The organism is Xanthomonas sp. F4 (genome assembly GCF_011761895.1).
On sequence record NZ_JAASQX010000002.1, the window covers coordinates 626,318 to 857,003 of the forward strand.

Sequence of the window (230,686 nt, forward strand, 5' to 3'; positions counted from 1 at the left end):
GCGACCCGGCCGCAGCGCCGCCGTCGCGGCGCGCGCGATGCCCGAAAAACGATCGCCCAAACAAAAACGCCGGAAGCTTGCGCTTCCGGCGTCTGGCAACCTTGCGGTGGCGGGCGTCCTTAGACGGCCTGCACCTGGTCAGCCTGCATACCCTTCTGGCCCTGCACGGCGACGAAGGTCACCTTCTGGCCTTCCTGCAGCGACTTGAAGCCGGTGCCCTGGATCGCGCGGAAATGCACGAACAGGTCCGGGCCGCTTTCCGGGGTGATGAAGCCGAAGCCCTTGGCATCGTTGAACCACTTCACGGTGCCGTTCTGACGCTCAGTCATTTTGCTAACTCCTGAAACATTGAATTGAAGAAATCGCAGCCATCGGAAATCGAGGCCGAGACTGAGTTGCAGGCGTTAGTAAAGCGAGCGGAACGATGAAGTGGATCGTGAGATCTACTGCACCAAGCCACGATTCACGGTGACTCTAGCAAACACAGTGGGGTCACCATACGCGGGTCGCGCTCAAAAAGCGACATGTTTGTGTAGACAAACCGGGATCCACCACAAGGAAGCTGAACCCAACCCTAAAGTTAGCGCCAGCGCGGCCGAACCCCCTGCCGGCCCGTAGAAATTGCGCAAATCAGCCCGCGTACCGTGCAACGACGACTGAGCCCGAGGCCATGGCGAATGCGTCCACATCAGCCTGCGGCCCCTCGCCCGCCCCAGCCAAGGCGGCCGGCACCGATCCCCATGTCCCACGCACGTTCCGGGCCCGGCACCGCCGCACGCCGTATCCTATTGCGCCCTCGATCACGGTAGCCGCATGGCCCTCACCGCCACCCTCCGCAAGGCGGAGCTGCAGATTTCCGACATGGACCGCGGCTACTACGCCGCCCATTCCCTGACCCTGGCGCAACACCCGTCCGAGACCGACCAGCGGCTGATGGCGCGCCTGCTGACCTTCGCCCTGTTCGCCGAGGAGCGCCTGCTGTTCGGCAAGGGCCTGAGCAGCGACGACGAGCCCGACCTGTGGCGGATGGACTACACCGGCGCGATCGAGCAATGGATCGAGGTCGGCCAGCCCGACGAGTCGCGGGTGCGCAAGGCCTGCGGCCGGGCGCGCTCGGTGGTGGTGGCCAACTACGGCGGCCGCGCCGCGGACATCTGGTGGGACAAGAATGCCTCCGCCCTGGCCAAGCTCAAGCAGGTGCAGGTGATCGACCTGCCGGCCGACGCCGTCGCCGCGGCGGCCGAGCTGATCCAGCGCAGCATGCGGTTCGACGTGATGATCCAGGACGGCGAAGTGCAGTGGCTGGGCGACAGCGGCAGCTTCGCCTTCACCCCCTCGGTGCGCAAAGCCGCGGCATGAGCGCCGGGAACGCCCCCATCCAGACCGACGTCGTGGTGATCGGTGCCGGCGCCGCCGGGCTGATGTGTGCGATCGCCGCCGGCCAGCGCGGACGCCGGGTGCGGGTGATCGACCATGCCAACAAGGTCGGCAAGAAAATCTTGATGTCCGGCGGCGGCCGCTGCAACTTCACCAATACCGGCACCGGGCCGGGCAACTTCCTGTCCGCCAATCCGCACTTCTGCAAGTCGGCGCTGGCCCGCTACCGCCCCGCCGACTTCATCGACCTGGTCGAGCGCCACGCCATCGCCTACCACGAGAAGGAACTGGGGCAGCTGTTCTGCGACGTCTCCTCCAAACAGATCGTGCGCATGCTGGTGGACGAGTGCGCCGCGGCCGGGGTAACGGTGCGCACCGGTTGCAGCGTCCGCGCGGTGGAACGCGGCAGCGAGGGCTTCCGCCTGGACACCGACGATGGCCCGGTGCATGCGACGTCGCTGGTGGTGGCCACCGGCGGCCTGTCGATTCCCAGCCTCGGCGCCAGCGGCTTCGGCTACGAACTGGCGCGGCAGTTCGGCCACGCGGTGCTGCCGACCCGTGCCGGGCTGGTCCCGCTGACCCTGAGCGGCAAGCACCAGGAACGCCTGCACGACCTGTCCGGCCTCGCCTTGCCGGTCGAGGCCAGTTGCAACGGCGCACGCTTCCGCAACTTCATGCTGATCACCCACCGCGGGGTCAGCGGCCCGGCGATCCTGCAGATCTCCTCGTACTGGCAGCCGGGCGACGATCTGCGCCTGGACCTGCTGCCGGGGCAGGACGCGGCGACCTGGCTGCGCGACCAGAAACGCCTGCGCGGTGCCGCCGAGCTGCGCACGGTGCTGGGCGAGGCGCTGCCGCGCCGGTTCGCGCAACGCCTGTGCGAGGTGTGGCTGCCGGACAAGCCGGTGCGCCAACTGGACGAACCGCAGTTGCGCGCGGCCGCCGAGCTACTCGGCGCCTGGCCGCTGGTGGCCAGCGGCACCGAAGGCTACCGCACTGCCGAAGTCACCCTGGGCGGCGTGGATACCGACCAGGTGTCGTCCTCGACCATGGAATCGCGGCGCGTGCCCGGCCTGTACTTCGTCGGCGAAGTGCTCGACGTCACCGGCTGGCTGGGCGGCTACAACTTCCAGTGGGCCTGGGCCTCGGGCCATGCGGCGGGCCTGGCGGCGTGACCCTGCCGCCGGGATTGGGGATTCGGGAGTGGGGATTCGCCAAGGCGGGTTCATGACGGCCGTAGATCCGCGAGCCAGCCCAGGCCGACCAACCCAACCCGGGCGGAGTGCGCTTTAGCGAATCCCCAATCCCCAATCCCCGCCCCTCATTCATGGACGCCGCAGCGGGCATCGTGTATTAAACCCGGTCTCCGGGAGGCTTCATGCACACAGGCAAAGACATCACCCTCCGCCTGATGATCGTCGACGACAGCGGCGAAGACGCCGAGGCGATCGTCAGCAGCCTGCGCAACAGCGGCATCGCCGTGCGCCCGTCACGGCCGCAGCACGCCGAGGAGTTGTCGGCGACGCTGGCCGCGCAACCGATCGACCTGGTGCTCAGCGCGCAGGCCCAGTCGATCCCGCTGCCGCAGGTGCTGCAGCGGGTCGCGGCCAGCGGCAAGGACATCCCGGTCATCGTACTGGCCGAACGCATCGACGAACAGGAATGGCTGGAGGCCGTGGCCGGCGGCGCGCGCGCGATCGCGCTGCGGCAGCGCCCCGAACATCTGCTGGCGGTGGTCCGCACCACCTGGGCCGACCTGCAGGCACGACGCGGGCTGCGCCGGATCGAGGCGCAGATGCGCGAGACCGAACGCCGCTGCGATGCGCTGATCGCCTCCTCGCGCGACCCGATCGCCTACATCCACGAAGGCATGCACATCCGCGCCAACGACGCCTACCTGGAGATGTTCGGGTTCGCGTCGTTCGACGACGTCGAAGGCGTGTCGCTGCTGGACATGGTCGCCCCGCAACACGTGGAAGGCTTCAAGCAACTGCTGAAGTCGCTAAGCAAGGGCGAGCCGCCGCCGGCGCAGTATCAGGTGGACGCACGCACCCTGGAAGGCGACAGCTTTCCGGCGACGATGGAGTTCGCCACCGCCAGCTACGAGGGCGAAGCCTGCGTGCAGGTGGTGTTCCGCCGCCGCGAAGAGTTCGACCCGGAACTGGCGCGCGAGGTCGAGGACCTGCGCCAGCGCGACCAGGTCACCGGCCTGCTCAACCGCCCGACCTTCATGCTGGCGCTGGAAACCGCGGTGGCCCAGGTCGGCCGCGGCGAGGGCCAGTACGGCTTCCTGCTGGTCGAGCCGGACCACTACGCGCGGCTACTGGCCGACATCGGCCTGGATTCGGCCGACGCGCTGGTCGCGGCGCTGGCCCAGCACCTGGCCGCCGCCATCGACGGCGACGTACAGGCCGCGCGCTTCGGCGAGCACAACTTCGCGCTGCTGCTGGAAGGCGACTACGCGCGCACCGCGGCGCTGGCCGAACGCCTGCTGCAGGCCTACGCCAGCCACGTGTTCAGCGTCGGCGAGCGCTCGGCCACGGTCACCGTCAGCATCGGCGGCGTGCAGATCGGCGAGAAGATCGCCAGCGTCGGCCAGGTCCTGGCGCGCGCCAGCGAGAACGTGCAGGCGACCGTCGAACTCGGCGGCAATGCCTGCAAGATCTTCGACCCCGGCGCGGCCGACCGCCTCGAGGAGGAGCGCGTGCAGCGCTGGGTCCAGCACCTGCGCGAGGCCCTGGCGGGCGACGGCTTCCTGCTGCACTACCAGCCGGTGCTGAACCTGCAGGGCGAGCCGCACGAACTGTACGAGGCTTACCTGCGCCTGGAGCGCAACGACGAGCTGATCGGCCCGTCGACCTTCCTCGGCATCGCCGCCGAACACGGCCTGACCGCCGAGATCGACCGCTGGGTGGTCGCCCGCGCGATCGCGGTGATCGGTGAACGCCAGCGCGCCGGCCACGCCACCAGCCTGCTGGTCAAGGTCAGCCCGGAGGCCTTCGCCGACACGCAGATGGTCGATCTGATCCGGCGCGAACTGGCCGCGCACGGCGTGCCCGGCGACCGCCTGTGGCTGCAGACGCCGGAGGCCAAGGTGTTCACCCACCTGCGCAACGCGCAGCAGTTCCTGGCCGACGCCACCACCCTGGGCTGCAAGGTCGGGCTGGAACAGTTCGGCTCCGGCCTGGACTCGTTCCAGCTGCTGGCACACTTCCAGCCCTCGTTCCTGAAGCTGGACCGCGGCTTCACCCAGGACCTGACCCAGACCCGCGAACACCAGGACAAGATCCGCGAGATCACCGCGCGCGCGCAGTCGGCGAGCATCCGCACCATCGCCGAGTTCGTCTCCGACGCGACCTCGATGAGCCTGTTGTTCAGCGCCGGCGTCGACTACGTGCAGGGCGAGTTCGTGGGCCTGGCCACGCCGGGGATGACGTTCGATTTTGCCTGAGGGGCGGAGATTCGGGATTCGGGATTCGGGATTCGGGATTGGGGATTGGGGATTCGCAAAAGCGCCGACCGGCGAAGCCTGCGCTTCGCCGGTCGGCGTGTCGATCCCGCGGTGGCTCAGCTCACTGTCGCGTTGACGTGCGAGGCGCGCAGGGTGGCGATGCGCTCGGACAGCGGCGGGTGGCTCATGAACAACTTGCGTAGACCCTGGCCCAGGCCGCCGGCGATGCCGAACGCCTGCACCTGCGACGGCAAGGTGCTCTGCCCATGGTTGAGTTCCAGCCGCTGCAGCGCCGCGATCATCTTGGCGCGGCCGGCCAGGCTGGCGCCGCCGGCGTCGGCACGGAACTCGCGGTAGCGCGAGAACCACATCGCGATCATCGTCGCGAACAGGCCGAACACCAGTTCCAGCACCATCACGATCGCGAAGTAGGCCAGGCCGCGGCGGCCGTCGCGGTTGCCCGACAGGTAGCTGTCGATCACGCCGCCGACCACGCGCGCCAGCACGATCACGAAGGTGTTGAGCACGCCCTGCAGCAGCGCCATGGTCACCATGTCGCCGTTGGCGATGTGGCTGATCTCATGGCCCAGCACCGCCTCGGCCTCGTCCTCGGTCATGTTCTGCAGCAGGCCGGTGGAGACCGCGACCAATGCGTTGTTGCGGTTGGCGCCGGTGGCGAAGGCGTTGATCTCGGGGCCGTCGTACACGGCCACTTCGGGCATGCCGATGCCGGCCGCCTGCGCCTGGCGCTGCACGGTCTGCAGCAACCAGCGCTCGGTGTGGTTGCGCGGCTCGGTGATCACCTGCGCGCCGGTGGCGCGCTTGGCCATGAACTTGGACAGCAGCAGCGACACCAGCGAGCCGCCGAAGCCGAAGATCGCGGCCATCACCAGCAGGCCGCCCATCTGGTTGGGATTGACCCCGAACACGGACATGACAATGCCGGCCAGCACCAGCACCGCCAGGTTGGTGATGAGGAACAGGGCGATACGATTGAACATGTGAGCGTGGGCTCCGCACAGATTAAATGGAAGGATTGGCTCGAATCTGCGGTGTCGGCCGCTTGAATTCAAGCGCGTACCTGACCGAGGATTCAGCTTGCCCATGTCCCCGCCTCCCTATCGCGGCCGCTTCGCGCCCTCGCCCACCGGCCCGCTGCACCTGGGTTCGCTGCTTGCCGCCTTCGGCAGCTGGCTGCTTGCCCGCCACGCCGGCGGCCAATGGCTGCTGCGCATCGAGGACGTGGACCGCCCGCGCAGCGTGCCCGGCGCCGCCGAGCGGCAACTGGCCAGCCTGCGCGCCTGCGGCCTGGAGGCCGACGGGCTGGTGCTACGGCAGAGCGAGCGCGACCCGGTCTACCGCGACGCGCTGCAGCGGCTGCTGCAGGCCGGCCTCGCCTTTCCCTGCAGTTGCAGCCGTAGCGCGCTGGCGGCGCAGGGCGGCGTGCACCATGCCTGCGTCGCCGCCGCGCCGCGCGCGCAGCCGGCCATCCGCCTGCGCGTGCCGCCCGGCGTGGCCAGCGTGGTCGCCTTCGACGACGGCGTGCGCGGCCGGCTGAGCCAGGACGTCCATGCCGAGGTCGGCGATGTGGTGCTGCTGCGTGCCGACGGCTGCTGGGCCTACCAGTTGGCGGTGGTGGTCGACGATGCCGCACAAGGCATCACCGACGTGGTGCGCGGCGCCGACCTGCTGGAGTCCACGCCGCGGCAGATCCTGCTGCAGCGTGCGCTGGGCCTGCCGACGCCGCGCTACCTGCACCTGCCGCTGCTGCTCGACGCCGACGGCCGCAAGCTGTCCAAGTCGCACGCGGCGCTGCCGCTCGACGATGCCGACCCGCTGCCGGCGCTGCGCCTGGCCTGGGCCACGCTGGGCCAGCCGCCCGCAGCATTGGCAGGCGCCGGTTCGGTGCCGGCGCTGCTGGCCGCCGCGCTGCGGGCCTTCGATCCGGCCGGACTGCCGGCGCAGGACCGGAGCGTGGACGATGCCGCAGACCAGCAGCGACATCCCCAGCGACATCAAGGCTGACTAGAATCGCACCTTCGGCCGCAGCACGGCCGCTCTTCCCTTTCTCTCTCTATCCGGAGCGACATCCATGACATCACGCGTTGCGCTGGTCACCGGCGGCACCGGCGGCATCGGAACCGCGATCTGCGAGCGGTTGGCCGCGCAGGGCCACCGCGTGGCCAGCAACTACCGCGACCAGGCCAAGGCCCTGGCCTGGCAGCAGCGCATGCGCGAGCGCGGCCATGACGTCGCCATCGTCCCCGGCGACGTCGCCTCGCCCGAGCACGCGCAGGCTTTGGTGCATGAGGTCGAACGCCAGCTCGGCCCGGTCGAGATCCTGGTCAACAACGCCGGCATCACCCGCGACACCACCTTCCACAAGATGACCGCCGAGCAATGGCACGAGGTCATCAACACCAACCTCAACTCGGTGTTCAACGTCACCCGACCGGTGATCGAAGGCATGCGCCAGCAGCGCTGGGGCCGGGTCATCCAGATCAGCTCGATCAACGGCCTCAAGGGCCAGTACGGCCAGGCCAACTACGCCGCCGCCAAGGCCGGCATGCACGGCTTCACCATTTCGCTGGCACGCGAGAACGCCAGCTACGGCATCACCGTCAACACCGTCTCGCCCGGCTACGTCGCCACCGACATGGTGATGGCGGTGCCGGAGGAAGTGCGCGCCAAGATCGCCGCCGAGATTCCCACCGGGCGTCTCGGCAAGCCGGAGGAGATCGCCTACGCCGTGGCGTTCCTGGTCGCCGAGGAAGCCGCATGGATCACCGGTTCCAACCTGGACATCAACGGCGGCCACCATATGGGTTGGTGATCGACTGAACCGCTCAGTCGGCGGCTTTCGCGCGAGGTAACGCTACCCCAACCGGCGCGAAGCGCAGCGTGGCGGCCCTTGGCCGCTCCGCGAATGCTGCGCAGCATGATTTCTATGCTGCACCCGCGTGTTCAGGGAGTAACGGCGGTTGCAAGCCCTGCTGCGCTGCGCCATGCTGCGCGCCTACCGTCACAGAGCGATCGCTTCATGGCTGAGATTCGCATCATCAAGAAGTATCCCAATCGCCGCCTCTACGACACCGAGATCTCCAGTTACATCACCATCGAAGACGTTCGCCAGCTGATCATCGACGGCGAGGAATTCGAAGTCCGCGACGCCAAGACCGGCGAAGACCTCAGCCGTGCGGTCCTGCTGCAGATCATCGCCGACCAGGAACAGGACGGCGAGCCGATGCTGTCCACGCAGTTGCTCAGCCAGATCATCCGCTTCTATGGCGACTCGCTGCAGGGCTTCATGGGCAACTACCTGGAGCGCAGCATGCAGGTGTTTCTCGACCAGCAGCAGCAGTTCCGCCAGCAGATGGGCAATCTGCTGGGTCAGACCCCGTGGACCATGATGAACCAGCTCACCGAGCGCAACCTGGAGCTGTGGCAGGAGTTCCAGCGCAACCTCGGCGCCGGCTTCGGCCGCCCCGCCGCCGGTGCGGGCACTGGCAAGCCCGGCGAGCCGCCGGCCGGCGCTGCGCCGAAGTCGCGTCCGCGCTGAGCCCTGCGCGCGGGGTTCGGCGGGACGCTGCGCGCCCTACCCTCACCCAACCCCTCTCCCGGCGGGAGAGGGGCTTTAGCCTCTCCCTTCTCCCGCCGGGAGAAGGTGCCCCGAAGGGGCGGATGAGGGTCGGGCGAAGCCTCGCAGACTTGCTTCAGCGCAGCGCTTCGCGCCCCGCCCTCACCCCAACCCCTCTCCCGACGGGAGAGGGGTTTTAGCTTCTCTCCCTTCTCCCACCGGGAGAAGGTGCCCGAAGGGGCGGATGAGGGTCGGGCGAAGCCGCGCAGACTTGCTTCAGCGCGGCGCTTCGCGCCCTACCCTCACCCCAACCCCTCTCCCGACGGGAGAGGGGCTTTAGCCTCTCCCTTCTCCCACCGGGAGAAGGTGCCCCGAAGGGGCGGATGAGGGTCGGGCGAAGCCTCGCAGACTTGCTTCAGCGCGACCGCGCCGGCTTGCAGCTCGCGCAGATCCGCTCGACCTTGTAGCCGCGCGCGCGCAGGCCATCGACCACGCCGTCCGGCCCCAGCAGGTGCAGCGCGCCGACCACCACCATGGTGTCGCCGCCGCCGTCCTTCAGGCGTTGCTCCAGCCGCGGCAGCCAGGCCTGGTTGCGCTCCACGTCGATGCGCTGGTACAGCCGCGGGTAGTCGCGTTTCATCTGCGCGCCGATCTCCTGCCACAGCTGGCGCTCGTCGCCGCGGCGCCAGGCATCGTGCAGGCGCAGGGTCTGCGCCGCGCCCTGCTCGGCATCGTCCAGCGCCTCGGTCAGCATCTGCTTCTGCTCCACCGGGTCCATGCCGTCGAGCAGGTCGATCTGCGCCTGCGCGGTCTCCAGGCCCTCGGCGGTCTTGCCGTCCTGCAGGGCCAGGGTCATGAAGTGGCGGTCCAGCCCGGCATCGGCCTGCAGGCCCTGCGCCCTCATGTCGGCGATGCTGATGCTGAGGCCGACGAACCACGGCTCGAAGCCGCTCATCTGCGCCAGCGGCAGGCCGTGGCCGGCGGCATAGCGGCGCAGCCGCTCCCAGGTGACCGGGTCCAGGTCGTCCTGCAGGCGCTTGCCGTCATGGCGCTGCGCCGCCTGCAGCATCTGCGCACCCAGTTGCGGCGCGTCCACGTCCTTCGGCGACAATTCGAACAGCAGCCGCGGCGACGCCGCGTAGGCCGCATCGACCTCGCGCGCCAGCGGGTAGTCGTCGGCCTTGAGCATGTGGAACGAACCCAGCAAGTACAGCGTGCCGCGCGGGCCGCTGACCTTCCACAACAGCGGCGTGGGCGGCGCCACGGCGGGCGCAGCGGCGGCCGGTGCGACGGGCGTCGCCGCCACCGGCGGCGGCGTGCGGGCCAAGGCCGGCAGCGCCAGGCACAACGAAATGCCCAGCAGCAGGCGGCGCAACAGGCGCGGGAACGGGGTCATCTGCATCCTCGGTTCAGTGGGCGACGGCGTAGGTCTTCTCGCCGGCATCCACCGCCAGGTCGAGGCGGTTCTCCGGCGGTGGCAGCGGACAGGTGGCGAACGGGGTGAACGCGCACGGCGGATCGTAGGCGCGGTTGAAATCCAGCACCACGCTGCCGTCGGCCGCCGGTGCGTCCACGTCCAGGAAACGTCCGGCCGGGTAGCTGCCGTGGCCGCTGGTGCGGTCGGCGAACACCACGAACAGTTTCCCGTCCGGCTCGCCGATCGCCTGCAGGCGGAAGCGCTTGCCGCCGCGCTCGAACTCCAGCGCGCCGGGATTGGGCGATGGCGTGGTGACGCCGATGATGTCGACGATGGGCAGGGTCGTACCCGGCGGATTGGGCACGAAGCGCCCGTGCACGCGCCAGGATTCGGCCAGCGGCCAGGACGGCACGCCGGTGAAACTGCGCCGGGTCGGCGCGTCGGCGTGCTTGACCCGCAGCGCATAGCGGCCGCCGCGTTCGATCAGGCTGAGCTTGCCCTTGCCGTCGTCGAAGTCGATCACCGTCGGCTGCGGGTCATGGTCGCTGTACAGGCGGATGCGCCCCTGCACCGGCGTACCGGCGACGCTGAGCGCGGCGCCACGTTCGGGGGTCAGGTAGACCTCGCGCTGCACCTGCGACACCAGCGCCATCCGTGCCGGCCCCACCGCCAGGCGGATGCCGCTGTCCGCGCCGCTGCCGATGTAGTGCTCTTTCAATTCCAGCCAGTGCAGGCCGACCAGGCTGGTCCAGCCATCCGGCGCCTGCAGCTCGCGCTGGCGCTGCGCGCGCCAGGCCTGTTCGTCGGCCACGAAGCGCGCGTCCATCGCCTTCGGCGCGGCCGGTGCCGGCGCCTGTTTGCCACAGCCCCCCAAGGCGACGAGCGCCGCCAGCAACGCCGTCGTCCACACCCGCTTGCGCATCATCGCCCCCGCAAGAACCAACGATCGATCTCGCCCAGGGTGAACCGCGCCCAGGTCGGACGCCCATGATTGCACTGTCCGGAGCGCTCGGTGGCTTCCATGTCGCGCAGCAAGGCGTTCATTTCCGGCACGGTGAGGCGCCGGTTGGCGCGCACCGCGCCGTGGCAGGCCATGGTCGACAGCAGCGCGTCGCGCGCGCCGGCGACGCGGCCGCTGTGGCCGTGTTCGCGCAGGTCGGTGAGCACGTCGCGCAGCAAGGCCTCCGGCTCGGCCTGCGCCAGCAGCGCCGGGATGCTGCGCACGTGCAGCGATTGCGGTCCGCTGCGGGTGATCTCGAAACCGAGCGCGGCCAGCGTCTCCGCCTCGCGCTCGGCGGTGTCGGCATCGCGTTCGCCGACCGCTAGGGTGATCGGCACCAGCAGCGGCTGCGCGTGCAGGCCGATGCCGTCGTGCGCGGTCTTCAGGCGCTCGTAGCCGATGCGTTCGTGCGCGGCGTGCATGTCCACCACGATCAGGCCGTCGGCGTTCTCGGCCAGGATGTAGATGCCGTGCAACTGCGCAATGGCGTAGCCGAGCGGTGGCACGCCACTGTCGGCGGACGTCGGTGGCAGGCCGCCGGCCGGGTCCTGGGTCTGCCGCGGCAGGCCGGTGGCACTTCCCGCCTCTGCTGCAGGCGCGTACAGCGCCGCATACGCCGCTGGCGCCTCTTCCACCCGCAAGCCCAGCGGCGATTGTGCCGGGCGCCACTGCGCACCGTAGCCGTAGCCCTGTCCGCCACCGCCCGCCCCACTGCCGCCGTTCGGCGCGCCTGCGGGTGCCCAGGCCGCAGCGCCCGCGGCAGGCGCCGGCGCCGTTTCGGCACCGATCGCGCCGGGCAGGCTGCCGGCACGGGTCTGCGCCAGCGCGTCCTGCAACGTGCGGTAAACGAAATCGTGGATCAGCCGCGCATCGCGGAAGCGCACCTCGTGCTTGGCCGGATGCACGTTGACGTCGACCCGCGACGGCTCCAGCTCCAGGAACAGCACATAGGCCGGCTGGCGGCCATGGAACAGCACATCGCCGTAGGCCATCTTCACCGCGTGGGCGACGCTGCGATCGCGCACCGAGCGGCCGTTGACGTAGAGGTATTGCTGGTCGGCACTGGCGCGCGAGTAATGCGGCTGCGCAATCCAGCCGTGCAGACGCAGGCCGGCGCCGCTGTGGTCCACGCGCAGCGCCTGCCGCGCGAAGTCCTCGCCCAGGGTCTCGCCCAGGCGCGCATCCGAGTACAGATCGCCGGGCTTGTAGCGCCGCGACGGCTTGCCGTTGTGCGAGACGCGCAGCTCCACGTCCGGGCGCGCCAGCGCCAGCGAACGCAGCCACTCCTCGATGTGGCCCAGTTCGGTGCGCTCGGCGCGCAGGAACTTGCGCCGCGCCGGCACGTTGTAGAACAGCTCGCGGACCTCGACCAGGGTACCCGGCGGCAGCGCGCGCGGCTGCACCTCGCCGACCTTGCCGCCCTCGACCTGCAGGGCCGCGCCGTGTTCGTCGCCGGCACGGCGCGAAGCCAGGGTGAAGCGGCTGACCGAAGCGATCGACGGCAGCGCTTCGCCGCGGAAGCCGAGCGTGCCCACCGATTCCAGGTCGTCCAGCGAGGCGATCTTGCTGGTGGCATGTCGCGATATCGCCAGCGGCAGTTCCTCGGGCGCGATGCCGCCGCCGTCGTCGCGGATGCGGATCAGGCGCACGCCGCCTTCTTCCAGATCGATGTCGACGCGGTGCGCGCCGGCGTCCAGCGCGTTCTCCACCAATTCCTTGACCACCGAGGCCGGACGCTCGACCACTTCGCCTGCGGCGATCTGGTTGATCAGGATCTCGGGCAGCTGACGAATGCTCATGCCGCCGTCGCTCCATGCACGCGCAGGCGCACACCGGTCTTGGCGACAGGACGAAAACGACAGCAGGGAAAGGACATCGGCACGGCTCGCGGCGCGGACGCCGTCATCGAGGATCAGCCGTTAATGATAGCGCCTCAGCGGCTGCCGCCGGCCACGGTGCTGGCCGCTTCCGCCTCGGCCTGCGCACGCGCGGCGAACAGCGTGCCCGGCGGCGGCTGCCGGGTGAAGAAGGTGCTGACGCCGTCGAGCACCGCGCCGGCGATGCGGCGCTGGTAGGCCGGATCGGTCAGCCGGCGCTCTTCGTCCGGGTTGGAGATGAAGGCGGTCTCGACCAGCATCGCCGGCATGTCCGAGGTGCGCAGCACCGCGAAGTTGGCGCGCTCGATCTCGGGCTTGTGGTTGTTGCCGATCCGCTTCAGCCCGCCCAGCACATGGCCGGCCGCGTCTTCGGAAGCCTTCATGTGCCCGCTCTGGGCCAGGTCCAGCAACACGTTGGCCAGGGTGCTGTCGGTCTTCTGCAGGCGCACGCCGCCGATCAGGTCGGCGGCGTTTTCCTTGTCCGCCAGCCAGCGCGCGCGCTGCGAGGACGCGCCCTTGGTCGACAGCACGTACACCGAGGAACCGGTCGCGCTGCGGTTTTCCGCGGCGTCGGCGTGGATCGAGATGAAGATGTCGGCCTTGGCCGCGCGCGCCTTCTGCGCGCGCATCGGCAAGGGAATGAACACGTCGGTGGTGCGGGTCATGTAGGCCTTCATGCCCGGCGTGGCGTTGATCTGGCGCGCCAGTTCGCGGCCGATCGCCAGGGTCACGTCCTTCTCGTGCTTGCCGCTCGGGCCGCTCGCGCCCGGATCCTGGCCGCCATGGCCGGGATCGATCGCCACGATCAGCGGGCGCATACCCGGCGCCATCTTCACCCGCGATGCCGCGCTCGGCATCACCGGCCGTGCTTCGGCGGCAGCGGCAACCGCTGCGTCGTCGTCCGCGTCGTCGCGCTCGGAAGGATCGTTCGCCGGCGGCGCGACCGTCGCGGGCGCCGGCACCACGCCGGGCGCGGGACGGCCGGGCACTGCCGCAGCAACGCTCGGCGCAGAGGCGACGACGGTCGGTGCGGGCGCGGGCGCCACGGGCGGCGGGACCGGGGTCGGTGCGGGCTGATTGGCACGCTGCACCACCGACGAGGTCAGCGCCGCAGTCGCGCGTGCCGCTTCGGCGCGCGCATCCACTGCGGGCTTCGGCGCCGGAACGGGCGGCGCGGCCTGCGGTACCGGGGTCGCGGCTGCCGGCGCGTCGCCAGCCACCGCACGACCCGACGGCGCCTCGCCCGGCCACTCGATCACCAGCACCGAACTGCCGCCGACGGTCTGCATCTGCGGCTTGAACGCCACCACCGAGCTGCTCAGGTCGAACACGATGCGCAAGGTGCCCGGCACCGGGTGTCCGGTGCGCACCGCGCTGACCACGCCGCCGCCGGCCGGCAGCTTCAGGCCCTTGGCGGCGGAGGAATCGGGAAGATCGACCACGAGGCGATTCGGATTGGCCAGCGACAGCGTGCTGAAGCCGCCACTGCCCTGCAGGCGGATCTCGGCGCGGGTGCCGGTGGCACCGTTGTCGAGCGAGACCGACTGTACCTGCCCGGCAAACGCCGTCTGCACCGCCAGGCACCAGCCTGCGGCAGCGGCAAGACTGGTGAAAAGACGGGTCCCCGGGCGCATAACGCGATTCAAACATCGCTGGGAGCCAAAGGCAAGCGGTTTTCCCTTAATAATCCATAACCTGCCTTCACTTTCTAGCGTCAGCCGGCAAAAAGTCCTTGCAAGTCGGCCTCCTCGGCCACCCGCGCCAGCCACGCGGCGCCCGCATCGGTACGCGCCTGCAGGGCGACGCTGCGCCCGCGATCGCGCACCGCCAGGCGCACGTCCAGGTCGGCCGGCGCCAGCACGTCCCCACCGCGCTCGGGCCATTCCACCAGCCACAGCGTGGCCCCGCCCTCGTCCAGCCCCAGGAAATCCAGTTCGCCGGCCGCGCCGATGCGGTACAGATCCAGGTGCCAGGCCTCGCCGTCGGCCAACGGGTAGCGCTCCACCAGGGTGTAGGTGGGGCTGCGGATCGCCCCCTGCACGCCGAGCGCGCGCAGCAGCGCCCGCGCCAGGGTCGATTTGCCGGCGCCCAAATCCCCGTGCAGATGCACCGAGGCCTGCGCCGGGCGGGTCGCGGCCAGCGCGCGGCCGAGACGTTCGGTGGCCTCGCTGTCGGGCAGGAACAAGGTGATGCTCATGGTTCGGATTCCGGATTGGACAGGCGCCGCAGCGCCGGCAACAGGTCGGTGGGCAGCAGCCCGCGCTGGCCCGCGGCAGCGGCATGGTCGCCGGCGCCGGCATGCAGCAGGGCGCCGACGCTGGCCGCTTCGAATGCCGGCAGGCCTTGCGCGCGCAGCGCCGCGATCACCCCGGTCAACAGATCGCCCATGCCGCCGACCGCCATGCCCGGATTGCCGGCGGCGATCACCCGTGGCGTTTGCCCGGGCGCGGCAACCAGGCTACCGGCGCCTTTCAGCACTACCGCGGCCTGGTAGCGGTCGGCCAATGCCGCGGCAGCCGCGAAGCGATCGCGTTGCACCTCGGCGGTGGCGATGCCGAGCAGGCGCCCGGCCTCGCCCGGATGCGGGGTCAGCACCGCCTGCGGCACGGCACGTGGCGCCTGCGCCAGCAGATTCAATGCGTCGGCATCCACCACCAGTGCGCAGTCCTCGTCGGCCAGCACCGCCTGCCACAGCGCCTGCGCCCAGGCGTCCTGGCCCAGCCCGGGGCCGAGTGCGACCACGCTGGCCTTGCCCAGCAACGGCGCCAACGCCACCGCCTCGTCGACCGCATGCACCATCGCCTCCGGACAGCGCGCCAGCAACGGCGCCACGTGCACGCCGCGGGTCGCCACGCTGACCAGGCCGGCCCCGCTGCGCAGCGCCGATTCGGCGCTGAGCATCACCGCCCCACCGCTGCCGAGGTTGCCGCCGACGCACAGCACATGGCCGGAATCGCCCTTGTGGCTGTCCTGCCGACGCGGCGCCAGACGGCTGCGCAAGGCGCCAACGGCCCAGGCCTGCGCGCGCGGCGCGCAGCCGGCGAACGCGGCCGCTGGCACCTCCAGCGTCGCCAGCGCCCGCTCGCCGACATGGTTCAAGGCTGCGCCGGTATGCAAGCCGGCGTGGGCCACGATGAACTGCAGCGTCAGTGTCGCCGGCAACACCGCACCGGGCACGCTGCCGGACTCGGCGTCCACGCCGCTGGGCACGTCCAGCGCCAGCACCGGCGCGCCGAGTCCGCCCAGCGCGCCGAGCAGCGCGGCCAGTTCGGCGTCCGGTGCGCGATTGAGGCCGATGCCGAGCAGCGCATCGACCACCACATCGGCCGGCGCCAGCGCTGCGTCGAACTCCTCGATGCGACCGCCGACACCGATGTAGTCGGTGCAGGCGCGCTGCGCCAGCGGCGATTGCGGGCCGCGCCCGGGCAACTGCAGCACGCGCACCTGGCGCCCGGCGCGATGCGCCAGCCGCGCCAGCACGTAGCCATCGCCGCCGTTGTTGCCGCTGCCGCAGGCCACCAGGATGCGCTGCGCCTGTGGCCAGCGCTGCAGCAGCGTCTGCCAGGCGGCCTGGCCGGCGCGCTGCATCAGCGTGTAGCCGTCGCCGCCGAGCAGCGCGGTGGCCTGCGCATCGATGCGGCGTGCGGCCTCGGTGGCGTAGAGATCGAAGCAGTCGTACATGCACGGGATTCTATACTTGCGCGATGTCCGCCCGCTTCGACATCGCCGACCCCCACGCTGCGGCCGCGCGCATCCGCGCGTTGGCGCGCACGTTCGGCTTCCAGCGCTGCGGCATCGCCGGGATCGAACTGCAGCAGGACGAGGCGCATCTGCGCGACTGGCTGGCACAGGGCCTGTACGGCACGATGCACTGGATGGCCCAGCACGGCGACAAGCGCGCGCGCCCGGCCGAACTCATTCCCGGCACGCTGCGGGTAATCTCGGTGGGCCTGGACTACGGCCGAAACGACGACGATTCGGCCTGGGACACGCTGCGCGACGGCGAGCGCGCCTACGTCGCGCGCTATGCGCTGGGCCGCGATTATCACAAGCTGATGCGCAACCGCCTGCAGAAGCTGGCCGAGCGCATCCAGGACGAGATCGGCCCGTTCGGCCACCGCGTGTTCGTCGATTCGGCACCGGTGCTCGAACGCGCCCTGGCGCGCGACGCCGGCCTCGGCTGGATCGGCAAGCACACCTGCCTGATCGACCGCAACGGCGGCTCCTGGTTCTTCCTCGGCGAGATCTACGTCGATCTGCCGCTGCCGATCGATCCGCCGGCCACCGCGCACTGCGGCACCTGCACGCGCTGCATCGACGTCTGCCCGACTCAAGCGATCGTCGCGCCGTACCGGCTCGATGCGCGCCGCTGCATCGCCTACCTGACCATCGAGCACGACGGCGCAATCCCCGAAGACCTGCGTCCAGCGATCGGCAACCGTATCTTCGGCTGCGACGACTGCCAGCTGATCTGCCCCTGGAACAAGTTCGCCAAGCGCAGCGACGAGCCGGACTTCCGCGCCCGCAACGATCTGGACAAGGCCACGCTGGCGCAGTTGTTCGCCTGGGAGGAAGACGAATTCCTGCGCCGCACCGAAGGCAGCGCGATCCGCCGCAGCGGCCACGAACGCTGGCTGCGCAATCTGGCGGTGGCGCTGGGCAACGCCCCGACCACGCCGCAGGTGCTGGCCGCGCTCGGCGCGCGCGCGCAGCATCCCTCGCCGCTGGTGCGCGAGCACGTGCAATGGGCGCTGGCGCAGCATGCGCAGGCGCCGACCCGTGTGGCGGCAGCGCCGGCAGCGCCGATGCCGAAAGCGAACGTGCGAGGATAGGCGCCCGTACGCCCTGCACTGCCCGCATGCCCGATCGCGCCGACCAGATCCTCAGCCCCAGCCAGCTCAACACACTGGCCCGCGACCTGCTGGAGAGCACGTTCTCAGTGGCCTGGGTGGAAGGCGAACTGGGCAATGTCACCCGCCCCTCGTCCGGCCATCTGTACTTCACCCTGAAGGACGCGCGCGCACAGGTGCGTTGCGCCATGTTCAAGCCCAAGAGCCAGTGGCTGCGGTTCGTGCCGCGCGAAGGCCTGCGCGTGCTCGCGCGCGGGCGCCTGACCCTGTACGAAGCGCGCGGCGACTACCAGTTGGTGCTGGACCACCTGGAGGAGGCCGGCGAAGGCGCGTTGCGCCGCGCGTTCGAGGACCTCAAGGCCCGGCTCGCCGCCGAGGGCCTGTTCGCCAGCGAGCGCAAGCGCGCCCTGCCCGGGTTCGTGCGCCGCCTGGCGGTCATCACCTCGCCCAGCGGCGCCGCAGTGCGCGACGTGCTGAGCGTGCTCGGCCGGCGCATGCCGCTGCTGCAGGTGGACATTCTGCCGAGCCTGGTCCAGGGCGACAGCGCAGCGGCGCAGATCGCCGCATTGCTGCGCCAGGCCGACGCCAGCGGCCGCTACGACGCGATCCTGCTGACCCGCGGCGGCGGTTCGCTGGAGGACCTGTGGGCGTTCAACGACGAACACCTGGCCCGCACCATCGCCGCGGCCATCACCCCGGTGGTGTCGGCGGTCGGCCACGAAACCGACGTGACCCTGGCCGATTTCGCCGCCGACCTGCGTGCGCCGACGCCGTCGGTCGCCGCCGAGTTGCTGGTCCCCGACCAGCGCGATCTTAGTGCGCGCCTGCGTGCCCAGCATGCCGCGCTGCTGCGCTGGCAGCAGCACCGGCTGCGGCAAGCGCAGCAACGCGCCGACCGCGCCCTGCTGCGCCTGCAGGCGCAGAGTCCGCAAGCGCGCCTGCAATTGCTGCAGCGCCGCCAGCACGAGCTCGGACGACGGCTGAAGACAGTCTGGCGGCAACAGCAGGAACGCCGCCATGCGCAGTTGCGCCATGCCGCCGCAGTGCTGCGCGCCTCCCAACCGCAGCGGCGGCTGGCGATGCTGCGCGTGCGCCTGCTTGCGCTGGGCCGGCGCCCGCAGGCGGCGATGGCGCGGCAGCTGCAGGCCGATGCGCAGCGCCTGCGTGCGTTGGCCCGTGCACTGGAGACGGTCAGCCCGCTGGCCACGGTGGCGCGCGGCTACAGCATCCTGAGCCGCGCCGACGACGGCAGCGTGGTGCGCTCGGCGGCCCAGGTCGCGCCCGGCGATCGCCTGCGCGCACGCCTGGCCGACGGCGAATTGCACCTGCGTGCCGAGCGCACGGAGTGATCCCTTCGCCCCATCGCCCTTGCCGCCCATGACCGGCAACCTCCACGAAGAAAGGATCAAGGCGATCCTGCAGGGCATGCGCCGCGCCGAACGGCGCCGGGCCGCGCGCCGCGCCGACAGCAGCGACCTGCTGTCGCTGATCGACGGCGCCGCCTATGGCGCGCCGGAGGATGCGCAACGCGCGCTCGCCTGGCTTGCGCACGACGGCACCCTGGAGCACCTGAACCACGCCGACCTGCACAATGTCGGCGAGACCATCTGCGTGGCCTGGAACGGCTGCGGCAGCGACCTGGCGACGCTGTCGCAATGGCTGCGGGAGGTACGCCTCGCCGACGGTCGCAGCGCACTGCAGGGCCTGCGCGACGGCGACAGCGCGGCGCTGCTGGACGCGGCGCTGACGGCGTTTCCCAGCTAGCGCGGATCACGCGATGCGCGCAGTGCGGCTCCTCGCCACGCGAATGCAAACGTCCGACACGCGCTGCGCGTGAGACACAAGCGGCAGTTCGTCGCTGGCGCATGTCATCGCATCGCGGCAAGGCGAAGCGCGCAGGCATGCCGGCCCGTTTGCCAAGCCCGCGGCCCACAACACCTACCGAGACGACACACGAGACATTCGGCACATGAGGCCGCGTGGCGAGGCGACCGGCGCCAGCACCGTCAATCCAGCGGCGCGACCACCAGCAGCGGATCGAGGTCATACCCCATCGCCAGCGCCTTGGCCTCGATCCCTTCGAACACCGTGCGCGACATGCGCGGCGAGCGCGACAGCACCCACAGGTACTTGCGCCCAGGTTCGCCGATCAACGCCCACTGATAGTCCGGATCCAGTGCGATCACCCAGTAGTCAGCCCACACGAACGGTACCCAGCCCAGCCAGTCCGGCGCAAAGCGCACCTGCAACCGCCCGGGATGCCCCTCCACCCGCCTTGCCACGCCTTCAGCCGCCAGCCTGTCGCCGCTGGCAGTGCGACAGGCGTTACGCACGCCGATCTGGCCATCGTCGCGCAACACGTAGGCCGCGGTGACGTCGCCGACGCACTTCTTCTGGAAGGAGACCGGCAGGTGCGCGATCTCGTGCCACTGCCCGGCATAACGACCGAGATCGAACTCGGCGACCGAGGTCACCGGCTGCGCGGCGCGCAGCGGCGGTGCGAGGCACAACAGGCACGCCAGCAACAGCAGCGCGATCGGCGAGAAGCGCATGCGCAGGTTCCGATGGACGGGAAGCAGCAGCTTATGCAGGAGCTGCGCAGCGATGTAAAGCGCGGCGCGGAACGCCGGCAATCATGGCACGGCCGGTCAGTTGCTCAGGTCGGCCATGGAGCGCTGGTCCGGCTGGCTGGCGCATTGCACCGGCTCGCGCAGCACCACGCGCTCGACCACCCCGTCGCGTCGCTGCAGATAGGTGTTGACCATCACGCACTCGGAGCCGACCTGCTCGATGTAAGGCGCATCGGCACCGGGACCGCCCTGCTCGCCCGCGTGCTCCGCCTGGTCGGCGGGGGCCGCCATCGCGGTGCCCGCCATGGCCCACAGCAGCACGACGCCGCCACATATCCGTCCGAATCCGCTGGTCATTGGCAGGTCCCCTGATTGCCCATGCCTATGATTACGACAGGCGGCGCCATTGATTGAGCGAAATATCCCGGAAAACCGTGAAAGGGGCGTATTTGTCTACAGAATTGGACACGCCGTCTTCACATGCGCTTGGTGTAAGCAGCCGTCAAAAGCCGGGGGCGCATGCGGAAGTCTGCATAGCGCACGGATGCGGCACAGAGTCCGGATGGCGACGCCGCGGCAACTCCGGCTACCGGGACCACCGGAACAACAACAAGCCGCAAAAGCCGGACAAACGCCGCAAAACCTTGCGGCAAAAGAAAAGGGCTTGCATTGCTGCAAGCCCTGAAAGAGTGGTGGCCGAGGACGGAATCGAACCGCCGACACGGGGATTTTCAATCCCCTGCTCTACCAACTGAGCTACTCGGCCACTGCGCAACGCGGCAGGACCGGTGCGAGGACGCGCATCATAGCGAGGCGATCGGAATTGGGCAAGCGCAATGTTGCAGAATTTTCCTACCGATCGCTGCGGGGTGCGCCGACGGCGTCCGACCCGAGGATGGCGCGATGCTGGACGCGTCCTCGGCATCCGGCCGGCGCACGGCAGGGACGCCTGGAGATGGCCGCCGGCCGGATTGCCGTGGACACTGCCCGAAAATCGAACAGCACGGGGGACCGCAGCACGCCCTGAACGGATTCAGCCACATGCAGGCCAACTGGCTCACCGGGACCTATTGGATGACTGGAACAGCGACGGCTGATGCTGGCCGCCTGATGAAACGTCTGACAAAAGCCGAGCCGCGCCGGCCACGCTGAGCCGAGCGCACCGACCGCGTTGGCGCGGCAACAGGCACACCGGATCCAGCCTCAGCAGACACGGCTCGACGCGCTGCAGGCCAGCCACTCCGCCTCCAGCTCCAGCCGCTGCTGCGCTGCACCCGCCGCACCGGTGCTTGAGAGAAGGAACCACAGGTGACGAACCGGCGCACTTGCACGCCCCTAGACAGCCAATCGGCGCCGGCACGCGCCAGCACATCGCCACGGCCTGATGCCTTTGGCGAGAGCGCGACATGAGGATGGCCATGGGTGATGTGTCTTCATCCATTTGGTCGCGACAACGCCCATTGGATATCGCCAGCCATAGCGCGCCAACCGCCCTCCCGCGGCGCCAGGCGTCGGCGCCGCGTAGCGGGATCCGCCAGCACCGCGCCACAACGTTAGACAGGGGTGTGGTGTAGTCTTCGCCGGTCTACCTACCCTGGGATCCGCCCATGCGTCACCCGCTCCGCCTCGGCTTGCTCGTGTTGTGCACCGCATTGCTCGGCGCCTGCAGCGACGGCATCGTGCGGCGTGTGTCCGACCCGGCCGCCAGCGTGCAGCAGCTGACGGTCGACATGGACGGCAGTTGGAAGGTGGAACTGCGCCTGCAGAACTACAGCAGCATCCCGATGCGCTACGACACCTTGCGCCTGGATCTGGGCGTGGGGGGCGAAGCCGCTGGCAGCCTGCAGGCTGCGCCTGGGATCTCGATCGGCCCGGAAACGGCGGACGTGGTGAGCGTCGCGCTGAAGCCCAGCTCGAGCGCGCGCATCGCCGTCGCCGACGCCCTGGCCGGCCGCCGCAGCCTGGAGTACACGCTGAAGGGCAGCATCGCCGCGACGCCGGAAGACAAGAAGCAGCGCAGCTTCGACATCGACACCCGCAACATGCTCTCGCCGGCGCCTGGCCTGGACGGCGTGCTGCGCTGACCATGCGACGGCGCTGACGCGCCACCCGCTCCGCTTTCTCGAACGCAATGTCCCGGACTCCGGGCGCAGGACGCGTCTGCGTCGACCTGCGCTTCACCGGATTCAGGCGCTTCCTCGACCCGCTCTTCGCGATGCTGACGGTAACCCGCGGCGCCTTGGCGCATGGCCGCGCGTGCGCTCGCCTCTCTACATGACCGTCTACCAAGGCGTTCGACCCGCTGCCACCCGCCGCGTTCAGCCAGCATTACTGTAAAATTAATACACAAATGTATTATTTACACATGTACGAAATGTCGAGCCGAGCATGAGCCGCTTCGCCGCCACCGAGCAGCGCCTGGACGTGACTGCCCGCAAGCATCCGCACTTCCCCCGCGAAGCCGCGCTGGTGCTGCGGCTGATCAAGCTGCTGCACAAGCTGAGCCTGGACCAGAGCAACGAGGTGTTGCGGCCCTACGGCCTGAGCTATGCCGAATACAACGTGCTGATGATGATCGACGCCAGCCCGGACGGGACCTTGAACCCGTCCCAGCTCGGCGACGCGGCCGGCGAGAAGTCGGCCAACATCACCCGCCTGACGACCCAACTGGTCGACAAGGGCCTGATCCAGCGCATGCCCAGTGCCCAGGACCGGCGCATGCTGCTGTTGCGCCTGACTGAGGCCGGCGAGCGCCTGATCGAAGCGCTGATCCCCGACCTGTGCGCCCAGCTCGACACCTATGTGCGGCATCTGGATCCGGCGGCGCTGGCGCAGTTGCAGGCGCTGCTGAAGACCCTGCTGCGCGGGGTCGAGGACGCCGCATGAGCGCGCCGCAGCCCAACGTCGCCGCTGCAGCCGAGCCCGCGCCGGGCCTGCGCACCGTCCTGGCCGACGCGCTGCGCGGCGAAGGCGATGCCTGGCTGTTCGTGCTGCGCACGCTGCTGTCGATCTATCTGGCCGGCTGGATCGCGCTGCGCCTGGACCTGGCCTCGCCGATGACCGCGATGATCACCGTGGTGGTGGTGATGCACCGGCAGACCGGCATGGTCTTCGCCAAGGGCTTCTACCGGATACTGGGCACGCTGATCGGCAGCGTCGCCGCGCTGACGATGGTGGCGCTGTTCCCGCAGGAGCCGGTGCTGTTCGTGCTGGTGCTGTCGCTGTGGATCGGCGCCTGCACCGGCGGCGCGCTGCTGTACCGCAACTTCAAGGCCTATGCCTTCGTGCTGTCCGGTTACACGGTGGCGCTGATCGCGCTGCCGGCGGTGAACCAGCCGCAGAACGTGTTCACCCTGGTGGTGGCGCGGGTCACCGAAGTGGTGCTGGGCCTGCTGGTGACCGGCATCGTCAGCGACGCGGTGTTCCCCAGCCGGCTGCGCCAGACCCTGCGCGACACCGTGCGCCGCGCCTCCGACGGCTTCCTGGACTTCGTCCGCGACGCCACTGGTGGGCAGCTGCCGCGCGAGGCGATGGAGCAGGCGCACCTGCGCTTCGTGCGCGACGCGGTGACCATCGAGGACCTGCGCAGTTCGGTGGTGTTCGAGGATCCGGAGGCGCGGGCCCGCAGCGGCCGCCTGCGCCTGCTCAACCAGCGCTTCATGGCGGTGTCGACCAGCTTCCAGGCGCTACACCACTACATCAACCGGCTGCTGCGCAGCGGCGGCGCGGACGTGGCCGAGGCGCTGATCGGCCTGTACCGGCCGCTCAAGGCCGCGCTCAGCGACCGTGGCGGGCGCGAGGGTGCGGCCGCCACGGCGCGCAAGCTGGCCGCATGCCGCGATGCGCTGGCGACGCGTGCGGCCGAGGCGCGTGCGCCGCTGGCCGTCCCGCAGCACGAGGCGTTCGACACCGGCGTGTCTCTGCTGCGGCGCTTCTTCGCCGACCTGCACGACTACGTCGCCACCGAAGCGACCCTGGTCGCGCCGCAGCAGTGGCGCACGCCGCAGGACGGCGGCGGCGACACCGCGGTGTTCCTGCGCGGCAACGACTACGCCGCCGCCGCACTGACTGCGCTGCGCAGCGCGCTATTGGTGGCGACGATGTGCTGGCTGTGGATCCAGGCCGGCTGGATCAGCGGTGCCACCGCGGTGTTCCAGGCGGTGGCGCTGAGCGCGATCCTGTCGTCCAGCGCCAATGCCCCGGCTGCCGCGCGCTCGCTGTTCAACGGCTTCGTGTTCGGCATCGCGCTGGGGGTGATCTGCCAGCTTCTGGTGCTGCCGCAGATGGACGGCTACGGCCTGTTCATCGCAGGCACCTTGCCGTTCCTGCTGGTGACCCTGTACCTGGCCTCGAAACCGGCGTTGTACGGCTTCGCCACCGGCGCCAACCTCGCCTTCGTGTCGATCCTGGCGGTCCAGCCCACGCCCAGCTTCAACGCTGCGGCCACCTTCAACAGTGTGGTGCCCTTGCTGCTGGGGACGCTGGCGGTGAGCGCGACCTTCGTGTTCGTGCCGCCGGTGATCGGCACGCGCTGGCAGCGCCGGCGCCTGCTCGAGCGGTTGCGGCGGCAGACCACGCTGGCTGCGCGTGCGCCGCTGTCGGGGCTGGCGCTGCGCCTGGAGAGCGTCAACCGCGACCTGTTCCAGCAGATCGTCGCGCACACCCCGCCCGGCAGCGACGAACTGCGCGACCTGCTGGGCTGGGCGCTGTCGGTGCACGAAACCGGGCGCACCCTGGTCGAGCTGCGCCGCGACGCGGCCGAAGGCACGCTGCCGCCGGCGCTGGCCGCCGAGGTGGATGCCGCGGTGCAGGCACTGGCGGAGCTGTATCTCGACCCCGGCCCGCAGCGGCACCGCCAGGCGCTGCAGCGGGTGGAGGCCGCGCTGACCGCCAGCCAGGTGGAAGGCGCGGTCCCGCTGCGCTGGAAGGCCACCCGCGAACATCTGTTGCTGCTGCGCGGCGCGCTGCTCGACGCCGATTCCGTTCTCGCCGCGCTGGCCGACACGCCGGCGCCGACCACCGCCACGCCAGGAGCCGACGATGCTGCTGCCCGCTGAACTCTCGATCGCCGGGGTGTACGTGCCCGGTCTGCTGGTGCTGGGCCTGGCCCTGCTGCTGGTGGCCTGGGCACTGGACGCGGTCGCCGGTCGCGCCGGCCTGTACCGCTACGCCTGGCATCCCTCCCTGTTCCGTCTGGCCATCTACGTCGGCGCGTTCGCCGCGCTCGGCCTGCTCCTTTTGCCGTGAGTCCCGCCATGAAGACCCCTGCCCTGATCCGTTTCGCCCTGACCGCCATCGTGGTGCTGGTCGCCGCCCTGCTGGCGCATGCGCTGTGGCGCCACTACATGCTCTCGCCCTGGACCCGCGACGGCCGCGTGCGCGCAGAAGTCGTACGCATCGCACCCGACGTCTCCGGCCTGGTGGATGCGGTGGCGGTGCGCGACAACCAGCACGTCAAGCGTGGCGACCTGTTGTTCAGCGTGGACCGCAAGCGCTATGAGCTGGCCCTGGAAAAGGCCCGCGCCAACCTCGCGGTCGCGCAGGCGCAGGCGCGTGCGGCCGGCGCCAGCCTGTCGGCGGCGGCCGCCACTCAGGCGGCCAGCGAGGCGGAGTTCCAGATGCGCCGCGCCCAGGCCGAACGGCGCGCACGCGCCGCCGCGGTGATCTCCGCCGAGGCGCGCTCGGACGCCGAAGCCACCGCACGTTCGGCCCAGGCCGACGTGCACCGCAGCGCGGCGCTGCGCGGCCAGGCCACCGCGGCGCAGGCGCAGGCGGTGGCATCGGTGGAACAGGCGCAGGCCGCGCTCGATCTGGCCGAGCTGGATCTGCAGCGCACCCAGGTCCGTGCCACCGCCGACGGCTACATCACCAATCTGGAGGTGCGCGTGGGCGATTACGCACAGGCCGGTGGCGCCCGTCTGGCGCTGGTGCGCGACGATGCGATGTGGGTCTACGGCTACTTCGAGGAAACCAAGCTGCCGCGCGTGCATGTCGGCGACCGTGCCGACATCCGGTTGATGAGCGGCGGACTGATGCTGCACGGCCAGGTCGAGGGCATCGCCCGCGGCATCGCCGACAGCGACAACCCGACCGGCACCTCGCTGCTGGCCGACGTCAGCCCCACCTTCAACTGGATCCGCCTGGCACAGCGCGTGCCGGTGCGCATCCGCATCGATCCGGCCAGCGTGCCGCAGGGCACCCTGCTCGCGGCCGGCATGACCGCGACGGTGAGCGTGCATCCGCGGCAGGACTGATGCAGCGCCCTTGGAGCTTCTGGTAATCAAGCAAGGCTTACGTGACGCCTGGCAGCGACTTCAGCCGCAACGGGCGTTGCCGGTAACGTCCCTCGCGCGGTAGGACACGCCACTCGATCCAATGAACGCCGCGACCGCAGCGGAACAGGACGCGTTCCAGGCAGCGGGAATCGACATGCGACAACGACAGCATCCGGCAGCGGCGCGCCGGTCCGACGCAGTCCACGCCATGCTGCAAAAAAGAATGCGGGGACGTGCGGGGCCCTTCCGATTCCCGGACGCCATTCCGGGGAGCGGTGGAACCCCGCACGCCCCAGCACGGGGGATCGCGGAAGCTGCCGACCACGCTGCCGAACGGCGACAGCGTGATCGAAGGCAACCGCGAGGAGGTCCTGACTGCATTGCAAACGTCGACACGGCGGTCGACTGCGCCTGCGGTGTCTCGGGCGGACGTTGGGCGTCCGCCCGAGACGGTCACTTCTTGCTGGCTTCGCGCAACGCCGAGTAGGCGTTGAGATAGCCGGCGCCCACTTCCCAGGAAGCACGTCCCGCCATCGGCGTGGCGGTGCGCTCGATCAGGTCCTTGACCTGGTCCGGGGTCAGGTTCGGATTGGCCTCCAGCACCAGCGCCACCACACCCGCCACATGCGGCGTGGCCATCGAGGTGCCGCTCATGGTGGTGTAGAACGGCAGCTGCGCCGGCGCGATCAGCTTGGCGTCCGTCTGCGCGGCCAGCGGCGGCAACAAGCCGGTGGAGGCGCGGGTGGAGATGATGTCCACGCCCGGCGCGGTGATGCTGGGTTCGTTGATGTGGGTCCAGCTCTTGCCATCGGCGGTGGTGAAGGTATCGCGCTCGCCGGCCTTGCCGCGCGAGGAGAAGTCGGCCAGCGTACCGTCGACGTTGCCGGCGGCGACCGAGATCACCCACGGCGCCTGCGCGTACGGATTGTGGGTGTCCTCCTTCGGGCCGTCGTTGCCGGCGGCGAACACGCTGACGATGCCGCGCTTGTACAGCTCGTAGGTGGCGACGTTGACCGGATCGGCCGGATCGAACTTGCCGGACGTGCCCCAGGAGTTGCTGACGACGCGGATCGGATCCTTGAAGCTGTTCTGGTGCGCCGCCGCGTAGTCCAGGCCGCCCACCGCGTCCAGGATCAGCAGCACGCCACTGGAGCCGTAGCCGACCAGGCTGGCGCCGGTCGCCACGCCGCGGTACTTGCCGCCGGACTGCGCGCCATTGCCGCCGACCGTGCCGGCGCAGTGGGTACCGTGGCCGGAGCCGGCGTCGGTGTTCGGCACGCCTTCCAGGTAGGTGACCGGCAGCATCGAATTCAGATTGTGCAGGTTGGTGTTGGCCAGCACGTTCTGCACCACGCGGTCGCCATAGGCCAGGTCGCGGTGGGTGGCGTCGATGCCCGAGTCGTTGATCAGCACGCCGACACCGCGGCCGGTGTACGGCACGGTGCGGCCGAAGTCGCCCGGATTGCTCTGCGCGCGGTCGACCCCGGTGGCCTGGCGCGCGTCCTGGTTGAAGTAGCGCAGCGGCGCGTTGTAGTAGATCGAGGCGACGTCGTCGCGCTCGGCCAGCGCCAGGATCTCTTCGGGCGTGGCCAGCGCACCGGCGATCGGCAGGGTCTGCATGCTGACGCCGCGGGTGATGCCCAGGTCGTGCAACACGGTCAGCTGCGCCGCCGAGACCGGCTTGGACTGCTTGTAGGTGATGACGATCTGCAGCTCGTCGGTCAGCGGCGTGCTGACCAGCTTGGACTCCAGCAGGCTGTCCAGATGCGCGGCGGCTTCGGCCTTGCCACCAGCGAAGATACCGCTGGCGAGAACGGCGCAAATGCCGATGGCGAGTGCGGGACGACGGATGGGCATCTGGGATCTCCGGTTGGTGGCCCGGGACGGGCGGGTGACTGCAGCCTGACGCGGCGGCGCAGCGACGCCTATCCGGGATCGCCCCTAGCGGACGTGGGTGAAAACACCCAGGGCCGCGTGCATCGCCCGTACGGATGGGTATGATCGGATCGTAGGCCGCTGCCTCGCCGCGTCGTCGGGCGAAACGCGGGGTGCGGTGCGCGGTGCCGGCACATGCAACAGGGGGTTTCAGATGCACATGATGTTCGCAAGGGTTTGCCTGCTGTTCTGCGCCATGGCGGCGTCCAGCGGGCTCGCCGCACAACCGCTGCCGGTGCAGGTCGACGTGAGCGGCAATGTGGCGACGGCGACGATCGGCACCGGGCCGTATCCGCTGGCGGAGCTGACGCTGGAATTCGACGACGTCAACGACCTCAACCCGGGCAGCCTGGGCCTGAGCGCGCAACTGCTGACCCCGGCCCAGGTCGCGGCGCTGCTGCCGCGACTGCCCAGCACGCAAGCTAGCCAGGTGCCATCGCAGTTGCCGCTGCTGGTCACGGTGACGCCGCCGCCGAGCGGCGGCCTGGCGTTCCGGCGGCTCGTGCATGTGGAACTGCACACGCACGCGCTGGCCTACACCGCCGACAGCAACCTGCGTCTGTTCAAGGCCCCGGAAGGCGGCGATTTCCGCGACATCACCGACGACATCGCCCCCGGCAGCGTCCGTGCCCGCGGCACCACCGGCGGCTTCTCGCAGTTCATCGTGATCCACGATCTGCGCCCGACCGCCACCGTGGTGGCCGCCAAGCTGAGCCGCCTGCAGGCCTTGGTGGCGCAGCTGCCGGCCAGCGAGGCGGCGCCGCTGGCAGCCATGCTGAGCAGCGTGCAGAGCGCTCTGGCCAATGCCGACTACACCACCGCCACGGTGGCGCTGGACGGGTTCCGCGAGCAGGTGTCGGCGCGCGCCGGCCACGGCATCGCGCAGACCTGGAATGCCGGCATGAGCGAAGGCAACCCCGCCGGCGAACTGCTGGCCGGCGCGGCGACGCTGCGCTTCTCCATCGACTACCAACGTCTCTACGCGCCTTGAGCACTGCTGGACCGGTCACCCGCACCGCGATCGAGGACACCCCGCGATGCCCGCGCGCCTGACCGCCTACCTGCCCGACGCGCCGGCGCCGACGCTGCTGCTCGCCGCCGGGCAGACGCTGGCGATCGGCCGCGCGGCGGACAACGCGCTGGCACTGGAACATCCCTCGGTGTCGCGCTGGCACGCCCGGCTGCAGCCGCAGGCCGACGGCCACTGGCAGTTGCACGACCTGGGCAGCAAGAACGGCAGCTTCCGCGATGGCGTGCGCGTGGCTGCGCCGATCGCGCTGGAGACCGCGACCTGGCTGCGCTTTGGCGACATCTACGCCGAGTTCGCCCCGCTCAGCCCGGCCGATGCGGAACTGGCCGAACGCCGCCAGCGCGCCCGCTGCGATCGCGCCACCGCGCTCACCCAGGGGCTCGCCCAGATCGGCGGACTCGACGATCTGCTCGGCGCCAGCCTGGACGCAGTGGTCGAACTGGCCCAGGCCGAGCGCGGCGTGCTGGTCCTGGCCGAGGCGCACGGCCAGCGCATCTCGGCCAGCCACGGCACCGGGCCGCTGCCGCTGCAGCGCGGGCTCGCCGGCAGCGAGGGTGCCCTGCAACGCGCCCTGCGCCACGGCCAGGCCACCGTGGCCCACGACGTCGGCGGCGTGCCGTGGCTGGCCGAGCGCGCCTCGGTCTGCGCCGCCGGCCTGCGCACGGTGCTGTGCCTGCCGCTGCGCGACGGCGCGCGCGTGCTCGGCGCGATCTACGCCGACAGCCGCCGCGCCGGAAGTGCCATCGGTGCGCTGGACATGCAATTGCTCGAAGCCTTCTGCGAGCGCGCCGCACTCTGGATCGCTGCGCGCCAGGCGCTGCGCGACACCGGTGCGGAACAGGGTCCTGGGCCGGCATGAGCGACGCCGCCACCGCCACCGGCCTGTACGCGCAGGAAAGCCTGACGCCGGGGGACGTGCTGGCCGGCCGCTTCCGCATCGAGCGCCTGCTCGGCATCGGCGGCATGGGTCTGGTGTACCTGGCCCACGACCAGGCGCTGGGCATCGACGTCGCGGTCAAGCTGCTGCGCCCGGAACTGGCGCAGCGGCCGCAGGCCTTCGCCCGCTTCCGCCAGGAACTGCTGCTGGCGCGGCAGGTATCCAGTCCGCACGTGGTGCGGATCCACGACCTAGCCGAACACGCCGGGCGCTGGCTGATCAGCATGGACTACGTCGACGGCGAGTCGCTGGAGGCGCGGCTGCAGCGCGAGGAACGGCTGGACGTCGACACCGCCTTGCGCATCGCCGGCGACATCGCCCGCGGCCTGCAGGCGGCGCATGCGCGCGGCGTCGTGCACCGCGACCTCAAGCCGGCCAACATCCTGCTGCAACGCGGCGGCGATGCGCTGATCAGCGACTTCGGCGTGGCCTGCTCGATGGCCAGCAGCGGTCTGGGCGCTACTCTGGGCAACGTCATCGGCACGCCCGCCTACCTGTCGCCGGAACAGGCGCGCGGCGATGCGCTCGACCCGCGCAGCGACCTCTACGCCCTGGGCCTGATCCTGTACGAAATGCTCGCCGGGCAGGTGCCGTTCGCCGGCGGGACCCTGTCCGAGACCCTGGCCCAGCGCATGCTGCGCGAGCCGCCGCCGGTGGACCGGCTGCGCGCGGACGTGCCGGGCTGGCTGGTGCGGCTGCTGCAGCGGCTGCTGCGCCCGCAGCCGCGCGACCGCTTGCAGCACGCTGGCGAAGTCATCGTGGCGATCGAGCGCCGGCAACTGCCGCGCGATCGTCGGCGCTGGCGCCGGGTCGGCCTGGGCCTGGCCGCGACGCTCGCCGGTGTTGCCCTGCTTGGCGTCGGCGCCTGGCAGTGGCAGGCGCAACGCGCCAGCGCCCCGCCGCCGGTGGTCGCCGCGCAACCGCTGCCGCGCCTGCTGGTCTTGCCGCTGGCCGGGGAGCCGGGCAACGCCGAACAACGCCTGGCGCTCGGTGCGTGGCTGCGCGGCAGCCTCGGCGAAACGCTGACCGTGGTCGACGACGCACGCACCCGGCAGGCGCTGCGCCAGTACGACCCCACCGGCCAGGCGCCGCTGGACGTGGCGGCGCTGCGCCGGCTCGCCTCCGCGCAACGCGTGCTGCAGCCGAGCCTGCAACGCCAGGGTGCCGGCTGGCGCCTGCAGGCGCTGCTGCATCCGGCCAGCGGCGCGGCGCAACGCCTCGACGGACCGGTCGCCACCGATCCGGCCGCGGCCTACGCGGCCTGGTTGCCGATCGCGTCCAGGGCCCTGCTCGGCGAGGGCGCCACCCTGCCCGACGACCTGCCGGCACCCGCCGCGCTGCAGGCGTATGCGCGCGGCCTGGCGGCGCAGCAACGCGACGACAGCGCGCAGGCGCTGCAGCAGTTCGCCTCGGCCAGCGCGCAGGCGCCGCAGTCCGCGCCGTTGCGCCTGGCCGAGGTGGTCGCGGCGCAGGCCATCGGCGAAGAACAGAAAGCGCGTGAAGCCTTGAGCGCGCGCGCGCCCACGGCGACGGCGCGGCCGCACACCCTGGCGATGCTGGAAGCGCTGCGCCTGGAAGCCGAAGACGATCTCGCCGCCGCCGACCGCACCTGGCAGGCGCTGGCCACGGCCCGGCCCGACGACAGCGTGGTGCAACTGCAGTTCGCGCGGGTCCAGGCGCAGGCCGGCCATCTGGACGCGGCGCGCGATCGTCTGCGCGCGTTGTCGCAGCGCGATCCCGACGATCCGCGGCTATGGCTGGCGCTGGGCAAGCTGGCGATCCTCAGCGGCAACGCCGCCACCGCGGTGGACGACGACCTGCTGCGCGCACAGTTGTTGTTCCGCCGCGGACGCGACCTCTATGGCGAGGCGGAAACGGTGAACGCACTGGGCGTGGGCTACGGTCGGCTCGGCCTGGCCCAGCAGGCGCAGGCGCAGTACCTGCGCGCCGTGGAGCTGCGTCGCCAGGTCGGCAATCGCCGTGGCGTCGCCACCAGCCTGCGCAACCTGGCCGGCACGCTCAGCATCGGCGGTGCCTTCGCCGAGGCCGAACAGCAGCTGCGCCAGGCGCAGGCGCTGTACGTCGAACTGGGCGACCGCGACGGCCAGGCCGCCGCCGCCAACGAACTCGGTCTGCTGGCCGAAGAGCGCGGCGACTACCCGCAGGCGCTGCAGGCGTTCCGCGGCGCGCTGACCGCCTGGCGCGCGCTCGGCGACGCGCACGGAGTCGCCGAGACGCTCAACAACATCGGCTTCGCGCATTTCCAGTTGGGCGACCTGGACAGCGCGCAGGCGTTCTGGGAACAGGCCGCGCGCGCCTATGCCGATCTCAACGACGCCACCGGCCGGGTGCGCACCGCGCAGAACCTCGGCCTGCTGGCCACCGCGCGCGGCCAGTGGGCGCAGGCGCAGACCCTGCTGACCCAGGCGCTGCGCGAGGCCGAGCGCCACCAGATGCTCGAGGAGGTGGCGGTGAGCCGGCGCAACCTGGCCGAACTGGCGTTCTGGCAGGGGCAGCGCGACGTGGCGCTGACCGAACTGGACCAGGCGCAGCGGCTGTTCCAGCAGAGCCGCGACCAGCGCGGCCAGACCGACATCGCCCTGCTGCGCGCGCAACTGTGGCTGGCGCTGGACGACCCGGCGCAGGCGCGGCTGGCGCTGCAGCAGGTGCAGCGCCAGGCCGCCGCCTCGGTGTCCAGCGAACAGCGCGCCGGTGCGGCGCTGCTGCAGGCGCAACTGGCCGAACGCGACGGCGACGACGCCGCGGCCGCCGCCGCGCTGCGCCAGGCCGAGGCACTGGCGCGCGCCAGCGGCACCCGCCTGCTGCAACTGCAGGTGCGGGTGCAGGCGGCGCACGACGAACCCGCCCTGGCCGCGCTGGAAGCCGATGTCGCCCGCCTGGGCAACGCCGGGCTGCGCCTGCGCTACCTGCAGCAGGCGCTGCGTTACGGGGCGGCCGACCAGGTGGCGGCGCGCTACGCACAGCTGCAGACCCTGCTGCTGCGCGGCAGCCCGCTGTTCGCCGTCGCCCTGCACACGCAGGCCGCGCAGCGCCTGGACGCGCTCGGCGAGCACGCCGCCGCGCAACGCGCCCGCCGCGCCGCGGCGCAGGCCGCCGGCGATGCCGATGTCGCAAGCGCACGGAGCACGCCATGAGCGACGCCACTGCCACCGCTGCCGAACGCTACCGCCTGCTGCTGCAGCGCCTGGAAGCGAACGAGCGCGAGTTCCGCCGGCTCGGCCGCGCCGTGGTCAAGGTCCAGGAGGACGAGCGCCGGCGCCTGGCGCGCGAACTGCACGACGGCGTCGGCCAGAACCTCACCGTGCTCAAGCACCGGCTGGCGCAGTTGGGTGCGGCGCTCGGCACAGCCGACGCTGCGCTGCGCGCGCCGCTGGAGGAGGCCATCCATCTGTGCACGCAGGCGCTGGAAGACACCCGGCAGATGTCGCGCTTGCTGCGACCACCGATTCTCGACGACCTGGGGCTGGAGGCGGCCTTGGGCTGGCTGGGCCGCAGCCAGTCCGCCGCCGGTGCCACCCCGGTCACGGTCGAGATCGGCCCGCTGCCGGCGCTGGACGAAGCGCTGCAGACCCTGCTGTTCCGCAGCGCACAGGAGGCGCTGACCAATGCGCTCAAGCACGCCGGGGCGCAGTCGGTGCTGCTGCGACTGGTCGCGCGCGAGGGCTGGGCGCATCTGCAGGTGCTGGACGACGGCCGCGGCTGCGACCCGCAGCAGGCGCTGGCCGCCGGCGGCAGCGGCCTCAGCGGCCTGCGCGAACGACTGCGCCTGAGCGGCGGCAGCCTGCGCCTGCAGTCGTCCCCGGGCGAGGGCTGCTGCGTGCAGATCCGGGTGCCGCTGGAGACCGATTGAACGTGATCGCCCTGCCCCGCCCCGACACCCGCGCGGCGCTGCACACGCCGCGAGATCCCGCCTGTCAGCGCGATTGGAGCGCACCGGCATGAGCGCGCCGATCCGGGTCCTCATCGCCGACGACCACACCCTGGTGCGCGAAAGCCTGGTCGCCGTGCTCGACGCGATCGACGGCATCCAGGTGGTGGCACAGGCCGCCGACGGCATCGAGGCGCTGGCCAAGGCCGAGGCGACCAGCCCGGACGTGGCGATCGTGGACATCTCGATGCCGCGGCTCAACGGCATCGACGTGGTCCGACGATTGTGCGAGACCGTGCCGCTGGCGCGGATCCTGGTGCTGACCATGCACGAGGAACACGAGTATGTGCTGCACGCCGTGCGCGCCGGCGCCTCCGGCTACCTGCTCAAGGACAGCGCCAGCGCCGACCTGATCGCCGCGGTGCGCAACCTGCATGCCGGCCGCGGCCACTTCTCGCCGCAGGCCGCGCAGGCGCTGGTGACACAGATGCAGCAGCCGCAAGCGCTGCCGCCCGATCCCTACCGCAGCCTGACCGCACGCGAACGCGAGGTGTTCCACCTGATCGTGGAAGGCCGCACCACCAAGGAGATCGCGCGGGTGCTGCAGATCAGCGTCAAGACCGCCGAGAACCACCGCTTCCGCGTGCTCAACAAGCTGGGCATGCGCAATACCGCCGAACTGGTGCGCTACGCGGTCCGCCACGGCCTGCTCGACTGAACAGCACCGCGCGGCGGTTCGTTCGGAGCCGGCTACGCTTACTCCATACGCCATAGTATCCTGGGGACCTCGGCCGCACCGCGGCCCTCGTCACGAGCGATCGCATGAGCACCTATCAAGCCCCGTTGACCGATCTCCGCTTCGCGCTGCACAACGTGCTGCAGGTGGAGGCGCTGTTCGCCCGCCTCGGCCATGCAGAGGCCAACGCCGAACTGATCGATGCGGTGCTGGAGGAAGCGGCGCGCTTCACCGGCACCGTGCTGGCGCCGCTGAACCGGGTCGGCGACGAGCACGGCTGCACCCTGGACAAGGCCACCGGCGCGGTGACCACCGCGCCCGGCTTCCGCGAGGCCTACCGGCAGTTCGCCGAGGGCGGCTGGACCGGGCTGACCGCCGCCGCCGAGTTCGGCGGCCAGGGCCTGCCGCACACCCTGGGCGTGCCGCTCAACGAGATGGTCAACGCCGCCAACCTGGCCTGGGGCAACTTCCCGCTGCTGTCGCACGGCGCGGTCGAAGCGCTCAAACAGCACGGCGAGGCCTGGCAGCAGGAGGTGTTCCTGAAGCCGCTGGTGGACGGCCGCTGGACCGGCACCATGTGCCTGACCGAGCCGCATTGCGGCACCGACCTGGGCCTGCTCAAGACCCGCGCCGAACCCAACGCCGACGGCAGTTGGTCGGTCAGCGGCACCAAGATCTTCATCACCGCCGGCGAGCACGACTTCACCGACAACATCGTGCACCTGGTGCTGGCGCGGCTGCCGGACGCGCCGGCCGGCGCCAAGGGCATCTCGCTGCTGGTGGTGCCGAAGTTCAAGGTCGCCCGCGACGGCAGCGTCGGCGAGCGCAACGCGCTGCGCTGCGGCTCGCTGGAGCACAAGATGGGCATCCACGGCTCGGCCACCTGCGTGATGAACTTCGACGGCGCCCAGGGCTATCTGGTCGGGCAGCCGCACAAGGGCCTGCAGGCCATGTTCACCATGATGAACACCGCGCGCCTGGGTGTCGGCCTGCAGGGCATCGGCCTGTCCGAGCGCGCCTACCAGAACGCGCTGCACTACGCCCGCGAGCGCCTGCAGTCGCGTTCGTTGAGCGGCGCCAAGCTGCCGGAGAAGCCGGCCGACCCGATCCTGGTGCACCCGGACGTGCGGCGCATGCTGCTGACGGTGAAGGCGCTGACCGAAGGCAGCCGCCTGCTGGCGCTGCACGCCGCGACCCTGATCGACATCGCGCACAGCGCGCAGGATCCGGCCGAACGCGAGCAGGCCGACGTGCTGGTCAGCTTCCTCACCCCGATCTCCAAGGCCTGCCAGACCGAGTGGGCAGTGGAGAACACCTACCACGCGCTGCAGTGCTTCGGCGGCCACGGCTACATCCACGAACACGGCATGGAGCAGTTGGCCCGCGACGCACGCATCACCACCCTCTACGAAGGCACCACCGGCATCCAGGCGCTGGACCTGATCGGCCGCAAGACCGCGTCCAGCCAGGGCGCGGGACTGAAGCTGTTCCTGGCGCAGGTCGAGGCCTTCCTGACCGAGCACGCCGACAACCCGGCGGTGGCCGAATTCGTCGCGCCGCTGCGCGAGAAGGCCGCCGAGTGGGCGGCGCTGACCAAGCGCATCCTGCAGCGCGCCGCCGGCAACCCCGAGGAACTGGGCGCGGCCAGCTACGACTACGTGTTCTATTCCGGCTACGTGGTGCTGGCCTACTGGTGGGCGCGCAGCGTCGCCGCGGCCGAGGCCTCGACGCACGGCGAGGCGTTCAAGCAGTCCAAGCGCGAGACCGCCCGCTTCTACTACGCCCGCCTGCTGCCGCGCACGCTGACCCACGCCGCGGCCATCGACAGCGGCGCCGAGCCGCTGATGGCGCTGGCCGACGCGCAGTTCTGAGTCCGCGCACGCAGCCCCGGCACGCCCGCCGTGCCGGGACTGCATGGCCCGCCGCGGCCGATACACAAACCGTCACCAATCGGGTATAAGCTGTTTTCCCGATGGAGACAGACACAACAACGCTTGGTCTGATCGATACCGGGGCCTGCGGCACTTCGGTCGCGGTCCCGTCGCCTGCGGCGTCCCCTTCCCACCTGCCTTCGGTCCGGCTGCTGTCGCTGGACGCGCACGGCCGCGTGCTGGACTGGATCAACTGGCAGGACGCCGCCTGCCTGTACGCGCGCGGCGCGGTCGCCTGGACCCTCGGCGAGCCGTGCCTGCACATCCATGGCGGCATCAGCCGCGCCAGTGGCGAGCGCAGCGTGCTGGAGTTGCACCCGATCATCGCCGCGCGCGGCCACGCGCATGCGCGTGCGCTCGACCCCACCCCGACCCTGACCAATACCGCGCTGTTCGCCCGCGATGCGCAGCTGTGCCTGTACTGCGGCCAGCAGTTCAGCCGCCCGCAGCTGACCCGCGATCACGTGCTGCCGGTGTCCAAGGGCGGCCGCGACATCTGGGAGAACGTGGTCACCGCGTGCTTCCACTGCAATTCGCGCAAGGGCAACCGCACCCCGCAGCAGGCCTCGATGCCGCTGCTGGCGGTGCCGTACCGGCCGAGCTGGATCGAGCACCTGATCCTGTCCAACCGCAACATCCTGGCCGACCAGATGTCGTTCCTGAAGGCGCAGTTGCCGAAGCGCTCGAAGCTGTCGCGCTAGCCGCATCACATCATCTTCATGGGGCTGCGACGGATTGCCGCACCCGTGCCGAAACAGGCCATGCGCGCGCCCGCGACTGAACGGGTTGATTGCGTGTGCCCGGAATGGAGAGGAAAATGACAGGTCCGCTGAACCTCCATCCCGATGATCGACCCCACCCGCTATCCGCGCCTCTCGCGCATCCAGGTCCCCGCCGAACTGCGCCGCTTCGATGAAACGGAGCTGCCGGCCATCGCCGAGGAACTGCGTGCCTTTCTGATCGAGTGCGTCGGCAAGAGCGGCGGCCATTTCGGCGCCGGGCTGGGCGTGATCGAACTCACCGTCGCCCTGCACTACCTCTACGACACGCCGGTCGACCAACTGGTGTGGGATGTCGGCCACCAGACCTATCCGCACAAGATCCTCACCGGGCGCCGCGACCGCATTCACACCGTCAAGCAGGCCGACGGCGTGGCGCCGTTCCCCAAGCGCGAGGAGAGCGAGTACGACACCTTCGGCGTCGGCCATTCCTCCACCTCGATCTCGGCTGCGCTGGGCATGGCGATGGCGCTGCAGCGCATGGGCGACGAGCGCAAGGTGGTGGCGGTGATCGGCGACGGCGCGATGACCGCGGGCATGGCCTACGAGGCGCTGAACCACGCCGGCGGCATGGACCCGGAACCGAACCTGCTGGTGATCCTCAACGACAACCGCATGTCGATCTCCGAGGCGGTCGGCGGCGTCACCAAGATGCTGGGGCGGATGAGCGGCAGCAAGACCCTCAACGCCATCCGCGAGGGCGGCAAGAAGATCCTCGGCGACAAGAAGAGCAACCCCACCGCGCGCTTCGTGCGGCGCTGGGAAGAGCACTGGAAGGGCATGTTCGTGCCGTCCACGCTATTCGAGGAAATGGGCTTCCACTACACCGGCCCGATCGACGGCCACGACCTGCCGGCGCTGCTCGGCGCGCTGAAGACGCTCAAGACCCTCAAGGGTCCGCAGCTGCTGCACGTCATCACCACCAAGGGCAAGGGCTACGAACTGGCCGAGGGCGACCAGATCGGCTACCACGCGGTCGGTCCGTTCGACCCCAGCAAGGGCCTGGTGGCCAAGCCGGGCGCCAAGGCCCCGACCTACACCGACGTGTTCGGCGATTGGATCTGCGACATGGCCGCGGCCGAGCCGGCGCTGCTGGCGATCACCCCGGCGATGCGCGAGGGTTCGGGCCTGGTGCGCTTCAGCAAGGAGTACCCGCAGCGCTACTTCGACGTGGCCATCGCCGAGCAGCATGCGGTGACCCTGGCCGCGGGCATGGCCGTGCACGGCGCCAAGCCCGTCGTGGCGATCTACTCCACCTTCCTGCAGCGCGGTTACGACCAGCTGGTGCACGACGTGGCGGTGCAGCAGCTCGACGTGCTGTTCGCGATCGACCGCGGCGGCGTGGTCGGCCCGGACGGCGCCACCCATGCCGGCAACCTGGACCTGAGTTTCCTGCGCTGCGTGCCGCACCTGGTGGTGATGGCACCGGCCGACGAAGCCGAGTGCCGGCAACTGCTCAGCACCGGCCTGCGCCATGCCGGCCCCGCCGCGGTGCGCTACCCGCGCGGCACCGGTCCCGGGATCGCCCCCGGAACCACGCTGGAACCCTTGCCGATCGGCAAGGCGCAGCTGCGCGCGCAGGGCCACACGGTGGCGCTGCTGGCGTTCGGCGCGACCCTGGCCGCGGCCGAACAGGTCGGCCGCGAACTCGGCCTGAGCGTGGTCAACATGCGCTTCGTCAAGCCGCTGGACCGCGCCTTGCTGCTGGAACTTGCGCAGAGCCACGAGGGCTTCGTGACCATCGAGGACAACGTGGTGGCCGGCGGCGCCGGCTCCGGCGTGGCCGAGCTGTTCAACGCCGAAGGCGTGCTGCGCCCGGTGCTGCACCTGGGCCTGCCCGACGCGTTCCAGCACCACGCCAGCCGCGAGCAACTGCTGGCCGAAGCCGGCATCGACGCCGCCGGCATCCGCGCCGCAGTGCTGAAGCGCTGGCCGCAACTGGCCACCAGCGCCAGCGCACCGCGCACTGCGGCGGGCTGACTACCGCAGTCGGCGGGTACGGCATGGCCTCAGCGCATGCCGTGCCTGATGGCTTGCGCCACCGCGCGTGCATCTACATTCCGGACGCGCACAGAGGCCGCTCCGCGTGGGACACGGCCCCCAGCGCACGCCCTAAGGCGCGATCACCTCGTCGCCGCGGGCACGCAGCCGGTCCAGCGGCCCGCCAGGCTCCTGCAGGGTCTGCATCGGCAACGCCGCGAAGCTGGAGCGGTTCTGCGCCAGCGCCCGCTCGGCCGCCTGCAGCCAGGCCGCCTGCGCCCGCTTGCGCACATCGCCCAGGCCCAGCTTGCGCGCGATCGCCGCTTCGCCGACCGCATCGAGGCAGACCCGGTACTGATCGTTGGCGGGCAACGTGGTCAGCGTCTCCAGATCGCCTTCGGACCAGGCGTTGGCGCGCTGGCGCATCGTCGCCAGGTCGCGATCGATGACCTGCAGGGTGCGCGCGAAGCAGGTGCTGTCGTTCAAGGTCGTCGCCCGGAATTCCTGCAGCGCGCGCTTGGCGTCGGGCACCTGGACCTCCACGACCACCGGCACGATCGGCACCTTGGCGCGCTTGGCCGCACGCTCGATCACCGGTTGCACGACGCTGCCCAGGCTCAGGCCAGATGTGCGCATCGCCGCCTCGTACAGTTCCTGCGCGGCGAACACTGGACGCCAGCGTTCCACGCTGCTGTCGCGGCCCAGGTAACGCGCCTTCAACGGCAGCCAGCGTGCATAGAGCTCGGGCGGAAGCACCTGTTGCAGGGTGCGGTCGTCGGGATTGCGCCGCGCCTTGAGCAAGGACGGCAGCAGCAACAGGCTGCGGAACATGCCAAGGCCCGAGTCCAGGGTGAGGGTCGGCGACGCGATCACCTGTTGCGATTGGGCGATCACCCGCTCCACCTCGCCCGATTCCCACTGCATGCGCCTGGGCAGCGGCGAGACCGTGCCGAGGATCCACAGCACGTGGTCGCCGCGGCGGACCTGCCAGAGTCCGGGTCCGGGCTGGCGCCCGCTCACCAGCACCGCGTCCAGGTCGACCACCGGTGGACTGGTTGGCGCTGACGACGGTGCCGATGCCGCAGTCTGCGCCTGCGCCGCGGGCACACCGACCGGCACCAGCAGCGCGGCCACCAGGCACAGCAGCGCCCGCAACCGGCGCGCAACGCGTTCTTGTCTGGTCGTCGCGTGCAGTCCGCGTGCCCTGCTCCACCCCAGCCGCGGAGGCATGACTACCCGTCCAGTCTGGGCAGATGCGCGGCCAGCGGGTCGCTGTCTTCCAGCAATTCGAAGCGCTCCCAGAGAAAGCCCGGCGCCACCACGCAGCGCACCAGGCAATAGTCGGCCAGCGGACGCGCCGCCTGCCAGGTGCCGGCCGCAATCACCACCGAGGGCATGCCGCCGCGCTCGCTGGCATCCAGGCGGTAGCGCTGCAGGCCGTGGTGCGGGTCGAAGCCGAACAGCTCCAGCGCCCCGCCCTCTTCCCACTGCCAGGTCTCGTCGGCATCGATGCGGTGCCAGCGGCTGACCTCGCCCTGCTCCAGCAGGAAGCGGATCGCGGTACAGGCCGGGCGCAGCGTCTGCGCGTGCTGCACCATTACCGCCGAGGTATGCACGCGCGCATAGCGCCCGCCTTCCGGGTGCGGCAGCAGCGACAAGTCGCGCACCAGGGCGGCGATTCGGAAGGCGGCGGCACTGGACATGCCTCCAGTCTAATCCTGCCGCGCGGCCCCGCGCATGTCAGGCGCTGCGATCTGCGCGGCCGATGCGCGCCCCGTTCATGCCTGCGGCAGCGAGTCGCGGGCGGGCGCTGCTGCCAGCCGCCGGCCACGGCGCAGACACAGCGCGAAGAACACCAGCAGATCCCAGCTGTAGCGCTTGAGCAGGCGCCGCGGTTCGCGCAGCAGGCGGTAGATCCATTCCAGGCGCAGCCGGCGCACCCAGGCCGGCGCACGCCGGGCGGTACCGGACAGGAAGTCCAGCAGCGCGCCCACGCCGAACGCCAACGGCACCTGCAGCCGGCCGGCCTGCTGCAGCAGCCAGCGCTCCTGCAGCGGATTGCCGAAGGCCACCAGCAGCACGTCGGCGCCGCTGGCGTTGATGCGCGCGGCGAGGTCTTTGCCGGCCGCGGCGAACTCGGCGTAGCCGTCGCAGGTACCGACCACCTGCTGTCCCAGCGTCTGCCGCAAGGTCTGCGCCGCGGCCTCGGCCACGCCGGGACGGCCGCCGAGCAGGAAGAAGCGCAGCGGACGCGCGCTCTTCCGGCACAGCGCCGGAATCAGGTCGGTGCCGTTGAGGTTGCCGGCGAAGCGGCGGCCGTGCACCAGCAGCGCGCCCAGGTCCATGCCGATGCCGTCGTTGACGATGCACACGCCCGGCGCGGCCAGACGCTCGCGCAGGGCCTGGCACTGCACCACGAAGTTGGTATTGGCGAAAAACACCTGGCGGCGCTCGCCGCGTGCCAGCGCCTGCAGCAGGGTGGCGACGAAATCGGCTTCGGTGCTGCGCAGGATCGGATAGCCGCCCAGCGCGAGCACCTCGCCCGTCGCGCGCTCACCAGAGGTCATGCGGAAAACTCTCCAGCAGGCCGCGCTGCACCGCCGCCAGGTCGAACACGGTATTGCCGCCCAGCGCCACGCATTCCTCCACCGTGTGTCCGGCGTGCCAGCGACTGCGGCCGGTACCCGCGTAGTAGTCGTCGTACTTGAAACGGTCCTCGCCGTTGCCCCAGTCCAGGTATACCGAGGGCACGCCATAGGCTTCGGCCAGGATCAGCCCGTGCAAGGAACTGGACACGACCAGATCGGCGCCGAGCAGTTGCCGCACGAACGCGGCCGGCTGGCGGTTCGGCAACACCAGGTGATCCTTGTAGCCGACGTACTTGTCCAGCGGTTCGTTGAAGTGCGGTACCACCAGGAACGGCCGCCGTGCCGGCGCCGGTGCCAACGCCTCGCGCGGGAAGAACAGCGGCATCAGCAAGCCCGGGTCGCCATACACCTCCGGCACCTGCAGGCCGCGCTCGCGCAGGAACGCGCGGGTCTTGGGTCCGCGCACGGCGCGCACGTCGAGCTGGCGGAAGCTGTGGCGGTCGGCGGGGATCTTGCCGTTGACGCCGCTGCCCCACACGGTGTCGCCGTCGCGGGCGAAATGCAGCACCGAGCCGATCGCGATCAGCCGCTGGCGCTTGTCGCGCTTGTCCAGCAAGGTGCGATCGCGCTGGCCGAGCACGTTGGAGACGATGATCTTGGAAAGATGATCGCCGACGTTGATCTCGCCGTTCTTCGGCTTCCACCAGAACAGCGCCCGGCGCTCTTCGTAATCGATCCATTTTTGCAATGCGGACATCGGTCCTCCTTGGTTGCGCGGGGGATACGGCGAACACGCCGACGGCGTGTGCTCAGACCGCGCCGTCGGCGAACAGACGTGTCTCCGGATAGGCGGCCGGATCCAGCACCCGGTCGGTGGTGTCGGACCAGCTCAGGCACTGGCGATGGCGCACGTGCGGCGCCTGCAGCGCCTGCCCGATCGCGGCGACGATCGATGCCTCGTCGCCCGGGGTGTAGCCGAAGCGCGACGGATAGCGGCCGACGACGGCATGCGGGCACACCGCCGGCAGGCCGAAGAAGTCGTACTGCAGCAGCTTCATCGAACTGTCGGCCAGATACGCCGGGACCTGCTCGGAGGCGTAAGGCGCGATGCCGAAGCGCGCGTGCTTGATGTAGCGAATGGTCTCGGCATGCTTCATTTCGCCGTACACCACCACGTTGTCGCCATAGCCGGGCGCGCGGTCCATGCCCGAGCCGATGACGTGGAAGGTGACCTGCGGGAAGGCGCGGCTGGCGGCCACGAAGAACGCCGGGTCGAACAGCATCGAGCCCACCGCCACCGCATGGATGCCCTCGCCGTACGGCGACGGGTCGCCGAGCGTGTGCAGGTCGTGGTCCACGCCGTGGCCGACGTGGTACACGTTGTGGCGGCTGGCGACCTCCTCGGCCATCGCCGGCGACACCAGGGCGATCACGTCCAGGCTCGGCGCCATGCGGTCGAACTCGCGCTCGATGTAGTCGGCGACGTTGATCGTGCTCAAGCCGTCGGAGGCGCGGTACACCTTGCGTGCGGTCGGGTTGATCCGCGCCGCCAGCGCGATGAAGGCCACTGCGATGCCGCTCTCGAACACGATCACGTCGGCCTCGCGCATCCAGCGCAGCAGCGTGGCCGGCGCGCGCGCCGCGTACAGCTTGAACATCAGGTCTTCCAGCGGCCGCAGCCAGCGCCGCCGGGTGTTGAACGGATGCAGCGGCGCGCGCCACAGGTAGCAGTCCACGCCGTTGTGGCGAACCACCTGGTTGGCGCTGGCGTCCAGCGGCAGGCGCAGGTCGCCCTTGAGCCGCGACAGCAGGCTGTAGCGCAGCGAGAAGAAGCGCGTGGTGCCGCGCTTGGCCAGCTCATCGGCGATGAAGTGGATGTTGGCGCGGCGCGGCGTGCGGTAGTCGTGCGCCGACAGCACCAGGTAGCACGGCGGGCGGCCGGTGGCGGCAGCGCTCGGCGCCGACGCGGGCAGCGCCGCTGCGGAAGAATCGCTCATGCGCTCGCTCCTAGGCGGGAGGAAGGGAAAGAAAGAGGCGGCAGGCCGGCGCTCATCGCGTGCTCCGCGCCTGGCGCAGCAGCGTGCGCATCTGCACGATCGCCAGCACGTCGCGGCGGAACGCCGGCCACAGCGCGAACACCAGCAGGCACGCGATCGCCATGGCCGCCGCACCCACGATGAGTTGCAGCCACAACGACGCGCCGCCCCACTGCTGCGCGGCGAAGTAGGCGGCGACGCCGCAGACGCCGTAGCCGAGCACGGCGCGCAAGGCGTTGTTGAACAGTTCCCAGGCCGGGATCTGCGGCGCGATCCGCGCGATCCAGATCACCGACAGCGGCCACATCACCAGCAAGCCCAGCGTGTAGCCCACGGTCACGCCCATCACGCCCCACAACGAGCCGGCGAAGATGCAGGCGATCAGCATCACCCGCCCCACCACCGAGTACACCAGCTGTTGGCGCATCAGGCCCAGCGCCAGGAACACCCAGTAGGTGGCGTAGGAGGCGGTCTGGAAGATGCCGCCGAGGGTCAGCACCTGGAACAGCGGCACCGCCGGCCGCCACTGTTCGCCCAGCACCAGCACGATCAGCGGCATCGCCAGCGCACAGGCGAAGGAGAACAGCGCCACGATCAGGTGCACCATCACCGTCTGCCCGCGCAGCAGGAAGTTGCCGAAGCGCGGCGGATCGTCCTGCAGCTGCGACAGCACCGGCAGCGCCACCGAGGTGGCCGGCGCGTTGATCTGGTTCAGCGGCATCATCAGCAGCTGGAACGCGCGGTTGTACAGGCCCAGCGCCTCGGCGCCGATGCGGTGGCCGATGATCACCTGGCCGACGTTGCGGCTGGCATAGCCGAGCAACTGCGCCGCCATCAGGTTCCAGCCGAAGCTCAGGAAGGTGCGCATCGGCGCGTCGCGCCGATAGCCGCGCGGCAGCCAGCGCGCGCAGGCACCGGCGATCAGCAGGTTGACCAGCGCCTGCACCACCTGCTGCCAGACCAGCGCCCAGTAGCCGTAGCCGGCCAGCGCCACGCCGACGCCGGCCAGCAGGCCCAGCACCTGCGCGCCGACATCGCTCAGCGAGACCTGGCCGAAGCGCAGCGCACGGCTCAGGTGCGCGCGGTACTGCGTGGTCATGCCATTGAGCAGGAAGGTCACCGCCAACGCCTGGGAAATGCCGAGCAAGGCCGGCTCGCGGTAGAAGTGCGCGATCCACGCCGAGGACAGGAACACCACGATCGCCAGCAGCAGGCCGATGCCGCTGTTGATCCAGAACAGGTTGTCGCGCTGCTCGCGGCTGACGTGCTTGGCCTGGATCGCCGCCGAGGACAGGCCGAAATCGCGCAGGATCTCGGCCATGCCGACGATCGCCGTCACCATCGCCATCAGGCCGTAGTCGTAGGGCGTCAGCAGCCGCGCCAACAGAATGATGCCGCCGAACTGCACCACCATCTTGGCCAGCTGCCCGGCCATGGTCACCGCCGCACCGCCGGCCGCGCGCGCGCCCAGCCCGGGTTGCGGCGCCGCCGGCCGTGGGGTCTCGGTGCCGCTCATGCGTGCTCCCCGCGGCGCGCGGTCAACGCCTGCAGATAACTGCGGTAGTGCTGCAGACCGATCCCGTTCCAGTCGCGCCGCGACAGGTCCGGCACGGCGTCGGCCGGCAGCTGCTGCGCCTGCGCCAGGGCCTGCGCCAGCTGCGCCGCGTCCAGCTCGCCCTGGTACAGCTGCACCCACTGCGCACCGACCTCCTCGGCGATGGCGGCATTGGCCTCGCTCCACGGCGCCAGCACCGGGCGCGCCAGCGACAGTGCCAGCAGCAGGGTGCCGGAGTTGTGCATCTGTCGGTACGGCAGCACCACCAGCTCGGCCTCGCCGATCTCCTGCGCCAGCACCGCGTCTTCCACGTACTGCAGGCGTGCGCTGATCCGCGGATCCTCGGCGCAGGCCCGCTCGACTACGCCGCGGATCTGTGCGTCGATCGGATTGCCGGCGATGCGCAGGCTGAGTTGCGGATCGGGCAGCGCACGCAGCGTGGCGATCAGCGTTTCCACGCCCTTGTACGGGCGCAACAGCCCGAAATGCAGCAGACGCCCGGGGACCCGCGGCGGTTGCGGCAGCGGCGCGTACCAGTCGCGGTAGTGGCCGTGCAGGATGGTGTCGGTGGCCGGCGCGCGCGTGGGCGTGGTCGCGTTGATGCGGATCCAGCGTGCGGTCTGGCGGTCGATCCAGCCCAGCAGCAGGCGTTCACGCCAGCCCTTGTCCTCGTGCGGCGCGACGTTGTGCAGGGTGCGCACAATCGGCACCCCGGCCAGGCGCAGGCGCAACAGCAACAGGGCCACGCAGACCTGCTTGGCCAGCGTGCCGAGCGCGGTGCGATGCCGCAGCAGGTACTCCGGCCAGTGCAGGTGCAACACGTCGTAGCGCGACAGCAGTGCCGCACGCATCGAGAAGAAACGCAGCTGCACTTGCGGCGGCAGCGCCGCGTAGAGCTGGGTCAGGTAGGGATTGGTGGTCGCGGTCGGGCGTTCGGTGGACAGCAGCACGGTCACCGCCGGCGCAGCCTGCTGCGACGCGCCGTGACGCTGGCTCTCGCCGCTCATCGGCCGCCCTCCGCGCCGTCCAGCGCCAAGTCATACTCGTCCAGATAGGCGCCGACCACGCGGTCCCAGTCGTAGCGATGCGCATAGGCCATCGCCGCTTCGCGCTGCGCGGCGAAGGCCGCATCGGTGCCGCTGGCAAAAGCACGCACCGTGGCCGCGGCGGCCTGCGCATCGGCCGGATCGACCAGCACGCCTTGCCCCGACTCGCGTTGCAGACGCGCGAACGGCGGGATGTCGCTGAGGATCGGCAACAGCCCGGCGCTCATCGCTTCCACCGCAGCCAGGCCAAAGCCCTCGTGCCGCGACAGGCACACGAAGTACTGCGCGCTGCCGAGCAACTGCGCCAGCTGCGCCTGGGTCGGCGCCACCTGCAGGCGCACCCGCTGCTGCAGGCCGCGCTCGGCGATGGCCCGCTGCAGGTCGGCCACGCTGAAGTCGTATTCGCGCCCGGCCACGATCAACTGCCAGGCCGGGTCCTGTGCGGCCAGCGCGCGCACCAGGTCCAGGGTCTCCAGCAGGCCCTTGTTGACCGACCAGCGCCCGAAGTAGATCAGCGTGCGTCCTGGGGTGGCGCTGCCCTGCCCGGCAAACTTGTCCACGTCCACGCCGTTCTCGATCACCCGCAGCCGCTGCGGCGCGACCACCTGCGAGAACAGTTGGCCGTCGTTCTCGCTGGTCGCCACCACCCGCGCATAGGCGAGCGCCGAGGCGCGGGTGAGGGTCTTGAACCAGAGCATCTTCAGGCGCGAGGCGTAGGTGGTATGGAAGAAACCGCCATGGGTGGAGACGATCATCGGCACACGGTGCAGCGGCCGGGTCAGGGCCAGGAAGTCGTAGAAGAAATCGATGCCGTGCACGTGCAGCAGATCGGCGCCGCGCACCGCCGCCAGCACCGACGGCGCCAGCGGGTAGCGCGAGGAGCCGCGGTACGGCAAGCGCACGATCGGCACGCCCTGATGACTATCGCGCGGCGCCAGGCGCTGCTGCGAATCGGTGAACACCCGCTCCAGGCTCACCACCTCCACCTGGTCGCGTCCCTGCTGCAGATGGCGGCGGGCGATGTTCAGCACCACTTCCTCCATGCCGCCCACCGAGGGATGGAACTGGCGCACCACATGCACCACCTTCATGCCCGGCCTCCGTCGCGCCTGTGCGCGGTCCGCAGCGTCGCCATCATGCCGTCGCTCCTGCGACCGCGCTGCGCCGCACGCCGATCATCCACGGCGCGACCCGCACCAGCACCGCGCGGATCGGCACGCTGGCCAGCACCGCCAGCACGCTCACCGACACCGCCCAGGCCGGTCCCCAGGCATCGCCGCGGACCAGGCCGGTGCGGGCGGCGACGCCGGCCATCACCGAGAACAACAAGGTGTGCGTGCACAGGATCAGCAAGGTATTGCGTCCGATCCACTGCAGCCAGGCCCAGCGCTGCACCAGGCCGGCGATGCACAAGGCCATGGCGCTGCCGAGCAGGCTGGCGGCGAGGAAGCCCAGCGGCGAATCGCCGAACTTGAGCAGGTTCACGTCCACGCGGCCGTTGTGCCAGGCGATCGCGAACCAGGCCGCGCCCAGCAGCACCGCCGCCAGCGCATTGCCGGCCGGCCGTGCCGGCCACCAGTGCGCGCGCGTCGCGGCGAGTGCGCCGATCGCGAAGAAGCACAGCGCCACCGGCAGCACGTCCAGGGAGAACGGCAGGCGCATGTCCTGCCCCGGGAACCAGCAGGCCCAGCCCCAGGCCAGCGGCAGCGACAGCCCGGCCAGGGCCTGCACCGACAGCGTCCGCCGCAGCGCCAGATACGCCAGCGTGGTCACGAACAGCGCCGGCAGGAACCACAGCGCCGGCATCACGTAGAGTTTGGGGCCGATGCCGCTGACCAGGCCCAGCAGCGGCTCCCACCAGGGCCGGTCGCCCCACAGCTGCGCCTTGCTGCCGATATGCCGGGTCAGCGTCCAGTACGCGTAGGCGACGAAGAAGAACGCCAGATACGGCAGCAACAGGCTGCGCGCCAGCTTGCCGACCGTGGCCAGAGTCAGTGGGCGATTGCCGAAGGCCTCGCCGACCCAACCCGACAACAGGAAGAACATCGGCACGTGGAAGCTGTAGGCCAGGATCACGTAGGCGTGCGGAATGCCCTTGGCATGGCCGAACACCACCAGCAGGATCGCAATCGCCTTGGCCGCGTCGATGCGCATGTCGCGCGGCACGCTCGCGCGTGCGCTGCGCGCCTGCGCCGGCACGGACGTGGAAACGGCCGTGGCGGGCGCGCTCATGCCGGCACCGCCGGAATCCGCGGGACCGGTGCCGGCCGCGGCGGCACCGGGGACGCATCGCGCAACTGCGGCGTCATCTGCCACAGGCAGCCGCACACGAACCACCACAGCGCCGCGGTCTTGATCGAGAAGTAGCCGTTGGAGACCAGCAAGCTCAGCGAGAACGCGAAGATCAGCAGGTTCTTGAACAACTGCCCTTCGATGGTGCGCATCAGCATCGCGAACGAATAGGCCAGCAGGAACGCCAGCACCAGCAGCACCGACTGCGAGGAGATGAAGTAGGCGATGCCGCTGTCGAAGTAGCGGTACGGCTGGTCCACGTCCAGCCCCATCCACGCATCGGCGCTCATCCTGCGGATCGAATCGACGGTGAAGAACACCCGTCCCAGCGTGGTGTCCTCATAGCTCTGGATGCCCGAGGCCCACACCAGCAGCCATGCACCGCCCATCACCGCGAAGAAGATCAGGAAGCCCAGGCGCTGATCCATGCGCAGCAGCAACGGACTCAGCAGCGCCATCATCACGCAGGTGCCGGCGGCCAGGCGTCCGTCCGAGGCCACGATCAGGAAGCCGATCATCGCCACCGAGGCGACGACCGCGAACGGCCGCATCCAGCGCCAGAAGGTCAGGAGGATGGCGGTGAAGAAGATGATGAAGTTGCCCATCGTCACCGGCTCGATGAACACCGAGGAGGCGCGCGGCAGGTTCGACGAGGGCAAGAAGTTGCGCGCACCCGGCCGCGTCGCGCTGACGAACAGGTTGCTGTCCTGGTTCCAGAAGCTCGACGCGCTGGCGCCGCGTGCATTGACGAAATAGCTCTTGGGATTGACCACGTCGCCGTAGACCTTGGGCAGCGCCAGTTCGAACACCGCCACCAGCGACACCAGCAGCGCCATGCGCACGAACATGCGCGGCAGCGAGCCGGTATAGGCGGCGCCGAGCAGCAGGAAGGCGAACGGGATCAGCGCATCGCGGAAGAATTTCGGATCCAGCGACCACGCCAGGAACAGGCGCACCAGCATCAGCAGCGCCAACAGCGCGATGCCGGTGAACACCATCGCCAGGCGCTTGCGATCCAGCGCGCGCAGGCCGAGCAGGAAGCAGGCGGCATAGACCGCCAGCTCCACCGCATAGGTCATCGCCGGGCTGACCCGGAACACCTTGGCGTTGATCACCGCCAGCACGAAGTTGTAGCCGATGGCGAACAGCAACACCAGCTCGATCAGCAGGTTGCGGCGCTGCTCGCGCAGCGGCATGTCCGGTGCGCTCAGCATGCGCAGCTCCCTGCGGCGGCGATGCATCGCGCGCCAACGCGGCAGTGCGCCGCCGCCAGGCGCGGCACACGGGTGCCGCGCGCGACGTCATTCGGCGCAAGCGGGACAGAAACGACAGCGACGCGGCGGCGACGCCGGCGCTGCTCACGGTCGGCGGGAAGAAGACGCATCGGGCGCATCAGTAGGCGGTCTTCTGCCCGAGCACCTTGAACGCGGTCAGCACGATGATCCGCGTGTCCAGCCACAACGACCAACGGCGGATGTAGTCGAGGTCGTACTGGATGCGCTTCTTCATCGTGCGCAGCTCCGGCGTCTCGCCGCGGAAGCCGTTGACCTGCGCCCAGCCGGTGATGCCCGGCTTCACGTAGTGCCGCTGCATGTAGTGGTGGATCAGCTTTTCGTAGTGGGTGTTGTGCTGCGCCGCATGCGGACGCGGCCCCACCACCGACATGCTGCCGCCCAGGACGTTGAACAGTTGCGGCAGCTCGTCCAGGCTGGTCCGGCGCAGGAACGCACCGAAGCGGGTCACCCGGCTGTCGCCGCGCGTGGCCTGCACCACCACCTCGCTGGGCTCCTGCTGCACGCGCATGGAGCGGAACTTGTACATGTAGAACTCGCGCCCGCCCAGGCCGTGGCGGCGCTGGCGGAAGAACACCGGGCCCGGCGAACTCAGCTTCACACCCACCGCGATCGCCAGCATCAGCGGCCACAGCACGGCCAGCGCGGCCAGGGCCACCAGCTTGTCCTGCAGCGCCTTGGCGACCACGAAGTAGGTGTTGCGGTCCACGCCGCCCTGGCGCAGGTTGATCACCGGCACATTGCCGATCTGGTCGCCGGACTGGTTGAGCATGCCGAAGTCGAACAGGTCGGGGATCAGCCGGACCTGGATCGGATAGCGGTCCATGCGCTGCAGCAGTTGTTTGATGTGGTCGCGTTCGCCCAGCGGCAGCGAGATCCACACCTGCTCGACCTGGTGGTCGTCGAGGTAGTCGATCAGCGCGTCCGCGGTGCCTTCGCCCAGGCACTGCAGCTTCTGCGGATGGTCGGCCACCGACAGGTCGTAGTCGCTGCTGAAGTAGCCCATCACCTGCATGCCGACCCAGGGATTGCGGCTCAGGTAGTTGTGGATCTTCACCACCGGATGGCGCAGGCCGACCACCACCACCCGCTGCACGTCCACACCTTCGGAGCGCAGCCGGTTGAGCACGCCGCGCACCACCGTGCGCGAGAGCAGCAGCGTCGCCAGGCTGGTGACGAACCAGGTGCCGATCCACAGCCGCGAGACCTGCTGACCAAACTGCACCACGAAGGCGTGCACCGCGAACAGCGCGAACACGCCACCGCAGGCCAGGCTCAACACCATCATTTCGCGCAGCAGGCCGCGCCCGCGCCAACTGCGGTACAGCGGGAACAGCGCGAAGCAGATCACTGCGTACAGCAGGGTGGTGCCGATCGCCACCCGGTACGCCGGTTCCGGCATCCAGGTGCCGAACAGCAACCGATGGGTCAGCAAGGCGCCGCCGACCATGACGGTCAGGTCGGAGACGCGCAGCAGGATGTCTGCCGCGGCCGCGTACTTGGACAGCATGCGCGGCGAGGAGGTCGTATAGGTGGCGCTACTCAGGTCTGCCAAAAGCATGATCGGGATTCCTATCCAAACCCGGTCGATCGGCATGCGGGGGAACATGCGACGCCGCCGGGCCTCGATTTCGCCTGCCTATGGACCGCTGCGGCGCCTCCCTCGCCGACCCCAGGTCCACGGCAGCCCGTGACTACTTCAACAGAAGAACGTCTTCGTACAACCGCGCTGGAAAATAATGGAGCACCTCATTGCCTAGCTGAACCACGTATCACCTCACTGAAGACTGTGCGTCGAACCGATGCCGATGTGTGCGTTGCGGCACGCGCTCGCGCCATGCGCGGTGCGGCGCGCCATCGCGCTGCGACATCACGCCGAAGCCGCCGCCGCGGCTTCGGTCTCGCGGATGAAGTAGCGCACCAGCGCCACCGCCACCGCCAGGAACAAGCCGAACACGAAGGCCAGCGCCAGGCCGAGCAGCTTCTTCGGCGAACTCGGCTTGCCCGGCACATCGGCGCGGTCGACGATGGAAATGTTGTTGGTGCCCACGTTGCCGACCACGCCGATCTCCTTGTAGCGCTGCAGCAGCGCGTCGTAGAGCTGGCGGTTGGTATCGGCCTCGCGGCGCAGCATGGTGTAGCGGATGCTGCGGGTCTGCAGGTCCAGTTCGTCGTTCTTCAGTGCGGCGATGCGGTCGGCGAGCAGCGTCTCCTGCTGCCGCGCCGCTTCGTAGTCGTTCTTCAGCGCACCGCGGATGTTGGCGATCTCGTCGGCGATCTGCCGCTTGGTCTCGGCGATCTGGTTCTGCAGGCGCTGCATTTCCGGATAGCCGGGCTGGAACGTGGCCAGCTTCTGCTGGTAGTCGGCGGTCAGCTTGGCCTGTTCGGTACGCAGGCTCTGGATCAACGGGTTGCTGACCACCTGCGGCAGGCCCATGCCGTCGCCGATGCCGGCCTGGCGCCAGGCCGCCTCGGCCTTGATCCGCGCGTCCTGCGCCGCGGCCAGGCGCACATTCAGTTCGCTCATGTTCTGCGTCGGCAGCGACGGCTTGTCCTCGCCCATCGACACGATCTGTTCCTGGCTGGAATAGTCGACCGCGTTCTTCTCCGACTCCTCGACCTTGTCGCGCAGTTGCGCCAGGCGCTCGGACAGGTAGCGCGCCGCGAACGAGGACGCCTGCAGCCGGCGTTCCTGGGTCGAGGCGATGAACATCTTGGCGTAGGTGTTGGCCACGCGCGTGGCCAGCACGCGATCGGGCGAATCGAAATTGATCCGCACCAGGCGCGAGTCGCGGACCGGCTCGATGGTCAAGGCATCCAGCACCGGTCCAACCAGCGCATTCTCGGCCGCGGCGGCCCGCGCCTGCGGCGTCGGCGCACGCCCGTCGCCGTTGTCCTGCAGCTTCTCCAGGGCTTCGTCGACCAGCGGCTTGAACGCCGGCGCCTGGGTCAGCTTGGCCTCGCGGATCACCTGCCGCGCCAGCGAACGGCTGCCGAGCAGTTCGTACTGGGTCTGGTAGAAGTCGCGGTCCTGCGGCGACTCCACCGGCATCAGATTGGCGACGTTGGCGACGTTGAGCGATTCGCGCTCGATCTGCAGGACGCTGGTGGCGCGGTACTTGGGCGTCATCAGCAACATCACCAGCAGCGCCAGCAGCACCACGGCGGCGGTGATGCCGACGATCAGCCAACGCTGGCGGTACAGCGCATTCCAGTAATCCAGCAGGCCGATGTCGGCCGGGCTCAGCGGCGCGGCCACCGGGCGCGGACGCGACGCGGAGGTGGGAGGCAAGGTGGAGGCGCTCATCGGTAGGCCCTCCAGACCATCACGAACGGGGTCAGTTGCACCACGGTACGCAGCAACACCAGCGCATCGGAGCGGTACACCACCACGATGTCGCCGCCGTAGATCGCCGGATCGGGCGCCGCGCCCTTCTGGATATCGCGCAGATCGAAACGGGCCAGCATCTTCTGCCCGCCGACGGTACGGAACACCACCACGTTGCCGCGGCTGGCCACGTCGCTGACGCCCTTGCCCAGCGACAACGCCTGCTGCAGGGTCAGCGCGGAGCCCTGGATGGGATAGATGCCCGGCTCGCTGACCGCGCCGGTGACCGTGACCCGGTTGCCGGTGAACTCGTCCACCAGCACCGACACCTGCGGATTCTGCAGATAGCCGTTGCGGTAGCGGTCGGCGATCTCCTTCTGCAGGGCATTGACGCTGGAGCCGGCGGCCTTGACGTCGCCGATCAGCGGCAGCGAGATGCGGCCCTCGTTGTCGACCCGCACCTGGCGCTCCAGATCGTCGACCTGGAACACCTTGACCGTGAGCAGGTCGCCCGGGCCGAGCAGGTATTCCGGCTTGCCCATGGACGCGGCAAGCGGATCGCCCGGCGGCAGGTCCGAACGCATCGCCGGCCCGCTGTTGCATGCCGACAGCAGCGCCAGGCAGAAAAGGGCCAGCGCCCAATGGAAGGTCACGGAGAGTTTACCCATGCGCGATGCTGATGCCCTCTGTCGAATGGTTTTCGAAGCGCCGCACTCGTCCAGCCGGCCAGGGTTCCCTCCCGGCCGGAGAATGATCACGGTGTCAATTCCTGCCTGGGACGAACGGCCCTGGCCAACAGCGAAGCTTCGTGTTGCAACGCACTATGGCACAGGCATCTGCCGTCACCAAGGCGTTACCCGACATTTTTTTGACGCAGTAACAGCAAGGTTCAACTACATGTCCGGCGATTCAGCCTGGCAAGGGCCTGTGAACGTTCCATCGACGCGGTGTTAACGTGACCAATGTCAATGCATTGACGCTGCATTGCTCCCAGTTCTGACGGGGCTTTCCGTTCCGGCTGGGCGACGGCGCGACGCTGGAACGGCGCACTCCGGCGCTTTTTGTCTACGGCGACGTACTCGCCGCCCCTCGCGGCGTTACAGATCGCCACGTGTGGCGACCCCGACACGCAACCGGCATGCGCGCCTGGCGTCCAGCCGGGCGTCCAAACGCCGCATCCCGATCAGCTCTCCAGCCAGCCCCAGCCTTCCTCGCGACCAAAACAAAAAGGCCCATGTCATGGACATGGGCCTTCGAAAGATGGTCGGGGTAGCCGGATTCGAACCGACGACCACTAGTCCCCCAGACTAGTGCGCTACCAGGCTGCGCTATACCCCGATGTGTTGCGTCTCCGCCGTCATGGCGGACCCACCTTGCGGCGAGCTGGCGATTATAGCGGGTTTGCGGCGGCCATTCCTAGCGTCAGCGAGCGCCGCGCCGCCTCACCGCCGCAGCAACTGCAGGACTTCTTCCAGCTCCTGCCGCACCTGCTTGATGATCTGGTTGCTCAGCGCCGATTCCTGGCGGGCACCCTCGCCTTCCAGGCGCAGCCGCGCGCCGCCGATGGTGTAGCCCTGTTCGTACAGCAGGCTGCGGATCTGCCGCACCATCAGCACGTCGTGGCGCTGGTAGTAGCGTCGGTTGCCGCGCCGCTTGACCGGTTCCAGGCTGGGGAATTCGGTTTCCCAGTAGCGCAGCACGTGCGGCTTGACGTCGCACAGCTCGCTGACCTCACCGATGGTGAAGTAGCGCTTGGCCGGAATCGGCGGAAGTTCGCGGTTACTGCCCGGGTCCAGCATAAGCCTCCACTCGCTCCTTGAGCTTCTGTCCAGGACGGAAGGTCACCACCGTCCGCGCCGAAATCGGGATCTCTTCGCCGGTCTTGGGATTGCGGCCGGGCCGTTGGTTCTTGCGGCGCAGGTCGAAGTTGCCGAAACCGGACAACTTCACCTGCCGCCCCTGCTCGAGCGCATCGCGCAGCACGTCGAAGAACGCATCGACGAATTCCTTGGCCTCGCGCTTGTTCAGCCCGACTTCGTCGAACAACCGCTCGGCCATTTCCGCTTTGGTCAACGCCATTGCCCTGCTATCCCCTGTACGTCTCAACCACGCATCCGCGCGTCGTGTTCGCGCGCCAGCGCGGCCACGGCATCGGCGACCACCGCCTCCACGTCGCGGTCTGTCAGAGTGCGCGTGTTGTCCTGCAAAATCAAGCCCATAGCGAGACTCTTGCAACCAGCCTCGACCCCCGCGCCGACGTAGCGGTCGAACAGCACCACCTCGCGCAGCAAGGGCCCCACCGCCGCACGCACGCTGCGCGCCAGCGCCGCCCAGCTCACCGCGTCCGGCACCACGAAGGCCAGATCGCGACGCACCGACGGGAACCGCGACAACTCGGCGGCGCGCGGCAGGGCGCGCGCGGCCAGCGGCGCCAGGTCCAGCTCGAACGCCAGCACGTCCACGTCGATCTGCATCGCCTGCAGCAGCCGCGGATGCAACTGGCCGATCCAGCCGATCCGGGTCTCGTCGCGATAGACGTCGGCCGAACGGGTCGGATGCGCGAACGGATGCGTCGACGCACGGTAGTCCAGGCGCGCGCCAGAGGCCGCGGCCAATGCATCCAGGTCGCCCTTGAGGTCGTGGAAATCCACCTTGCGTGCCGGCAGGCCCCACTGCAGGGCGTCGGCATCGCCGCACACGGCCGCCGCCACGCGCTGGGTCTCGGTCGGCGCCGTGCCGGCCTCCGACGCCGCGGCGAACACCTTGCCCAGCTCGAACAGGCGCACGCGCCCGGCCTGGCGCGCGACGTTGCGGCCCAGCGCAGCGACCAGCCCCGGCAACAGCGACGGGCGCATCACCGCCAGTTCGGCGCTGAGCGGATTGGCCAGGGCGACGCGCCCGTCGTGCAGGCCCCACTGGTCCAGCAGCGCGGCATCGACAAAGGCGTAGTTGATGGTTTCGAGCAGATCGCGCGCCAGCAACTGGCGGCGCACGCTGCGCTCGTCCAGTTGGATCTCGCTGTCCATGGCGATACGCGTGGCGCCGCCGGGCAAGGTGGTCGGCAGGCGGTCGTAGCCGTGGATGCGCGCCAGTTCCTCGATCAGGTCCTCTTCCAGGGCGATGTCGAAGCGACGGCTCGGCGCGGTGACCTGCCAGCCATCGGCCGAAGCGGCCACGTCCATGCCCAGCGCGCGCAGGATACGCTCCACGTCGGCATCGGCGATCTCGATGCCGAGCACGCGCAGGATGCGCGCGCGGCGCAGCGCGATCGGCGCCGGCGTCGGCAGGAACTCCGGCAACTCGGCCTCGACCACCGGGCCGGCACGTCCGCCGGCCAGCTCCAGCACCAACCGCGTGGCCAACTCCAGCGCCTGCCGCGGCAATGCCGGGTCCACGCCGCGCTCGAAACGGTGACCGGCATCGGTGTGCAGGCCGAGCTTGCGGCCGCGGCCCATGATCGCCGCCGGGGCGAAATGCGCGGCCTCCAGGAACACGTGCCGGGTGGTCTCGGTGACACGGGTGGCCTGGCCGCCCATCAACCCGGCCAGCGCCACCGGCCGATCGGCATCGGTGACCAGCAGGAACCCCGGATCCAGCGCGGCCTCGCGGCCATCGAGCAGGGTCAGGGTCTCGCCGGTGCGCGCGTGGCGCACACCGACCGGGCCCTGCAACGTGTCCAGGTCGAACGCATGCATCGGCTGGCCCAGTTCCAGCATCACGTACTGGGTGATGTCCACCAGCAGCGACACCGGGCGCACGCCGCTGCGGCGCAGGCGCTCGGCCATCCACAGCGGCGTCTTCGCCGCCGGATCCAGGTCCTCGACCACGCGGCCGCAGTAGCGCGGCGCGTCGGCGCCCGCCGCCAGCGCGACCGGCAGCGTGCGCGCGCTGCTCACCGCGGCCGGCGCCACCACCAGCGGCAGCACGTCGCTGCCGCAGGCCGCGGCCACGTCGTAGGCGATGCCGCGCACGCCGAAGCAGTCGGCGCGATTGGGGGTGAGCTTGATCTCGATGCTGGCGTCGGGCAGGCCCAGATACTCGGTCAGCGCCTGGCCGATCGGCGCATCGTCGGGCAGTTCGAACAGGCCCGACGCGTCGCTGTCCAGGCCCAGCTCCTTGGCCGAGCAGAGCATGCCGTTGGATTCGACCCCGCGCAGCTTGGCCGGCTTGATCGCGATGCCGCCGACCTGGGCGCCGACCAGCGCCAACGGCGCAACCAGTCCGGCGCGCGCATTGGGCGCGCCGCAGACGATCTGCAGCAGCTCGCCCTGCCCGGCATCGACCCGGCACACCTGCAGCCGGTCGGCCTCGGGATGCGGCGCGGCCTCGACGATCCGCGCCACCACCACCTGCTGCAGGCCGTCGCCGAGCGACACGACCTCCTCGACCTCCAGGCCGATCGCGGTCAGGGTGGCCACAAGCTGCTCGCGCGTGGCCTGGGTCGGAACGTGGCTACGCAGCCAGTTTTCGCTGAATTTCATTGGGGAGCCGGGATTGGGGATTCGGGAGTGGGGATTCGTAAGAGCGGGTCAAGCGAGATCCGGAAGCCGCGTGGACCCGCTTTCGCGAATCCCCACTCCCGAATCCCGAATCCCCGCCCTCAAGCGAACTGCCGCAGGAACCGCACGTCGTTCTCGAAGAAGGCGCGCAGGTCGTTGACGCCGTAGCGCAGCATCGCGAAGCGCTCCACGCCCATGCCGAAGGCGAAGCCGGTGTAGCGCTCCGGGTCGATGCCGACGTTGCGCAGCACGTTCGGGTGCACCATGCCGCAGCCGAGCACCTCCAGCCAGCGGGTGCTGCCGTCGGGCTGCTGCCAGGCGATGTCGACCTCGGCGCCGGGTTCGACGAAGGGGAAGTAGCTGGGACGGAAGCGCATCTGGAAATCGCGCTCGAAGAACGCGCGCACGAACTCGGCCAGGGTGCCCTTGAGGTCGGCGAAGGTCGCGTGCTCGTCGACCAGCAGGCCTTCGACCTGGTGGAACATCGGCGAGTGGGTCTGGTCGCTGTCGCTGCGGTAGACCTTGCCGGCGGCGATCATGCGCAGCGGCGGCGCATGCTCACCCATGTAGCGCACCTGCACGCCCGAGGTATGGGTGCGCAGCAGGCGGCCATCGCCGAAATAGAAGGTATCGTGCATCGCCCGCGCCGGGTGGTGCGGCGGGAAGTTCAGCGCCTCGAAGTTGTGCCAGTCGTCCTCGATCTCGGGGCCGTCGGACAGTTCGTAGCCCAGCCGCGCGAAGATCTCGGTGATGCGCTCCAGGGTGCGGGTGACCGGATGCAGCCCGCCGCGTTCGCCGCGCCGGCCCGGCAGGGTCACGTCGATGCGCTCGGCGGCCAGGCGTGCGTCCAGGGCCGCGGTTTCCAGCAGCGCGCGGCGCTCGGCCAGCGCGGCGGATACCGTGTCGCGCGCGCGATTGATCGCCTCGCCGGCCAGCTTGCGCTGCTCCGGCGCCAGCGCGCCGAGCTGCTTGAGCTGTGCGGTGATGCTGCCGCTCTTGCCGAGCAGCGCGACCCGCAGTTGCTCCAGCGCCTCCGGACTCTGCGCCGCGGCGATGTCCGCCAGCGCCTGCCCGCTCAGGGAATCGATCTCACTCATTGCACTCGCGCCTCACTGCTCCGGCCGAACCCGTGGCCACCGTGTCCCGCCGATGCGGAACCTCCCTACCCGGCAGGCGCCCCGTCGCCGGGACGCCCAAAAACGCAAAAGGGGAAGGACTTGCGCCCTTCCCCTGCATGACTGCGATTGCTCCCGCCGAACACCCGCACATGGATGTGCGGGTTTCTGCGGGGACTCGCACTTATGCCGCCAGCGCGCCCTTCGCCTTCTCCGCCAGGGCGGCAAAGCCCTGCGCGTCGTGCACGGCGATGTCCGCCAGCACCTTGCGGTCGAGGGTGATGCCAGCCTTGAGCAGGCCGTTCATGAAACGGCTGTAGCTCATGCCGTTGATGCGGGCCGCCGCATTGATGCGGGTGATCCACAGCGAACGGAAATTGCGCTTCTTCTGCTTGCGGCCGATGTAGGCGTACTGCTGCGCCTTGATCACCGCCTGCTTGGCAACGCGGAAGACCTTGCGACGGGCGTTGTAATAGCCCTTGGCGAGGTTCAGAACTTTCTTGTGACGACGGCGCGCCTGGACGCCACGCTTGACTCGAGCCATGGTTCAGTCCTCAGAGGTAGGGAAGCATACGGTCAAGACGGCCTGCGTCCTCGGCACGGACGTGGTTCGTCTGCCGCAGGTTGCGCTTCCGCTTGGTCGCTTTCTTGGTGAGGATGTGGCTACGGTTGGCGTGGCCGGCCTTGTACTTGCCGGAGGCGGTCTTGCGGAAACGCTTGGCCGCCGCCCGGTTGGTCTTGATCTTGGGCATTGCAATGTCCTTGATGGTGTTTTGTCACTGGTCAGGGCGGTGGCTGCGCCACACTTTCCGTCCGTGCCCTTACCTGCTTGTAAGCCCTTGATCCACTGAGGATCCGGGCGGGTCCTATTGCCGCGCGAGCGGCAAACCCGATGAACTGGGCCGCGCATTATGCCAGGGCTTGGAATGCCTTGCAAATCATGCAGTTTGGGTGGCGCGCACTGGCGCGCCGCGATTCGGGAATGGAGCATCGGAAACGGCGCGCACGACGCAACCACGCAGCCTGCGTCGGGGCAAAAACGCCGGGATTACGATGCCAGTGGGCGCCGTGGGCGCCCGGTTGGTCGCGCGCCCGCGTTGGGCGGGGCGCGATCCTGGCCTGCGTCAGCGCTTCTTCGGCGCGATCATCATCACCATCTGCCGGCCTTCCAGGCGCGGACGCGATTCGATGACGATGTCTTCGCCCAGATCGGCCTCGATCCGCGCGGCCATTTCGCGGCCGAGCTCCTGATGGCTCATCTCGCGACCGCGGAAGCGGATGTTGACCTTGACCTTGTCGCCTTCCTCGATGAAGCGGCGCATGTTGCGCAGCTTGATCTGGTAATCGCCTTCGTCCGTGACCGGACGGAACTTGATTTCCTTGATCTCGACCTGCTTGGTCTTCTTCTTGGCTTCGTTGGCCTTTTTCTGCTGCTCGAACTTGAACTTGCCGAAGTCCATGATCTTGCAGACCGGCGGATCGGCCTGCGGCTGGATCTCGACCAAGTCGAGTCCGTCCTCTTCGGCCAGCGCCAGCGCTTCGTCGCGGGTCAACACGCCGACCATCTCGCCGTCCGCGCCGATCACGCGCACGCGCGGCACGCGGATCTCTTGGTTCTTGCGGTTCTGTTTGTTGTCAGGGGTACTGATGTTGCAATCTCCCAGGGGAATCGGACTGGTGCGGACGGAGGCTCCGTCCGCGCCAGGGTGGTGTCACGCCAACTGCTCGGCGCGCAGCCGTTCGGCGAAGGCGGCGACCGACATGGTGCCCAGATCCTCCCCCGATCGCGTACGGACCGCAATCGCGCCGTTTTCCGTCTCGCGGCCACCTGCGACCAACAGGTACGGCACCCGCTGCAGCGTGTGTTCGCGAATCTTATAACCGATTTTTTCGTTCCGCAAATCGGCCTCGATGCGGAAGCCTTGATTTGCAAGGAGTTTCCGCACGTTGTCTACATAGTCTGCCTGCGCGTCGGTGATGTTCATGACCACGGCCTGCACCGGCGCCAGCCAGGCCGGGAACATGCCGGCATGGTGCTCGATCAGGATGCCGATGAACCGCTCCATCGAGCCGACGATGGCCCGGTGCAGCATGACCGGATGTTTCTTCTGGCTATGCTCGTCCACGTACTCGGCGCCGAGGCGGCCGGGCATCATGAAATCCACCTGCATGGTGCCGAGTTGCCAGGTGCGGCCGATCGCGTCCTTGAGGTGGTACTCGATCTTCGGGCCGTAGAAGGCGCCCTCGCCCGGCAGTTCCTGCCACTCCACCCCGCAGGCGCCGAGCGCGGCGCGCAGCGCGGCCTCGGCCTTGTCCCAGGTGGCGTCGTCGCCGAGGCGCTTTTCCGGGCGCAAGGCGATCTTGATCTGGATGTCGTCGAAGCCGAAGTCGCCGTACACCTTCAACGCCTGCTGGTGGAAGGCGGTGACCTCGGCCTCGATCTGCTGCTCGGTACAGAAGATGTGGCCGTCGTCCTGGGTGAAACCGCGCACGCGCAGGATGCCGTGCAGCGCGCCGGACGGCTCGTTGCGATGGCAGGCGCCGAACTCGCCGTAGCGGATCGGCAGGTCGCGGTAGCTGTGCAGGCCCTGGTTGAACACCTGCACGTGGCCCGGGCAGTTCATCGGCTTGACCGCGTAGGTGCGCTTCTCCGATTCGGTGAAGAACATGTTGTCCTGGTAGTTGTCCCAGTGGCCGGACTTCTGCCACAGCGACACGTCCAGGATCTGCGGGCAACGCACCTCGCCGTAGCCGCTGTCGCGGTAGACCTTGCGCATGTACTGCTCGACCACCTGCCAGATCGACCAGCCCTTCGGGTGCCAGAACACCAGGCCCGGGCCCTCTTCCTGCAGGTGGAACAGGTCCTGCTGCTTGCCGATCTTGCGGTGGTCGCGCTTGTCGGCTTCCTCCACGCGCAGGATGTAGGCCTCGAGTTGCTTCTTGTCGGCCCAGGCGGTGCCGTAGATGCGCTGCAGCTGCTCGTTCTTGGCGTCGCCGCGCCAGTAGGCGCCGGAGATGCGGGTCAGCTTGAAGGCTTTGAGGAAGCGCGTGTTCGGCACGTGCGGACCGCGGCACATGTCCACGTATTCCTGGTGGTAGTACAGGCCCATCGCGGTGACGTCGTCGGGCATGTCCTCGATCAGGCGCAGCTTGTAGTCCTCGCCGCGCTGCTTGAACAGCTCGATCACCTCGGCGCGCGGAGTGACCTTCTTGATCACGTCGTAGTCCTGCGCGATCAGTTCCTGCATGCGCTTCTCGATCGCCGCCATGTCCTCGGGGGTGAACGGGCGCTCGCTGTAGATGTCGTAGTAGAAGCCCTCGGCGATGACCGGGCCGATCACCATCTTGACCTCGGGATACAGCTGCTTGACCGCGTGGCCGACCAGGTGCGCGCAGGAGTGGCGGATGATCTCCACGCCCTCGGCGTCCTTGGCGGTGATCAGGCGCAGGCTGGCGTCATGGTCGATGAGGTCGCAGGCGTCGACCAGGCGGCCGTCGACCTGACCGGCGATGGTGGCCTTGGCCAGGCCGGGGCCGATGGACTGGGCCACGTCCATGGGGCTGACGGGATGTTCGAATTCGCGGCGGCTGCCGTCGGGGAGCGTAATCGTGATCATGGGAGTCGGCGAAAAGGGAAACGGGGGGACGGCGTCCACGCCATCGTGGTGGCAGTCGAGGCAGGGCGCGGGACAGAAAGAAGGCGCCACAAGGGCGCCTGCTCGGACAGCCTTGGGCGGGAACTCAAGCGAGGGCGGTGGTAGTGCTCATGTCGCACGCTCGGCCGGCGTCGCCGCGGGCCACCCAGGTCCGGATCAGGTGATTGGGACGATGGTAAACCACTCTTTTTCAAAACGATACCTTTTGGCAACTGCCTGAGGCCCGCGAAGAGAGGACGCCACCACCCTTCTCGCTGCAGCGCAGCAAGAGCTGCAGCAGGCGCCATGGCATGCTTCGACCACGTTTTCTCCGCAACGGACGCGCCATCATCAAAGGCAAGGCCACATCGCTGGACATCGCCTACCTGGCAGGCGTATCGCAACCCACGGTCTCGCGCGCGTTGCGCGGCAGCCCGGCGGTCAATGAGCAGACTCGGCGCAAGATCCTGGCGATCGCGCGCGAGCTGAACTACAAGGTCGACAAGCACGCCTCCAGCCTGCGCCTGCGCAATGCCGGCACCCTGGCGCTGCTGTTCTTCGAAGATCCGACCACCGACGACTCGCTGATCAACCCGTTCTTCCACTCGATGCTGGGCTCGATCACCCGCGCCTGCGCCCGCCATGGCTACGACCTGCTGGTGTCGTTCCAGCAGTTGTCGGACAACTGGCGCGCCGACTACGGCGACAGCCAGAAGGCCGATGGCCTGATCCTGCTCGGCTACGGCGACTACCTGCAGGCGCAGCAACGGCTGCAGCACCTGGTCGACCAGGGCACCCATTTCGTACGCTGGGGCGCAGTGCTGCCCGGGCAGCCCGGGGTGTCGATCGGCAGCGACAACTTCCAGGGCGGGCACGACATCACCGCACACCTGCTGGCGCAGGGCCGCCGCCGCGTCGCCTTCCTCGGCGACGCCTCCAACCATTACCCCGAGTTCCTGGAGCGCTACCGCGGCCATCTGCAGGCGCTGCACGCGGCCGGCGCCGAGGCCACGCCGGCACTGCAGGTCGATGCGATCACTACCGAGCAGTCCGGCTACGAGGCCGCCCTGGCCCTGCTGGGGCGCGGCGAGCGCTTCGATGCGCTGTTCGCCGCCAGCGACCTGATCGCGATCGGCGCGCTGAAAGCCTTGCGCGAGCACGGCCTGCGCGTGCCCGAGGACGTGGCCCTGGCCGGCTTCGACGACATTCCTGTCGCCGCCAGCGTCGATCCGGCGCTGTCGACGGTGCAGCAGGACACCAAGCTGGCCGGTGCGGTGCTGGTGGACACCTTGCTGGCGCAGATCGCCGGGCAGCCAGTGAGCAGCCGCACCCTGCCGGTGACGCTGGCGCTGCGCGGTTCTTCGCTGCGCAGTTGACATTGCCGGCCTGCGTCACGGCAGCGCATCGGCCTGTCAGCTGCCTGAAAGGGCCGGAACCCGACGCGAGGCGCCCACGCCGGGTCCTGCAGGCAGGCGCGACGACGCAACGCCTGCCACGTCGCGCTCAGGGCGTCGGCGCAACCCCGTCCTTGGCCGCCATCAGCCAGCGCAGCCGCGCGCGCAGGTCCGGGCGCACGATCAGCGCATCGGACAGGAACACGCGCACGCCGTGTGCCGGCACCTCGGCGCGCAGCGCATCCGTTACCTCGATAGCGCTGCCATCGAAGCCGTCGTGCCAGGCGCCGGGCTGCAGGTAGCGGCGCACCTCCATCGTCCGTGGCGCATCGCTCTTGTTCAGCAGCACCAGTGCGGTCTGGATGCTGCCCGCGTGCTGGAACACCCGGTAGAACACCGCCTCGTCGCCGGATAACTGCAGGTTGAGCTGCAGGCCGCGCTGCAGCGCGGGGCTGCGCTGGCGCAGCGTGGCGATGCGCCGCAACGGCGCGAAGATCGGGCTGGATGGCGCGGCGTTCACCCGCGCCTGACCGAAGTAGTTGCGGTTGCCGGCGTGCTCGGCGCGGCCGCGCATGAAGCCGGTTTCCGAGCCGTAGTAGATCACCGGGATGCCGCGCGCGGTGAACAGCCAGTTGTGCGCGTCGATGAAGCCGGCGTCGCTGGCATCCAGCCGCGCCATGTCGTGGTTGTCGTAAAAGGTCATCAACTCGTACGGATTGGCGTACGGGCCACGCTCCAGATACAGCGCCGGCTGCAGCGTCTCGTAGCCGTGCCGGGCGTGGCCGAACGTCGCCGCCAGTGCCTGCTTGAGCGGGAAATCCAGCACGCTGACGCCCGCATTACTGGCCCAGGTGTGGCCGGCGATCTTGTGCGCGTTGTAGTCGAAGTCCTCGCCGAACATGAACATGCCCGGGCGCTGCGCGCGGATGCGGCGCACGAACTCGTGCCAGAAGCTGTCCGGCATCCAGCCGATGGTGTCGATGCGGAACGCGTCGGCGCCCTGCCCCAGCCACTGCGAGTAAGCGCCGACCAGATACTCCATCACCGCCGGATTGCGCTCGTTGAAATCGGACAACTGCGCCAGGTTGCCGCCGGTGTTGTAGAACGCGTGCAGCGGGTTGTGCGCCGGGTCCAGCTTGGACGGCGGCAGGTTCTGGTGGTCGGCGATGAGTTTGCCGTCGCGGTCGAACACCTGGCCGAACATCGGCTGCCGCTTGGGCATGGTCCAGGCCGGCGAGCCGTGATTGCCGACGATGTCCAGCACCACCTTCAGTTGCTGCGCGTGCATGGCCTGGGTAAAGCCGGCGAAATCCAGCCCCGGGCTCGGCAGATGCTCGTCGAGCTTGTAGAAGTTCACACCCCAGTAGCCGTGGTAGCCGGTCTTGCCGCGGTCGCTCAGCGAGCTGCCCCAGGTGATCGGCTTGCCGCCGGTGAAGGCCTCGTCCGGGTTGTCGACGATGGGGGTGATCCACACCGCGCCGAAGCCCAGGTCGCGGATGTAGCCGGCGTTGTCGACCACGCCCTTGAAGTCGCCGCCGAGGTAGCCGATGTTGTCGCTCTCGCCCGGCGGCGCCGGGATCGGGATGTCGAAGGTGCGGTGCGCGCCGCCCTGGTCGCGATGATCGTTGCCCGGGTCGCCGTTGACGAAGCGGTCGGTGACCACGAAATACACCGCCTCGCTGGCGAACGGCTCCAGCGTGCCGTAGAACTCCTCCTGCGCCGGCGCCTGCGCCTGCGCCGACCCAGCGCAGGCACCCAGCAGGGCCAGCGCCAACAACGACATCCGATCGATCATGCGTTCGCTCCCGAATCCGACGGCACCCACAGCACGCACAGCGCCGCCACCAGCAGGCTGCCGCCGCCGATCGCCAACGCGTACAGCGGCCGGCCATCGAGCCAGTGCGTGAGCACGAAGCCCAGCACGCTGACCGCGACCAACTGCGGGATCACGATGAAGAAATTGAAGATGCCCATGTACACGCCCATCTTCGCCGCCGGCACGCTGTCCGACAGCAGCGCATACGGCAGCGACAGGATCGAGGCCCAGGCGAAGCCGACCCCGACCATCGACAGCAGCAGCCACTGCGGGTCGCGGATCCACAGGAACGACAGCAGGCCGGCCGCGCCCAGGCACAGGTTGAGCAGGTGGCTCACGCGCAGCCCGCAGGCACGCACCAGCAGCGGGATCGCGATCGCCGCCAGGGCGGCGAAGCCGTTGTAGGCGGCGAACAGCACACCGACCCAGTTTGCCCCCTCGTTGTACGCGGCCGAGGTCGCATCGTGGGTGCCGTAGTGGGTCTGGGTGACCGCGGCGGTGGTGTAGATCCACATCGCGAACAGCGCGAACCACGAGAAGAACTGCACCCAGGCCAGCCGCCGCATCGCCTGCGGCATGGTCTGCAGGTCGCAGACGATCGCGGCCAGCATGTGCCCGCGGCGCAGGCGCGGCGCCACGCCCTGCAGCACGCCGTAGCCGAGGCACAGCCCGGCCAGCACGTACAGCATGCGGTCGCCGCCACTGAAGGCGATCGCCGCCGCCCCGGCGATGCCCGCGGCGCACCACAGCGTCGCGGCGACATCGGCGTAGCGCGGCTGCGTCGCCGTGGCGGCCGGCGTGGCGTCGTCGAAACCGTGCAGATCCTCGGGCGGATATTCGCGGGTGCGCAGTACGGTCCAGCCGATCGACAGGAACAGCACCGCGCCGCCGAGATAGAACGCGTAGCGCACCGTCGCCGGCACCTCACCAGGGGCCGCGGTGTTGCTCACCCCCCAGTGCGCCAGCAGCCACGGCAGCATGCTCGCCACCACCGCACCGACGCCGATGAAGAAGCTCTGCATGGCGTAGCCGCTGGCGCGCTGGCGCGCCGGCAACTGGTCGCCGACGAAGGCGCGGAACGGCTCCATCGAGATGTTGATCGAGGCGTCCAGCACCCACAGCGTCCCGGCCGCCACCCACAGCGCCGGCGAGTTCGGCATCACCAGCAACGCCAGCGTGGTGAGCAGCGCACCGACCATGAAATACGGCCGGCGCCGCCCGAAACGGTTCCAGGTGCGGTCGGACAGGTAGCCAACGATGGGCTGCACGATCAGGCCGGTCAGCGGCGCGGCGATCCATAGCCCCGGCACCTGCTCCATGTCCGCGCCCAGGGTCTGGAAGATGCGGCTGGCATTGGCGTTCTGCAACGCGAAGCCGAATTGGATGCCCAGAAAACCGAAGCACATGTTCCAGATCTGCCAGAACGACAGCGCCGGCTTGGCGCGCGGCACGGCGCTCATGGGCGCTCCTCGATCGGGCCGGCCGGCGCGATCAGCAGCGCGGCGACGTCGGCGGCATTGACCACGCCATCGGCGCCACCCTGGCCGCCGGTGTAGCGCGCGAAGTGCTGCAGCGCGCTCATGTTCTGCGCCGGCAGCAAGCGCGCGACGCACCGTTGCCCGGCCTGCAGCGCGAACACCGCCGCCGTGGAGGCCTGCTCGCCGACGCTGTGCGGCATCACCAGCGGCTGCGACTGCGGCGACGCCGCTCCGCACTGCACCTGCAGGCGCTTGACCGCCGCGGTGACACCGGTGTTGATCGGGCCATGCGCATTGACGTAGCGCACGCTCAGCCGGTACGCGCCATCGTGCGGCACCGTCCAGACCCAGTCATCGGCACCCTCCATGCGCGCCGAGTCGCCGATGCAGACGGTAGGGCTATGCAACGACTCCCAACGCGCGCTCTGCCGGGTCAGGCTCAGGCATTGCACGCGCTCGGCCAGCGGCAACAGCGCGCCGTCGGCGCTGCCGGGTCGCGCCTGCCCATCGACGTACAGCACCGTGTCCGCGGCCGCCTGCACACGCCAGCCCTGCGCCTGGCGCCGCACCTGCGGTGCCGGCGGCGCCAGCGGCGCGAAGGCGTCCGCGGCCGTGAGCATTTGCAATGGCGCGCTGCCGCTGCGGCGCGCGACCAGGTCGACGGTGGTCACACCGTCCTGGGTGCGGGTCTCGCCGGCGACCAGCAGGTCGCCTTGCAGCTGCTGCGGCCTCCGCAGCACGATGCGTCGGTCCTTTAGCTGCAATGCGATCTCCTGGCGCTCGCCGAACAGCAGCGGCACCAGGCTGGTCGGCAGCTTGGGCAGCACGCGACCATCGTCCTCGAGGCCGAACACGCCCTCGATCACCATCGCCAGGTAGCCCGCCACCGACCACAGCTGCCGCGGCGAATTGACCACCGGGCCGCTGAGTGGACCGTCGTCGACATGCGCGGCCTGGCTCAGGAATTCGTAGTTCTCCATGTTCGAGCCGGCGAGCGCGGCGCCGCGCAGCAGCGAGCGCACTTCCAGATCGATGCGCGCGCTGTCGTCGGTATGCCGCGCCGCGCGCAGCGCATAGGCGCTGACGAACGGCCAGATCGCCCGATTGTGGTAGATCGGCACCTCGCGCTGCTGCGGCCACACCACCGGGCTGCCCGCCTCCACCGCGGGATAGCGGGCTAGCGCCTGGCGTGCGCGCTCGGCCGGCAGCACGTCGGCCAGCACCGCCAGCGACAGGCCCAGCAGATCGTAGCTTTCGTAGCGCACCGGATGCTCGGCCGTGCCGATGTAGCCGACGTAGGTGCCGCGGTCCTCGCGCCAGAAGCGCTGCGCGATCGCCTTTCGCAGCGCATCGGCCCAGCCGGCATAGCGCGCGGCCGCCTGCGTGTCGCCCTGCTCACGGGCCAGGCGCTCGCCCAGACGCAGCGCCTGATAGTGCAGCACGTTGGTCGACAGCGCGAAGGAACTGGCGATGAAGCCGACGTCCTCGCGAGTCCAGGCCGGATAGGTCTGCTCGCGCCAGTCCAGGAACGAGGTCTCGCCGCGGTACAGGCCGATGCGCGGGTCGAACGCGAACGCGCGGTCCTGCGCCAGCGTGGCGGTGAGCGCGGCACGGGTGTCGGCGGCGAAGCCCGGTTCGTCCAGCAAGTGACGCGCGGCCAGAAACCACACCACGCGGTCGCTGCTCACCGGCCAGCTGCCGCCGGAGCCGGTGTCCTGCGCCACGAACAGCCCCGGCAGCGCATCGGCGCCGCGCATCGGCGACAGCTTGAAGTGCAGCGAGCGCCGCGTGCGCTCGGGATCCAGCCGCGCCAGCGCCAGGTCGGCGGCATAGCTGACGTCGCGGGTCCACACGTAGGGCCAGCGCTCGCCGGTCTGGTAGCAATCGCACGGCAACGGTTTGCCGTGATCGAACGCCGGGTCACGGATCGCCTGGACCTGGTCGTCGCGCAGTTCCTGCTGCGCCAACGCGAACAGCGCATCGAACAACAGGCTGTCGGTCTCGCTGCGCAGCGGCTGCACCGACAGCGTGCGCGTGCCCTGCGCCGCGTGCAGCACAAAGCCGCCGTCGGCGGTGGCTTCGGCCTGCGCGGTCTGGCCGCGCCATTGCAATGACGTCTGTCCAGCAGACGCCGACGCCGCAGCACCCAAGGTGGCGGCCAAGCAGATCATCTTCAGCATCGAAGCGGCAGACCGGCTCGCACCGATCGACCTCCCTCCCTCTTTGCCTGCATGGTGGAAGCGCAGGCCGGCATGCCTGCGCTGCGGTCGCCGCCTCCGCATCGCGGGGCGCTGCGGACATGGTAGACGGGCAGCACCACGGCGCGTGTAGTTGCATACGTATTCATCGCCAAGGCCTCCGGCTGCAAGGAACCGCCTCGCTATAGTCGTTGCGGCGCCACGGTCGCCTTGGGAGGGGATATGCCGCTGCTTCACGCCTCATTGCGCCTGCGCCCGACGCAGCGCCTGCCATCGTGGCTGGCAACGCTGCTGCTGTGCATCGCCCCTGGACTGCAGGCCGCACCGCAGACCGTGGCCAGCATCGATTCGCCGGACAAGATCCTGCGCGTGTCCGTGCAACTGGACGACGGCCGCCCCAGCTATCGCGTGCAGCGCCTGGGCGAGCCGGTGATCGGCGAATCGCGGCTCGGCTTCCAGTTGCGCGATGGCAGCCTGGATCGCGACCTGGCGTTGCTGGACCAGCGCAGCCGCAGCGTCGACGAAACCTGGGAACAGCCCTGGGGCGAGCGCCGCTACGTACGCAATCACTACAACGAGCTGCGCGTGGACCTGGGCGAGCGCGGCGGCCGCCAGCGCCGCTTCGCGGTGGTGTTCCGCGTCTACGACGACGGGCTCGGCTTCCGCTACAGCTTTCCGCAGCAGGCGGGGATGCAGGAGGCGGTGATCGACGAGGAGCTCACCGAGTTCGACATCGTCCCCGACGCGACGGCCTGGTGGATTCCCGCCGGCGCTCCCATTCACTACGAATACCTGTACCGGCGCACGCCGCTGCGCGAAGTGCCGCTGGCGCACACGCCGTTCACCCTGCGCAGCCAGGACGGCCTGCACCTGGCCATCCACGAGGCGGCCCTGGTCGACTACGCCGGCATGTGGCTGCGCCGCGGCGAAGGCCAGCGCCTGCATGCGCAACTCTCGCCGTCGGCGGAGGGCTGGAAGGCCCGCCGTCGCCTGCCCTTCGACACGCCGTGGCGTACGCTGCAGATCAGCGACACCGCCGGCGGCCTGGTCGATTCCAACCTGATCCTCAACCTCAACGAACCCAACGCACTGGGCGACGTGAGCTGGGTGCACCCGGCCAAGTACATCGGCGTGTGGTGGTCGATGCACTTGAACCAGGAAACCTGGGCGCGCGGCCCCAAGCATGCCGCCACCACCGCCAATACCCGCCGCTACATCGACTTCGCCGCGGCGCACGGCTTCCGTGGCGTGCTGGTCGAAGGCTGGAACCCCGGCTGGGACGGCAACTGGGTCGGCAATGGGTACGACTTCGACTTCACCCGCGCCACCGCGGACTTCGACATCGCCGCGCTCAGCGCCTACGCGGCGAAGAAGGGCGTGCACCTGATCGGCCACCACGAGACCGGTTGCGCGGTGGAGCACTACGAGGACCAGCTCGATGCGGCGCTGGACCTGTATGCGCGGCTGGGCGTGGACACCTTCAAGACCGGCTACGTCTGCGACGACGGCCAGGTGGACCGGCGCAATCCGGCCGGCGGCCCGCTGTGGCGCGAATGGCACGATGGCCAGTTCATGGCCCGCCACCATCTCAAGGTGGTGCAGGAGGCGGCCAAGCGCCATCTGTCGGTCAATGCCCACGAGCCGATCAAGGACACCGGCCTGCGCCGCACCTACCCGAACTGGCTCTCGCGCGAAGGCGCACGTGGCATGGAGTACAACGCCTGGGGCGAGCCGCCGAATCCACCGGAGCACGAGGTCAATCTGGTGTTCACGCGGATGCTGGCCGGGCCGATGGACTACACGCCCGGCATCCTCAGCCTGAAGGGCCGCGGCGGACGCGCGATTCCGAGCACGCTGGCACGGCAGCTGGCACTGTATGTGACCCTGTACAGCCCGATCCAGATGGCGGCCGACCTGCCCGAACACTACCTGCAGCACCGCGACGCCTTCCGCTTCATCGAGGACCTGGCAGTGGACTGGGACGACAGCCGCGTGCTCGACGGCGAGATCGGCGATTACGTGACCATCGTGCGCAAGGACCGCCACAGCCGCGACTGGTTCCTCGGCAGCATCACCGACGAACACGGCCGCGTGCTGCCGATCGCGTTGGGCTTCCTCGAGCCGGGCGTGCGCTACCGCGCCGAGATCTACCGCGACGGCGATGCCGCCGACTACCAGCACAATCCGTTCGACTTCGTCCGCGAACAGCGCGAGGTCACCAGCCGCGACCAGTTGCAGCTGAAGCTGGCGCCCGGCGGCGGCCAGGCGATCCGTTTCGTTCCGCTGGATCCGGCGCCTGCATCTGCCGGCTCGGGTGCGCTGCGCTAACGGGGCCTCTTGGCGATGCAGTGCCGCCAGCGGTACAGCGGCGGCGACTGCGCTCTTTGCTTGGCCCTCTTGCCTGGCCCCTTCCTCGTGCGCCAGGCGTCGCGCCAGTGCGCACGAAAGGACAGCGCCGTTGCACGCGGCGTTGGCCTGGATCTGCCGCGCTATCAGCTCCATGGCCGGATAGGCCCACGCGTTCACGCAACCGCTACATCCCCTGCCTCATGGCACCCGAGCATCCACGACAGTCGACATCGGCTGCAGAGCGCAATGCACGTACCCAACGGCACCGGCTTAGCGCCAGGCGCACGACATCGCGATCCTGAAAGCGCTTCCAATGCGATGCAGGCCAGTGAATACGTATGCAGCGGGCGTTCGCGACGAAGCCGCGTGTCTACCATACAGCGCAATCGCGACACCGCCCTGCGGCTGCGCGACACGCATATCCGGCCGCCTCGCCGGTTCAGACATTCGCAAGACAACATTGCCTGGGAGGGGAAAATGTTGAACCACAAGCGCAACGCGCTGACGCTGGCGCTGGCCGTCGCGATGACGCCGATGCTGGCCGCCGCACAGTCCGATACCACCGCCGCCACGCCCAACAATCCGGTGACCGAACTGGACAAGGTCCAGGTGACCGGCATCCGCCGCGGCATCGAGAACGCCATCGCGATCAAGCAGGACTCGACGTCCATCGTCGAGGCGATCTCGGCCGAGGACATCGGCAAGCTGCCGGACGTGAGCATCGCCGAGTCGCTCGGCCGCCTGCCCGGCCTGGCCGCACAGCGCGTCGCCGGCCGTGCCCAGGTGATCAGCGTGCGTGGCCTGTCGCCCGACTTCGCCACCACCCTGCTCAACGGCCGCGAAGTGGTCAGCACCGGCGACAACCGCAGCGTCGAGTTCGACCAGTACCCCTCGGAACTGGTCAACGGCGTGACCGTGTACAAGACGCCCGATGCCGGCCTGGTCGGCCAGGGCCTGTCCGGCACCATCGACATGCAGACCGTGCGCCCGCTGAGCTTCCCGGACCGGGTGATCGCGATCAGCGGCCGCCTGCAGAAGAGCTCGCTCGGCAAGGCCGCCGACGTCGACGCCTTCGGCAATCGCTTCAGCGCCAGCTACATCGACCAGTTCCTGGACAACACCCTGGGCGTGTCGATCGGCTATGCCCACAGCGACATGCCGATCCAGGAGAACCAGGTCGGCCTGTATGAGCCGTGGACGACGCAGAACACCGACAGCGGCAGCCGTCCCGGCTTGGCCCCGGGCACCTACTTCTCCGACGGCATCAAGGCGCTGCGCCGCACCGGCAACAACAAGCGCGACGGCGTGATGGCGACCGTGCAGTTCCGTCCGTCCAGCAGTTGGACCAGCACCTTCGACGCGTTCCATACCGAAGCCGAGCAGATCGATACCGCCAATCAATTCGAGGTCAATCTCAGCAACTTCAATGGCGGCTACACGCCCGGCCTGCTGATCACCAATCCGCAGGTCGACGCCAGCGGCAGCTTCACCGGCGGCACCGCCAGCGGCGTGTATCCGCTGGTGCGCGGCATGTACAACAAGCGCAAGGACAAGATCGACGCGTTCGGCTGGAACAACGAGTTCAACCTCGGCAGCATGCGCCTGATGGCCGACCTCAACTACTCCAAGGCGACGCGCAAAGAACTGAACCTGGAAAACAACCTGCAGCTAGTGCCGATGCCGCAGTTGGACACCGTCGGCCTCGTGGTCAAGCCCAATGGCTTCTCGCAGATCACGCCCGGCCGCGACTACTCCGACCCGAACAGCCTGTTTCTGACCAACACCATCTACGGCTCCGGCTACGGCAAGGTGCCGGAGGTCGAGGACCGCCTGAAGGGTGGCCGCCTGGCGGCGACGCTACCGGCACCGCAGGCGCTGACCTGGTTCTCCGACATCGACGTGGGCGTCAACTACGCCGACCGGCGCAAGCAGAAGACCCAGGCCGAAGGCAACATCCTGCTCGGCGCGCAGGGCGACACCAACATCGCCAACGACCTGCAGTACGACCCGGTCAACCTTGGCTTCGCCGGCATCGGCACCATTCCGGCCTGGAACGTCCCGGCGGCGGTCTCGCGCTACATGAGCTTCAACCCGGTCACCAACCTGGACTATCTGATCCCGAAGTCCTGGACCGTGCAGGAGAAGATCACCACGGCCTGGCTGCGCGCCAACATCAACACCGACATCGGCGAGGTCGGCGTGCGCGGCAACATCGGTGTGCAGTTGCAGCACGCCGACCAGAGCTCGCAGTCCAGCTACTTCGACCAATCGCGTCCCGCCGGCCAGAACGTGCTGCCGATCGATGCCGGCAAGACCTACAACGACTGGCTGCCGAGCCTCAACCTGGCCTTCCTGTTCCCGCACCAGCAGACGCTGCGCTTCGCCGCTGCCAAGCAGGTGGCGCGGCCGCGCGTGGACCAGATGCGCGCCGGCCTGGACTTCGGCGTGGATACCTCCACCGGCAAGCCCGGCGGCAGCGGCGGCAATCCCCTGCTCGATCCGTGGCGTGCCAACGCGCTGGACCTGTCGTACGAGAAGTACTTCGGCGAGAAGGCCTATGTGGCCGCCGCGGTGTTCTACAAGGACCTGAAGAGCTACATCTACACGCAGTCGCGCGACGATTACGACTTTTCCGCCCTGCTCGCCAGCTATGTGCCCCCGCCGGGGATGACCGTACCGGTGCAGACCACCGGCACCTTCTCCTCGCCGCAGAACGGCAAGGGCGGCACCCTGCGCGGCCTGGAGCTGACCGCCTCGCTGCCGCTGGACATGCTCAGCGACAGCCTGCGCGGCTTCGGCGTGCAAGCCAGCGCCACCTTCAACGACAGCGATATCAAGATCGTCGATCCCGAGAGCGCCTCCAGCGTCGGCTCGGCGCCGATCGACCTGCCGGGCCTGTCCAAGCGCGTGTACAACCTCACCGCGTATTACGAGCACAACGGCTTCGAGGCGCGTGTCAGCCAGCGGCGCCGCTCGGACTTCATCGGCGAGATCGGCAACTTCAACGGCAACCGCACGCTGCGCTACGTGGTCGGCGAAAACGTCACCGACGCGCAGGTCAGCTATACCTTCGCCGATGGCAGCACCCTGGCCGGGCTGAGCCTGCTATTGCAGGCCAGCAACCTGACCAACTCGCCCTACCGCACGTATGCTGGCACCAAGGATCGCCCGCTGGAATACGTTGAATGGGGACGCACCTACATGCTGGGCGTGAACTACAAGTTCTGAGTCCCGCGTAAAGGCTGCAGACGACGCCCGCCGGCGCACCCGGCGGGCGTTTTCGTTGGGCGATTGTCGCTTGTGTTTGTGTCGAATGCTGCGGAGTGCGGGGAGGCAACACGATGAGATCAGGATCGCACGGGGCGGCAGGCGTTTTGTCGATTGCGATCAAACCGAGCGGTTTGGAGGGGCTCCGACCTTTTCGCCTGCGAGAAGAACCATACAAGGCGATCGTGCAGTAACTGATAGAAACCTCGCCTCGTCAACGAAGTTCCCAACAGAAAGCCGCGAAAGCGCGGAATGGCTCGCGTCGCTGGAAACGCTGTATCTCGGGAAAGCATAGGCCAATCCTCGAGCGTGCGAGGAAGCGTCATGCATGGACATTCAATGCTGAATTCCGAACCGACCGGCTGACCACACCACAGACGATGCATCATCGCCGACTCGATGCTACGGCAACTGATCGAGGTCAGCACCCCATCGTCAACGACGGATCTCAGCAGAGACGCTGCGAGACCGAGACTGGGGCCTCGCTGGCAAAAGCGGCGTTTCAGGTCACAAAGGTCGGCACGCAGACGTGCTGACCTTGCCGCGATTCCACTATCGCAGCGATGACGGCGGATTCGTAGCCGAGTAGCCGGCGGGATCGACAGCGCGGGGGGAGGCGGCCGTCTGTCGTGTGGAGCAACGAGGCAAGCCTCTGCGCTGACCTTGGTGCCAGGACCGCGCCATTGTCGGCGACGACGCGAGCGCTGACGACCGCACGCACCGGCTGCGAAAACGGCGCGATCACCGCAACATGCCTACAGACACTGGAATTCCGAATCGATCAGGGTCGTTCAATCGAGCGCCAACGCTGCCTCGGCACGCATAAGGCCCTATCCGCGACGCGATGCACACACCGGACTGTCTCTTCGCAGATAAACATCGTTTGCAGTGCCGCAGCCGATCACCGGCGATGCGGCACCTCCCTAGCCAGCAACTACCGACCCGCGCTCACGCGCCCTGCAGACACACCATCGCATAGCCGGGCAAACGCAGACGCTCGCCGACCGCGCCAGGCGCCACGCCCGGTACTTCCAGCACCTCCCAGGCGCCCTGCGGCACCGCCACGTCGACGGCTTCTGCAGACAGATTGAACGCCAGCAGCAGGGTTTGCGCGGCGTGGCGACGCTCGAACATCAGCACGGGCTCAGCCGTCTCGTGAAACACGATGTCGCCCTCGCGCAGCGCCGAATGGTGCTTGCGCCAGGCCAGGAACTCGCGGATCGCACGCAGGACCGACTGTGGATCGGCCTCCTGGGCCGCAACCGACTGTGCGCGATGCGCTGGCGCGATCGGCAACCAGGGCGTCCCGGTGCTGAAGCCGGCCTGTTCGCCGGCGTCCCATGGCAGCGGCGTCCGGCATCCATCGCGGCCCTTGAAGTTCGGCCAGAACGCGATGCCATAGGGATCCTGCAACGCCTCGAACGGCACCTCCGCCTCGCCCAGGCCCAACTCTTCGCCCTGGTAGACGCAGACCGAGCCACGCAGCGAGCACAGCATCGCGATCAGCAGGCGCGCGAAGGCCGGGGTCTCAGTACCCTGCCCCCAACGCGTCACTGCACGTTGCACGTCGTGATTGGAAATCGCCCAACACGGCCAGCCTTCGGTCATCGCCGCTTCCAGGCGCGACACCGTCTCGCGGATGTAGGCGGCGCTGAAATCGTCGGTCAGCAATTCGAAGCTGTAGCCCATGTGCAGGTGACCGGCCCGGGTGTACTCGGCCGTGGTCGCCAGCGAATCTTCCGACGAGATCTCGCCCAGACTCACTGTCCCCGGATAGCGGTCGAGCAGACTGCGCAGCTTCTGCAGGAACGGGAGATTCTCCGCCTGCGTGTTGTTGTAGTAGTGGTATTGGAAGGCGTAGGGATTGTCCGGGCTGAAGCCGCGGCCGACCCGCTTTTCCGGCGGCTTGGGCGGATTGTCGCGCAGCTGCGGATCGTGGAAGCAGAAATTGATCGCATCCAGCCGGAAGCCGTCCACGCCGCGCGCCAGCCAGAACTCCACGTTGTCCAGCGTCGCCTGCTGCACTTGCGGATTGTGGAAGTTCAGATCCGGCTGCGAGGCCAGGAAGTTGTGCAGATAGTACTGACCGCGGCGCGGCTCCCACTGCCACGCCACACCACCGAAGATCGACAGCCAGTTGTTCGGCGGCGTCCCATCCTCGCGCGCATCGGCCCACACGTACCAATCGGCCTTTGGATTGTCGCGGCTCTGCCGGCTCTCCTTGAACCAGTCGTGCTCCACCGAGGTATGGCTGAGCACCTGGTCGATCATCACCTTCAGGCCCAGCGCATGCGCCTTGGCCAGCAGTGCATCGAAGTCGGCCATCGTGCCGAACAGCGGATCGACCTCGCGGTAATCGGCGATGTCGTAGCCGAAATCGGCCATCGGCGATTTGAAGAACGGCGAGATCCAGATCGCATCCACGCCCAATGCCGCGATGTAATCCAGCTTGCGCACGATGCCCGGCAGGTCGCCGATACCGTCGCCGTTGGCGTCGAGGAAGCTACGCGGGTAGATCTGATAGATGACGGCACCGCGCCACCATGGAGCCTGAGACATGCAACGCCCCCCTTCGGGCAGAGATCGCGCGTGCGACGGGCACGCGAAACGCTGCGCTAGAGTAGCGTTGATGCAGGAATTTCAACGGTGCTTGCATACGTATTCAGCACTGCGCCGCTAACGACCTCGATCGCCAGTGTTGGCGACCATATCTTCTCGACATCCCTGATCGCCAATGGCCAATTCGGCTCAGCCGAGCAAAAACACCTAACCAAGCATGTCCACGCTTAGTGTTCCGTTGGCGACATATTTGCCGGCTTTTTCCCCTTCCAACTACCGGAATTCAAAGCACGCGGGCAGACACGCTGATACTGCACGAGCGAATCGTAGTCCTGCGGCGTCCAGGGCTTTCCATACGGATCCTCCGGCTGGCAGTAGGGCATCCTCATGTAAGCTCCGGTATAGGGAGGCAGCGGCATCCAACACTTGCCCGGGTCCTTCTGGCCCTCGGTACAAAACACGAACGGATCGTCGTTCCGATAGCGAAGATGCTCCTGGGGCGATTGAGCCATCGCACTCCAAACCGTGAAACACAGTATCACCAGCAGCAACTTTTTCATGGACTTGCTCCCTTCAAAAATTTCGTCCCGATACTCGTCGTCTTCGACGACTACGCAACCCATCAAATCTGCCAAAACCGGATTGTTGTTACCCTTATCGATCCTCTCGAGCGCACTCCTGCAGCCATCATAGCTTTGGTACGCCACCTAAAAAACCGGGTGAAAAATTCAACCCTTCAAAAAGACTAGAATTTCTTAAAAACAGGCTCTGAACAATCGCTATAAATCACAGAGCATCCAGAGCCACCATTCTTCTTACATATATCCACGGCCGCCGATTTCGCTGTTGCCAAATCCGCCCTACCCGCAATTCCTCCCTGAATCGGACCGCTACTTGGCGATGAGACAGCAATACACTGATTTCGATATGTAAAGGTTACGACACATCCCTTGTAACCAGCGGACTTGCACTGATCCAACGCGTCATCTTCCGCCTGCTCTTTCGATAGCATTCTGGATGATGCCCAGGCCTCTTCCTTGCTATCGGCATTGACAATAGCCCCCCATGTTTTAATCCATTCCCCTGTCGGCCTCGGCGGAGGGGCAGACATCTCATCATCAGGGAAGCACTGTGCACTTCCAGCCTGAGCCCCAACAGGACAACGCGTTTGCGAATTCGCGACGCATGCGTATCCCAGAAGCAAAAAAGCCAACAAGACACGCAAAATCATCCTCCTCTGGGCGCATCACTCTTGCGATGCATTGCTGAGCCAAATCGGAAGTGACATAGTAGCCTAGATTAACATCAAGCCTGGCAGCATAAAAAACTCAGGCTTCTGAACACGCAAACGGGTTGCCAGTCGAATACCAGCCACCTGGCCGAACACAATAGATACCTGAATGGGACGTCCAAATATCACGCCAAAACAAAGCCCTAATACTTTCTAAAAACAGGATCCGTACACTCGTTTACCTTAATTTTACACTGATGCCCAACCATCTCATTCTCACAATCAACGACAGCCAACTTCACTGCCTCATCAATAGTCTTCCCTGTACGAAAAAAGCCACCCGCACTACCCACCGGATATGCGAGAGCAACGCATTGATTGTAGTAGACGAAGTTAACCTTACATTGACCGGCACCAGTCGCTCTGCAGTTCTGAAGAGCAACATTTTCAGCATCCGCCTTGGACAATTGCCCTGAACTTACCCCACCCTCCCCATCTGGGGCACTAGCAATGCCACCCCATGTTTTAATCCATTCCCCCGTAGGACGAGCAGATGAGGAGCTTTCTTCATCCGGGAGACACTGAGCGCTTCCCGCTTGCGCCCCAACCGGACAACGCGTTTGGGCACACAGAGTTGCTGGAAGAAAAGCTCCAAAAAAAAATATAGAAAGGCTACGCATCGAAATACCACACATTTCGATCCTATGATGCGTGGAAACATCAATTTCAAAATCGACGACTGTTCTCATGACCCCACCCACCATACCGCAGTCCAGATCGTCCGCACCAACCAGTCACCATCTGGTGGTTACTCTACTGAGCTGGAAACGTCTAACGCAACGTCAAAAGCTTTCTTACCATCATAACTAGACATCAAAACTTCCTGAAGAATGGCTCAGTGCAGTCAGAAAATTTCACTTCACACTGTCGCCCTCCTCTTTGCTGACAATCAGCAGACGCAGCACTCTTCGCTATAGACTCGTTCTTCGCCCTGGAAATTGATAGTCCTACCTTATCGGGCGAACCGACAACCGCCACACATTGATTAAAATAAGTCGAATCAATATGACAATCAGGAGCACCGGTAGCCTGGCATCTACCTAAAGCATCACTGATGGCATCATCCTTGGAGAATTTCCCTTTGGAGGTCCATGCTCCGTGTGCCGTATTTGAGCTAACCAATGCCCCCCAAGTTTTAATCCACTCACCGGTGGGGCGTGGAGGCGCCTCACCCGCTTCATCCGGAAGACATTGTGCGCTCCCAGCCTGCGCACCCACTGGACAACGGGTTTGGCCAAACACCCCCAAAGAAACTAAAGAAAATGTCAAAAATGAAATAAATCCAAATATCTTCCTATTCATAATCAACCATTGTTTCCGTATGCACTACGATTCCCACGTTCAGCACATGACTCTGATCTTCGGCGCTGTCATACCTTACCGCGGGATTATCCAAAACGGCCGGATGCAAAAAATTGGCCTTTCAGAAAGGCTGGCATTTCTTAAAAGCAGACCCTGAACAATCGCTGTAAATCACAAAGCATCCAGAGCCACCATTTTTCTTACATATATCCAAATCTACCAACTTTGCTTTCCCCAAATCCACCCTGCCTATTATACCACCCTCAGTCACATCATTGTATTACGATGCAATAGCCACACACCGACCCGACATGTGAAGTTACAGTACACCTCTCTTACTAGCAAACTTAACTAATTCAACGCATCAAATTCTACCGGCTCTTTTAGCTCTACAACGTTGCGTTATCGCGCGAATTATTCTGCATTCGCACAAGATAAAGCCACGAGTGGCGCATATAAAATTCATTAAACACTGCAAAATATAATTAATATTTCTTAAAGACCGGCCTAGAGCATTCAGATATCGCAACTTTACATTCAGCCTTAGCGGAGGTCTCGCACTTTGATTTGGCCAGGCTAACCGCCTCTTTAACCGTCGCAGCGCTGTAAAATATGCCGCCATTTCCACCAGGCGGATATACTAAAGCAACGCACTGATTGTAATACACAAACTCAACAGTGCAGTTTTTCACGCCAGCATTTTTACAATTCTGCAAGGCAACGCTCTGGGCCTCGTCTTTTGAAAAGCGACCTGAACTCACTCCGCCGTTGCCACTTGGCGAGGTTGCAATGGCGCCCCATGTCTTAATCCATTCGCCCGCAGGGCGTGAGGGTGCGGAAGCTTCATCGTCAGGAAGACATTGCGCGCTTCCTGCTTGCGCTCCTACAGGACAACGTGTCTGTGCGAATGCAGTGCCACCGAAATTCAAAAGAAGAAAAAAACCAGCAGCCAACTCAACTTTCTTGAAATTCATATCATGATCTCCCATCAGCCTAGTTGGAGATCCTAGGCGTTAGGCTTATTTGCTTGACCTAACCAACCCGGCTGCTGGCTAGGTGAAGTCGTCTGTGCTCCAGAAAAAGTACCACCTGTATTATTCATAGCCACATCTTGGTTTTGTGTGGTGCTGCTTACAGGCGGCTGCGGCGTATAGGGCCTACCACTAGCGGGATCACGCCCAATCTGCCCAAACGCAGAATAGGCACTGAACTGGCCCAGAGTACCCTGGAAGAACGAAGCCGCCATCGGTGGCGCCGTGATGATCAATGTGCTCAGTACCAAGCCGATCCCACCCTGCTGCAAGGACATGCTGGTCACGCCCTCGCTCGAGCCATTCGACGCTGCCCAAGCCGCGATGAACCCCGATGCCACCGCCGTCGTCACCTTCGTCGAAAGCGCAACGGTGAACGTCAGGACGGACAAGGAGAACACCGTTCCGATCCCGTACAGGAGCCACCTCTGGAACAAGGACTTCGTGGCATCGAATAGCAGACACAGGATGAACAACGGCCCAAAACCAACGAACAGCGCCATCGCCAACTTGTTCAACAAGAGCAACGACCCACCGACGATCGCCGGGCCCGCCATGCCGATTCCCGTGAACATGCGCGCGCGATCCTTCTCGCTCTGGCGCTCCGGATCGCCGGCCGTATTGATCTGGTCGATAACCGTCATGCCGACCTGCATGAGCGCCAGGTTCTTGTCGATTTCCTTGTAGGGACTCTGCGTGCTCCCGGTGACCGTATTCACGATCGCGCTGCTCAACCCATCGGTGAGCCGCCAATAAAGACTATTGGTGTCGCCCTCTCCTGCAGGGTTGCTCGCCGACACCATGCTCATCGCCGCACCGACGATCAACGCCGAACGCAGCGACGTCACAACCAGATCCATCGCGAATTCACGCGACTGGCCGGTCGCGACGCGGTAACCCTTGTAGAGCACCCACAATGTCAGCGCGCTCATCGCCGTTACCGATACCCACCAGGACATGCGCATCAGCAGCGACCATTGGAAGTAGTCGATCTCGTCGCGCAAGAAGTCGTTGATGCGGGTGAATACTAAATAATTCCCCAAATCCGTTAAAAAATTCATAAAAACTCCATCGCGCGGGCGCCCGCATCACCAAGCATCGTTGCCACAAACCGACCTCTTAAAACTGGATGACTTACAAGTTAATCGTCGATACTCAACTTATGGATCTTGCCGTCCGACTTGATCGCCTGCAGCGCGCCTAGCACCACTGCACCGCCAACTGCCTTACTCGCAATATCGCCAAGACCGCTCCAACCCGGAAACAAGCCACCGCCCCCGGTATCCGTTGCCGATGGCGCCGTCTGGCCAGTCATGGCCGCCTTGGCTCCGGCGGACTGCACTTGGGTCAGGAACGCGAGCCGCTTCTCGTAGGCGAACATGGCCGATTCCGTCTGCTGGCGATCGATATCCATCAGCGTTTTGAGCGCAATCAGCTTGTTGGTATTGTCTTCCAGCAAGCCAATCTGCTCGGGCTTGATGTTCTGACGCTCGTTCTCGATATCGCGCAGCCGCTGCAAGCGTTTCTCGGTGATGTCGTACATGGCTACCATGTAGTTGTACTGCGAATTGCGCGTGCGCTGAATGAGCTCGCACGTCTTTTGCTGCTCGCTGGAAACGGGCGTGCCGGATGTCGTGCTGGCACAGGTTGAAACACCGTAATTGTCGTCAACCTTCTGGAGCTTCTCCTTTGGCTTGTCGACCTCTTCGCCGCTGGGCTTCTCCCCAGTACTTTTGCCAATGAGACTGGACTTGTAGATATCATCGAGCTTGTCGTGGAGTTTTTCGGTATTTTTCCCGTTTTCGTCGATTTGCTTGTTGTCAATCACTTCCCATTGCGCGAACGCCGTCGCCGGCAGCAACCCCAGCAAGGCAACCGCACCAACAATGCGAATACGGGTGAAGGCTTTCGTCATCTTGTTCATAAACACCTCAACACAGATCTTTTAGAAAAACCGCCATGCGTGATGGACGAAACGGTCAGGTGACCGCTGCAGCCCCGCGATTGTCCGAAGACATCGACCTCGCCGGACCTGATTTTCCGGACCCCTTGCGCTTCGCGTAGAACTCGCTCAACCACTGTTCTGGCGTCAGGTCGTCCGGCGCGACACCGTGCTCCTTGGCCTTGCGCTCCAGCACCTGGTGCATGATTTCGATATTGTCGGTCGACGCCGAGATGACCGACAGGGCGTCGTCCATGCCGCGCAGATTGAGCTGGCACACCGACGACCCATGCCCCTGTTTGACCAGGAAGCAGCGCGAGCGCTCGTCCAAGCTGACCACGACCTGGTACTCCGCGTCGGTGAGCTTGAGGCCGTCCATGTAGTCTTCTTTGCTGGCGTTGGGATTGGGCAGCAGGATCATGGTCGCAGTCTGCTCGACCAGCGCCGCGGAGATATCGCTGGCGAGCGCATCCTCCGGGCTCTGGGTGGCGAAGATGCCCAGGCCATTCTGCTTACGAATGGTCTTCTGCTTGTTCTTGGCGAATTCCTTGAGGCCGCCCTTGCCGTCGAGGATCTTCCAGAACTCGTCCATTACGTAGATCAGCGGCCGACCATCAATCAGGGCCTCCAGCCGATGCAGCAGGTAGTTGATGACCGGAACGCGCACTTCCGGGTTGTCGATGACGTCGGTGTAGTCGAAGCCGATGATGCTGGCCTTTTCCAGATCGATCGTATCGACCGGGTTGTCGAACACCCAGCCGTGCGAGTTGCCAGCGGTCCACTTGCGCATACGCGCATACAGGCCGTCGTCGCCCATGTTGGGCAGGCTCTTGCGGAAGTTGGTCATGCTGCGCAGGTGCATGGGCGTATCGAGCATGCCTTCCACGCCGCGGAAGATGTCTTCCTCCTCGCGCGAGGTGTACTCGATCTTGCCGGCCAGGACCTTGATCAGGTCGGCCAGGAACTGCACGTTCGCTTCGGTGCGCTCGCACTGGAACGGGTTGAAGCCGGTGGGCTTGCCGTTCTCCAGCGCCAGGTAGTTGCCGCCACAGGCGCGCACGAAGATCTCGGCGCCGCGATCCTTGTCGAAGAAGAAGATGGTCGGGATCGGGTCGAACTTCTGCACCTGGCTGAGCAGGAAGTTGATCAACGCGGTCTTGCCGGTACCGGACTTGCCGATCACCATGGTATTGGCGATCGCTTTCTCGCCCAACGAGTTCTCCGCCGGATGCGTGGCGTGGAAATTGAAGTAGTAAGGCTGGCCGTTGGTGGTCTGCAACGTAGTGACGCACTCGCCCCACGGATTGTTGTCGCGCTTGCCCTGGGCGAAGTTGTGCAGCGGCGACAGGCCAAGGAAGTTCAACGAACTGACATTGGCCAAACGCGTGCGATAGCGCCAGTTGCCGGGCAACTGCGCGTAAAAAGAGGATGCGACCGCCAGATCTTCTTTGGTCGAGACGAAACCGGCATTGGAAAGCTCCGCGCGCGTGGTCGCCACCTGCTGCGCGAGCTTTTCCTGCGTCTCGGCATAGACGGCGATGGTGAAGTGGTATTCGCCCAACACGAAATTGCCCGACGACAGCTGATCCATCGCCAGGTCGAGTTCGTGGATCTGGCTGACCGCCTTGTCGCCGGAGGACACCATCATGCCCTTGGTGCGATCGAGCACCTTCAGCGCATCGTGCCGCCCCATCGGGCTGAAGGAGTGCGTCACCACGTACTCGAAGTCGAGATACTTCAAGCCATTGAGAATGCCGGGATAGGTCCCGTCGGTGTATTCCTTGATGTTCAGAATGGCGCCGAAATGATTGACGCCCTCCGGGGTCTTGATCACGAAGTCGCCGGTCTTGTTGGCGAACATGTGCTTGCTGACCGGCAGATAGGCGGGTACTGGCGCCTGCAGCACCGGTACCGGCTCGTCGATGCGGTTGATCAGATAGCCGAAGAACTCCAGGGCCTCGGAAAACACCACACCATTGCTGGCCTCATACATGCTCAGCCGATAGGGCGAGTAGTCCTTCAGCACGGCTTCGACGTTGCCGGCAAGCTCGAGCACCTTGGCGATCGCCTGGTCCTGCTCGGACTGCAACTGCGCAATGTTCGACGACTTGTCCATGAGACGCTTACCCGTGACCACAGGGCGATAGATCATGGTCATGTACAGCTCGTTCTGCATGATCTTCTGCGAAGACAAGGTGCCGTAGTACTGGTCCGACAGGTCCTGGTTGAACGCCTGCTTGAACTTATTGGCGTTCTTGATGCGGCGGCGGCGGCGCACGTCGTGCACCCAAAAGGCCACGTTGGCGAAATCCGGGGCACGCAGCGTCTGCAGCATGCGATTGAAGGTGTTGTGCCGGTGTTCAATCTCCCACTCTTCGCGGCCCACGAACGGAAGCCCGCCCAAGTGCCAGATCAGCATGAAATCTCCTCCCGTCGTCTTCAGCACGGACGGCGCCACATGCGTGGAGATGGAGATGAACTCGCTAATCGAAGTATCCGGGATGAACATAATGAAGTGACTCAGAATCCGTTTCGTCTTGCCAAGGCCCGGGGCATATGCTCCGGGAACCGCCGACCACGCTCGCAACCGCAACGCACGCCGACACGAAAAACCGAACAACCCCATGCACAACAGAGGTGTCGTGCATGGGGTCGAGACCCGGCACCCGGTTCCAAGCTAGCGCTTGGCGCCCGGCACCTCTTTCCTGTACTCATTCGGCGAGAACACCCACATGCCGGAATAGCGCTGCAGGTTGCGCACGCGCATCCTCATCATCCAGCGCAACCCGAGCATGCGGAAGATCATCTCGTCCCGCTTGGTCATCTGCTGCATGACGAAGACGACGATGGGAATGAGCAGCAGCAGGCGCATGTCGAAATAGATACCCATCAGGAAGCCACCGCCCGCGCCGATGAAGAACGGGATGTAGGGCACCCCGAAAAACATCGCCGGCCGGGTGCAGCCCCGGAAAAGTACATTCTTATGCATAGTGCAATACGTGCTGGATGAACTGGATGCTCGCGGACGCGGCGGTGCCGTCGCAATTTCCAGCATCCTTGCCGATCAGCATCTTCGCCAACTGACCAGCCGCACCGATCAACACGCCACCGAGCAGCACCGGCGCCACTTCCGCCACCCGCTTGTGCGCGAACGCAATCTGGTAGCCGGCAAAGATGACCGCGATGGTCACCACCAGGACGGACGCCATGTTCAAGATGCCGTTGGTATTATTGAGGAAGCCGCAGACCTTGGTATCGGTACCCGCATAGCCGTTGGTACCGCCGGCCATCGCAACACCGGAGGCAAACACGGCCGCGGTAAACAACGCCGCCTTCATTGCCGCCATGCCGACGATCTTGGCGTTCGAATTCACTTCACTTTTCTTGAACATCATGAGTATCTCCTTGACTGGGAAACAGGGGGTAAAGCCATTTGCATGGCCGAGTTACTGCATCTGGCTAGAATACGAAGGCTCCGTCGCCAGGCGTCGGCGACGGCGTACTTGTGCCAGGAACGGCCGCTCCCGCCACGGCCTGCGGTGCGTAAGCGGGAACGTGCGAAGCGGGGGTCGCTCCGCCACCTGCAGGAACCGCCACTCCTTTGCCGGCGCCTGTCGGTCGTATCACATAGAGATCAGAGTCCGCGGCAGCCTGCGGCGTCGACGCCGCAGTGCCCACAATCGCCGCCTGCTGCGCTGGCGCTGCAATGGACGCCTGGGGAATCATCGGTGGCTGGCCCTGCGCAGTGAGGTCACCGGCAAGTCTATTCGCCGCCGCGTCAATACGCCGCGACACGATGGAATCCACTTCGCGCACTGCGGCCGCCTTCGCCGAGTCGGTGACCACGCGGCGCACGTTCCCTGCCGGGATGACCGGGATCGCGCCTGCGGTGGACACGGCGAGCGCCCTGCCCTGGTTGATCGACGCATAGATCTTCTGCACGTAGCCGTGCCGATATCCGGTCTCGAAGTTGCCGGAGTAGTAGCAACTGAACGACTTGCCCCAGTTGCCACCGGAGCGGCTGTAGCACTCGGCCAGGATCTTGGACGCGGCCTGCAGATTCGGACAGGTCTTGAACGCCTTTTCGTAGCTATCCAGACCGTACTTGATCAAGTTGTAGCGGTTGACCTGCCCGAGGCCGAGGGAAAAATTGTAGCCCTTCTCTTCCAGCATCCGCGCGGTGGCGACGGCTTCGGGCAGGTTCTGCGGCTGGCGCACCAGGCGTCCGCCGACCACACCGATCGCGAACGGATTGTGCGACGACTCGACGCGCACAACGTGCTGCATGACTTCAGCCGGAACCGCCATTTCGGGACAGCTCAGTAGTTCCATGCCTGGCAACATGCCGTGGTTACTCCTTATGCATCGACTTCCCCGGCAACTCGTCCGGAATGCCGCAGATGTCGCAAATCAATCGTGTTGGAAGAAAAATTCAAAGTCAATCGGCGTGGTTTCGCCTTATCACTTCAATGAACATATTCACCCTCCACCCGAATGCATGCGCTCCGGATCGAAATCGATACCGGTGATATAGCGCCGGCCCGCATGCGATTTGATATGGACAACGATGTCGATGGTCATCATCAGCAACCGTTTGATGACGGCGAACTCCAGGCCCGAGCCCTCGGCCGATGCCTTGACCATCAACGCCAGCTGGTCCCAGGTCTGCCCGATGCTGCCAGCATGGCAACTGGTGATGGAACCCGGATGACCGGAGGCGCAGTTGCGGATGAAGTAGAACGACTCGTCGCCGCGCAACTCGGCCAGGATGATGCGGTCCGGCTTCATGCGCAGGCATGCTTCCATGCAGCTCTTCGCGGTGACATTGCTCGTGCTTTGTCCACCTTTCGAATAGAGCAAATGCACGGAATTGGGCTGGCTGATGAAGAGCTCGCGCGCATCTTCGATCGTCACCAGCCGCTCTTCGTGCGGGATGTGATTGACCAGCGACTTCATGAAGGTGGTCTTGCCGCTGCCGGTGGCGCCGGCGACGACGACGTTCTTCTTGAACAGCACCGCCTTCTTGAAGAACTCGGCGTAATCGCGCTGCCGACGCAGCTCGAGCAACTCGCGATCCTGGTCGCTGAGCCCCGACTGCACCTCCAGGATCTCCTGGAAGAAGCCGTCTTCCTTGTACTGCTCCAGCGTCTTGGTGTGCTTGGACGGCAGCCGGATGGTGATCGACACCTTGCCGGCGTCGCAAGCTGGCGGAATCACGAACTGCGCGCGCTGCCCGGTGGGAAAGGTCAACGACACCACCGGATCGGCGTCGGTGATGCGTTGACCGGTATTGCTCTCGTTGACCACCGCCGTGCAGAACTGCCGCGCGCGATCGAAGGTCAGCGACGGAATGTCCATCCGCTGCCAGCCGCGCAGCGTCTCCAGGTACAGCTCGCCGGGACGGTTGATGCAGATTTCCGTCACTTCCGGCGAGTTCAGGTAATCCAGGATGCCCAGCACCGAGTACTGGTAATCCAGGAAATCCGTGGAGATCTGCGCGGTCGGAGAGTCGTCGAAGGTCACGTCGGTGTCTCGTTCTCGGTCAACGCGGCAACACGGCCGTGAAGTCGACGTCCTTGGCCACGTAGACGTTCACGATGGTGCCCTGGTTGATGGTCACGGTGGCGGGACGCCGGCGATCCAGTGCCTGATCGGCCAGACGCTGGACGGACTGCGCAGTATTGCTTTCGAACGGCTGCTCGGTGACCACGCCGGAATTGATGCCGGTGGTCGTGGTCTTGGGGCCGTGCTCGGCCGCCGCCCACTTGAAGGCATCGCTCAGCATGCTGATCATCAGCGCGGACGATATCCGGCTCGCCCAGTGTGCATTGTACTGGCCCGGATGGCCGGAACTGCCGAGATTGTCGACACCAGGGCCAACCAGAGTCACATCGATGCCGGTCGGCGTGGTGATGCGATCCCAGACCACCTGCATGCGCGGGCCGGTCGGCTCTGCAGCGCCGTACTGACCAAGGATCTTCGACCCCTTAGGCAGCAACAGGCGCCTGCCGTTGATGGAGTAGACCGGCTCGGTGATGATGCAGGAGGTGAAGCCCGGGAAGTCGGTGATGATCCGGGTCTCCAGCACGCAGCGAATATACGTGCCGCGTACCAGCAAACCATCCGGATTGGCGATCGGCTTTGCCGACGTTACCTGATCCTGCGGCACGCCGCCCTGCTCCTGCCCCTGCGGCATGCCGCCGATGCCCTGACCACCGCCAGTATCCTGCTGCAGGCCAGCCATGCGCCGCTCCAGCAACGACGGCCCCCGCTCCTGCCGAGACGGCTGCATCGAGGGGTCATTATCGGTGGGCATCGGCGGCAACGGCGGCAGGCTCGGCTGTTCGGCCAGCGGCACCGGCTCGGCCGGCTGCACTGGCGGCGGCGCGGCAGTCTGTGGCAACGCAGGCGCCACCACCGCTTCCTGACGCGGCTTTGGCGGCGGCTCGGGCGTGCTGCTGCCGCTCACCAGCCAGAAGATCGCCAGGATCAGCAGCGCGGCGATACCGGCCAGGAACACCAGCGCCTTGCGATTGAGCTTCTTCAGGTCGCTGGAGCGCAGCACCGGCTCATTGGCGTCCAGATCCGGATCGGCAGTCTGCTGCTGGCGAGCGAAATAGGGATTCTCGCGCGGCGCATCGTCCGCATGCGGGGAACGCGGCTGACCGTTGTCGCGGCCGTAGTTTTCGTCAGACGGGGGTAGATTCGAGTTCACTTTTGCTTGTTCCTACGCAAGCCGACAACATTCTTGCCGTGGCGGATGACCAGGAAGGGATAGGTCCCGTGGACAATCAGGGTATTGCCCTCGACTGTGGTATTGACCAGGAAATCCTCATCGCTTTCTTTCTCGCGACCGAACACGGCCGGGAAATTGCCTGTCGGGAAACGCGTCAGATCCATTTTGATGTAGGTGAACTTGCCATCGTCATAGACGCTGCTCGGCACGATCCACGCCTGCTTGGAACGCGTGGAATAGTCGTAGTCGAAGTAGTAATGGCGGTCCTTGGTCAGCCGCGTATCCAGTTGCGACTCATCCTTCACTTCGTCGCTCGCTGCGGCAAAGCTGGTGTCCTTCGGATAGGTGAAGGTCACCTTGTACTGCACGCCAGCCTGCTTGGCCTGCTCCAGCCGCTGCCAATCCGTCGCCACTACCTTCAATTCCAGGATGTAGGAATGGGTGGCGGTGCGGATCATCATGTTGGTGTCGACGTCGACGTTCTTCGGCTTCAGATAGAAGACGTTCTCGCGACGGCTGAGCTCCCAGCCACTGGTGAAACCGGTGCTGTAATCGAGAATCTTTTCGTTCGGGCTCAGTTCGATCTGGGTGGTGATGCCCAAGCCGGTACGTACCTGATAGATCTTGTCAGGCTCGTACTCGTACTGCTGGACCACCTGGGCCGACGCGATCGGCGCAAACAGGCCCAGAGCCAGCAACGCGATATGCGCCGCACCGGTTTTCGTCAGGAAACTCATCGAACGTTCGCTCCATTACCATTGTGCTGAGGTGCAGCGTTGGGTGCAGGAGGGGCCGCAGCAGGCTGTGCCCCCGGATAGACGGGCGCGCTCCCCGGATTCGCCACCGGTGCCTGCTGCGGGGCAGGCATCGTGCCGCCAGCCGGGGCCGCCGCCGGCTGGCCAGGCACCTGCTGCATCGGTATTTGTCCAGCCGCTCCCGGCATCTGACCGGCTGGCGGCTGCTGGACCGCACCCGCTGCAGGCGCCTGAACGGCCGGCGACGGCGGAACCGGCATGCCTGAATAATCGTTGTCGACCCGGTAATCAGTTACTTGAAAACCCAGTGGATTCTGAACCCGCAGATCCTCGTCCATGGCCAGGTTGTTGTTGTAACGGAAACCGAGAATGGCGAACTTATTGTCAAGAAAAGTGGATTGACCGGTTCTCTTGTCGTAGATGCTGCGCTGGAAGCGCACATTAGCGCCCGTATATGGCTTTCCGCCGCCGCCAAGCAGGTTAATACTCAAAATCTTCACCCGGATGGATCGGGTCTTACCATAGATATAGTAAGGTGCCGAGGGATTACTGGGTGCGTGAAGACTGAAGTACTCCGCCCCGACCCCGGTATCCCGCGGCGCCATCGAGAACACCAGATTCCAGTCGTTGAGCCCCATCATCTCGGAATCGTAGGACTCGCGCGCGGTAATAAAACGTGAGACGTTGCTCTTGGCCAACGCTTCGCTATTGGTGATGCTGCGAACGTCGCCGACATCACGCAACACCGATACCGTGGAATTGCCGGTGTACGCATCCGCCATCACCAGGTACGGCACCTTCTCCTTCAACGGCAGCATGTAGTAATACCCGCCGCCGAGCAGCAGGCACATGATGATGGCGCCGAACGCGACCCACCACGCACGGCGCTCGCTGCGGCGCGCCAGATCAGCAATGCTGATTTCGTAGTTGACCGCCTTCGCTACCGCTTTGTTAACGTTTTCGCTTTCGACCGGCTTTTTACCGAACATCAGACTTCACCAGGTTTCGTAATGTGGCTGCGGGCGTACAGCGCGTATGCCCGCGGTGAGGTCACTTCGCGCTGCCGCTGGCCGCCGGCGCACCGCTCAGCGACGACGACGGCTGCACCAGGATGCGATTGCCCGCGGCGGTCACGCTCAGCCCTTCCTGCGCATAGACCACGCTCAGCTCGGCGACCGCCTGCTGGATGCTGGTGGTGTTGATCTTGGCGACCGGTGCGTACAACGTGTAATCGGACTGGATGCCGTAGGACAGCTGCATGTTCGAGTCCTTGGCCCAGCGCTCGAGCATCGTCTTCAGCGTGCCGTCCATCGGGATCGCCTGGTACACGTACGACGAGTACAGCGGGATCTCCATGGTCGACTCGGAGAAACGATTGACCGGCTTCCACTTGCCGCGGAAGTCGGGTGCCGGCCTGGTTGCGCAGGCGCTAAACAGCGCGACGGCACTCAACGTAACGATGAGCCGAAACATATGCGTTCTTTTCACGCGAGCCTCTGAATTGCGGAAACGTATTGAGAGCGGACGGCGCACAGGCGGCCCGCTACTGGATGGCGAAGTTCGACGCGACGACGCCACGCGCGCATCGCGAGAAGGAAGGCGCCGGGAACGGCGCGGGCACAGACCTGCTGCGGGCAACGGAGGACTCCCGAGGCCGCGCGACCAGCGCCGAAGAAAACGGAATTTGACAGCAAACCTTCCATGTCACCCCTTACGTGCGCCTGTTCGGCCCACGCCCCTGTTCCTGTTTCTCTTACCAACGCGCCGCCATACTCGCGAGAATGTGCCGCAGGGGCATGCTCACGTCAAGCATTTGGCAAAAAAACGTTCAATTGATAAATACGCCCAAAAAATAAGTGTTTCTTGTCACACTTTCAGATCGAGAGCGTCGGGATATCGACTTTCGGAAGCAGCCGCGCGGTGAAGTGGCGATCCTTGTAGTACTTGATCTTGTCGCACTTCACCGGATGTGGAATGCCCTCGTACAAGAACACTTCCTGGTCGTTCCCCATCGCCTTCAACTCCTGCGGCAGCATCAGCGCCCGCTTCTCCTCCGACACGCTCCGGGTCACGTCCTTGCCGCGCGTGACGTTCTTCTTGCGGAAGGTGGTGTAGCCGAGCATCTCGGAGTAGTCGTTGGCGTCCTGCTGCTCGCGCGGAGCGTAAAGAATCTGCAGTGCATGATTCGTGATGATGGTCCGCGAGACGTCTTTGCCATAGGTGGCATCGAGCTGCGCCATGCTCTGGATGATCGGCAGAAGGCGGACATTGTAACCGGCCATATATGACACTGCCGAGGCGATGATGTCGACTTTGCCGATCGCGGTGAACTCGTCCATCAACAGCAGGCACTGGTACTTCAACTCAGGATTGCTCTTGGGCAGCTCCTTGGTGTTGAGGTTGATGATCTGGCTGAAGAACAGGTTGATGATCAGGCGACTTTCGGCCAGCTTGTTGGGCTGGATGCCGATGTAGATGGTCATCTTCTTCTTGCGCAGGTCGGTCAGCAGGAAGTCGTTGTCGCTGGTGGCCGCATCCAGCACCGGGTTGATCCAGGCATTGAGCGGCTCCTTCAGCGTGCCCATGATCGAGGCGAAGGTCTCGTCCGCCTGCGACAGCATATTGGAGAACGCCGACTTGGCATTGCCGCTGAGGAAGCGCCGCTCCGACAGCGACTTCAGATACTTCTTCAGGTCGGTGCCGTCGCCGGAAGACAGGCGGTAGATCGCGCCCAGCGTCGGCGTGCCGAGACCGCCGGGAAAGCCGATGTTGCGCTCGTCGTCCCAGTTCTCGAACAGGTACAGCGAGAACGCCATGAACGCGTTGCGCGCCTGGCTGACCCAGAACTTCTGATCGTCGGAGCCGTCCGGGTACAGCATGGCGGCGATGCTCATCAGGTCCGAGACGCGGAACGCCGGATCGTCGGAGACATAGCTGAGCGGATTCCAGCGATGGGTGCGGCGGTCCTCGGCAAAGGGATTGAACAGGAACACCTCCTGGCCCTGGCTGGCGCGCCAGCCGCTGGTCAGGTCGAAGTTCTCCTGCTTGATGTCCAGCACCACCACCGACTCCTGGTACTCGAGCAGGTTCGGAATGACCACGCCGACACCCTTGCCCGAGCGGGTCGGGGCGGCCAGGATCACGAACTGCTGACCGCTGAGGCGCACCAGCTTGCCGCGGAACTTGCCGACCACGATGCCGTCGCCGCTGGTCTTGAACAGCCCATGCTTGGACAGGTCGGCGGCGCCCGCGAAGCGCGCGTCGCCATGCAGGCTGCGCTTGGGCGGCTTGAACATCAGCACCAGGATCAGCAGGGCCAGCAGGCCGGGCAAGCCGAAACCGAGGTAGCCCGCCCATTTGATCTTGCCGACGTAGGGAGCCACCTCCGGCAAGCCGATGGCGTGGACGTACTGGTAGTAGGTGCCGAGCCCGAACATCCGCGTGTCCAGCTTCAGCAGCAGCAGGACCAGGTAGCCGGACAGGAAATAGCCACAGACGGCCGTGAGCACGACGACGAGCGCCGCCGCAACGAGTTTACGATTCGACAAGCCCTATCCTCCCTGATCCATCCTGGCGAATATTCTAGAGCGAGTTACGCACTTTGAGACGACCTGCGTAGGCAGTCGGTGCGGCGAGATGGATGCGGGTGCGGCGCCTGCGGGAAACGGCGCACAGCCGGACAGGCGTCCCCACCGCAACTGCCATGCCTCCGATGGGGCTCATGGCCACGCCCATGGCGTCGGCACATCCTGCCCGAGCGTCCAGCGCGGCGCGCCCTGCCTCGACGCATACGCCACGCCTCAGCGACGCTGCCGCGTGCTCGGCTTGTTCCGTGACGGCTTCTTTTCCGCGCTGACCGCGTCCCGATCGCGCTCGACCAGGGTATCCAGGAAGACCCGCGCCTCGTCCCAGGACATGTCGTGCGGATCCACGCGCGCGCCGCCGTCGGTGGTAACCGCATAGCCCACCACGTTGGCCGGGCTGTACTCCGGCTCCCGAGTCAACGCCACGAGCTGGTAGCGTCCATTGACTTGCACCGTATGATGGTATTCCACCATGCGCCTGGCCTCCTCGCCCGATCGTCCGCTTGGATGCTAAAGCAAGCGTGGCCATGCGACCAGCGCTACCCCGCGGGCGCTACCCGGCGGCCGCAGTGCAGGCACAAAAAAGCCGGCTTTCGCCGGCTTCATCGTGTCCACGTCCGCTTCTTGGCGACGTGGTGGGCGGTACAGGGTTCGAACCTGTGACCCCTACCATGTCAAGGTAGTGCTCTACCGCTGAGCTAACCGCCCTTCTCTGCCGCGGCGCACCGCTGCAGGGGCGCGAATCTTAGCCCACCTGGCGGACAAGAACAATACCCGCCCCCATATCGGCTACTGCGGCCCGCCTAGCCGACCAGGCTGGCATCGCGCAGCTTCTTGATCTGGTCGCGCACCCGCGCCGCGTCCTCGAACTCCAGATCGCGTGCGTGCTGGTACATCTCCTGCTCCAGCGCCTTGAGCCGGGCGGCGATCTCCGCTGGCGCCAGCGTCCGGTAGTCGGCCGGCTCTTCCGCGATCCGGCGCGCCTTGCCCTTGCCTTTGCCCTTGCCCGACTTGGCCTCGGACGCGTCTTCGCGTGCCCCCTCCAGGATGTCCACGATCGGACGCGCCACCGACTTCGGGGTGATCCCATGTTCCAGGTTGTACTCCACCTGCTTCTCGCGGCGGCGCCCGGTCTCGTCGATCGCGGCCTGCATCGAGCGCGTCATCTTGTCCGCATACAGGATGGCCTTGCCGCGCAGGTTGCGTGCGGCGCGGCCGATGGTCTGGATCAGCGAGCCGGTGGAGCGCAGGAAACCTTCCTTGTCGGCATCGAGGATCGCGACCAGCGAGACCTCGGGCATGTCCAGCCCCTCGCGCAGCAGGTTGATACCGACGAGCACGTCGAACTTGCCAAGGCGCAGGTCGCGGATGATTTCCACGCGCTCGACCGTATCGATGTCCGAGTGCAGGTAGCGCACCTTCACGCCGTGCTCGCCCAGGTACTCGGTGAGGTTCTCGGCCATTCGCTTGGTCAGCGTGGTGACCAGCACGCGGTCGCCATCGGCCACGCGCAGGTTGATCTCCGACAGCAGGTCGTCGACCTGGGTCCCGACCGGCCGGATCTCCACCTCAGGATCGATCAGGCCGGTCGGGCGCACCACCAGTTCGGTGATCTCGCCGGCCGACTCGCGCAACTCGTACGGACCGGGCGTGGCCGACACGTAGATGCTGCGCGGCGAGCGCGCCTCCCATTCCTCGAAGCGCAGCGGCCGGTTGTCCAGCGCCGACGGCAGGCGGAAACCGAACTCCACCAGGGTTTCCTTGCGCGAGCGGTCGCCTTTGTACATCGCGCCGATCTGCGGCACGGTGACGTGCGACTCGTCCACCACCAGCAACGCGTCGGCCGGGAGGTAGTCGAACAGGGTCGGCGGCGGCTCGCCCGGCGCCTTGCCGGTGAGGTGCCGCGAGTAGTTCTCGATGCCGTTGCAGAAGCCGACTTCGGCCATCATTTCCAGGTCGAACTGGGTGCGCTGCGCCAGCCGCTGCGCCTCGACCAGCTTGTTCTGCGCGTACAGCTGCTCGAGCCGGTCCTTCAGCTCCAGCTTGATCGTATCCACCGCACTGAGGGTGCGCTCGCGGGTGGTGGCGTAGTGGGTCTTCGGGTAGATCGTGTAGCGCTGCAGCTTGCGCAGGGTCTCGCCGGTCAGCGGATCGAACAGGGTCAGCTGCTCCACGTCGCCGTCGAACAGCTCGATGCGCAAGGCTTCGCTGTCGGATTCGGCCGGGAACACGTCGATGACCTCGCCGCGCACGCGGAAGCTGCCGCGGTGCAGCTCGTACTCGTTGCGGGTGTACTGCAGATCGGTCAGGTGGCGGATCAACTGGCGCTGCTCGACGTGCTCGCCGATCGACAGGATCAGCCGCAGCGACAGGTAGTCCTCCGGCGCGCCCAGGCCATAGATCGCCGAGACCGTGGCCACCACCAGCGCATCGCGCCGCGACAGCAGGGTCTTGGTCGCGGCCAGGCGCATCTGCTCGATGTGCTCGTTGATCGAACTGTCCTTCTCGATGAAGGTGTCCGAAGACGGCACGTAGGCCTCGGGCTGGTAGTAGTCGTAGTAGCTGACGAAGTACTCGACCGCGTTGTTGGGGAAGAACGCCTTGAACTCGCCGTACAGCTGCGCCGCCAGGGTCTTGTTCGGCGCCATGACCAGGGTCGGCTTCTGGATCGCCTGGACCACGTTGGCGATGGTGTAGGTCTTGCCCGATCCGGTCACGCCAAGCAGGGTCTGCTTGGCCAGGCCGGCCTCGAAGCCGGCCACCAGCTTCTCGATCGCCTGCGGCTGGTCGCCGGCCGGCGAATACGGCGATACGAGTTGGAAACGGTCGGACATGCACAAGCCTCAAGGTGGAAAGCGCGGGCGACAGCGTCGGCCGACCCCGCGCCGGGGAGATTTCCTACATGGGAACGCACAACCCCCTCATTCAAGCCCTGCCGCCCCGCCGCGAGACTGGCGACCTCGCACCGGGAGACGACGGACATGCGCAACGCTGCGGTCAAAGGCTACACATTGCTCGAGGCGATGATCGTGATGGTGGTGATCTGCCTGGTCGCCGGCATCGGTCTGCCAGCATTCCGGGAAATGCTGGCAAACCAGCGCTTGACGGCCGCCACGCACCAGCTGAGCGCACACCTTGCCCTGGCACGCAGCAGCGCCATCAGCTCAGGCGTCCCGGTCAGCGCCTGCCCGTCCAACGGAGACGGCAGTTGTCGCAGCGACAGCGACTGGAGCCAGGGCTGGCTGGTGTTCCGCGACCCGGAACGGCAAGGCCAGCCCATCGCGCCGGACAGCATCCTCAGCGAAGGCAGCGCACCGGGCGCCGGCACCCTGGTCCTGCGCTCCAACCGCGGCCGGCCCTCGATCCGCTTCCTGCCCGATGGACGCAGCGCCGGCAGCAACCTGACCGTCAGCATCTGCGAGCGGGGGCAGCTACGCGCCGCGGTGGTGGTGAACAACACCGGACGCATCCGCACCCGGAAAACGACGGAACCGATGCCCTGCCGGACGCCGGACTGACACGCAAAAGCAAAGGCCGCGATTGCTCGCGGCCTTTGCGGATTTGGCGCCCGAAGTTGGACTCGAACCAACGACCCCCTGATTAACAGTCAAGTGCTCTAACCGGCTGAGCTATTCGGGCGGGGAGGCGCATTGTATAGAGGCCTCATGCCGACCGCAAGGGGTGACCGCGCGCCTCGCTGGTGCAGCTGCGCCCTATCCGCCCAGCATCACCAGCAGGTGCCCTCGCCAGCGCCGGTGGACGTCGTCCGCGTCCCCTTCTGGTCGATGCTGAGCGCGCCGCACTGGGTGTCCTTTGCCTGAGGGCTGTCCGCGCGAGGCGTCGCCGTCAGCTTGAATGCATTCGCAGTGGGCGCAACGCTGAACGACAGATCATAGAACTGCACCGCATCGCTCGGGCACGTCGGCAGCGGCACATTGGCGTACGACATGTTGGTCGTGTAGTACCGCTCGATGAGCTGCACGCCCTGCTGCAGACAGACGGACGCGGCCGAGCGACGCGATTTGATGACGTAGGATTGATAGCTGGCGAAGGCGATCGCCGCCAGAACGCCTACGATCGCGACCACGATCATCAGTTCGATCAGGGTGAAACCGCGCTGACGACGGGCCGTGAAAGTGAGTGATCGCATCAATTGTTCCTCAGGAGTTCGCGCCAGGACACGCGCTTCATGCTGAGCGCGCTGCTATTGGTACCGAGCGTGGTCGTACTCGCGTTGTCCAACGCGATCTGCATCTGGTTGCCGATGAAGATCGGGCTGTTGGGGCTGCTGTTCAGGCCGATGCCAGAGACGGGAGTGCCATTGAGTGTATCGCCGGTGCTGGATCCGCCGCTGCCATCCAGGTCGAAGAAGGACTGCGACAGCCGACCGCCAGTAAACGGATTGATCGCCATCACGAAGCCCTTGCCGCTCGGGAGGCAGACATCGCCCGAATCTGGAATGCGCGTGGTGCCGATCAGTGCCGTGCCCTGGAAGAAGTTGGACACCACCATGCGTTCGCCCTGCGGCGTCGTACCAGGCGGCGACACAAGGTCCATGTACCACCCGTCCTGTCCTGCGCTCGGCTTGTCGTCGATGACCCGGACCGCATACCCGTTCACGGTCCCCTCCTGAAGGATATTGACTTTGCCCAATGTGGCACGCGTCGAAGGAATGGTGCTGCCGCGGTCGATCAGGCCATACCAGCTCTGCACGTCCTTGTTGCCCAGATCGCCGCTGGACAGGTACTTGCCGGTCCCGAAGAACACCCAGGTCAAGCCGGTCGCCGGATCCTTCGCCGCCGTGGGCGCTGCGGTGATCGGCTGCGCCTTGGACGAGTAGCTGGCGGAGAACAGCCTGCTCGCGGTACCGCTCGCGCCGGTCATGTTGAATCGCCAGACATTTCCGTTGAGATCGCCGGCATAGAGACGATCGACGATGAAATCATTGTTGGACGACCAGGCCAATACAGCGGACAGGCCATTATTGCCGCTCGCCCCTGTCTGGATGCGGCTCGATGCGCCGGTGATGGCGTTCACCAGGATGAGATCGGCCGAATCGCCACTGCTGTTGGGGCCATTGCCAAGCATCGCGTACCACTGGCCGTTGGCGAGCTGCCCGATGATCGGCTTGCCAAGATTGTTGCCCAGCCCGGCGATGTCCGTGGAAGTCTTGTCCCACAGCAGTGTGATGTTATTGGGGTCGGTAACATCCAGCGCAAACATGCCCTTGCCGCCGCGTCCCATCGTGCCAATCAACACCGAGCGCCAGCTACCTCCGGAATAGACATCCGACACGGTGATTTCGCCATCCACGTAGTAACGGTGCTGGTAGTTCGGATCGGTATAGTCGAGCAGCCCAGTCATCGCCGCCTTCGGGACGAAGGCAAACTTCTCCGTACCAGTTGTGGCATCGAATCCATGCAGCATGCCATCGTTGGCACCGACATAGAGCATAGGAGTGCGCGTGGATTTAGCTGCAGCGAAAGAAGCATAGCTGCTTGCACCGCTGAACGTGGCAGTCGTGTACAGCCTCGGGTTGGGCGCCCCAACATAAACCGGTTGAGAATTAACGATGTCGCCTAGGAGACCGGTACGGGTTCGTAAGGTACCGCCGCTGGCCTTCTCCTGAGAGCGGTCGCCGCGCAGATAGTTGATCTGATTCTGCGTGGCCGACGATAGCGGCGTACCGCCCAGTTTGCCGTAGGCGAAATCGTCCAGACTTCCGGACGAGTTGGTGAATTTGATCGTCCGATCGCTCCAACCCGGAACCTGCCCGCTGGCGCTCCACGCCTGCGTCAGCGCTCCAGTAGTCTGATTGACATCGTACGCAACAACATCGCCACGCCAAGTTCCGCTATAGAACACGGACTGATAGGTCCGCGCCCCAGCCTCCAACTTGGTCGTATTGCTGGCGAGCGATGCCGCAGACCCCTTCATCTCGTCGATGATGCGCGAGAATGCATTGCGCAGGCTAGCCACCATTCTTTCCGCATCCGCCGCGGTGTAGTAGTTGTCTGGCTGTTTGTAGCCGGCCTGATTATTTACATAGGATTTACTGTCCCACCACGTGGGATCGTCCAATGCAGTGACGTTCGTATCAGGATTGTATCCTGCTGGCACACGAAACCCGCCATATTTGGCCGTCAACCAATATTGGTTCGTACTAGGTGACTTGTAATTTCCGTACTCCACGACGTCCACCCAGTGGGTCGACAGAGTCTGCATACCAGGCAAGCCATCTTTAGCAGCATCAGGACGAAGATCCTTGGTGTGCGCGTCATAAGCGAGCGCCGCAATATAGGCTGAATTATTGTTTCCTCCAGAATTGAAGGAACTTGACACAGCCTTTGCCGCAGCATCGGACTCACTCAACCCCTCTTTTCGCCAAATCTGCGTCATTCGCGACACAACATCGACAGATTTGTCGTTTACCACTTCCACAGGCTTGGCGGGCTCACCAGCAGCATTAGTATTGCCAGGCAGATTTTTATCGTAATGCGTATTTGTATCGCCAATGCCAAGAATTACATTGACCTGGCAACGATATGCAATCGGATCTTTCCAGTTCGTGATCACTGGAAACCCATCGGACTGCTGGTAACGACCTTGCGAGGTACCGGCAGTCAACGCCGAATATGCCGCAACGTTCCCTTGATGCTTGAAATAACGAATTGCGGCATAATACAATTCACTAACGTCATCATACGTCTTGACGTTCTTGCCTGTTTTTAGCTGGCCGAATTTATTAAGATAATTAATAACCCCACTATCTTTAATAGAATAGCCAGCACCAATGGTTGCGGTCGTCGCATTAGCGTCAGCGGCATCAGGGTTCTGGTAGATGACACCTGTGGCGGGATCCCACTCGCTTGCCGCGTTAGTCAGTGGCCCTTCCTCTGGATTGTAAGTGAGAGGTCCAACAAACTTCTGGTTAGCACGCAGAATACCGCTATCTACAGACGAGCTATCGTCATTCTTGTAGCTGAACACACTGTAGCGAATGCGCTTCGCGTACTGCTGAATCAGCCCTTCCGGCTTATAGTTGCCACTTGGATAGCGAACACAGTTATCCTCTAAAAAGGCTTTATCACACACTTTCACCCGCACCGACACCGTGAATGTCAGCGATGTATCGCTGACACAATTCACAAGAATGATACATTTTGAACCATCGGCCTTCAGCAGACTACCATCCAGCCGATGCTTACTGGGATCGTAGGGAATCGCCTTACTGGGATCAGCAAGTGAACTTCCGCCAAAGTTCATTTAATTACCGAGACCATCGATCCGCATATTGAAGTTCTGCCAACTTGCGGGCGTCCCTCCAGCAATCAAATCAGCGTTATTCATGGAGCGGCGCGGGAAATTGCCGGTACTTTCGCGATCAGCAATCGCCTTTTCCAGAATGGTGTCGGTCGTCGTATCGGTGACGCGATAGCCGCCAGTCAAAGCCGAACGGAAAGGATCGATGGTTTGAGTGGCCGCCCAATTGAGGAAATTCCCCGCCCAAACGCCGTCACCACTGCAAGTATAATTACTCGGATTGCTTCCAATTACGCTGACAGGATAGAAATAACGCTCAGCCTCGTTGTCGCTATAGTTATATTTGTAGCACTTCTTCGAATCGAAGTAGCCGACAAATTTGGTCGTCGCCGAATAGGTATCGGACAGATTCGCCTTGCTGATGACCGTCGGAAATTCCACCGACGGCACAAAGGCCAGATTGCCCGGCACATCGCTACCGACATACAGCGGCGACTGCGAGACATCCACATCCGCACCGGCACCACCGACGGTACCGATGAAAAGGCCTGCCACCACGGCAAGGAGCCAGTCCCGGTATGTCGTCTTCTTCGCTCGACTGGTCATAGAGGGCTCCATTACTTGACGGTGACGTTGGTCTGCAGCACGACAATGGCGCGGCCATTGGACGCGGACGGATCGCCGCTACGCGCGATCACCCGATAGTATTTTTCAAGCGACGTGCCGCCGGTACCGCCGTACTGGTTCTGGTTGATGCTCGACCCCAGGCCCAACTGATCCTCGCTGGTGCGCTGGCCCAGATACTGGATGTAGTACTGGGCCGGCACTGCCTGGCCCTTCGGCGCCACCGTGCCGTTCACCCAGCACTCCTGGGTGCCCAGCGCACAGCCGCTGGAGGCATTGCCGGTATACGTGTTACTGGGCACGGCCGGACATACCGTGGTGCCTGACGAGCAGTTGAAGCCGACGGTATTGCCGGCTGCAGCGGCGGTCTGAATGACCTTCTCCGCATCGCGCAAGGCGCTTTCGGCGGCCTGGAATCCCAGGCTGCGGTCGTACATGTTGGAGGACATGCGCTCCTGCAGCAGCGTGCCGCGCAGCACGGCCAGTCCCAGCAGGGTCATCACCAGCAACAGCAGCAGGACGACGATGAGCGAAATGCCGGCCTGCCGGCGGGGCGACGGAGACATGTTCACGGGTTCCGGTTCCTGATGCTCACGATCGTGCTGAAAGTCCGTGTCGCCGGCTGCTGGTTTGCGCCGGCCGCCGTGTTGGCGCTGACGGTCATGCTGATCTGCACCGCGATGACGTTGGCCCAATTGCCCACGCCGCTTGCATCGGCATAGGCGGTGCCGCCGGTGGACAGGTATTTGAACTGCAGGCCGGTGACGCCATCGGCGATTTCGTTCTTCTGACTCGTGCCGCCTGGCGCGATCACTTCCTGATACAGGGACGTGCCCCCCGCCCCGCCGCTGCTGGCGGCCACATACCAGCGTACGGCCCGCACTTCGGTCAGGATGGAGTTGATCTCGTATTGGTAATTGTTCGAACCAGTGACACACACGCCCGGCAGGCGCCCGAGCCGCGTGCAGGCGTTGAGCCCACCACTGGAGTAATTGGCAGTGGTGCCGGAAACGCTGTTCACCTGCAGCACCGCCAGTTGCTGGCGGTCGCACAGCAGCATGATCGCGTTGCTGTGCAGATCCGGCGCTGCCGCGTTGAGCGTCAGCGTCTGGTTCGCGGGGTTGTGCGCCGTCACGGTCGCACCGCCGGTACCAGCGGACAGGATCTGGATCGCGTCAGTGCCTGACGTGATGGAGAGGCCGGACGGGCTAGTGTTCTCGTAACCGGTCAGCGGCAACGCCCAATTCATCCACCAGCTCGCCGTCGGATTGTTCAGCACGTTCGCCACCGGCAATCCGGAATCGCAAGGATTGCCGCCGGCCTCGCGGATGTCCTGGGCCATCATCTCGAAGCCGGTCCGCGCCGACTCCTGGATCCGGCTCAGGCCCTCGGTCGCCGCATAGGTCTGGCGGTTGGACAGGAAGATGCCGATCGCCGCACCGACCACCAGCAGGCCGAGCAGCATCGAAATCATCAGCTCGATCAGGTTGAAGCCGGATTGGCGCCGCGGCGGCGTAAGCGCGATACGTATGTTCACAGTTGGGCCGTCGTGCTCAGGGTCTGGGTCGCGCTGCCGCTGATGTTGCCGTTAGCACTGGAGTTCATTCCGCGGCTGTCGTCCCATTGCACGGTGATCGTGCAATTGCCGTCGTTGCAGGCGATGGAACCGCAGGTCGTGGTCTTGTCGCCGCCAATCGCATCCTTCAAGCCGTTGAGCCAGACCGACTTGTCGGTCGCCACCAGATCGCCCGCCGCCGGCGCCGTGCACAGCATGCTGCCGGTGTTGTAGGCCCCGAGCATCGCCGCGCTGCGGTTGGCGCGCATCGCATCGAGGATCGTGTAGGTCTGCATGACGATCTGGCTGCGCTGCAGCGCGCTCTGGTTGTTGCGCAGCGCCGTGGTCTGCATCGCCGCCACGCCCAGCATCCCCACTCCCAGGATCAACACCGAGATCATCACCTCGATGAGGGTGACGCCTGCCATGTGTCTGCCGCTCTGGAACCGCTTCATGGTGTCTCCGCTTGCCGGAACCGGCTCAGCCGGTGGTGGTACAGCTGCCGCCGTCGGATGTCGATGTGACCTGGGCGCGGCTGCCGCCCATCAGCTTGACGCTCCGGACATTGTTGGATGGGTTGGTAACCGCCATGCAGACCACGATGCCGCCTATCACTGGCGTACCGCTGCTGTTGCGCGCAATGCCGTCGGCACCGAAGGTCAGCTTGTCGCCGAGGGCATCCAGGGTGCTACTGGTGACGACCAGGCCGGTGCGCAGGGTCGTGCTGCGCAGCACGGTGCCGTCGCGGGCGACGGTCAGGTAACGGGTCCAGTTGCCGCCGCTGGCGCAGGTGGCACCGTCGTCGCTACGGCAGAGGCTGACACCACCGTTCAGGCGCACCGCTTCCGAGCGCGTCAACTGCACCGCGGCGATCAGCTCGTTGGCGGCGCTGGTCAGGCGGTTGCTGCGGATCAGGCCGGTGAAGCTGGGCACTGCCAGCGCCATGATGATGGCCAGCACCGCCACGGTGACCATCAGCTCCACCAGCGTGAAGCCACGTTGCGTCCGCTCGGCAAGGCCACGCTCGCAAGGAACCGCCATAGTCTTCCCCAGATTCTCCCGCCGGCCACGCTAGCGGCCGGACCGCCCACGCGCCAGCCGTTGCCGACGGATGGCGGATATGGGGGAGTGGACGGACCGTGCGCGGCGTGGCGCCAGCCGGCATGATGCACCTCGGCCCTGCCCCACCGCCTTCCGCCCCGATGCCCGCCTCCGCCTATTCCAACGACCAGCTGCAGGTCCTCAAGCAACCCTCGACCCTGATCTGGATCGTGATGGCCGGCGAATGCATCGCCGCCATCCTGGCCCTGACCCCGGTCCCGGGCGCGGGCATGGCCGGAAGCCGCTGGGTCTACTTCGGCCTGGCATCGCTGGGCATCCAGTGGGTCGCGCTGCTGACCCTGGCCAGCCTACTGCTGTTGCGCCGGGCGCTGGCCGGAGGCGGCTTCCTGTCCATCACCGTGGCCACGTTGGGCCTGATGCAGGCACTGACCTGGCTGATCAGCGGGGTGATCCTGTATGCCTTCGGCGACTACTGGCAGCTCTCCAGCCGCGCATGGCTGGCATTGTCGCTGCAGTTGTCCGGCATCGCCCTGCTGATTGGCCTGCTCGGCATGGCCGCGCTGCACAACCATGTGCGCATCAAGCAACTGGTCGAACGCGCCAAGCAGGCCGAGATCGACGCGCTGACCGCGCGCGTGCAGCCGCACTTCCTGTTCAACACGCTCAACACCGCGGTGATGCTGGTGCACCGGCAACCGCAGCAGGTGGAACAGCTGCTGATGGACCTGTCGGACCTGTTTCGCGCCGCGCTGGCGGCGCCGGACCTGGTCGACCTGCAGGACGAGATCGACCTGGCCAGGCGTTACCTGGACATCGAGGCGATCCGCTTCGGGCCGCGCCTGCGCGTGCAGTGGGATTTACCCGAGATGTCGGTACCGGTGCGGATTCCGCGGCTGTCGTTGCAACCGCTGCTGGAGAACGCCGTGCATCATGGCATCGAATGCACTGCCGAGGGCGGCGAGATCGGCATCGCCATCGGCGAACGCGACGGCGCCCTGGAGATCCGGGTGCGCAACGCAGTGCCGGCAGGCGGCCTGTCGCCGCACATCGGTCGCGGTCACCGCGTCGGCCTGTCGGCCCTGCGCACGCGCCTGGAAAGCATGGAAGGCGCCTCGCTGCACACCGCCAGCGATGGCGCCTGGTTCGTCGCGACGATCCGGATCGGGCTCAGGCCATGACCCGGTAGCAGGGCCGGTACTCGCCGGAGATCTTCATGCGGCGCTGTTCGACGAAGGCGCGCAGCAGTTCGTCCAGCGCCTGCATCATGTCCGCATCGCCATGGATCTCGAACGGGCCATGCTGCTCGATGCGGCGCATGCCGTCTTCCTTGACGTTGCCGGCGACGATGCCGGAGAAGGCGCGACGCAGGTCAGCGGCCAATGCGTGCGGCGGACGGCCATGGTGCAGATCCAGCGCGGCCATCGCCTCGTGAGTCGGCTCGAACGGACGCTGATATTCCAGCGGGATGTCCACCGACCAGTTGAAGTAGAACGCGTCCTTCTGCTCCTTGCGGTGCGTGCGCACCTGCTGGATGCCGGCAGCCATCTTGCGCGCCACCGCCACCGGATCACCGACCACGATCTCGTAGCGCGAGGTCGCCACTTCGCCCAGGGTCAGGCGCAGGAAGCGATCGATCTGCTCGAAATACGGCGCGGCGATGGTCGGGCCAGTGAGGATCAGCGGGAACGGCAGGTCGCGGTTCTCCTCGCGCAGCAGGATACCGAGCAGGTACAGGATCTCCTCGGCGGTACCGACGCCACCGGGAAACACGATGATGCCGTGGCCGATGCGGACGAAGGCCTCCAGGCGCTTCTCGATGTCCGGCATGATCACCAGGTGGTTGACGATCGGGTTCGGCGACTCGGCGGCGATGATGCCCGGCTCGGTCACGCCGATGTAGCGGTTGTCGTGCTTGCGCTGCTTGGCGTGGGCGATGGTGGCGCCCTTCATCGGCCCCTTCATCGCACCCGGGCCGCAGCCGGTGCAGATGTCCAGCCCGCGCAGCCCCAGCTCGTAGCCGACCTGCTTGGTGTACAGGTACTCGTCGCGCGAGATCGAATGGCCGCCCCAGCACACCACCAGCTTGGGATCGTTCGGCTGCAGGATGCGCGCGTTGCGCAACTGGCCGAACACCGCATTGGTGATGCCTTCGCTGGACTGCAGGTCGGTGGTCGATTCCGGGCCGAGTTCGATGGCCATGTAGGCCAGGTCGCGGACCACGGCGAACAGCAGCTCGGCCACGCCGTTGATGATCTCGCCGTCGACGAAGGCCATCGCCGGCGCGTTGAGCAGATCGATGCGCACACCGCGGTCGCGCTGCACCACCTGGATGTCGAAGTCGGGATACAGGTCGCGCGCCGCGCGCGGGTCGTCGGACGCGCTGCCGCTGGTCAGCACCGCCAACGCGCAGCGCCGCAGCAGTTCGTGCAGGCCGCCGCTGGAGGCATCGCGCAGGCGCGCCACTTCCACGCGCGAGAGGATGTCCAGGCCGCCGCGCGGGTAGATCCGCGCATCCACTACCGGCAGCGCGCGCGCGGCCGTATTGCTGGTCGTCATATCGAATGTCTTGTCGGTGTCGTCAGCCGGCGACTTTAACGTCAGCCCCCACAAAAAGAAAACGGCCGGGTCGCCCCGGCCGTTCCCAACGCTTCAGCTAGCCTGCGCCGCGATCAGAACTGATAGCGGAAGCCCAACTGCAGCGACCACTGCGACACGCCGGTGTTGAAACCATCGGCGTCGGCGTTGGCGGCCGTCGGCTGGTCGGTGTACAGGGTGTTGTACACGTACTTGCCCTGATAGATGCCCTGCAGGTTGGCGACGCGGGCGTCGGCGTAGAAGCCGTAGTCGTAGATCCGGCCCCACTTCTTGTTCAGCAGGTTGCCCACGTTCTGGATGTCCAGCCAGACCTCGGACTTGTGGCCCTTGAAGAAGCCGGGCAGCTGCTGGGTGATGCGCACGTCGAAGGTGTTGATCCAGCCGGAACGGAAGCCGTTGGCCGGGGCGTAGCTGCCGGCGTACTTGGCCAGCTGCGGGTTCTTGGCCAGCCAGTCGAAGAACTGCTGCTGCAGGGCCGGGTTGGCGGTGAACGCACCGGTGCTGCTCAGCGTGCCGAACAGCACGTCGCCCGGGCCCTTCGGCACGTAGAACAGGTCGTTGGTCGAACGGCCGTCGCCGTTGGCGTCGCCGTTGAACACGTAGCTGTACGGACGGCCGCTGCGGCCTTCGTAGACCAGGCCCACACGGGTCTCGTAGTCGCCGAAGAACATGTGCTTCCAATCCAGCGAGCCGGAGATGCGGTCCTTGATCTCGTAGCGCGAGGTGTTCTCGGTTTCCGAGTTGGCGTTGAAGGCGTACTGGTAGCCCCAGCCCGAGCTGGCGGTGGAGCTGGTCAGCGAGCCGACTTCGGTGGCGTGGGTGTAGGTGTAGCCCAGGGTCCAGGACCAGTCGCCGCCTTCGCTGAACGGCTTGGACAGCGACACGGTGAACTGCTGGGTCTTGCCCTTGTCGGTGTTGTCGATCAGGTAGACGTCGCTATACGCCTGGTTGCGGTTGTAGCGGTTGTCGCCGGTCGCCCACGGACGCCCGGTACGGGCCGGGTTCCAGTACAGCGCACGGCCGTCCGGACCATAGTAGGCCGCGCTCGGATCCTGGCCCTGGCCATTGACGCGACCGATATTCAGGCTCTTGTAGTACAGGCCGTCCTTGACCTTGGTCACCAGCAGCTCGGCCGAGGCCACGATGCCGTACCACGGCAGTTCGTGATCCAGGGCCAGGTTGGCCTTGTACAGCGACGGCAGCTTGAAGTCGTTGCCGACGAAGCTCACGCCCTGGGTCGCCGAACCCGGGGCGTTCGGTACCGGCTGGGTGTCCTTGTTCGGGCTGAACGGCAGTGCCGGGTTGTAGGCGGTATAGCTGTAGGCGTTGTAGTTGAAGCCGGTGTTGGAGTAGCTGTTGCCGATCCACACCTGCGGCGCATCGCCCTGGAACAGGCCCACGCCACCGCGCAACTGGGTCGGACGGTCGGTGTCGAAGGTGTAGTTGAAGCCGACGCGCGGCTGGATCAGGAAGTCGCCGTTGAAGACCTTGCTGTTGTCGTAGCCGAAGTAGGCCTGCGCCGCCGCGTTGTAGGTCGGATCCGGGCTCACCTTCGCACGATCGCCGCGCAGACCCAGGGTCAGGGTCAGGTTGTTGTTGACGTACCAGGTGTCTTGCACGAACAGGCCGAGGTTGCTGTTCTTGTAGTCGGCCGCGATCGAACCCGGGCTACGCTCCTGGTTGAGCTGGTACGAGCTCCAGCGGCCGCTGGCGAAGTTGTCCAGGCCGAAGAAGGTGTACACGCCCCAGGTGTTGCGGCCGTACAGGTTGTAGATGTCGTTGGTGCTGTAGTCGACGCCGAACTTCAGGTTGTGGTTGTCCAGGGTCAGCGTGCCCGCACCGTAGTAGTTCCAGGTCTTGGTGGTGAGGATGTTGCCCTGCGAGTTGGTCTCGGTGCCCAGGTACAGCACGTCGCCGGTCGGGTTGGCGACCGAACCGTCGAAGTACACGGCGATGCTCGGCGCGTTGGTCGGCACCACGCGGATCGCGGAGTAGTCGCGGTAGGACACCTTGAACTCGGTGGAGAAGTTCTCGGACCAGTCGCTGAACAGCTGGCCGACGTAGCTCTCGACCGACTTCTCGTGCTGGTACCAGTACGAGCTCAGCGAGGCCTGGCTGGAGCTGCCGGCGCCGTTGATGCGCAGCTTGCTCTGGTCGAGCTTGCTGTAGCGGAAGCTGGCGCGGTGGTTGTCGCTGATGTTCCAGTCGAGCTTGAGCGCGTATTCCTTCAGGTCGGTGTTGCCGTCGCTGTCCAGGGTACCGGCGTCGAAGCCGTAGTTCTGGGCGATCTGCTGGGCGCGGGTCACGTCGGCCATGCCGTACTTGGCGTTGGCCTTGCCCAGCGCGGTGCTGCCCAGGTCGAGGCCCGGCGCGTCCTGCTGGAACTTCTCGTAGTTGGCGAAGAAGAACAGCTTGTCCTTGACGATCGGGCCGCCGAAGGTCGCGCCGTAGGTCTTCTCCTTGGTGAAGCCGTTGAACTTGCTGCCGTCCGGGTTGTCGCCGAACCAATCGCCGTCGCGATAGCTGCCGTACACCGAACCGTGGAACTCGTTGGTACCGGACTTGGTCACCGCGTTGACGGTGGCGCCGGCGGCGCTGGCGATGCTGACGTCGTAGTTGGACAGGTTGACGTCGATGGCTTCGATGGCCTCCATCGACACCGGCTGGCGCCGGGTGGTCATGTTGTTGCCTTCCAGGCCGAAGGTGTCGCTGGCCGAGACGCCGTCGATGTTGATCGAGTTGTAGCGCGGGTTCAGGCCGCCGGCGCTGATCGTGCCCGAGGCGCGATCGACGAAGGCCACGCGCGGATCCAGGCGCATGTAGTCCTGGATGTTGCCGTTGATCGACGGCAGCGCTTCGATCTGCTCGCGGCCGACGTTGGTGCCCGAGCCCATCTTGGTGGCGCTGAACACTTCCGAGCCGCCGGCGATGGCGACGGCATTGACCGTCTCCAGCGTGGTCGGCGCGGCCATGTCGCCGGTCAGGTCGGCGTTGATGGTGGCGTTCTGGTTGACGCTCAGGTACACGCCGTCTTCGGTCTTGGTGCCGTCGCCCGACTTGGTGATGGTGATGCTGTACGGACCGCCGACGCGCAGGCCGCGCGCGTTGTAGCGACCGGCGGCATCGGTGGTGGCGCGGCTGACCGTACCCGACTCGACGTGGGTGATGGTCACCTCGGCGCCAGCGACCGGCTGGCCACCATGGGTCACCACACCGCCGACACCGGCGGAGGTGCTCTGGGCGAACACCGGCGCAGCGGCCAGCGCCGCAACGAGGCCCAGAGTGAGCTTGGACATCCGCAGACGGGGTTGAATCATTGCAATAGCCTCGATGGAGTTTGACGAAATGCGCATGGCAGTGCCGTGCGAGTAAGGGCGCACGGCCGCGGAATGGGGGCTGGTCACCCTTGCCGATTCCCCGCAAGGGTTAACATGAGTTTAACACCATAGGGCCAATTTGTTGCCAAATCGTGACAACCCGGCACAAGCGGACATCACAGGACCTGGATCCCAGTCCTTGCGGCTATTGGCGACAAGGCGGGGACAGGATCACCGCCGGGATGTGGCGGCGATCGACCGGATGCCCTCCCCTATGACCTCTCACGCTGGCCGGCGAGCGGCGCAGCGTGATGCGGCGAAACATTTGCCGAGATCGCGCCGTCCCCACGGCGCTCACCGCTCGGCCGCGGGCGGCCTCAGCCGGCGACCGGCAGCTTCAGATAGGCGCTGAGCCCGTCCAGGAACATCTGCACCGAGATCGCCACCAGCAGCATGCCCATCAGCCGCTCCACTGCGGTCAGCACCCGCATGCCGAGCAACTTGTACAGCAGCGTGCCGGAGAACAGCAGCGCCGAGGTCCCCAGCCAAGCCAGGATCAGCGCCAGGCTCCACTCGCCCAGCCGGGTCGGCTCGTTGCTGCCCATCAGCATCACCGCGGCCATGCCGGAGGGACCGGCCACCAGCGGGATGGCCAGCGGCACGATAAAGGGCTCGCCGTCGGGAATCTCGCCCATCAGCCCTTCCGGGCGCGGGAAGATCATGCGGATGCCGATCAGGAACAGCACGATGCCGCCGGCGATGGCCACCGACTCCTGGCGCAGATGCATCACTTCCAGCGCGTACTTGCCGCCCCACAGGAAGCCCATCAGCACGCCCAGCGCGATCAGCAGTTCGCGTGCCAGCACGACGCGCTGGCGCCGCGCCGGCAGCGGCTTGAGCACGCTGAGGAACACCGGGATATTGCCCAGCGGGTCGAGGATCAGGAACAGCAGCAGCGCTGCCGACAGAATGGTCATGCCAAGGGATTCCAGATCGCGCCGCGGTGCGCGGCGCCGGCGGGCGACAACAGCTCGACGCAGGCGCCGGCGTAGCGCGCCGGGTCGACCGCATCGAGGTCTTCTTGATGGGTATAGGCGCGGGCGCGCAAGGCGGTGCGCATCGGCCCCGGCTGCAGGCCGGCCACGCGCACGCGCGAGGCGGCCAGTTCACCGTGCAGGCTCGCCAACAGGCCGCGGCGGCCATGCTGGGCCGCGCCGTAGCCACCCCAGTAAGCCTGGCCGACCCGCTCCGGATCGTCCACCGCGAACACGATCGCGGCATCCTCGACCTGCCGCAGCAACGGCAGGCAAGCCTGGGTCAGCCAGGCCGCGGCGGTCAGGTTGACGTGGAGGGCGCGCGCGAACTGGGCCGGATCGGCATGCTCGAACGGAGTCAGCCCGGCGAAGTCGGCGGCGCAGTGCAGCAGCCCGTCCAGGCGGCCGAGTTCGCCCTGCAGGCGCTCGGCCAAGGTGGCGTAGTCCGGGGGAGTGGCGCCGAGCAGGTCCAGCGGATACAGCAGCGGCGCGGCGCCGACCGCGGCGATCGCATCGTAGACCCGGTTCAAGCGCGCCGGCTTGTGCCCCAGCAGGACCACCGTGGCCCCTGCCTGGGCGCAGGCCAGCGCCGCGGCGCTGCCGAGCCCGCCGGCGGCACCGCTGACCAGGATCACCCGCTGCGCCAGCGCGCCGGCCTGCGGCGACGCAGGCGCGCTCACGACTGGTAGGCCTCGGTCACGATGCGCTGCAGTTCGCCGGACTCGAACAGTTCCATGGTGATGTCGCAGCCGCCGATCAGCTCGCCGTGGATGAACAACTGCGGGTACGTCGGCCAGTTCGAGTAGCGCGGCAGGTTGGCCCGGATCTCCGGCTCGTCGAGCACGTTGACGGTGTGCAGGCGGTCGGCCCCTGCGGCCAACAGCGCCTGCAACGCGCGGCTGGAAAAGCCGCACATCGGGTACTGCGGCGTGCCCTTCATGAACAACACGATGGGATGGCGTTCGACGTCGGCCTGGATGCGCTCCATCACCTGCATGCGGGTTCTCTCCTGCTGGGGCGAAAGAACGACCTTGGCGGTCGGCTAGACTCTCGCGTAGCCGCATAGTGTAAGCCCTGCGCGCGGCAGTACCGCGACGCGCGCCCGAAACCGCCAGAGGATCCATGCCCATCGAACTCGCTCCCCTGCCCTACGCCGCTGCGGCGCTGGCCCCACACCTGTCCGCTGCCGCGGTGGAACAGCACCACGGCCAGCATCAGCGCGCCCTGGTGGAGCGGCTCAACGCGCGACTGGCCGGCAGCGACCTGGCCGAGCTGGCGCTGCCGGACCTGCTGCGGCGCGCCCAGGGCCGGCTGTTCCAGGAGGCGGCCGAGGTCTGGAACCACGAGTTCTACTGGCGCGGCCTGCGCCCGCGCGGCGGCGGCGAACCCGGCGGTGCGCTCGGCGAACGCCTGGCCAAGAGCTTCGGCGACGCGGCCCGGTTCAAGGCCGAGTTCGAGCGCATGGCGCTGGCCGTGTTCGGCTCCGGCTGGGTCTGGCTGGTGCAGCGTCCGGACGCCAGTCTGGCGGTCGTCAGCACGGCCAACGCCGGCACCCCGCTGACCGGCGACGACACGCCGCTGCTGGCCTGCGACGTCTGGGAACACGCCTACTACACCGACTACCCCGGCGACCGCGCGCGCTATCTGCAGGCGTTCTGGAAGCTGGTGAACTGGGAGTTCGCGGCGTCCAATCTGCGCTGAGCCGGGAGTGGGGAGTCGGGATTGGGGATTCGCAGGAGCGGCGGCCGTGGCCGCCGATTGCTGGCCCAGGCGAGGCCTGGACCTGGCGCCTGATTCAGCGCTGGCCGCGCAGGGCGGCGATCACCGGGGCGACCTGGGCTTGCCGCTGCAGCTGCTCGCCTACCGCCTGCAGTGCGTGGGCCAGCGCCTCGGGCGTGTCCTCGCGCAAGGTGGCGTGACCGACCTTGCGGCCCTGGCGCGGTTCCTTGCCGTAGTCGTGCCAGTGTCCGCCGGGCTGCGCCAGCACCGCTGCGGCATCGGGCATCGTGCCGATCCAGTTGAGCATGCAGGCGTGGCCGCGCATGCGCGTGGAACCGAGCGGCAGCCCCAGCACCGCGCGCAGGTGGTTCTCGAACTGCGAGGTTTCCGCGCCTTCGATGGTCCAGTGGCCGGAGTTGTGCACGCGCGGGGCCATCTCGTTGGCCAGCAGCTCACCGTCGCGGCAGAACAGTTCCAGCGCGAACACGCCCACGTACTGCAGGCGCTCGGCCAGGGCGCGCGCATGCGCCACCGCCGCCTGCTCCAGCGCGGCATCGGCCTGCGCCGGCGCCAGGCTGGCGGACAGCACGCCATGCACATGCCAGTTCTCGGTCAGCGGCCAGGTGCGGAATTCGCCGTCGCGGCCGCGCACCGCCACCACGCTGACCTCGCGCTGGAACGGCACGAACGCCTCGGCGATCAGACCCACGCTGGCCGCCTGCGCGCCCAGCGCCGCCCAGGCCGCATCGGCGTCGGCGGCGGAGGCGATGCGGAACTGGCCCTTGCCGTCGTAACCGAGCCGGCGGGTCTTGAGGATGCACGGCGTACCGACCTGCGCCAGCGCCGCGTCCAGATCGGCACGGGTGTCGATCGCGGCGAACGCCGGCACCGGAATGCCGAGCTCGCGGAACAGGGTCTTCTCGGCCAGGCGGTCCTGCGCCACCGCCAGCGCATCCGGGCTCGGGAACACCGGCACCTGTCCGGCCAGGGCCGCGGCGCTGTCCGCCGGCACGTTCTCGAAATCGAAGGTCGCCACGTCGACCGCGTCCGCGAACGCCGCAAGCGCGGCCTGGTCGGCATAGTCGCCGACCCGCAGCGGCGCCACCTGCCCGGCGCAGGCATCGGCCGCCGGATCCAGCAGCGCGAAGCGCAGGCCCAGCGGGACGCCGGCCACCGCCAGCATGCGCGCCAACTGCCCCGCCCCCAGAATGCCGACGGTGGTCATTGGCGCGGATCGTCCTTGGTCATCACCTCGTCGGTCTGACGCTGGCGGAACTCGCCCAGCGCCGCGCCGATCTCGGCGTGGTCGTGAGCCAGCATCGCCGCGGCGAACAGCGCGGCGTTGGCCGCGCCGGCGACGCCGATCGCGAACGTGGCTACCGGGATGCCGGCCGGCATCTGCACGATCGACAGCAGCGAGTCCATGCCGTTGAGCGCCTTGGACTGCACCGGCACACCCAGCACCGGCACCGCGGTCTTGGCCGCCAGCATGCCCGGCAGGTGCGCGGCGCCGCCAGCGCCGGCCACGATCGCGCGCAGGCCGCGCGCGGCCGCTTGCTCGGCATAGGAGAACAACACGTCCGGGGTGCGATGCGCCGACACCACCTTCACTTCATAGGGCACACCCAGCGCATCGAGTTTCTGCGCCGCATGCTGCATGGTCTCCCAGTCGGAGCGGGAACCCATCACGATGCCGACGAGCGGCGCGGTTTGCTTGGAGGTCATGGCCGTCCCCTGCCTTAAAGACGTATTCTAGCCGTCTTCCACGCAAGACGAAGACCGGATGGACCGCAAACTGCTCGACCTGCTCTGCTCGCCCGACACCCGCCAACCGCTGGCGCTGCTGGAGGCGCGCGGCCTGGAGGCGTTGAATCGCGCCATCGCCGCCGGCGGCGTGCAGCGCGCCGATGGCAGTGCGCAGGCGCAACCGCTGCGCGAAGCCCTGATCACCCGCGACCGCAAGCAGGTGTTCCGCGTCGACGACGGCATTCCGGTGCTGCTGGCCGAGGAAGCCATCGGCACCGCCCAGCTCGCCGACTTCCCTGCCAAATGAGCCGCGACCCGGCGCCGCCGCAGGCGCCTGCAGCGGAGCTGATCGCCGCAGACGTGGCGCGCGCGCTGGCCGAGGACCTCGGCAGCGGCGACGTCACCGCCGCGCTGCTGCCCGACCGCGCCGACAGCGCCTACCTGCTGTGCAAGCAGGACGCGGTGATCGCCGGCCGCCCCTGGTTCGACGCCTGCCACCAGGCGCTGGATCCGCAGGTGCGGATCGACTGGCAGGTGGCCGAAGGCCAGCGCGTGGCCGCCGGCACCGTGCTGGCCCTGCTGCACGGGCGCAGTCGCGCCCTGGTCAGCGCCGAGCGCGCCTCGTTGAACTTCCTGCAGACCCTCTCGGCCACCGCCACCGCCACCGCCGCCTACGTGGCCGCGGTCGCCGGCACCGGCGCGCGCATCCTGGATACGCGCAAGACCCTGCCCGGCCTGCGCCTGGCGCAGAAGTACGCGGTGCGTTGCGGCGGCGGCAGCAACCACCGCATCGGCCTGTACGACACGGTGATGCTCAAGGAAAACCACATCCACGCCGCCGGCTCGCTGCCCGCCGCGGTGGCCGCCGCGCGCGCGCAGTGGCCGACACTGCCGCTGGTGGTCGAGGTGGAAACCCTGGAGCAACTGCGCGAGGCGCTAGAGGCCGGCTGCGACCGCATCCTGATCGACGACTTCACCGCGGAGCAGCGCCGCGACGCGGTGGCCATCGCCGCAGGCGCACCGTTCCACCGCGCGATCCCGCTGGAAGTCTCCGGCGGTGTCGACCTGAACGCGGTGCGCGCGATCGCCGCCGACGGCGTCGACTGCATCTCCATCGGCGCCCTGACCAAACACGTGCAGGCGGTGGATCTATCGCTGAAACTCGGGCCGCCCCCGCGGTAGCGGCAAGACCTGCACGTGGCGAGGCGACCGCTGTGGCGAAACCCTCGCCCGCGGCGAACGCGGACACATTCTCTCAAGCGTGCACGTCTGCACGCATGCCTCGGTCCCGAGATTGATCGCTTCAGCCCTCGCTGGATGAGTCACGCCACGCGCCAGGGCAAGCTGCAAGGCGCCTGATCGCCAGCGAACGCATCAGCCAGCACGGTGCGACCTGCCTACATCGCACGACACGCCCTACACTTCACGGCCTCGCCAACGCCGCTCTGCGACGCTGCACGCTTTCCCCTCCCCGCCGAGTTCGCCGATGTTCCGCCCCTGGTTCGCGCTGCTGTGTGTCGCCGCCCTGTTTCCCGCCGGCCGCGCCGCGGCCGCGGAAGTCTGCGATCTGCCGCCGCGCTTCGGCCTGACTCCGGCGGCAGTGGCGATCGTGCGCACCGCCTGCAACGAACACCGGCTGTGGTGGCGCCCGTTCATCGATCGCGACGGCCGCCTGGCCGGCCTGCGCGTCACCGAGGCAGAGCGCGCCGACCTTGCCGACGATGGCATCGAAGCCTGGCAGCGCGTCGCCACGTACTGGCGCGACAGCGGCACGCTGGGCGCGATGGGCCGCTTCGACGGCGCCGAGAGCTGCCAGCAACTGGACGGGTCACGCTATCGCGAGAACGACTGCCGCGCCTTCATCGTCGACAACCCCTGGTCGGCGGCCTTCGTGTCCTACGTGATGGTGCGCGCTGGCGTGGCCGGCTTCCACACCTCGATCCGCCATATCGACTACATCCGCGCCGCTTACCAGGCCGGAGCCGACGGCCTGCCCTATCGCCTTGCCGACCCGCAGCAGGAAAAACCTGCGCCCGGCGACCTGCTGTGTTTCCTGCGCGGCCGTCGGCAGCCGGTCGGCGCTGCCGGCCTGCGCGAGGCGCTGGCGCGCGGCCGCCCGCTGCCGTGGGAATCGCATTGCGACATCGTGGTCGCGGCCAATGTCGGCGGCGACCAGACCCTGTATCTGATCGGCGGCAACGTGTTCAACGCGGTGACCATGCGCAAGCTCAAGCTGGACCGCAGCGGGCGCCTGCAACTGGATGCGCCGCTGGCGCAGGACCAGAACGACGAAGGCGCCGCGCTCGAATGCACGCCCGGCCACGAGGAACTGTGCGACTTCAACCGCCAGGACTGGTCGGCCCTGCTGAAGCTGCAACCGCAGGCACAGATGCTGCTGCCGACCGCGCCGACCGATCCCGCCACCGCGCCGATGGCGACGCCAGCCGCGCCCGCGGCCAGCGCGGCCCCCGGCACGCCCGCCACTCCGCCGGCACCACTCACACCACCCACGATCCCGAACACGCCGGCGGCGGCATCACCCGTCCCCATCGCGGTACCAGCACCGCCACAACCCGGCGCGCCCTCCAACAACGAAGCGCCCAAGACCGAACCGCAGCCACAGCCGCAAGGCTGAAACGTGCTCGTCCATTGCGACGTGGGGCATCTCTAAAAACCAACCAGCGAGCGTATCCCTTGGGCAATCGAGGCATTGCGCAAGCGGCGGCGCTCAGGGTGATGGTGACGACCAGGGCCTCTAACTCGGCACTACCCGCAGGCACCTGAAGGTACGCGAACGCGCAGCATCGCCCCGTCAGCCGCGGACACGCCCGCCAATCCCGAATCCCCAATCCCCAATCCCCAATCCCCGCCCCAAGATTGCCCGCCTACCGCCGCCTCGCTACAGTGGCGCCATGCCCAGCCTGATCCTGTTGATGATCGCCGGCGCCGCGGCGTTCGCGTTCTGGAACGCCGCGCGCGCCGCCGCCGAACGCGCCGAAATCCTCGGCCGCAATGCCTGCAAGGCCGCCGACGTGCAGTGGCTGGACCAGAGCGTGCACGGCACCGGCCTGCGCCTGCGGCGTCTGCCCAACGGCTGGCTCGGCTTTGAGCGCAGCTTCCGTTTCGACTATTCCTACGACGGCACCGACCGCCACAGCGGGCGCCTGGTGCTGCTCGGCGACCAGCTGATCGCCTTCAGCGGGCCGTCGGTGGCCAGCGTGAGCAGTCTGCAGGAAGCGCGCGCGCAGCGCGACTGAGCCATGCACCAAGGCCGCGCACGATGGCGCGATCTTTCCGGCGACAGCAAAAAAGACGGGGAGACGGCTTCGCCATGCCACATCGGAATGGACGGCGGCCGCCCTCGATCCTTGGCACCACCCGTCCAGGGGCATTCGCAGGGATGCATCCCGCGTGTTGTAGACGCGGCTTCAGCCGCGACGGGCATTACCGGTAACGGCTGAAGCCGCGCCGACAACAGAACGCGGTGCGCGCGATGCGCACGCACTGGAAACGCCAACGCCTGGATGCAGCGCGCGGCCACCGGGGCCGCACATCCACTGCTTACTTGACCACGCGCAGACGCGGACGCTTGCCGGCGTCGTCGGAACCGCCCGGCCGCGGCGGCGGCGGAGTGTCGTCGCCCGGCGGCTCGCTGGCGCCGTGGATGTCGTCCGGCAGCGCCATGCCCTGCCCGGTTTCGCGCGCATAGACCGCCAGCACCGCGGACATCGGCACCTGCACCGGGTAGCTGACGCCCCCGAAGCGGGCGGTGAAGCTGACCCCGTCGTTGTCGATCTGCAACCGCACCACCGCGCGCTCGGCGATGTTCAGTACCACCCGCCCGTCCTTGACCGCGCTCGGCGGCACCTGGACGCCGGGCAGTCCCGCATCCACCAGGATGTGCGGGGTCATGCCGTTGTCGTTGATCCATTCCACCAGCGCCCGCAGCAGGTACGGGCGATGGCTGGTCATGCGGGAAGTGTCGTCGCTCATGCGCCCATTCTACGTGCCGGCGCGCAACGCCGGTACAGCTCGGAAGTCAGCGGGGAAGGCGCGGCGGACAGCATCATGCCGGCAGGTCGCGCAGTTTCTTTTCCTGGTCGGTCAGGCTGCGGATGAATCCCGGATTGCGGAAGATGCGGTTGCCGTAATCCTCGATCGCCTTGCCGTCCTTCGGCAGCGGGATGTCCAGCGCCTGCAGGCGCCAGATGATCGGCGCCATCGCGCAATCGGCCAGGCTCATCTCCGGATTGAGGAAGAACTTGCTGGCCTTGAACAGCGGCACCGACGCGGTCAGCAGTTCCTTCAGGCGCTTGCGCCCGGCTTCGGCCTGGGCCTTGTTGCCGAGCTGGATCGCCTGCACCTGCGGCACCCAGTCGTGCTCGATGCGCAGCATCGCCAGGCGCAGCCGCGCGCGCGAGAGCGGGTCCACCGGCATCAGCGGCGGGTGCGGATAGCGCTCGTCCAGGTACTCGCTGACCACCGAGGCGGCGTACAGCACCAGCTCGCGCTCCACCAGGGTCGGCACCGAGTGGTAGGGATTCAGGTCGATCAGGTCTTCCGGCGGATTCTGCGGATCCACCGCCACGAAATCGTAGGTCACGCCCTTGGCCGCGAGCACCAGGCGGACGCGGTGGCACAGGACATCATCCGTGGAGGAAAACAACGTCAAGGTATTTCGCATGCGCAAACTCGCCGCCATTCAAGGCTCTCCGACGGCCGGAATCCGCCGGCCGCATCGACGCCGCCCGCACATTGCGGACGGTCGTCACGGCCCCTGAGTGTGCAACCCTCGCTCACAAAAGCCAATAGGATGAACAGGGGATCGGCTCAGCAACGGTGCAGCCGGGATGCGGCCGAGACGGCCGCCGCTCAATGCACGTCCTTCCAGTATTCCTTCTTCAGCAGATAGGCCAGGAAGGTCAGCAGCGCCAGGAACAGCACCACCCACACGCCCAGGCTCTGCCGCTTCAACGCCGCCGGCTCGCCGGCGTATTCGAGGAAATTGCTGATGTCGCGCACCGTCTGGTCGAACTCGACCGGGCTCTGCTTGCCCGGTGTCGCCAGCTGCAGCCGCTCCACCGGCTTGTCCACCCCCGGCTGCTCGGCCTTGCCATAGACCGGCTGCTGCAGGCCCTGCAGATCCCACAGCGGATTGGGCATGGAGGCATTGGCGAACAGCTTGTTGTTCCAGCCCAGCGGCCGCGACTGGTCGAGATAGAACGACTTGAGGTAGGTGTAGACCCAGTCGGTGCCACGCACGCGGGCGATCAGGCTCAGGTCCGGCGGCGCCTTGCCGAACCACTTGGTCGCCGCATCGTGCGGCATCGCCGTCTCGATGTGTTCGCCGATCTTGGCGCCGGTGAAGTTGAGGTTGTGCATCACCTCGTCCTCGCTCAGGCCCAGATCCTCGGCCATGCGCTGGTAGCGCAGGTACTTCAGCGAGTGGCAGCCGGAACAGTAGTTCATGAACAGCTTGGCGCCACGCTGCAGCGAGGCGCGGTCGCCCAGGTCGTTGCCGGCCTGCAGGGTGGCGGCGCCCTCGGCGGCCATGGCCGAGGCGGACAGCAGCAGCGCCGAGGCGAAGCCGGCGAACACAGCGATCAGGCGCTTAGTCATGGCTGCTCACCCGCTCCGGCACCGGCTTGGTTCGATCCAGCGAGGTCCATATCGGCATCGTCAGGAAGAAGGCGAAATACAGCACGGTCAGCACGCGGCCGATATAGGTCTCGATGATCTCGGTACCGGGGCCGGAACCGATCACGCCGAGCCAGACGAAGCACACCGCCAGGATTCCCAGCATCACCCGCGAGATCCAGCCGCGGTAGCGGATCGACTTGACCTTGGCGCGGTCCAGCCAGGGCACCAGGAACAGGATCGCGATCGCCGAGAACATCACCAGCACGCCGCCGAGCTTGTTCGGCACCACCCGCAACATCGCGTAGTACGGGGTGTAGTACCAGACCGGCTTGATGTGCTCCGGCGTCACCAGGCGGTTGGCCTCGGTGAAGTTGTCGTGCTCCAGGAACAGGCCGCCGAAGCCGGGCACGAAGAAGATGATGAAGGCGCCGATCATCAGCAGGAAGCCGACGCCGACCAGATCCTTGACCGTGTAGTACGGATGGAACGGGATGCCGTCGGCCGGCTTGTTCGGGCTCCAGCGATTGCCCTTGGGCCCTTTCTTGATCTCCACGCCGTCGGGATTGTTGGAGCCGACCTCGTGCAGCGCGCCCAGGTGCAGCACCACCAGCAGCAACAGCACCAGCGGCAGCGCGATCACGTGCAGGGCGAAGAAGCGGTTGAGGGTGGCGTCGGACGGCAGGTAATCGCCCATGATCCACTCGGTCAGGCCGTTGCCGATCACCGGGATGGCACCGAACAGCGAGATGATCACCTTCGCGCCCCAGAACGACATCTGCCCCCAGGGCAGCACGTAGCCCATGAAGGCTTCGGCCATCAGCACCAGGTAGATCAGCATGCCCAGGATCCACACCAGTTCGCGCGGCTTCTTGTAGCTGCCGTACATCAGCCCGCGGAACATGTGCAGGTACACCACGATGAAGAACAGCGAGGCGCCGGTGGAGTGCATGTAGCGGATCAGCCAGCCCCACTCGACGTCGCGCATGATGTACTCGACCGAGTTGAACGCCTCGGCCGCGCTGGTCTTGTAGTGCATCGTCAGGAAGATGCCGGTGACGATCTGGTTGACCAGCACCACCATCGCCAACGAGCCGAAGTAGTACCAAAGGTTGAAGTTCTTCGGCGCGTAGTACTCGGTGACGTGCTTGCGGTAGAACGGCATCAGCCCAGGGGCGCGCTCGTTGACCCAGTCGAACACGTTGCCCGCGGTGCGGGTGAGGATGTTGTCGGCCATGACTTACGCCCCTCCCTTCGCGGACCCGGCCGGGTCGACGCCGATCACCAGGGTGTTGTCGTCCTGATAATGGTGCGGCGGCACCAGCAGGTTGATCGGCGCCGGCACGCCCTGGAACACGCGGCCGGACATGTCGAAGCGCGACTTGTGGCAAGGGCAGAAGTAACCGCCCTTCCAATCGGCGTCGTAGGGTTCGGGGCGAATCTCGGCGACCATTTCCGGCGAGCAGCCCAAATGGGTGCACAGGCCGACCAGCACCGAGACGTCGGGCTTGATCGAGCGGTACTCCGGATTCTTCAGCACGTAGTCCGGCTGCTGGTCCTTGTTGGTGGACTCCGGATCCTTGAGCCGGCCGTCCAGCGACGGCAACGCGTCGAGCATCGCCTTGGAGCGCTTGACGATCCAGATCGGCTGGCCGCGCCACTCCAGGATCAGGCGCTGGCCTTCCTGCAGGGCGCTGATGTCGGCGGTGACCGGCGCGCCGGCCAACTTGGCCTTTGCGCTCGGATTCCAGGACTTGATGAAAGGAACCGCGACGAACCCCGCACCGACCGCGCCCACGACGGACGTGGTGGCGGTGAGAAAGCGGCGGCGTCCTACGTTTACAGAATCGTTGACCCCATCGTTGGCCATCCGGCACTCCGATCTGTGATTGGGTAGCGTGAGGCTGCCAGCAGCTCGGTGGGGGTCGAGCCGCACTGAATCCACTGCAGTGTAGCGGAACCCTTAACGCGCCGACAATGGACGCGCAACGCCTCCTGCCGGGCCGCGGCGACGGCTCAATGCGCGGTCGCCAGCACGCCGCGGTAGCGCTCGGCGAGCACGCCCACCCGTTGCACGTAGCGTTGGGTCTCGCTGTAAGGCGGCACGCCGCCGTGTTTGTCTACGGCACCCTCGCCGGCGTTGTAGCCGGCCGCGGCCAGGCTGAGGTTGCCGTTGAAGCGCTTCAGCAACCACGCCAGGTACTGCACGCCGCCGCGAATATTTTGCGCTGCATCATACGAATCGCTGACGCCGAAGCGGCGTGCGGTGGGCGGCATCAACTGCATCAGCCCCTGCGCGCCGGCACGACTGAGCGCCATCGGGTTGTAGGCGGACTCGGCATGGATGATGGCGCGTACCACCGCCTCGTCGACCCCATATTCGCGCGCGGCGGCGGCGATCTCGCTCTGGTAGGCGGTGGTGTTCAGCCGCACCGCACCGAAGTTCACCCCCGGGTTGGCGCAGGCGTAGCAGGTCTCCATGAAGCTGTAGCGGATCGTGCGCACCGCACCGAGATTGGCGACCTGGGTCGGGCGCGCACTGGTGTAGTGGCGCACGCCGTCCTTCATGTACGAGTACAGCTGGCCACTGACCAGGCGCCGTGGCGTACCGCTGCTGCTGGGCGGCACCGGCGCCACGCGATTGGGCATGGCATTGGCAGTGACCGGCGTAGGAGCCGCGACCGGCGCGCTGATCAGGGTGGCCGGCGCCACGGTGCCGGCGTTGGCGATGACGCCGCGGCTGGGCGGCCGCTCGGTGCTGGCCCTGGCCGGCGCTGGCGCCGGGGCGGTATGCGCGGCGCGGCGGTCAGGGGTGTAGCGGCCGATCACGCTGCAGTTGGCGCCGGATACGCGCTTGCTGCCGTAGCTGGGCACGCCGTCGCCGCCGGTGCACTTGTACAGGGTGCCGGCGCTGGCCGGCGCAGCCGTCAACGTGGCGAGTCCCAGCCCCAGGAGCCACAGCTTCCCCTTCATGGCGGCGAGTGTCCCAACTTCCCTGGCGCTTGCCAAGTCCAGGCCGCTCGAGGCCGCGACGCGGCCGAGCGGTCAGTGTGCCCTCCCTGGCCGTAGCACCTATCCCACCGGAACCGACTCCGGCACCTGCTCCAGCAACGCGTTCAGCGCCTCACGCAGCGCCGCACGCACCTCGGGCGTAGCCTCCAGCCCGGCGAACGGCACGCCGAGGGTCAGCAACTGCGCCGCCAGCCACGGCACCGCGTCGGCCAGCAGCGACAGCCGGCAGTGGCCGTCGGCCTCGTCCTGCAGGGTGCCGCACCACAGCGGAATGCGCGCCCCCAGCTCGGCGGCGTTGCCGCGCAACCGCACGCTGAGGGCGTAGCCCAGCGCCTGCGGGCTGTAGCGGATCGCCGCGTCGACCATGGCGGCCGGTTCCTGCGGCGGCAGGCGCAAGGCCACCGCCGCGCCGAGCTGCAAGGGCGGCGCGATGCGCTCGGCGCGGAAGGTGCGCCAGTCGGTGCGGTCGCGGTCCCAGGCCAGCAGGTACCAGCGGCGGCCGGCGTTGACCAGCCGCAAGGGTTCGACCAGGCGCTGGCTGGCGCGGCCGCCGTGGTCGCGATAGGCGAAGCCGAGCAGGCGCCGGTCGCGGCAGGCGCTGGCGACACCGATCAGCACCCGCGTGTCCGGCCGCAGCGGGTCCTGGCCCAGCGCCAGGGTCGCCCCCTGCAAGGCCTCGGCGCGCTGCCGCACCCTCGCCGGCAGCAGCGGTTCGAGCTTGGCCAGCACCCGCACCGCGGTGTCCTCCAGGCCGGCCATGCTGGCGCAGGCAGCGCGCAGCGCCACCGCGACCGCCACCGCTTCGTCCTCCTCGAACAGCAGCGGCAGCATCTGCGCGCCCGCCGCGAGCCGGTAGCCGCCGCCGACGCCGGCCGCCGCCTCCACCGCATAGCCCAGCGCGCGCAGCCGCTCCACGTCGCGGCGCAGGCTGCGCCGGTCCACCCCCAACCGCGCCGCCAGTTCGGCGCCGGACCACAGGCGGCGGGTCTGCAGCAAGGCGATCAGGCGCAACAGGCGGGCGGCGGGCGATGACATCGGTGCACGCTATTGCGGACAGAAGCTGTCCGCAATGGGGTCTAGGCTGTGCGCACCGACCACCCAGGAGCCGCCCATGACCGCCGACCGCCACGTCACCCTGTTCCACAACCCGCATTCGCGCTCGCGCGGCGTGCTGATCCTGCTCGAGGAACTGGGCGCCGACTACGCCATCGAGCGCATCGACTTCGATCGGCAGGGGCAACTGGCGCCGGAGTACCTGGCGATCAACCCGATGGGCAAGGTGCCGGCCATCGTGCATGCCGGCGCGGTGGTCACCGAACAGGGCGCGATCTACCCCTACCTGGCCGACCTGTATCCCGAGGCCGGCATGGCGCCGCCGATCGGCGACCCGCTGCGCGGCCCCTACCTGCGCTGGCTGGCGTTTTACGGCGCCTGCTTCGAACCGGCACTGGTCGATCGCGCGCTCAAGCGCGCCCCGCCGCCGCGGGCGATGTCGCCGTATGCCGACTGCGACACCGTACTGGCGGTGGTGGACGCGCAACTGGCGCGCGGCGACTACCTGCTCGGCGACCGCTGCAGCGCCGCCGACGTGCTGTGGGGCAGCGCACTGGGCTGGATGCTGGGGTTCGGCCTGCTCGACCCGCCGGCACCGACCCGCGCGTACGCCGAACGCATGGCGGCACGGCCGGCGGTGCAGCGCGCGCTGGCGGTGGACGCCGCCGCCTGAGCCCTGCCAGCGACGCCGCAGCTTTCCTGCAGAGAGTCTGCACCGTACCATTCGCGTTGCGTGTGCTCCGCGCACGGACTCGCCATCGACGCCAAGGAAGACATCGCCATGCAAAAGATCTTGATCGCAATTCTGCTGTTCGCGTTGCTGGCGGTCAGCGGCGCCTGGGGATACAGCACCTGGAAGGCGCAACAGGCCGCCCCGACGGCGGCAGCGCCGGTGGCGGCAACCGCGGCCAAGCCAGCCGACCCCAAGCAGGCCGCGCCCGCCGAGGCCGACAAGGCCGCCGGGGCTCCGCCGGCGCCGGCCGCGGATGCAGTGGCCGCGGAAGGGGTCAAGTTCACCTACGAGTATGTCGCGCCGAAGAATCCCGACCTGAAGGAGGCGCACGACTTCGCCGTCGACATCGACATCCTGCATCGCCTGCCCGAGATCAACGCGATGGACGGGATGCTGATGCTGCCGGGGCCGCTGCATCTGATCGCGGCCGAATGCGGCCAGATCAATGCCTTTTACTCGCCCGCCAAGCACGAATTGGTGATGTGCTATGAAATGGTGGACATGCTGGTCAAGGTCGGCGCCGGCCTCGGCGAACAGAACCAGGATCAAAACTTCAGCGCACGCTTCCTGCTCGCCAACGCACGCTTCATCATGCTGCACGAATTCGGCCACGCGCTGATCGACATGCTGAAGCTGCCCAGCACCGGCCGTGAAGAGGATGCTGCCGATCAGTTGGCCTCATCGCTCATGCTGATGTTCATGGCCCCCAACGAGTCGCCGAGCATTCTGGCTGAGAACCTGCGCCTGGCCGGTCTGTTCTTCATGCTGAACACCAAGGAACAGTACGGCGCGGCCGACTTCGCCGACGAGCATTCGCTCGGTCAGCAACGCTTCTACAACCTGATGTGCATGCTGTACGGGCACGACCCGGCCAAATACCTGCGCCTGGTCACCAGCGGCATGCTGCCCGAGGACCGTGCCCTGCGCTGCCAGACCGAAAGCGAACGCATCACTACCGCCTGGGCCAAGTTGCTGCTGCCGCATCTCGCACCCAAGTACCGGATGAGCGGCGAAGAGGCGCAGCGGCGCTACGACGAGGCCAAGCGCAAGCAGGAAGAGAACGCCGAATCCCCCTACGTGCGCTGAGCCGCACCCGGGCGGCCGGCGACAACGCCGGCCGTCTGCGCCTTCCGTGCCGGACTGGCCACCGCGCAACGTCCTGGCGCGGTTCCCGATACACTATGTGGCTCACCGCAGCCGTCGCCGGCTGCCCGCCCGCAACCCGTCTGGAATAAGCGCCATGCCCGGGACGCCCGCCCCTGTTTCGCCGACCGCGACCGCCGCCGCGGACGTCCCCGCCCTGCTGCCGCTGCCGAGCGCACGGCCGGCACCACCGACCGTGGTGCGCGGCAAGCTGTACATCAAGACCCACGGTTGCCAGATGAACGAGTACGACTCGGCCAAGATGGCCGACGTGCTCGCCGCGTCCGAGGGCCTGGAGCTGACCGACAACCCGGAAGAAGCGGACGTGGTCCTGGTCAACACCTGCTCGATCCGCGAGAAGGCGCAGGAGAAGGTGTTCAGCCAGCTCGGTCGCTGGAAGGCGCTGAAGGCCGGCGGCAAGCCGGTGATCATCGGCGTCGGCGGCTGCGTGGCGTCGCAGGAAGGCGAGGCCATCGTCAAGCGCGCGCCCTACGTGGACCTGGTGTTCGGCCCGCAGACCCTGCACCGGCTGCCGGAACTGATCCGCGCGCGGCGCGAATCGGGCAAGTCGCAGGTGGACATCAGCTTCCCCGAAGTCGAGAAGTTCGACCGCCTGCCGGAGCCGCGCGCCGAAGGCCCGTCGGCCTTCGTGTCGATCATGGAAGGCTGCTCCAAGTACTGCTCGTTCTGCGTGGTGCCCTACACCCGCGGCGAGGAGATCAGCCGGCCGTTCGAGGACGTGCTGGTGGAAGTGGCGCAACTGGCGGCGCAGGGCGTGCGCGAGATCAACCTGCTCGGCCAGAACGTCAATGCCTACCGCGGTCCCTACGCCGACGCCGAGGCCGGCGAGGACCTGCAGCATGCCGACCTGGGCCTGCTGATCCGCAGCATCGCGCAGATCGAGGGCATCGGCCGCATCCGCTTCACCACCTCGCATCCGCTGGAGTTCAGCGACTCGCTGGTGGAGGCCTACCGCGACGTGCCGCAGCTGGCCAACTACCTGCACCTGCCGGTGCAGGCCGGCAGCGACCGCATCCTCAGCGCGATGAAGCGCGGCTACACCGCGCTGGAGTTCAAGCAGAAGATCCGCAAGCTGCGCGCGGTGCGCCCTGACATCTCGATCAGCTCGGACTTCATCGTCGGCTTCCCCGGCGAGACCGACGCCGACTTCGAGAAGACCATGAAGTTGATCGAGGACGTGGGCTTCGACCAGAGCTTCTCCTTCATCTACTCGCGGCGCCCGGGCACGCCCGCCGCCGACCTGGAAGACGACACCCCCGAGGCGGTCAAACATGCGCGGCTGGCGCGGCTGCAGGCGCACATCAATGCGCGTGCGCAGCAGATCTCGCAAAGCATGGTCGGCAGCGTGCAGACCGTGCTGGTGGAAGGGCCGTCGAAGAAGAACCCGGCCGAGCTGACCGGCAAGACCGAGAACATGCGCTCGGTGAACTTCCCCGGCCACCCGCGCCTGATCGGCCAGTTCGTCGAGGTGACGATCACCGAAGCGCTGAGCAATTCGCTGCGCGGCCGCCTGGTGGTTGCGGATTGAGCATTGCGAAGGTGCAGACAAAAACCTGCAGGCACTTCATCAAGCGCATCATTCACTCCGGCCCACTCGGACAACCTCAAGAGCCAGCCCCATCAAGAAACTCAGGCGTTGCTAAAACAGCCTGAGACAACTCAAGCATTCAGAGCAGCTAATGCCAGCCATATACCGTAGAAGTTGGATCAGCTTGGGAATGGCTTTAATGCTCTCTCATATTGCACAAGCAGAAAACGGCAACATCAGCAAGAGCGGCATTCAATGTCTAAACCTACGACAGGATCCGCTATCACTCACATCGCCCGCTTTTCTTACGCTTCCGTTCTATCAACCCTACGTGGATGGCAGCTCGATAGACCAAGTCGTGACCGATGCTCCTTTCCCAACCAGCAATCGCTACACCCTGCATGACTCTTGGTCATCATCGCCAAGTTCACCATTGATTCCGGTTACGCATTGGCGCATGTCGGAATACACCGGATTGGCGGCCACCGATCTTGCAGGTGTGCAGCGCGCCCATGTGGACTCCTACGCCAAATCGGGAGAGCAAATGATGGGACGCTGGGTAGGATTTTGGATGAACACCCAGAACGATCCAACCCCTCTCGCCAACGGATCCCTTTCCACAAACGTAGGGTGCTGGTACCAAGAACCACCTTACGCAAGAGTGTATTCGAATAGTTATCAGGTCTTGGATGTTGCATTTGACACAGGCGTTCAATACGTTGCCGCCAGTGGCGGAGCACACTCGCAAGCGTACTTTCAGATGATCGTGACCGACACCAGCGGCGGCTGCGATGACAAATGCACCTTTAGCATTTCCGTTGGATACACAGGCCCCGACATGACTGGGGCAACGAATGAAATCACCATTCGTGACGATACCGGAACCACCGCACTCCCTCTCGTCAATGCAGGGCTGGACGCTCCACGGTGGATCACTCGGATGCCCGATTCAACGCATTTCCGAACTGGGACATTTTCGCCAACGAGAGTTCATTTTCGCTTGTCACCCACCCAGCTGATACTGATGCGGGACGACGTCGCGAGAACCTTTGCAGATCACCGCAAGCTCTCTTCAAATCCACTTGATTATGCTCTCACGCTCATCAATGTGAATGGAGAGGTTTACGACCCATGCAAAGCCAATGCAAGCAATTGTAATGGCGCATCACCCAGCCAGCTTGGCATGAGTATTGGCAACATCAGGGTAACAAGTACTATCCCTCACGATGCAATTGGAGTGCCGGCAACACCTGCTCGAGGTGAGCCCCTGATCGTATTTCGCAATAGTGCCGGCGATCTACTCGACTTCTCCGCAGAACTTGGCCCAGAAGGACCGATACTTGAAAAAATAGCGACCCACCTTGCCGTCGACGATCCATCCGTGACATATGCCAACGGCGTACAACGCATTTACTTTTCAGGCAACGGACATCATATCCTTGAAGCGTTCCGCACCAAAGCGTCTTGGCAGATATGGGACATGAGTGCAGCACTCGGCCTGCCAGATTCGTATAGTCCTCCACGCGGATACACTCCAGCCGACAACATCACTCGAGTTTACTTTCGCGATGTGTCCGGCCATGTCCACGAAGTGCGCCTAACTCCATCAGGCTGGACAAAAAACGACATTACCGCATTGGCGCAAGCAGAAAGCCTTCCGGCAGCCGAAGGAAGCCCGATCGGCTATCAAGCAGGCAACGCCGATAGGGTTTTTTATCGAAGCGTGGGAAATCAGATCATTGAACTATTCTTTTGGAATGGCAAGTGGCAGGCATGGAACATGACGACGACCCCAGGAGCAACCTCTGCAGCGACAGATCCACGTGCGTTCGTCGACTCAGGCGGATCCCCTAGGGTGATCTATCGGGACATCAACGGTATTGTCCATCAATTGAAAACGGAAAGCGATGGATGGCATGACACCAGTTTCGAACATATGCCTGATTTCGTCGCAGCACTCGGCTCACCTTCCGGATTCGTGATGAATGGCAACGCGAACTTGCTGTACCAAGGAGTCGACCATCACCTACACCACCTGACGGAAATCGATGGGCAGTGGATCGCTGAAGATATGTCTATCGTAGGCGGCGCAGTATCTATCGCCTCCGATCCAGTCGGATACACAGACGGAGAAGGCATACCTAGAATTGATTACGTGGGCACCGATAGTCAGTTACATGAATTTTTTTGGCAGAAGAACTGGCTACACCGTGACCTTTAAGGTGACGATCACCGAGGACGACGCCGCGGCCTGAGCGGCGGCGGGCACGCCCTAGTCGAGCGCGCTGAGGAACCGTCCTCCGCGCGGGCCGATCTGCACGGCCCGCGAATCCGGCACACGCCGGGCCAGGCCGTTGTCGAGCAGATACCCGAGCACGGCGCTGCCCAGCGCACCGGCGACGTGGTCGCGGCGCTCGCTCCAGTCCAGGCACGGCCGACACAACGGCCGGCGCGACGCACGCAGCACCACGACGTCGATGCCGATCGCCGCGCACCAGTCCGCGCCGGACGCGCTCAGGGCCATGCCGTCGCTGCACAGCAGGTGCCCGCGCGCTTCCATCTGCTGCCGCCAGGCAATCGCCAGTTCGCCGGCGAGGTGGTCGTAGCACACCCGTGCCCGGCGCAAGGCGGGATCCGCCGGGCCGACCCGCCGCGTCATCGGTGGCGGCGCCAGCCCCATCATCGCCTCGACCGCCGCCGCGACCTGCGCGCCGGCCAGGCGGAAATAGCGGTGCCGGCCCTGTTGCGCGACCTCGATCAAGCCGGCATCGACCAGTTGCGCCAGATGCCGGCTTGCGGTCGACGGCGCGACCTCACCGTCCAGCGCCAGTTCGCTGGCGGTGCGCGCCTGCCCGCTCATCAACGCCGCCAGCATGCGGCTACGCGCCGCATCACCGAGCAGGAATGCGGCGCGCGCAAGCAGGGTGTCTTCGCTCATGCTTCGATTCTAGACGAAGCATGGCGCCGCGCCGGCGCCTACCGTGCCCGCTCTCCACACGAGGCAGGCGCATGACCGACACGCTCCACCACTACGCATCGCAATTGCACTGGACCGGCAACCGCGGCGACGGCACCGCCGACTACAGCGGCTACGGCCGCGACTACGCGTTGAACGTGCCAGGCAAGCCGACCCTGACTGGCAGCGCCGACCCATGCTTCCGCGGCGACCCGGCGCTGCACAACCCCGAGGATCTGCTGGTCGGCGCCCTCGCTGCCTGCCACATGCTCACCTACCTGGCGCTGTGCGCGCATGCCGGCATCCGGGTGCTGGCCTACGAGGACCAGGCGCAGGGCTGGCTGGCGCTTCGCCCAGGCCAGGGCGGGCGCTTTCGCGAGGTGGCGCTGGCACCGCGGGTAACCATCGCGGCGGACGCCGATGCGCGCCGCGCGCAGGCCTTGCATGCGCAGGCCCACGCGCAGTGCTTCATCGCCAACAGCTGCGCCATGCCGGTGCGTTGCGAGGCGACGATCGTGCGCCTGGACGGGCCGCCGGAGGCTGGCCGATGAAGGACGTGGAAATCCATCTCGAAGACCGCCCGGGCGCCCTGTCCGCGATGGCCCAGGCGCTCGGCGCGGCCGGCATCAGCATCGAAGGCGGCGGCGTGTGGCGCGTGGACGGGCGCGCGGTCGCGCACTTCCTGTTCGACGCCGCCGCACCGGCAAGCCAGACCCTGCGCGCGCACGGTTTCCACGTGGCCGCCGAACACCCAGTGGTGAGCCTGCGCCTGGACCAGGAAACGCCGGGGCAGCTCGGCCTGCTGACCGGCATGCTCGGCGCCGCCGGCATCAACATCGCCGTGCAGTACAGCGACCACCACGGGCAACTGATCCTGGTCGTGGACGACCCCGCCGGTGCATGCGCGATTGCGGACGCATGGATGCAGGCCCGCGAGGCGCGCTGCGAAGGCGACACCGACGCTGGCGATCGTCGATAAGACGCGCCGCAACCGATTCCGCGGGACCAGCGCCGCCGCAATGCAGGCGTTGCCGGGCGGATCGGTGCGATTTTTTCGCCAGCACAGGCCGGCGCCTTGCGCGGCAAGGCGTTCGCGCGGTTGTCCACAGGCTTTTGGACAATCGATCCACATCCATTGTGGACAACGTTGCCATCGCCGCGGCGCGAGGATCGCGGCGGTGGCGCCGCGCCTGCGCGCGCCGATCCGCACGGCGCACCTCCACTGCGGCAGCCTGCGCACCACGACGGCGCCGCCGCGCGCCCTTCACTGGCCCGGCTACGCGCTGCGCGCTACCCTTTGCGCCCCTCGTTTCTTCGACGCCGCCGCTGGCGGCGTGCGCCCGCCATGACCACCCCTGCGCAACGCGACTTCACCCTGGATCCCGCCGACACCGAGCGCCTGGCCAACCTGGCCGGCCCGTTCGACGCGCACCTGCGGCAGATCGAACTGCGCCTGGGCGTGGAGATCTCCAACCGCGGCAACGTGTACCGGGTGACCGGGCCGGAGCAGGCGGTGGCGGCGGCCGAGCGGCTACTGCAGGCGCTGTACGCCGAGGCCGACCACGTCGCCTTCGACGACCAGGAGATCCACCTGCGGCTCAACCAGTCCAACGTCGACCAGGTCGCGCAGCGCGCGTACCAGCCGCAGGACGTGGCGATCAAGGTCAGGCGCGGCACGGTGCGCGGCCGCGGTGCCAACCAGGCCAAGTACCTGCACCAGATCGCCACCCACGACATCAACTTCGGCATCGGCCCGGCCGGCACCGGCAAGACCTTCCTGGCCGTGGCCAGCGCGGTGGAAGCGCTGAACGAATCGCGGGTGCAGCGCCTGATCCTGGTGCGCCCGGCGGTGGAGGCCGGCGAGAAGCTGGGCTTTTTGCCCGGCGACCTCAGCCAGAAGGTCGATCCCTACCTGCGCCCGCTGTACGACGCGCTGTACGAGATGCTGGGCGTGGAGAAGGTGGTCAAGCTGCTGGAAAAGAACGTCATCGAGATCGCGCCGCTGGCGTACATGCGCGGACGCACCCTCAACGACGCCTACGTGATCCTGGACGAGGCGCAGAACACCACCATCGAGCAGATGAAGATGTTCCTGACCCGGCTCGGCTTCGGCAGCACCGCGGTGGTCACCGGCGACCTGACCCAGATCGACCTGCCCAAGCACGTCAAGTCCGGCCTGCGCGACGCCATCGAGGTGCTGCACGAGGTGGACGGGGTCAGCTTCACCTTCTTCGAGGCACGCGACGTGGTCCGGCATCCGCTGGTGGCGCGCATCGTCAACGCCTACGAGAAGCGCGACGTCGTCGACCGCGCCACCGGACCCGCCGCATGATCCGGCCCTGGCCCGGCCTGCTGGCAGCGCTGCTCGGCGTGGCCGGTGGCGCCAGCGGCCATTCGTCGGACCCGCCGCGCGCGCAGGACCCGGCACCGCAGCGCATCGCCCTGGCGCAATCGCTGACCCCGCCCTGCCTGTCGATCGTGCAGGACGCGGCCAGCATCGGCCTGCCGCGCGACGTCCTCGAGCGCGCTGCGGCAATTTCTCGCACCTCGCCGACCGCACCGCGCGGCGACGAAGCGCAACGCCTGGCCTGGATCGCCGGCACCCGCGCGCAAGCGCTGCTCGATGCGGCCGAAACCGCCGGCGTGACACGCGATCGCTTCGGCTGCAACGCGCTGGCCTACGCCAAGGTGCCAGCGGACAGCCTCTACCTGGTCGGCCACCTGCTCGAACGCGGCCAGGCCGCCGTATGGCTCTCTGCTTCGGGGCGCTTCGCCGCCACGGTGGAGATCCGGCACGACAATCCGCAATGCCAGCAAGGCCCGATGGGCAGCGTGGCGTACCGCATAGACGCCGAAAAAAAGCCCGTGCTGTTCCTGGTCGAATGCGTCACCTGAGTCTGTAGTGGCGCGTCTGCCGCTCCAGGACAAGGCGTGCATGACCGGAACTGCGCAGCGGACGCCGGCATCGACCGCACGACAGTGATCGAGATCGCCTACGAAGCAGGCGACGGGGCGTCGCCCTGAGCGCGCGTTAGCGCGATACTGTGGCCCCCACCGCTGCACCCGGCCGTTCCGCCATGACCAAAGGTCCCGTCCGCCTCGATGTCGGCGTCAGCTACGCCCTGCCCCGTGCCGGGCTGCCGGCGGCGCCGAGCTTCCGCAAATGGGTCGCCGCGGCGCTGAAGGGCCGCATCCGCGAGGCCGATCTGGCGATCCGCCTGGTCGACGACCGCGAAGGCCGCGCCCTCAACCAGCACTACCGCGGCAAGGACTACGCCACCAATGTGCTCAGCTTCCCGGCGGAACTGCCGGAGGGGCTGCCGAAAGGCGTCAAACTGCCGCTGCTCGGCGATCTGGTGATCTGCGCACCGGTGGTGGCGCGCGAAGCCGCCGAACAGGACAAGCCGCTGAACGCGCATTACGCGCACCTGACCGTGCACGGCGTGCTGCACCTGCTCGGCTGGGACCACGAGGACGACAAGGAAGCCGAGGCGATGGAGCAACTGGAGCGCGAGATCCTCGCCGACCTCGGCGTGTCCGACCCCTACGCCGGCGAGCGTTGATCCGATATCCCGCGCGCTCTGCCGCGACCGACCCTCACCCCGACCCCTCTCCCGGGGGGAGAGGGGCTCGGTGTGTCACCCACCTCTCCCGCGCTGGTCAAGCGCAGGCGCCGGCGGTAACGTGGCCGCGCGGCGATCGCCGCCCCGTTTTCCTTCGAGGTTCCGTGCGTTGATCCGTCCCTCGCTCGTCCTGCTCGCGCTCGCCTGCGCCGCTCCGGCGGTCGCCGCGCCTGCCGTGCCGCCGGCGGCAGCGCCTGCCGCCACCACGGCCGCCGATCCGGCCATCGACCTGCCGGCCCTGCTGGAATGCCGCCAGCACGTGGCCGACTTCAGTGCGCTGGCGCCGCTGCTGGCCGATCCGCTGAAGGCGGTGGCGCACGGCTGGCGACCGCTGCCGCAGTCCAACCTGTTCATGACCGAGTACGCGCTGACCCGGCCGATCCAGGTGTTCGGCTACAGCAGCGAGCGCATCGCCTTCTCCGGCGCCAGCGTGATGGCGATCCTGGACCTGCCCGACCCGCGGCCGCTGGCCAAGCGCCTGAACCTGGAAGCGGCGGTGGACACCCCGGAGAAGGCCATGTTCGGCCGCGAGGTGCTCAGCCGCGACGTCCACGACCCCAAGACCGGCGAGCCGATGATCGAGTCGATCATCCTCAGCGTGTCCACGGTGAAATCGCACCCCGGCAAGACCCTGGCCGGCTGCAGCTACAGCCTGGACCTGCCCGAAGAACCGGGCGCGGCACCGGCACCCGACGCGCTGCATACTCCGCCCCCCGGCGGCTGAACCCGGGCCGGCGCGCCGCCGATGGCCCGCCGCCGGCGTCGCGATGCTGTCGCGACCGCCCTGCTAGACTTGCCCTTACCGCCCGTTCGATCGGCGCCTACCCACAGAACATGTCAGAAGACGGACCGAGTAGCTCCTCCCCGGAATCCCACGAAAAACGTCGCGGCTGGCTGGAACGCCTGACCTCGGTGTTCTCCGGCGACCCGCACACCCGCGACGATCTGGTCGAGGTGCTGCGCGACGCGCAGCACGATGGCCTGATCGCCGCCGACACGCTGCGCATGATGGAGGGCGCGCTGTCGGTCTCCGAACTCACCGTCGGCGATGTGATGATCTCGCGCGCGCAGATGGTCTCGCTGCCGGTGGAGGCGCGCTTCCTCGACCTGATGAAGCAGGTGGTCGAATCCGGCCATTCGCGCTTCCCGGTGCATGGCGAGAACAAGGACGACATCCTCGGCATCCTGCTGGCCAAGGACCTGCTGCGCGGCGTGGTCGCCGATGACGGTCCGGGCACGGTGCGCGAACTGTTGCGGCCGGCGGTGCTGATTCCCGAGTCGAAGAAGCTCAACGTGCTGCTCAAGGAGTTCCGGCTCTCGCGCAACCACATGGCGATCGTGGTCGACGAGTACGGCGGCGTGGCCGGGCTGGTGACCATCGAGGACGTGCTGGAGCAGATCGTCGGCGACATCGACGACGAGCACGACGACGCCGAGGACGAGGCGTCGCTGATCGCCGCGCAGGCCGACGGCCAGTACGTGGTGGATGCGCTGACCCCGATCGAGGATTTCAACGAACGCTTCGGCGCCGACTTCCCCGACGACGACTACGACACCGTCGGCGGGCTGGTCACCGAGGCGATCGGCCACCTGCCCGAGACCGGCGAGGAACTGACCCTGGGGCGGTTCGCATTCCGTGTGGCGCGGGCCGACGCGCGCCGGGTGCAGGCCTTCCACGTGACCATCCTGCCGCCTCCTGCGCAGGACGGCGCTTGAGCACGCACGCCGTGCCGCGCAGACGCGCGGCCTGCTGGCTGGGAATGCTGCTGGCCCTGTGGGCCGGGCTGGCCTTCGCACAGACCACGTCCCCGGATCCGGCGTCACCGCCGCCGCTGGCCGCACCGGTACCCGCGGCGCCCGTTGCGGCTGCGCCCGCCGCGGCCGATGCCAGCGACCCGGCGCCGCGCATCGGCGTGGCCACGATGCAGCCCGGCGAAGTGTTCTTCGAGCGCTTCGGCCACGACGCCATCGTGGTGCTGGATCCGCGCACGGGCCAGGCCACCTCGTACAACTTCGGGTTCTTCGACCCCAGCGAACCGGGCTTCGTCGGCCGCTTCGCCGCCGGCGACATGCGCTATTACCTGGTCGCACTGCCGCTGCAGGAGGATCTGCAGCAGTACCGCGAGGCCGGACGCGGCGTGGACATCCAGTGGCTGGACCTGGCGCCGGCGCAGGCACGCGCGCTCGAGCAGGCGCTGGCCTGGCGCGCACGCCCGGAGAATGCCCGCTACCGCTACGACTACTACACCGCCAACTGCGCCACGATGGTCCGCGACGCGCTGGACCGGGCCATGGGCGGGGCGCTGCATGCGCAACTGTCGGGCCGCTCGCGCGGCAACACCTACCGCAGCGAATCGGTGCGCCTGGCCTCGCCGGCGCCGTGGATGTGGCTCGGCTTCGACCTGGGCCTGGGCCCGTATGCCGACAAGCCGCTGTCGCGCTGGGAAGAAGCCTTCGTGCCGATGCGCCTGGCCGAGAGCCTGAACGAGGTGCGCAACAGCGCCGGCCGCCCGCTGGTGCAGGCGCGCCAGCAGTTGCTGCCGCAGCGCCTGCCGCCGGAGCCGCCGGAACAGCTGCGGCACTGGTGGCCGTGGCTGCTGGTCGGGCTGGCCGCGGCGGCCGGTGTGCTGGCGCTGGGCCGCCGCCCGCGCTGGCTGGCCGCGCTGGCGCTGCCGTTCTGGCTGCTGTGCGCGCTGGGCGGTGCGGTCCTGCTGTACCTGTGGGGCTTCAGCGAGCATCGCGCCGCCTGGGGCAACCGCAACCTGCTGCTGCTGGATCCACTGTGCCTGCCGCTGCTGGTCGGCGGCGTGGCGCTGCTGCGCGGGCGCCGCCCCGGGCGCTGGTTCGACGTGCTGCTGTGGCTGGTGGTGGCGCTGGCCGGCGCCGCGCTGCTGATCCACTGGCTGTCGATGCTGCAGCCGCAGTTCAACCTGCAATGGATCGCGCTGCTGCTGCCGGTGCACGCGGCGCTGGCCTGGGCGCTCACCCGCCCTCGCCCGCAGCCCTGATACCGTCGCGCCACCTCGCCACGCGCGCCTCCGCCGAACCCGACCCGCCATGGCCTCCGCGACCGCCAATCCCGCCTGCGTCATCAACTGCGTGCACTACGACGGCCACGGCCGCCGCCACGACATCGCCCTGGAGCAGATCAGCGATGTGCTGGCCGGGCATGACGACGGCTTCGTCTGGGTCGGCATGTACGAGCCCGGCGACGCCGTGTTGCAGCAGCTCAAGGAAGAGTTCCAGCTGCACGAACTGGCGATCGAGGACACCCGCAAGGCGCACCAGCGGCCCAAGGTCGAGGCCTTCGGCAATTCGCTGTTCCTGGCGGTGCACACCGCGCAGGTGATCGACGCGCGCATCGTCTACGGCGAGACCCACGCCTTCCTCGGCGAGCGCTTCCTGCTGACCGTGCGCCATGGCGCCTCGCTGCCCTACGCGCCGGTGCGCGAGCGGCTGGAACGCGAGGCCTCGCTGATGAAACTGGGGCCGTCGTACGCGCTGTACGCGGTGCTGGACTACATCGTCGACAATTACCAGCCGATCCTCGACGACTTCCGGCAGAGCCTGGAACGCCTGGAGACGGACATCTTCGCCGAGGCGTATCGGCGCGACACCGCGATCCGCCTGTACGAACTCAAGCGCGAACTCAACCAGATGCGCCTGGGCGTGGCGCCGCTGCAGGACGTGCTGGCGCACCTCAAGCGCCACCCCGGCCCGCTGATCGCCGAGGAAGTGCGGCTGTACGTGCGCGACGTGCTCGACCATGCGGTGCGTACCAACGACGCCATCGACACCCTGCGCGAAATGCTCGGCACCGCGCTGAGCGTGAACCTGTCGCTGGTCACCCTGGCCCAGGGCGAGACGGTCAAGCGCCTCGGCGCGTGGGCCGCCCTGCTCGCCGCCCCGACCCTGATCACCAGCTGGTACGGCATGAACTTCAAGCAGATGCCGGAACTGGAATGGCCCTGGGCCTACCCGCTGATGGTCGGCGGCGTCGCCGCGGTGTGCGTGGCGCTGTATGTGGCGTTCAAGCGGGCAAGGTGGCTGTGAAGCCGGGATTGGAGATTGGGGATTTGGGATTCGTTGAAGCGGTGCGCTGCGCCTGATGGTTTAAAGCCTGGGTTGCACGGGATGCATCAGCGGAGGGGATCCGCATTTGCGAATCCCCAATCCCGACTCCCCAATCCCGGCCCTCAAGCCACATACACCGTCTTGATGTTCATGAACTCGTGGATGCCGTGTTCGGCCAGTTCGCGGCCGAAGCCGGAGCGCTTGATGCCGCCGAACGGGAGGCGTACGTCGCTCTTGACGATGGCGTTGACGAAGGCGGCGCCGCACTCGAGTTGACAGGCCACGCGTTCGCCGCGGGCGCGGTCGCCGGTCCACACGCTGCCGCCGAGGCCGAACGTGGTGTCGTTGGCCACGCGTACGGCTTCGGCTTCGTCGGCCACGCGCAGGATCGCCGCGACCGGGCCGAACAGTTCTTCGTCGTAGGCCGGCATGCCCGGCGCCACGTGGTCGAGGATCGACGCCGGATAGCCGGCGTGGCTGCCGCGCTCGGGCTCGCAACCGAGCAACGGCTTGGCCCCCTTGGCGATGCTGGCCTGCACCTGCTTGTGCAGTTCGTCGCGCAAGTCCTGGCGCGCCATCGGCGCCAGCGTGGTCGCCTCGTCCTGCGGATCGCCGAGGCGACGCTCGGCGGCGGCGGCCACGAAGCGACGCACGAATTCGTCGGCGATCGCCTCCACCACCACGAAGCGCTTGGCCGCAATGCAGGTCTGCCCGGCGTTGTCGAAGCGCGACTTCACCGCCGCGGCCACGGTGACGTCCAGATCGGCGTCGTCCAGCACCACGAAGGCGTCGCTGCCGCCCAGTTCCATCACGCACTTCTTCAGCTGCCCACCGGCGTTGGCGGCGATGGAGCGGCCAGCGCGCTCGCTGCCGGTCAGGGTGACCGCGGCCACCCGCGCATCGCGCAGCACCTCGGCGGCCTGGTCGTTGTCGATGTGCAGCACGTCGAACACGCCGGTCGGCAGGCCGGCGTCGGCCAGCACCTTGGCGATCGCGTCGGCACAGCGCGGCACGTTGCTGGCGTGCTTGAGCAGGGCCACGTTGCCGGCCATCAGCGCCGGCGCCAGGAAGCGGAACACCTGCCAGATCGGGAAGTTCCACGGCATCACCGCCAGCACGCAGCCCAGCGGTTCGTAGCGCACGTAGCTGCGCTGCGCATCGGTGGCCACCGCCTGCTCGCGCAGATACTCGGCCGCGTGCTCGGCGTAGTAGTCGCAGGCCGCGGCGCACTTGTCGAGTTCGGCCAGGGCTTCCTTGCGCAGCTTGCCCATTTCCGCGGTCATCACCCGCTGGATCGCGTCGCGCTGGTCGCGCAACTGCGCACCGACCTTGCGCACCAGCGCGCCGCGCTGCTCCAGCGGCGTCGCCGCCCAGCCCGGGAACGCCTGCGCCGCGGCGGCCAGGCGCTGCTCGACGGCAGCGGCATCCATCAGCTCGAGACTGTATTCGACCTGGCCGTTGGCCGGGTTGACGGTGTCGTAAGGCATCGCGCGGACTCCTCGAAAAAATGTCCGGCCAGCCTAGCGCGGCGGAAGTTGCAGCGGCGTGGCGATGGTGCCGAGTGCGATGGCTCACAGTGTTCCGCAAGGCCCGTAGGAGCGGCTTTAGCCGCGACGGGGCCGTTACCGGCAATGCCCAGTCGCGGCTGAAGCCGCTCCTACGCGGAGCAACGCAACACCTTAGCCGGCTTGCTGCTGAGCCAGCTGGATATCGCGCTGACGCCGCTTCTCGTTGCGCGCCATCAACCACCAGCCGACGACGGCGGCGATCGACACCGCCAGCACCATCAGCGTGGCGAGCGCGTTGATCTTGGGCTTCAGGCCCATGCGCACCGAGGAGAACACGGTCATCGGCAGCGTGGTCGAATCCGGGCCGGCGACGAAGTTGGCGATCACCACGTCGTCCAGCGACAGGGTGAACGCCAGCAGCCAGCCCGACACCAGCGCCGGCGCGATGATCGGCACGGTGATCAGGAAGAACACCTTGAGTCGGTTGGCGCCCAGGTCCATCGCCGCCTCTTCCAGCGAGCGGTCCAGCTCCTGCAGGCGCGAGGACACCACCACGGTGACGAAGGACAGGGTGAAGGTGACGTGCGCGGCCCAGATCGCCATCACCCCCTTGGGCGGGATGCCAAGCACGCCGCCCATCGACACCAGCATCATCATGATCGACAGGCCGATGATCACCTCCGGCATCACCAGCGGCGCGGTCACCAGCGCGCCGAACAGGCTCTTGCTGGGAAAGCGGCGGAAGCGGGTCATCGCCATCGCCGCCAACGTGCCGAGCACCATCGACGCGGTCGCGGTCCAGAACGCCACCTTCAGGCTGATCCACGCCGCCTGCAGGATCTGCCGGTCGCGCAGCAACTCGCCGTACCACTTGGTGGAGAAACCGGCCCACACCGTCGCCAGCTTGGAGGCGTTGAACGAATACACCATCAACAGCAGGATCGGCAGGTACAGGAACGCGAAGCCGGCGCCCAGCACCGTCCAGCGCAGCACCGTGCCCATGCCGCCGCGCGCGCCGCTCATGCCTGCCCGCCTTCGAGCTGGCGCTGCTGGTAGCGGTTGAAGATCAGGATCGGCACCATCAGCAACGCCAGCATCGCGATCGCCACCGCCGAGGCGGTCGGCCAGTCGCGGTTGTTGAAGAACTCGCCCCACAGCACCCGGCCGATCATCAGCGTGTCCGGACCGCCGAGCATCTCCGGGATCACGAACTCGCCCACCGCCGGGATCATCACCAGCATGCAGCCGGCGACGATACCCGGCCGCGACAACGGCAGGGTCACGGTGAGGAATGCCTTCCACGGCGGCGCGCCGAGATCGTAGGCGGCCTCGAGCAGGCGCTGGTCGAGCTTGACCAGGGTCGCGTACAGCGGCAGCACCATGAACGGCAGGTAGCAGTAGACGATGCCGATGTAGGCCGCGACCGGGGTGTACAGGATGTGCAGCGGCGCATCGATCAGGCCCAGCGCCAGCAACGCCCGGTTGAGCACGCCGTTGCTGTCGAGGATGCCGATCCAGGCATAGACGCGGATCAGGAACGAGGTCCACGACGGCAGCACCACCAGCATCATCGCGATGTTGCGCGCCGACGGCGACAGCCGTGCGATCGCGTAGGCCATCGGGTAGCCGATCAGCAGGGTCAGCACGGTGGAGATGCCGGCGATCTTGATCGAGCCCCAGTAGGCCTCGATGTATTGGTGGTCGCGCAGCAGCGCCAGGTAGTTCTGCAGGGTCAGCTTCAGCGTCAGCACGCCGTCGCGGACCTGCAGCAGCTCGCTGTACGGCGGGCTGCGGATCGCCTGTTCGGCGAAGGAAATGCGCAGCACGATCAGGAACGGGATCGCGAAGAACAGCAGCAGCCACAGGTACGGCGCGGCGATCACCAGCCAGCGCATCGCCGGCAGGGAGCGCAGGCGCAAGCGCTGCTGCAGGCGCAGCCGCAGTGTCGAGTCGGGCGGCACCGGCACGACGGGCGCGCTCATGCGGTCAGCACCACGCCGTCGTTGTCGTCCCACGACACCCACACCGTGTCGCCCCAGGTCATGCCTTCGCTGTCCCAGCGCTTCTGGTTGGCGAAGTTGGATTGCACGCGGATACCGCTGGGCAGGCGCACGTGGAAGATCGAGTGGCTACCGAAATAGGCGATGTCCTCGATGGTGCCGCGCGCCTTGTTGTAGGTCTGCTCGGGTTCGCCCTTGGTGATCCAGACCTTTTCCGGACGCACCGCGAACGCCACCTCCTGCCCTTCCACGCCGGTGATGCCGTGGCTGATGTAGATGGGCACCGGGAACTGCGGGCAGAGCACGGTCACGTGGTCGGGGTGGTCTTCGCCGATGCGGCCCTCGAACATGTTCACCGAGCCGATGAACTCGGCAACGAAACGGCTGTTCGGCGATTCGTAGATGTCGCCCGGCGTACCGACCTGACGGATGCGCCCCTGCTCCATCAGCGCGATGCGCGTGGCCATGGTCATCGCCTCCTCCTGGTCGTGGGTGACCATCACGCAGGTCACCCCCGAGGTCTCGATGATGGACACTAGCTCCAGTTGCATCTGCGAGCGCAGCTTCTTGTCCAGCGCGCCCATCGGTTCGTCCAGCAGCAGCAATTTCGGCCGCTTGGCCAACGAGCGCGCCAGCGCCACGCGCTGCTGCTGGCCGCCGGAGAGCTGGTGCGGCTTGCGCTTGCCGAGCGTGCCCAGCCGCACCAGCTCCAGCATCTCGCCGACGCGGCTGGCGATGGCGCTGCGCGACAACCCGTCCTGCTTCAGCCCGAAGGCGATGTTCTGCTCCACGCTCATGTGCGGGAACAGCGCGTAGGACTGGAACATCATGTTGAGCGGCCGCTGGTACGGCGGCAGCCCATCCAGCGGCTGGCCGTCGAGCACGATGCGGCCGCGGCTGGGCTGCTCGAACCCGCCCAGGCAGCGCAGCAGCGTCGACTTGCCGCTGCCGGAGCCGCCGAGCAGCGCGAAGATCTCGCCCTGGCCGATGTCCAGATCGATGTCGTCCAGCGCGACGAACCCGTCGAACTCCTTGCGCAGGCCGGCGATGGACACATAACCGGCCCCCTTGGCCGGCGGCGGCGCCGGCAGATGGTCGGTTCTCGCTTCGCTCAACGCCATTGGTGATTTCCCCGTGAAACACGCCGTCGTGCGGAGCGCCGATGCAGTGGCGACCGCGGCGCGGTGAACCGCAGTGTAGCTGTGACGGCGCGGGATTCGGGAGTCGGGATTGGGGATTGGTAAAAGCAGCGCGCGCTCAGCGCGCCGTGGCTGGCGCTGGCGCGGACGACGGAGCCTCCGGTGCCGCCCAACCCAGGCCCAGACTCTTCTGCAACGCGACGTAACGCAGCAGCACCTGGGTGTGCGCCTGCAGCGCGCTGTCCTGCGCGGAGGCTTGCTGGCGCTGCACGTCCAGCGCATCGATCAGCGACGAGGCGCCGGCGGCATAGCGCTGCTGCAGCAACGCGGCGGAACGATCCGCCGAGGCCGCGGCCTTGTCCGCCGCCAGCGCCTGCTGGCGCGCGGCGCCGAACCGCGCCAGCGCGCCGTTGGCATCCTGCAGCGCGGCCAGCACCGTGCCCTCGTAGGCGGCCAGCCGCGCGGCATTGCCGGCACGGGCCTGCTCGACCTTGGCGCGGGTGCCGCCGAAGTCGAAGATCGACCAGCGCAGGAACGGCGCCACCACGCTGTTGACCGCGTCGCGGCCGAGATCGCCCGGCGAGGTCGCGGCCATGCCGATGTTGCCCAGCAACGTGACCTGCGGGAAATACGCGGTCAGCGCTTCGCCGATCTTCGCCGACGAGGCGGCCAGCTGGCGCTCGGCACGGCGCACGTCCGGGCGCCGCCGGATCAGCGCACCGGCATCGTCCACCGGCACGCTGGCCGGCAGCGTCGGCAACGGGCGGTCGGCGGCCAGTTCGGCGTCGAGCGCCCCGGGCTCGCGGCCGATCATCAGCGCCAGTTGGTCCAGCGCCACCTGCGCCTGGGCCTGCAGGTCCGGCAGCACCGCTTCCTGCTGCTGCAGTTGGGCCTGCGCGCGTTCCACCTGCAGGTCGGCATCGGCGCCGCGCTCGCGGCGCTGCCGGGTCAGTTGCAGGGTCCGCCGGGCGGCCTCCAGATTACGCTGGGCCACGGCCATGCGCGCACGGGTGCTGCGGTAGCCCAGGTAGGCCTGCCCCACTTCGGCGGCGATCTGCACCTGGGTATCGGCGAGGTCGGCCTCGTCGGCCTGGGCATCGGCCAGTGCGCCCTCGCTGGCGCGACGGCGGCGGCCGAAGAAATCCAGTTCCCAACTGGCATCGATGCCGACGCTGTAGAGCTGTGCGCGCGGATCGATCTCCACCGGCTGGCCGGTGCCGGCGGCGATGCTGCCCAGGCGGTCGGTCAGCGCATCCGGCGCGTGCGCGTTGAGATAGGCCGCGTTGGCGCCGACGCTGGGCAACTGCTCGGCGTGGCGCTGGTCCACCAGCGCGCGCGAGGCGCGCAGGCGCGCCTGTGCCACCCGCAGGTTCGGGCTGTGCTGCAGGGCCTGCTCGACCAGCGTGTTCAACTGCGGGTCGTGCAGGGTTTCCCACCAACGCTGCGGCGGCGGTGCCGGCACCACCCCGGCGGCGGCGGCCGTGGCATCGGCGCGATGCAGCCGAGGCTGCGCCAGCGCCGCCTCGGCCACCGGCGGCGGCTTCACGTAGTCCGGGCCGAGCATGCAGGCCGACAGCAGCGACGGCAGCGCGGCGGCGACAAGAACGCGGGAGAAACGCTGGGCCATGGAATCCTCAATGCATCGCGAGCGGAGCGCCGCCCTTGGGCAGCGGCTTGAGCAGGAACGCCAGCGGGATCGTGCAGACCACGATCACCCCGAAGATCCAGAACAGGTCGTTGTAGGTCATCACCAGCGCCTGCTGCTGCACCAGCCGCGCCAGTTGCGCCAGCGACTGCATCGCCGCGCCGGCACCGGAGACCGATTGCAGTTGCGCGCTGATGCCGTGCAGGTAGTCCTGCGCCAATGGAGAGTTGGCGGTGGTGCCGCTGCCGAGCATCTGCGTATGGAACACCATGCGCCGCTCCTGGAAGGTGGAGATCAGCGCCAGGCCGATCGAGCCACCCATGTTGCGCGCGGCATTGAACAGGCCCGAGGCGTCGCCTGCCAGGTCCGGCGGCACCGAGGAGATCGCCGCCTGGTTCAGCGACATCATCGCCAGCGCCAGCCCGCAGCCCTGCAACAGCTGCCCGGCGACGAAGTGCATGCCGACCGACTCGGCGGTCAGGTGCATGTTGACGAAGCAGGCGGTAGCAAAGCAGGTCAGCCCGCCGAGCACCAGCACGCGCACGTCCACCGTGGTCAGCAGCTTGGGCATCATCGGCATCAGCAGCACCGTGGGAATGCCCGACAGCAGCACCACGTAGCCGGACTGCTCGGTGTTGTAGCCGGAGATCACCGCCAGAAACTGCGGGATCATGTACATGACCCCGAACAGGATCATGCCCACCGCCATCACCATCACGAACACCGCGCCGAAACTGCGCTGCAGCAGGATCGACAGGCGGATCACCGGCTGCCGGCTGAAGAACTGCGAGGCCACCAGGGCGATGAAGCCGACCAGCGAGACCACGCTCAGCAGCACGATCTCGGTGGATTCGAACCAGCGCTCGCGCTGGCCTTCTTCCAGCACCACGGTCAACGCGCCCAGCCCCGCGGTCAGGCCGAAGATGCCGAGCCAGTCGGCATCCAGCAGCCCGCGCAGGTACATGCGCTCGTGCGGCAGGCCGAGCAGCAGCAGCGCCACCAGGCCGGCGCAGACCGGCACGTTGAGGAAGAACGCGTAATGCCAGCTGACGTTCTCGGTGAGCCAGCCGCCCAGCAGCGGCCCGATCACCGGACCCAGGATCACGGTCATGCCGAACAGCGCCGTGCCCAGGGTCTGCTGCGCTGGCGGCAGGCGCGTGGCGACGATGGTCAGCGCGGTGGGGATCAACGCGCCGCCGGCGAAGCCCTGGCCGACGCGGCCGAGGATCATCATGGTCAGGCTGTTGGACAGCCCGCACACCACCGAGAAGAAGGTGAACAGCAGCGCGCAGATCAGCAGGAAATTGCGCAGCCCGAGGGTGCGCACGAACCAGCCGGTCAGCGGGATCATCACGATCTCGGCGACCAGGTAGGAGGTCGAGATCCAGGTGCCCTCGGTGCCGCTGGCGCCGACCTCGCCCTGGATGGTCGGCAGCGCGGCGTTGACGATGGAGATGTCCAGCGTCGCCATGAACGAACCGATGGTGCCGGCGGCGACCGCCAGCCAGGCGCCGCTGTCGGCCTTGCGCGGCGCCTGCGCGCCAGCCGCCGCGGCCGCTTCGCTCACGGGTTGCGCCCGCGCGGGGCGACCGCATCCTGGCCCTGCGCGTCTTCCTGCTTCACGCGCTCCTTGGCGTCCTTGGCGCCGCGCGTATCGACGGTCACGGTGACCGACATGCCCGGCACCAGCACCTTGCGCGCTTCCGCGCCGGCCTTGAGCCGGATCCGCACCGGCACCCGCTGCACCACCTTGGTGAAGTTGCCGGTGGCGTTCTCCGGCGGCAGCAGCGCGAACTGCGAGCCGGTGCCCGGCGCGATGCTCTCGACCACGCCGTCCAGTTCCACGCCCGACAGCGCATCGACCTCGATCCGCGCCGGCTGCCCGGGCCGCATCAGCCCGACCTGGGTTTCCTTGAAATTGGCGCTCAGGTACAGCGCCTCCACCGGCACCACGCTCATCAGCCGGGTGCCGGCGGCGACGAACTGGCCGACCTGCACGGTCTTGTCGCCGATGCGGCCGGCGATGCGCGCGGTCAGGCGGGTGTCCTCCACCGCCACCTGCGCCTGCGCGGCGTCGGCCTGCGCCTGCACCAGCGCGGCGCGCGCCTGGTCGAGCTGGGCACTGGTGCCCTGCACCTGGCTCTCGGCGGCGACCACCTGGGCCTTGGCCGCGTCGAACTGCGCCTGCGCACGGTCGCGGTCGTGCAGGATGCTTTCGTAGTGCTCGTGGGTGTCGGCACCGGAGGCGGCCAACGGCCCGAAGCGCTTGGCCTCACCCTGGGCGAAGCGCAGACTGGCGGCGGCCGCGGTCACCTGGGTGCGTGCCTGCAGCAGGCTGGCGCGCTGCGCCTGCAGCCCGGCCTCGGCGGCGGCGATGTTCGCCTGGCGTACCGCAATGGCGGCCTGCGCCTGCTCCAGCGTGGCGCGGTAGGTGCGCGGGTCGATCTCCAGCAGCGGCTGCCCGGCGGCGACGGTCTGGTTGTCGCGCACGTATACCGCGGTCACGTAGCCGTTGACACGCGGCGCCACCGCGACCGTGTCGGCCTGCAGATAGGCGTTGTTGGTCTCCTGCAGGTAGCGGCCGGTGGTGAGGTAGTAGATCAGCCACACCACCAGGCCGATCACCACCACCAGGCCGATCAGCAGCAGGGTCCATTTGACCTTCGGGTTCTTCAGCGGCGACGGAGTGTCGGCCTTGCCGGCGTCGTCGCCGCCCGCGTCGTCCCGGCGCTTGCCGGCCTGGCCCTGGTCGGCGTGGGCGTCGTGCGCGGCGGCCTGCCGCGGCGCCTGCGAGGAGTCTGGGTCGTGGTTGCTCAAGTCGCTGATTCCTGGGGAGAGGAAGAACGTCGCCGGGTCGGGACGGCGACACCACCAAACGGTAGCGTACGCCGGCCGGCGCATTATTTGTACCGGCGAGTACAGAGTATGTGAGCATCGCGTGGCGATGGCCCTGCGGCGTCTACGCGATTGCGGACGCTTGGGCAGCGCCAGACCCGGTCGCTCGCGTCGAGGGAGCGATGTCCCGGTCTCTCATCCCGATGGGGGACCGATGCTTCGGGGCGCCCTTCAGCCACGCGACGAGGCGCTATCGGGAAGGCCCGTCGCGGCTGAAGCCGCTCCTACGGGAGCGGTTCCTGCCTGTCCGATCTCAACCGGGAGAGCCCGCCGGCGCGGTACCTGCGTGCGCCAGCAAACCTTGTAGGAGCGGCTTCAGCCGCGACGAGCGAAGACGCCATGCGTCCCGGGCGGCATGGCGTCGGGACTGATGTCCCTCCCACAACAGCCGCTCACGCTCACCCTGGTCGCTTGGGCAAGCGCAGTGCGATAGCTGTCCGGGTCAAACCGCAAAGCGTTACCCGGACCGCGAACGCCAGCGGCTCAGCGGCCGGTCTTGATCTCCGTCCACAGGCGGGTGTACAGCTTGTCCACCTCGGGCGGGTTGATCGAATAGGTGAACATCTTCGCGGCCACGTCCGGCGGCGGATAGATGGTGGGGTCGTTGCGGATCGCCGCGTCCACCAGCGGGGTCGCCTGCGGCACCGGGTTGGCGTAATGGATGAAGTCGGTGTTGGCCGCGGCTACCTTCGGCGTCAGCAGGTAGTTGATGAACGCATAGGCGTTCTCCGGATGCTTGGCGTCCTTGGGGATGGCCAGCATGTCGAACCACTGCGGCGCACCTTCCTTGGGGATCGAATAGGCCACGTGCACGCCGTTCTTGGCTTCCTCGGCGCGGTCGCGCGCCTGGATGATGTCGCCGGACCAGCCCACCGCCAGGCAGGTGCTGCCGTTGGCCAGCGAGGTCACGTACTGCGAGGAGTGGAAATTCTGCACGTACGGGCGAATGCGCTTGATCAGCGCCGCGGCCTGCTCGATCTTGGCGGGATCGGCGCTGTGCGGATCCTCGCCCAGGTAGTGCAGCGCGATCGGGATCAGGTCCGAGGGCGTGTCCAGCAGGGTCACGCCGCAGTCCTTGAGCTTGGACAGGTTCTCGGGCTTGAACACCAGGTCCCAGCTGTTGGCGATGTCGGTGCTGCCGAACGCGGCCTTGACCTTGTCCACGTTGTAGCCGATGCCGGTGGTGCCGACCATGTACGGCACGCCGTACTTGTTGCCCGGATCCTGCTGCGCGATGCGCTGCATGATCTGCGGGTCGAGATTGCCCAGGTTGGGGATCTTGCTCTTATCCAGCGGCAGGAACACGCCGGCCTGGATCTGCCGGCCGAAGAAGTTCAGCGTCGGCACCACCACGTCGTAGCCGCTGCCGCCGGCCAGCAGCTTGGTCTCCACCATCTCGTCGCTGTCGAAGACGTCGTAGGTGACCTTGATGCCGGTCTGCTTTTCGAAGTCGGGAATCGTGTTCTCGGCGATGTAGTCCGAGTAGTTGTACACGTTGAGCACCTTCGCCTCGCCCTGCCCCGTCTTGTCCGCATCGCTGCCGGCGCCGCCGCAGCCGGCGAGCAGCGCCGTGGCCAGGGAAAGAGTGAGCAGTCGCAAGGTCATGGCAGGTCTCCGCAGGTCCATGGGCAAGAGGGGGAGGATCGGCGAGGCGCGCCGGATCCGGGGTCGACGTTCCAGACTACCCAGCGCCGGGCTATTTGCCCAGGGCCTGCGCCGTATCCTCCAGCGCCAGCCAGGCCTTGTCGAACAGTTCGTCGACCTGGGCGCGGCTGAGGATCAACGGCGGCGACAGCAGCATCGCGTCGTTGGTGGCGCGCAGGATCAGGCCGCGGCGCAGCGCTTTGTCGCGGCACAGCGCGCCGACCTTGCCGCGCTCGGGGAAGTAGTGCCGGCGTGGCTTGTCCGGCACCAGTTCCAGCGCACCGATCATGCCGACGATGCGCGCCTCGCCGACCAGCCGATGCTCGCCCAGCTCGGCCCAGCGCTGCGCCAGGTACGGCGCGATCTCGCTGCGCGCGCGTGCGACGATGCCCTCGTCCTGCAGCAGGCGCAGGTTCTCCAGCGCCACCGCCGCGCACACCGGGTGGCCGGAATAGGTGCAGCCGTGCGCCAACTCGCCGCCCTGCTCCTTCAGCACCGTGGCCACGCGCGTGCCGAACATCGCCGCGCCGAGCGGGATGTAGCCGGAGGTGATGCCCTTGGCGATGGTCATCACGTCCGGCTGGAAGCCGAAGTGCTGCGACCCGAACCATTCGCCGGTCCGGCCGAAGCCGCAGATCACCTCGTCAGCGACCAGCAGCACGTCGTAGCGGCGGCAGATGCGCTCGATCTCCGGCCAATAGCTGCGCGGCGGGATGTACACGCCGATCGCGCCCATGATCGGTTCGCCGATGAACGCGGCCACCCGCTCCGGCCCCAGTTCCAGGATCTTGTCTTCCAGCCGCCGCGCGGCCAGCAGCCCGTACTCGTCCGGATCCATGTCGCCGCCGTCGCCGAACCCGTAGGGCGGATCGATGTGGTGGATATCCGGGATCGGCAGGCCCCCCTGGCGATGCATGCCCTTCATCCCGCCGAGGCTGGCGCCGGCCATGGTGGTGCCGTGGTAGCCGTCGTGGCGGCCGATGAAGATGGTTTTCTGCGGCTGGTCCTGCACTGCCCAGAAGTGCCGCACCAGGCGCAGGATGGTGTCGTTGGCCTCGGAGCCGGAGTTGGTGAAGAAGGCATGGTCGAGGTCGCCCGGTGCCAGCTCGGCGAGCTTGGCGGCCAGGCGGATGGTGGGTTCGGTGGTGCACTGGAAGAAGCTGTTGTAGTACGCCAGCTGCTCCATCTGCCGCGCGGCGGCCTGACCGAGTTCCTTCCGCCCGTAGCCGACGTTGACGCACCACAGGCCGGCGAAGGCGTCGAGCAATTGATTGCCGTCGGCATCCCAGACGTAGGCGCCGTCGCCGCGGGTGAGGATGCGGGTGCCTTTCTGCGCCAGGGCGGCGTTGTCGTTGAACGGGTGCAGGTGGTGCGCGGCATCCAGGTCCTGCAGCGCACGCGTGTCGATCCGGTCCATGTCCACTCCAATGTCGGTGCCAAGGCCGCCGCCGCGACCAAGCTTTGCTGTTGCTGTTGCTGTTGCTGGTGCTGGTGCTGGTGCTGGTGCTCTTGTTGTTGCCGTTGTTGTTGTTGCCGTTGCTCTTGCCGTTGCTCTTGCTGTTGCTCTTGCTGTTGCCCTTGCCTTACCGGGTTCCCTTCCGAAGCGGCGGCCGGCCCGGGGAAAAACCCGAAGGGCGGCGTACATGGATGTACGCCGTTCGCGGCAGGGGCAGGATGCCCCTTCCGCGAATCCCCGGGGTGGACGCGGACCCGGAGCGCGTTAGCGCGGAGGGCGCGAGGCAGGGTGTGCTTTCTTTTGGTTACTTTTCTTTGCACAAGCAAAGAAAAGTGACTCGCCGCCAGGCGAAAGCTTTGCTCTTGAAAATGCTGCCGCCATGGCTGAATTGTAGGAGCGGCTTCAGCCGCGACAGGTATGACCAATTACGTTGGTCGCGGCTAAAGCCGCTCCTACAGTCTTTCTCATCCGACACTCAAGCCTGAAGCAACAGCAAAGGCTTTCGCCCTTTCGGGCGAGTTACTTTTCTTTGCTCGCGCAAAGAAAAGGTAACCAAAAGAAAGCGCGCCCTGCCTGCGCGCCCTCCGCGCTGCGCGCTCCGGGTCCGCGAACCAGACGGGATCCGCGGAAGGGGCATCCTGCCCCTGCCGCGGACGGCGCACGTCCCTGTGCGCCGCCCTTCGGGTTTTTCCCGCCTGGTTCGCCGCTTCGGAAGGGAACCCGGTAAATCAAAAGCCAAAGACAACAGCCGAAGCAACAGCAGAAGCATAAGCCGAAGCCGAGCCGAAGCCGAAGCCGAAGCACCGACGATGAGTACGAACAAGCCTGAAGCAGCCCAACCAGAGCGTCCGCAAGCAGCTCACACGTTCAACAACAAGAACTCCCGCTCCCACGAACTGATCACCCGGAAGAACGTCTCGTACTCCTTGCGCTTGACCGAAATGTACGCCCGCACGAACCGCGGCCCCAGCAACTCCTGCAACGGCGCGCAGCGCTCCAACTCGTCCAGCGCCTCGCCCAGCGAGCGCGGCAACTGATAGCCCAACTCCTTGCCGTTGCCGCTGATCGGCGCGGTCGGCTCCAGCTTCTCGCGGATGCCCAGCAGGCCACAGGCCAGCGTCGCCGCCATCGCCAAGTACGGGTTGGCGTCGGAACCGGCGAAGCGGCTCTCCACCCGCATGTTCTCGATCGTGTCGATCGGCACGCGCAGGCCGCAGGTGCGGTTGTCGAAGCCCCACAGCACGTTGCTCGGCGACACCTCGCCGAACATCAGCCGGCGGTAGGAATTGACGTTCGGCGCCAGCACCGCCATCGCCATCGGCACGTACTTCTGCAGGCCCGCCAGGTAATGCGCAAAGGTGCGGCTGTACTCGCCGGCGCGGCGGCCGCTGAAGACGTTCTTGCCGTGCTTGTCCACCAGACTCTGGTGGATATGCATCGCGCTGCCCGGCTCGTTCTCCATCGGCTTGGCCAGGAAGGTGGCGTAGACACCGTGGCGCAGCGCCGCCTCGCGCATGGTGCGCTTGAACAGGAACACCTGGTCGGCGCGCGACAGCGCGTCGTCGTGGGTGAAGTTGACCTCCAGCTGCGCCGCGCCGGATTCGTGGATCAGCGTGTCCACGTCCAGTTCCATCGCGTCGCAATAGTCGTACATCAGGTCCAGGATCGGGTCGAACTCGTTGACCGCGTCGATCGAGTACGACTGCCGCGCCGTCTCCGGACGGCCCGAGCGACCGGCCGGCGGCAGCAACGGGAAGTCCGGGTCGGTGTTCTTCTGCACCAGGAAGAACTCCAGCTCCGGCGCCACCACCGGCTTGTAGCCGATCGCCGCATACGCCGCCAGCACCCCGCGCAGCACGTTGCGCGGCGCCAGTTCGTGCGGCTGGCCTTCCTTGGTGTAGCAATCGTGGATCACCTGCGCGGTGGGGTCGGCGGCCCACGGCACCATCCGCACCGTGTCCGGGTCCGGGCGCAGTTGCATGTCCGAATCCGAGGGCGAGGTCAGGTCGTAGTAGTCGTCCGGGTAGTCGCCGGTGACGGTGGTGGCGAAGATGCCCTCGGGCAGCCGTGTGCCGTAGTCGTGCGAGAACTTGGCGGCGGGAATGATCTTGCCGCGGGCGTTGCCGGTGATGTCCGGCACCAGGCACTCGACCTCGGTGATGTGGCGTTCCTTGAGCCAGCGCCGCAGCGAGCTTTCCTGCTGTTCCGGGGTGTGCTTGCGCGATCGGGGTCGACTGGCCATGGGAATCAGTGCCTGCGGGTGGCCGCATAGTGGCGACAGGCGTCGCCGAAGGATTGGAAGATGCCGAGATAGAACGCGTCGTCCAGCACCCGCCACTCCGGATGCCATTGCACGCCCAGCAGGAAGCCGGGGCCGATGCCGCGAAAGGCCTCGATCAGCCCGTCCGGCGCCAGCGCCTCGACGATCAGGTCGCCGCCGAGCCGGGCCACGCCCTGCCCGTGCAGCGAGTTGACCCGCACCCGGTCGCGGCCGGCGATCTCCTCCAGCCAGCCGCCGTGGCTCAGCGTCACCTCGTGCGCCGGCGCGTACTGGGCCTCCAGCGACGCCTGCGGATCCTCGCGGTGATCGGACAACCCCGGCTGCGCATGCACCTTCTGATGCAGCGTGCCGCCGAGGGCGACGTTGACTTCCTGGAAGCCGCGGCAGATCGCCAGGATCGGCAGGCCCAGCGAAATCGCCTGCGGAATCAGGTCCAGGGTGTTGGCGTCGCGCGCCGGGTCGTGAATGTTGCCGAGCCAGCTCGGCTCGTCGCTGTAGTGATGCGGCTCGATGTTGCTGACCGCGCCGGTCAGCAGCAGGCCGTCGAGGCGCGTCAGCCAGGCGCGGGCATCCACCGGCGGCTGCAGCGACGGCAGCAACACCGGGGTCACCCCGGCTCCATCGACGGCGGCGCGCAGATACTTTTCGCCTGCCGCCAGGAACGGATGGTGGCCGATGAGCTTGCGGTCGGTCGGCACGCCGACCAGGGGCGATACGGCCATGCGAAGAACTCGTGCGGCGTCGCCGCAACTTACCGCGGGCGTTTTATTTTTACAACACGACGCACTGCGGAACGCAACACAGAGCGAGCGCACGCAGCGATTGCCGGACCTGTGCAATGCGTGCATTGCGCCTGCAACTCGGCAAAACCGCGCAACCGCCGCGCAACCGCTTGATTGAACGCCGGCACATCGCGCCGGACACCTGTTGAGTATTCTTGACGCCATGGCGCTCTGCTAAGCTCGAAGCACTCCCGCAGTCCGCCGCGATGACCCGCATGCACGATGCCCCGCTGCTGCCCCCGGACGACGCCCAGACCCTGCAGCGCATCGCCGGCTGCGAGCAGATCGACCTGTTGCTGCCGGACTGCAACGGCCTGCTGCGCGGCAAGCGCATCGCCCGCGACGCGCTGGACAAGGTCTACCGCGACGGCGTGTGCCTGCCGATGTCGCTGATCGCCACCGATATCACCGGCAACACCGTCGAGGAAACCGGGCTGGGCTACGACATCGGCGACGAGGACCGGCTGTGCTTCCCGGTGCCGGGCAGCCTGCGGCCGGTGCCGTGGGTGCCGGTGCCCTCGGCGCAACTGCTGCTGGCGATGCAGGACGGCGCCGGCGGCGCGCTCGACTTCGCCCCGCGCCAGGTGCTGGCGCAGGTGCTGGCGCGCCTGAAGGCGCGCGGGCTGACCCCGGTGATCGCGGTGGAACTGGAGTTCTACCTGTTCGACCCGCATGCCGACGCGCATGGTCGCCCGCAGCCGCCGCTGCACGCCCACAGCGGGCTGCGCAACGACAGCACCCAGGTCTATTACATGCAGGAACTGGACGACCAGCGTGGCTTCACCGATGCGGTCGCGCAGGCCTGCCGCGCGCAGGGCATTCCGGCCGACACCGCGGTGGCCGAGTACGCGCCCGGCCAGTTCGAGATCAACCTCAAGCATCGCGCCGATGCGCTGGCCGCCTGCGACGATGCGGTGCTGCTCAAGCGCGCGATCAAGGCGATCGCGCAGCAGCAGGGACTGCTCGCCAGCTTCATGGCCAAGCCGTTCGCCGCGCAGTCCGGTAGCGGCCTGCATGTGCACGTGAGCCTGCTCGACGACGCCGGCCACAACGTGTTCGCCTGCACCCCGCAGGCGCCGGCCGCGCCGCTGCGCCATGCCATCGGCGGTTTGCAGCGCAGCGCCGAGGACTGCCTGCTGCTGTTCGCGCCGCACGCCAACAGCTACCGGCGTTTCGTCGCCAATGCCTTCGTCCCGCTCAACGACAGTTGGGGCTTCAACAACCGCACCGTGGCGATGCGGGTGCCGCACAGCGACCCGGCCAACACCCGCATCGAACACCGCATCGCCGGCGCCGACGCCAATCCCTACCTGGTCGCCGCGGCGGTGCTGGCCGGCATCGAACACGGCCTGGCGCAGGGCCTCGATCCGGGCCCGCCGACCCAGGGCAACGCCTACGCGCAACACGCCGCACGCGAACCGGACTGGCGCGGCGCAATCGCCCGCTTCCTGGGCAGCGACTTCGCCGCCACCCATTTCGGCACACGCTTCCGGCATGTCTACGGCCAGCAGAAGCGCCGCGAGCTGCTGGATTTCCAGGCGCAGGTCAGCGATGTGGACTATCGCTGGTATCTGCGGACGGTTTGAAGGCCGGGAATCGGGAATGGTGAATCGGGAATCGAAAACAGCGACGGCAAAAGCCTCCGGCGCCCAGCTCTCCCGCCTGGGCCATCGCAGCGGCTCGCCGCCATGACCAGCGCTTCTCCGATTCCCGATTCCCGATTCCCGACTCCCGGCGCGTCCTGGTACCTCGACAGTGCCGCACCGTTCCCGGAACAGGCACCATTACAAGGCCAGGTAAGCGCGGACGTGTGCATCCTTGGCGCGGGCTACACCGGGCTGAGTGCGGCGCTGGCCCTGGCCGAGGCCGGGTATCGGGTGGTGGTGCTGGAGGCGCAGCGCGTCGGCTGGGGCGCGTCCGGGCGCAATGGCGGGCAGGCCATCGTCGGCTATGGCTGCGAGCAGCACACCCTGGAAGCCCTGCTCGGCCAGGACGATGCGCGGCTGCTGTTCGATTTCTCCCGCGACGGCATGCAGCTGCTGCGCACCCGCATCGCCCGCCACGGCATCGCCTGCGACTGGCGGGACGGCCACGCGCACGTGGCGATCAAGCCGCGCCAGGAGCGCGCGCTGCGCGCCGGCATCATCGAGATGGCGCAGCGCTACGACTATCCGCTGCAATGGTGGGACCGCGCGCAGTTGCAGTCGCAGCTGCGCAGCCCGCGCTACCTGGGGGCGATGTACGACGCGGCCAGCGGCCACCTGCATCCGCTGGAGTACGCGCGCGGCCTGGCGCGGGCGGCGCTGGCCGCCGGCGTGCGCATCTACGAGCAGACCCCGGTCACGCAGTTGGTGCGCGGGGCGCGACCGATCCTGCGCAGCGCGCACGGCGAGGTCGAAGGCGAATTCGCCATCCTCGCCGGCAACGCCTGGCTGCGCGGCATCGCCCCGGAACTGGAATCGCGGATCATGCCGGTGGGCACCTACATCGGCGCCAGCGCGCCGCTGGGCGAGGCGCTGGCGCGCGAGCTGATCGGCAACGACATGGCCGTGGCCGACGTCAACTGGGCGCTGGACTACTTCCGCCTCAGCCGCGACCACCGGCTGCTGTTCGGCGGCCGTGCCAGCTATTCGTCGCTGCCGCCGCCGGGCCTGCGCGGGGTGATGACCCGGCGCATGCGGCGGGTGTTCCCGCAATTGCGCCAGGTCGAGATGGCGTCGGTGTGGGGCGGCTACGTCGACATCACCCGCAACCGCGCCCCGCACTGGGGCCGGCTGACCCCGAACGTGTACTTCGCGCAGGGGTTTTCCGGCCATGGCGTGGCTGCGACCGGTCTGGCCGGCGCGGTCATCGCCGCGGCGATCGCCGGGCAGGCGCAGCGGCTGGACGTGTTCGCGCGGATCCCGCACGCCCCCTTCCCCGGCGGCCGCCTGCTGCGCACGCCGCTGCTGGTGGCGGCGATGTCCTGGTACAAGCTGCGCGACGCACTGTGGTGACCGCCGGCGCGACCGCGCCGCCCTCAAGTTCGTGCGCGCGCGGCCGCTAACCGGGGTTCCACCCCTGGATTGCCGCCCGCGAGGCACGCATGTCGCACCCGCTGCCGATCTCCCCGATCGCCCCCGACGGCAGCCCTGCACAGCAGCGCATCCTGCTGGTGGAAAACTCGCGCACCTTCACCGACCTGCTGCGCGCGGCGATCGAGCAACGGGTCGAACTGCCGGTGGTCGTGGTCTCCACCCTGGCCGAGGCCGCCGCCGCCCTGGATGACGGCGGTCCCTGGTTCCTGGCGCTGACCGGACTGGTGCTGGCCGACGGCGACCGCGACACGGTGGTGGATTTCTTCGTCGCACGCGGACTGCCGACGGTGGTGGTCAGCGGCGTCTACGACGAAAGCCTGCGCAAGCGCATCCTGACCCAGCAGATCATCGACTTCGTGCTGAAGAACGCACCGGACAGCATCGACTACCTGGCCTGGCTGGTGCAGCGGCTGGCGCGCAACCGGTCCATCACCGCGCTGGTGGTGGACGACTCGCCGTCGGCGCGCGCCTATGCCGCGTGCTTGCTGTCGATGTACGGCTACCGCGTGGTCGAGGCCGCCGACGGCGCCGCCGGGCTGCGCGCGATCGAGGCCAACCCGTCGATCCGCCTGGCGGTGGTGGACCAGGAGATGCCGGGCATGGAAGGCGTGGAATTCACCCGCAGGCTGCGCGCGTTGCGTGCGCGCGACATGCTGGCGGTGATCGGCCTGTCCGGCAACAACGACCCGTCGCTGGTGCCGCGCTTCCTCAAGAACGGCGCCAACGACTTCCTGCGCAAGCCCTTCTCGCGCGAGGAATTCTTCTGCCGGGTCTCGCAGAACGTGGATCAGCTGGAACTGATCGGCACCCTGCAGGACCTGGCGACGCGCGACTTCCTCACCAGCCTGCCCAACCGCCGGCACTTCCTCGAACAGAGCCAGCGCGTGCTGGCGAAGTGGCTGGCGCGGCAGGAGCCGGTCGCCGTGGCGATGCTCGACATCGACCACTTCAAGCACATCAACGACACGTTCGGCCACGAGGCCGGCGACGAAGCGCTACGCGCGGTCGCCGCAGCCCTGGCCGCGCACGCGCGCTCGCAGGACATGGTGGCGCGCTTCGGCGGCGAGGAATTCTGCATGCTGGTGCCGGGCCTGGACGCCACCGCGGCGGCCGACTACTTCGAAACCCTGCGCGCGCGCATCGCCGACCTCAAGATCCCGCTGGGCGCGCAGATCCTGCGCCTGACCATCAGCATCGGCGTCAGCAGCAGCGGCGCACAACGCCAGACCCTGCATCCGCTGCTGACCGAGGCCGACAAGTACCTGTACCTGGCCAAGGCCGGCGGCCGCAACCGGGTCGAACACGCGCCGCCGGCGGAGCCGGCGCTCAGCGACGCGGCCGCCTGATCGCCAGCAGTGCCAGCACGGTCAGCAGCGCCGCCGCGCTGAGGTAGTAGCCCACCCACGGCAGGCCATGGTGCGTGGCCAGCCACACCGCCACATACGGCGCCGGCGCCGCGCCGACGATGCCGGCCAGGTTGAACGCCAGCGAGGCGCCGGTGTAGCGCACCGGCACCGGATACAGTTCGGCCAGCAGCGTGCCGCACGGGCCGTAGGTCAGGCCCATGAAGAAGAACCCGAGCGCCAGGAAGGCCAGCACCTGCCAGGGCTGCCCGGCCTGGAACAGCGGCGCGAACAGCAGCCCGAACGCGATGATGGCCACGCTGGCCACCAGCATCGCCGGGCGCGTGCCGCGGCGGTCGCCGTACCACGCCGACAACGGGATGCCGGCGGCGAAGAACAGGATGCCGACCATCTGCAGCAGCAGGAACTGCTCGCGGCTGTAGTGCAGCGTGGTGGTGCCGTAGCCCAGCGCGAACACCGTCATCAGGTAGAACAGCACGAAGGTCGCCAGCACCGCGAACGTGCCCAGCACCGTCGCGCCCGCGTGCTGCGACAGCACCGTCTGCATCGGCAGGCGCACGCGCTCGTTGCGGTCCAGCGCGCGCTGGAAGTCCGGGGTCTCGTGGATGCGCAGGCGCACCCACAGCCCGGTGATCACCAACAGGGCGCTGGCGACGAACGGGATGCGCCAGCCCCAGCGCAGGAACTGCGCATCGTCCAGCACCGCGCCCAGCAGCAGGAAGATGCCCGAACACAGCAGGAAGCCCAGCGGCGCGCCCAGCTGCGGGAACATCCCGTACCAGGCGCGCTTGCCCGGCGGCGCGTTCTCGGTGGCCAGCAGCACCGCCCCGCCCCACTCCCCGCCCAGGCCCAGGCCCTGGCCGAAGCGGCACAGCACCAGCAGCGCCGGCGCCCACAGGCCGATCCGGTCGTAGCTGGGCAACAGGCCGATCAGCACGGTGGACAGGCCCATGGTCAGCAGCGCCGCCACCAGGGTGGCCTTGCGCCCGACACGATCGCCGAAATGGCCGAACAGCGCCGACCCCAACGGCCGCGCGATGAAGGCCACCGCAAAGGTCGCCAGCGACTGCAGCTGCGCCGCATCGGCGTCGCCCTTGGGGAAGAACAGCTTGGGGAACACCAACACCGCAGCGGTGGCGTAGATGTAGAAGTCGAAGAACTCGATGGTGGTGCCGACCAGGCTGGCCAGCAGCACGCGACGCGGCGAGTTGACGGGCGGAACGGCGGACGCGGCAGCGGTCATGGAGGCGGTATCGACGGGCAACCGGCCGATTCTGGCAGATCGCCCTCCCTTTCGCAGCGTGGCGCAGCCGTTCCGTGCCGCGCTGCCGCCGCCTGGAATCCCTCGTGCACCATGCCGCAAGTGACATCAGCTGTCCGGAAGCGGACGACGGCCGCAACGGTTGCAACCGGCGAAGGGCACAACGCAAAAGCGTGTCGCACGACACCCACCACACCGCGACGATCGACCACGGATGTGCCCGTGCGCGCCTCGCACGAGCACATCCGGGAGCGGCCGGAAAACTAGGCAATCGAACTACGCACGCAACCGGGCGGCTTCGAACGCATCCAGAGTCCCGTTGCGACCACGACCTGCGCCGTCACCTCGCACCTCAGGCGTCGCGCGCGTCCTTTAAGGCATCTGGATCACGGTCCGAGGGCACGCACGGCACCAGCTCCAGCACCTCGGCGGCATCGGCCCTTCCGACGAGGTTGCCTTGCTCGTCGACCTGATACGGCATATCGGCTTCCACGCCTTGCTCGCCGGTCGTGACCACGAGGTTGGTGTAGCGCTCGCCGTCCCAGCAGCGGAAAATGAGCGTCGAATTCTCCCCGCCGGTCAGCGTCGAACCCAGACTGCCGATGAGCCTGCTGCGAGCGCCGGCGGTCAAGACGCTGTTCTTGCCAGCAGTCAGCTTGCTGCGGTCGCCGGCCATCAGCGTGCTGTCGTCCCCGGCGGTGAGCTTGCTCCTGTCGCCGGCGGTGAGATGGCTGTTGCGTCCGGCCAACAGTTTGCTGCGATCGCCGGCGGTTTGGGTACTGTCGGCACCGGCGATCAGCTTGCTGCGGTCGCCAGCGGTCTGCACGCTTTCGGCACCGGCAATCAGGGTGCTGCGAGACCCCGCCGTCTGAGAGCTGCCTTTTCCTGCGATCAGCATGCTCTTGTGGCCGGCGATCTGGATACAGTCATGGCCGGCGATCAGCGAGCTACCGTAGCTGGCGATCAAGTTGCTGCCGTAGCCCGCCGTCAGGAAGCTGCGCACGCCACTGGTCAGGTTGCTGCCGTAGCCGGCGATCAGCGAGCTGTCCTGCCCGGCGATGCCGGTGCTGCCGTAGCCCGCCGTCAGCGAACTGCTGTGTTCGGCCATTTGGGTACTGCCGTAGCCGGCGGTCAGGGTGCTCTCGTACCCGGCGGTCTGGGAGCTGCCGTAGCCGGCGATCAGCGTGCTGGCGTAGCCGGCGATCTCGGTACTCCCGTAGCCGGCGGTCAGCGAACTGTTCTGCTGCGCGGTCAGCGAACTGCCGTATCCCGCGGTCAACGTGCTCTCATAGCCGGCGGTTTGGGTACTGCCATAACCGGCAATCAACGAACTGTCGTGGCCGGCGGTCGAGTTGCTGCCATAGCCCGCGGTCAGCGTACTGTTGTAGCCGGCGGTTTGCGTGCTTCCATAGCCCGCGGTCAACGTGCTGTCGTAGCCCGCCATCGAGGTGCTACCGTAGCCGGCGGTGAGGGAACTGCTCTCCCGAGCGGTCTGGGTGCTGCCGTAGCCCGTGGTCAGGCTACTGTTGTAGCCCGCGGTCTGGGTGCTGCCGTAGCCGGCGATCAGCGAACTGTCGGCGCCGGCAGTGCCGGTACTTCCATAGCCGGCAGTGATATCGCTGCCATGCCGCGCCGTTTGCGTGCTGCCGTAACCGGCCGTCAACGAGCTGTCGCTGCCGGCGGTCTGCGTGCTGCCATAGCCGGCGATCAGCGTGCTGTCCGCACCTGCAGTGCCGGTACTGCCGTAGCCGGCGGTGACGTCGCTGCCCTGGCGCGCTGTCTGCGTGCTGCCATAACCGGCCGTCAGCGAGCTGTCGCTGCCGGCGGTCTGCGTGCTGCCATAGCCGGCAATGAGCGTGCTATCCGCACCCGCGGTGCCAGTACTTCCATAGCCGGCGGTCACGTCGCTGCCCTGCCGAGCGGTCTGGGTGCTGCCGTAACCCGCCGTCAGCGAACTGTCGCTGCCGGCGGTCTGCGTGCTGCCATAGCCGGCGATCAGCGCGCTGTCCGCGCCCGCGGTGCCGGTGCTGCCGTAGCCGGCGGTGACGTCGCTGCCCTGCCGCGCGGTTTGCGTGCTGCCGTAACCGGCCGTCAGCGAACTGTCGCTGCCTGCGGTCTGCGTGCTGCCATAGCCGGCAATCAACGAACTGTCGGCGCCCGCGGTGCCGGTGCTGCCGTAGCCGGCGGTCACGTCGCTACCCTGCCGAGCGGTCTGGGTGCTGCCGTAACCGGCCGTCAGCGAGCTGTCGCTGCCGGCGGTCTGCGTGCTGCCATAGCCCGCAATCAGCGAACTGTCGGCACCTGCGGTGCCGGTACTTCCATAGCCCGCGGTCACGTCGCTACCCTGCCGCGCGGTCTGGGTGCTGCCATAACCGGCCGTCAGCGAGCTGTCGCTGCCTGCGGTCTGCGTGCTGCCATAGCCGGCAATCAACGAACTGTCGGCGCCTGCGGTACCGGTACTGCCGTAGCCAGCGGTGACGTCACTGCCCTGCCGCGCGGTCTGGGTGCTGCCGTAACCGGCCGTCAGCGAACTGTCGCCGCCTGCGGTCTGCGTGCTGCCGTAGCCCGCGATCAGCGTGCTGTCGTGACCCGCCGTGGAGGTGCTGCCGTAGCCGGTGGTGAGCGAACTGTCTTGCTGCGCCGTCTGCGTGCTGCCGTAACCGGCCGTCAGCGAGCTGTCGCTGCCAGCAATTTGGGTGCTGCCGTAGCCGGCGATCAACGTGCTGTCCGCGCCAGCGGTGCCCGTGCTGCCATAGCCGGCAGTGACGTCGCTGCCCTGCCGCGCGGTCTGCGTGCTGCCGTAACCGGCCGTCAGCGAGCTGTCGCTACCCGCGGTCTGAGTGCTGCCGTAGCCGGCGATCAACGTGCTGTCCGCGCCAGCAGTGCCGGTGCTGCCATAGCCGGCAGTGACGTCGCTGCCCTGCCGCGCGGTCTGCGTGCTGCCGTAACCGGCCGTCAGCGAACTGTCGCTACCCGAGGTCTGCGTACTGCCGTAGCCGGACGTCAGGCGGCTGCCTTCCTGCGCCGTCTGGGTACTGCCATAGCCCGCAATGAGCGTGCTCCTGACGGCGGCGGTCTGGGTGCTGCCGTATCCGGCAAGGATGGAACTGTCGGATCCCGCGGTTCCGGTGCTGCCATAGCCGGCGATCAGATCGCTGTGGTCGCCGGCGGTTTCGGTACTGCCGTAGCCAGCGATCAGCCGGCTTTGGTCGGAGCCGGTGAGCGTACTGCCATAGACACCTGTTTCGGTCTTCCTTGCGACGGCGTCGTGGCGCGATGCACCAGGATTCGCCGCGATGACCGCGGCAACCGGGGCGACCGGTGTTGCCAAGTGCGGCGGGGTGGGCCAGTTGGGCTGGGTTCCCTGGGTTGCCTGGGTCGCCCGTGCAGACAGCGCCACCCCTGGGCTCGGCACGTCCGGCGATTCGGCGGACACCGCTGCCTGACTTGCCATCTCGTAGAACTGGATGTTGTGCGCAATATAGTCCAGCGCCTCGTTCCGATTCCCGACAAGCAGCACGGCCGCACGCGGGAACTTGATCAACCCCTCCTCTGGCAACTGCAGCGCGTCGCCGGCGTCGACTTCACAGACGACCCAGCGGGCATCGGCATGCGCACTCAGATGTGCCCAGTCCCCTCTTCCCCACAACAGGCCCGTCAGGCCGTTCTCGTGCAATCTGGACGGTTTCCAGTATCTGCATTCCACATAACCCGATATCGGCCAGATCAAGCCACAGTGATCGGCCATATTGTTGGCACATGTGCGCAACGCCAAAATCTTTCCAGTGATCATCGCATCATCCTCTTATGGGCATGAAAAACAGGATGTTTTCCCAGGACGAATCCGCGACCTGCAACGGAAAACGCTGCTGCATCGCATCCACTCCGGCTGCGAAGGTCAATGGGCATGGCCACCGCCAGAGACGCCTGGCGAGGTACCTGCCGCATTTCCACGAAATGGGCGTGCGTCGTAACCGCAAAGCCACGCCGCCGCCTGGCAGAATCCGGATCTTGGCCTGGCCGCATGTTCGATCGGCTGCGCCGGCCCACTTCATGGAAACAACCTGCAGCGTCGGATCCGGAATTCTCACGGATTGAGACAGGGAAAGACTTCCGCGCGCCAAACGCACTAAATCGCTACTGGATCACTTACCACGGGAAAGTATTAAAATTATATTTCCACGCGACGAGAATTGATTATCAATTTCCGCGTGCTTCTGTTAACGCAAAAAAAAGACCTACTTGTTTCCGGAGCGACGGAGCTGGAGGCGCGCAAGCGCAACGCGCTTTTCCAGATGGTGCGATGACCGCCCGCTGCAGATATGCCGGCAGTGCACACTTACCAATGTCGATATCCAAAGCCGGCCACCCGGTCGGGAGCGGACTGCAGCACGCCCGCGGCGAAGCCGACGTCGCAGCGTGCAGGTATTGGGAGGTATCTGAAGTAGCTGCCGCTTCGTGCTCAATGCGGCAGTTGTGCGCGACCTGCGGCAGTCAGCACCGCCAGCTCGCGCTCGCCCGCCCGTTCCACCCGCACCCAGCCCGGCCCCGCCTGCCCGGCGAGTTCGGCATCGCCCAGCCAGGCCAGGGTGCGCAACAACACGCTCATGCGCACGTCCAGCCGCTTGCACACCCGGGCCAGGGCCATGCCCTCCGGCGCCTCGGCCAGCAAGGGCAGCAGGCGCGCGGTCAACGCTGGATCAGCGGACAAGCGCCACACCGATGTCGCGCGGGGCGGCCGCGGTGGCGTCGGCCAGATGCGCGGTGACCACCACCGGAATCGACTTGGAGGTGGGCGTGCGCGCCTCGTCGGCGAAGCTGGACAGGGGCACCAGCGCATTGGTCTCCGGGTAGTAGGCGGCCAGGCAGCCGCGCGGGATGTTGTACTCGACCAGCATGAAGCGCTTGGCCTGGCGCGGCACGCCGTCCTCGCACAGGCTGTGCAGGTCCACCCAGTCGCCCGCCCGCATGCCCAGGTCGGCGATGTCGGCGGCGTTGATGAACAGCACCCGGCGCTCGCCGAACACGCCGCGGTAGCGGTCGTCCAGGCCGTAGATGGTGGTGTTGTACTGGTCGTGCGAGCGCGTGGTGGCCAGGGTGAACACCAGCTCGCCCGGATGCTGCCGGCGCGCGCGGTGGATCGGGTTGTCGGTGGGCACCGCATGCGGCTTGAACACCGCGCGGCCCTCGGGCGTGTCCCACACGCGATCGCGTGCGCCATTGGACAGGCGGAAGCCGCCCGGCACCCGCACCCGCGCGTTGAAGTCGGCGAAGTCGTCGAACATCTGCGCGATCAGGTCGCGGATGCGATCGTAGTCGGCCACCAGCCAGCGCCAGCGCACCGTGCTGCGCGCACCGAGCGTGGCCTCGGCGAGGCCCGCCACGATCGCCGGCTCGGACAGCAACTGCGGCGAGGCCGGCGGATTGATGCCGCCGGACAGGTGCACCATGCTCATCGAATCCTCGACGCTGACGTGCTGCGGTCCGCCCTCCTGGATGTCGATCTCGGTGCGGCCCAGGCACGGCAGGATCAGCGCGTCGCGCCCGTGCACCAGGTGGCTGCGGTTGAGCTTGGTGGTGACGTGAACGGTCAATTCGCAACGGCGCAGCGCGCGATGGGTGGCATCGGTATCGGGCGTGGCGGTGGCGAAATTGCCGCCCATGGCGAAGAACACCTTGGCGCGACCGTCGGCCATCGCCTCGATCGCACCGACCGTGTCGTAGCCGGGCGCGCGCGGCGGGGCGAAGCCGAACACCTTCTGCAGCCGGTCCAGGAACGCCTGTGGCGGCTGCTCGTAGATCATCATGGTGCGGTCGCCCTGCACGTTGCTGTGGCCGCGCACCGGGCACAGGCCGGCGCCGGGGCGGCCGAGGTGGCCGCGCAGCAGCAGCAGGTTGGCGATCATCTGGATGGTCGCCACCGAATGCTTGTGCTGGGTGATGCCCATGCCCCAGCAGGCGATCAGCCGCTCGGCCTTGAGGTAGATCTCGCCGGCCTTGCGCAGTGCGGCCTCGCTCAGCCCGGATTCCTCGACGATGGTGTCCCACGGCTCGGCAGCGACCTCGGCGGCGAAGGCCTCGAAGCCGGCGGTGTGGCGGTCGATGAACTCCATGTCCAGCAGCCGCGGCTGGCCGCCACTGGCCGCCTCGGCATCGCGCTCCAGCACATGCTTGATGATGCCCTTGACCGCGGCCAGGTCGCCGCCGATCTTCAGCTGGAAATAGTCCGAGGAGATGCGCGTGGAGCCGTTGTGCAGCATCTCCAGCTTGTCCTGCGGATCGGCGAATTTCTCCAGGCCACGTTCGCGCAACGGGTTGAACGAGACGATCGCCGCGCCACGTTTGGCCGCCTGGCGCAGTTCGCCGAGCATGCGCGGATGGTTGGTGCCCGGGTTCTGGCCGAAGATGAAGATGGCATCGGCCAGCTCGAAATCCTGCAGCGAGACGGTGCCCTTGCCGACCCCGATCTGCGCCTTGAGCGCAGTGCCGGACGGCTCGTGGCACATGTTGGAGCAGTCCGGGAAGTTGTTGGTGCCGAACTCGCGCACGAACAGCTGGTACAGGAACGCGGCTTCGTTGCTGGTGCGGCCGGAGGTGTAGAAGATCGCCTCGTCCGGCGAGGCCAAGCCATTGAGGTGCTGGGCGATCAGCGCGAACGCCGCATCCCAGTCGATCGGCACGTAGTGATCGGTGTCGGCGTCGTAGCGCAGCGGCTGGGTCAGCCGGCCCTGCCCTTCCAGCCAGTAGTCGCTGTAGCGCGCCAGTTGCGCGACGCTGTGCTGGGCGAACAGCTCCGGGGTAGCGCGGCGTGCGGTGGATTCGGCGGCCACCGCCTTGGCGCCGTTCTCGCAGAACTCGAACGTGGAGGTGTGGTCGCGGTCGGGCCAGGCGCAACCGGGACAGTCGAAGCCGTCGGGCTGGTTGGCGTGCAGCAGGGTCTTGGCCCCCTGCACCGCCACGTCCTGCTCCATCAGGTGCTTGGCCACGGCGCGCAGCGCGCCCCAACCGCCGGCCGGTTGCGTGTACGGCTGGATGGTCTTCTTGCTCATGCGGGCTCTCCGGCGGGTTCGGTCTGCGCTAGGCGCTGCGGATGGCTGTAGACGACGTAATCGTGATCGCGGGCGAAGCCGATCAGGGTCAGGCCGGCGCTGTCGGCGAGCGCGACGGCCAGCGCGGTGGGTGCGGAAATGGCGGCCAGCAGCGGGATGCCGGCCTGTGCCGCCTTCAGCGCCATCTCGTAGCTGGCGCGGCTGGTCACCACGGCAAAGCCGGCGCCGGGATCGAGACCGGCGCCGACCAAGGCGCCGATCAGCTTGTCCAGCGCGTTATGGCGGCCGACGTCTTCGCGGATCAGGTGCAGTTCGCCCTGCGCATCGGCCCAGGCGGCGGCATGGGTGGCGCCGGTCAGCGCGTTGAGGGTCTGCCGCGCGCGCAAGGCACGCAAGGCGCGGGCCAGCGCCGCGGCCGCAATGGGCTCCCCGGCCGGCACGGGCCGCGGCGTGCGCAGCACCGCCTCCAGCGACTCGCTGCCGCACACCCCGCAGCCGCTGCGCCCATCGAGGTTGCGGCGCCGCGCCTGCAGGGCGGTGGCCTGCGCCGGCGGGATCCGCAGGCGCAGCGACACGCCCTCCAGATAGGTCTCCACCGCCTCGATGCGCAACTGCGCCGGCGTCTCGACGATGCCCTCGCTGAGCGAGAAGCCCAGCGCGAAATCCTCCAGGTCTTCCGGCGTGGCCATCATCACCACGAACGGCGTGTCGTTGTAGGCGAACGCCACCGGCACCTCGGCCGCCACCAGGTCCTGGGCGATGGTCGTGCGCCCGTCGCGATGGCGGCGCACGCCGCGCGCGACCGCACCTGGCCTGGATGACGCACCCGAATACATCGCGATTCTCCGGACTCAGTGGAACAGCACGAACGCTTTCTGCAGGGTGACCCAGATGCCCCACAGCATCGGCAGCCCGACCGCCAGCCAGGCCAGCGCCAGCAGCAGCGGATTGCCGCCGCGACCGACCAGCGCCAGCTGCGCCGCATCCGGCGACGCCTGCCCGCTGCGGCCGACCCGCTCGTGGGCCAGCAGCTTCTCCGCGGCCAGCTCCTCCGGGGTCATGAAGTGCCTGGCCGCCACCGGCCGTACCAGCAGGTTGCAGATCAGGCCCAGCACCAGCATCCCCGCCAGGATGTACATGGTGGTGTTGTACACCTGTGAGGGCGGCACGCCCATGCCCAACTGGTACTCGCGCATGTAGCCGACCACCACCGGGCCGAGGATGCCGGCGGTGGCCCAGGCGGTCAGCAGGCGGCCGTGGATGGCGCCGACCATCTGCGTGCCGAACAGGTCGGCCAGGTACGCGGGGATGGTGGCGAAGCCGCCGCCGTACATCGACACGATCACGCAGAAGATGCCCACGAACAGCGCAGTGCCGCCGAGCTTGCCGGCCCACGGCGCCGCCGCGTACAGGGCGATGCCGAGCACGAAGAACAGCGAGTAGGTGTGCTTGCGGCCGAGCTTGTCGGACATGCTGGCCCAGAAGAAGCGCCCGCCGATGTTGAACAGGCTGAGCAGGCCGGTGAAGCCGGCGGCGATGGCGGCGATGGCGGCCAGTTGCGTGGGATCGAGGCTGGCGAAGCCGGCGTTCATGCCGATCAGGCGGCCGCCGAACACCTCCTGCAGCATCGGCGAGGCCATGCCGATCACGCCGATGCCGGCCGACACGTTCAGGCACAGCACGCCCCACAGCAGCCAGAACTGCGGGATGCCCCAGACCTTGCGCACGTGCACGTGGTGGGCGGTGATCATGGCGTTGGCGCTGACGGTCGGCGCGCTCCAGCCGGCCGGGATCCAGCCGCTGGGCGGCACCCGGTAACCGAACGCGCCGGCCATCATGAACACGAAGTACAGGCCAGCCATGACCAGGAAGGTTTCCTTCACCCCCACCGAGTCGGGGCCGGCGAAATGCCGCATCAGCGCGTCGGCCAGCGGGCTGCCGATCATCGCGCCGCCGCCGAAGCCCATGATCGCCATGCCGGTGGCCATGCCGCGGCGGTCCGGGAACCACTTGATCAGCGTGGACACCGGCGAGATGTAGCCCAGCCCCAGGCCGATGCCGCCGATCACGCCCGAGCCCAGCCACAGCAGCCAGATCTGGTGCAGGTGGATGCCCAGCGCCGAGATCACCAGCCCGCCACACCAGCACAGCGCCGCGACCACGCCGGCCTTGCGCGGGCCGGCGCGTTCCAGCCAGCCGCCCCACAGCGCCGCCGAGCAACCCAGCAACACGAAGAACAGCGTGTACATCCACTGCAGTTCGCTGATCTTCCAGTCGCAGCTGGCCGAGACGATGCGCGCCAGGAAGCCCATGTCGGCCGGGCAGGCCACCGCCTCAGTGATGCCCAGCGCCTTGGACAGCGGCAGCCAGAACACGCTGAAGCCATAGGCCATGCCGATGCACAGGTGGATCGCCAATGCCGCAGGCGGCACCAGCCAGCGGTTGAAGCCCGGCCCGGCAACGATGCGTTCCTTCGAGAGCAGGCCGGCACGATCGGTCGGCGCGGAACCGGCAACGCGGTGCAAGTCGTTCATCTGGTGTCCCCTCGGATGCGTCGGCGCCCTGGGTGCGGATGACGTGCCGGCGGCCTCTGCACGATGCCGCCTGCGAACGGCCCGCCGACGCGCGACCGCACGCGCCGAGCGTAGTACAAAATGCGCAGTGGTGCCGCGCCATCGGCCGGAAGTGTGCGGCTCGCCAATCCTTGTGCGGCGCACGACCGCCGGGCACGGCCCCCGCCGATCCGCCAGCGCACGCGACGTCGGCCAATGCGCGATTCCGCCGGAGCCTGCCCGGTCGGTTAGGCTTGCGCCCCCTTGCCTGCGAAATCGTCCCATGCCCCTTCCCTACCGCTTCGGCCTCGCCGCCAGCCTGCTGCTCGCCAGCCACCTCGCCCACGCCGCCGCACTGCCCACCGATGTGCTGCGTCAGGTGCCGTCCGGCTACCAGCCGCTGGCGCAGTTGCAGGCCGATCTCGATGGCGACGGCCGTGCCGACTACCTGGTCGCGTTGCAGCAGCGCGGCGAAGCGCAGCGCGATCCGGCCCCGGCACGACCGCTGCTGATCTTCGTGCAACTGGCAGACGGCCACTACCGGCTGGCGGCGCGCAACGACCATGTGATCCTCAAGCGCGACCAGGGCGGCCAGTGCGATCCGTTCGATCCCGACGAGGATCCGTTCGCCGCCAAGGGCCGCTACTTCACCGTGCAGAACGGGGTGTCCTGCGGCCAGCACTGGACCGACTTCATCACCTTCCGCTACGACCCGCAGCGCAAGCAGTGGCTGTTCCACAAGCGCATCCAGCAGCGCTGGGAAATGAACCCCAATCCCACGCCCGACGCCGAGGCGCTGGTCAAGGACGGCGACAAGGTGCAGTCGGCCGATCCGAAGCATCCGGTCGGCTTCGCCGACTACGTCCCGCGCTGAGGCGGGAACGCGCCATCGGCAGGCCGCGCCGTCGTTATCGACACGCGCGGCCTGTCCAAGTACCGAAGCGGCGACGCACCGCCACGGTGGCGCGTCATCGCCCTCCGTGCATGCGGCTTGCCCCGATGCTGTGTCACGCGCCGGTCCCGGCGCCGCACGAATGCCGCGTCCGAATGCGGCCAGCACGCCGTCGCGGTGACCGGCACGCTGCGCGCTCCAATCCGCTCCTGGAGCGCCCATGTCCAGCTTCCGTTGTGTCGGCCTGCCGGCCGCGCCGTTCGCCGCCCTGTTCGACCTCGACGACGCCCAACTGCAGGAGCGCCACGCGCAACGGCTCCACGCCGACAGCGCGCTGGGTTATCCCTGCAGGATCAGCCTGGAGGACGCACGGCCCGGCGAGGAACTGCTGTTGCTGCACTATCTGCATCAACCCGCGCAGACGCCGTACCGCGCCGCCGGCCCGATCTACGTGCGCCGCCATGTCGTCACCGCCGCACCGGCGCCGGGCGAGGTGCCCGATGCCATCGTCCGCCGCCTGATCTCGCTGCGCGGCTACGATGCCCGCGACATGCTGATCACCGCCGACGTGCAACCGGGCGAACGCATCGCCACCGCGATCGCCTGCGCCTTCGCCGACCCGCAGGTGCGCTACCTGCACCTGCATCATGCGCGGCAAGGCTGTTTTGCGTGCCGGGTGGAGCGGGAGCCGGGATTGGGGAGTCGGGATTGGGGATGATTGGCTGTACTGCGACCTGGAGCACCGCTGTCGTTTCGGGAACACCGCCGTCGTTGTAGGAGCGGCTTCAGCCGCGATGGCGTTACCAGAAACGCCTGTCGCGGCTGAAGCCGCTCCTACGACATCCGCGCCCGCAGCTGCGCTTTTGACCAATCCCCAATCCCGACTCCCCAATCCCCGCTAACCACCCAGATTGATCCAGGTCGCCTTCATCTCCGTGTACTTGTCGAAGGCATGCAGCGACTTGTCGCGGCCGTTGCCCGATTGCTTGTAGCCGCCGAACGGGGCGGTCATGTCGCCGCCGTCCCAGTAGTTCACCCACACGCTGCCGGCGCGCAGCTTGCGCGCCACGCGGTGCGCGCGGCCGATGTCGCGGGTCCACACGCCCGCCGCCAGGCCGTAGTCGCTGTCGTTGGCCATGCGCAGGGCGTGCGCCTCGTCGTCGAAGGCGATCACCGACAGCACCGGGCCGAAGATCTCCTCGCGGGCGATGGTGTGTTCGTGGCCGACTTCGTCGAAGATGGTCGGCTCCACGTAGCAGCCGCCGGGCACCACCTCCACGCGCTTGCCACCGAGCAGCAGGCGCGCGCCTTCGGCGTTGCCGCGGGCGATGTAGTCGAGCACGCGGTGGGTCTGGGTCTCGTCCACCAACGCGCCCATGGCCGCGTCGTCGTCGAACGGATGCCGCGGCTGCAGCGCGCGGCCGGCGGCGACCACGCGCTCGACGAAGTTGTCCTTGATCGAGCGCTCCACCAGCAGACGCGAGGCCGCGGTGCAGACTTCGCCCTGGTTGTAGAAGATCGCCGCGGCCGCCGCCTGCGCCGCCTGCTCCAGGTCCGGCGCATCGGCGAACACCAGGTTCGGGCTCTTGCCGCCGCATTCCATGTAGGCGCGCTTCATGTTCGACAGCCCGGCGCACTGCAGCAGGCGCCGACCGACCGCGGTGGAGCCGGTGAACACCAGCCCGTCCACGTCCATGTGCAGCGCCAGCGGCTCGCCAGCGCCCTTGCCGAAGCCCGGCACCACGTTGAACACGCCGTCGGGTATGCCGGCTTCGGCCACCAGCTCGGCCAGGCGCAGCGCGCTCAACGGCGATTTTTCCGACGGTTTGAGCACCACCGAGTTGCCCGCGGCCAGCGCCGGCGCGATCTTCCACGCCGCCATCAGCAACGGGAAATTCCACGGCACGATCGCGCCGACCACGCCCAGCGGCTCGCGGGTGATCAAGCCCAGTTCGTCCTGCCCGGTCGGCGCCACTTCGCCGTACAGCTTGTCCACCGCCTCGGCGGTCCAGGACAGGCAGCGCACCGTCGCCGCCAGGTCGACCCGGCGCGCATCGCGCACCGGCTTGCCCATGTCCAGCGACTCCAGCAAGGCCAGTTCGTCGGCGTGGCGTTCGACCAACTGGGCCAGCGCCAGCAGGGTCTTCTTGCGCTGCGCCGGCTTGGCCTGCGACCAGTGCCCGGCCTCGAAGCTGCGCCGTGCCGCGGCGACCGCGCGGTCGATGTCCTCGGCCTCGCCCTCGGCGACGCGGCCGAGCAGGCGGCCATCGATCGGGCTGATGCAGTCGAAGGTCTTGCCGCTGGCGGCATCCACATAGCGGCCGTCGATGAAGGCCTGGGTCCGCGGACGCAGCGTGTCGGCCATCGCCTGCCAGGCGTCGCGGGTGCGGGGTGCGGTCATCGGGAACTCCTGCTGCGAAGGAAGGATCGGAAGAACGCGACGGCCAGCGGCGGCGCGGTGCGCATGCGGCTCAGAACGTGGCCGGCGTATTGGCGCTGACCAGCACCGCGGTCTCGCTGCCGACGTTGCGGAACCGGTGCGGCACCCGGCTCTCGAAATAGTAGCCCTCGCCGGCGCGCAGCACCCGCACCTGGCTGCCGACGGTGATCTCCACTTCGCCGGCCACCACCACCCCGCCCTCTTCGCCGTCGTGCACCAGCATCGCACTGCCGGTGTCGCTGCCGGGCGGCATCACCTCGCGCAGGATGCACATCTGCCGCTGCGGGCGATGCTGCCCGACCAGGTAGTAGTGGATGCCGTCACTGCCGACGTCGGGCAGTTCGTCGGCGCGGTAGAACGGCGCATCGGCCGCGCCGGCGTCCAGGTCCTGGGTGAAGAATTCGGCCAGCGAGATCGGGATGCCGTCCAGCACCTTCTTCAGCGAACTGACCGACGGGCTGACCTTGTTCTGCTCGATCAACGAGATGGTGCTGTTGGTCACGCCCACCCGCTTGGCCAGCTCACGCTGGCTCAGGCCGTGGGCGGTGCGAACCCGGTGCAGGCGGGCGCCGATATCCATCGCGAATGGGAATCGCCAGTGGCGGTGTTGCCGGATACTTTACACACCCGCCCCAGGCGGTCAATTTCGCGCGCCGCGCCCGTGTTGCGGCGCAACCAGGAAACGTCAGCAGCATTCGCGCGAACGGCGACACGCCGAGTCACACCCGGCGCGCCGGCATGGTGTAAAGTTTTTTCAACATCCCTCGCGTGGAGCCTGCGATGCGCCCTCAGCCGCCCCTCTCGCCCCAGGCGCTGTCCGACCACTACGCCGCGCAGGCCACCCGCGAGCCGGACACGCTGGAGGCGTTCTGGATGCCGTTCACCGCCAACCGCCAGTTCAAGGCACGGCCGCGGCTGCTGGCCTCGGCCGAGGGCATGCACTACCGCAGCGTGGACGGGCGCCAGATCCTCGACGGCACCGCCGGGCTGTGGTGCTGCAACGCCGGTCACGCGCGGCCGCGCATCGTCGAGGCGGTGGCGCGGCAGGTCGCCACGCTGGATTTCGCCCCCACCTTCCAGATGGGTTCGCCGTTGCCGTTCGTGCTCGCCGAACGACTGGTGGAACTGTCGCCACCGGGCCTGGACCACGTGTTCTACACCAACTCCGGCTCCGAGTCGGTGGACACCGCGCTGAAGATCGCACTGGCCTACCACCGCGCCCGTGGCGAGGGCCAGCGCACCCGCTTCATCGGCCGCGAGAAGGGCTACCACGGGGTCGGCTTCGGCGGCATCTCGGTGGGTGGCCTGCCGAACAATCGCAAGGCGTTCGGTCCGCTGCTGCCCGGCGTGGACCATCTGCGACACACGCTCGATCTGGAGCGCAACGCATTCTCGCGCGGTCTGCCGACGCATGGCGCGGAACTGGCCGAGGACCTGGAGCGGCTGGTGACGCTGCACGATGCATCCACCATCGCCGCGGTGATCATCGAGCCGATCTCCGGCTCGGCCGGCGTGGTGCTGCCGCCGCACGGCTACCTGCAACGCATCCGCGAACTGTGCGACAAGCACGGCATCGTGCTGATCTTCGACGAGGTCATCACCGGCTACGGCCGCGTCGGCCACGCCTTCGCAGCGCAGCGCTTCGGGGTGACCCCGGACATGATCACCACCGCCAAGGGGCTGACCAACGGCTGCGTGCCGATGGGCGCGGTGTTCGTGTCCCACGCCATCCACGAAGCGTTCGCGCACGGCCCGGCCAACGCCATCGACCTGTTCCACGGCTACACCTACTCCGGCCATCCGCTGGCCTGCGCCGCGGCGCTGGCGACGCTGGACACCTATGCCGAGGAGCAACTGTTCGACAAGGCGATCGAACTGGGCCCGGTGTGGGAGGAAGCGATCCACGCGCTGCGCGATCTGCCGCACGTCATCGACATCCGCAACTTCGGCCTGATCGGCGCGATCGAACTGGCGCCGCGCAAGGGCGCGCCCGGCGCGCGCGCCTACGAGATCTTCGAGCGCTGCTTCCACGAGGGCGACCTGCTGATCCGCGTCACCGGCGACACCATCGCGCTGTCGCCGCCGCTCATCGTCGAGCCCACCCACATCGAGCGCATGTTCGCGGTGCTGGCGGACATGATCCGCAGCACGCCCTGACCCCGCCCTCACCCACCAACCCACCGCCTGCGCTCCCCACGCGCCGCGTCTGCCTGGAGAACCGCTCATGCTGGTCGGCGTTCCGAAAGAGATCAAGAACCACGAGTACCGGATCGGGCTGACCCCGTCCGGCGTCCGCGAACTGGTGCTGCACGGCCATCAGGTGCTGGTGCAACGCGGCGGCGGCCAGGCCATCGGCCTGACCGATGCCGACTACGAACGCGCCGGCGCGCGCATCGCCGAGGATGCGGCCAGCGTGTTCGCGCAGGCCGAGATGATCGTCAAGGTCAAGGAACCGCAGCCCGAGGAATGCGCGCTGCTGCGCCCCGGGCAATTGCTGTTCACCTATCTGCACCTGGCGCCGGATCCGCAGCAGGCCGCGGCACTGCAGCGCTCCGGCTGCACCGCCATCGCCTACGAGACCGTCACCGACGGCCACGGCGGCCTGCCGTTGCTGGCGCCGATGAGCGAGGTGGCCGGACGCATGGCGATCCAGGCCGGCGCGCATGCGCTGGAGAAGGCGCAGGGCGGCTCCGGCGTGCTGCTCGGCGGCGTGCCCGGGGTCGCGCCGGCGCAGGTGCTGGTGATCGGCGGCGGTGTGGTCGGCATCAACGCCGCGCGCATGGCGATGGGCCTGCACGCGCGCGTGACCGTGCTGGATCGCTCGCTGGAGCGGCTCAAGTACCTGGACGAACTCTACGGCCAGCAGCTGACCACGCTGTACTCCACCCGCGATGCGATCGAGCAATGCCTGCCGCACACCGACCTGGTGATCGGCGCGGTGCTGATCCCCGGCGCGGCCGCGCCCAAGCTGGTGTCGCGCGCGCAACTGGCGCTGCTGCGGCCCGGCTCGGTGCTGGTGGACGTGGCCATCGACCAGGGCGGCTGCTTCGAGACCAGCCACGCGACCACGCACCAGCAGCCGACCTACGAGGTCGACGGCATCGTCCATTACTGCGTGGCCAACATGCCCGGCGGCGTGGCCCGCACCTCCACCTTCGCCCTGACCAACGCCACCCTGCCGTTCGTGCTGCTGCTGGCCGAACACGGCCTGCAGGCGCTGCGCGACGATCAGGACCTGCGCAATGGCCTCAACGTGCATGCCGGCAAGCTCACCCACCGTGCGGTGGCGCAGGCGCTGGGCCAGGACTTCGTGCGGCCGCTGGACGCGCTGGGCTGACGGTTGCCTGTGAGGCCGGGAATGAAGAATCGGAAATAGGGAATCGAAAAAGCACCGCAGCGCGCGCATTTGGCAATCAGTCAGCCGCATCGCTTGCTGTTGCTGTTGCTGTTGCTGTGCTGTTGCCAATCCCGATTCCCCACTCCCGATTCCCGCCCCACGCCCCGCCGCATCGCAACACATGCAGCCGGAGCCGGGTGTAGCCTTGCGCCACCCCGGCACCCGGCTGGGGCCACCGCAGCCACAGGAGACGCTCCATGATCAAGGTCAGTGTGATGTACCCGTACACACCAGGCGCCCGCTTCGACCATGCCTATTACCGCGACACGCACATGCCGCTGGTGCAGGCGCGCATGGGCGCGGCCTGCCGCGGCTACACGGTCGACAAGGGCCTGTCCGGCGGCACCCCCGGCAGCGATCCGACCTATGTCGGCATGTGCCATATCTTCAGCGACTCGGTGGAGGCGTTCCAGGCCGGCTTCGGCCCGCACGCGGAGGAGATCCTCGCCGACATCGCCAACTACACCGACCTGACGCCGGTGATGCAGATCAGCGAGGTGGTGGTGGGGTGAGGCTCGCGGCGCGAGCCGAGATTGGGCATTCGGGATTGGGGGATTGGCAACAGCACGCAGATTTGCGCATTTGCAAATCCCGAATCCGCCAATCCCCAATCCCGGCCCTCTACAATGCCGCCCCCACTGCCACACCGTGCCGCCCCGTTGATGAACATCGTTGTCAAAGAAGACCTCAAGGCCTACATCGATCCGCTGACCGCCGACGAGTACGCCGCCCTGGAACGCAGCCTGCTGGCCGAGGGCTGCCGCGATGCGCTGGTGCTGTGGGGCGACATCCTGGTCGACGGACACAACCGCTACGGCATCTGCCAGAAGCACGGCCTGCCGTTCCAGACCGTGCAGAACACCCGCTTCCAGTCGTTGCAGGACGTGCACCTGTGGATGATCGACCAGCACCTGGGCCGGCGCAGCGTCTCCGATTTCCAGCGCGGCGTGCTGGCGCTGCGCAAGCGCGAGATCCTCGCCGAGCGACGCGCCGCTGCGGCCGCTGCGGACGCACCGGCTGCCGACGTCGCCGACCCGGAAGCTGCCGCCGAGGCCGCGAGCGATACCGACACACCGCCTTGGGCCGACGCACCGGCACCCTTGAGCCGCGCCGAGCTGGCGCGCGTGGCGCGGCTCAGCAACAGCCAGGTGGTGCAGATCGAGAAGATCCAGAAGCAGGCCGCCGCCGAGGTGGTGGAAGCGGTCAAGTCCGGCGCGATCTCGATCAATGCCGCCGCGGCGGTGGCCAGCCTGCCCGAGGAGGAGCAGCGCGCCGCGGCCATGGCCGGCAAGGACGAACTGAAGCAGGCCGCCAAGCGCGCCCGCGAGTCCAAGCGCAAGCCGAAGCAGGCGCCGCCGGCCACGTCCGATGACACGGCCCCGGTCCCGGCAGCGGATGCCGATGGCGACGCGACGCTGGCGCTGCGCCAGCGCGTGGCCGATCTCGAAGCCGAGAACCAGGCGCTGCGCGAGGAAGTGGCGGCGCTGCGCGCGCAGTTGCCGGACTGATCCACACGCAGGCCGTCGGCGCCCCGGTCTACCGCCGGGGTTGTCGCGGCCATGCAGCCGCGCTCACCGCGCACTGCGTAGACTCGCCCGCATGAGCGCGTCTCCCAACCTCACCCTGCCCCCCGATCCGCGCCGCGCGCAGCTGCGGCGGATGAAACTGCTGGCCGCGCTGTTGCTGCTGGCGATGCTCGGCGGCTTCCTGCTCAGCCATGCCATGGGCCTGCACGGCGTGTGGGCCTGGGTCGGCGCGTTCTGCGAAGCGGCCACGGTCGGCGCGCTGGCCGACTGGTTCGCGGTGGTGGCGCTGTTCCGGCATCCGCTGGGCCTGCCGATTCCGCACACCGCGATCATCCCGCACAGCAAGGCGCGCATCGCCGACAGCCTGGCGGTGTTCGTGCGCGACCAGTTCCTGGAACCGGGCGCGCTGCTGGCCAAGCTCAACGCCTTCGATCCCGCGGCGCGGCTGGGCCAGTGGCTGGCCGAACCGGCGCAGTCGGCACGGCTGGCCGATCTCGCCCGCGGCTGGGCGCTGCAGGCGTTGGACCTGCTGGACGAGGCCGCGGTGCGGCGCCGCATCCATGGCTTCGTGGTGGCGCGACTGCGCGACTGGGATGCGGCCGCCACCGCCGGCGAGCTGCTCGGCCTGCTGACCGCCGATGGCCGCCACCAGGCGCTGCTGGACGAAGCGCTGACCCGGCTCGGCCGGCACCTGGACGATGCCGCGGTCAAGCAGCGGGTGTCGGCGATGATCGTCAAGTACGCGCGTCGCGAGTGGCCCAAGCTGGTGGGCACCGTGGAATGGGTGAAGCCGGTCGAGGGCATCGCCGACACCCTCGCCGAGCGCCTGGCGCACGCGCTGCTGGAGGAACTGCAGGACGTGCTGTCGCAGCCGCAGCATCCGCTGCGCCAGGACTACGAGCGCTGGCTGGGCGGCTATGTGCAGCAACTGCGTGGCGACCCGGCCACCGCCGCCAAGGTGCAGGCGATGAAGCAGCGCCTGATCGAACACCCCGGCGTGCAGGAGTACGTGCAGGGTCTGTGGGACCAGATCCACAGCGCGCTGCGCGAGGACCTGTCGCGTCAGGATGGCGCGCTGGTGCAGCACCTGCAGCGCGCCCTCGGTGCGCTCGGCCAGTCGCTGGCGCAGGATCCGGCCCTGCGCGAAGCGCTCAACCAGCATCTGCTCGGCGGCGCCGAGCGGCTGACCCAGCGCCTGCGCAGCGGCGTCACCGAGCACATCGCACAGACCGTGAAGGGTTGGGACGAACGCCACCTGGTCGAGCAACTGGAACTGAGCGTGGGCCGCGACCTGCAGTACATCCGCTTCAACGGCACCCTGGTCGGCGGGCTGATCGGCCTGGCGCTGCACGCTGCCGTCACATTGCTTGGCTGAGCGTGGATGGCGAGGATGCAATGCCACGCTTGCGCGGTCGACCACGCGCCGACACGCGATGCGAGGCAGACACAGCGTGCCGCGGACCGCTCGCCCGCGACACACCGTGCCATCCACGCAGCAAGGTGTAGACACGCCGAGGCTCTTTCGTCGCCAGGGCTGGCGTGACCGCAGCACCCGCGCTAGCGTTGGGGCACGGCCCGCGGAACGTTCGCCATCACTGTGAACGCCATTCCGCAATCGGTCGGGGGAAAGCCGATGCGCGTGCCGAATGCGCGTTCGCCAAAGGAAGGGGAGCATGTCGAAAAAACGCCGGACACCCGTCGCCGGTCCTGCGCGACTGGCGCGGCTCGCCGCCCTGGCCGTGCTGGCCATCGGGTTGCTTGCCGCGCTGCTGATCGCGCACGGCGTGCAACAACGCAACCGCGCTCAGGCGCAGGCGCGGTTCCAGCAACTGGTCACGCATGTGACCAGCGATCTGCGGCAACGCCTGGACGTGTACGAGCATGGCCTGCGCGGCGCGCGCGGCGCGGTGATCGCGGCCGGCGGCGAGCGCATCTCGCGCGAGCGCTTCGCCCGCTACAGCGCTTCGCGCGACTACCTGCGGGAGTTTCCCGGCGTGCGCGGCTTCGGCTACGTGCAACGGGTGGCGCGTGTTGACGAGGCCGCGTTCCTGCAGCAGGTGCATGCCGACGGGGCGCCGTCGCTGCGGATCGGCGAACTGGCTCCGCACACCGGCGACCGCTTCGTCATCGTCTACATCCAGCCGACGCGGTCCAACAACGCCGCGGAGGGCTTCGACATCGCGTCGGAGCCGAGGCGGCGCGCGGCAGCGATCGCCGCCGCGCGCTCGGGCGTTCCCACGATCACCGCGCCGGTGCAACTGGTGCAGACGCCGGGCAAGGGCAAGGGCGGCTTCCTGCTGCTGTTGCCGCTGTACCGCGAAGGCCTGCCGCTGCAGACCCCGGAACAACGCTGGCAGGCCACCACCGGCTGGGCCTACGCGCCATTGAGCATCGCCGAGGTGCTGGCCTCCTCCGACGACCACAGCAACGCCGTGCGCCTGAGCCTGGCCGACAGCCAGACGCCGACACAGCCGTTCTACCGTGATGCCGCCCCTGCGCCCGCGGCCGACGCCCCCGCCGCCGAACGCAGCGTGCAGGTCTATGGGCGGCAGTGGCGACTCGGCGCACAGGCCACGCCCGGCTTCGTGCGCTCGCTCGACCAGCCCTCGCCGCTGCTGGCAGGCGTGCTGACCGCGGGCATCGCGCTCCTGCTCGCCTCCCTGCTCTATGTCTTCTTGACCAGCCGGCGCCGCCGCGACCTGATCTTGAGCGAGCAGAGCCAACTGGCAGCCCTGGTCGCCGGCACCAGCGAGGCGATCGTTGCCGAAGACCTGCAGGGCCAGATAACCCACTGGAACCCTGCGGCGACGCGCATCTTCGGCTACACCCCGGAGCAGGCCATCGGCCAGCCGCTGCAGCAGTTGCTCGGCGCGCGGATCCGCGATCCGGCCGACAGCGGGGACGGAGTGCGCGAGCTGCGTCATCGCGACGGCCACACGGTCAGCGTGCTGGCCAGCGTTTCGCCGATCGTCGGGACCGGTGGCGACATCATCGGGCATTCGCACCTGCTGCACGACGTCACCGAGCAAGTGCGCGCGCAGGCAAGGGTGCTGGAGCTGAACGCCACGCTGGAGCAACAGGTGGCCGAACGCACCACCGAACTGGTCACCTATTCGGCGCTGCAGCGCGCGATCCTGACCAACGCCGGCTACGCGATCGTCGCCACCGACCCGGACGGCGTCATCACCTTGTTCAACCCTGCCGCCGAAACCCTGCTCGGCTACGCCGCGCACGAAATGATCGGGCGCAAGGCCACCGGCCTGTTCCTGGACGCGGAACAACTGAGCGCGCGCGCCGAGCGCATGGCGGCGCAATCGGGCATGCCGGTGCAGCCCTCGTTCGAATCGGTGGCGGCGCTGTCCACGCTGGGACGCAGCGATACCCGCGAGTGGACTTACCTGAGCAAGGACGGCCATGCCTTCCCGGTGCTGCTCACCCTGAGCACGCTGCGCGACGACGACGACCGGGTGATCGGCTACCTCGGCATCGCGGTCGATCTCACCGAGCAGAAACGCCGCGAGCGCGAGCTGCGGCTGGCCATCGACGCGGCCGAGAGCGCCAACCAGTCCAAGAGCGACTTCCTGGCCAACATGAGCCACGAAATCCGCACGCCGATGAACGCGATCCTGGGCATGCTGTACCTATTGCGGCACAGTGCCCTGTCGCAGGCGGCGCAGGACATGATCCAGAAGATCGAGCTGTCCGCGCGCAACCTGCTGGAGATCATCAACGACATCCTCGACTTCTCCAAGATCGAGTCCGGGCGCATCGACCTAGAATCGGCGCCGTTCGATCTCAACGAGTTGCTGGAGAACATCGCCGCGCTGATGACCTCGGCGACCAGCGCCAAGCCGGTGGAGATGATCGTCGAGCCACTGCCGCCGGGCTGCCGCTGGCTGCGCGGCGATGCGCTGCGCCTGAACCAGGTGCTGATCAACCTGGTGGGCAACGCCATCAAGTTCACCGAACAGGGCGAGGTGGCGTTGTCGGTCCGTGCCTTCCCCGGTGCCGAACCGGGCAAGCTCAAGCTGCTGTTCTCGGTGCGCGACACCGGCATCGGCATCCCGCGCGAAAAGCAGAGCCTGATCTTCTCGCCGTTCCTGCAGGCCGACACCTCCACCAGCCGCCGCTACGGCGGCAGCGGCCTGGGCCTGACCATCAGCCGGCGCCTGGTGGAGCTGATGGGCGGGCAACTGGAAGTCCAGAGCGCACCCGGCCAGGGCAGCGATTTCTACTTCGTCATTCCGTTCGCGGTGGCGCCGGCGCCGGCCGCCGATGCCGAACCGGCGCAGGCGCGGCGGGTGCTGATCGCCGACGACCACGATCTGGTACGACGCAGCCTGACCGACATCGCCAACGGCTTCGGCTGGCAGGTGGAAGCGGTGTCCAGCGGCACCGCCGCACTGGCCGCCGCCGCGCCGGAACGCGCCGAGTTCGACGTGATCCTGCTGGACTGGCGCATGCCGGACCTGGACGGGCTGAGCGTGGCCCAGCGCATCCGCGCGCAATCGGCGCCGGACCGGCAGCCGATCATCGTCATGGTCACCGCCTACGAGCGGCGCATGATCCAGGAGCAGCAGCCTGGCGTCGCCGACGTGGATGCGGTGATGACCAAGCCGGTCACCGCCTCGGCCCTGCAGCGCACCATCGCCATGCTGCTGGCGCGCCGCAACGGCGAGATGCCCGCGCCGCAGACCGGCGACGGCATCGTGCGCCTGGCCGGGGCGCGCTTGCTGGTGGTCGACGACAGCGACATCAACCGCGAGGTCGCGCAGCGCATCCTCGAAGGCGAAGGCGCACTGGTCGATCTGGCGCAGGACGGCGCACAGGCGTTGCAGCGGCTACGCCGCGATCCCGGCCGCTTCCACGTGGTGCTGATGGACGTGCAGATGCCGACCATGGACGGCTACGAAGCCACCCGGCAACTGCGCGCCGATCCGGACCTGGCCGCCGTGCCGGTGATCGCCCTCACCGCCGGCGCCTACCGCCAGCAACAAGAGATGGCGCTGTCCAGCGGCATGAACGGCTTCATCGCCAAACCGTTCCAGGTCGACGAACTGATCGCGATCATCCGCCGGTTCCTGCCGCCGAACCTGACCCCGCTGCCGCTACTGCCGCTTGCGCCGCCACCGTCCGCGCTGCCGGCGGACGAATGGCCGGCCAGCGAGCCGGCATTGCTCGATACCGTCCAGGCGCAGCGGCTGTGGGGCGAGCGCGATCCGTATCGGCGCTATCTGCTGAAGCTGTTGCAGGAGTATCCCGATCCGGCGGCGAGCGTGCGCACCCTGCTGGAGGCGCAGCGGCCGGCCGACGCCCTCTCGCTGGTACACAAGTTGCGCGGTTCGGCCGGATCGCTGGCGTTGCCTGCGTTGAGCGTCGCCAGCGCCGCACTCGAAGAGCGGTTGGGCACGGCGCCGACGCAGGCCGAGGCGGAGATCGCCGCGTTGGCCGCAGCGATGGCCGACACCACTGCAGAAGTGCTGCGCTTCGCCGATACCATCCCGGTCGCGACGGCACCTGCGCCAGCATCCGACGCAAAGGTGGACCCGGCGACGCTGCAGGCGTCCTGGTACCAGGTGTTGCAGGCGCTGGACAGCGACGATCCGGACCGCATCGACCACACGCTGCGGCAACTGGCGCCCGTCCTGCCGGCGGCGCAGGCCGCCGAGCTGCAGCAGTTGCTGGAGAATTTTTCCTTCCGCGATGCCGAGGCCAGAATCAGGCGATGGCTGGCCGATGCACACGACTGAGCGCGCGTAACGAGAGATCACCATGACCCAACCGTGCATCCTGTGTGTCGACGACGAACCCAGCAACCTGGCGCTGATCCGGCAGCTTCTGCGCGAGGACTACGCGCTGGTGTTCGCCAAGAACGGTGCCGAAGCCCTGCGCGGGGTGGCCAAGCACCGCCCGGCGCTGATCCTGCTGGACGTCGACCTGCCCGACGTCGACGGCTACACCCTCGCCCGCACCCTCAAGGAAGATGCGCGCAGCGCGGCGATCCCGATCATCTTCGTCACCGGCAAGGACAAGGCCACCGACGAGAGCATCGGGTTCGATGCCGGTGGCGTGGACTACATCACCAAGCCGTATTCGCCGAGCATCCTGCGCGCGCGGGTGCGCACCCACCTGTCGCTGGTCAGCGCCACCATTCTGGCCGACAGCCACCGCGACGCGATCGAGATGCTGGGCATGGCCGGCCACTACAGCGACTCGGACACCGGCACCCACATCTGGCGCATGGCCGCCTACGCCCGTGCGCTGGCGCTGGCCGCCGGCTGGTCGCGCGAGGACGCCGATCTGCTGGAACAGGCCGCGCCGATGCACGACACCGGCAAGATCGGCATCCCCGATGCGGTGCTGAAGAAGCCCGGGCCGCTGGACGCCGCCGAGTGGCAGGTGATGAAGCGGCACCCGCGGATCGGCTACGACATCCTCAGCCGCAGCAGCGCGCCGCTGTTCCGCCTCGCCGCCGAGGTCTCGCTGTACCACCACGAACACTGGGACGGCGGCGGCTACCCGGCCGGCGTCTCCGGCACGCAGATTCCCGAATCGGCACGCATCGTGGCGCTGGCCGACGTGTTCGATGCCCTCACCTCGCCGCGCCCGTACAAGGACGCGTGGCCGCTGGAACAGGCGATGGAACTGTTCCGCGAAAAGGCAGGCAGCCAGTTCGAGCCGCGCCTGGTGCAGTTGTTCGAGGCGATCCTGCCGCAGATCCTGCAGATCCAGCACTACTGGAGCGAGCGCGAAGCAGAGGAAGACCTGCCGCAACGCGGCAAGGCGCAGGCCACGCTGCGGCACCACGGCAGCTGATACAAGCCCCTCTCCCCCCGGGAGAGGGGTTGGGGTGAGGGTACGGCGCGAAGCGACTCGCAGAGATGGAGGACACGAGGCTTCGCCCGTACCCTCATCCGCCCCTTGGGGCACCTTCTCCCGGATGGAGAAGGAACAGCGCACTACGCTCAGCGACGGGCGTTACCGGTAACGCCATCGCGCTGAAGCCGCCCCCCCACAAAAACAGACGCGGCGCCGCGCCTCAGCGCCGCTGCAAGCGCCAGGCGCGGTGGATGCGCGGGTTGCGCTCGAAATCGGCGTCGATGGTCTGCGCGCTGATCTCCTCGCACACCGCGAACTCGGCCAGCGCGTTCTCGTCCAGCTTGAAGCGGCGGAAATTGTTGGAGAAGTACAGCACGCCTTCGGGCATCAGCCGCGCCACCGCCGCGCGCAACAGCCGCACATGCTCGCGCTGGATGTCGAAATCCTCGGCGCGCGCGGAGTTGGAGAAGGTCGGCGGATCGCAGAAGATCACGTCGTAGCGGTTCTTCTCCGCCTCCAGCCAGCTCAGCGCGTCGGCCTGCACCAGCCGGTGCTGGGCGCCGCCCTTGCCGTTGAACGCCAGGTTGTCGGCGCACCACTGCAGGTAGGTGCCGGACAGATCCACGCTGGTGGTGGAATCGGCGCCGGCTACCGCCGCTTGCACGCTGGCCACGCCGGTGTAGCAGAACAAGTTGAGGAAGCGCTTGCCGCGCGCCTGCTGCGCCACCACCCCGCGCAGCGGACGGTGGTCGAGGAACAGTCCGGTATCCAGGTAGTCGAACAGGTTCACCCGCAGCAGCGCGTCGTGCTCGCGCACCACCAGGAACTCGCCGCGCTGTTCGAAGCGGCCGTACTTGCTGCCGCCCTTGCCGCGCTCGCGGGTCTTCAGCGCCACCTGTTCGGCCGGCACCGCGAACACCTCGCGCACGGCCGCCAGCAGTTCGTTACGGCGGCGGCGCACGTCCACATCGGGAATGCTGTCCGGCGCCGCGTACTCCTGCACGTGCAGGAAAGTGCGCGCCTGGCCGCCGTCCTCCTGGTACACGTCGATCGCCGCCGCGTACTCGGGCAGGTCGGCATCGTAGGCGCGGTAGCAACTGATCCGCTCGCGCGCGCGCCAGGTCTTGAACTTGCGCAGGTTCTTGCGCAGGCGGTTGGCGACCATCTGCGCGCCATCGCTGAGCGCACGCGGTTCTTCGCTGGCACCGGCCCGCGGCGCGATCGCGATCGGGTCGCAGACGATCAGCGGGCATTCCAGCGCGCCGTTGAACATCTGGTACTTCTTGGCCGCGCGCAGGCCGGTGGCATAGGCCAGTTCGTCGCTGCCGCACAGCAGGCTGGCGCGCCACTGCGGCACCGCGCGCTTGAGCGCATCGCCCAGGCGCCGGTACAGCGCCGCGTCGGCGGCCAGGCGCTCGTCGTAGGGCGGGTTGCACACCACCGTACCCAGTGCCTGCGCCGGCGCAGGCAACGCGACGACATCGTGCACGGCAAAGGCGATCGCCTCGACCACGCCGGCCGCCAGCGCGTTCTCGCGCGCCGCGCGCAGCGCATGCGGATCGATGTCGCTGCCGTACAGCACCGGCCGCAACGCGGCACGACCCACCTGGGCTCGCTGCCGCGCCTCGGCCAACAACCCGCGCCAGGCCGCCACATCGAACCCCAGCCAGCGGCTCGGCGCGGCGTCCGCATCGGCGTCGCCGCGCTGCTGCGCCGCCAGTTCGCCACGCAGCAGGCCCGGTGCGACATCGGCGGCCATCAGCGCGCCTTCGATCAGCAGCGTACCGCTGCCGCACATCGGATCCAGCAGGCCACCGCCTTGTGCATACAGCGCCGGCCACTGCCCGCGCAGCAGCACCGCCGCGGCCAGGTTCTCCTTCAGCGGCGCCTCGTTCTGCGCCTGGCGCCAGCCGCGCCGATGCAGCGAGCCGCCGCCCAGGTCCACCGACAGCGTGGCGCGGCCCTTGCGCAGCGACAGGTTCAGGCGCAGGTCCGGGTGCTCCACGTCCACCGACGGCCGCTCCAGGCCCTCGCCGCGCAGCGTGTCCACCACCGCATCCTTGACCCGCTGCGCCGCGAAGCGCGCGTGGGTGATGCCGGTGCCGGACACATGCGCGTCCACCGCCAGGGTGTGCTGCGGCGCCAGATGGTTGCGCCACGGCAGCGCGGCGACGCCGGCGTACAACGCCGCCTCGTCGGGGCAATCGAAGGACTGCAGCGGCCACAGCACGCGGCTGGCCAGGCGCGACCACAGCACCGCGCGCTGCGCGTCCTGCAGGGTGCCTTCGGCATTGACCCCGGCGACGGTGGCGGTGGCCTGCGCCGCGCCGAGCGCGAGCAGTTCATCGACGAGCAGGTATTCCAGGCCCTTGGCACAGGAGACGAAGAATTTCACGGAAGGCGGACCAGGACAGACGGGAGGGAGGCACGGCGGACACCGCGCGCGTGGCGCATCGCAGCGCCGGATCCGGCGTTGCCGCGGCCGCGGATCGGGGGTGAGCACGCGAACGCGCCGCACCGCAACGGCGCGCAGAATACCACAGGGCCTGTGCGCCCCTGCCTGCCGCGCAACGCCCTGGCGTCGTGCGCGCCGCGACCGTCACTGGCCTCGCGCGCCAGGGACAGCGACGTCGCCCGTTGCCGCTCGCGCGGCGACCGACCCGCGCCGTGGCAGGTGTGCCGGCGGCGCCACGGACACTGCAGCCTTGGCGCGCGCCGCATCGCTCAATGCGAGGCCACGAATCCGGCGCCGGGCATGGCCGGCGGTACCGCGAAATCGGCGCGCAGGCGCCGTGCCTCCGCCATCGGCGGCCGGCCGAACAGACGTTTGAACTCGCGGGTGAACTGCGATGCGCTCTCATAGCCCACCGCGTGGCCGGCGGCCGCGGCGGTCATGCCCTCGCGCGCCATCAGCAGGCGTGCCTGGTGCAGGCGGATCGATTTCAGATACTGCATCGGCGCGACCTGGGTCACCGCCTTGAAATGCGCATGGAACGAGGGCGTGCTCATCCCGGCCTCGCGCGCCAGCTGCGCGACGTCGAGCCGTTGGGCGTGGTCACGGTGGATGCGTCGCAGGGCGCGACCGATGCGGCCGAAGTGGCCCTGTCGCGCCAGCGCCGCGCGCAGCCCGTGGCCTTGCGGGCCCGTCAGCACGCGGAAGTACAGCTCGCGCACGAGGGCGCGGCCGAGGATCGCCGCGTCCAGCGGACGGCTCAGCACCTGCAGCAGGCGCAGCACGATCTGCCGCAAGGTGTCGTCCATCGGACTGGACATCATGCTCGCCGGCGCCTGCGCCTCCGGCACCGGACCGACCTGGTCGAGCTCGACCAGCAGCTCCGCCGCAAGCGGGAAGTCCAGATGCAGGTACAGCGCCAGCAACGGCCGCTCCGCGCTGCCGTCGGACTGCATGGTGAAGGGCACCGGGACGGCGACGGACAGATAGTGCTGCTCGTCGTAGACGAACACCGACTCGCCGAAATGGCCGCGCTTGGCGCCCTGGCAGACGATGACGATGCCCGGGTCGTACAGCACCGGCGTGTCGGTCAACGGCCGGTCCGAACGCAGCACCCGCACATCCGGCAATGCGGTCAGGTTGTAGCCCTCCTGCGGCGCCAGGGCACGCAGCAATTCCACGGTACTGGCGACGGCAGTCATAGAAACAGGCAAGGATTGCAGAGATCGCGGCATCGGACCGGCGCGTCGATCATCGCATCATTCGCCGCTCATCCCCTCAGGAGCGTGCCATGGCGCCGCAGAAAACCTTGCTCATCACCGGTGCCAGCAGCGGCTTCGGCCGCGCGCTGGCCCAGGCGGCGCTGGCGGCCGGACATCGCGTCGTCGGCACCGTGCGCAGCGCGCAGGCGCGGCAGGAGGTCGAGGCGCTGGGCGCGGCGGCGCTCGCCCGTGTGCTGGACGTCACCGACGTCGACGCCATTCCCGGCATCGTCACCGAGATCGAAGCCACGGTCGGGCCACTGGACGTGCTGGTCAACAATGCCGGCTACGGCCACGAGGGAATCCTGGAGGAATCGCCGCTGGACGCCCTGCGTCGCCAACTCGAGGTCAACGTGGTCGGCGCCGTGGCGATGATGCAGGCGGTGCTGCCCTCCATGCGCCAGCGGCGCCGCGGGCACATCGTCAACATCACCTCGATGGGGGGCTTCATCACCATGCCCGGCATCGCCTACTACTGCGGCAGCAAGTTCGCGCTGGAGGGCATTTCCGAGGCATTGGGACAGGAGGTCGCCGCGCTGGGCATCCACGTGACGGCGGTGGCGCCGGGGTCGTTCCGCACCGACTGGGCGGGCCGCTCGATGGTCAGGACGCCGCGCAGCATCGCCGACTACGATGCGCTGTTCGATCCGATCCGCGACGCCCGCCAGGCCAAGAGCGGCCGCCAGCTCGGCGACCCGGCCAAGGCCGCGCAGGCCATGCTGGCGCTGATCGACGCGCCTGCGCCGCCCGCGCACCTGCTGCTGGGCAGCGACGCGCTGGCCCTGGTGCGCGACAAGCTCGACCGCCTGAAGGCGGATATCGCCGCATGGGAGGCAGTGAGCCGTGCCACCGATGCCTGAGCGAGCACCGACGGAGCGCCTGGCGAGGCGCAACCTCGCCACCATCGCCCCACGGTGCAGGCAGCAGCGCTGCAGGGAGCCACGACGCGCGGGCGCATTGGCCGTCCACCCCCGTTCCCGCACGCCGCACAACCGCCAGGCCGCCGGACGACACGAGTACGCCGCCAGCGCGGCGACGCCGCCGCATCCACTCACCACGGCGTCAGCCGCCACGCCTCGGAATCGGCCTGCAGGCGCTGTTGCAGGCGCAGCGTGTCCAGGAAGTCCGCATCGTGCGACACCACCAGCAGCGCGCCGGGATACTGCAACAGCACGGCGCGCAGCGCGTCGCGAGCCTCGCGGTCCAGGTGGTTGTCCGGCTCGTCCAGCAACAACAACTCGGCCGGCGGCGTGCGGTAGAAGGCGCACGCCAGCGCGGTCTTCAGCCGTTCGCCGCCGCTGAGCTGGCCGCAGGCCACACCGATGCGCTGCGCGTCCAGGCCGAGCAGGGCCAGCCGCGTGCGCAGCTCGGCGAGCGCGATGCCGGGTGCCGCGGCCTGCACCTGTGCCAGCGCGGTGGCGGCCGGGTCCAGCAGCATCAACGACTGGTCCAGATAGGCGCTGGCGGCGCGCACCCGGCAACTGCCGGACAGCGCCGCCACCTGCCCGGCCAGCGCGCGCAGCAGGGTCGACTTGCCGCTGCCGTTCGCTCCCACCACGCCGATCCGTGCCCTGCCCTGCACCACCAGGTCCAGCGGCTGCCGTGTCGCCGGCGCGAACGGCAGTCGCAGCGCCTGCAGCTCGACCAGGCGGCGGCTGGCCGCATCGGCCGGCGGCGGCGCGAACAGCGCCACCGGCGCATCGGGCTGCACCTGACGCGCGGCCTCGGCGATCCGCGCCAGGCTGCGCGCCTGCGTGGCCTGGTGGTCGCGCACGCGCTTGCCGGCGCTGTCCTGGCTGCGCTGCTTCTGCCGGCCGAGCAGGATCGGCGCCTGGTTGGCCGTGCCGGCCTGCTGCCGGCCACGTGCGCTGCGGCGCTGCTGTCGATCGTGCTGCGCCTGCCAGGCGACGCTGTCGCGCGCGTGCTGCAGCTTGTGCTGCGCCAGTTCGGCCTGCGCGGCGTCGCGCTCGCGCGCCCGGCACTGCAGGTAGAACGCGTAGTCGCCGCCGTAGTCGCGCAGCCCGCCAGGCGACAGTTCCAGCGTGCGCTGCATGTCCTGCAGCAGCAACGCATCGTGGCTGATCACCAGCAGGCCGCCCGGCCAGCGCTGCAGCGCCTCGCGCAGGCGCTGGCGCTGCGCCGCGTCCAGGTGCAGCGTCGGCTCGTCCAGGATCAGCGCATCGGCATCGGCCAGCCAGGCGCCGATCAGCGCCACCCGCATCGTCTCGCCGCCGCTGAGCGTGCTGGCCAAGCGTTGCGGCTCCAGCGCGCCCAGGTCGTGCGCGTGCAGCTGCGCCTGCAGGCGCTGGGCGATGTCCCAACGCTCGCCGAGCGCGTCGAAATCCGCCACGTCGGCGCTGCCGGCCTCGATCCGTGCCAGCGCCCGCAACGCAGCGCCCACGCCGGCCAGGTCGGCGACGGTGGCGTGCGGCGCCGGCGCAATCTGCTGCGGCACGTAATGCAGGCGGCCGTGGCGCACGCAGCGTCCGGCGCTGGGGGTCAGTTCGCCGGCGAGCAGGCGCGCGAACACGCTCTTGCCGACGCCGTTGCGGCCGACCAGGCCGGTGCGCCGCGCATCGAGCGCGAAGTGCAGATCGGAAAATAGGATCCTGCCGTCGGGCAGAACATGGGTCGCGCTGTCCAGCGCAAGCAGCGGATGCGTCATGGGAACCTCCATGGATGCCGGTCGTGCCCGCCGAGAGATCGGCAGGAAGGACGAAGGCCGTCGCGAAGACGGCGGCATCAATGGCGCATCGGCGGAGTTCCTCGATGGGTGGGACGCGGGACGATGCTAGCGCACCGCGCGCCCGAAGGGCCACGGCGCGCCGCGCTGGCTCAGGCAGCGGACAGAAATGCCGGGTGGTAGGCCACCTCGGCCATCGGCGGCAGGCGCTCGCCGAAGGCCAGCGCCTGGAAGGCATCCAGCGGCGCACCCGGCAGGGTCAGCCCGGGTTCCGGGCTGAAACCGAAACGTGCGTAGTACGCCGGGTCGCCCAGCACCACGCAGCCGGCCGCGCCCAGCGCCTGCAACTGCGCCAGCGCCTCGCGCACCAGCCGCGTGCCCAGGCCCTGGCGTTGGTGGCCTGGTCCCACCGACAGCGGCCCCAGACCGTACCAGCCGCGGCTGCCGTCGGACAGGCTCACCGGCGACACCGCGACGTGGCCGACGACGTAACCGTCGTGCTCGATCACCAGCGACAGGGTCAGCGCGCCGTCCGCGCGCAGCCGTTCGATGATGGCCTGCTCGTCGTGGCGGCTGTCTGCGACGCGGAAGAAAGCGACCAGGGTCAGCGCCTCGATCGCCGCCGCGTCGGCCGGCCGCTCGGCGCGCAGCAGCAGCGCATCGGATGCGCTCACAGGCGCTCCAGCAGTTCGGCGAAGGCCTGCGCCGAGGTCGCCACGTGCTCGCCCAGGCGGTGCGTGTCGTCGACCAGCAGCAGCCGCGCGGCGCGCGCCTGCGCCCAGGCGATCACCTCGCCGGCGGGAATCAGTTCGTCGCGCCAGGCGTGCACCACCGAGATCGGCACCGCTGCCGCATCCAGCGCCGGCATGTGGCCCATCCGCGTCGGCGGCACCATCAGGAACAGGCCGCGCACCGGCACGTGCAGCGACACCTGCGCGGCGATGTAGGCGCCGAGACTGGACCCGGCCAGAACGACCGGTCCGCGCTGCGCCGCGGCCTGCGCCAGTTCCAGCAGGCGCTGCAGCCGCGTCGGCACGTCGCCGAGCGGGCTGATGTCGCGGCGCGCGTCCAGGTCGGTGTAGTCCGGGCGCGAATGGCTCCAGCCCAGGCGTTCGGCCACCTCGGCCAATGCGGTCACCTTGATCGCGTCCGGCCCGCTCTCGAAGCCGTGCGAGAGGATGCAGTGGCCGCGGCTCACAGCGCCACCACCGCATCGCCCAGCCGCAGCGTGCCGCCGTGCACGATACGCGCGCACAGCCCGCCGTGGCCGCGCATGGCGTTATAGCCGCCCGGCCCCAGCGCCTGCTCCATGCGCGAACACGGATCGCATGGCGCGATGCCTTCCAGCTCGACCTCGCCGATCCGGAAACGGCGCCCCTTCAGGGCGATCAGCGGAATGCCGGAGACCACCACGTTGCGTCGCAGGGTGGCCGGCGCCACTGCCGCATGGCCGGCCAGCGCGGCGATCGCCGGCAGGTGTTCGGCCTGGATCAGGGTCACGCCGCGCTTGCCGTTGCGGCCGGCGTAGCGGTCGCCGTGCAGGCCGCCCTCGGTCTGCGCCGCAGCGGCGTCGACTTCGTGCATCGGCACGTCGCGCGCCGGGCGCAGGCCGATCCATTCCACGCGTCCGGCGCGCGGCAGTGTGGCCAGCAGGGTCGCCAGCGGGCTTTCGGAATTCAGGGTCATCGGCGAATGCTAGCATCCGCGCATGCCGCCCACCTCGCCGTTGCCGATCCACGATGCGCCCCTGCCCTACGTCGGACTGCTGGAGGAGCGTGCGCCAGAGAGCATCACGCTGGCGGTGATCCACTGCACCGAACTGCCGGACCTGGCCAGCGCGCGCCTGTACGGCGAACGCGTGCTGTATCCATCGGGCACCGGCAACAGCGGCCATTTCTACATCGATCGCGACGGCAGCGTGCACCGCTACGTGCCGCTGCAGCGGATCGCGCACCACGTGCGCGGCTACAACCAGGAATCGCTGGGCATCGAACTGGTCAACCGCGGGCGCTATCCGCTGTGGCTGGATTCGCGCCACCAGGCGATGACCGAGGACTACGCTCCGGCGCAGATCCAGGCGCTGATCCGGCTGTTGCAGCAGTTGCGTACGGAACTGCCGCACCTGCGCCACATCGCCGGACACGAGGCACTGGACCGCAGCCTGGAACCGGCCAGCGACGATCCGACGCGGCAGGTACAGCGCAAGCTCGATCCGGGACCCCGCTTCCCGTGGCCGCAGGTGCTGGAGGCGGTGGCGCTGGCGCCGTATGCGCCGTCGCCGTGACCGCCTTGGAGCGGTGAATTGGAACGGTCGATTCGGGCCGCGATGCAGTACCGGACAGCGTCGCATTCGCACGCTCCCGTAGGAGCGGCTTCAGCCGCGACCGGGCGTCAGCGCGACTGCCTGGTCGCGCCTGAAGGGCACCTCTCCTCGCGACCGAAAGCATCTGTAGAAGCGACTTCAGCAGCGACGGATTTCACCGGGAACGGCCCCGTCGCGGCTGAAAGATTCCTGCGCGCTCAGCGCGCGCCGACGTAGTTCTTCTCGCCGGCGGTCACCGCCACGTCTAGGCGATTGCCGACCGGCGCCAGCGGACACACCACGTGCGAGGTGAACGCGCATGGCGGGTTCTGCGCCAGATTGAAGTCCAGCACGATGCGGTCGCCCTGCGGCGTCGGCACGAACAGATAACGAGCGCCGCCATAGCTCTCGCGGCCGCTGGTGCGATCGGAGAACGGCAGGAACAGGCGCTGGCTGGCGCCGTCGCGCAGCACCTGCAGGCGGTAGCGCCGCCCCTGCAGAACGAATTCTGCGCTGCCGACCAACGCCAGCGGCTGCGGCGTCCCGATCGAGGTGAGCAGCACCATCGCCTGCGGCGCCGGCACCGGATGCCAGTCGGCCACCACCCGCCACCGCGGATCGATCGGGAAGTAGTCGATGCCGGGGAAGCGTTCGCGCGCCGGCGCTTGCGGATCGCGGAAGCGCCAGCCGAACAGGTTGCCGGTGCGCACCACGTAGAACTCCTGCGCACCCAGCATCAAGCGGGTCTGGGTGTCGTGCGCCGCGTCGGTTTCCAGGCGGCCACCAGCGAACGGCTGGCCGTTCACCTGCACCGTCGCGTCCGCCGCGGGCTGGAAATGCACGCCGTCCTGCAGATCCACCTGCAGCACGCCCAGATGCGCCGGACCGGCCGGCAACTGCACGTCGTTGTCGGGTGCGCTGCCGACCCGGTGCAGGCCGCTGTGCAGGCGGCCAGAGCCGGTGAAACTCAACCAGCCCGACGGTGCACGCAGCGTCGCCAGGCGCTGCGCGCGGCCTCGCTGCACAGATTCGCGATAGTGCGTGGCCGATTGCGCGCGCGGCGAGGCATCGGCGCCATCGGCCGCCGCGCGTCGGTCGCCGCAGGCGGCCAGGCCCAACAGCATCGCCAGCCCGCAGACCTCACGCCAACGCATGGTGCCGCCCCGGTCGCGTGTCATCGTGCATGCGTTCCGTTTGCGCCGACGCCGGCCCTAGCCGATGGCGCGCGGCCGCGCCGGATCGGCGATCCAGCCGCTCCAGGAGCCGGCATAGACGCGTGCACCGTGCAGGCCGGCATGCTCCAGCGCCAGCAGCAGATGGCAGGCGGTGACGCCCGAGCCGCACATCAGCACCACCTCGCGCGGATCGCGGCCCTGCAGCAGCGGCTGCAACTCCGCGCGCAGCTCCTGCGCCGGGCGCAGGCGACCATCGCGCAGGTTCTGCGCCAGCGGCCGGTTGAGCGCGCCCGGCACGTGCCCGGGCAGCGGGTCGATCGGCTCCACCTCGCCGCGAAAGCGTTCGCCGGGGCGCGCATCGAACAACCAGCCCGGCGCCTCGTGCAAGCGTGCGGCGACCTCCTCGGCGGAGACGATGCGTGCCGCATCGAAGGCCTGCGGATACGGCGGCAGCGGCGACGGCGCGGTGACCGCGTCGGTTTCCGGCAGGCCCAGCCGGCGCCATTCGGCCAGGCCGCCGTCGAGCACGGCGACACGGCGATGGCCGAGCAGTCCCAACATCCACCACAAGCGGGCGGCAGCCATGCTGCCGTCGCCGGCGTCGTACACCACCACCTGGTGCTGCGGGCCGATACCCCATCGCCCCAGGGTGCGCGCGAAGGCCGCGGCGTCCGGCAGCGGGTGCCGGCCCAGGCCGGGACGGCCGAGATCGGACAGATCGGCGTTGAGATCGGCGTAGACCGCGCCGGGCAGGTGCGACTGCGCGTACGCCGCACGTGCCGCCGCGGCGGCGCTCGGATCGAGCAGCGCGGCTGGCGCGAAGCGCGCGTCGACCAGGCGCAGATCGGGATCGTCCAGCGCCGCCGCCAGCGTCGGCGCCTCGACCAGGGTGTGCCATGCGGGGGACGTTGCGGTCATGCGGTTTGCTCCAATCGGCGGCGCAGGTTGAGCAGGATCGCCGCGGTCGCGCCCCAGATCCGCTGGCCGGGCCAGCCGTACTCCAGCACGACCCGCGGGCGTCCGCGGTAATCGGTCTCGATGCTGCGCAGGTTGTCCGGCGCCATCAGGTAGGCCAGCGGCACCTCGAACACCTCCGCCACCTCGCCCGGATGCGGCTGCGGCACGAAGCGCGGATCGATCGCCGCGACCACCGGCATCACCCGGAAGCCGCTGATGGTGACGAACGGATCCAGGTAACCCAACGGCTCGGCCTGCGTCGCCGCCAGCGCGATCTCTTCCTCGCTCTCGCGCAGCGCCGCGGCCACCGCATCGGCGTCGCTCGCCTCGATGCGGCCGCCGGGGAAACTGACCTGGCCGCCGTGGTGACGCAGGCTGTCGGTGCGCCGGGTCAACAGCACATGGGTGCCATCGGCGCGCGGCACCAGGCCGGCCAGCACCGCCGCTTCCACCGGCGCGCCATCCGGCAGCAGGTCCTGCAATTCGTGGTGGTTCCAGCCCGGCCCCGCTGGCGGCTGCTGCAATGGGTGCAGCGCGCGCAGCAGATGCGCGCGTTCGGCCAGACGCTGCGCCGGCGACGGCGACCAGCCGCGACCCGGCAGCACCTCGTCCATGTAGCGGCGGCGTTCGGCGTCGCTCATGCCGCGCCAGCCTGCGATTTCGTCGCCGCTGCGCAGGCAGCCCACGCAATAGCCCTGCGCATCGAGACGGCAGATACCGATGCAGGGCGTGAGCGGGGCATGCGGAACGGGATCCATCGGATTCGACACCTTGCCAGCCTAGCGCGATTCGTCGGCGCCGTCGTTGCCTGCCAAAAAAAATTGCGCCGGCATCGCTGCCGGCGCAATCGTCGTGCACTGAAACAGCGTGCTTACTTGACGCTGACCAGCTTGATCTCGAACTGCACCGCCACGTTCGGCGGGAACGGCGTACGCGGGTCGGCACCGTAGGCCTTGTCCGGCGGCAGGGTCACTTCCCACTTGGAGCCGGCCGGCATCTGCAGCAGCGTGTCGCGCATGGCCTGCATCTCGACTTCGCTGACCTTGATCGACGGAATCTGCTGCGCCGGACGCGCCTGCGCCGGACGCTGGCCGAACGGATACGGACCAGCCACTTCCAGCTGCACCGTGCTGGCCTGGGTCGGCTTGGCGCCCTTGCCGGCCTCGATCACGCGGTACTGCACACCGCTGGGCAGCGTCTGCACGCCAGCCTTGGCCTTGTTCTGGGCCATGAACTGGTCGCTCTTGGTCTTGTTCTCGGCAGCGGCCTTCTCGTAGTCGGCCTTGGCCTGCTGGGCGCGGGCCTGCTCGCGCTTCTGGAACGCTTCCACCGCCGGCTTCAGCTGGTCGGCGCTGACCGCCGGCTGCTTCTTGGCGTAGGCGTCCTGCAAGCCCTTCACCACCGCATTGATATCGAGCTGCTCGCCGCGGCCGGTGAGTTCGGCAAGGTTGTTGCCGTAGTCGTAGCCGAAGTAATAGCTCAGCTTGCCCTTCTCGGACGAGGTGTCCTGGGCGAACGCATTGCCGCTCAGGGCGAGGGCCGCGACAGCGACCGCAATAGAACGCAACTTCATCAAACAATTCTCCAGGGTGGTGGCACAGGGCGGCCCGTGCCGCCTGAGATGACGCGTTAGGATAGCCGCCGCGGCGCGTAACCGCTACCGACGACGCTGCTCTGACTGGCGCGGCCCGCCCAGAGTTCCCATTACTTTTTTTTAACAACCAGGAATGCACATGTCCGGCACGCCGGTCCTCGCCGATACCCAGGGTGCGATCCGCATCCTCACCGTGAATCGAGCCGACAAGCTCAACGCCTTGAATCGCCAGGTTTTGCAGACGCTGGAGACGGCCTTCGCCGACGCCGCGGACGACCCGCAGATCCGCGTGGTGGTGCTGACCGGCGCCGGCGAGAAGGCCTTCGTGGCCGGCGCCGACATCGCCGAAATGAACGAACTGACACCGGTGCAGGGCCGCGATTTCTCGCAGCTCGGCCAGCGCCTGATGCGCCGGATCGAGCGCATGCCCAAGCCGGTGCTGGCGATGGTCAACGGTTTCGCCCTCGGCGGCGGGCTGGAACTGGCGATGGCCTGCCACCTGCGCGTCGCCGCCGAGGGCGCGCGCCTGGGCCAGCCGGAGATCAACCTCGGGCTGATTCCCGGCTTCGGTGGCACGCAGCGCCTGCTGCGGCTGGTCGGCCGCGCCGCGGCGCTGGAACTGTGCCTGCTCGGCGCGCCGATCGACGCGACGCGCGCGCTGCAACTGGGCCTGGTCAACCGGGTGGTGACGGCCGACGACCTGCGTGCGACCACGCTGCAGTTGGCGCAGCAACTGGCCGAGTCCGCACCGCTGGCGTTGCGCGGCATCCTCGACGCGATCCAGATCGGCGGCGAAAGCGCGATCGAACAGGGGCTGGAGTACGAGACCGCACAGTTCGGTTTGCTGTTCTCCAGCGAGGACATGCGCGAGGGCACCCGCGCCTTCCTGGAGCGGCGCCCGCCGCAGTTCCGCAACCGCTGAGCCCGCGCACGATGTCGCACGCCCCCGCTCCCGCCACGCCGCTGCAGTTGCTGCGCTGGATCCTGGACGACGATCTGGATGCCGCGATCGACGGCGGCCTGATGGAGTACCGCGGCACCGACCCCGGCGACGATGGCCTGGACCCGGCGCATCCGCAGCTGCGCGCGCAGGTGCTCGCCGCGCAGCAGCGCCTGCGCGAGGCGTGGGCCGCGCGCGCGCGCTACCGGGCGCGCACTGCGCGGCTGGAACGCCGTGCCAACGCGCGCCAGGCACGGCGTGCGGCAGCCATACCGGTTGCCTCGACCTCGGCCGCAACCACGGCCGCACCGAGCGCGCCGGCCCTGCCCGCGGCGGCCGCGGCGATCCTGGCCCGCGCCAAGGCCAAGGCGGCGCAGCGAGGCGGCCGATGAGCGCGACCGCCGGCGCGCCTGCACGGCGCGGACGCCTGCTGAGCAAGGACGAGATCCACGAACTGTTCTCGCGCCTGTCCGAACTCAACCCCAGCCCGACCACCGAGCTCGAGTACACCACGCCGTTCGAACTGCTGATCGCGGTGATCCTCTCCGCGCAGGCCACCGATGTCGGCGTCAACAAGGCCACCCGCCGCCTGTATCCGGTGGCGAACACGCCGGCGGCGATCCTGGCGCTGGGCGAGGACGGGCTGAAGCGCTACATCTCCACCATCGGCCTGTTCAACGCCAAGGCCAAGAACGTCATCGCCACCTGCCGCATCCTGGTCGAGCAGCACGGCGGCGAGGTGCCGCATTCGCGCGCCGCGCTGGAAGCGCTGCCCGGGGTCGGCCGCAAGACCGCCAACGTGGTGCTCAACACCGCCTTCGGCGAACCGACGATGGCGGTGGACACGCACATCTTCCGCGTGGCCAACCGCACCGGGCTGGCCCCAGGCAAGGACGTGCGCGCGGTGGAGGATGCCCTGCTCAAACGCGTACCCGCGCAGTTCCTGCACGACGCGCATCACTGGCTGATCCTGCACGGCCGCTACGTGTGCAAGGCACGCAAGCCCGACTGCCCGCAGTGCGCGATCCGCGACCTGTGCCGGTACAAGGACAAGACGCCGGGTTGAGTGGGCTGCATCATTGTCTTGAGCATTGGCCGGTGCGGCGCCCGGCAATGTCGGCGCCGGCAACGTGTACGCCACGCGACGTCCGCCGCTGCGCTCGTCGCGACTGAAGTCGCTCCTACAATGGCGTTCCGCGAGCCGAAACCTGATGTTGTGGGAGGGGCTTCAGCCCCGACAGCAGCCGACACCGTGAACCTATCGCTGCGCTCGTCGCGGTTGAAACCGCTCCTACAACTCCACCTGGAACGCTCGCTGGATGCGGCACTTGTAGGAGCGGCTTCAGCCGCGACACTCTCCGCAGCCAACATTGCCCGCCTGCATTCGTCGCGGCCGAATCCGCTCCCACAGGTGTTCGATGACCAACGAGCGACCGCTGGCCGCGCCCACCGACTACGCCGCACGTTGCCCTTCCACGCGCCGGTCCAGTTCCTTCCAGTCCACCACCAGCGCGCAGCCGCGGGACGCGGCGTTGCGGCTCCAGTCGCGCAGCAGTTCCAGGCACGCGTGGTCGACGTGGCGCAGCCGCGCCACGTCCAGATGCAACTCGGTGTTCGGCGGCAGCCGCTCCAGGGTCCGCGCCATGGTCGGCACGCGCAGGAAGGTGGCCGACCCCTCCAGCGACAGGCGCAACTTGCCAGGACCAGTACCGGCATCCGTGCCGCCGGCGTCTTCGTGCGCATGTACTCCGACCGTCAGCCGCGACTGCTGCAGCGCCAGGCGCAGCAGCGACAACGCAAAACCGATCAGCACGCCGGTCAGCAGGTCGGTGGCGACGATGGCGAAGGTCGTCGCCAGGTAGATCGCAGCGGTGCCGCGGCCATACGCGGCCAGGTCGCGCACCTGCCCCAGCTTGACCATCTTCAGCCCGGTGTAGACCAGGATGCCGGCCAGGCACGCCACCGGCGTCATCCGCAGCAGCCACGGCAGCAGCAGCGCGAACACCAGCAACCAGCCCGCGTGCAGCATGGTGGAGACGCGGGTGGCCGCGCCGGCCTGCACGTTGGCCGCGCTGCGCACGATCACGCCGGTCATCGGCAACGCACCGAGCAAACCGCACAGCATGTTGCCCACGCCCTGCGCGGCCAGTTCGCGGTCGTACTGGGTTCGCGGTCCCTGATGCATGCGGTCCACCGCCGCCGCCGACAACAGCGTCTCGGCGCTGGCGATGAAGGCGAAGGTGAGCGCCGACAGCAGCAGCGTGGCATCGAGCACGCCGAGCATGTCGTCCAGGCTCGGCACCCGGATCGCCGAGAGCAGGTTGGCCGGCACGTCGACCTTGCGTACATCCAGCCCCTGCGCTTGCACCAGCGCGGTCATCGCCACCACCGCCAACAAGGCGCCGGGGACGAAGCGCAAGCGCTGCGGGCGCAGCCGCTCCCACGCCAGCATGATCGCGATGGTGCCCAGACCGACCAGCAAGGCGGCGCGGCCGACGCCTGCATCTAGCGCGCGCCACAGCGCCGCCGGCAAGGCGGCGAAGTTTTCCAGGCCGCGCGCCTTCGGCGCCGCATCCAGCAGCACGTGCGATTGCGAGGCGACGATCAGGATGCCGATGCCCGAGAGCATGCCGGCGACCACCGCCGGCGAGGTCATGCGGAACCACACGCCGGCGCGGCACAACCCGGCCACCAGCTGGATCGCACCGGCCAGCAGGATCACCGGCCCCAGCGCCGCCACCCCGTGCGTGCGCACCAACTCGAATACCAGCACCGCCAAGCCTGCGGCCGGACCGCTGACCTGCAACGGCGAGCCGGCGATCAGCCCGACCACCAGGCCGCCGACGATGCCGGTGATCAGGCCGGCGGCCGGCGGCATGCCCGACGCGATCGCGATGCCCATGCACAGCGGCAAGGCGACCAGGAAGACCACCACCGAGGCCAGCAGGTCGCGACCGAAGGCGCCGCCGCGCAGGTAACGGGCCAGCGCGGAAGCGCCGGCCGGAGCGTGCTCTGTCATCGTTTGCATGGGCGGCTCCTCAGACGGCGACGTTGCGCAGGACCGGCGCCAGCCGCGGCGGCGGCGTGGCATCGGGCGGGCGCCGGCCCGCTTCCGGCAGCAACGGCAGGAACCGCCCCTGCTCCGCGTCGAAGGCGCGGATCTCGCCATGGCCGATGTCGTAGATCCAGCCGTGGATGCGCAGCGTGCCGCGCGCCAGCCGCGCCGCCACCACCGGCTGCGTGCGCAGGTGGTCCAGCTGCGACACGACGTTCTCCTCGGTCAGGCAGTGCAGCGCATCCTCGGCATGGGCGGCATGGCCGTGCTGCGCGGCGACCTGGCGCGCACTGTCGGTGTGCTTGAGCCAGGCCGCCACGGTCGGCACGTCCTGCAGGGATGCGGGATTGAGCACGGCCTTCATCGCGCCGCAATCGGTATGGCCGCAGATCACGATGTGCTCGACCTGCAGCACCGCCACCGCGTACTCGATCGCCGCGACCACGCCGCTGACGTGCTGCGAGTATGGCGGCACCACATTGCCGATGTTGCGGTAGACGAACAACTCGCCGGGCTGCGCGGCGAACATCAGTTCCGGCATCACCCGCGAGTCGGCGCAGGTGATGAACAGCGTGTGCGGGGTCTGGCCGGCGGCGAGTTGCCGGAACAGCCCGCGTTGGCGGGGATAGACCTCGTTGCGGAAATGGCGAAAACCGTCGAGCAGACGTTGCATTGGGGGATCTCCAGGCACAGGGGGAGAGAGGCCGTGCCGCACTGGGCAAGACGCAGACGCAAACAGCAAAGAAGGATCGGCATCGCCAGCGGCGATGCAGGCGTCAGGCTGGAGAGGGAGGACGCAGCGCGGGACGGCGATAGCTGCGGCCAGGCGCTGCCGATGGCGCCGGCAGGATCGGCCGGATCAGGAGGGTCGGCGGAAACAACGCCGGCGCGACCGCAAGCGGTGCGTCGTGTGGATCGGTATCGGCGGCTGGCGCGTCCAGCTCGGGCGGCACCCCATCGAGGTCAGCGTCGACATCGCTGGCGCAGGCGCTCGCGCACGCCGCCACCGGTGCCGCCGCCGCGATCGATCCTGCACGGATCGCGGACAGCGCCAGCAACGCGGTCAACAGCAGCATGGACAGGCGAGCGAGCATGCCTCGACAGTAGGAAGGCACCTCGTCGATGACAAGTGCTGCGCCGCACAATTCACCGCATCGTCCACGGCGGTCGACGCAAACCGTGAAAGGCACCCCGGCACGGACCCATCGTGCAGGCATCGGCGATCACGCCGCAAAAAAGAAAGGCGGCGCAATGCGCCGCCTTTCGTACAACCTGCGGGAATCCGCGAATCAGAACGACAGGTCGCCCCAGACGCCGAATTCCTTGGTTTCCACGTCGGTCTTCTTGGAGTTGTTGTCCTGGTGCGTGTATTTGTACACGGTGGCCAGCTTCAGGTTCTTCAGCACCGGGAACTCGACGCCGACGTTCCAGTACTTGTCCGCCAGGGTCGGGTCGAGGGTCTTGCTCAGGTCGGTCTTGTCGTAGCGGGCGAAGGCATTGATGCCGCCGTCGGTCAGCGCCACGCTGCCCCACACCGACCAGCCGCTGGACTTGTCGGTGGCCGGGGTCAGCACGTTGTTGAGGTTCTTGGCCTGGAAGTACTCGCCGCCCAGACGGAAGTTGGAATCGGCGTAGGCGACCATCGCGTCGGCGCGGGTGTAGTCGTGCTGCGCGTCGAGGATGTCGGTTTCCTTGCCGAGCTTGCCCGAGTAGGCACCGACGGCGATGGCCAGGTTCTGCATCGGCATGTAGGCGACGCGGCCTTCCACGTCCATGCCCTTGCCGCGGGTCGGGTTCTTGTAGCCGGCGCCGTTGACCACCGACATCGCGTAGTTGACCTGCGAGCCCAGGTCGCCGAAGGCGTGCAGGCCCCAGTCGGAGGAGTTGGCGTACTTCAGGCGGTCGGTCAGGGTGTTCTCGACGTAGCGGTAGCCGTAGAACTTCTCGACGAACGGCACCCACGGCATGTCGGCGGCACCGATGCGCAGCGCGAAGGCGTCGTCGAACTTGCCCTGCACGTAGGCCTTCTTGACGAACAGTTGGGTATTGGACAGCGCCGAGCTGTACTGGAAGTCGGTGGTCAGGTTGGCCGACCAGATCTCGTTGAAGCTGTGGTCGACGGTCAGGTAGAAGCGCTTGACGTCCAGACCGGTGCCGCTGGCTGCGGTCTTGGCGCCGCCGCTGGTGCGGTCGATGTTGGTCAGGTCGAAGAACATGCGACCGCCGATCTTGTTGTCGTTGACCAGCTTGGCGAGCTTGTCGACCTTGGCGGCGCTGGCCTGCGCCGTTTCGGTCGCCTGGGCCTGCACGACATTCACTTCCGACTGCGCGTCGGACTGCGCCTGCAGGGCTTCGGACTGCGCCTGCAGCTGCTGGACCTGGGTCTGCAGCGCTTCGATCTGGGCCTGCAGCTGCTGCAGCTGGGCAGCGCTGACGGCGGGTGGGTTGCTGCTGGCCTTGGCCTTCGCCGCGAACGCCTGCGGCGCCGACGCGAGGCCGAGGCTGGCGAGAATCGCCGTGGCGAGAAGATGGGAACGCATTAGGATGTCTCCGATGGGTGGTGGCAGGGTGGTATGGGTGCGGTGCGGCCCCAGTGCGATGGCCCGACCATTTGTAAAGATTCCGTCAAAGACATGACGGTTTTGAGTCAACCTCATGTCTGAACGAAGGCACCCCTTGCCGGGAAGGCTGTCACCGGACTGACATCTGATTTTCTTCAGACGTTCATGAAAAAGTCTTGGAATGCAGCCGATGCCGGCCAGGGGTGCCGGATACCACCTATTTCAGGAGTTCTCCCGATGCGTTCCCTCAAGCTCCGACTGCTGGCAGCCGCCGCGGTCGCTACGTTTTCGCTCGCGGCGCAAGCCACCGATGTCACCGGCGCAGGCTCCAGCTTCGTCTACCCGGTGCTGTCGAAGTGGTCGGCTGCCTATGCCGAGAAAAGCGGCAACCGCGTCAACTACCAGTCGATCGGCTCCGGCGGCGGCATCGCGCAGATCCAGGCGGCCACGGTCGATTTCGGCGCCTCCGACAAGCCGCTGAGCGGCGCGGAGCTGGAAAAGTTCGGCCTGGGCCAGTTTCCGGTCGTGATCGGCGGCATCGTGCCGGTGTTCAACGTGGCGGGCGTGGCCCCGGGCGCGATGAAGCTCGACGGCACCGTGCTGGCCAACATCTTCCTCGGCAAGATCAGCAAGTGGAACGACCCGGCGATCGCCGCGCTGAACCCGGGCCTGGCCCTGCCCGACCTGAAGATCACCATCGTGCACCGCTCCGACGGCTCGGGCACCAGCTTCAACTTCACCAACTACCTGTCCAAGGTCAGCCCGGAGTGGAAGAGCAAGGTCGGTGAAGGCACCGCCGTGCAGTGGCCGGCCGGCATCGGCGGCAAGGGCAACGAAGGCGTGGCCGCCTACGTCAAGCAGATTCGCGGCGGCATCGGCTACGTCGAGTACGCCTACGCGCTGCAGAACAAGCTCAACTACGCCGGCATGAAGAACGCCGCCGGCCGTTTCGTGATGCCGGACGACAAGACCTTCTCCGCTGCCGCCGCCACCGCGGACTGGAAGTCGGCCAAGGACTTCAACCTGATCATGACCAACGCGCCGGGCCAGGACGCGTGGCCGATCACCGCCACCACCTGGGCCATCATGTACAAGAAGGCCAAGAAGCCGGCGTCGTCGAAGGCCGCGCTGGACTTCTTCAAGTGGTCGTTCGAGCAGGGCCAGGCGCAGGCCAAGGCGCTGGACTACGTGCCGCTGCCGGAGCCGCTGGTCAAGCAGATCGAAGCCTACTGGGCGCAGAACATGAAGTAAGCCGGCGTCTCGCCCATCCGGCACTCGCGCGCCGGCACGGCGATACCCCGAAGGCGCGGACCGCAGGGTCCGCGTCTTTTTTTGTCCGGTAACGCGGACGCGCACAGCCAGCCATTGGCGCGCATCCCCCGCCCTGCCACGGCCTTGCGGGACGGCGTGCCTGGCGCATCCCGTGATGGCGTCCGCAACCAATCCGCAAGTCATCTGGCTGTAACAAAAATATCATTTCATAGCGAGCATCCGCCGGATGTCCCGGTGCTCTTCGCTACGGAGTGACCCTCATGAAACTGCAGCCGGCGCGCATTGCCGTCCTGTCCCTCGCCCTGGCCTTCGCCGTCACCGCCTGCCAGCCCGGCAACGGCGACAAGCAGGGTGCCGCCGATACGGCAGGCGGGACGCCCGCTGCCGCGCCAGCCGCCGGCGCCAAGACCGCGGCGGAGATCTCCGGCGCCGGTGCCTCCTTCATCTACCCGCTGATCTCCAAGTGGTCGGCCGACTACAACGCGGCCACCGGCAACAAGATCAACTACCAGTCGATCGGCTCCGGCGGCGGCATCGCCCAGATCAAGGCCGGCACGGTCGATTTCGGCTCCTCCGACAAGCCGCTGGACAGCGCCGAACTGGCCGCGGCCGGCCTTGGCCAGTTCCCCTCGGCGATTGGGGGGGTGGTGCCGGTGGTCAACCTGGACGGCATGGACGCGGGCAAGCTGCGGCTGACCGGCCAGGTGCTGGCCGATATCTTCCTGGGCAAGATCAGCAAGTGGAACGACCCGGCGCTCACCGCGCTGAACCCGGGCGTGACCCTGCCCGACACCAAGATCAACCTGGTGCACCGCTCCGACGGCTCGGGCACCAGCTTCAACTTCACCAACTACCTGTCCAAGGTCAGCCCGGAGTGGAAGGGCAAGGTCGGCGAAGGCACCTCGGTGCAGTGGCCGGGCGGCGTCGGCGGCAAGGGCAACGAAGGCGTGGCCTCGTACGTGCAGCAGATCAAGGGCTCGATCGGCTACGTCGAACTGGCCTACGCGCTGCAGAACAAGATGCCGTACGCGTCGATGCAGAACGCCGCCGGCAACTGGGTGCAGCCCAATGCCGAGAGCTTCGCCGCGGCCGCCGCGTCGGCCGACTGGGCCAACGCCAAGGACTTCAACCTGGTCATCACCAACGCCGCGGGCGCGCAGGCGTGGCCGATCACCGCCACCAACTTCATGCTGATGCACAAGCAGGCCAAGGACCCGGCGCGCAGCAAGGCGACCCTGGCGTTCTTCAAGTGGGCCTTCGAGAAGGGCCAGCCGCAGGCCGACGCCCTGCACTACGTGCCGCTGCCGCCGGAGCTGGTGCAGCAGATCGAGGCGTACTGGGCCAAGGAGTTCAAGTAAGCGCGACAGCGCTTCCGCCCTCGCCGGTGGAAGCACGCGCGCGGACGCGTGAGGCGTCGCGCGCGCGCCGGCACCGGCGCTGCATCGTGCAGCGCCGGTCGCCGTCTCGGCATCACGTACTTCGGACTTTCGGGTTCCCGCCTGTGCGGGAGCGACGCAACCACCCACCGCGCGCGGCCACCCCCGCCGCGGCCACGATCGGATCGCGCCGCCGCGCGCTCCGACACATACCGAGCCCATGAACGCCACCGTCATTCCCGAAGCGATCACTGCGCCCCGCGGACGCGACCTGCGCGACGCCCGTGCCGACCGTCTGTTCCGCTGGATCCTCACCGCCACCGTCGTGTTCGTCCTCGTCGCCCTGGCCAGCGCGGCGCTGTCGATGCTGTGGGGCGGCCGCCATGCCCTGCAGATGCAGGGCCTGAGCTTCTTCTATTCCAGCGAATGGAATCCGGTCGAGAACAAGTACGGCGCGCTGGCGCCGATCTACGGCACCCTGGTCACCGCCCTGATCGCGATGCTGATCGCGGTGCCGGTGAGCTACGGCATCGCCTTCTTCCTCACCGAGGTGTCGCCACGCTGGCTGCGCGGCCCGATCGGCACCGCGATCGAACTGCTGGCCGGCATCCCGTCGATCATCTACGGCATGTGGGGCCTGTTCGTGCTGGTCCCGGTGATGACCGAGTACGGCACGCCGTGGCTCAACGACCACCTCGGCACGCTGCCGCTGATCGGCCCGATGTTCCAGGGGCCGCCGCTGGGCATCGGCCTGCTCACCGCCGGTTTCGTGCTGGCGATCATGGTGATCCCGTTCATCTCCTCGGTGATGCGCGAGGTGTTCCTGACCGTGCCGACGCGGCTGAAGGAATCGGCCTACGCGCTGGGCTCGACCAAGTGGGAAGTGAGCTGGGACATCGTGCTGCCCTACACCCGCTCGGCGGTGATCGGCGGCATCTTCCTGGGCCTGGGCCGCGCGCTCGGCGAGACCATGGCGGTCGCGTTCGTGGTCGGCAACACGGTGCGGCTGTCGCCCTCGCTGCTGGAGCCGGGCACCACCATCGCCGCGCTGATCGCCAACGACTTCGGCGAGGCCACCGAGACCTACCGCTCGGCGCTGCTGCTGCTGGGCTTCGTGCTGTTCATCGTGACCTTCATCGTGCTGGCGATCGCCCGCCTGATGCTGGCGCAACTGTCGCGCAAGGAGGGCAACTGAGATGGCCGCCGACGTCGCCCACCGCCTGTACAACCGCCGCCGCGTGATCAACGTGTTCGCGCTGCTGCTGTCCTGCCTCACCGCGCTGTTCGGGCTGGTGTTCCTGGGCTGGATCCTGTGGACCCTGCTGGCCAAGGGCATCTCCGGCATCAACGTGGACCTGTTCACCCGCATGACCCCGCCGCCGGGCGAAGAAGGCGGCCTGGCCAACGCGTTCTTCGGCAGCGCGGTGATGTGCGGCCTGGCGTTGCTGATCGGCACCCCGCTGGGCGTGGCCGCCGGCACCTGGCTGGCCGAATACGGCAACGCGCGCAAGACCGGCCAGGTGGTGCGCTTCGTCAACGACATCCTGCTCTCGGCGCCGTCGATCGTGCTCGGCCTGTTCGTGTACACGCTGTACGTGATGCAGACCGGCGGGCGCTTCTCGGCCATGGCAGGTGCGCTGTCGCTGGCCTTCATCGTGCTGCCGGTGGTGGTGCGCACCACCGACGAGATGCTGCGCCTGGTGCCGGCGCAGATGCGCGAAGCGGCCCTGTCCTTGGGCATTCCGCAATGGAAGGTGACCATCCAGGTGCTGTACCGCAGCGCTTCGGCCGGCATCGTCACCGGCGTGCTGCTGGCGCTGGCGCGCATCAGCGGCGAGACCGCGCCGCTGCTGTTCACCGCGTTCGGCAACCAGTACTGGAACAACAACATCATGCAGCCGATGGCGAGCGTCCCGGTGGTGATGAACTCCTTCGCCGGCAGCCCCTACCCCACCTGGCAGCAATTGGCCTGGTCGGGCGCCCTGGTGCTGACCGTGTTCGTGCTGCTGGTCAGCCTCGGCGCCCGCGGCATTCTGCGGCGCTACAAGACATCCAACGATTGAGCCCCCTATGGACCCGGCCATGAACGATCACCACAACGCCGCACCGATGCATCGCATCGCCATGCCCCACGGGCACACCGCACTGGCGCCGTCGCCGGTCAAGATCGCCGCGCGCGGCCTGGACTTCTACTACGACAAGTACCACGCGCTGAAGAGCATCAACCTGGAAGTGCCGGAGAAGCGCGTCACCGCGCTGATCGGCCCGTCCGGCTGCGGCAAGTCCACCCTGCTGCGCATCTTCAACCGCATCTATGCGCTGTACCCGAAGCTGGAGGCACGCGGCGAAGTGATGCTGGACGGCGAGAACATCCTGTCGCCGAAGTACCCGATGAACCGCCTGCGCAGCAAGGTCGGCATGGTGTTCCAGAAGCCGGTGCCGTTCCCGATGACCATCTTCGAGAACGTCGCCTACGGCATCCGCCACCACGAGAAGCTGTCCAAGGCGGACATGGCCAACCGCGTCGAGCACGCGCTGCGCCAGGGTGCGCTGTGGGACGAGGTCAAGGACAAGCTCGGGCAGAGCGCGCTGGGCCTGTCCGGCGGCCAGCAGCAGCGCCTGTGCATCGCCCGCGCGGTGGCGCTACGTCCGGACGTGCTGCTGCTCGACGAGCCGACCTCGGCGCTGGACCCGATCTCGACCAGCCGCATCGAGCAGCTGGTGGAAGAGCTGAAGACCGACTACACCATCGTCATCGTCACCCACAACATGCAGCAGGCCGCGCGCGTGTCCGACTACACCGCCTTCATGTACCTGGGCGACCTGATCGAGCACGACCGCACCGAGATCATCTTCTCGCAGCCGAACAAGCAGCAGACCGAAGACTACATCACCGGCCGTTTCGGCTGAGCCGCCGCGGCCGCCGCTGCCTCGTCGCAGCGGCCGCGCCCGCCGCCCTCCGGGCGGGCGTCCGGCGACGCCAGCACCGCAGCGCCAGGCATGGCCGCGACGACACCAACGCACCTATTGGACCTACGACATGAACACTCAGCCCAACGAGCACATCGTGAAGAGCTACGACGAAGAACAGCATCGCCTCGCCGCCGAGATCGTGCGCATGGGCGAAACCGCGGTGGCGCAGTTGGAAGCGGCGCTGGACGTGGTCGAACGCCGCGACGACAACGCCGCGCTGCGCATCGTCGTCAACGACGAAGCGATCGACGCGCTCGAGCACTCCATCAGCCATGACGTGATGCGCCTGGCGCTGCGCGGGCCGATGGCGCGCGACCTGCGCGAGATCCTGGCCGGCCTGCGCATTCCCGCCGACGTCGAACGCATCGGCGACTACGCCGCCAACGTCGCCAAGCGCTCGATCGCGCTGAACATGTCGCCGCCGATGCCGCAGACCCTGGGTCTGCGCCAGCTCGGCAAGCTCGCCGCCGAACAGGTACGCGCGGCGCTGGCCGCCTACCAGCACAACGACGCCGACGCCGCGCTGCTGGTGCGCCAGGGCGACGCGCAGCTCGATGCGCAGTACACCGCGCTGTTCCGCGAGCTGCTGACCTACATGATGGAAGATCCGCGCAATATCACCCCGTGCACGCACCTGCTGTTCATGGCCAAGAACCTGGAGCGGATCGGCGACCACGCCACCAACATCGCCGAGAACGTGTGGTTCCTGGTGCACGGCGACCAGCCGCTGCCGCCGCGCGACAAGCGCGACGAAACCAGTTCCACCAGCGGCATCTGAAGCGTCGCGGGCGGACCGGCCGCGCTCCGGTCGCCGCCCTCGCTTTTCCCCGGCTCCGTGCGCGTCGCGGAGCTTCTTCATTGCAGCATGGCATGAGGCCATGGCACGGCCGTGGCGCATGGCGCCTCCGTCCTGCCGCTACGCACGCGGGCGGCTCGCCTCTGGACGTGACAGCGATCGACGGCATCGCGAATGGCGGCCGTCTGCCGCCGGCCCGCGTTTGCGCCAGCCGCGCCGCCTGCTGCAGGCGCGATGGACGCGTCAGCGCAGCCCGAAGGTCCGCCTGAGCCCTTTCCCGAGCGGACCTGCGGGCAGGAAGCGGCGCAGCTTGGCCAGAAGCGCAGCCTCGCCGCGGGGCGTGTGGCGCATCTTCCATGTGCCCAGCGCGGCGTCGAGAATCGCGTCGACGACGCCGTCCGGCGCCGGCGCGTCCTGCACCTTTTGCCGGATGGCCTTCGACACCGTCGCACGTTCCTCGCCGTAGGCCGGGATGCTGGCCACGGCCTGGGGGCTGTTGAGCTCCAGGTTGGTCCTGGTGAAGGACGGCTCGACCAAGGACACACGGACGCCGAAGCGGCGAACTTCGTGATCCAGGGTTTCGGACAACCCCTCCACCGCATGCTTGGAGGCCGCATAGACCGCCATGTAGGGCGCGGGCAGAAAGCCCAGCACCGAGCTGACGTTGACGATCCGGCCGGACCGCCGCTCGCGCATGTGCGGCAGCACCGCCTGGATCGTGCGCAACAGGCCGAACAGGTTGGTCTCGAACACGGCCTGGGCCTCGACCACCGATGTTTCCTCCAGCGCACCGATCAAGGTCACGCCGGCACTGTTGACCAGCACGTCGATCGTGCCGGCTTGCGCGACGACGTTGCCGATCGCCCGTTGCACGGATGCGTCTTCGCGCACATCCATTTGTACGAGCACGACTCCCGGCAACGCCTGGGCTTTTTCGAGATCGCGTACGGTTCCGAACACGCGGCACCCCCGCTCGGCGAAGGCCAGCGCGGCGGCGCGCCCGATGCCCGACGAAACGCCGGTGACGACGACGGTGGAATTGGACATGGCAGTTGTTTCCTATGGCGATAAGGGTGACGCTCAGCGCTGTTGCGCGGACGTGGGCGTGATCCTGAACCAGATGGCGTACATGGCCGGTAGGAACACCAGCGTCAGCACCGTGCCGGCGAGCGTGCCGCCGATCAGGGTGTAGGCCAGCGTCCCCCAGAACACGGAATGGGTCAGCGGGATGAAGGCCAGCACCGCCGCCAGCGCCGTCAGGATCACCGGCCGCGCGCGCTGCACGGTGGCCTCGACCACGGCGTCGAACGGCCCCAGGCCCTCCTGCGCGTTCTGGTGGATCTGCCCGATCAGGATCAAGGTATTGCGCATCAGGATGCCCGACAGCGCGATCAGCCCGACCAGCGCGTTGATGCCGAACGGCTGCTGGAACAGCAGCAGGGTCGGCACCACGCCGATCAGGCCGAGCGGACTGGTGGCGAACACCATGACCATCGCGGCGATCGAGCGCACCTGCAGAATGATGATGAGCAGGGTCAGCGCGATCATGATCGGGAACAACGGCAGCATCGCCGTCGTGGCCTTGGCCGATTCCTCGATGGAGCCGGCCTGTTCGATCCGATACCCGGACGGAAGCGCCGCGACGATCGGCTGCAACTGTTTCAGGACCGCGGTGGACACGTCCGGGGGTTGCAGCCCGTCGGCGATGTCGCCACGCACGGTGATGGTCGGGGTGCGGTCGCGGCGGCGCAGGATTGGATCCTCCATCCGCACCTCGACCTGGCCCACCTGCGACAGCGGGATGCGTTGCCCTTCCGAACCGACCAAGGTGAAGCCGCCGATCTTCGCAGGATCCAGGCGGATGTCGCCCGCCGCACGGCCGACCACCTGCACCGACCGGATATCCTCGCGCACCTCCGTCAACGGCACTCCGCTGAGCAGGAACTGCAGTTGCAAGGCGACCGAATTGGAGGTCAGGCCGATCGCCTGCAGGCGCTCCTGATCGAGCGTGAAGTGCAGGGTCGGCACGCGCGTGCCCCAATCGGTGTTGACCGTGCGCAGCATCGGATTGGCGCGCATCACGCCTTCGACGCGATGCGCGATCGCACGCAGCGTGTCCGGGTCGGGTCCCATCACCCGATAGGCCACCGGAAACGGCGACGGTGGGCCGAACACGATCTGGGTGACGCGCACCCGCGCTTCGGGCACCAAGCCGTCGGCCACGGCGCGGCGCAGCCTGACCTTGAGGGCTTCCCGCTCCTTGTCGTCGCCGGCCAGCGCCACGACCTTGGCGAACGAGGGATCGGGCAGTTCCGGCGCCATCGCCAGGAAGAACCGCGGGGCGCCCTGGCCGATGTAGGCCGTCACGATCCTGGCTTCCTTCTGTCGCGCCAGCCACGCTTCGACCTTCGCCGTCGCGGCGCTGGTCTGCGCGATGGATGTGCCGTAGGGCATCTGCACTTCGACCAGCACTTCCGGCCGGTCGGAGGTCGGGAAGAACTGCTTCTTGACCAGGCCCATGCCGACCACCGCCAGCACGAACGTTCCAAGCACCGCGCCGGCCACCAGCCACTTGCGGGCAATGACGCGGCCGAGCACCTGGCGGAAACGGTTGTAGCGAGGGGTGTCGTAGATGGCGGCATGCCCGCCCTCGATCTTCTGGATCTCCGGCAGCAGCTTCACGCCGAGGTAGGGAGTGAATGCCACCGCCACCACCCAGGACACGATCAGCGCGATGCCGACGATCCAGAACATGTTGCCGGTGTATTCGCCCGCGGTGGAGCGCGCGAACCCGTTGGGCATGAAGCCGATGGCGGTGACCAGCGTGCCGGACAGCATGGGCGCGGCCGTGTGGCTCCAGGCGTAGGCGGAGGCCTTGATGCGGCTGTAGCCCTCCTCCATCTTCACCACCATCATTTCGATGGCGATGATGGCATCGTCGACCAGCAGGCCCAGCGCCAGGATCAACGAGCCGAGCGTGATGCGGTCGAAGTTCTTGCCGGTGGCCGCCATGATGACGAACACCGCCGCCAGGGTCAGCGGCACCGCTGCCGCGACCACGACGCCGACGCGCCAGCCCATGCTGAGGAAGCACACCACCATCACCACCAGCAGCGCGACGAAGAACTTGACCATGAACTCGTCGACCGCCGCGCGGATGTTCACCGCCTGATCGGTCACCTTGTCCAGGCGCATGCCCAGCGGCAGTGCCGCATTGATGCGGTCGACCTCCGCTTCCAGCGCCTTGCCCAGGTCGAGCCCGTTCCAGTCGTCGCGCATCACCACGCCCAGCAACAGCGCCGGCTCACCGTTGTTGCGCACCAGGAAAGTGGCCGGATCTTCGTAGCCACGCTCGACCGTCGCCACGTCCGACAGCTTCAATGTGCGGCCCTGCGCCACGATGGGCGTGCGGCGGATCTTGTCCAACGTGTCGAGCGCGCCGTCGAGGCGAACCACCACCTGCGGCCCCTGGGTCTCGATGGAACCGGCCGGCGTCAACGCGTTCTGGCTGTTCAGCGCAGCGAAGATCTCCTGCGGCGTGACCCCCAGCGTCGCCAGGCGGTCGTGCGAGAACGACACGAAGATGCGCTCGGGCTGCTCGCCGATGATGTTGACCTTCTTCACCCCGGGCACGTGCAGCAACTGCTGGCGCAGCGCCTCGGCATCGCGCACCAGTAGGCGCTGCGGTTCGCCCTTGGCCTTGAGCGCGAACAACGCGAAGGTCACGTCCGCATACTCGTCGTTGAGCATCGGCCCGATGACCCCGGCCGGCAACTTCCCGGCCTCGTCCCCCAGCTTCTTGCGCGCCTGGTAGAACTGCTCCTGGACTTGCGACGGCGGCGTTCTGTCGAGCAGCGACAGCATCGTGACCGCCAATCCCGGACGCGTATAGGTTTCCGCCCGGTCGTACCAGCGCAGTTCCTGCAGGCGCTTTTCCAGCGGCTCGGCGACCTGGTCCTGCATCTCCTGCGCGGTCGCGCCCGGCCAGGCGGTGACGACCGTCATCTGCTTGATCGTGAACGGCGGGTCTTCCGCGCGCCCGAGCTGGAGGAACGCGACGATCCCCGCCACGGAAATCAGGAAGATCAGGAACAGGGTGATCGAGCGCTCGCGGACCGCGAGCGCGGACAGGTTGAAACGCCCCTCGCTCATGGACGCGCTCCGACCGCGACCGCCGTGGCCTGCTCGATCGGCCTGACGATCTCGCTGGCATGCAGGAGATGCGCGCCCAGCGCCACCACCCGATCGCCGGCCCTGAGCTTGCCCGCCACCTGCACGGTGTCGTCCGCCACGCCGAGCACCTGCACGGGTCGCCAGGCCGTCCTTGCCGGCGTGCCCTCGATCGCCCAGACACCCGGCCCCTTGCCGGCGTCGAACAACGCGCCGATCGGCACCTGCAGGGCCTGCGAAGCATCGTCGCGGCCGGCGAGGTGCACGGTGACCGTGGCCCCGAGCGGCGCCTGGGCGAGCGCTCCGCCGAGCACGTAGCGGGCTTCGTACGTCCGCGTCGCTGGATCCGATGCATCCGACAGCTGGCGCAGGGTCGCCGGTACTGCCGCCTGCCGGTCGCCGCCGTACAGGGTCGCCTGCGCGATCGACCCGAGGGTCGGCCGCAACGTCTCGGGCAGATGCACGAGGGCTTCGCGCTGGCCCGCCCGCGCCAGACGCACGACCGGTTGCCCGGCACTGACCACCTGGCCGGGCTCGGCGAGCGTCTCGACCACCACGCCATCCGCATCGGCCAGCAGCAGCGCGTAAGCGGACGCGTTCCTGGCGACGTCGGCCTGCGCCTCGGCGGCCTTCAGCTGCGCCTGTGCCGCGTCGGCGGCGGCCTTGATCTGCGCGTAGGCGGAGGCGGAAACGGCGCCCTCGGCGACCAGGTCGCGATAACGCGCCTCGTCCTCGGCCGTCTGCCCGGCGCGCGCTTTCGCTGCCGCCACCGCCTCCTGCTGTGCGCGTGCCTGCAGGCCGAGATCGACCGGATCCATACGCATCAGCGGCTGCCCACGCCTGACGTTCTGTCCGGTATCGACCAGGCGTTCCAGCACCTTGCCGGGCACGCGGAACCCCAGGTCGCTCTGGATTCGCGCCGCCACCACGCCGGAGAACGACTGCGAGGACGCCGCGGCCGCGCGCACCACCGCGACCCGGACATGCGGCGCCTCGGTGCGCGGATCGGCGGAGTGATCGTTACCGCATGCGGTCAGGACAAGCGGGAACAGACAGATGACAGGTAAAGCGAACCGGCGCCGACGCATGGGAACCCTTCTGAGGAAGAACTGGCGCTCCCATTCTTTTACTTGTGACCAATTTAGTCAATAGTCACAGAAACTCAGCTAAGGCGCCAGGCTCCGCAGGATCAGGCTGGACAACTGCGTCGTCGCATCCGCGACGTTGTCCAGGTTGTGCTGCAGCAACAGCGGATTGACGTATGGGCGCATGACCAGATAGATGGCGTTGACCGCCTCGTCCAGCGGGGTCTTGCGTTCGAATTCCCCCGCTTCGCGGCCATCGCGCACGATCTGCAGCACCAGCGCCTTCAGATGGGCCTCGTAGGCGCCGACCGCCGGCCACGACTCGCTGGCGGAGGTGGCGGCGAGGTCGTAGAGCTTGCGCTCCTGAAAGAACAGGTGGCTGCCGGCTTCCGCAAGCGCCTTGAACATCCGGCGCAGACGCTCCGCCGCCGCGGGAACATCGGCGACGGCGGCGTCGACCGCCACCATGATCGCGCTCAGACGATTGGAGCAGATGACCTCGCCGATCGCCTGCTTGGAATCGAAGAACTTGTAGATGTAGGCCTTGGAAAACCCGATCGCCTTGGCCAGCTCGGACACGGTGGTCTTGCCGTAACCGTAACGGCCGAAATAGTCGGTCGCCGCCTCGACGATCTGATCGCGGACGTCATGGTCCGAAGGTCCCCGCAGTTGCGGCGCAGACGTGTGTGCTTTGCTCATTTTCGAAGCTTACGTAAGCCGCTCCAGCTTGACAACGAGTGACCATTTAATAATATGGTCACGACCTACCAAGCCCAAGGCCCCGCATGCTGCCCCGCCGCTCTCTCGCCCCGCTCCTCTGCGCCAGCGTGCTGGCAGGTTGCGCTGTCGGCCCGGACTATCACCGACCCGATGCGCCGGTGCCTGCTCGCTACCTGGACAAGGCGGCAACGGACCGCGGCGATGGCGCGCCGGCTGCCGATCTGGCGACGTGGTGGCAGGGCTTCGACGATCCCTTGCTGACCCACTTCGTCGGGCTGGCGATCGACCAGAACCTCGACATGGCCCAGGCCGCGGCCCGTGTTGCCCAGGCACGCGCCGCGCTGGGTGCCACCACGGCGGCATTGCTGCCGTCGGCGCAGATCAGCGGCTCGGCCGCGCGTGCCTATCAATCGGTCCAGACCCCACTCGGTCAGGTCCTTGCGGCCACGCCGGGTTTCGATCGCTGGGGCAATGCGGAGGAGGCCAACCTTGGCGCAAGCTGGGAGATCGACTTGTTCGGCGGTCTGCGTCGCGGCCGCGAGGCGGCGCTGGCCGATTACCAGGCCGCGCATGCCGGTGCCGCGGCAACGCGGCTGGCCGTGGCGGCGCAGACCGCGGACCTCTACATCACCATCCGTGGCTTGCAGACCCGCCTGGCGGTCGCCGAGCGACAGGTGCAGATCCAGCGCGACCTGGTGGCGAAAGTGCAGCACCTGTACGACAAGGGACTGGCCGCCGATTACCAGCTCCGGCAGGCGGAAGGCGCGCTGGCAGGCGTGCAAGCGACCGTTCCCGCGCTGCAGACCGGCCTCGAAGCCGCCATGAACGCACTGGATGTGATGCTGGCCGTTCCGCCGGGAACGCATCGCGGCGAACTCAGCGCGCTCGCGCCGATTCCCTCGCCGCCACGGATCGCCGACATGGGCTCGCCCGCCGATCTGCTGCAGCGACGCCCGGACCTGATCGTGGCCGAACGCCGGCTCGCGGCGAGCAATGCGCGCATCGGTGCGGCGATCGCGGCGTACTACCCCACGTTTTCGCTCAGCGGCCTGCTGGGAAGCGCCACGGCGATTTCCGCCGGCCATCTGTCCGACGGCGGCGCGAACCAGGCGTCGGCCGTGTTGGGCCTGCGCTGGCGACTGTTCGACTTCGGCCGCATCAACGCGCAGATCGCGCTCGCCAAGGGGCAGGATGCGGAAGCGCTGGCCGCCTACCGCCAAGCCGTTTTGCGCGCGACCGAGGACGTCGAGAACGCCTTGTCTGCCGTGCTCAACCGCGGCGAACAGAGCGCGAGGTTGACGCAAGGCGAAGCCGCGCTGTCCTGTGCCAGGCAATCCTCGTTCGCGGCGTATCAGCACGGGACCGCGAGCCTGATCGAGGTGTTGCAGGCCGACGCGACGCTGCTGCAGGCATCGGACGCGAGAGCCCAGGCGCAGGCCGACGCGGCGCATGCCGCCGTGGCGGCATTCAGGGCACTGGGAGGCGGCTGGCAGCCCGTGCCCTCCGTCCCACCTGCAGCGACTGCAGCACGCTGAGGCGCGACTGCGCCGCGCGCGCCAGCACGGACAGCGTGCGCGGCGCAGCGACCGCATGTGCAATGCGCTTTGCCGCGGGCGAGCCGCAGCGGGTAGGCTTGGCCCAGCGCCGGCCGCCGCGGCTGGTGTCATCCCATCGCCAGGAGCCTGCCCATGTCCAGATCGCCCCGCCCGTCCCCTGCCCTCGCCGGTGCGGTCCTGCTCGGCGGCATCGGCCTGTCCGCCTCCGCCCTGGCCATGACCGATCTCGCCCAGGGCTATGCGCTCGGCGCGCAGGCTGCCGTCACCCCGCCGCAAAGCACCGAGGCGACCGCGCCGGCAACGCCCGCGCCACCGGCGCAGGCCAGGCAGGCCGCCGATCCGGCCAAGGCCAGCGAAGGCGGCTGCGGCGCCAAGGCCGGCGACGGCAGTTGCGGCGCGCACGCCCCGGCGGCGACGCCGGCCAAGCCCGAGGCGGCCGCTGGCGCCGCCACGCCCCAGGCCAAGCACGACGACAAGGCCATGGCCGAAGGCAAGTGCGGCGAGGGCAAATGCGGTGGCAGCCTCTGAACCGAGCCCCCTTGCCGCGGCCAGCGCCGGCCTCGGGCTGCGTCGCGGCTTGCTGCCGGAACTGCTGCAAGCACCAACCGATGCGTTCGATTTCCTCGAATGCGCACCGGACAACTGGATCGGCGTCGGCGGCCGTCCCGGGGAACTGCTGCAGACGCTGAGCGCGCGGCATCCGCTCAGCTGCCACGGCCTGTCGCTGTCGCTCGGTGGCGTGGCCGCGCTGGACACCACCCTGCTGCTGCAGACCCGGCACTTCCTCGACCGGCACCGGGTCGCGTTGTACAGCGAACACCTCAGCTACAGCGCCGACGACGGCCAACTCTACGAACTGCTGCCGCTGCCGTTCACCGACGAAGCGGTGCGCCATGTCGGCGCACGCATCGCCCAGGTGCAGGACGCGCTTGGCCGGCGCATCGCGGTGGAGAACGTCTCCTACTACGCCGCGCCCGGCCAGGCGATGAGCGAAGCCGCCTTCGTGGCCGCGGTGCTGGACGAGGCCGACTGCGACCTGCTGCTGGACGTCAACAACGTGCACGTCAACGCCAGCAACCACGGCGACGACGCGCTGGCCTTTCTCGCCGCCATGCCCAGCGCACGCATCGCCTCGTACCACGTCGCCGGTCACCGCGACGACGCCGCCAGCGGCCTGAAGATCGATACCCACGCCGCGCCGGTGACCGATCCGGTGTGGACCCTGCTCGCCGCCGCCTATCGCCTGCACGGCGTGCGTCCGACCGTGCTCGAGCGCGACGGCCAGTTCCCGCCGCTGGGAGAACTGCTGGACGAAGTGCAGCGCATCCGCAGCGCGCAGGCGCAGGCGCCCAGCGCATGAGCGAGACCCTGCACGCGCAGCAGTTCGCCCTGACCCGGCATTTGCGCGATCCGCAGCGATACCCGCCGCCGGCCGACATCCCACCGCAGCGCCTGGCGGTGTACCGCGCCCTGTTCTTCGACAACCTGGCGCACTTGCTGGGCGGCCAGTTCCCGGTGCTGCGCGCCACCCTCGGCGACACCGACTGGACGGCACTGCTACGCGCGTTCTGCGCCGAGCACCGCGCCCGCACGCCGCTGTTCCCGCGCCTGGGCGGCGAACTGGTGGCGTTCCTGGAGCAGCGCGCACCCGATCCGGAGCGTCCGTGGCTGGCCGAACTGGCGGACTACGAAACCGTGGAACTGCAGGTGCAGATCGACGACGCCGCGCTGCCGCCGCACGATCCGCACGGCGACCTGCTCGACGGCATCCCGCTGCTGTCGCCCTGGCTGCGCCTGCTGCGCTACCGCTGGCCGGTGCAGCGCATCGGCCCGGCCTGGCAGCCGGACGCGGCGCCGGCGCAGCCGACCTGCCTGCTGGCGCGGCGCGAGGCCGACGGGCAGGTGCGCTTCGCCGAACTGGCGCCGCTGGCCTACGCCGTGCTGGCGGCGCTGCAGCCCGGCACGCGCAGCGGACGAGCGCTGCTGCTGGACCTGGCCGCCACCCACGGCCTGGCGCCGGCCGCCCTGCTGCACGAAGGTGCGGCACTGCTGGAACGGCTGCGCGCGCAGGGCAGCGTGCTCGGCACGCGCCTGCCGGGATGACGCCGCGGCGGCCGGCGGCCGCGCTCTGCTAACCTTGGCCGATGAACGATTCGGTCGACAGCCCCTCGCAACCCCTGGTCATCACCCCGATGTCGCGGCGTTTCCGCGGCTATCTGCCGGTGGTGGTGGACGTGGAAACCGGCGGTTTCGACTGGAACAAGCACGCGCTGCTGGAGATCGCGGTGGTGCCGATCGAGATGGACGATTTCGGCCAGCTGTATCCCGGCGTCACCGCCAGCGCGCACGTGGTGCCGGCGCCCGGCACCCTGATCGATCCCAAGTCGCTGGAGGTCACCGGCATCGTCCTGGACCATCCGTTCCGCTTCGCCAAGCCCGAACGCGAGGCGCTGGACCACGTGTTCGCGCCGGTGCGCGCGGCAGTGAAGAAGTACGGTTGCCAGCGCGCCATCCTGGTCGGCCACAACGCCCATTTCGACCTCAACTTCCTCAATGCCACGGTCGCCCGCTGCGGCCACAAGCGCAATCCGTTCCACCCTTTCAGCGTGTTCGACACCGTCACCCTGGCCGGTATCGCCTATGGCCAGACCGTGCTGGCGCGCGCGGTGCAGGCCGCCGGTTTCGACTGGAACGCCGCCGACGCGCACAGCGCGGTCTACGACACCGAGCAGACCGCGCGCCTGTTCTGCAAGATCGCCAATGCCTGGCCGGCCCCGCCGGTCGCCGCAGCGCCATGAGCCGCGGCGCGCCTTGCACGGCACACGCGCGACGCCGTCGTGTTGGCCCGGCGGCATTGCGCCCGAACGGCTGGTGATAGCGCCGCACGCACGCCGGCAGCGCGCCGCATGACCCGCAACGTGCTATTCGTCTGCAGCCGCAATCGGCTGCGCAGCCCCACCGCGGAACAGGTGTTCGCCACCTGGCCCGGCGTGGAGACCGCCTCGGCCGGCATCGACCACGACGCGGACACCCCGGTCACCCCGGAATTGCTGGAGTGGGCGGACATCGTCTTCGTCATGGAACCGACGCACCGCGCCAAGCTGTCGCGCCGGTTCAAGCGCCACCTCGGCCGCGCACGCATCGTCTGCCTGGACATCCCCGACGACTTCGCCTACATGGATCCGGCGCTGGTGCAGCTGCTGACCGCGAAGGTAGCGCGCCACCTGCCTGCGCGCTGATCCCGGTCCTCGGTCACCGCCGCGAGGCGGGCATTCGCACAAGCACGACCACCATCCGGAGACACCCCGGCACGCGTGCTACGCTCGCCGCCGCGCCGGCCAAGGCGCCCACCAGGACGACCGCGTCATGCAAGCATGGAAGCGCCGCAGCATCGGCATTCTCGACATCGGCGGCGCCGGCATCGGCTTTCTTGCCATCGTCAGCCAAGTGCCGAATCTGCGGCAGCCGGCCGACTGGATCATCTGCGCCGCATTCGCCGCGCTCTACAGCTGGGGTATCTACTGCGGCGTACAGTTGCTGGAAGGCAGGCCCAACGCGGTCCGCGCCAATCGGACGTTCTGGCTGGCACAGGTACCCACCTTCGGCAACCCGCTCGCCAGCTACGTATTCAACTGCGGCTTCCACCTCACCGCCGTCGTGCAGTTCGCCCCGTTCAAAGCCAGCGCGAACTTTCTGCTCGGCAGCCGCTTCACGTTCACCCTGTTCCAGTCCGGCACAACGATCTTCTTTGGCGTGAACCTGTTCGCGCTGGCGATCATGCTGTTCCTGACGCAGCAACTGCGCAACCGGCCTGGCGCCGTCACTGACGCTGCAGTGACCGAAGCGGACACTGCACCACCGCAGGACAACGCGCCTCATGGCGCGCCGTGACGCCGAACGCCTGTCAGTGAACACGACCGACGCCCTGTCCTTCCTGCGCGCGCATCAACCGATGCCCGACGACGACCAGCTCACCCAGCAGCTGATCGACGCCTACGACGCGGCGAGACGGCTGTTTCTCACCGCTCCCGAGCGCGCCGCGTTGCCGCTGTTCCTGCGTTCCTTCGGCAACGGCGATGGCTGGGGCGTCTACCCGCTGGTCGAGGACGTGTTCCTCGCCTGCGACCGCGCAGACGCCATCGCCGCGATCCGGGAGGCGCTGGACGATCCGGCGCTACCTGACGGTAGCCGCTACTGGGTCACGCAGTTGGCCGCCGCCTTTGCGGATCCGACCTTGCGCGAGGGGCTGGCCCTGTCGTTGCGGTCGGAACATCCAGACACCCGCGAGGCAGCGCAGATGGCGCTGGAGATGCTGGACCACCACACCACACGCTGAACCGCGCGCCTGCGATGCACGCTACAAAGTAGAACGACAGCACCCAGCCGCATGCCCGGACGCGTGCTCAGCCCACGCACACCCGATCGCGCCCCATGCCCTTGGCGCGGTACAGGGCCCCATCGGCGCGTTCCAGCCACTGGCACGGCGTCTCGTCCGGGCGTAGCGCGACCAGGCCACCGCTGAAGGTGACGCGCAGCGCGGGCGCTTCGGGCGCCCACTGCAGGCGCGCATGGAACAGGTCGCGCAGGCGCGTGGCCAGGCGCTCGGCATCGGCCAGCGGCGTGTCGCCGAGCAGCACCGCGAACTCTTCGCCGCCCAAGCGCGCCGGCAGGTCGGAGGCGCGGCAGGCGCTCAACAGGAGCTGCCCGACCTCGCGCAACACCGCATCGCCGGTGGCATGCGAATAGCCGTCGTTGATCTGCTTGAAGCGGTCGATGTCCATCACCAGCAGGCACAGCGGCGCGCCGCTGCGTTGCGCACGCTGCATGCTGTGCACCAGCACCTCGTCGAAGTGACGCCGGTTCGGCAGGCCGGTCAGCGCATCCTCGTGCGCCAGGCGCTCGAAGGCGGTGGCCTGGCGCTGCAGTTCCGCCAGCAACTGGCTCTTCTCGGCGTCGGCCTGCAACAGGCGCTCGGTCTGCAGCCGCAACGCGCTGGTGCGCCGCTCCACCAGCCGTTCCAGGCGCAGCGCGCGACGCTTGTAGCGCGCGATCATGTAGCGGTACAGCAGCACCAGCGTCAGCACCAGCAGCGCCACGGCCGCCGCCTGCACGCTGTGCCGCTGCCACCACAGCGGCGCCACGCTGAAATGCCACACGGCCTCGCGGGTGCTCCAGGCGCCGTCCGGGTGCGCCGCGGCCACGTGCAGGGTGTAGTCGCCCGGCGGCAGGCCGATGAACTCCACGCTGCGCTGGTTGCCGCGGTCGATCCAACCGCTGTCCAGGCCGTCGAGCCGGGTGCGGTAGCGGATGCGCTCGGGCAGCAGATAGCTCAGGCCGACATAGGACACGCTGATGCGCTTGGCACCAGGCAGCTCCGCCTTGTTCTGCCAGGGAAAGGGCTGGCCATCCAGCAGCACGCTCTCGATCGCCGCCGGCGGCGGCACGCGATCGCGGAAGCGGGCAAGGCGTCGCGGATCGACCGTGCTGACGCCGCCGGCGGTGACCAGCCACACCGTGCCGTCGTGGCGCAGGATCATCGACGGCCCGGAACTGCCGTTGCCCTGGGCGTTGGACATGCCATCGATCTCGTCGTAGCGGTTCACCTGCAATCGTGCCTGGCGGCCGTCGGCGACTGCGTTCAGCGCCGCCACCGTGGTGCGCAGCACGCCGCGGTTGCTGCTGATCCAGACGTTGCCGAGGCGATCGCGGACCAGTTGGAACACCGCATCCACTGGCATGCCCTGCTCCAGTCCGACCCGCGCCAACTGGCCGTCGCGGTCGCGGTGCAGGCCGCGGTCGGTGGAGATCCACATGTCGCGGCCCAGCGCCTGGAATCCGAACACGGTGCGCGCGCCGCCCAGCGGTTCCAGCGCCAGCTGCCGCACCCGGCCGTCGCGCAGCACCGACACGCCTTCGACCGAGCCGATCCACAGCGCCCCGTCGACACTGGCCAGGGCCGTGATCAGGCCATGCGGCAGGCCGGGCACGTCCGGCGCGGACAGCCGGTCGCCGTCGATGCGCATCACCCCGCTGCGCGTGGCGACCCAGACCGTGCCGGCCGCATCGACGCTGAGCGCACGCACCTGCCCGCTGGGCAATCCCTCGCGCGTTCCGTAGTGGCGCACGACGCGGCCGTCGCGCAGGCGGAACACGCCGTCGGCATAGGTGCCCATCCACAGGTCGCCGTCGAGGCCGCGCGCCAGGCTCAGCACCGATGGCGCGTCGCGCAGCGCGACCGGGTCGATGCGTCCGTCCGGTGCCATCCGGTCCAGGCCGGCGGCGCTGCCGATCCATAGCGCGCCATCCGGGGTCTCCAGCAACGCGCGCACGTAGTCGCCGCTGAGCCCGTCGCGGCGGGTGTAGCCGGCGAACAGCGTCTCGCGCAGGCGGAACAGGCCGCCATTGGCGCCGATCCAGATGCTGCCCTCGGCATCCTGCAGCAGGCTGACGATGCGCCCGTTGGGCAGCACGTCGCCCGGCAGCATGCGCTCGATGCCATGCGCGCTGATCCGCAGCAACCCCTGGTTCTCGGTGCCCAGCCAGATCGCGCCGTCGCGGTCGCGCAGCATCGAGGTGAAATGCCCATAGCCCGGCAGGTGCTGCACCAGCACCGCGTGCTCGCCCTGCAACCGGTACAGGTTCTCGCCGGCCACCAGCCACAGCGAGCCGTCCGGCGCCCGGTACGGCCAGGCCAGCCCCGGCGGCAGACCGAAGGCGGCCGGCGCGCGCCGCAGCACACCCTGCGGGTCGCGGTACAGCAGGCCGTCGAGGCTGCCGATCCAGAGCCGCCCCTGATCGTCGGCGGCAAGGTGCGGAAAGCTCGCCGCCAACGGCAGATCGCGCGGCGCCGGTTGGTAATCGAAGCGACCGTCCGGCCACAGGCAGCCCAGACCATTGCCCTCGAACAGCAGCCACATGAGGCCGTCGCGGTCCTGGGTCATGGCGTGGATCAGCGCATGCGGCCAGCCCGGCGGCTGCCGCCAGAAGCGCCAGTGGCCGGCCGCATCGTGGCGGCCGAGATTGCCGCGCGAATCGCTGAGCCACAGCGCGCCGGCACGATCGACGTACAGCGAGCCGACGCCGTTGTCGGGCAGGCCGGGCCGCGTGCCGCGATCGATGACGGTGAAATCCAGACCGTTGTAGCGCACCAGCCCTTCCCAGGTGGCGAACCACAGCCGGCCGTCGGGGGTCTGCGCCAGATCGCGCAGGGAGTTGTGCGGCAGGCCGTTGCGCGAGGTCCAGGAATCGACCGCGTAGTCGCGCAGCGGCGGCACCCCATTCGCCGCGCCGTCGGTGGCGACGGCGCGCCAGGCCACGCCCAGCGCCAGCAGCAGGACCAGCAGCACCGACCATGCGCGCGCCCAAGCGCGCCCGCGGTCGCGTGCGAGCGCCGCGTTCCCCCTCCCCCTGGCAACGTTCACTGTACCGACCCGATCCGACGCAGGCGGGGCGCGACAGGACCCTGGCGTGGGGTGCCAGAGTCAAAGGGACGGGGGCGACACAGACTCATTACCGGAGCGGAACACGGGACGAGCGCCCATGGTAGGCAAAAAAGCGGCGCTGCGGGTGGAGGCCGTAGCAGACGCAGGAAAAAGGACGCGTGAAGATTGCGTGGCGGTTAAGCCGGGGCGGGTTGCAGAGGGCATCACCGACGGGGCTCGATAGCAGAGCGTTCCTTCTCCCACCGGGAGAAGGTGCCCCGAAGGGGCGGATGAGGGTACGGGCGAAGCCTTGCGTCGGCCTGATACGCGAGGGCTTCGCCCCGTACCCTCACCCCAACCCCTCTCCCGGAGGGAGAGGGGCTTCGGGCTCCTGGCGCCCCGCGCTCCCTTCTCCCGCCGGGAGAAGGTGCCCCCGCAGGGGGCGGATGAGGGTACGGGCGAAGCCTTGCGTCGGCCTGATACACGAGGGCTTCGCCCCGTACCCTCACCCCAACCCCTCTCCCGGCGGGAGAGGGGCTTTGCTCCCGATGAGGGAGCGCCAGTGGCGTCGCAGGCTGGCCGCGGCGCCGCCGCGCTCAGCCCATGCGCTGACGGACCGCCTCGAACAGGGTCACGCCCGCGGCGACCGAGACGTTGAGGCTCTCGATCTCGCCCGGCATCGGGATGCGCACCAGGCCGTCGCAGTGCTCGCGGGTCAGCCGGCGCAGGCCGTCGGACTCGCCACCCAGCACCAGCGCCACATTGCCACGCAGGTCCTGCGCGTACAGCGAGGTCTCGGCCTCGCCGGCCAGGCCGTAGATCCACACGCCCTGCTTCTGCAGCTCGCGCAGGCAGCGCGCCAGGTTGGTCACCGCCACGATCGGCAGGCGGTCGGCGGCGCCGGCCGAGGTCTTGCGCACGGTGGCGTTGACCGGCGCCGACTTGTCCTTGGGAATCACCACCGCGGTCACCCCGGCCGCCGCGGCGCTGCGCAGGCAGGCGCCGAGGTTGTGCGGGTCCTGCACGCCGTCCAGCACCAGCAGCAGTGCGCGGCCCTCGGCGGCGCTGACCAGCCCTTCCAGTTCGCTCTCGGCCCAGGTGGGCGCCGCGGCGTAGCGCGCGGCCACGCCCTGGTGCCGCACCGAGCCGCCGACGCCGTCCAGCGCCTGGGTGTTCACCCGCCGCACGTCGATGCCCTTGCGCCGCGCGTTCTCCTCGATCTCCTGCAGGCGCGGATTCTTGCTGCCCGCCTCCACCAGCACCTCGCGCACGTTGTCCGCGTCGTTCTCGATCGACGAGGCCACGGCGTTGACGCCGACGATCCACTGGTTCTGCTTGCTCATGAGGCGGGACTACGCGAAAGGAAAGCGGGCATGGTAGGGGTTGTGGCCGCTGGCGTCACACCTTGGGGGCCGGGATTGGGGATTGGGGATTGGCAGAAGCGGCTTGCCCGCGATGTCCCACTTCTCGCAATGCCGGGCATGCATATCGCGGCGGCAAGACTACCGACGCAGCACCGGACGCGGCGCAGCCTTGTGGGAGGGACTTCAGTCCCGACTGCAGGCGGCCTGAACCTCCTGCCTCCCGCCTTTCGCGATCGATGGTTCTAGAACGCAGGGATCCCCGGCGCCGCCGATAGCGGCTCAGCCCGGCCAGCGCTCGGTATCGTGGTCCGGATGCTGGCGCGACACGACATCGGCCAGGAACGGCGCGGCCGCCAGATCGCCCTCGGTGCGAATCGCCGACAGCCGATGCAGCGCGTCCACGAACGGCAGCTTGGCTTCGATGCCGTACTGGATGGTGGGCGGCAGGGCGTCCGGCCGATCGAAGGCACCTGCGGCCACCGCGGTGCCATCCGGCGCTTCGTAGGTGAGCGGCGTGCCGCAATCGGCGCAGAAGCCGCGCTGCACCAGGTTCGACGAAGCGAAATGCTTTGGCGCGCCGCGGGTCCAGAGCAGTTCCGCACCGCGGGTGGAGACCAGCGGCGCGTAGTAGGCACCGAACGCCTTCTGGCACATCCGGCAATGGCAGATCGAGGCATCGTGCAGCCGCCCACGGACGCGAAAACGTACCGCGCCGCACTGGCACCCGCCGCTGTACTGGTCCTGCTCCATCGCCGCTCCTCCCATGCATGCGGGGCGGCGCAGCGGCGGTCGCCACGACCGCCGCGACGCACGCCGTCAGTACTTCTTTTTCTTGCGTTTGGCCGGCTGCCCGCGGGGCGGCGGCGGCGGCAAGTCCTCGTGTGCCGATGAACCTTCCTCGACCAGCCGGAAGTCGATCTTGCGCTCTTCCATGCTCGCCTTCAGCACCACGATGCGCACGCGGTCACCCAAGCGGAACTCGCGCCCGCGGCGCTCGCCGGTCAGGGTCTTGCGTGTGGCGTCGAACTGGTAATAGTCCTGCGGCAACTGGGTCACGTGGATCAGGCCGTTGACCTTGGACTGGTCCAGCTCGACGAACAGGCCGAAGCTGGTCACGCCGCTGACCACGCCATCGAACTGCCCCCCGACGTGTTTCTCCATCCACGCGGCGCGGTAGCGCTCGTCGACCTCGCGCTCGGCCTCGTCGGCGCGGCGCTCGCGCTCGGAGCACTGCAGCGCCAATGCCGCCATCTCGCGCGGCGCGTACAGGTACTTGTCCGGCGCGCCGCGGGTCAGCGCGTACTTGATCGCGCGGTGCACCAGCAGGTCCGGATAGCGGCGGATCGGCGAGGTGAAGTGCGCATACGCCTCCAGCGCCAGGCCGAAGTGGCCGGCGTTGTCGGGCGAGTACACCGCCATGCTCTGGCTGCGCAGCAGCACCGATTCCAGTAGCGCCGCGTCCGGGCGCTCGCGCACCTTCTTCAGCAGCTTGGTGTAGTCGCCCGGCACCACCTTGCTCCACGCCGGCAGGCTCAGCTTGAACTCCTTGAGGAACTCCAGCAGGTCGGCGTACTTGGATTCCGGCGGGCGCTCGTGCACGCGGAACGGCGCCGGAATGTGCATCTCCAGCAAGTAGCGGGCCGCGGCCACGTTGGCGGCGATCATGCATTCCTCGATCAGCTTGTGCGCGTCGTTGCGCACCAGCATGCCGGCCTGTGTCACCTCGCCGGTGTTGTCGAGCACGAAACGCACTTCCGCGGTCTCGAACTCGATCGCGCCGCGGCGCGCACGCGCTTTGGCCAGGATCTGGTACAGCTGATGCAGCCGCTCCAGCTGCGGCAGCACCGCCGCCACGTCCTTGCGCACCTGCGCGTCCTTCTCGCCCACCGCCTGCCACACCTGCTCGTAGGTGAGCCGCGCATGCGAGTTCATCACCGCCTCGTAGAAACGTGCGCCGGCCACCTCGCCCTGGCGATCGATCTGCATGTCGCAGACGAAGCACATGCGGTCGACCTTGGGGTTGAGCGAGCAGATACCGTTGGACAGCGTCTCCGGCAGCATCGGCACCACGAAGCCCGGGAAGTACACCGAAGTCGCACGCTTGACCGCCTCGGTATCCAGCGGCGTACCCGGACGCACGTAATGCGACACGTCGGCGATCGCCACCACCAGGCGGAAACCGTCGGCGTTGGGCTCGCAGAACACGGCGTCGTCGAAGTCCTTGGCGTCGGCACCGTCGATGGTCACCAGCGGCGTCTGCCGCAGGTCCACGCGGCCCTTGGTCGCGGCCGGCTCCACCGTCAGCGGCACCGCCGCGGCTTCGTCCAGCACGGCCTGCGGGAATTCGTAGGGCAGCTCGTGGCCGTGGATCGCCGCTTCCACCAGCAGCGACGGGGTCAGCTTGTCGCCAAGCACCGCGATGATCTTGCCGATCGGTGGGCGCCGCGCGTCCGGCGCAGAGGTGAGTTCGCACACCACGAGTTGCCCGTCGCGGGCCTCGCCGACGGCGTCGGTGGGGATCTGCACGTTGCGCTGGATGCGCTTGTCGTCCGGCACCACGAAGGCGATGCCGGCTTCCAGGCTGAAGCGGCCGATCAAGCGGGTCAGGCCGCGCTCGAGTACGCGCGCGATGCTGCCCTCGCGGCGGCCGCGGCGGTCGATGCCGGTGACGTTGGCCAGCGCACGGTCGCCATGCAGCACCTTGCGCATCTCGTACGGCGGCAGGAACAGATCGTCGCCGCCTTCGTCAGGACGCAGGAAGCCGAAGCCGTCCGGATTGGCGATCACCACGCCGGGGATCAGGTTGGTCTGCTGCAGCGGCGCGTAGCCGCCGCGGCGGTTCTGCACCAGCTGTGCTTCGCGCAGCATCGCGCCCAGGCGCTTGCTCAGCGCTTCCTTGCGCGTCGGCTCGGTCAGGCCGAGCTGGTCGGCCAGTTCGTCCAGGGTCTGCGGGCCATCGCAGCGTTCGAGCAATTGCAGGATCGCCTCGCGACTGGCGATCGGCTGCGCATAGCGCTCGGCCTCGCGTGCGGCATAGGGGTCCTGGATCGGCGCGGCGGCATCGGGTGCGGCCGCCGGCGGTGGCGACGGCGGGTGCAGCGGTTGCAGCGGCGGCTTGGGGCCGCGGCGCAGGAAGCTGGGCATCCAGGCGGGCAGACGCGATTTCTTCGGCGTATCGGGGGTGGGCGCGTCGCTGGACGCGGATGTGCCGGGCTTGCCGGACTTGCTTTTGCGAGTTGTCATCCGTGCATGGTACTCCCATGCGGGTGGCCCCCACCCGAACCTGGTCGCGCGCCGGCGGCGAATGCACGCCCCAGAAACGACGAAGCCCGCGTCAGCGGGCCGGTCGGTGCGAGAGTTCAGCGCTCTCGCGATGTTGCCTGTGGTGCCCAGGAGAGGACTCGAACCTCCACGGTTTTACCCGCTAGTACCTGAAACTAGTGCGTCTACCAATTCCGCCACCTGGGCGCTGAAGGCCGCGAATTCTGCGGTGCCGCCGCGACCTTGTCAACGCCTATTTCGCACCGGGTCGCGATCGACGCCATCGATGACGCGATCCGACCGCTGGATGCGGCGGCGCCACGCAAACACCGGCTGCTGCGCAGCTGTGCACGTGCGCACGCTTCGGCGTCCCGCGAATTCGGCGGAAAACCGCATGCGCAATGCCGATTCCGCCACAACGCGGTCACAAACCGACCGGCTTCGAAGATGCGCCGTGACGGCGCCGGAAGTTCGCGATTTTGTCGGTTGACCCGGATCGGCGCCTCGCTAGTTTGCATCCGGCAATCCGTCGCCCTCCCCCACGCTCCGGAGCCTCCCCCATGCACAGCCTGTCCGCCTCCCTGCTCGCC

The 230,686-nt window shown here is 68.0% G+C and carries 195 protein-coding genes, 5 tRNA genes and 2 pseudogenes (1 of these 202 only partly in view); 79 read left to right on the forward strand and 123 right to left on the reverse strand.

What is annotated here, in order from left to right; genetic code table 11:
• Positions 1-119: 119 nt before the first annotated feature.
• A complete protein-coding gene (locus FHR66_RS10640) occupies positions 120-329 on the reverse strand; it encodes a cold-shock protein (RefSeq protein WP_160971083.1) in 210 nt (69 codons plus the stop codon).
• 484 nt (positions 330-813) lie between these two features.
• Here FHR66_RS10640 and FHR66_RS10645 point away from each other — a divergent pair, with 484 nt between their 5' ends.
• The 3 genes from FHR66_RS10645 to FHR66_RS10655 all read left to right on the forward strand — a co-directional run bounded on the left by FHR66_RS10645 (position 814) and on the right by FHR66_RS10655 (position 4,828).
• Positions 814-1,359: a YaeQ family protein gene (locus FHR66_RS10645; protein WP_160971085.1), complete on the forward strand. Its 546-nt coding sequence runs from the start codon at positions 814-816 to the stop codon at positions 1,357-1,359.
• Positions 1,356-2,552 carry a BaiN/RdsA family NAD(P)/FAD-dependent oxidoreductase gene (locus tag FHR66_RS10650; RefSeq protein ID WP_160971087.1) on the forward strand — a complete coding sequence of 399 codons (1,197 nt, stop codon included), beginning with the start codon at positions 1,356-1,358 and terminating at the stop codon, positions 2,550-2,552. The genes FHR66_RS10645 and FHR66_RS10650 overlap by 4 nt, the downstream gene beginning before the upstream one ends.
• A gap of 203 nt (positions 2,553-2,755) precedes the next feature.
• Positions 2,756-4,828 (forward strand): GGDEF/EAL domain-containing response regulator, encoded by a 2,073-nt coding sequence (locus tag FHR66_RS10655; protein WP_160967413.1) that lies wholly within the window; start codon positions 2,756-2,758, stop codon positions 4,826-4,828.
• A 116-nt stretch (positions 4,829-4,944) separates the two neighbouring features.
• Here the strand turns inward: FHR66_RS10655 and htpX are convergent, their stop codons facing one another.
• Positions 4,945-5,829, reverse strand: coding sequence for a protease HtpX (gene htpX, locus FHR66_RS10660; RefSeq protein ID WP_160967411.1), 885 nt, complete (start codon positions 5,827-5,829; stop codon positions 4,945-4,947).
• A gap of 103 nt (positions 5,830-5,932) precedes the next feature.
• Here htpX and gluQRS point away from each other — a divergent pair, with 103 nt between their 5' ends.
• From gluQRS to phaR, 3 genes are all read left to right on the forward strand, one after another.
• A complete protein-coding gene (gluQRS, locus tag FHR66_RS10665; protein WP_160967409.1) occupies positions 5,933-6,853 on the forward strand; it encodes a tRNA glutamyl-Q(34) synthetase GluQRS in 921 nt (306 codons plus the stop codon).
• 67 nt (positions 6,854-6,920) lie between these two features.
• On the forward strand, positions 6,921-7,661 hold the full coding sequence (gene phbB, locus FHR66_RS10670; RefSeq protein WP_160967408.1) for a beta-ketoacyl-ACP reductase: 741 nt from the start codon (positions 6,921-6,923) through the stop codon (positions 7,659-7,661).
• 207 nt (positions 7,662-7,868) lie between these two features.
• The gene (gene phaR / locus FHR66_RS10675) at positions 7,869-8,387 is read left to right on the forward strand and encodes a polyhydroxyalkanoate synthesis repressor PhaR (protein WP_017909334.1); all 519 of its coding nucleotides are present in this window, start codon (positions 7,869-7,871) and stop codon (positions 8,385-8,387) included.
• A 433-nt stretch (positions 8,388-8,820) separates the two neighbouring features.
• Here phaR and FHR66_RS10680 read toward each other — a convergent pair whose 3' ends face one another.
• The 6 genes from FHR66_RS10680 to FHR66_RS10705 all read right to left on the reverse strand — a co-directional run bounded on the left by FHR66_RS10680 (position 8,821) and on the right by FHR66_RS10705 (position 16,380).
• Positions 8,821-9,801, reverse strand: coding sequence for a TraB/GumN family protein (locus tag FHR66_RS10680; RefSeq protein ID WP_160967406.1), 981 nt, complete (start codon positions 9,799-9,801; stop codon positions 8,821-8,823).
• A 13-nt stretch (positions 9,802-9,814) separates the two neighbouring features.
• A complete protein-coding gene (locus FHR66_RS10685; RefSeq protein WP_160967404.1) occupies positions 9,815-10,744 on the reverse strand; it encodes a DUF1684 domain-containing protein in 930 nt (309 codons plus the stop codon).
• Positions 10,744-12,621, reverse strand: a complete 1,878-nt coding sequence (gene mutL, locus FHR66_RS10690; RefSeq protein ID WP_160967403.1) for a DNA mismatch repair endonuclease MutL — start codon at positions 12,619-12,621, stop codon at positions 10,744-10,746. The genes FHR66_RS10685 and mutL overlap by 1 nt, the downstream gene beginning before the upstream one ends.
• Before the next feature lie 134 nt (positions 12,622-12,755).
• A complete protein-coding gene (locus tag FHR66_RS10695) occupies positions 12,756-14,333 on the reverse strand; it encodes an N-acetylmuramoyl-L-alanine amidase (RefSeq protein ID WP_160967401.1) in 1,578 nt (525 codons plus the stop codon).
• A gap of 80 nt (positions 14,334-14,413) precedes the next feature.
• Positions 14,414-14,896 (reverse strand): tRNA (adenosine(37)-N6)-threonylcarbamoyltransferase complex ATPase subunit type 1 TsaE, encoded by a 483-nt coding sequence (tsaE, locus tag FHR66_RS10700; protein WP_160967399.1) that lies wholly within the window; start codon positions 14,894-14,896, stop codon positions 14,414-14,416.
• Positions 14,893-16,380 (reverse strand): NAD(P)H-hydrate dehydratase, encoded by a 1,488-nt coding sequence (locus FHR66_RS10705; RefSeq protein WP_160967397.1) that lies wholly within the window; start codon positions 16,378-16,380, stop codon positions 14,893-14,895. The genes tsaE and FHR66_RS10705 overlap by 4 nt, the downstream gene beginning before the upstream one ends.
• A 23-nt stretch (positions 16,381-16,403) precedes the next feature.
• Here FHR66_RS10705 and queG point away from each other — a divergent pair, with 23 nt between their 5' ends.
• The 3 genes from queG to FHR66_RS10720 are packed head-to-tail and all read left to right on the forward strand — an operon-like array spanning position 16,404 to position 19,313.
• On the forward strand, positions 16,404-17,531 hold the full coding sequence (gene queG / locus FHR66_RS10710; RefSeq protein ID WP_160967395.1) for a tRNA epoxyqueuosine(34) reductase QueG: 1,128 nt from the start codon (positions 16,404-16,406) through the stop codon (positions 17,529-17,531).
• A gap of 26 nt (positions 17,532-17,557) precedes the next feature.
• The gene (xseA, locus tag FHR66_RS10715) at positions 17,558-18,898 is read left to right on the forward strand and encodes an exodeoxyribonuclease VII large subunit (RefSeq protein WP_160967393.1); all 1,341 of its coding nucleotides are present in this window, start codon (positions 17,558-17,560) and stop codon (positions 18,896-18,898) included.
• Positions 18,899-18,926: 28 nt separating this feature from the next.
• Positions 18,927-19,313: a hypothetical protein gene (locus FHR66_RS10720; RefSeq protein WP_160967391.1), complete on the forward strand. Its 387-nt coding sequence runs from the start codon at positions 18,927-18,929 to the stop codon at positions 19,311-19,313.
• Between the two features lie 242 nt (positions 19,314-19,555).
• Here FHR66_RS10720 and FHR66_RS10725 read toward each other — a convergent pair whose 3' ends face one another.
• The 3 genes from FHR66_RS10725 to FHR66_RS10735 all read right to left on the reverse strand — a co-directional run bounded on the left by FHR66_RS10725 (position 19,556) and on the right by FHR66_RS10735 (position 20,885).
• A complete protein-coding gene (locus FHR66_RS10725; RefSeq protein ID WP_160967389.1) occupies positions 19,556-20,101 on the reverse strand; it encodes a lipocalin family protein in 546 nt (181 codons plus the stop codon).
• A 96-nt stretch (positions 20,102-20,197) separates the two neighbouring features.
• Positions 20,198-20,476, reverse strand: coding sequence for a hypothetical protein (locus FHR66_RS10730; protein ID WP_160967387.1), 279 nt, complete (start codon positions 20,474-20,476; stop codon positions 20,198-20,200).
• A gap of 333 nt (positions 20,477-20,809) precedes the next feature.
• A tRNA-Phe gene (locus FHR66_RS10735) sits at positions 20,810-20,885 on the reverse strand.
• A gap of 841 nt (positions 20,886-21,726) precedes the next feature.
• On the opposite strand from FHR66_RS10735, the gene FHR66_RS10740 reads away from it, so the two are divergent.
• From FHR66_RS10740 to FHR66_RS10760, 5 genes are all read left to right on the forward strand, one after another.
• Positions 21,727-22,203, forward strand: a complete 477-nt coding sequence (locus FHR66_RS10740) for an NDR1/HIN1-like protein (protein ID WP_160967385.1) — start codon at positions 21,727-21,729, stop codon at positions 22,201-22,203.
• A 304-nt stretch (positions 22,204-22,507) separates the two neighbouring features.
• Positions 22,508-23,005, forward strand: coding sequence for a MarR family winged helix-turn-helix transcriptional regulator (locus FHR66_RS10745; RefSeq protein WP_160967384.1), 498 nt, complete (start codon positions 22,508-22,510; stop codon positions 23,003-23,005).
• Positions 23,002-25,176, forward strand: coding sequence for an FUSC family protein (locus FHR66_RS10750; protein ID WP_160967382.1), 2,175 nt, complete (start codon positions 23,002-23,004; stop codon positions 25,174-25,176). The genes FHR66_RS10745 and FHR66_RS10750 overlap by 4 nt, the downstream gene beginning before the upstream one ends.
• Positions 25,160-25,366 (forward strand): DUF1656 domain-containing protein, encoded by a 207-nt coding sequence (locus FHR66_RS10755; RefSeq protein ID WP_017916033.1) that lies wholly within the window; start codon positions 25,160-25,162, stop codon positions 25,364-25,366. The genes FHR66_RS10750 and FHR66_RS10755 overlap by 17 nt, the downstream gene beginning before the upstream one ends.
• Before the next feature lie 8 nt (positions 25,367-25,374).
• Positions 25,375-26,373, forward strand: a complete 999-nt coding sequence (locus tag FHR66_RS10760; protein WP_160967380.1) for a biotin/lipoyl-binding protein — start codon at positions 25,375-25,377, stop codon at positions 26,371-26,373.
• A gap of 474 nt (positions 26,374-26,847) precedes the next feature.
• Here FHR66_RS10760 and FHR66_RS10765 read toward each other — a convergent pair whose 3' ends face one another.
• The gene (locus FHR66_RS10765; RefSeq protein ID WP_160967378.1) at positions 26,848-28,251 is read right to left on the reverse strand and encodes a S8 family serine peptidase; all 1,404 of its coding nucleotides are present in this window, start codon (positions 28,249-28,251) and stop codon (positions 26,848-26,850) included.
• 232 nt (positions 28,252-28,483) lie between these two features.
• Here FHR66_RS10765 and FHR66_RS10770 point away from each other — a divergent pair, with 232 nt between their 5' ends.
• The 8 genes from FHR66_RS10770 to dxs all read left to right on the forward strand — a co-directional run bounded on the left by FHR66_RS10770 (position 28,484) and on the right by dxs (position 39,611).
• Positions 28,484-29,320, forward strand: a complete 837-nt coding sequence (locus FHR66_RS10770) for a DUF6689 family protein (RefSeq protein WP_167087783.1) — start codon at positions 28,484-28,486, stop codon at positions 29,318-29,320.
• Positions 29,321-29,366: 46 nt separating this feature from the next.
• Positions 29,367-30,218 (forward strand): FHA domain-containing protein, encoded by an 852-nt coding sequence (locus tag FHR66_RS10775; RefSeq protein ID WP_160967374.1) that lies wholly within the window; start codon positions 29,367-29,369, stop codon positions 30,216-30,218.
• A complete protein-coding gene (locus tag FHR66_RS10780) occupies positions 30,215-33,451 on the forward strand; it encodes a serine/threonine-protein kinase (RefSeq protein WP_160967372.1) in 3,237 nt (1,078 codons plus the stop codon). Before FHR66_RS10775 ends, FHR66_RS10780 begins: the two co-directional genes overlap by 4 nt.
• Positions 33,448-34,167, forward strand: coding sequence for a sensor histidine kinase (locus tag FHR66_RS10785; RefSeq protein WP_160967370.1), 720 nt, complete (start codon positions 33,448-33,450; stop codon positions 34,165-34,167). Before FHR66_RS10780 ends, FHR66_RS10785 begins: the two co-directional genes overlap by 4 nt.
• 88 nt (positions 34,168-34,255) lie before the next feature.
• A complete protein-coding gene (locus tag FHR66_RS10790; RefSeq protein ID WP_167087785.1) occupies positions 34,256-34,903 on the forward strand; it encodes a response regulator in 648 nt (215 codons plus the stop codon).
• Between the two features lie 104 nt (positions 34,904-35,007).
• Positions 35,008-36,792 (forward strand): acyl-CoA dehydrogenase C-terminal domain-containing protein, encoded by a 1,785-nt coding sequence (locus FHR66_RS10795; protein ID WP_167087787.1) that lies wholly within the window; start codon positions 35,008-35,010, stop codon positions 36,790-36,792.
• Positions 36,793-36,893: 101 nt separating this feature from the next.
• Complete coding sequence (locus tag FHR66_RS10800; protein ID WP_202394680.1) at positions 36,894-37,553, forward strand: HNH endonuclease; 660 nt, start codon at positions 36,894-36,896, stop codon at positions 37,551-37,553.
• A 144-nt stretch (positions 37,554-37,697) separates the two neighbouring features.
• Positions 37,698-39,611: a 1-deoxy-D-xylulose-5-phosphate synthase gene (gene dxs / locus FHR66_RS10805; protein WP_160967362.1), complete on the forward strand. Its 1,914-nt coding sequence runs from the start codon at positions 37,698-37,700 to the stop codon at positions 39,609-39,611.
• Positions 39,612-39,743: 132 nt separating this feature from the next.
• Here the strand turns inward: dxs and FHR66_RS10810 are convergent, their stop codons facing one another.
• The 22 genes from FHR66_RS10810 to thrS all read right to left on the reverse strand — a co-directional run bounded on the left by FHR66_RS10810 (position 39,744) and on the right by thrS (position 62,979).
• Positions 39,744-40,766: a TraB/GumN family protein gene (locus tag FHR66_RS10810; RefSeq protein ID WP_237475327.1), complete on the reverse strand. Its 1,023-nt coding sequence runs from the start codon at positions 40,764-40,766 to the stop codon at positions 39,744-39,746.
• A 77-nt stretch (positions 40,767-40,843) separates the two neighbouring features.
• Positions 40,844-41,314, reverse strand: a complete 471-nt coding sequence (locus tag FHR66_RS10815; protein ID WP_160967358.1) for a cupin domain-containing protein — start codon at positions 41,312-41,314, stop codon at positions 40,844-40,846.
• Positions 41,315-41,389: 75 nt separating this feature from the next.
• Entirely contained in the window at positions 41,390-42,178 is a 789-nt protein-coding gene (locus tag FHR66_RS10820; protein WP_160967356.1) for a WecB/TagA/CpsF family glycosyltransferase, read from the reverse strand.
• Positions 42,165-42,956 carry a polysaccharide pyruvyl transferase family protein gene (locus FHR66_RS10825; protein WP_160967354.1) on the reverse strand — a complete coding sequence of 264 codons (792 nt, stop codon included), beginning with the start codon at positions 42,954-42,956 and terminating at the stop codon, positions 42,165-42,167. The genes FHR66_RS10820 and FHR66_RS10825 overlap by 14 nt, the downstream gene beginning before the upstream one ends.
• Before the next feature lie 52 nt (positions 42,957-43,008).
• Positions 43,009-44,196, reverse strand: a complete 1,188-nt coding sequence (locus FHR66_RS10830; protein WP_160967352.1) for a glycosyltransferase — start codon at positions 44,194-44,196, stop codon at positions 43,009-43,011.
• A gap of 52 nt (positions 44,197-44,248) precedes the next feature.
• Complete coding sequence (locus tag FHR66_RS10835; protein WP_160967351.1) at positions 44,249-45,751, reverse strand: lipopolysaccharide biosynthesis protein; 1,503 nt, start codon at positions 45,749-45,751, stop codon at positions 44,249-44,251.
• Positions 45,748-46,797, reverse strand: a complete 1,050-nt coding sequence (locus FHR66_RS10840) for a glycosyltransferase (RefSeq protein ID WP_160967349.1) — start codon at positions 46,795-46,797, stop codon at positions 45,748-45,750. Before FHR66_RS10840 ends, FHR66_RS10835 begins: the two co-directional genes overlap by 4 nt.
• A complete protein-coding gene (locus FHR66_RS10845; protein WP_160967347.1) occupies positions 46,794-47,927 on the reverse strand; it encodes a glycosyltransferase family 4 protein in 1,134 nt (377 codons plus the stop codon). The genes FHR66_RS10840 and FHR66_RS10845 overlap by 4 nt, the downstream gene beginning before the upstream one ends.
• A gap of 43 nt (positions 47,928-47,970) precedes the next feature.
• Positions 47,971-49,068 carry an acyltransferase family protein gene (locus FHR66_RS10850; RefSeq protein WP_160967345.1) on the reverse strand — a complete coding sequence of 366 codons (1,098 nt, stop codon included), beginning with the start codon at positions 49,066-49,068 and terminating at the stop codon, positions 47,971-47,973.
• On the reverse strand, positions 49,065-50,342 hold the full coding sequence (locus FHR66_RS10855; protein ID WP_160967343.1) for a polysaccharide biosynthesis protein GumE: 1,278 nt from the start codon (positions 50,340-50,342) through the stop codon (positions 49,065-49,067). Before FHR66_RS10855 ends, FHR66_RS10850 begins: the two co-directional genes overlap by 4 nt.
• A 178-nt stretch (positions 50,343-50,520) precedes the next feature.
• Positions 50,521-51,981, reverse strand: a complete 1,461-nt coding sequence (locus tag FHR66_RS10860; RefSeq protein WP_160967341.1) for an undecaprenyl-phosphate glucose phosphotransferase — start codon at positions 51,979-51,981, stop codon at positions 50,521-50,523.
• A gap of 309 nt (positions 51,982-52,290) precedes the next feature.
• A complete protein-coding gene (locus FHR66_RS10865; RefSeq protein WP_202394706.1) occupies positions 52,291-53,742 on the reverse strand; it encodes a GumC family protein in 1,452 nt (483 codons plus the stop codon).
• Positions 53,724-54,416 carry a polysaccharide biosynthesis/export family protein gene (locus FHR66_RS10870; RefSeq protein WP_048489932.1) on the reverse strand — a complete coding sequence of 231 codons (693 nt, stop codon included), beginning with the start codon at positions 54,414-54,416 and terminating at the stop codon, positions 53,724-53,726. Before FHR66_RS10870 ends, FHR66_RS10865 begins: the two co-directional genes overlap by 19 nt.
• A 593-nt stretch (positions 54,417-55,009) precedes the next feature.
• A tRNA-Pro gene (locus FHR66_RS10875) sits at positions 55,010-55,086 on the reverse strand.
• A gap of 104 nt (positions 55,087-55,190) precedes the next feature.
• The gene (locus tag FHR66_RS10880) at positions 55,191-55,547 is read right to left on the reverse strand and encodes a MerR family transcriptional regulator (RefSeq protein ID WP_009597860.1); all 357 of its coding nucleotides are present in this window, start codon (positions 55,545-55,547) and stop codon (positions 55,191-55,193) included.
• Complete coding sequence (locus FHR66_RS10885) at positions 55,528-55,827, reverse strand: integration host factor subunit alpha (protein WP_003466661.1); 300 nt, start codon at positions 55,825-55,827, stop codon at positions 55,528-55,530. The genes FHR66_RS10880 and FHR66_RS10885 overlap by 20 nt, the downstream gene beginning before the upstream one ends.
• 23 nt (positions 55,828-55,850) lie before the next feature.
• Positions 55,851-58,229: a phenylalanine--tRNA ligase subunit beta gene (gene pheT / locus FHR66_RS10890; protein WP_160967337.1), complete on the reverse strand. Its 2,379-nt coding sequence runs from the start codon at positions 58,227-58,229 to the stop codon at positions 55,851-55,853.
• A gap of 119 nt (positions 58,230-58,348) precedes the next feature.
• Entirely contained in the window at positions 58,349-59,344 is a 996-nt protein-coding gene (pheS, locus tag FHR66_RS10895) for a phenylalanine--tRNA ligase subunit alpha (RefSeq protein WP_160967335.1), read from the reverse strand.
• 202 nt (positions 59,345-59,546) lie between these two features.
• Positions 59,547-59,906, reverse strand: coding sequence for a 50S ribosomal protein L20 (gene rplT / locus FHR66_RS10900; RefSeq protein WP_010342859.1), 360 nt, complete (start codon positions 59,904-59,906; stop codon positions 59,547-59,549).
• A 10-nt stretch (positions 59,907-59,916) separates the two neighbouring features.
• A complete protein-coding gene (gene rpmI / locus FHR66_RS10905; RefSeq protein ID WP_010342861.1) occupies positions 59,917-60,114 on the reverse strand; it encodes a 50S ribosomal protein L35 in 198 nt (65 codons plus the stop codon).
• 372 nt (positions 60,115-60,486) lie between these two features.
• Complete coding sequence (infC, locus tag FHR66_RS10910; RefSeq protein WP_081613216.1) at positions 60,487-61,026, reverse strand: translation initiation factor IF-3; 540 nt, start codon at positions 61,024-61,026, stop codon at positions 60,487-60,489.
• 48 nt (positions 61,027-61,074) lie between these two features.
• A complete protein-coding gene (gene thrS / locus FHR66_RS10915) occupies positions 61,075-62,979 on the reverse strand; it encodes a threonine--tRNA ligase (RefSeq protein WP_160967333.1) in 1,905 nt (634 codons plus the stop codon).
• 329 nt (positions 62,980-63,308) lie between these two features.
• Here thrS and FHR66_RS10920 point away from each other — a divergent pair, with 329 nt between their 5' ends.
• On the forward strand, positions 63,309-64,373 hold the full coding sequence (locus FHR66_RS10920) for a LacI family DNA-binding transcriptional regulator (RefSeq protein WP_160967332.1): 1,065 nt from the start codon (positions 63,309-63,311) through the stop codon (positions 64,371-64,373).
• 127 nt (positions 64,374-64,500) lie between these two features.
• Here FHR66_RS10920 and FHR66_RS10925 read toward each other — a convergent pair whose 3' ends face one another.
• From FHR66_RS10925 to FHR66_RS10935, 3 genes are read right to left on the reverse strand one after another with little or no spacing between them, the layout of a single operon-like run.
• Complete coding sequence (locus FHR66_RS10925) at positions 64,501-66,174, reverse strand: alpha-amylase family glycosyl hydrolase (protein WP_202394703.1); 1,674 nt, start codon at positions 66,172-66,174, stop codon at positions 64,501-64,503.
• 8 nt (positions 66,175-66,182) lie between these two features.
• Entirely contained in the window at positions 66,183-67,667 is a 1,485-nt protein-coding gene (locus tag FHR66_RS10930; protein ID WP_160967330.1) for an MFS transporter, read from the reverse strand.
• A complete protein-coding gene (locus FHR66_RS10935; RefSeq protein WP_160967329.1) occupies positions 67,664-69,865 on the reverse strand; it encodes an alpha-L-rhamnosidase-related protein in 2,202 nt (733 codons plus the stop codon). The genes FHR66_RS10930 and FHR66_RS10935 overlap by 4 nt, the downstream gene beginning before the upstream one ends.
• A gap of 240 nt (positions 69,866-70,105) precedes the next feature.
• On the opposite strand from FHR66_RS10935, the gene FHR66_RS10940 reads away from it, so the two are divergent.
• Positions 70,106-72,211, forward strand: a complete 2,106-nt coding sequence (locus FHR66_RS10940) for a glycoside hydrolase family 97 protein (RefSeq protein ID WP_160967328.1) — start codon at positions 70,106-70,108, stop codon at positions 72,209-72,211.
• A 498-nt stretch (positions 72,212-72,709) separates the two neighbouring features.
• On the forward strand, positions 72,710-75,460 hold the full coding sequence (locus tag FHR66_RS10945) for a TonB-dependent receptor (protein WP_160967327.1): 2,751 nt from the start codon (positions 72,710-72,712) through the stop codon (positions 75,458-75,460).
• Between the two features lie 987 nt (positions 75,461-76,447).
• On the opposite strand, the gene FHR66_RS10950 is transcribed toward FHR66_RS10945, so the two are convergent.
• From FHR66_RS10950 to FHR66_RS11030, 17 genes are all read right to left on the reverse strand, one after another.
• Positions 76,448-78,058 (reverse strand): alpha-glucosidase, encoded by a 1,611-nt coding sequence (locus tag FHR66_RS10950; RefSeq protein ID WP_160967326.1) that lies wholly within the window; start codon positions 78,056-78,058, stop codon positions 76,448-76,450.
• 227 nt (positions 78,059-78,285) lie between these two features.
• Positions 78,286-78,618 carry a hypothetical protein gene (locus tag FHR66_RS10955; protein WP_160967325.1) on the reverse strand — a complete coding sequence of 111 codons (333 nt, stop codon included), beginning with the start codon at positions 78,616-78,618 and terminating at the stop codon, positions 78,286-78,288.
• A gap of 185 nt (positions 78,619-78,803) precedes the next feature.
• Entirely contained in the window at positions 78,804-79,289 is a 486-nt protein-coding gene (locus tag FHR66_RS10960) for a DUF4189 domain-containing protein (protein ID WP_456361748.1), read from the reverse strand.
• 203 nt (positions 79,290-79,492) lie between these two features.
• A complete protein-coding gene (locus FHR66_RS10965) occupies positions 79,493-80,038 on the reverse strand; it encodes a DUF4189 domain-containing protein (protein WP_160967323.1) in 546 nt (181 codons plus the stop codon).
• 124 nt (positions 80,039-80,162) lie between these two features.
• Positions 80,163-80,651, reverse strand: a complete 489-nt coding sequence (locus FHR66_RS10970) for a DUF4189 domain-containing protein (RefSeq protein WP_160967321.1) — start codon at positions 80,649-80,651, stop codon at positions 80,163-80,165.
• A 485-nt stretch (positions 80,652-81,136) separates the two neighbouring features.
• Entirely contained in the window at positions 81,137-81,625 is a 489-nt protein-coding gene (locus FHR66_RS10975) for a DUF4189 domain-containing protein (RefSeq protein WP_160967319.1), read from the reverse strand.
• Positions 81,626-81,657: 32 nt separating this feature from the next.
• Complete coding sequence (locus FHR66_RS10980) at positions 81,658-82,743, reverse strand: type IV secretion system protein (RefSeq protein ID WP_160967318.1); 1,086 nt, start codon at positions 82,741-82,743, stop codon at positions 81,658-81,660.
• Between the two features lie 80 nt (positions 82,744-82,823).
• A complete protein-coding gene (locus tag FHR66_RS10985; RefSeq protein ID WP_160967419.1) occupies positions 82,824-83,597 on the reverse strand; it encodes a hypothetical protein in 774 nt (257 codons plus the stop codon).
• 64 nt (positions 83,598-83,661) lie between these two features.
• Positions 83,662-86,133, reverse strand: coding sequence for a VirB4 family type IV secretion/conjugal transfer ATPase (locus FHR66_RS10990; protein ID WP_160967417.1), 2,472 nt, complete (start codon positions 86,131-86,133; stop codon positions 83,662-83,664).
• Between the two features lie 168 nt (positions 86,134-86,301).
• On the reverse strand, positions 86,302-86,613 hold the full coding sequence (locus FHR66_RS10995) for a type IV secretion system protein VirB3 (RefSeq protein WP_160967317.1): 312 nt from the start codon (positions 86,611-86,613) through the stop codon (positions 86,302-86,304).
• Positions 86,606-87,016: a TrbC/VirB2 family protein gene (locus FHR66_RS11000; RefSeq protein ID WP_160967415.1), complete on the reverse strand. Its 411-nt coding sequence runs from the start codon at positions 87,014-87,016 to the stop codon at positions 86,606-86,608. The genes FHR66_RS10995 and FHR66_RS11000 overlap by 8 nt, the downstream gene beginning before the upstream one ends.
• Positions 87,017-87,083: 67 nt before the next feature.
• Positions 87,084-87,968, reverse strand: a complete 885-nt coding sequence (locus FHR66_RS11005; RefSeq protein ID WP_160967316.1) for a transglycosylase SLT domain-containing protein — start codon at positions 87,966-87,968, stop codon at positions 87,084-87,086.
• 135 nt (positions 87,969-88,103) lie between these two features.
• Entirely contained in the window at positions 88,104-89,147 is a 1,044-nt protein-coding gene (virB11, locus tag FHR66_RS11010) for a P-type DNA transfer ATPase VirB11 (protein ID WP_160967315.1), read from the reverse strand.
• A 19-nt stretch (positions 89,148-89,166) separates the two neighbouring features.
• Positions 89,167-90,339, reverse strand: coding sequence for a TrbI/VirB10 family protein (locus tag FHR66_RS11015; protein ID WP_160967314.1), 1,173 nt, complete (start codon positions 90,337-90,339; stop codon positions 89,167-89,169).
• The gene (locus FHR66_RS11020; RefSeq protein ID WP_160967313.1) at positions 90,336-91,097 is read right to left on the reverse strand and encodes a TrbG/VirB9 family P-type conjugative transfer protein; all 762 of its coding nucleotides are present in this window, start codon (positions 91,095-91,097) and stop codon (positions 90,336-90,338) included. Before FHR66_RS11020 ends, FHR66_RS11015 begins: the two co-directional genes overlap by 4 nt.
• A complete protein-coding gene (locus FHR66_RS11025) occupies positions 91,094-92,104 on the reverse strand; it encodes a virB8 family protein (protein ID WP_160967312.1) in 1,011 nt (336 codons plus the stop codon). Before FHR66_RS11025 ends, FHR66_RS11020 begins: the two co-directional genes overlap by 4 nt.
• Positions 92,105-92,165: 61 nt before the next feature.
• Positions 92,166-92,588, reverse strand: coding sequence for a hypothetical protein (locus FHR66_RS11030; protein WP_160967311.1), 423 nt, complete (start codon positions 92,586-92,588; stop codon positions 92,166-92,168).
• A gap of 77 nt (positions 92,589-92,665) precedes the next feature.
• On the opposite strand from FHR66_RS11030, the gene FHR66_RS11035 reads away from it, so the two are divergent.
• Positions 92,666-92,803: a hypothetical protein gene (locus FHR66_RS11035; protein ID WP_160967310.1), complete on the forward strand. Its 138-nt coding sequence runs from the start codon at positions 92,666-92,668 to the stop codon at positions 92,801-92,803.
• 186 nt (positions 92,804-92,989) lie between these two features.
• Here FHR66_RS11035 and FHR66_RS11040 read toward each other — a convergent pair whose 3' ends face one another.
• From FHR66_RS11040 to uvrB, 4 genes are all read right to left on the reverse strand, one after another.
• Positions 92,990-94,624, reverse strand: a complete 1,635-nt coding sequence (locus tag FHR66_RS11040) for a type IV secretory system conjugative DNA transfer family protein (RefSeq protein WP_425612926.1) — start codon at positions 94,622-94,624, stop codon at positions 92,990-92,992.
• Positions 94,625-94,915: 291 nt separating this feature from the next.
• Complete coding sequence (locus FHR66_RS11045; protein WP_160967308.1) at positions 94,916-95,173, reverse strand: hypothetical protein; 258 nt, start codon at positions 95,171-95,173, stop codon at positions 94,916-94,918.
• Positions 95,174-95,332: 159 nt separating this feature from the next.
• A tRNA-Val gene (locus tag FHR66_RS11050) sits at positions 95,333-95,407 on the reverse strand.
• A gap of 95 nt (positions 95,408-95,502) precedes the next feature.
• The gene (gene uvrB, locus FHR66_RS11055; RefSeq protein ID WP_160967307.1) at positions 95,503-97,533 is read right to left on the reverse strand and encodes an excinuclease ABC subunit UvrB; all 2,031 of its coding nucleotides are present in this window, start codon (positions 97,531-97,533) and stop codon (positions 95,503-95,505) included.
• 147 nt (positions 97,534-97,680) lie between these two features.
• On the opposite strand from uvrB, the gene FHR66_RS11060 reads away from it, so the two are divergent.
• Positions 97,681-98,217: a GspH/FimT family pseudopilin gene (locus FHR66_RS11060; RefSeq protein WP_160967306.1), complete on the forward strand. Its 537-nt coding sequence runs from the start codon at positions 97,681-97,683 to the stop codon at positions 98,215-98,217.
• A gap of 44 nt (positions 98,218-98,261) precedes the next feature.
• On the opposite strand, the gene FHR66_RS11065 is transcribed toward FHR66_RS11060, so the two are convergent.
• The 8 genes from FHR66_RS11065 to FHR66_RS11095 all read right to left on the reverse strand — a co-directional run bounded on the left by FHR66_RS11065 (position 98,262) and on the right by FHR66_RS11095 (position 105,182).
• A tRNA-Asn gene (locus FHR66_RS11065) sits at positions 98,262-98,338 on the reverse strand.
• 88 nt (positions 98,339-98,426) lie between these two features.
• Complete coding sequence (locus FHR66_RS11070) at positions 98,427-98,849, reverse strand: type IV pilin protein (protein ID WP_160967305.1); 423 nt, start codon at positions 98,847-98,849, stop codon at positions 98,427-98,429.
• Positions 98,849-101,965, reverse strand: a complete 3,117-nt coding sequence (locus tag FHR66_RS11075) for a pilus assembly protein (protein WP_456361749.1) — start codon at positions 101,963-101,965, stop codon at positions 98,849-98,851. Before FHR66_RS11075 ends, FHR66_RS11070 begins: the two co-directional genes overlap by 1 nt.
• A complete protein-coding gene (locus FHR66_RS21085) occupies positions 101,966-102,568 on the reverse strand; it encodes a hypothetical protein (RefSeq protein ID WP_456361750.1) in 603 nt (200 codons plus the stop codon). It abuts the gene before it with no gap.
• Positions 102,569-102,579: 11 nt separating this feature from the next.
• Positions 102,580-103,152 carry a pilus assembly PilX family protein gene (locus tag FHR66_RS11080; protein ID WP_160967304.1) on the reverse strand — a complete coding sequence of 191 codons (573 nt, stop codon included), beginning with the start codon at positions 103,150-103,152 and terminating at the stop codon, positions 102,580-102,582.
• Between the two features lie 2 nt (positions 103,153-103,154).
• Positions 103,155-104,123: a PilW family protein gene (locus FHR66_RS11085; RefSeq protein ID WP_160967303.1), complete on the reverse strand. Its 969-nt coding sequence runs from the start codon at positions 104,121-104,123 to the stop codon at positions 103,155-103,157.
• Positions 104,120-104,596 carry a type IV pilus modification protein PilV gene (pilV, locus tag FHR66_RS11090; RefSeq protein ID WP_160967302.1) on the reverse strand — a complete coding sequence of 159 codons (477 nt, stop codon included), beginning with the start codon at positions 104,594-104,596 and terminating at the stop codon, positions 104,120-104,122. The genes FHR66_RS11085 and pilV overlap by 4 nt, the downstream gene beginning before the upstream one ends.
• Positions 104,597-104,621: 25 nt before the next feature.
• A complete protein-coding gene (locus FHR66_RS11095) occupies positions 104,622-105,182 on the reverse strand; it encodes a GspH/FimT family pseudopilin (RefSeq protein ID WP_160967301.1) in 561 nt (186 codons plus the stop codon).
• A 161-nt stretch (positions 105,183-105,343) separates the two neighbouring features.
• Here FHR66_RS11095 and FHR66_RS11100 point away from each other — a divergent pair, with 161 nt between their 5' ends.
• Entirely contained in the window at positions 105,344-106,381 is a 1,038-nt protein-coding gene (locus FHR66_RS11100) for a sensor histidine kinase (RefSeq protein ID WP_160967300.1), read from the forward strand.
• Here FHR66_RS11100 and ppnN read toward each other — a convergent pair.
• The 5 genes from ppnN to grxD all read right to left on the reverse strand — a co-directional run bounded on the left by ppnN (position 106,371) and on the right by grxD (position 113,146).
• A complete protein-coding gene (gene ppnN, locus FHR66_RS11105) occupies positions 106,371-107,759 on the reverse strand; it encodes a nucleotide 5'-monophosphate nucleosidase PpnN (protein ID WP_048489901.1) in 1,389 nt (462 codons plus the stop codon). The genes FHR66_RS11100 and ppnN overlap by 11 nt on opposite strands.
• Positions 107,760-107,872: 113 nt before the next feature.
• Positions 107,873-111,094 (reverse strand): TonB-dependent receptor, encoded by a 3,222-nt coding sequence (locus tag FHR66_RS11110; protein WP_160967298.1) that lies wholly within the window; start codon positions 111,092-111,094, stop codon positions 107,873-107,875.
• Between the two features lie 398 nt (positions 111,095-111,492).
• A complete protein-coding gene (locus FHR66_RS11115) occupies positions 111,493-112,092 on the reverse strand; it encodes a MarC family protein (protein WP_160967296.1) in 600 nt (199 codons plus the stop codon).
• Positions 112,089-112,829 (reverse strand): SDR family NAD(P)-dependent oxidoreductase, encoded by a 741-nt coding sequence (locus FHR66_RS11120; protein WP_160967294.1) that lies wholly within the window; start codon positions 112,827-112,829, stop codon positions 112,089-112,091. The genes FHR66_RS11115 and FHR66_RS11120 overlap by 4 nt, the downstream gene beginning before the upstream one ends.
• A complete protein-coding gene (gene grxD / locus FHR66_RS11125; protein WP_048489897.1) occupies positions 112,826-113,146 on the reverse strand; it encodes a Grx4 family monothiol glutaredoxin in 321 nt (106 codons plus the stop codon). The genes FHR66_RS11120 and grxD overlap by 4 nt, the downstream gene beginning before the upstream one ends.
• A gap of 125 nt (positions 113,147-113,271) precedes the next feature.
• Between grxD and FHR66_RS11130 the strand changes: the two genes are divergently transcribed.
• Positions 113,272-113,850: a superoxide dismutase gene (locus FHR66_RS11130; RefSeq protein WP_160967292.1), complete on the forward strand. Its 579-nt coding sequence runs from the start codon at positions 113,272-113,274 to the stop codon at positions 113,848-113,850.
• 94 nt (positions 113,851-113,944) lie between these two features.
• Here the strand turns inward: FHR66_RS11130 and FHR66_RS11135 are convergent, their stop codons facing one another.
• Positions 113,945-115,093 (reverse strand): 5-(carboxyamino)imidazole ribonucleotide synthase, encoded by a 1,149-nt coding sequence (locus tag FHR66_RS11135; protein WP_160967290.1) that lies wholly within the window; start codon positions 115,091-115,093, stop codon positions 113,945-113,947.
• Entirely contained in the window at positions 115,090-115,593 is a 504-nt protein-coding gene (purE, locus tag FHR66_RS11140; protein ID WP_160967288.1) for a 5-(carboxyamino)imidazole ribonucleotide mutase, read from the reverse strand. The genes FHR66_RS11135 and purE overlap by 4 nt, the downstream gene beginning before the upstream one ends.
• A 58-nt stretch (positions 115,594-115,651) precedes the next feature.
• On the opposite strand from purE, the gene FHR66_RS11145 reads away from it, so the two are divergent.
• The 4 genes from FHR66_RS11145 (at position 115,652) to FHR66_RS11160 (ending at position 118,871) form a co-directional block, all read left to right on the forward strand.
• The gene (locus FHR66_RS11145) at positions 115,652-115,921 is read left to right on the forward strand and encodes a Trm112 family protein (RefSeq protein ID WP_010342118.1); all 270 of its coding nucleotides are present in this window, start codon (positions 115,652-115,654) and stop codon (positions 115,919-115,921) included.
• A complete protein-coding gene (nadC, locus tag FHR66_RS11150) occupies positions 115,918-116,796 on the forward strand; it encodes a carboxylating nicotinate-nucleotide diphosphorylase (RefSeq protein WP_160967286.1) in 879 nt (292 codons plus the stop codon). Before FHR66_RS11145 ends, nadC begins: the two co-directional genes overlap by 4 nt.
• 304 nt (positions 116,797-117,100) lie before the next feature.
• The gene (locus FHR66_RS11155) at positions 117,101-118,249 is read left to right on the forward strand and encodes a DUF2272 domain-containing protein (RefSeq protein WP_167087789.1); all 1,149 of its coding nucleotides are present in this window, start codon (positions 117,101-117,103) and stop codon (positions 118,247-118,249) included.
• A gap of 277 nt (positions 118,250-118,526) precedes the next feature.
• Positions 118,527-118,871 carry a DUF3301 domain-containing protein gene (locus tag FHR66_RS11160; protein WP_160965879.1) on the forward strand — a complete coding sequence of 115 codons (345 nt, stop codon included), beginning with the start codon at positions 118,527-118,529 and terminating at the stop codon, positions 118,869-118,871.
• Positions 118,872-119,175: 304 nt separating this feature from the next.
• Here the strand turns inward: FHR66_RS11160 and FHR66_RS11165 are convergent, their stop codons facing one another.
• From FHR66_RS11165 to FHR66_RS11195, 7 genes are all read right to left on the reverse strand, one after another.
• Positions 119,176-119,607, reverse strand: a complete 432-nt coding sequence (locus tag FHR66_RS11165) for a ClpXP protease specificity-enhancing factor (protein WP_017908205.1) — start codon at positions 119,605-119,607, stop codon at positions 119,176-119,178.
• A 73-nt stretch (positions 119,608-119,680) separates the two neighbouring features.
• A complete protein-coding gene (locus FHR66_RS11170; RefSeq protein ID WP_010342124.1) occupies positions 119,681-120,316 on the reverse strand; it encodes a glutathione S-transferase N-terminal domain-containing protein in 636 nt (211 codons plus the stop codon).
• Positions 120,317-120,486: 170 nt separating this feature from the next.
• A complete protein-coding gene (locus tag FHR66_RS11175; protein ID WP_160965877.1) occupies positions 120,487-121,233 on the reverse strand; it encodes a cytochrome c1 in 747 nt (248 codons plus the stop codon).
• Positions 121,226-122,488: a cytochrome b gene (locus tag FHR66_RS11180; protein WP_160965875.1), complete on the reverse strand. Its 1,263-nt coding sequence runs from the start codon at positions 122,486-122,488 to the stop codon at positions 121,226-121,228. Before FHR66_RS11180 ends, FHR66_RS11175 begins: the two co-directional genes overlap by 8 nt.
• A 3-nt stretch (positions 122,489-122,491) precedes the next feature.
• Positions 122,492-123,121 (reverse strand): ubiquinol-cytochrome c reductase iron-sulfur subunit, encoded by a 630-nt coding sequence (gene petA, locus FHR66_RS11185; RefSeq protein WP_160965873.1) that lies wholly within the window; start codon positions 123,119-123,121, stop codon positions 122,492-122,494.
• 146 nt (positions 123,122-123,267) lie between these two features.
• The gene (locus tag FHR66_RS11190) at positions 123,268-124,224 is read right to left on the reverse strand and encodes a lytic transglycosylase domain-containing protein (protein WP_160965871.1); all 957 of its coding nucleotides are present in this window, start codon (positions 124,222-124,224) and stop codon (positions 123,268-123,270) included.
• A gap of 99 nt (positions 124,225-124,323) precedes the next feature.
• A complete protein-coding gene (locus FHR66_RS11195) occupies positions 124,324-125,298 on the reverse strand; it encodes a helix-turn-helix transcriptional regulator (protein WP_160965869.1) in 975 nt (324 codons plus the stop codon).
• A 76-nt stretch (positions 125,299-125,374) separates the two neighbouring features.
• Between FHR66_RS11195 and FHR66_RS11200 the strand changes: the two genes are divergently transcribed.
• From FHR66_RS11200 to FHR66_RS11215, 4 genes are all read left to right on the forward strand, one after another.
• Entirely contained in the window at positions 125,375-125,989 is a 615-nt protein-coding gene (locus tag FHR66_RS11200) for a glutathione S-transferase family protein (protein ID WP_160965867.1), read from the forward strand.
• Positions 125,990-126,097: 108 nt separating this feature from the next.
• Complete coding sequence (locus FHR66_RS11205) at positions 126,098-127,135, forward strand: DUF4344 domain-containing metallopeptidase (protein ID WP_167087791.1); 1,038 nt, start codon at positions 126,098-126,100, stop codon at positions 127,133-127,135.
• Between the two features lie 154 nt (positions 127,136-127,289).
• Entirely contained in the window at positions 127,290-128,741 is a 1,452-nt protein-coding gene (gene miaB / locus FHR66_RS11210; protein ID WP_160965863.1) for a tRNA (N6-isopentenyl adenosine(37)-C2)-methylthiotransferase MiaB, read from the forward strand.
• Positions 128,742-128,931: 190 nt separating this feature from the next.
• The gene (locus tag FHR66_RS11215; RefSeq protein WP_160965861.1) at positions 128,932-130,962 is read left to right on the forward strand and encodes a hypothetical protein; all 2,031 of its coding nucleotides are present in this window, start codon (positions 128,932-128,934) and stop codon (positions 130,960-130,962) included.
• Positions 130,963-131,013: 51 nt separating this feature from the next.
• Here FHR66_RS11215 and FHR66_RS11220 read toward each other — a convergent pair whose 3' ends face one another.
• On the reverse strand, positions 131,014-131,679 hold the full coding sequence (locus FHR66_RS11220; protein ID WP_160965859.1) for an ArsR/SmtB family transcription factor: 666 nt from the start codon (positions 131,677-131,679) through the stop codon (positions 131,014-131,016).
• Between the two features lie 71 nt (positions 131,680-131,750).
• On the opposite strand from FHR66_RS11220, the gene FHR66_RS11225 reads away from it, so the two are divergent.
• The 9 genes from FHR66_RS11225 to FHR66_RS11265 all read left to right on the forward strand — a co-directional run bounded on the left by FHR66_RS11225 (position 131,751) and on the right by FHR66_RS11265 (position 139,373).
• The gene (locus tag FHR66_RS11225; RefSeq protein ID WP_160965857.1) at positions 131,751-132,248 is read left to right on the forward strand and encodes an OsmC family protein; all 498 of its coding nucleotides are present in this window, start codon (positions 131,751-131,753) and stop codon (positions 132,246-132,248) included.
• Positions 132,245-132,676, forward strand: a complete 432-nt coding sequence (locus tag FHR66_RS11230) for an ACT domain-containing protein (protein ID WP_160965855.1) — start codon at positions 132,245-132,247, stop codon at positions 132,674-132,676. The genes FHR66_RS11225 and FHR66_RS11230 overlap by 4 nt, the downstream gene beginning before the upstream one ends.
• Before the next feature lie 366 nt (positions 132,677-133,042).
• Positions 133,043-134,029 (forward strand): PhoH family protein, encoded by a 987-nt coding sequence (locus tag FHR66_RS11235; RefSeq protein ID WP_160965853.1) that lies wholly within the window; start codon positions 133,043-133,045, stop codon positions 134,027-134,029.
• Positions 134,026-134,592 (forward strand): hypothetical protein, encoded by a 567-nt coding sequence (locus tag FHR66_RS11240; RefSeq protein ID WP_160965851.1) that lies wholly within the window; start codon positions 134,026-134,028, stop codon positions 134,590-134,592. The genes FHR66_RS11235 and FHR66_RS11240 overlap by 4 nt, the downstream gene beginning before the upstream one ends.
• Positions 134,593-134,774: 182 nt before the next feature.
• Complete coding sequence (gene ybeY, locus FHR66_RS11245) at positions 134,775-135,260, forward strand: rRNA maturation RNase YbeY (protein WP_017908182.1); 486 nt, start codon at positions 134,775-134,777, stop codon at positions 135,258-135,260.
• 169 nt (positions 135,261-135,429) lie between these two features.
• On the forward strand, positions 135,430-136,044 hold the full coding sequence (locus FHR66_RS11250; protein WP_160965849.1) for a hypothetical protein: 615 nt from the start codon (positions 135,430-135,432) through the stop codon (positions 136,042-136,044).
• 110 nt (positions 136,045-136,154) lie between these two features.
• Positions 136,155-137,036, forward strand: a complete 882-nt coding sequence (locus FHR66_RS11255) for an HlyC/CorC family transporter (protein ID WP_160965847.1) — start codon at positions 136,155-136,157, stop codon at positions 137,034-137,036.
• A 44-nt stretch (positions 137,037-137,080) separates the two neighbouring features.
• Positions 137,081-138,328 (forward strand): lipoprotein N-acyltransferase Lnb domain-containing protein, encoded by a 1,248-nt coding sequence (locus tag FHR66_RS11260; RefSeq protein WP_237475263.1) that lies wholly within the window; start codon positions 137,081-137,083, stop codon positions 138,326-138,328.
• Between the two features lie 49 nt (positions 138,329-138,377).
• Positions 138,378-139,373, forward strand: a complete 996-nt coding sequence (locus FHR66_RS11265) for a magnesium and cobalt transport protein CorA (RefSeq protein WP_160965899.1) — start codon at positions 138,378-138,380, stop codon at positions 139,371-139,373.
• 143 nt (positions 139,374-139,516) lie between these two features.
• Here the strand turns inward: FHR66_RS11265 and FHR66_RS11270 are convergent, their stop codons facing one another.
• The 9 genes from FHR66_RS11270 to FHR66_RS11310 all read right to left on the reverse strand — a co-directional run bounded on the left by FHR66_RS11270 (position 139,517) and on the right by FHR66_RS11310 (position 151,642).
• Positions 139,517-140,881, reverse strand: coding sequence for an NAD-dependent succinate-semialdehyde dehydrogenase (locus tag FHR66_RS11270; protein WP_160965845.1), 1,365 nt, complete (start codon positions 140,879-140,881; stop codon positions 139,517-139,519).
• 192 nt (positions 140,882-141,073) lie between these two features.
• Positions 141,074-141,925, reverse strand: a complete 852-nt coding sequence (locus FHR66_RS11275) for an ABC transporter permease subunit (RefSeq protein WP_160965843.1) — start codon at positions 141,923-141,925, stop codon at positions 141,074-141,076.
• Positions 141,922-142,797 (reverse strand): ABC transporter permease subunit, encoded by an 876-nt coding sequence (locus FHR66_RS11280; protein WP_425612950.1) that lies wholly within the window; start codon positions 142,795-142,797, stop codon positions 141,922-141,924. Before FHR66_RS11280 ends, FHR66_RS11275 begins: the two co-directional genes overlap by 4 nt.
• A gap of 83 nt (positions 142,798-142,880) precedes the next feature.
• Positions 142,881-144,023: an ABC transporter ATP-binding protein gene (locus FHR66_RS11285; RefSeq protein ID WP_017912269.1), complete on the reverse strand. Its 1,143-nt coding sequence runs from the start codon at positions 144,021-144,023 to the stop codon at positions 142,881-142,883.
• A 136-nt stretch (positions 144,024-144,159) separates the two neighbouring features.
• Positions 144,160-145,668 carry an efflux transporter outer membrane subunit gene (locus tag FHR66_RS11290; RefSeq protein ID WP_160965839.1) on the reverse strand — a complete coding sequence of 503 codons (1,509 nt, stop codon included), beginning with the start codon at positions 145,666-145,668 and terminating at the stop codon, positions 144,160-144,162.
• Between the two features lie 7 nt (positions 145,669-145,675).
• The gene (locus FHR66_RS11295; protein WP_160965837.1) at positions 145,676-147,253 is read right to left on the reverse strand and encodes a DHA2 family efflux MFS transporter permease subunit; all 1,578 of its coding nucleotides are present in this window, start codon (positions 147,251-147,253) and stop codon (positions 145,676-145,678) included.
• On the reverse strand, positions 147,250-148,503 hold the full coding sequence (locus FHR66_RS11300) for an HlyD family secretion protein (protein ID WP_160965835.1): 1,254 nt from the start codon (positions 148,501-148,503) through the stop codon (positions 147,250-147,252). The genes FHR66_RS11295 and FHR66_RS11300 overlap by 4 nt, the downstream gene beginning before the upstream one ends.
• Positions 148,504-149,064: 561 nt before the next feature.
• Positions 149,065-150,186 carry a polyamine ABC transporter substrate-binding protein gene (locus FHR66_RS11305; protein ID WP_160965833.1) on the reverse strand — a complete coding sequence of 374 codons (1,122 nt, stop codon included), beginning with the start codon at positions 150,184-150,186 and terminating at the stop codon, positions 149,065-149,067.
• A gap of 91 nt (positions 150,187-150,277) precedes the next feature.
• Entirely contained in the window at positions 150,278-151,642 is a 1,365-nt protein-coding gene (locus FHR66_RS11310; RefSeq protein ID WP_160965831.1) for an aspartate aminotransferase family protein, read from the reverse strand.
• Between the two features lie 44 nt (positions 151,643-151,686).
• Here FHR66_RS11310 and FHR66_RS21090 point away from each other — a divergent pair, with 44 nt between their 5' ends.
• Positions 151,687-152,166, forward strand: a complete 480-nt coding sequence (locus FHR66_RS21090; RefSeq protein ID WP_456361751.1) for a hypothetical protein — start codon at positions 151,687-151,689, stop codon at positions 152,164-152,166.
• Positions 152,167-152,540: 374 nt separating this feature from the next.
• On the opposite strand, the gene FHR66_RS11320 is transcribed toward FHR66_RS21090, so the two are convergent.
• The gene (locus FHR66_RS11320; protein ID WP_160965829.1) at positions 152,541-153,923 is read right to left on the reverse strand and encodes a glutamine synthetase family protein; all 1,383 of its coding nucleotides are present in this window, start codon (positions 153,921-153,923) and stop codon (positions 152,541-152,543) included.
• A 5-nt stretch (positions 153,924-153,928) separates the two neighbouring features.
• Positions 153,929-154,684: a gamma-glutamyl-gamma-aminobutyrate hydrolase family protein gene (locus tag FHR66_RS11325; protein ID WP_160965827.1), complete on the reverse strand. Its 756-nt coding sequence runs from the start codon at positions 154,682-154,684 to the stop codon at positions 153,929-153,931.
• A gap of 266 nt (positions 154,685-154,950) precedes the next feature.
• Between FHR66_RS11325 and FHR66_RS11330 the strand changes: the two genes are divergently transcribed.
• From FHR66_RS11330 to FHR66_RS11340, 3 genes are all read left to right on the forward strand, one after another.
• Positions 154,951-156,330 carry a glutamine synthetase family protein gene (locus tag FHR66_RS11330; protein ID WP_160965825.1) on the forward strand — a complete coding sequence of 460 codons (1,380 nt, stop codon included), beginning with the start codon at positions 154,951-154,953 and terminating at the stop codon, positions 156,328-156,330.
• Between the two features lie 102 nt (positions 156,331-156,432).
• Positions 156,433-157,740: an NAD(P)/FAD-dependent oxidoreductase gene (locus tag FHR66_RS11335; RefSeq protein ID WP_202394589.1), complete on the forward strand. Its 1,308-nt coding sequence runs from the start codon at positions 156,433-156,435 to the stop codon at positions 157,738-157,740.
• Between the two features lie 89 nt (positions 157,741-157,829).
• Positions 157,830-159,167 carry a diguanylate cyclase gene (locus FHR66_RS11340; protein ID WP_160965823.1) on the forward strand — a complete coding sequence of 446 codons (1,338 nt, stop codon included), beginning with the start codon at positions 157,830-157,832 and terminating at the stop codon, positions 159,165-159,167.
• Here the strand turns inward: FHR66_RS11340 and FHR66_RS11345 are convergent.
• The 6 genes and pseudogenes from FHR66_RS11345 to FHR66_RS11370 form a co-directional block, all read right to left on the reverse strand.
• Positions 159,148-160,428 (reverse strand): MFS transporter, encoded by a 1,281-nt coding sequence (locus tag FHR66_RS11345; RefSeq protein WP_160965821.1) that lies wholly within the window; start codon positions 160,426-160,428, stop codon positions 159,148-159,150. The two genes, FHR66_RS11340 and FHR66_RS11345, sit on opposite strands and share 20 nt — an antisense overlap.
• Positions 160,429-160,798: 370 nt before the next feature.
• Positions 160,799-163,696: pseudogene (locus FHR66_RS11350) on the reverse strand (beta strand repeat-containing protein); the annotation flags it as partial.
• Between the two features lie 1,212 nt (positions 163,697-164,908).
• Positions 164,909-165,157: a hypothetical protein gene (locus FHR66_RS11355; RefSeq protein ID WP_160965817.1), complete on the reverse strand. Its 249-nt coding sequence runs from the start codon at positions 165,155-165,157 to the stop codon at positions 164,909-164,911.
• Positions 165,147-167,495: an FdhF/YdeP family oxidoreductase gene (locus tag FHR66_RS11360; RefSeq protein ID WP_160965815.1), complete on the reverse strand. Its 2,349-nt coding sequence runs from the start codon at positions 167,493-167,495 to the stop codon at positions 165,147-165,149. The genes FHR66_RS11355 and FHR66_RS11360 overlap by 11 nt, the downstream gene beginning before the upstream one ends.
• Positions 167,492-168,337, reverse strand: a complete 846-nt coding sequence (gene fdhD, locus FHR66_RS11365) for a formate dehydrogenase accessory sulfurtransferase FdhD (protein ID WP_456361755.1) — start codon at positions 168,335-168,337, stop codon at positions 167,492-167,494. The genes FHR66_RS11360 and fdhD overlap by 4 nt, the downstream gene beginning before the upstream one ends.
• A gap of 9 nt (positions 168,338-168,346) precedes the next feature.
• A complete protein-coding gene (locus FHR66_RS11370) occupies positions 168,347-170,029 on the reverse strand; it encodes an OFA family MFS transporter (RefSeq protein WP_160965811.1) in 1,683 nt (560 codons plus the stop codon).
• 301 nt (positions 170,030-170,330) lie between these two features.
• Between FHR66_RS11370 and FHR66_RS11375 the strand changes: the two genes are divergently transcribed.
• Both FHR66_RS11375 and FHR66_RS11380 read left to right on the forward strand, forming a co-directional pair.
• A complete protein-coding gene (locus FHR66_RS11375; protein WP_160965809.1) occupies positions 170,331-170,921 on the forward strand; it encodes a hypothetical protein in 591 nt (196 codons plus the stop codon).
• Positions 170,922-171,159: 238 nt separating this feature from the next.
• Positions 171,160-171,657 carry a DUF1203 domain-containing protein gene (locus FHR66_RS11380; protein WP_160965807.1) on the forward strand — a complete coding sequence of 166 codons (498 nt, stop codon included), beginning with the start codon at positions 171,160-171,162 and terminating at the stop codon, positions 171,655-171,657.
• A gap of 180 nt (positions 171,658-171,837) precedes the next feature.
• Here the strand turns inward: FHR66_RS11380 and FHR66_RS11385 are convergent, their stop codons facing one another.
• Positions 171,838-173,340, reverse strand: coding sequence for an aldehyde dehydrogenase (locus tag FHR66_RS11385; RefSeq protein ID WP_160965805.1), 1,503 nt, complete (start codon positions 173,338-173,340; stop codon positions 171,838-171,840).
• Between the two features lie 70 nt (positions 173,341-173,410).
• Complete coding sequence (locus FHR66_RS11390; RefSeq protein ID WP_019796740.1) at positions 173,411-173,959, reverse strand: cupin domain-containing protein; 549 nt, start codon at positions 173,957-173,959, stop codon at positions 173,411-173,413.
• 188 nt (positions 173,960-174,147) lie between these two features.
• On the opposite strand from FHR66_RS11390, the gene FHR66_RS11395 reads away from it, so the two are divergent.
• The 7 genes and pseudogenes from FHR66_RS11395 to FHR66_RS11425 all read left to right on the forward strand — a co-directional run bounded on the left by FHR66_RS11395 (position 174,148) and on the right by FHR66_RS11425 (position 185,118).
• A complete protein-coding gene (locus FHR66_RS11395) occupies positions 174,148-175,536 on the forward strand; it encodes an aspartate aminotransferase family protein (RefSeq protein WP_425612924.1) in 1,389 nt (462 codons plus the stop codon).
• 67 nt (positions 175,537-175,603) lie between these two features.
• Positions 175,604-176,716 carry an alanine dehydrogenase gene (ald, locus tag FHR66_RS11400; protein WP_160965801.1) on the forward strand — a complete coding sequence of 371 codons (1,113 nt, stop codon included), beginning with the start codon at positions 175,604-175,606 and terminating at the stop codon, positions 176,714-176,716.
• Between the two features lie 257 nt (positions 176,717-176,973).
• On the forward strand, positions 176,974-177,288 hold the full coding sequence (locus FHR66_RS11405; protein ID WP_160965799.1) for an EthD family reductase: 315 nt from the start codon (positions 176,974-176,976) through the stop codon (positions 177,286-177,288).
• Positions 177,289-177,438: 150 nt separating this feature from the next.
• Positions 177,439-178,122 (forward strand): annotated as a pseudogene (locus FHR66_RS11410) (plasmid replication/partition related protein); the annotation flags it as partial.
• A gap of 253 nt (positions 178,123-178,375) precedes the next feature.
• Positions 178,376-179,677 (forward strand): DUF445 domain-containing protein, encoded by a 1,302-nt coding sequence (locus tag FHR66_RS11415; RefSeq protein WP_425612923.1) that lies wholly within the window; start codon positions 178,376-178,378, stop codon positions 179,675-179,677.
• Positions 179,678-179,975: 298 nt separating this feature from the next.
• Positions 179,976-184,052, forward strand: coding sequence for a CHASE domain-containing hybrid sensor histidine kinase/response regulator (locus FHR66_RS11420; RefSeq protein WP_160965795.1), 4,077 nt, complete (start codon positions 179,976-179,978; stop codon positions 184,050-184,052).
• Between the two features lie 22 nt (positions 184,053-184,074).
• Positions 184,075-185,118, forward strand: coding sequence for a response regulator (locus FHR66_RS11425; protein ID WP_160965793.1), 1,044 nt, complete (start codon positions 184,075-184,077; stop codon positions 185,116-185,118).
• Between the two features lie 223 nt (positions 185,119-185,341).
• On the opposite strand, the gene rlmKL is transcribed toward FHR66_RS11425, so the two are convergent.
• Complete coding sequence (gene rlmKL / locus FHR66_RS11430) at positions 185,342-187,516, reverse strand: bifunctional 23S rRNA (guanine(2069)-N(7))-methyltransferase RlmK/23S rRNA (guanine(2445)-N(2))-methyltransferase RlmL (protein ID WP_160965791.1); 2,175 nt, start codon at positions 187,514-187,516, stop codon at positions 185,342-185,344.
• Positions 187,517-187,845: 329 nt separating this feature from the next.
• The gene (locus FHR66_RS11435; RefSeq protein WP_202394588.1) at positions 187,846-188,775 is read right to left on the reverse strand and encodes an AraC family transcriptional regulator; all 930 of its coding nucleotides are present in this window, start codon (positions 188,773-188,775) and stop codon (positions 187,846-187,848) included.
• 89 nt (positions 188,776-188,864) lie between these two features.
• Here FHR66_RS11435 and FHR66_RS11440 point away from each other — a divergent pair, with 89 nt between their 5' ends.
• The gene (locus FHR66_RS11440; RefSeq protein WP_167087798.1) at positions 188,865-189,695 is read left to right on the forward strand and encodes an oxidoreductase; all 831 of its coding nucleotides are present in this window, start codon (positions 188,865-188,867) and stop codon (positions 189,693-189,695) included.
• A 191-nt stretch (positions 189,696-189,886) separates the two neighbouring features.
• Here the strand turns inward: FHR66_RS11440 and FHR66_RS11445 are convergent, their stop codons facing one another.
• From FHR66_RS11445 to FHR66_RS11460, 4 genes are all read right to left on the reverse strand, one after another.
• On the reverse strand, positions 189,887-191,500 hold the full coding sequence (locus FHR66_RS11445) for an ABC-F family ATP-binding cassette domain-containing protein (RefSeq protein WP_160965785.1): 1,614 nt from the start codon (positions 191,498-191,500) through the stop codon (positions 189,887-189,889).
• A 170-nt stretch (positions 191,501-191,670) separates the two neighbouring features.
• The gene (locus FHR66_RS11450; protein WP_160965783.1) at positions 191,671-192,192 is read right to left on the reverse strand and encodes a GNAT family N-acetyltransferase; all 522 of its coding nucleotides are present in this window, start codon (positions 192,190-192,192) and stop codon (positions 191,671-191,673) included.
• Positions 192,189-192,716, reverse strand: a complete 528-nt coding sequence (locus FHR66_RS11455) for an alpha/beta fold hydrolase (RefSeq protein ID WP_160965781.1) — start codon at positions 192,714-192,716, stop codon at positions 192,189-192,191. Before FHR66_RS11455 ends, FHR66_RS11450 begins: the two co-directional genes overlap by 4 nt.
• Positions 192,713-193,204 carry an MOSC domain-containing protein gene (locus tag FHR66_RS11460; protein WP_160965779.1) on the reverse strand — a complete coding sequence of 164 codons (492 nt, stop codon included), beginning with the start codon at positions 193,202-193,204 and terminating at the stop codon, positions 192,713-192,715. Before FHR66_RS11460 ends, FHR66_RS11455 begins: the two co-directional genes overlap by 4 nt.
• A 22-nt stretch (positions 193,205-193,226) precedes the next feature.
• Here FHR66_RS11460 and FHR66_RS11465 point away from each other — a divergent pair, with 22 nt between their 5' ends.
• Complete coding sequence (locus FHR66_RS11465) at positions 193,227-193,802, forward strand: N-acetylmuramoyl-L-alanine amidase (RefSeq protein ID WP_160965777.1); 576 nt, start codon at positions 193,227-193,229, stop codon at positions 193,800-193,802.
• A gap of 236 nt (positions 193,803-194,038) precedes the next feature.
• On the opposite strand, the gene FHR66_RS11470 is transcribed toward FHR66_RS11465, so the two are convergent.
• The 4 genes from FHR66_RS11470 to FHR66_RS11485 form a co-directional block, all read right to left on the reverse strand.
• A complete protein-coding gene (locus FHR66_RS11470) occupies positions 194,039-194,944 on the reverse strand; it encodes a DUF1684 domain-containing protein (RefSeq protein ID WP_184646722.1) in 906 nt (301 codons plus the stop codon).
• A gap of 87 nt (positions 194,945-195,031) precedes the next feature.
• A complete protein-coding gene (locus FHR66_RS11475; RefSeq protein ID WP_160965773.1) occupies positions 195,032-195,913 on the reverse strand; it encodes a sulfurtransferase in 882 nt (293 codons plus the stop codon).
• Positions 195,910-196,710, reverse strand: coding sequence for an NUDIX hydrolase (locus tag FHR66_RS11480; protein ID WP_160965771.1), 801 nt, complete (start codon positions 196,708-196,710; stop codon positions 195,910-195,912). Before FHR66_RS11480 ends, FHR66_RS11475 begins: the two co-directional genes overlap by 4 nt.
• Before the next feature lie 113 nt (positions 196,711-196,823).
• On the reverse strand, positions 196,824-197,525 hold the full coding sequence (locus tag FHR66_RS11485) for an FKBP-type peptidyl-prolyl cis-trans isomerase N-terminal domain-containing protein (protein ID WP_160965769.1): 702 nt from the start codon (positions 197,523-197,525) through the stop codon (positions 196,824-196,826).
• Between the two features lie 160 nt (positions 197,526-197,685).
• Here FHR66_RS11485 and FHR66_RS11490 point away from each other — a divergent pair, with 160 nt between their 5' ends.
• The 3 genes from FHR66_RS11490 to nth are packed head-to-tail and all read left to right on the forward strand — an operon-like array spanning position 197,686 to position 199,552.
• A complete protein-coding gene (locus FHR66_RS11490; protein WP_167087800.1) occupies positions 197,686-198,468 on the forward strand; it encodes an enoyl-CoA hydratase-related protein in 783 nt (260 codons plus the stop codon).
• Between the two features lie 11 nt (positions 198,469-198,479).
• Positions 198,480-198,878 (forward strand): hypothetical protein, encoded by a 399-nt coding sequence (locus FHR66_RS11495; protein ID WP_160965765.1) that lies wholly within the window; start codon positions 198,480-198,482, stop codon positions 198,876-198,878.
• A complete protein-coding gene (nth, locus tag FHR66_RS11500) occupies positions 198,875-199,552 on the forward strand; it encodes an endonuclease III (RefSeq protein ID WP_160965763.1) in 678 nt (225 codons plus the stop codon). The genes FHR66_RS11495 and nth overlap by 4 nt, the downstream gene beginning before the upstream one ends.
• A 387-nt stretch (positions 199,553-199,939) precedes the next feature.
• Here nth and FHR66_RS11505 read toward each other — a convergent pair whose 3' ends face one another.
• From FHR66_RS11505 to FHR66_RS11520, 4 genes are all read right to left on the reverse strand, one after another.
• A complete protein-coding gene (locus FHR66_RS11505; RefSeq protein WP_456361752.1) occupies positions 199,940-201,514 on the reverse strand; it encodes a SulP family inorganic anion transporter in 1,575 nt (524 codons plus the stop codon).
• Positions 201,515-201,524: 10 nt separating this feature from the next.
• Positions 201,525-202,214, reverse strand: a complete 690-nt coding sequence (locus tag FHR66_RS11510) for a carbonic anhydrase (protein ID WP_160965761.1) — start codon at positions 202,212-202,214, stop codon at positions 201,525-201,527.
• A gap of 103 nt (positions 202,215-202,317) precedes the next feature.
• Positions 202,318-202,608 (reverse strand): hypothetical protein, encoded by a 291-nt coding sequence (locus FHR66_RS11515; protein ID WP_160965760.1) that lies wholly within the window; start codon positions 202,606-202,608, stop codon positions 202,318-202,320.
• Positions 202,609-202,830: 222 nt separating this feature from the next.
• Positions 202,831-204,081 carry a porin gene (locus FHR66_RS11520; RefSeq protein ID WP_160965758.1) on the reverse strand — a complete coding sequence of 417 codons (1,251 nt, stop codon included), beginning with the start codon at positions 204,079-204,081 and terminating at the stop codon, positions 202,831-202,833.
• Between the two features lie 258 nt (positions 204,082-204,339).
• Here FHR66_RS11520 and pstS (FHR66_RS11525) point away from each other — a divergent pair, with 258 nt between their 5' ends.
• From pstS (FHR66_RS11525) to phoU, 6 genes are all read left to right on the forward strand, one after another.
• Positions 204,340-205,353 carry a phosphate ABC transporter substrate-binding protein PstS gene (gene pstS, locus FHR66_RS11525; RefSeq protein WP_160965756.1) on the forward strand — a complete coding sequence of 338 codons (1,014 nt, stop codon included), beginning with the start codon at positions 204,340-204,342 and terminating at the stop codon, positions 205,351-205,353.
• Between the two features lie 281 nt (positions 205,354-205,634).
• Complete coding sequence (gene pstS, locus FHR66_RS11530; RefSeq protein WP_160965754.1) at positions 205,635-206,732, forward strand: phosphate ABC transporter substrate-binding protein PstS; 1,098 nt, start codon at positions 205,635-205,637, stop codon at positions 206,730-206,732.
• Positions 206,733-206,970: 238 nt separating this feature from the next.
• Complete coding sequence (pstC, locus tag FHR66_RS11535) at positions 206,971-207,945, forward strand: phosphate ABC transporter permease subunit PstC (RefSeq protein WP_167087804.1); 975 nt, start codon at positions 206,971-206,973, stop codon at positions 207,943-207,945.
• Position 207,946: 1 nt separating this feature from the next.
• Positions 207,947-208,813, forward strand: coding sequence for a phosphate ABC transporter permease PstA (pstA, locus tag FHR66_RS11540; RefSeq protein ID WP_160965750.1), 867 nt, complete (start codon positions 207,947-207,949; stop codon positions 208,811-208,813).
• Between the two features lie 19 nt (positions 208,814-208,832).
• Positions 208,833-209,660 carry a phosphate ABC transporter ATP-binding protein PstB gene (pstB, locus tag FHR66_RS11545; protein ID WP_160965748.1) on the forward strand — a complete coding sequence of 276 codons (828 nt, stop codon included), beginning with the start codon at positions 208,833-208,835 and terminating at the stop codon, positions 209,658-209,660.
• 130 nt (positions 209,661-209,790) lie between these two features.
• On the forward strand, positions 209,791-210,501 hold the full coding sequence (phoU, locus tag FHR66_RS11550) for a phosphate signaling complex protein PhoU (RefSeq protein ID WP_160945842.1): 711 nt from the start codon (positions 209,791-209,793) through the stop codon (positions 210,499-210,501).
• 261 nt (positions 210,502-210,762) lie between these two features.
• Here the strand turns inward: phoU and FHR66_RS11555 are convergent, their stop codons facing one another.
• The 4 genes from FHR66_RS11555 to FHR66_RS11570 form a co-directional block, all read right to left on the reverse strand.
• The gene (locus FHR66_RS11555; RefSeq protein WP_160965746.1) at positions 210,763-211,566 is read right to left on the reverse strand and encodes an oxidoreductase; all 804 of its coding nucleotides are present in this window, start codon (positions 211,564-211,566) and stop codon (positions 210,763-210,765) included.
• A 33-nt stretch (positions 211,567-211,599) separates the two neighbouring features.
• The gene (locus tag FHR66_RS11560) at positions 211,600-214,671 is read right to left on the reverse strand and encodes an efflux RND transporter permease subunit (RefSeq protein WP_160965744.1); all 3,072 of its coding nucleotides are present in this window, start codon (positions 214,669-214,671) and stop codon (positions 211,600-211,602) included.
• Positions 214,668-215,777 (reverse strand): efflux RND transporter periplasmic adaptor subunit, encoded by a 1,110-nt coding sequence (locus tag FHR66_RS11565; protein WP_160965742.1) that lies wholly within the window; start codon positions 215,775-215,777, stop codon positions 214,668-214,670. Before FHR66_RS11565 ends, FHR66_RS11560 begins: the two co-directional genes overlap by 4 nt.
• A gap of 78 nt (positions 215,778-215,855) precedes the next feature.
• Positions 215,856-216,473, reverse strand: a complete 618-nt coding sequence (locus FHR66_RS11570; RefSeq protein WP_160965740.1) for a TetR/AcrR family transcriptional regulator — start codon at positions 216,471-216,473, stop codon at positions 215,856-215,858.
• An 86-nt stretch (positions 216,474-216,559) separates the two neighbouring features.
• Here FHR66_RS11570 and FHR66_RS11575 point away from each other — a divergent pair, with 86 nt between their 5' ends.
• The 8 genes from FHR66_RS11575 (at position 216,560) to FHR66_RS11610 (ending at position 222,386) form a co-directional block, all read left to right on the forward strand.
• Positions 216,560-218,029: an efflux transporter outer membrane subunit gene (locus FHR66_RS11575; protein ID WP_160965738.1), complete on the forward strand. Its 1,470-nt coding sequence runs from the start codon at positions 216,560-216,562 to the stop codon at positions 218,027-218,029.
• Between the two features lie 153 nt (positions 218,030-218,182).
• Positions 218,183-218,578, forward strand: coding sequence for an HvfA family oxazolone/thioamide-modified RiPP metallophore (locus tag FHR66_RS11580; protein ID WP_160965736.1), 396 nt, complete (start codon positions 218,183-218,185; stop codon positions 218,576-218,578).
• Positions 218,565-219,410 carry an HvfB family MNIO-type RiPP peptide maturase gene (locus FHR66_RS11585; protein WP_160965734.1) on the forward strand — a complete coding sequence of 282 codons (846 nt, stop codon included), beginning with the start codon at positions 218,565-218,567 and terminating at the stop codon, positions 219,408-219,410. Before FHR66_RS11580 ends, FHR66_RS11585 begins: the two co-directional genes overlap by 14 nt.
• Positions 219,407-220,153, forward strand: a complete 747-nt coding sequence (locus tag FHR66_RS11590) for an HvfC family RiPP maturation protein (RefSeq protein WP_160965732.1) — start codon at positions 219,407-219,409, stop codon at positions 220,151-220,153. The genes FHR66_RS11585 and FHR66_RS11590 overlap by 4 nt, the downstream gene beginning before the upstream one ends.
• Positions 220,154-220,194: 41 nt before the next feature.
• On the forward strand, positions 220,195-220,848 hold the full coding sequence (gene rnt, locus FHR66_RS11595; protein ID WP_160965730.1) for a ribonuclease T: 654 nt from the start codon (positions 220,195-220,197) through the stop codon (positions 220,846-220,848).
• 108 nt (positions 220,849-220,956) lie between these two features.
• Positions 220,957-221,289 carry a low molecular weight protein tyrosine phosphatase family protein gene (locus FHR66_RS11600; RefSeq protein WP_160965728.1) on the forward strand — a complete coding sequence of 111 codons (333 nt, stop codon included), beginning with the start codon at positions 220,957-220,959 and terminating at the stop codon, positions 221,287-221,289.
• 127 nt (positions 221,290-221,416) lie between these two features.
• Positions 221,417-221,941: a hypothetical protein gene (locus FHR66_RS11605; protein WP_160965726.1), complete on the forward strand. Its 525-nt coding sequence runs from the start codon at positions 221,417-221,419 to the stop codon at positions 221,939-221,941.
• A gap of 16 nt (positions 221,942-221,957) precedes the next feature.
• Entirely contained in the window at positions 221,958-222,386 is a 429-nt protein-coding gene (locus tag FHR66_RS11610; protein WP_160965891.1) for a hypothetical protein, read from the forward strand.
• Positions 222,387-222,453: 67 nt separating this feature from the next.
• Here the strand turns inward: FHR66_RS11610 and FHR66_RS11615 are convergent, their stop codons facing one another.
• The 5 genes from FHR66_RS11615 to FHR66_RS11635 form a co-directional block, all read right to left on the reverse strand.
• Positions 222,454-225,396, reverse strand: coding sequence for a ligand-binding sensor domain-containing diguanylate cyclase (locus FHR66_RS11615; protein ID WP_160965724.1), 2,943 nt, complete (start codon positions 225,394-225,396; stop codon positions 222,454-222,456).
• Positions 225,397-226,067: 671 nt separating this feature from the next.
• Positions 226,068-226,814, reverse strand: coding sequence for a 23S rRNA (guanosine(2251)-2'-O)-methyltransferase RlmB (gene rlmB, locus FHR66_RS11620; protein ID WP_160965722.1), 747 nt, complete (start codon positions 226,812-226,814; stop codon positions 226,068-226,070).
• 300 nt (positions 226,815-227,114) lie between these two features.
• Positions 227,115-227,585 carry a GFA family protein gene (locus FHR66_RS11625; protein WP_160965720.1) on the reverse strand — a complete coding sequence of 157 codons (471 nt, stop codon included), beginning with the start codon at positions 227,583-227,585 and terminating at the stop codon, positions 227,115-227,117.
• A 66-nt stretch (positions 227,586-227,651) separates the two neighbouring features.
• Positions 227,652-229,979, reverse strand: coding sequence for a ribonuclease R (gene rnr, locus FHR66_RS11630; protein ID WP_456361756.1), 2,328 nt, complete (start codon positions 229,977-229,979; stop codon positions 227,652-227,654).
• Positions 229,980-230,218: 239 nt separating this feature from the next.
• Positions 230,219-230,303, reverse strand: a tRNA-Leu gene (locus tag FHR66_RS11635).
• Between the two features lie 353 nt (positions 230,304-230,656).
• On the opposite strand from FHR66_RS11635, the gene FHR66_RS11640 reads away from it, so the two are divergent.
• Positions 230,657-230,686: the 5' end (the start) of a VirK family protein gene (locus tag FHR66_RS11640; protein WP_160965716.1), read on the forward strand. It continues 426 nt past the right edge of the window; 30 of the gene's 456 nt are visible here — the first part of the coding sequence; it begins with the start codon at positions 230,657-230,659; its stop codon lies beyond the right edge, outside the window.

Coding starts and splice junctions, on each gene's coding strand:
- FHR66_RS11285 (WP_017912269.1), bottom strand. CDS start 144,023: ATGGCGTTGAGCGAAGCGAGAACCGACCATCTGCCGGCGCCGCCGCCG.
- FHR66_RS10945 (WP_160967327.1), top strand. CDS start 72,710: ATGTTGAACCACAAGCGCAACGCGCTGACGCTGGCGCTGGCCGTCGCG.
- FHR66_RS11520 (WP_160965758.1), bottom strand. CDS start 204,081: ATGCGTTCCCATCTTCTCGCCACGGCGATTCTCGCCAGCCTCGGCCTC.
- FHR66_RS11565 (WP_160965742.1), bottom strand. CDS start 215,777: ATGCGTCGGCGCCGGTTCGCTTTACCTGTCATCTGTCTGTTCCCGCTT.
- FHR66_RS10835 (WP_160967351.1), bottom strand. CDS start 45,751: ATGAGCGGCACCGAGACCCCACGGCCGGCGGCGCCGCAACCCGGGCTG.
- FHR66_RS11100 (WP_160967300.1), top strand. CDS start 105,344: ATGCCCGCCTCCGCCTATTCCAACGACCAGCTGCAGGTCCTCAAGCAA.
- FHR66_RS10815 (WP_160967358.1), bottom strand. CDS start 41,314: ATGTCCAGTGCCGCCGCCTTCCGAATCGCCGCCCTGGTGCGCGACTTG.
- FHR66_RS11405 (WP_160965799.1), top strand. CDS start 176,974: ATGATCAAGGTCAGTGTGATGTACCCGTACACACCAGGCGCCCGCTTC.
- htpX (WP_160967411.1), bottom strand. CDS start 5,829: ATGTTCAATCGTATCGCCCTGTTCCTCATCACCAACCTGGCGGTGCTG.
- FHR66_RS11165 (WP_017908205.1), bottom strand. CDS start 119,607: ATGAGCGACGACACTTCCCGCATGACCAGCCATCGCCCGTACCTGCTG.
- FHR66_RS11325 (WP_160965827.1), bottom strand. CDS start 154,684: ATGGCCGTATCGCCCCTGGTCGGCGTGCCGACCGACCGCAAGCTCATC.
- FHR66_RS11380 (WP_160965807.1), top strand. CDS start 171,160: ATGTCCAGCTTCCGTTGTGTCGGCCTGCCGGCCGCGCCGTTCGCCGCC.
- FHR66_RS11605 (WP_160965726.1), top strand. CDS start 221,417: ATGCAAGCATGGAAGCGCCGCAGCATCGGCATTCTCGACATCGGCGGC.
- FHR66_RS10840 (WP_160967349.1), bottom strand. CDS start 46,797: ATGAGCGGCGAGAGCCAGCGTCACGGCGCGTCGCAGCAGGCTGCGCCG.
- FHR66_RS11505 (WP_456361752.1), bottom strand. CDS start 201,514: ATGCAAACGATGACAGAGCACGCTCCGGCCGGCGCTTCCGCGCTGGCC.
- FHR66_RS10955 (WP_160967325.1), bottom strand. CDS start 78,618: ATGAAAAAGTTGCTGCTGGTGATACTGTGTTTCACGGTTTGGAGTGCG.
- FHR66_RS10680 (WP_160967406.1), bottom strand. CDS start 9,801: ATGACCCCGTTCCCGCGCCTGTTGCGCCGCCTGCTGCTGGGCATTTCG.
- rlmB (WP_160965722.1), bottom strand. CDS start 226,814: ATGAGCAAGCAGAACCAGTGGATCGTCGGCGTCAACGCCGTGGCCTCG.
- phoU (WP_160945842.1), top strand. CDS start 209,791: ATGAACACTCAGCCCAACGAGCACATCGTGAAGAGCTACGACGAAGAA.
- FHR66_RS11345 (WP_160965821.1), bottom strand. CDS start 160,428: ATGACCGCTGCCGCGTCCGCCGTTCCGCCCGTCAACTCGCCGCGTCGC.
- pheT (WP_160967337.1), bottom strand. CDS start 58,229: ATGAAATTCAGCGAAAACTGGCTGCGTAGCCACGTTCCGACCCAGGCC.
- FHR66_RS11445 (WP_160965785.1), bottom strand. CDS start 191,500: ATGACGCATCCGCTGCTTGCGCTGGACAGCGCGACCCATGTTCTGCCC.
- FHR66_RS10860 (WP_160967341.1), bottom strand. CDS start 51,981: ATGCTTTTGGCAGACCTGAGTAGCGCCACCTATACGACCTCCTCGCCG.
- FHR66_RS10745 (WP_160967384.1), top strand. CDS start 22,508: ATGAGCCGCTTCGCCGCCACCGAGCAGCGCCTGGACGTGACTGCCCGC.
- FHR66_RS10965 (WP_160967323.1), bottom strand. CDS start 80,038: ATGAGAACAGTCGTCGATTTTGAAATTGATGTTTCCACGCATCATAGG.
- FHR66_RS11470 (WP_184646722.1), bottom strand. CDS start 194,944: ATGCTGTTGGGCCTGGCCGCCTGCGGCGACCGACGCGCGGCGGCCGAT.
- ybeY (WP_017908182.1), top strand. CDS start 134,775: ATGACCAAAGGTCCCGTCCGCCTCGATGTCGGCGTCAGCTACGCCCTG.
- FHR66_RS11425 (WP_160965793.1), top strand. CDS start 184,075: ATGACCCAACCGTGCATCCTGTGTGTCGACGACGAACCCAGCAACCTG.
- FHR66_RS11290 (WP_160965839.1), bottom strand. CDS start 145,668: ATGGCCCAGCGTTTCTCCCGCGTTCTTGTCGCCGCCGCGCTGCCGTCG.
- FHR66_RS10925 (WP_202394703.1), bottom strand. CDS start 66,174: ATGTCGTTGTTGGCGCTGGCCCTGCTGGGTGCCTGCGCTGGGTCGGCG.
- FHR66_RS11370 (WP_160965811.1), bottom strand. CDS start 170,029: ATGAACGACTTGCACCGCGTTGCCGGTTCCGCGCCGACCGATCGTGCC.
- FHR66_RS11625 (WP_160965720.1), bottom strand. CDS start 227,585: ATGGAGCAGGACCAGTACAGCGGCGGGTGCCAGTGCGGCGCGGTACGT.
- FHR66_RS10990 (WP_160967417.1), bottom strand. CDS start 86,133: ATGTTCATCCCGGATACTTCGATTAGCGAGTTCATCTCCATCTCCACG.
- pstS (WP_160965756.1), top strand. CDS start 204,340: ATGCGTTCCCTCAAGCTCCGACTGCTGGCAGCCGCCGCGGTCGCTACG.
- FHR66_RS10870 (WP_048489932.1), bottom strand. CDS start 54,416: ATGGGTAAACTCTCCGTGACCTTCCATTGGGCGCTGGCCCTTTTCTGC.
- FHR66_RS11390 (WP_019796740.1), bottom strand. CDS start 173,959: ATGGATATCGGCGCCCGCCTGCACCGGGTTCGCACCGCCCACGGCCTG.
- rnt (WP_160965730.1), top strand. CDS start 220,195: ATGAACGATTCGGTCGACAGCCCCTCGCAACCCCTGGTCATCACCCCG.
- ald (WP_160965801.1), top strand. CDS start 175,604: ATGCTGGTCGGCGTTCCGAAAGAGATCAAGAACCACGAGTACCGGATC.
- FHR66_RS11135 (WP_160967290.1), bottom strand. CDS start 115,093: ATGACCACCGTCGGCATTCTGGGGGCGGGGCAGTTGGCGCGCATGCTG.
- FHR66_RS11485 (WP_160965769.1), bottom strand. CDS start 197,525: ATGAAGTTGCGTTCTATTGCGGTCGCTGTCGCGGCCCTCGCCCTGAGC.
- FHR66_RS10970 (WP_160967321.1), bottom strand. CDS start 80,651: ATGAATAGGAAGATATTTGGATTTATTTCATTTTTGACATTTTCTTTA.
- FHR66_RS11075 (WP_456361749.1), bottom strand. CDS start 101,965: ATGAACTTTGGCGGAAGTTCACTTGCTGATCCCAGTAAGGCGATTCCC.
- FHR66_RS10985 (WP_160967419.1), bottom strand. CDS start 83,597: ATGACGAAAGCCTTCACCCGTATTCGCATTGTTGGTGCGGTTGCCTTG.
- FHR66_RS11570 (WP_160965740.1), bottom strand. CDS start 216,473: ATGAGCAAAGCACACACGTCTGCGCCGCAACTGCGGGGACCTTCGGAC.
- FHR66_RS11440 (WP_167087798.1), top strand. CDS start 188,865: ATGGCGCCGCAGAAAACCTTGCTCATCACCGGTGCCAGCAGCGGCTTC.
- FHR66_RS10725 (WP_160967389.1), bottom strand. CDS start 20,101: ATGCGCTTCTCGCCGATCGCGCTGCTGTTGCTGGCGTGCCTGTTGTGC.
- ppnN (WP_048489901.1), bottom strand. CDS start 107,759: ATGACGACCAGCAATACGGCCGCGCGCGCGCTGCCGGTAGTGGATGCG.
- FHR66_RS11190 (WP_160965871.1), bottom strand. CDS start 124,224: ATGAAGGGGAAGCTGTGGCTCCTGGGGCTGGGACTCGCCACGTTGACG.
- miaB (WP_160965863.1), top strand. CDS start 127,290: ATGCCCGGGACGCCCGCCCCTGTTTCGCCGACCGCGACCGCCGCCGCG.
- grxD (WP_048489897.1), bottom strand. CDS start 113,146: ATGCAGGTGATGGAGCGCATCCAGGCCGACGTCGAACGCCATCCCATC.
- FHR66_RS10930 (WP_160967330.1), bottom strand. CDS start 67,667: ATGAGCGCCGTGCCGCGCGCCAAGCCGGCGCTGTCGTTCTGGCAGATC.
- FHR66_RS10765 (WP_160967378.1), bottom strand. CDS start 28,251: ATGCCCATCCGTCGTCCCGCACTCGCCATCGGCATTTGCGCCGTTCTC.
- FHR66_RS10800 (WP_202394680.1), top strand. CDS start 36,894: ATGGAGACAGACACAACAACGCTTGGTCTGATCGATACCGGGGCCTGC.
- FHR66_RS11215 (WP_160965861.1), top strand. CDS start 128,932: ATGGCTTTAATGCTCTCTCATATTGCACAAGCAGAAAACGGCAACATC.
- FHR66_RS10940 (WP_160967328.1), top strand. CDS start 70,106: ATGCCGCTGCTTCACGCCTCATTGCGCCTGCGCCCGACGCAGCGCCTG.
- rplT (WP_010342859.1), bottom strand. CDS start 59,906: ATGGCTCGAGTCAAGCGTGGCGTCCAGGCGCGCCGTCGTCACAAGAAA.
- FHR66_RS10935 (WP_160967329.1), bottom strand. CDS start 69,865: ATGCTGAAGATGATCTGCTTGGCCGCCACCTTGGGTGCTGCGGCGTCG.
- FHR66_RS11200 (WP_160965867.1), top strand. CDS start 125,375: ATGACCGCCGACCGCCACGTCACCCTGTTCCACAACCCGCATTCGCGC.
- FHR66_RS10820 (WP_160967356.1), bottom strand. CDS start 42,178: ATGACCTCTGGTGAGCGCGCGACGGGCGAGGTGCTCGCGCTGGGCGGC.
- FHR66_RS11225 (WP_160965857.1), top strand. CDS start 131,751: ATGACCGACACGCTCCACCACTACGCATCGCAATTGCACTGGACCGGC.
- queG (WP_160967395.1), top strand. CDS start 16,404: ATGTCCGCCCGCTTCGACATCGCCGACCCCCACGCTGCGGCCGCGCGC.
- FHR66_RS11555 (WP_160965746.1), bottom strand. CDS start 211,566: ATGTCCAATTCCACCGTCGTCGTCACCGGCGTTTCGTCGGGCATCGGG.
- FHR66_RS10720 (WP_160967391.1), top strand. CDS start 18,927: ATGACCGGCAACCTCCACGAAGAAAGGATCAAGGCGATCCTGCAGGGC.
- FHR66_RS11160 (WP_160965879.1), top strand. CDS start 118,527: ATGCCCAGCCTGATCCTGTTGATGATCGCCGGCGCCGCGGCGTTCGCG.
- FHR66_RS11240 (WP_160965851.1), top strand. CDS start 134,026: ATGATCCGGCCCTGGCCCGGCCTGCTGGCAGCGCTGCTCGGCGTGGCC.
- FHR66_RS10755 (WP_017916033.1), top strand. CDS start 25,160: ATGCTGCTGCCCGCTGAACTCTCGATCGCCGGGGTGTACGTGCCCGGT.
- FHR66_RS11095 (WP_160967301.1), bottom strand. CDS start 105,182: ATGGCGGTTCCTTGCGAGCGTGGCCTTGCCGAGCGGACGCAACGTGGC.
- FHR66_RS11020 (WP_160967313.1), bottom strand. CDS start 91,097: ATGAGTTTCCTGACGAAAACCGGTGCGGCGCATATCGCGTTGCTGGCT.
- FHR66_RS11310 (WP_160965831.1), bottom strand. CDS start 151,642: ATGGACCGGATCGACACGCGTGCGCTGCAGGACCTGGATGCCGCGCAC.
- FHR66_RS10975 (WP_160967319.1), bottom strand. CDS start 81,625: ATGAATTTCAAGAAAGTTGAGTTGGCTGCTGGTTTTTTTCTTCTTTTG.
- FHR66_RS11220 (WP_160965859.1), bottom strand. CDS start 131,679: ATGAGCGAAGACACCCTGCTTGCGCGCGCCGCATTCCTGCTCGGTGAT.
- FHR66_RS10920 (WP_160967332.1), top strand. CDS start 63,309: ATGCTTCGACCACGTTTTCTCCGCAACGGACGCGCCATCATCAAAGGC.
- pstC (WP_167087804.1), top strand. CDS start 206,971: ATGAACGCCACCGTCATTCCCGAAGCGATCACTGCGCCCCGCGGACGC.
- FHR66_RS11195 (WP_160965869.1), bottom strand. CDS start 125,298: ATGTCATCGCCCGCCGCCCGCCTGTTGCGCCTGATCGCCTTGCTGCAG.
- FHR66_RS11280 (WP_425612950.1), bottom strand. CDS start 142,797: ATGCGCTGGCTGGTGATCGCCGCGCCGTACCTGTGGCTGCTGCTGTTC.
- FHR66_RS11110 (WP_160967298.1), bottom strand. CDS start 111,094: ATGTCCAAGCTCACTCTGGGCCTCGTTGCGGCGCTGGCCGCTGCGCCG.
- FHR66_RS11180 (WP_160965875.1), bottom strand. CDS start 122,488: ATGGCCGACAACATCCTCACCCGCACCGCGGGCAACGTGTTCGACTGG.
- FHR66_RS10705 (WP_160967397.1), bottom strand. CDS start 16,380: ATGTACGACTGCTTCGATCTCTACGCCACCGAGGCCGCACGCCGCATC.
- purE (WP_160967288.1), bottom strand. CDS start 115,593: ATGACCTCCAAGCAAACCGCGCCGCTCGTCGGCATCGTGATGGGTTCC.
- FHR66_RS10880 (WP_009597860.1), bottom strand. CDS start 55,547: ATGCTGGACCCGGGCAGTAACCGCGAACTTCCGCCGATTCCGGCCAAG.
- FHR66_RS11330 (WP_160965825.1), top strand. CDS start 154,951: ATGACCCGCATGCACGATGCCCCGCTGCTGCCCCCGGACGACGCCCAG.
- FHR66_RS10655 (WP_160967413.1), top strand. CDS start 2,756: ATGCACACAGGCAAAGACATCACCCTCCGCCTGATGATCGTCGACGAC.
- FHR66_RS10775 (WP_160967374.1), top strand. CDS start 29,367: ATGCCCGCGCGCCTGACCGCCTACCTGCCCGACGCGCCGGCGCCGACG.
- pheS (WP_160967335.1), bottom strand. CDS start 59,344: ATGAGTGAGATCGATTCCCTGAGCGGGCAGGCGCTGGCGGACATCGCC.
- FHR66_RS11600 (WP_160965728.1), top strand. CDS start 220,957: ATGACCCGCAACGTGCTATTCGTCTGCAGCCGCAATCGGCTGCGCAGC.
- FHR66_RS10685 (WP_160967404.1), bottom strand. CDS start 10,744: ATGCGCAAGCGGGTGTGGACGACGGCGTTGCTGGCGGCGCTCGTCGCC.
- FHR66_RS11270 (WP_160965845.1), bottom strand. CDS start 140,881: ATGCCTTACGACACCGTCAACCCGGCCAACGGCCAGGTCGAATACAGT.
- uvrB (WP_160967307.1), bottom strand. CDS start 97,533: ATGTCCGACCGTTTCCAACTCGTATCGCCGTATTCGCCGGCCGGCGAC.
- FHR66_RS10750 (WP_160967382.1), top strand. CDS start 23,002: ATGAGCGCGCCGCAGCCCAACGTCGCCGCTGCAGCCGAGCCCGCGCCG.
- FHR66_RS10830 (WP_160967352.1), bottom strand. CDS start 44,196: ATGAGCGATTCTTCCGCAGCGGCGCTGCCCGCGTCGGCGCCGAGCGCT.
- FHR66_RS10640 (WP_160971083.1), bottom strand. CDS start 329: ATGACTGAGCGTCAGAACGGCACCGTGAAGTGGTTCAACGATGCCAAG.
- FHR66_RS10790 (WP_167087785.1), top strand. CDS start 34,256: ATGAGCGCGCCGATCCGGGTCCTCATCGCCGACGACCACACCCTGGTG.
- FHR66_RS11235 (WP_160965853.1), top strand. CDS start 133,043: ATGACCACCCCTGCGCAACGCGACTTCACCCTGGATCCCGCCGACACC.
- FHR66_RS11465 (WP_160965777.1), top strand. CDS start 193,227: ATGCCGCCCACCTCGCCGTTGCCGATCCACGATGCGCCCCTGCCCTAC.
- FHR66_RS10850 (WP_160967345.1), bottom strand. CDS start 49,068: ATGAGCGCGCCCGCCACGGCCGTTTCCACGTCCGTGCCGGCGCAGGCG.
- FHR66_RS10650 (WP_160971087.1), top strand. CDS start 1,356: ATGAGCGCCGGGAACGCCCCCATCCAGACCGACGTCGTGGTGATCGGT.
- FHR66_RS11275 (WP_160965843.1), bottom strand. CDS start 141,925: ATGAGCGGCGCGCGCGGCGGCATGGGCACGGTGCTGCGCTGGACGGTG.
- FHR66_RS10695 (WP_160967401.1), bottom strand. CDS start 14,333: ATGCGCCCGGGGACCCGTCTTTTCACCAGTCTTGCCGCTGCCGCAGGC.
- phbB (WP_160967408.1), top strand. CDS start 6,921: ATGACATCACGCGTTGCGCTGGTCACCGGCGGCACCGGCGGCATCGGA.
- FHR66_RS11475 (WP_160965773.1), bottom strand. CDS start 195,913: ATGACCGCAACGTCCCCCGCATGGCACACCCTGGTCGAGGCGCCGACG.
- FHR66_RS10760 (WP_160967380.1), top strand. CDS start 25,375: ATGAAGACCCCTGCCCTGATCCGTTTCGCCCTGACCGCCATCGTGGTG.
- FHR66_RS11155 (WP_167087789.1), top strand. CDS start 117,101: ATGTTCCGCCCCTGGTTCGCGCTGCTGTGTGTCGCCGCCCTGTTTCCC.
- FHR66_RS11490 (WP_167087800.1), top strand. CDS start 197,686: ATGTCCGGCACGCCGGTCCTCGCCGATACCCAGGGTGCGATCCGCATC.
- FHR66_RS10740 (WP_160967385.1), top strand. CDS start 21,727: ATGCGTCACCCGCTCCGCCTCGGCTTGCTCGTGTTGTGCACCGCATTG.
- FHR66_RS10960 (WP_456361748.1), bottom strand. CDS start 79,289: ATGATTTTGCGTGTCTTGTTGGCTTTTTTGCTTCTGGGATACGCATGC.
- FHR66_RS10770 (WP_167087783.1), top strand. CDS start 28,484: ATGCACATGATGTTCGCAAGGGTTTGCCTGCTGTTCTGCGCCATGGCG.
- petA (WP_160965873.1), bottom strand. CDS start 123,121: ATGGCCAACGATGGGGTCAACGATTCTGTAAACGTAGGACGCCGCCGC.
- FHR66_RS11070 (WP_160967305.1), bottom strand. CDS start 98,849: ATGCGATCACTCACTTTCACGGCCCGTCGTCAGCGCGGTTTCACCCTG.
- FHR66_RS10785 (WP_160967370.1), top strand. CDS start 33,448: ATGAGCGACGCCACTGCCACCGCTGCCGAACGCTACCGCCTGCTGCTG.
- FHR66_RS11435 (WP_202394588.1), bottom strand. CDS start 188,775: ATGACTGCCGTCGCCAGTACCGTGGAATTGCTGCGTGCCCTGGCGCCG.
- FHR66_RS11305 (WP_160965833.1), bottom strand. CDS start 150,186: ATGACCTTGCGACTGCTCACTCTTTCCCTGGCCACGGCGCTGCTCGCC.
- pstB (WP_160965748.1), top strand. CDS start 208,833: ATGAACGATCACCACAACGCCGCACCGATGCATCGCATCGCCATGCCC.
- mutL (WP_160967403.1), bottom strand. CDS start 12,621: ATGAGCATTCGTCAGCTGCCCGAGATCCTGATCAACCAGATCGCCGCA.
- FHR66_RS21085 (WP_456361750.1), bottom strand. CDS start 102,568: ATGACCAGTCGAGCGAAGAAGACGACATACCGGGACTGGCTCCTTGCC.
- nth (WP_160965763.1), top strand. CDS start 198,875: ATGAGCGCGACCGCCGGCGCGCCTGCACGGCGCGGACGCCTGCTGAGC.
- nadC (WP_160967286.1), top strand. CDS start 115,918: ATGAGCCGCGACCCGGCGCCGCCGCAGGCGCCTGCAGCGGAGCTGATC.
- FHR66_RS11130 (WP_160967292.1), top strand. CDS start 113,272: ATGCCCATCGAACTCGCTCCCCTGCCCTACGCCGCTGCGGCGCTGGCC.
- FHR66_RS11060 (WP_160967306.1), top strand. CDS start 97,681: ATGCGCAACGCTGCGGTCAAAGGCTACACATTGCTCGAGGCGATGATC.
- rpmI (WP_010342861.1), bottom strand. CDS start 60,114: ATGCCCAAGATCAAGACCAACCGGGCGGCGGCCAAGCGTTTCCGCAAG.
- FHR66_RS11035 (WP_160967310.1), top strand. CDS start 92,666: ATGGCGAAGTTCGACGCGACGACGCCACGCGCGCATCGCGAGAAGGAA.
- FHR66_RS11265 (WP_160965899.1), top strand. CDS start 138,378: ATGGCCTCCGCGACCGCCAATCCCGCCTGCGTCATCAACTGCGTGCAC.
- FHR66_RS11170 (WP_010342124.1), bottom strand. CDS start 120,316: ATGGCGGCGAGTTTGCGCATGCGAAATACCTTGACGTTGTTTTCCTCC.
- FHR66_RS11420 (WP_160965795.1), top strand. CDS start 179,976: ATGTCGAAAAAACGCCGGACACCCGTCGCCGGTCCTGCGCGACTGGCG.
- FHR66_RS11495 (WP_160965765.1), top strand. CDS start 198,480: ATGTCGCACGCCCCCGCTCCCGCCACGCCGCTGCAGTTGCTGCGCTGG.
- FHR66_RS11260 (WP_237475263.1), top strand. CDS start 137,081: ATGCTGCTGGCCCTGTGGGCCGGGCTGGCCTTCGCACAGACCACGTCC.
- FHR66_RS10845 (WP_160967347.1), bottom strand. CDS start 47,927: ATGAAGGTGGTGCATGTGGTGCGCCAGTTCCATCCCTCGGTGGGCGGC.
- FHR66_RS11025 (WP_160967312.1), bottom strand. CDS start 92,104: ATGTTCGGTAAAAAGCCGGTCGAAAGCGAAAACGTTAACAAAGCGGTA.
- FHR66_RS11255 (WP_160965847.1), top strand. CDS start 136,155: ATGTCAGAAGACGGACCGAGTAGCTCCTCCCCGGAATCCCACGAAAAA.
- FHR66_RS11340 (WP_160965823.1), top strand. CDS start 157,830: ATGTCGCACCCGCTGCCGATCTCCCCGATCGCCCCCGACGGCAGCCCT.
- FHR66_RS11360 (WP_160965815.1), bottom strand. CDS start 167,495: ATGAGCAAGAAGACCATCCAGCCGTACACGCAACCGGCCGGCGGTTGG.
- dxs (WP_160967362.1), top strand. CDS start 37,698: ATGATCGACCCCACCCGCTATCCGCGCCTCTCGCGCATCCAGGTCCCC.
- FHR66_RS11080 (WP_160967304.1), bottom strand. CDS start 103,152: ATGTCTCCGTCGCCCCGCCGGCAGGCCGGCATTTCGCTCATCGTCGTC.
- FHR66_RS11005 (WP_160967316.1), bottom strand. CDS start 87,968: ATGTTGCCAGGCATGGAACTACTGAGCTGTCCCGAAATGGCGGTTCCG.
- FHR66_RS11145 (WP_010342118.1), top strand. CDS start 115,652: ATGGACCGCAAACTGCTCGACCTGCTCTGCTCGCCCGACACCCGCCAA.
- FHR66_RS10995 (WP_160967317.1), bottom strand. CDS start 86,613: ATGCATAAGAATGTACTTTTCCGGGGCTGCACCCGGCCGGCGATGTTT.
- pstA (WP_160965750.1), top strand. CDS start 207,947: ATGGCCGCCGACGTCGCCCACCGCCTGTACAACCGCCGCCGCGTGATC.
- FHR66_RS10645 (WP_160971085.1), top strand. CDS start 814: ATGGCCCTCACCGCCACCCTCCGCAAGGCGGAGCTGCAGATTTCCGAC.
- pilV (WP_160967302.1), bottom strand. CDS start 104,596: ATGAAGCGGTTCCAGAGCGGCAGACACATGGCAGGCGTCACCCTCATC.
- FHR66_RS11480 (WP_160965771.1), bottom strand. CDS start 196,710: ATGGATCCCGTTCCGCATGCCCCGCTCACGCCCTGCATCGGTATCTGC.
- FHR66_RS11510 (WP_160965761.1), bottom strand. CDS start 202,214: ATGCAACGTCTGCTCGACGGTTTTCGCCATTTCCGCAACGAGGTCTAT.
- tsaE (WP_160967399.1), bottom strand. CDS start 14,896: ATGAGCATCACCTTGTTCCTGCCCGACAGCGAGGCCACCGAACGTCTC.
- FHR66_RS10730 (WP_160967387.1), bottom strand. CDS start 20,476: ATGACCAGCGGATTCGGACGGATATGTGGCGGCGTCGTGCTGCTGTGG.
- FHR66_RS10780 (WP_160967372.1), top strand. CDS start 30,215: ATGAGCGACGCCGCCACCGCCACCGGCCTGTACGCGCAGGAAAGCCTG.
- FHR66_RS10855 (WP_160967343.1), bottom strand. CDS start 50,342: ATGCTGAGCGCACCGGACATGCCGCTGCGCGAGCAGCGCCGCAACCTG.
- FHR66_RS11575 (WP_160965738.1), top strand. CDS start 216,560: ATGCTGCCCCGCCGCTCTCTCGCCCCGCTCCTCTGCGCCAGCGTGCTG.
- phaR (WP_017909334.1), top strand. CDS start 7,869: ATGGCTGAGATTCGCATCATCAAGAAGTATCCCAATCGCCGCCTCTAC.
- FHR66_RS10795 (WP_167087787.1), top strand. CDS start 35,008: ATGAGCACCTATCAAGCCCCGTTGACCGATCTCCGCTTCGCGCTGCAC.
- FHR66_RS11460 (WP_160965779.1), bottom strand. CDS start 193,204: ATGACCCTGAATTCCGAAAGCCCGCTGGCGACCCTGCTGGCCACACTG.
- FHR66_RS11385 (WP_160965805.1), bottom strand. CDS start 173,340: ATGACCGCACCCCGCACCCGCGACGCCTGGCAGGCGATGGCCGACACG.
- FHR66_RS11000 (WP_160967415.1), bottom strand. CDS start 87,016: ATGTTCAAGAAAAGTGAAGTGAATTCGAACGCCAAGATCGTCGGCATG.
- FHR66_RS10885 (WP_003466661.1), bottom strand. CDS start 55,827: ATGGCGTTGACCAAAGCGGAAATGGCCGAGCGGTTGTTCGACGAAGTC.
- xseA (WP_160967393.1), top strand. CDS start 17,558: ATGCCCGATCGCGCCGACCAGATCCTCAGCCCCAGCCAGCTCAACACA.
- gluQRS (WP_160967409.1), top strand. CDS start 5,933: ATGTCCCCGCCTCCCTATCGCGGCCGCTTCGCGCCCTCGCCCACCGGC.
- FHR66_RS11230 (WP_160965855.1), top strand. CDS start 132,245: ATGAAGGACGTGGAAATCCATCTCGAAGACCGCCCGGGCGCCCTGTCC.
- FHR66_RS11415 (WP_425612923.1), top strand. CDS start 178,376: ATGAGCGCGTCTCCCAACCTCACCCTGCCCCCCGATCCGCGCCGCGCG.
- thrS (WP_160967333.1), bottom strand. CDS start 62,979: ATGATCACGATTACGCTCCCCGACGGCAGCCGCCGCGAATTCGAACAT.
- FHR66_RS11030 (WP_160967311.1), bottom strand. CDS start 92,588: ATGTTTCGGCTCATCGTTACGTTGAGTGCCGTCGCGCTGTTTAGCGCC.
- FHR66_RS11375 (WP_160965809.1), top strand. CDS start 170,331: ATGCCCCTTCCCTACCGCTTCGGCCTCGCCGCCAGCCTGCTGCTCGCC.
- FHR66_RS11115 (WP_160967296.1), bottom strand. CDS start 112,092: ATGACCATTCTGTCGGCAGCGCTGCTGCTGTTCCTGATCCTCGACCCG.
- FHR66_RS10825 (WP_160967354.1), bottom strand. CDS start 42,956: ATGTCCGCATTGCAAAAATGGATCGATTACGAAGAGCGCCGGGCGCTG.
- FHR66_RS10980 (WP_160967318.1), bottom strand. CDS start 82,743: ATGAATTTTTTAACGGATTTGGGGAATTATTTAGTATTCACCCGCATC.
- FHR66_RS11590 (WP_160965732.1), top strand. CDS start 219,407: ATGAGCGAGACCCTGCACGCGCAGCAGTTCGCCCTGACCCGGCATTTG.
- FHR66_RS10950 (WP_160967326.1), bottom strand. CDS start 78,058: ATGTCTCAGGCTCCATGGTGGCGCGGTGCCGTCATCTATCAGATCTAC.
- pstS (WP_160965754.1), top strand. CDS start 205,635: ATGAAACTGCAGCCGGCGCGCATTGCCGTCCTGTCCCTCGCCCTGGCC.
- FHR66_RS11335 (WP_202394589.1), top strand. CDS start 156,433: ATGACCAGCGCTTCTCCGATTCCCGATTCCCGATTCCCGACTCCCGGC.
- FHR66_RS11580 (WP_160965736.1), top strand. CDS start 218,183: ATGTCCAGATCGCCCCGCCCGTCCCCTGCCCTCGCCGGTGCGGTCCTG.
- FHR66_RS11045 (WP_160967308.1), bottom strand. CDS start 95,173: ATGGTGGAATACCATCATACGGTGCAAGTCAATGGACGCTACCAGCTC.
- FHR66_RS11560 (WP_160965744.1), bottom strand. CDS start 214,671: ATGAGCGAGGGGCGTTTCAACCTGTCCGCGCTCGCGGTCCGCGAGCGC.
- rnr (WP_456361756.1), bottom strand. CDS start 229,979: ATGCCCAGCTTCCTGCGCCGCGGCCCCAAGCCGCCGCTGCAACCGCTG.
- FHR66_RS11175 (WP_160965877.1), bottom strand. CDS start 121,233: ATGACTAAGCGCCTGATCGCTGTGTTCGCCGGCTTCGCCTCGGCGCTG.
- FHR66_RS11205 (WP_167087791.1), top strand. CDS start 126,098: ATGCAAAAGATCTTGATCGCAATTCTGCTGTTCGCGTTGCTGGCGGTC.
- FHR66_RS11320 (WP_160965829.1), bottom strand. CDS start 153,923: ATGGCCAGTCGACCCCGATCGCGCAAGCACACCCCGGAACAGCAGGAA.